This window comes from Geomonas oryzae, assembly GCF_004117875.1.
Taxonomy (GTDB): domain Bacteria; phylum Desulfobacterota; class Desulfuromonadia; order Geobacterales; family Geobacteraceae; genus Geomonas; species Geomonas oryzae.
Window position 1 is genome coordinate 55,796 of the sequence record NZ_RAHW01000001.1, and the last position, 230,686, is coordinate 286,481.

205 protein-coding genes, 2 tRNA genes, 1 pseudogene and 4 riboswitches (2 of these 212 cut by a window edge) are annotated in these 230,686 nt (G+C 62.3%); of the genes and pseudogenes, 90 read left to right on the forward strand and 118 right to left on the reverse strand.

Annotated features, from left to right (window positions below; genetic code table 11):
* The 11 genes from D6Z24_RS00285 to alr all read right to left on the reverse strand — a co-directional run.
* On the reverse strand, positions 1-756 hold the 5' portion of the coding sequence (locus D6Z24_RS00285) for a glycosyltransferase (protein WP_129124547.1). 231 nt of this gene lie to the left of the window's left edge; 756 of the gene's 987 nt are visible here — the first part of the coding sequence; its start codon is at positions 754-756; its stop codon lies beyond the left edge, outside the window.
* 66 nt (positions 757-822) lie between these two features.
* Positions 823-1,824 (reverse strand): cytochrome c3 family protein, encoded by a 1,002-nt coding sequence (locus tag D6Z24_RS00290; RefSeq protein WP_129124548.1) that lies wholly within the window; start codon positions 1,822-1,824, stop codon positions 823-825.
* 25 nt (positions 1,825-1,849) lie between these two features.
* Positions 1,850-2,698: a c-type cytochrome biogenesis protein CcsB gene (ccsB, locus tag D6Z24_RS00295; RefSeq protein WP_129124549.1), complete on the reverse strand. Its 849-nt coding sequence runs from the start codon at positions 2,696-2,698 to the stop codon at positions 1,850-1,852.
* Between the two features lie 68 nt (positions 2,699-2,766).
* Positions 2,767-4,128: a cytochrome c biogenesis protein ResB gene (gene resB / locus D6Z24_RS00300; RefSeq protein WP_129124550.1), complete on the reverse strand. Its 1,362-nt coding sequence runs from the start codon at positions 4,126-4,128 to the stop codon at positions 2,767-2,769.
* A 167-nt stretch (positions 4,129-4,295) separates the two neighbouring features.
* Positions 4,296-4,565, reverse strand: coding sequence for a cytochrome c3 family protein (locus tag D6Z24_RS00305; protein WP_129124551.1), 270 nt, complete (start codon positions 4,563-4,565; stop codon positions 4,296-4,298).
* A gap of 91 nt (positions 4,566-4,656) precedes the next feature.
* A complete protein-coding gene (gene purE / locus D6Z24_RS00310; RefSeq protein ID WP_129124552.1) occupies positions 4,657-5,163 on the reverse strand; it encodes a 5-(carboxyamino)imidazole ribonucleotide mutase in 507 nt (168 codons plus the stop codon).
* Positions 5,164-5,372: 209 nt separating this feature from the next.
* A complete protein-coding gene (gene purD / locus D6Z24_RS00315) occupies positions 5,373-6,644 on the reverse strand; it encodes a phosphoribosylamine--glycine ligase (RefSeq protein WP_129124553.1) in 1,272 nt (423 codons plus the stop codon).
* 173 nt (positions 6,645-6,817) lie between these two features.
* Positions 6,818-8,380, reverse strand: a complete 1,563-nt coding sequence (gene purH, locus D6Z24_RS00320; protein WP_129124554.1) for a bifunctional phosphoribosylaminoimidazolecarboxamide formyltransferase/IMP cyclohydrolase — start codon at positions 8,378-8,380, stop codon at positions 6,818-6,820.
* A 180-nt stretch (positions 8,381-8,560) separates the two neighbouring features.
* Positions 8,561-9,808, reverse strand: a complete 1,248-nt coding sequence (locus D6Z24_RS00325) for an ASKHA domain-containing protein (protein ID WP_129124555.1) — start codon at positions 9,806-9,808, stop codon at positions 8,561-8,563.
* Positions 9,795-10,826, reverse strand: a complete 1,032-nt coding sequence (gene selD, locus D6Z24_RS00330; protein WP_129124556.1) for a selenide, water dikinase SelD — start codon at positions 10,824-10,826, stop codon at positions 9,795-9,797. Before selD ends, D6Z24_RS00325 begins: the two co-directional genes overlap by 14 nt.
* Before the next feature lie 223 nt (positions 10,827-11,049).
* Positions 11,050-12,189 carry an alanine racemase gene (gene alr, locus D6Z24_RS00335; protein ID WP_129124557.1) on the reverse strand — a complete coding sequence of 380 codons (1,140 nt, stop codon included), beginning with the start codon at positions 12,187-12,189 and terminating at the stop codon, positions 11,050-11,052.
* A 150-nt stretch (positions 12,190-12,339) separates the two neighbouring features.
* Positions 12,340-12,440: riboswitch (TPP riboswitch) on the forward strand.
* Between the two features lie 185 nt (positions 12,441-12,625).
* On the opposite strand from alr, the gene thiD reads away from it, so the two are divergent.
* From thiD to D6Z24_RS21565, 3 genes are all read left to right on the forward strand, one after another.
* On the forward strand, positions 12,626-14,080 hold the full coding sequence (gene thiD, locus D6Z24_RS00340; RefSeq protein ID WP_129124558.1) for a bifunctional hydroxymethylpyrimidine kinase/phosphomethylpyrimidine kinase: 1,455 nt from the start codon (positions 12,626-12,628) through the stop codon (positions 14,078-14,080).
* 183 nt (positions 14,081-14,263) lie between these two features.
* Complete coding sequence (gene thiC / locus D6Z24_RS00345) at positions 14,264-15,577, forward strand: phosphomethylpyrimidine synthase ThiC (RefSeq protein ID WP_129124559.1); 1,314 nt, start codon at positions 14,264-14,266, stop codon at positions 15,575-15,577.
* Positions 15,578-16,148: 571 nt separating this feature from the next.
* Positions 16,149-17,693, forward strand: a complete 1,545-nt coding sequence (locus tag D6Z24_RS21565) for a glutaminyl-peptide cyclotransferase (RefSeq protein ID WP_407925401.1) — start codon at positions 16,149-16,151, stop codon at positions 17,691-17,693.
* A gap of 57 nt (positions 17,694-17,750) precedes the next feature.
* Here D6Z24_RS21565 and D6Z24_RS00360 read toward each other — a convergent pair whose 3' ends face one another.
* Complete coding sequence (locus tag D6Z24_RS00360) at positions 17,751-18,140, reverse strand: PDZ domain-containing protein (RefSeq protein ID WP_129124560.1); 390 nt, start codon at positions 18,138-18,140, stop codon at positions 17,751-17,753.
* 3 nt (positions 18,141-18,143) lie between these two features.
* Positions 18,144-18,677: a Spy/CpxP family protein refolding chaperone gene (locus D6Z24_RS00365; protein ID WP_129124561.1), complete on the reverse strand. Its 534-nt coding sequence runs from the start codon at positions 18,675-18,677 to the stop codon at positions 18,144-18,146.
* A 225-nt stretch (positions 18,678-18,902) separates the two neighbouring features.
* Here D6Z24_RS00365 and D6Z24_RS00370 point away from each other — a divergent pair, with 225 nt between their 5' ends.
* From D6Z24_RS00370 to D6Z24_RS00380, 3 genes are all read left to right on the forward strand, one after another.
* Entirely contained in the window at positions 18,903-19,619 is a 717-nt protein-coding gene (locus tag D6Z24_RS00370) for a response regulator (RefSeq protein WP_129124562.1), read from the forward strand.
* An 11-nt stretch (positions 19,620-19,630) separates the two neighbouring features.
* On the forward strand, positions 19,631-21,010 hold the full coding sequence (locus tag D6Z24_RS00375) for an ATP-binding protein (RefSeq protein WP_129124563.1): 1,380 nt from the start codon (positions 19,631-19,633) through the stop codon (positions 21,008-21,010).
* Positions 21,011-21,213: 203 nt separating this feature from the next.
* Positions 21,214-21,289, forward strand: a tRNA-Thr gene (locus D6Z24_RS00380).
* Between the two features lie 449 nt (positions 21,290-21,738).
* Here D6Z24_RS00380 and D6Z24_RS00385 read toward each other — a convergent pair.
* Positions 21,739-22,272, reverse strand: a complete 534-nt coding sequence (locus tag D6Z24_RS00385; RefSeq protein WP_129124564.1) for a DUF3332 domain-containing protein — start codon at positions 22,270-22,272, stop codon at positions 21,739-21,741.
* Positions 22,273-22,814: 542 nt separating this feature from the next.
* Between D6Z24_RS00385 and D6Z24_RS00390 the strand changes: the two genes are divergently transcribed.
* Positions 22,815-24,137, forward strand: a complete 1,323-nt coding sequence (locus D6Z24_RS00390) for a M23 family metallopeptidase (protein WP_129124565.1) — start codon at positions 22,815-22,817, stop codon at positions 24,135-24,137.
* Between the two features lie 30 nt (positions 24,138-24,167).
* Complete coding sequence (gene gpmA, locus D6Z24_RS00395) at positions 24,168-24,875, forward strand: 2,3-diphosphoglycerate-dependent phosphoglycerate mutase (RefSeq protein WP_129124566.1); 708 nt, start codon at positions 24,168-24,170, stop codon at positions 24,873-24,875.
* Here gpmA and D6Z24_RS00400 read toward each other — a convergent pair.
* The 7 genes from D6Z24_RS00400 to hemW all read right to left on the reverse strand — a co-directional run bounded on the left by D6Z24_RS00400 (position 24,872) and on the right by hemW (position 33,777).
* The gene (locus tag D6Z24_RS00400) at positions 24,872-26,962 is read right to left on the reverse strand and encodes a penicillin-binding protein 1A (RefSeq protein ID WP_129124567.1); all 2,091 of its coding nucleotides are present in this window, start codon (positions 26,960-26,962) and stop codon (positions 24,872-24,874) included. The two genes, gpmA and D6Z24_RS00400, sit on opposite strands and share 4 nt — an antisense overlap.
* Before the next feature lie 141 nt (positions 26,963-27,103).
* Entirely contained in the window at positions 27,104-27,637 is a 534-nt protein-coding gene (locus D6Z24_RS00405; protein WP_129124568.1) for a phospholipase D-like domain-containing protein, read from the reverse strand.
* On the reverse strand, positions 27,634-28,752 hold the full coding sequence (gene dnaJ, locus D6Z24_RS00410; RefSeq protein ID WP_129124569.1) for a molecular chaperone DnaJ: 1,119 nt from the start codon (positions 28,750-28,752) through the stop codon (positions 27,634-27,636). Before dnaJ ends, D6Z24_RS00405 begins: the two co-directional genes overlap by 4 nt.
* 120 nt (positions 28,753-28,872) lie before the next feature.
* A complete protein-coding gene (gene dnaK / locus D6Z24_RS00415; protein ID WP_129124570.1) occupies positions 28,873-30,789 on the reverse strand; it encodes a molecular chaperone DnaK in 1,917 nt (638 codons plus the stop codon).
* A 107-nt stretch (positions 30,790-30,896) separates the two neighbouring features.
* The gene (grpE, locus tag D6Z24_RS00420) at positions 30,897-31,460 is read right to left on the reverse strand and encodes a nucleotide exchange factor GrpE (protein ID WP_129124571.1); all 564 of its coding nucleotides are present in this window, start codon (positions 31,458-31,460) and stop codon (positions 30,897-30,899) included.
* 25 nt (positions 31,461-31,485) lie between these two features.
* Positions 31,486-32,520, reverse strand: coding sequence for a heat-inducible transcriptional repressor HrcA (hrcA, locus tag D6Z24_RS00425; RefSeq protein WP_129124572.1), 1,035 nt, complete (start codon positions 32,518-32,520; stop codon positions 31,486-31,488).
* Positions 32,521-32,631: 111 nt separating this feature from the next.
* On the reverse strand, positions 32,632-33,777 hold the full coding sequence (gene hemW, locus D6Z24_RS00430; protein ID WP_129124573.1) for a radical SAM family heme chaperone HemW: 1,146 nt from the start codon (positions 33,775-33,777) through the stop codon (positions 32,632-32,634).
* 157 nt (positions 33,778-33,934) lie between these two features.
* On the opposite strand from hemW, the gene D6Z24_RS00435 reads away from it, so the two are divergent.
* From D6Z24_RS00435 to D6Z24_RS00470, 8 genes are all read left to right on the forward strand, one after another.
* The gene (locus tag D6Z24_RS00435; protein WP_129124574.1) at positions 33,935-34,714 is read left to right on the forward strand and encodes a carbon-nitrogen family hydrolase; all 780 of its coding nucleotides are present in this window, start codon (positions 33,935-33,937) and stop codon (positions 34,712-34,714) included.
* Positions 34,715-35,253: 539 nt separating this feature from the next.
* The gene (tolQ, locus tag D6Z24_RS00440) at positions 35,254-35,925 is read left to right on the forward strand and encodes a protein TolQ (protein WP_129124575.1); all 672 of its coding nucleotides are present in this window, start codon (positions 35,254-35,256) and stop codon (positions 35,923-35,925) included.
* 3 nt (positions 35,926-35,928) lie between these two features.
* Positions 35,929-36,348: a protein TolR gene (gene tolR, locus D6Z24_RS00445; protein ID WP_129124576.1), complete on the forward strand. Its 420-nt coding sequence runs from the start codon at positions 35,929-35,931 to the stop codon at positions 36,346-36,348.
* Positions 36,345-37,100, forward strand: a complete 756-nt coding sequence (locus tag D6Z24_RS00450; RefSeq protein ID WP_129124577.1) for a TonB C-terminal domain-containing protein — start codon at positions 36,345-36,347, stop codon at positions 37,098-37,100. The genes tolR and D6Z24_RS00450 overlap by 4 nt, the downstream gene beginning before the upstream one ends.
* Complete coding sequence (tolB, locus tag D6Z24_RS00455) at positions 37,097-38,311, forward strand: Tol-Pal system beta propeller repeat protein TolB (RefSeq protein ID WP_129124578.1); 1,215 nt, start codon at positions 37,097-37,099, stop codon at positions 38,309-38,311. The genes D6Z24_RS00450 and tolB overlap by 4 nt, the downstream gene beginning before the upstream one ends.
* A gap of 122 nt (positions 38,312-38,433) precedes the next feature.
* A complete protein-coding gene (pal, locus tag D6Z24_RS00460) occupies positions 38,434-39,024 on the forward strand; it encodes a peptidoglycan-associated lipoprotein Pal (protein WP_129124579.1) in 591 nt (196 codons plus the stop codon).
* Positions 39,025-39,100: 76 nt separating this feature from the next.
* On the forward strand, positions 39,101-39,952 hold the full coding sequence (gene ybgF / locus D6Z24_RS00465) for a tol-pal system protein YbgF (protein ID WP_129124580.1): 852 nt from the start codon (positions 39,101-39,103) through the stop codon (positions 39,950-39,952).
* A gap of 96 nt (positions 39,953-40,048) precedes the next feature.
* Positions 40,049-40,240, forward strand: a complete 192-nt coding sequence (locus D6Z24_RS00470; RefSeq protein WP_129124581.1) for a hypothetical protein — start codon at positions 40,049-40,051, stop codon at positions 40,238-40,240.
* A 15-nt stretch (positions 40,241-40,255) separates the two neighbouring features.
* Here D6Z24_RS00470 and D6Z24_RS00475 read toward each other — a convergent pair whose 3' ends face one another.
* Both D6Z24_RS00475 and tatB read right to left on the reverse strand, forming a co-directional pair.
* Positions 40,256-40,675 (reverse strand): hypothetical protein, encoded by a 420-nt coding sequence (locus tag D6Z24_RS00475; RefSeq protein WP_129124582.1) that lies wholly within the window; start codon positions 40,673-40,675, stop codon positions 40,256-40,258.
* Positions 40,676-40,777: 102 nt separating this feature from the next.
* Positions 40,778-41,104, reverse strand: coding sequence for a Sec-independent protein translocase protein TatB (tatB, locus tag D6Z24_RS00480; RefSeq protein ID WP_129124583.1), 327 nt, complete (start codon positions 41,102-41,104; stop codon positions 40,778-40,780).
* Positions 41,105-41,304: 200 nt separating this feature from the next.
* Here tatB and nadA point away from each other — a divergent pair, with 200 nt between their 5' ends.
* The 4 genes from nadA to D6Z24_RS00500 are packed head-to-tail and all read left to right on the forward strand — an operon-like array spanning position 41,305 to position 44,741.
* On the forward strand, positions 41,305-42,219 hold the full coding sequence (gene nadA, locus D6Z24_RS00485) for a quinolinate synthase NadA (protein ID WP_129124584.1): 915 nt from the start codon (positions 41,305-41,307) through the stop codon (positions 42,217-42,219).
* A gap of 14 nt (positions 42,220-42,233) precedes the next feature.
* Complete coding sequence (locus tag D6Z24_RS00490) at positions 42,234-42,791, forward strand: gamma carbonic anhydrase family protein (RefSeq protein ID WP_129124585.1); 558 nt, start codon at positions 42,234-42,236, stop codon at positions 42,789-42,791.
* A 43-nt stretch (positions 42,792-42,834) separates the two neighbouring features.
* On the forward strand, positions 42,835-43,521 hold the full coding sequence (locus tag D6Z24_RS00495; protein WP_129124586.1) for an endonuclease III domain-containing protein: 687 nt from the start codon (positions 42,835-42,837) through the stop codon (positions 43,519-43,521).
* Between the two features lie 11 nt (positions 43,522-43,532).
* Positions 43,533-44,741 (forward strand): hypothetical protein, encoded by a 1,209-nt coding sequence (locus D6Z24_RS00500; RefSeq protein WP_129124587.1) that lies wholly within the window; start codon positions 43,533-43,535, stop codon positions 44,739-44,741.
* Here D6Z24_RS00500 and D6Z24_RS00505 read toward each other — a convergent pair whose 3' ends face one another.
* The 3 genes from D6Z24_RS00505 to rsmB are packed head-to-tail and all read right to left on the reverse strand — an operon-like array spanning position 44,742 to position 47,394.
* The gene (locus D6Z24_RS00505) at positions 44,742-45,344 is read right to left on the reverse strand and encodes an NUDIX hydrolase (protein ID WP_162605052.1); all 603 of its coding nucleotides are present in this window, start codon (positions 45,342-45,344) and stop codon (positions 44,742-44,744) included.
* A gap of 26 nt (positions 45,345-45,370) precedes the next feature.
* Positions 45,371-46,036, reverse strand: coding sequence for a ribulose-phosphate 3-epimerase (rpe, locus tag D6Z24_RS00510; RefSeq protein WP_129124588.1), 666 nt, complete (start codon positions 46,034-46,036; stop codon positions 45,371-45,373).
* An 8-nt stretch (positions 46,037-46,044) separates the two neighbouring features.
* Positions 46,045-47,394: a 16S rRNA (cytosine(967)-C(5))-methyltransferase RsmB gene (gene rsmB, locus D6Z24_RS00515; protein ID WP_129124589.1), complete on the reverse strand. Its 1,350-nt coding sequence runs from the start codon at positions 47,392-47,394 to the stop codon at positions 46,045-46,047.
* A 151-nt stretch (positions 47,395-47,545) separates the two neighbouring features.
* On the opposite strand from rsmB, the gene D6Z24_RS00520 reads away from it, so the two are divergent.
* Entirely contained in the window at positions 47,546-48,106 is a 561-nt protein-coding gene (locus tag D6Z24_RS00520; RefSeq protein ID WP_129124590.1) for a thioredoxin fold domain-containing protein, read from the forward strand.
* 80 nt (positions 48,107-48,186) lie between these two features.
* Positions 48,187-49,614 carry a cardiolipin synthase gene (gene cls / locus D6Z24_RS00525; protein WP_129125389.1) on the forward strand — a complete coding sequence of 476 codons (1,428 nt, stop codon included), beginning with the start codon at positions 48,187-48,189 and terminating at the stop codon, positions 49,612-49,614.
* Here the strand turns inward: cls and D6Z24_RS00530 are convergent.
* From D6Z24_RS00530 to D6Z24_RS00550, 5 genes are all read right to left on the reverse strand, one after another.
* Positions 49,611-50,693, reverse strand: a complete 1,083-nt coding sequence (locus D6Z24_RS00530; RefSeq protein ID WP_246014523.1) for a GGDEF domain-containing protein — start codon at positions 50,691-50,693, stop codon at positions 49,611-49,613. The two genes, cls and D6Z24_RS00530, sit on opposite strands and share 4 nt — an antisense overlap.
* Before the next feature lie 69 nt (positions 50,694-50,762).
* Positions 50,763-51,587, reverse strand: a complete 825-nt coding sequence (locus D6Z24_RS00535; RefSeq protein ID WP_129124591.1) for a metal ABC transporter permease — start codon at positions 51,585-51,587, stop codon at positions 50,763-50,765.
* 55 nt (positions 51,588-51,642) lie between these two features.
* A complete protein-coding gene (locus tag D6Z24_RS00540; protein WP_129124592.1) occupies positions 51,643-52,395 on the reverse strand; it encodes a metal ABC transporter ATP-binding protein in 753 nt (250 codons plus the stop codon).
* Entirely contained in the window at positions 52,392-53,318 is a 927-nt protein-coding gene (locus D6Z24_RS00545) for a metal ABC transporter substrate-binding protein (RefSeq protein WP_129124593.1), read from the reverse strand. The genes D6Z24_RS00540 and D6Z24_RS00545 overlap by 4 nt, the downstream gene beginning before the upstream one ends.
* Positions 53,315-53,749: a Fur family transcriptional regulator gene (locus tag D6Z24_RS00550; protein ID WP_129124594.1), complete on the reverse strand. Its 435-nt coding sequence runs from the start codon at positions 53,747-53,749 to the stop codon at positions 53,315-53,317. Before D6Z24_RS00550 ends, D6Z24_RS00545 begins: the two co-directional genes overlap by 4 nt.
* A 311-nt stretch (positions 53,750-54,060) precedes the next feature.
* On the opposite strand from D6Z24_RS00550, the gene D6Z24_RS00555 reads away from it, so the two are divergent.
* Positions 54,061-54,792, forward strand: a complete 732-nt coding sequence (locus D6Z24_RS00555) for a PilZ-like domain-containing protein (protein ID WP_129124595.1) — start codon at positions 54,061-54,063, stop codon at positions 54,790-54,792.
* Between the two features lie 196 nt (positions 54,793-54,988).
* Here the strand turns inward: D6Z24_RS00555 and cobD are convergent, their stop codons facing one another.
* The 12 genes from cobD to D6Z24_RS00615 all read right to left on the reverse strand — a co-directional run bounded on the left by cobD (position 54,989) and on the right by D6Z24_RS00615 (position 67,814).
* Complete coding sequence (gene cobD / locus D6Z24_RS00560) at positions 54,989-56,071, reverse strand: threonine-phosphate decarboxylase CobD (protein ID WP_129124596.1); 1,083 nt, start codon at positions 56,069-56,071, stop codon at positions 54,989-54,991.
* 83 nt (positions 56,072-56,154) lie between these two features.
* Positions 56,155-57,120 carry an adenosylcobinamide-phosphate synthase CbiB gene (gene cbiB, locus D6Z24_RS00565; RefSeq protein WP_129124597.1) on the reverse strand — a complete coding sequence of 322 codons (966 nt, stop codon included), beginning with the start codon at positions 57,118-57,120 and terminating at the stop codon, positions 56,155-56,157.
* Positions 57,107-59,473: a cobyric acid synthase gene (locus tag D6Z24_RS00570; RefSeq protein ID WP_129124598.1), complete on the reverse strand. Its 2,367-nt coding sequence runs from the start codon at positions 59,471-59,473 to the stop codon at positions 57,107-57,109. Before D6Z24_RS00570 ends, cbiB begins: the two co-directional genes overlap by 14 nt.
* Before the next feature lie 150 nt (positions 59,474-59,623).
* Positions 59,624-60,676, reverse strand: coding sequence for a cobalt-precorrin 5A hydrolase (locus D6Z24_RS00575; RefSeq protein ID WP_129124599.1), 1,053 nt, complete (start codon positions 60,674-60,676; stop codon positions 59,624-59,626).
* Positions 60,677-60,724: 48 nt separating this feature from the next.
* Positions 60,725-61,498: a precorrin-4 C(11)-methyltransferase gene (cobM, locus tag D6Z24_RS00580; protein WP_246014524.1), complete on the reverse strand. Its 774-nt coding sequence runs from the start codon at positions 61,496-61,498 to the stop codon at positions 60,725-60,727.
* Between the two features lie 181 nt (positions 61,499-61,679).
* Positions 61,680-62,390, reverse strand: coding sequence for a precorrin-2 C(20)-methyltransferase (cobI, locus tag D6Z24_RS00585; protein ID WP_129124601.1), 711 nt, complete (start codon positions 62,388-62,390; stop codon positions 61,680-61,682).
* Entirely contained in the window at positions 62,390-63,607 is a 1,218-nt protein-coding gene (gene cbiE, locus D6Z24_RS00590) for a precorrin-6y C5,15-methyltransferase (decarboxylating) subunit CbiE (RefSeq protein ID WP_129124602.1), read from the reverse strand. The genes cobI and cbiE overlap by 1 nt, the downstream gene beginning before the upstream one ends.
* A gap of 88 nt (positions 63,608-63,695) precedes the next feature.
* Positions 63,696-64,766 carry a cobalt-precorrin-5B (C(1))-methyltransferase gene (locus tag D6Z24_RS00595; RefSeq protein WP_129124603.1) on the reverse strand — a complete coding sequence of 357 codons (1,071 nt, stop codon included), beginning with the start codon at positions 64,764-64,766 and terminating at the stop codon, positions 63,696-63,698.
* A gap of 88 nt (positions 64,767-64,854) precedes the next feature.
* Positions 64,855-65,502 (reverse strand): precorrin-8X methylmutase, encoded by a 648-nt coding sequence (locus tag D6Z24_RS00600; RefSeq protein WP_129124604.1) that lies wholly within the window; start codon positions 65,500-65,502, stop codon positions 64,855-64,857.
* The gene (locus D6Z24_RS00605) at positions 65,502-65,885 is read right to left on the reverse strand and encodes a sirohydrochlorin chelatase (protein ID WP_129124605.1); all 384 of its coding nucleotides are present in this window, start codon (positions 65,883-65,885) and stop codon (positions 65,502-65,504) included. Before D6Z24_RS00605 ends, D6Z24_RS00600 begins: the two co-directional genes overlap by 1 nt.
* A 172-nt stretch (positions 65,886-66,057) precedes the next feature.
* Positions 66,058-67,350: a M16 family metallopeptidase gene (locus D6Z24_RS00610; protein WP_129124606.1), complete on the reverse strand. Its 1,293-nt coding sequence runs from the start codon at positions 67,348-67,350 to the stop codon at positions 66,058-66,060.
* Positions 67,351-67,364: 14 nt separating this feature from the next.
* Complete coding sequence (locus D6Z24_RS00615) at positions 67,365-67,814, reverse strand: YqaA family protein (protein ID WP_129125391.1); 450 nt, start codon at positions 67,812-67,814, stop codon at positions 67,365-67,367.
* A 382-nt stretch (positions 67,815-68,196) separates the two neighbouring features.
* On the opposite strand from D6Z24_RS00615, the gene aroF reads away from it, so the two are divergent.
* The 6 genes from aroF to D6Z24_RS00645 all read left to right on the forward strand — a co-directional run bounded on the left by aroF (position 68,197) and on the right by D6Z24_RS00645 (position 74,730).
* Positions 68,197-69,216 (forward strand): 3-deoxy-7-phosphoheptulonate synthase, encoded by a 1,020-nt coding sequence (gene aroF / locus D6Z24_RS00620; protein WP_129124607.1) that lies wholly within the window; start codon positions 68,197-68,199, stop codon positions 69,214-69,216.
* 244 nt (positions 69,217-69,460) lie between these two features.
* Positions 69,461-69,964 (forward strand): hypothetical protein, encoded by a 504-nt coding sequence (locus D6Z24_RS00625; protein ID WP_129124608.1) that lies wholly within the window; start codon positions 69,461-69,463, stop codon positions 69,962-69,964.
* Positions 69,965-70,137: 173 nt separating this feature from the next.
* On the forward strand, positions 70,138-72,432 hold the full coding sequence (locus D6Z24_RS00630) for a peptidase U32 family protein (protein ID WP_456237281.1): 2,295 nt from the start codon (positions 70,138-70,140) through the stop codon (positions 72,430-72,432).
* A gap of 3 nt (positions 72,433-72,435) precedes the next feature.
* Complete coding sequence (locus D6Z24_RS00635) at positions 72,436-72,993, forward strand: hypothetical protein (RefSeq protein ID WP_129124610.1); 558 nt, start codon at positions 72,436-72,438, stop codon at positions 72,991-72,993.
* Entirely contained in the window at positions 72,990-73,865 is an 876-nt protein-coding gene (hslO, locus tag D6Z24_RS00640) for an Hsp33 family molecular chaperone HslO (RefSeq protein ID WP_129124611.1), read from the forward strand. The genes D6Z24_RS00635 and hslO overlap by 4 nt, the downstream gene beginning before the upstream one ends.
* Positions 73,866-74,049: 184 nt before the next feature.
* Positions 74,050-74,730 (forward strand): cyclase family protein, encoded by a 681-nt coding sequence (locus D6Z24_RS00645; protein WP_129124612.1) that lies wholly within the window; start codon positions 74,050-74,052, stop codon positions 74,728-74,730.
* A 58-nt stretch (positions 74,731-74,788) separates the two neighbouring features.
* Here D6Z24_RS00645 and D6Z24_RS00650 read toward each other — a convergent pair whose 3' ends face one another.
* From D6Z24_RS00650 to D6Z24_RS00660, 3 genes are all read right to left on the reverse strand, one after another.
* The gene (locus D6Z24_RS00650; RefSeq protein ID WP_129124613.1) at positions 74,789-75,247 is read right to left on the reverse strand and encodes a hypothetical protein; all 459 of its coding nucleotides are present in this window, start codon (positions 75,245-75,247) and stop codon (positions 74,789-74,791) included.
* A gap of 147 nt (positions 75,248-75,394) precedes the next feature.
* Positions 75,395-76,294 carry an RluA family pseudouridine synthase gene (locus D6Z24_RS00655; protein ID WP_129124614.1) on the reverse strand — a complete coding sequence of 300 codons (900 nt, stop codon included), beginning with the start codon at positions 76,292-76,294 and terminating at the stop codon, positions 75,395-75,397.
* A complete protein-coding gene (locus tag D6Z24_RS00660) occupies positions 76,291-76,812 on the reverse strand; it encodes an NUDIX hydrolase (protein ID WP_129124615.1) in 522 nt (173 codons plus the stop codon). The genes D6Z24_RS00655 and D6Z24_RS00660 overlap by 4 nt, the downstream gene beginning before the upstream one ends.
* Before the next feature lie 190 nt (positions 76,813-77,002).
* Between D6Z24_RS00660 and D6Z24_RS00665 the strand changes: the two genes are divergently transcribed.
* On the forward strand, positions 77,003-77,455 hold the full coding sequence (locus tag D6Z24_RS00665; protein ID WP_129124616.1) for an FKBP-type peptidyl-prolyl cis-trans isomerase: 453 nt from the start codon (positions 77,003-77,005) through the stop codon (positions 77,453-77,455).
* Positions 77,456-77,533: 78 nt separating this feature from the next.
* Here the strand turns inward: D6Z24_RS00665 and D6Z24_RS00670 are convergent, their stop codons facing one another.
* Entirely contained in the window at positions 77,534-78,010 is a 477-nt protein-coding gene (locus tag D6Z24_RS00670; protein WP_129124617.1) for a ferritin family protein, read from the reverse strand.
* Positions 78,011-78,193: 183 nt separating this feature from the next.
* On the opposite strand from D6Z24_RS00670, the gene D6Z24_RS00675 reads away from it, so the two are divergent.
* From D6Z24_RS00675 to D6Z24_RS00700, 6 genes and pseudogenes are all read left to right on the forward strand, one after another.
* Positions 78,194-79,081: a complex I NDUFA9 subunit family protein gene (locus D6Z24_RS00675; protein ID WP_129124618.1), complete on the forward strand. Its 888-nt coding sequence runs from the start codon at positions 78,194-78,196 to the stop codon at positions 79,079-79,081.
* 219 nt (positions 79,082-79,300) lie between these two features.
* Positions 79,301-79,720, forward strand: coding sequence for a nickel-responsive transcriptional regulator NikR (gene nikR, locus D6Z24_RS00680; RefSeq protein WP_129124619.1), 420 nt, complete (start codon positions 79,301-79,303; stop codon positions 79,718-79,720).
* Positions 79,721-79,826: 106 nt separating this feature from the next.
* Positions 79,827-80,315 (forward strand): tRNA adenosine(34) deaminase TadA, encoded by a 489-nt coding sequence (gene tadA / locus D6Z24_RS00685; RefSeq protein WP_129124620.1) that lies wholly within the window; start codon positions 79,827-79,829, stop codon positions 80,313-80,315.
* Between the two features lie 80 nt (positions 80,316-80,395).
* Positions 80,396-80,656 (forward strand): hypothetical protein, encoded by a 261-nt coding sequence (locus D6Z24_RS00690; protein ID WP_129124621.1) that lies wholly within the window; start codon positions 80,396-80,398, stop codon positions 80,654-80,656.
* Positions 80,657-80,746: 90 nt separating this feature from the next.
* Positions 80,747-80,834: transfer RNA gene (locus D6Z24_RS00695), tRNA-Ser, on the forward strand.
* 1,466 nt (positions 80,835-82,300) lie between these two features.
* Positions 82,301-83,420, forward strand: a pseudogene (locus D6Z24_RS00700) (IS4 family transposase).
* Positions 83,421-83,932: 512 nt separating this feature from the next.
* Here the strand turns inward: D6Z24_RS00700 and D6Z24_RS00705 are convergent.
* Positions 83,933-84,289 carry a hypothetical protein gene (locus D6Z24_RS00705; RefSeq protein ID WP_129124622.1) on the reverse strand — a complete coding sequence of 119 codons (357 nt, stop codon included), beginning with the start codon at positions 84,287-84,289 and terminating at the stop codon, positions 83,933-83,935.
* 171 nt (positions 84,290-84,460) lie between these two features.
* Here D6Z24_RS00705 and D6Z24_RS21900 point away from each other — a divergent pair, with 171 nt between their 5' ends.
* The 4 genes from D6Z24_RS21900 (at position 84,461) to D6Z24_RS00725 (ending at position 88,841) form a co-directional block, all read left to right on the forward strand.
* The gene (locus tag D6Z24_RS21900; RefSeq protein ID WP_129124623.1) at positions 84,461-84,850 is read left to right on the forward strand and encodes a relaxase domain-containing protein; all 390 of its coding nucleotides are present in this window, start codon (positions 84,461-84,463) and stop codon (positions 84,848-84,850) included.
* Entirely contained in the window at positions 84,771-87,653 is a 2,883-nt protein-coding gene (gene mobF / locus D6Z24_RS00715) for a MobF family relaxase (protein WP_281274994.1), read from the forward strand. The genes D6Z24_RS21900 and mobF overlap by 80 nt, the downstream gene beginning before the upstream one ends.
* Before the next feature lie 271 nt (positions 87,654-87,924).
* On the forward strand, positions 87,925-88,278 hold the full coding sequence (locus tag D6Z24_RS00720; RefSeq protein WP_129124625.1) for a hypothetical protein: 354 nt from the start codon (positions 87,925-87,927) through the stop codon (positions 88,276-88,278).
* 2 nt (positions 88,279-88,280) lie between these two features.
* On the forward strand, positions 88,281-88,841 hold the full coding sequence (locus tag D6Z24_RS00725) for a hypothetical protein (protein WP_129124626.1): 561 nt from the start codon (positions 88,281-88,283) through the stop codon (positions 88,839-88,841).
* A 26-nt stretch (positions 88,842-88,867) separates the two neighbouring features.
* Here the strand turns inward: D6Z24_RS00725 and yjjJ are convergent, their stop codons facing one another.
* Both yjjJ and D6Z24_RS00735 read right to left on the reverse strand, forming a co-directional pair.
* Entirely contained in the window at positions 88,868-90,226 is a 1,359-nt protein-coding gene (gene yjjJ, locus D6Z24_RS00730; protein WP_129124627.1) for a type II toxin-antitoxin system HipA family toxin YjjJ, read from the reverse strand.
* Positions 90,227-90,363: 137 nt separating this feature from the next.
* Complete coding sequence (locus D6Z24_RS00735; RefSeq protein WP_162605053.1) at positions 90,364-91,605, reverse strand: tyrosine-type recombinase/integrase; 1,242 nt, start codon at positions 91,603-91,605, stop codon at positions 90,364-90,366.
* A 647-nt stretch (positions 91,606-92,252) separates the two neighbouring features.
* Between D6Z24_RS00735 and D6Z24_RS00740 the strand changes: the two genes are divergently transcribed.
* Positions 92,253-92,906 carry a fibronectin type III domain-containing protein gene (locus D6Z24_RS00740; RefSeq protein ID WP_129124629.1) on the forward strand — a complete coding sequence of 218 codons (654 nt, stop codon included), beginning with the start codon at positions 92,253-92,255 and terminating at the stop codon, positions 92,904-92,906.
* A 574-nt stretch (positions 92,907-93,480) separates the two neighbouring features.
* Here the strand turns inward: D6Z24_RS00740 and D6Z24_RS00745 are convergent.
* The 6 genes from D6Z24_RS00745 to D6Z24_RS00770 all read right to left on the reverse strand — a co-directional run bounded on the left by D6Z24_RS00745 (position 93,481) and on the right by D6Z24_RS00770 (position 98,683).
* Positions 93,481-94,380, reverse strand: a complete 900-nt coding sequence (locus D6Z24_RS00745; RefSeq protein WP_129124630.1) for a YceI family protein — start codon at positions 94,378-94,380, stop codon at positions 93,481-93,483.
* A gap of 132 nt (positions 94,381-94,512) precedes the next feature.
* A complete protein-coding gene (locus D6Z24_RS00750) occupies positions 94,513-95,205 on the reverse strand; it encodes a VIT1/CCC1 transporter family protein (RefSeq protein ID WP_129124631.1) in 693 nt (230 codons plus the stop codon).
* A 183-nt stretch (positions 95,206-95,388) separates the two neighbouring features.
* Positions 95,389-96,000 carry an NAD(P)H:quinone oxidoreductase gene (wrbA, locus tag D6Z24_RS00755; protein WP_129124632.1) on the reverse strand — a complete coding sequence of 204 codons (612 nt, stop codon included), beginning with the start codon at positions 95,998-96,000 and terminating at the stop codon, positions 95,389-95,391.
* A 356-nt stretch (positions 96,001-96,356) separates the two neighbouring features.
* Positions 96,357-97,196: a MetQ/NlpA family ABC transporter substrate-binding protein gene (locus D6Z24_RS00760; RefSeq protein ID WP_198419490.1), complete on the reverse strand. Its 840-nt coding sequence runs from the start codon at positions 97,194-97,196 to the stop codon at positions 96,357-96,359.
* A 31-nt stretch (positions 97,197-97,227) separates the two neighbouring features.
* Positions 97,228-97,896, reverse strand: coding sequence for a methionine ABC transporter permease (locus tag D6Z24_RS00765; RefSeq protein ID WP_129124633.1), 669 nt, complete (start codon positions 97,894-97,896; stop codon positions 97,228-97,230).
* 22 nt (positions 97,897-97,918) lie between these two features.
* The gene (locus tag D6Z24_RS00770) at positions 97,919-98,683 is read right to left on the reverse strand and encodes a methionine ABC transporter ATP-binding protein (protein ID WP_129124634.1); all 765 of its coding nucleotides are present in this window, start codon (positions 98,681-98,683) and stop codon (positions 97,919-97,921) included.
* A 548-nt stretch (positions 98,684-99,231) separates the two neighbouring features.
* Here D6Z24_RS00770 and D6Z24_RS00775 point away from each other — a divergent pair.
* Positions 99,232-99,690: a hypothetical protein gene (locus D6Z24_RS00775; protein ID WP_129124635.1), complete on the forward strand. Its 459-nt coding sequence runs from the start codon at positions 99,232-99,234 to the stop codon at positions 99,688-99,690.
* Between the two features lie 399 nt (positions 99,691-100,089).
* Here D6Z24_RS00775 and D6Z24_RS00785 read toward each other — a convergent pair whose 3' ends face one another.
* Complete coding sequence (locus D6Z24_RS00785) at positions 100,090-101,442, reverse strand: hypothetical protein (RefSeq protein ID WP_129124637.1); 1,353 nt, start codon at positions 101,440-101,442, stop codon at positions 100,090-100,092.
* 258 nt (positions 101,443-101,700) lie between these two features.
* Here D6Z24_RS00785 and D6Z24_RS00790 point away from each other — a divergent pair, with 258 nt between their 5' ends.
* From D6Z24_RS00790 to D6Z24_RS00805, 4 genes are all read left to right on the forward strand, one after another.
* On the forward strand, positions 101,701-102,444 hold the full coding sequence (locus tag D6Z24_RS00790; protein ID WP_129124638.1) for a hypothetical protein: 744 nt from the start codon (positions 101,701-101,703) through the stop codon (positions 102,442-102,444).
* 44 nt (positions 102,445-102,488) lie between these two features.
* Positions 102,489-103,292 carry an amino acid kinase family protein gene (locus tag D6Z24_RS00795; protein WP_129124639.1) on the forward strand — a complete coding sequence of 268 codons (804 nt, stop codon included), beginning with the start codon at positions 102,489-102,491 and terminating at the stop codon, positions 103,290-103,292.
* A gap of 101 nt (positions 103,293-103,393) precedes the next feature.
* Positions 103,394-103,606, forward strand: coding sequence for a hypothetical protein (locus tag D6Z24_RS00800; protein WP_129124640.1), 213 nt, complete (start codon positions 103,394-103,396; stop codon positions 103,604-103,606).
* A gap of 220 nt (positions 103,607-103,826) precedes the next feature.
* Positions 103,827-103,919 (forward strand): entericidin A/B family lipoprotein, encoded by a 93-nt coding sequence (locus D6Z24_RS00805; protein WP_246014565.1) that lies wholly within the window; start codon positions 103,827-103,829, stop codon positions 103,917-103,919.
* Positions 103,920-104,142: 223 nt separating this feature from the next.
* Here the strand turns inward: D6Z24_RS00805 and mobA are convergent, their stop codons facing one another.
* The 25 genes from mobA to D6Z24_RS00925 all read right to left on the reverse strand — a co-directional run bounded on the left by mobA (position 104,143) and on the right by D6Z24_RS00925 (position 140,940).
* On the reverse strand, positions 104,143-104,805 hold the full coding sequence (mobA, locus tag D6Z24_RS00810) for a molybdenum cofactor guanylyltransferase (protein ID WP_129124642.1): 663 nt from the start codon (positions 104,803-104,805) through the stop codon (positions 104,143-104,145).
* Complete coding sequence (locus D6Z24_RS00815) at positions 104,802-105,749, reverse strand: formate dehydrogenase accessory protein FdhE (RefSeq protein ID WP_129124643.1); 948 nt, start codon at positions 105,747-105,749, stop codon at positions 104,802-104,804. The genes mobA and D6Z24_RS00815 overlap by 4 nt, the downstream gene beginning before the upstream one ends.
* A 14-nt stretch (positions 105,750-105,763) precedes the next feature.
* Entirely contained in the window at positions 105,764-106,666 is a 903-nt protein-coding gene (gene nrfD, locus D6Z24_RS00820) for an NrfD/PsrC family molybdoenzyme membrane anchor subunit (RefSeq protein ID WP_129124644.1), read from the reverse strand.
* The gene (locus tag D6Z24_RS00825; protein WP_129124645.1) at positions 106,656-107,477 is read right to left on the reverse strand and encodes a 4Fe-4S dicluster domain-containing protein; all 822 of its coding nucleotides are present in this window, start codon (positions 107,475-107,477) and stop codon (positions 106,656-106,658) included. Before D6Z24_RS00825 ends, nrfD begins: the two co-directional genes overlap by 11 nt.
* Positions 107,477-110,722: a formate dehydrogenase-N subunit alpha gene (fdnG, locus tag D6Z24_RS00830; protein WP_129124646.1), complete on the reverse strand. Its 3,246-nt coding sequence runs from the start codon at positions 110,720-110,722 to the stop codon at positions 107,477-107,479. Before fdnG ends, D6Z24_RS00825 begins: the two co-directional genes overlap by 1 nt.
* Before the next feature lie 346 nt (positions 110,723-111,068).
* Positions 111,069-111,890, reverse strand: coding sequence for a mechanosensitive ion channel family protein (locus D6Z24_RS00835; protein ID WP_129124647.1), 822 nt, complete (start codon positions 111,888-111,890; stop codon positions 111,069-111,071).
* A gap of 398 nt (positions 111,891-112,288) precedes the next feature.
* Positions 112,289-112,471 (reverse strand): hypothetical protein, encoded by a 183-nt coding sequence (locus D6Z24_RS00840; protein ID WP_246014526.1) that lies wholly within the window; start codon positions 112,469-112,471, stop codon positions 112,289-112,291.
* A gap of 49 nt (positions 112,472-112,520) precedes the next feature.
* Positions 112,521-113,030, reverse strand: coding sequence for a hypothetical protein (locus D6Z24_RS00845; RefSeq protein ID WP_129124649.1), 510 nt, complete (start codon positions 113,028-113,030; stop codon positions 112,521-112,523).
* A 93-nt stretch (positions 113,031-113,123) separates the two neighbouring features.
* Entirely contained in the window at positions 113,124-113,723 is a 600-nt protein-coding gene (locus tag D6Z24_RS00850; RefSeq protein ID WP_129124650.1) for a porin family protein, read from the reverse strand.
* Between the two features lie 242 nt (positions 113,724-113,965).
* Complete coding sequence (locus tag D6Z24_RS00855; protein ID WP_129124651.1) at positions 113,966-114,229, reverse strand: hypothetical protein; 264 nt, start codon at positions 114,227-114,229, stop codon at positions 113,966-113,968.
* The gene (locus D6Z24_RS00860; protein ID WP_129124652.1) at positions 114,226-114,516 is read right to left on the reverse strand and encodes a hypothetical protein; all 291 of its coding nucleotides are present in this window, start codon (positions 114,514-114,516) and stop codon (positions 114,226-114,228) included. Before D6Z24_RS00860 ends, D6Z24_RS00855 begins: the two co-directional genes overlap by 4 nt.
* A gap of 114 nt (positions 114,517-114,630) precedes the next feature.
* Positions 114,631-116,106, reverse strand: coding sequence for an AgmX/PglI C-terminal domain-containing protein (locus D6Z24_RS00865; protein WP_246014527.1), 1,476 nt, complete (start codon positions 116,104-116,106; stop codon positions 114,631-114,633).
* A gap of 10 nt (positions 116,107-116,116) precedes the next feature.
* Positions 116,117-116,611 carry an ExbD/TolR family protein gene (locus tag D6Z24_RS00870; RefSeq protein ID WP_129124654.1) on the reverse strand — a complete coding sequence of 165 codons (495 nt, stop codon included), beginning with the start codon at positions 116,609-116,611 and terminating at the stop codon, positions 116,117-116,119.
* On the reverse strand, positions 116,608-117,108 hold the full coding sequence (locus tag D6Z24_RS00875; RefSeq protein ID WP_129124655.1) for an ExbD/TolR family protein: 501 nt from the start codon (positions 117,106-117,108) through the stop codon (positions 116,608-116,610). The genes D6Z24_RS00870 and D6Z24_RS00875 overlap by 4 nt, the downstream gene beginning before the upstream one ends.
* A gap of 35 nt (positions 117,109-117,143) precedes the next feature.
* Positions 117,144-117,779, reverse strand: coding sequence for a MotA/TolQ/ExbB proton channel family protein (locus tag D6Z24_RS00880; RefSeq protein WP_129124656.1), 636 nt, complete (start codon positions 117,777-117,779; stop codon positions 117,144-117,146).
* Between the two features lie 164 nt (positions 117,780-117,943).
* On the reverse strand, positions 117,944-118,363 hold the full coding sequence (locus tag D6Z24_RS00885) for a hypothetical protein (protein ID WP_129125393.1): 420 nt from the start codon (positions 118,361-118,363) through the stop codon (positions 117,944-117,946).
* Between the two features lie 155 nt (positions 118,364-118,518).
* Positions 118,519-119,268, reverse strand: coding sequence for a tetratricopeptide repeat protein (locus D6Z24_RS00890; protein WP_198419493.1), 750 nt, complete (start codon positions 119,266-119,268; stop codon positions 118,519-118,521).
* Complete coding sequence (locus tag D6Z24_RS00895) at positions 119,265-122,468, reverse strand: tetratricopeptide repeat protein (protein WP_129124657.1); 3,204 nt, start codon at positions 122,466-122,468, stop codon at positions 119,265-119,267. The genes D6Z24_RS00890 and D6Z24_RS00895 overlap by 4 nt, the downstream gene beginning before the upstream one ends.
* A complete protein-coding gene (locus D6Z24_RS00900; RefSeq protein WP_129124658.1) occupies positions 122,465-124,381 on the reverse strand; it encodes a tetratricopeptide repeat protein in 1,917 nt (638 codons plus the stop codon). Before D6Z24_RS00900 ends, D6Z24_RS00895 begins: the two co-directional genes overlap by 4 nt.
* A gap of 3 nt (positions 124,382-124,384) precedes the next feature.
* Complete coding sequence (locus D6Z24_RS21905) at positions 124,385-125,140, reverse strand: hypothetical protein (RefSeq protein WP_281274999.1); 756 nt, start codon at positions 125,138-125,140, stop codon at positions 124,385-124,387.
* A gap of 108 nt (positions 125,141-125,248) precedes the next feature.
* Entirely contained in the window at positions 125,249-130,378 is a 5,130-nt protein-coding gene (locus tag D6Z24_RS00910) for an OmpA family protein (RefSeq protein ID WP_129124659.1), read from the reverse strand.
* 65 nt (positions 130,379-130,443) lie between these two features.
* Positions 130,444-139,074 (reverse strand): DUF11 domain-containing protein, encoded by an 8,631-nt coding sequence (locus D6Z24_RS00915; protein ID WP_129124660.1) that lies wholly within the window; start codon positions 139,072-139,074, stop codon positions 130,444-130,446.
* Positions 139,075-139,225: 151 nt separating this feature from the next.
* Entirely contained in the window at positions 139,226-139,387 is a 162-nt protein-coding gene (locus D6Z24_RS21575) for a hypothetical protein (RefSeq protein ID WP_198419389.1), read from the reverse strand.
* Positions 139,388-139,502: 115 nt separating this feature from the next.
* A riboswitch (cyclic di-GMP riboswitch) is annotated at positions 139,503-139,580 on the reverse strand.
* A 130-nt stretch (positions 139,581-139,710) separates the two neighbouring features.
* Positions 139,711-139,788: riboswitch (cyclic di-GMP riboswitch) on the reverse strand.
* Positions 139,789-139,931: 143 nt separating this feature from the next.
* Complete coding sequence (locus D6Z24_RS00920; protein WP_162605054.1) at positions 139,932-140,351, reverse strand: bacteriohemerythrin; 420 nt, start codon at positions 140,349-140,351, stop codon at positions 139,932-139,934.
* Positions 140,352-140,468: 117 nt separating this feature from the next.
* Positions 140,469-140,545, reverse strand: a riboswitch (cyclic di-GMP riboswitch).
* 107 nt (positions 140,546-140,652) lie between these two features.
* Positions 140,653-140,940, reverse strand: coding sequence for a hypothetical protein (locus D6Z24_RS00925; protein ID WP_129124662.1), 288 nt, complete (start codon positions 140,938-140,940; stop codon positions 140,653-140,655).
* 331 nt (positions 140,941-141,271) lie between these two features.
* On the opposite strand from D6Z24_RS00925, the gene D6Z24_RS00930 reads away from it, so the two are divergent.
* Complete coding sequence (locus D6Z24_RS00930; protein ID WP_129124663.1) at positions 141,272-141,514, forward strand: hypothetical protein; 243 nt, start codon at positions 141,272-141,274, stop codon at positions 141,512-141,514.
* A gap of 125 nt (positions 141,515-141,639) precedes the next feature.
* The gene (locus D6Z24_RS00935; protein WP_129124664.1) at positions 141,640-141,969 is read left to right on the forward strand and encodes a hypothetical protein; all 330 of its coding nucleotides are present in this window, start codon (positions 141,640-141,642) and stop codon (positions 141,967-141,969) included.
* Positions 141,970-141,973: 4 nt separating this feature from the next.
* On the opposite strand, the gene D6Z24_RS00940 is transcribed toward D6Z24_RS00935, so the two are convergent.
* Both D6Z24_RS00940 and D6Z24_RS00945 read right to left on the reverse strand, forming a co-directional pair.
* A complete protein-coding gene (locus tag D6Z24_RS00940) occupies positions 141,974-143,230 on the reverse strand; it encodes a glycerate kinase type-2 family protein (RefSeq protein WP_129124665.1) in 1,257 nt (418 codons plus the stop codon).
* Between the two features lie 85 nt (positions 143,231-143,315).
* Positions 143,316-143,714 carry a hypothetical protein gene (locus D6Z24_RS00945; RefSeq protein ID WP_129124666.1) on the reverse strand — a complete coding sequence of 133 codons (399 nt, stop codon included), beginning with the start codon at positions 143,712-143,714 and terminating at the stop codon, positions 143,316-143,318.
* 395 nt (positions 143,715-144,109) lie between these two features.
* Between D6Z24_RS00945 and D6Z24_RS00950 the strand changes: the two genes are divergently transcribed.
* The 8 genes from D6Z24_RS00950 (at position 144,110) to D6Z24_RS00985 (ending at position 155,370) form a co-directional block, all read left to right on the forward strand.
* Positions 144,110-144,874, forward strand: a complete 765-nt coding sequence (locus D6Z24_RS00950; protein ID WP_129124667.1) for a substrate-binding domain-containing protein — start codon at positions 144,110-144,112, stop codon at positions 144,872-144,874.
* Positions 144,875-144,910: 36 nt separating this feature from the next.
* Complete coding sequence (locus D6Z24_RS00955) at positions 144,911-145,669, forward strand: substrate-binding domain-containing protein (protein ID WP_129124668.1); 759 nt, start codon at positions 144,911-144,913, stop codon at positions 145,667-145,669.
* A gap of 46 nt (positions 145,670-145,715) precedes the next feature.
* On the forward strand, positions 145,716-148,166 hold the full coding sequence (locus D6Z24_RS00960; RefSeq protein WP_129124669.1) for a methyl-accepting chemotaxis protein: 2,451 nt from the start codon (positions 145,716-145,718) through the stop codon (positions 148,164-148,166).
* A gap of 69 nt (positions 148,167-148,235) precedes the next feature.
* Complete coding sequence (locus D6Z24_RS00965) at positions 148,236-148,910, forward strand: heavy metal response regulator transcription factor (RefSeq protein WP_129124670.1); 675 nt, start codon at positions 148,236-148,238, stop codon at positions 148,908-148,910.
* Complete coding sequence (locus D6Z24_RS00970; protein WP_129124671.1) at positions 148,888-150,339, forward strand: heavy metal sensor histidine kinase; 1,452 nt, start codon at positions 148,888-148,890, stop codon at positions 150,337-150,339. The genes D6Z24_RS00965 and D6Z24_RS00970 overlap by 23 nt, the downstream gene beginning before the upstream one ends.
* Entirely contained in the window at positions 150,339-152,522 is a 2,184-nt protein-coding gene (locus D6Z24_RS00975) for a hybrid sensor histidine kinase/response regulator (RefSeq protein ID WP_246014528.1), read from the forward strand. Before D6Z24_RS00970 ends, D6Z24_RS00975 begins: the two co-directional genes overlap by 1 nt.
* 181 nt (positions 152,523-152,703) lie before the next feature.
* On the forward strand, positions 152,704-154,605 hold the full coding sequence (locus tag D6Z24_RS00980) for an LTA synthase family protein (RefSeq protein ID WP_129124672.1): 1,902 nt from the start codon (positions 152,704-152,706) through the stop codon (positions 154,603-154,605).
* Positions 154,606-155,370, forward strand: coding sequence for a phosphatase PAP2 family protein (locus tag D6Z24_RS00985; RefSeq protein ID WP_129124673.1), 765 nt, complete (start codon positions 154,606-154,608; stop codon positions 155,368-155,370).
* Here the strand turns inward: D6Z24_RS00985 and D6Z24_RS00990 are convergent.
* Positions 155,367-156,119, reverse strand: a complete 753-nt coding sequence (locus D6Z24_RS00990; protein ID WP_129124674.1) for an SDR family oxidoreductase — start codon at positions 156,117-156,119, stop codon at positions 155,367-155,369. The two genes, D6Z24_RS00985 and D6Z24_RS00990, sit on opposite strands and share 4 nt — an antisense overlap.
* Positions 156,120-156,261: 142 nt before the next feature.
* Here D6Z24_RS00990 and D6Z24_RS00995 point away from each other — a divergent pair, with 142 nt between their 5' ends.
* The 26 genes from D6Z24_RS00995 (at position 156,262) to ybgC (ending at position 186,839) form a co-directional block, all read left to right on the forward strand.
* Complete coding sequence (locus D6Z24_RS00995; protein WP_129124675.1) at positions 156,262-156,555, forward strand: BrnT family toxin; 294 nt, start codon at positions 156,262-156,264, stop codon at positions 156,553-156,555.
* Complete coding sequence (locus D6Z24_RS01000) at positions 156,503-156,808, forward strand: BrnA antitoxin family protein (RefSeq protein WP_129124676.1); 306 nt, start codon at positions 156,503-156,505, stop codon at positions 156,806-156,808. Before D6Z24_RS00995 ends, D6Z24_RS01000 begins: the two co-directional genes overlap by 53 nt.
* Before the next feature lie 196 nt (positions 156,809-157,004).
* Complete coding sequence (gene larB / locus D6Z24_RS01005; protein ID WP_129124677.1) at positions 157,005-157,760, forward strand: nickel pincer cofactor biosynthesis protein LarB; 756 nt, start codon at positions 157,005-157,007, stop codon at positions 157,758-157,760.
* Positions 157,757-158,914 carry a nickel pincer cofactor biosynthesis protein LarC gene (gene larC / locus D6Z24_RS01010; RefSeq protein ID WP_129124678.1) on the forward strand — a complete coding sequence of 386 codons (1,158 nt, stop codon included), beginning with the start codon at positions 157,757-157,759 and terminating at the stop codon, positions 158,912-158,914. Before larB ends, larC begins: the two co-directional genes overlap by 4 nt.
* Positions 158,911-159,363, forward strand: a complete 453-nt coding sequence (locus tag D6Z24_RS01015; protein ID WP_129124679.1) for a phosphatidylglycerophosphatase A family protein — start codon at positions 158,911-158,913, stop codon at positions 159,361-159,363. The genes larC and D6Z24_RS01015 overlap by 4 nt, the downstream gene beginning before the upstream one ends.
* The gene (locus tag D6Z24_RS01020) at positions 159,360-160,586 is read left to right on the forward strand and encodes a competence/damage-inducible protein A (protein ID WP_129124680.1); all 1,227 of its coding nucleotides are present in this window, start codon (positions 159,360-159,362) and stop codon (positions 160,584-160,586) included. The genes D6Z24_RS01015 and D6Z24_RS01020 overlap by 4 nt, the downstream gene beginning before the upstream one ends.
* Before the next feature lie 47 nt (positions 160,587-160,633).
* Positions 160,634-162,607, forward strand: coding sequence for a sensor histidine kinase (locus D6Z24_RS01025; protein ID WP_129124681.1), 1,974 nt, complete (start codon positions 160,634-160,636; stop codon positions 162,605-162,607).
* A gap of 241 nt (positions 162,608-162,848) precedes the next feature.
* Positions 162,849-163,862: a recombinase RecA gene (recA, locus tag D6Z24_RS01030; protein WP_129124682.1), complete on the forward strand. Its 1,014-nt coding sequence runs from the start codon at positions 162,849-162,851 to the stop codon at positions 163,860-163,862.
* Positions 163,863-163,865: 3 nt separating this feature from the next.
* Positions 163,866-165,023, forward strand: a complete 1,158-nt coding sequence (locus tag D6Z24_RS01035; protein ID WP_129124683.1) for a type IV pilus twitching motility protein PilT — start codon at positions 163,866-163,868, stop codon at positions 165,021-165,023.
* Positions 165,024-165,485, forward strand: a complete 462-nt coding sequence (locus D6Z24_RS01040) for a regulatory protein RecX (protein ID WP_129124684.1) — start codon at positions 165,024-165,026, stop codon at positions 165,483-165,485.
* Between the two features lie 263 nt (positions 165,486-165,748).
* Positions 165,749-168,376, forward strand: coding sequence for an alanine--tRNA ligase (alaS, locus tag D6Z24_RS01045; RefSeq protein WP_129124685.1), 2,628 nt, complete (start codon positions 165,749-165,751; stop codon positions 168,374-168,376).
* Positions 168,377-168,611: 235 nt separating this feature from the next.
* Positions 168,612-169,751: a hybrid sensor histidine kinase/response regulator gene (locus tag D6Z24_RS01050; protein ID WP_129124686.1), complete on the forward strand. Its 1,140-nt coding sequence runs from the start codon at positions 168,612-168,614 to the stop codon at positions 169,749-169,751.
* A gap of 97 nt (positions 169,752-169,848) precedes the next feature.
* Entirely contained in the window at positions 169,849-170,727 is an 879-nt protein-coding gene (gene argB / locus D6Z24_RS01055; RefSeq protein WP_129124687.1) for an acetylglutamate kinase, read from the forward strand.
* 171 nt (positions 170,728-170,898) lie between these two features.
* Positions 170,899-172,092, forward strand: coding sequence for an acetylornithine transaminase (locus tag D6Z24_RS01060; RefSeq protein ID WP_129124688.1), 1,194 nt, complete (start codon positions 170,899-170,901; stop codon positions 172,090-172,092).
* A gap of 69 nt (positions 172,093-172,161) precedes the next feature.
* Positions 172,162-173,073, forward strand: a complete 912-nt coding sequence (gene argF / locus D6Z24_RS01065) for an ornithine carbamoyltransferase (RefSeq protein ID WP_129125395.1) — start codon at positions 172,162-172,164, stop codon at positions 173,071-173,073.
* A gap of 59 nt (positions 173,074-173,132) precedes the next feature.
* Complete coding sequence (locus tag D6Z24_RS01070) at positions 173,133-174,350, forward strand: argininosuccinate synthase (protein ID WP_129124689.1); 1,218 nt, start codon at positions 173,133-173,135, stop codon at positions 174,348-174,350.
* A 61-nt stretch (positions 174,351-174,411) separates the two neighbouring features.
* The gene (locus D6Z24_RS01075; RefSeq protein WP_129125396.1) at positions 174,412-174,840 is read left to right on the forward strand and encodes an NUDIX domain-containing protein; all 429 of its coding nucleotides are present in this window, start codon (positions 174,412-174,414) and stop codon (positions 174,838-174,840) included.
* A 144-nt stretch (positions 174,841-174,984) separates the two neighbouring features.
* Entirely contained in the window at positions 174,985-176,127 is a 1,143-nt protein-coding gene (locus D6Z24_RS01080; protein ID WP_129124690.1) for a hypothetical protein, read from the forward strand.
* A 148-nt stretch (positions 176,128-176,275) separates the two neighbouring features.
* Positions 176,276-177,652: an argininosuccinate lyase gene (gene argH, locus D6Z24_RS01085; protein ID WP_129124691.1), complete on the forward strand. Its 1,377-nt coding sequence runs from the start codon at positions 176,276-176,278 to the stop codon at positions 177,650-177,652.
* A gap of 2 nt (positions 177,653-177,654) precedes the next feature.
* Complete coding sequence (locus D6Z24_RS01090) at positions 177,655-178,425, forward strand: fibronectin type III domain-containing protein (RefSeq protein ID WP_129124692.1); 771 nt, start codon at positions 177,655-177,657, stop codon at positions 178,423-178,425.
* Positions 178,426-178,514: 89 nt separating this feature from the next.
* Entirely contained in the window at positions 178,515-178,802 is a 288-nt protein-coding gene (gene gatC / locus D6Z24_RS01095; protein WP_129124693.1) for an Asp-tRNA(Asn)/Glu-tRNA(Gln) amidotransferase subunit GatC, read from the forward strand.
* A 67-nt stretch (positions 178,803-178,869) separates the two neighbouring features.
* Positions 178,870-180,327: an Asp-tRNA(Asn)/Glu-tRNA(Gln) amidotransferase subunit GatA gene (gatA, locus tag D6Z24_RS01100; protein ID WP_129124694.1), complete on the forward strand. Its 1,458-nt coding sequence runs from the start codon at positions 178,870-178,872 to the stop codon at positions 180,325-180,327.
* A gap of 184 nt (positions 180,328-180,511) precedes the next feature.
* Positions 180,512-181,954: an Asp-tRNA(Asn)/Glu-tRNA(Gln) amidotransferase subunit GatB gene (gatB, locus tag D6Z24_RS01105; RefSeq protein ID WP_129124695.1), complete on the forward strand. Its 1,443-nt coding sequence runs from the start codon at positions 180,512-180,514 to the stop codon at positions 181,952-181,954.
* Positions 181,955-182,120: 166 nt separating this feature from the next.
* Positions 182,121-183,161, forward strand: a complete 1,041-nt coding sequence (mtnA, locus tag D6Z24_RS01110; RefSeq protein WP_129124696.1) for an S-methyl-5-thioribose-1-phosphate isomerase — start codon at positions 182,121-182,123, stop codon at positions 183,159-183,161.
* Complete coding sequence (gene glnE / locus D6Z24_RS01115; RefSeq protein WP_129124697.1) at positions 183,158-186,367, forward strand: bifunctional [glutamate--ammonia ligase]-adenylyl-L-tyrosine phosphorylase/[glutamate--ammonia-ligase] adenylyltransferase; 3,210 nt, start codon at positions 183,158-183,160, stop codon at positions 186,365-186,367. The genes mtnA and glnE overlap by 4 nt, the downstream gene beginning before the upstream one ends.
* A 70-nt stretch (positions 186,368-186,437) precedes the next feature.
* Positions 186,438-186,839, forward strand: a complete 402-nt coding sequence (gene ybgC, locus D6Z24_RS01120) for a tol-pal system-associated acyl-CoA thioesterase (protein ID WP_129124698.1) — start codon at positions 186,438-186,440, stop codon at positions 186,837-186,839.
* Between the two features lie 368 nt (positions 186,840-187,207).
* Here the strand turns inward: ybgC and lspA are convergent, their stop codons facing one another.
* Positions 187,208-187,714: a signal peptidase II gene (gene lspA, locus D6Z24_RS01125; RefSeq protein ID WP_129124699.1), complete on the reverse strand. Its 507-nt coding sequence runs from the start codon at positions 187,712-187,714 to the stop codon at positions 187,208-187,210.
* Positions 187,715-187,877: 163 nt separating this feature from the next.
* The gene (gene ileS, locus D6Z24_RS01130) at positions 187,878-190,655 is read right to left on the reverse strand and encodes an isoleucine--tRNA ligase (protein ID WP_129124700.1); all 2,778 of its coding nucleotides are present in this window, start codon (positions 190,653-190,655) and stop codon (positions 187,878-187,880) included.
* A 321-nt stretch (positions 190,656-190,976) separates the two neighbouring features.
* Here ileS and D6Z24_RS01135 point away from each other — a divergent pair, with 321 nt between their 5' ends.
* Positions 190,977-192,794 (forward strand): KUP/HAK/KT family potassium transporter, encoded by a 1,818-nt coding sequence (locus D6Z24_RS01135; protein WP_129124701.1) that lies wholly within the window; start codon positions 190,977-190,979, stop codon positions 192,792-192,794.
* A 100-nt stretch (positions 192,795-192,894) separates the two neighbouring features.
* On the opposite strand, the gene D6Z24_RS01140 is transcribed toward D6Z24_RS01135, so the two are convergent.
* The 3 genes from D6Z24_RS01140 to D6Z24_RS01155 all read right to left on the reverse strand — a co-directional run bounded on the left by D6Z24_RS01140 (position 192,895) and on the right by D6Z24_RS01155 (position 197,134).
* Positions 192,895-193,236: a hypothetical protein gene (locus D6Z24_RS01140; RefSeq protein WP_129124702.1), complete on the reverse strand. Its 342-nt coding sequence runs from the start codon at positions 193,234-193,236 to the stop codon at positions 192,895-192,897.
* Positions 193,237-193,335: 99 nt separating this feature from the next.
* Positions 193,336-194,112: an endonuclease/exonuclease/phosphatase family protein gene (locus D6Z24_RS01145; protein WP_129124703.1), complete on the reverse strand. Its 777-nt coding sequence runs from the start codon at positions 194,110-194,112 to the stop codon at positions 193,336-193,338.
* Positions 194,113-194,671: 559 nt separating this feature from the next.
* A complete protein-coding gene (locus D6Z24_RS01155; RefSeq protein WP_129124704.1) occupies positions 194,672-197,134 on the reverse strand; it encodes a methyl-accepting chemotaxis protein in 2,463 nt (820 codons plus the stop codon).
* Between the two features lie 254 nt (positions 197,135-197,388).
* On the opposite strand from D6Z24_RS01155, the gene D6Z24_RS01160 reads away from it, so the two are divergent.
* Both D6Z24_RS01160 and D6Z24_RS21580 read left to right on the forward strand, forming a co-directional pair.
* Positions 197,389-198,618 (forward strand): bifunctional alpha/beta hydrolase/OsmC family protein, encoded by a 1,230-nt coding sequence (locus tag D6Z24_RS01160; protein WP_129124705.1) that lies wholly within the window; start codon positions 197,389-197,391, stop codon positions 198,616-198,618.
* 86 nt (positions 198,619-198,704) lie between these two features.
* Positions 198,705-198,881: a hypothetical protein gene (locus tag D6Z24_RS21580; RefSeq protein ID WP_198419494.1), complete on the forward strand. Its 177-nt coding sequence runs from the start codon at positions 198,705-198,707 to the stop codon at positions 198,879-198,881.
* 71 nt (positions 198,882-198,952) lie between these two features.
* Here the strand turns inward: D6Z24_RS21580 and D6Z24_RS01165 are convergent, their stop codons facing one another.
* The 7 genes from D6Z24_RS01165 to D6Z24_RS01195 all read right to left on the reverse strand — a co-directional run bounded on the left by D6Z24_RS01165 (position 198,953) and on the right by D6Z24_RS01195 (position 204,665).
* The gene (locus tag D6Z24_RS01165; RefSeq protein WP_129124706.1) at positions 198,953-199,078 is read right to left on the reverse strand and encodes a FeoB-associated Cys-rich membrane protein; all 126 of its coding nucleotides are present in this window, start codon (positions 199,076-199,078) and stop codon (positions 198,953-198,955) included.
* A gap of 1 nt (position 199,079) precedes the next feature.
* A complete protein-coding gene (gene feoB, locus D6Z24_RS01170; RefSeq protein ID WP_129124707.1) occupies positions 199,080-201,293 on the reverse strand; it encodes a ferrous iron transport protein B in 2,214 nt (737 codons plus the stop codon).
* Positions 201,290-201,517, reverse strand: a complete 228-nt coding sequence (locus tag D6Z24_RS01175) for a FeoA family protein (protein WP_129124708.1) — start codon at positions 201,515-201,517, stop codon at positions 201,290-201,292. The genes feoB and D6Z24_RS01175 overlap by 4 nt, the downstream gene beginning before the upstream one ends.
* A 4-nt stretch (positions 201,518-201,521) precedes the next feature.
* Positions 201,522-201,773 carry a FeoA family protein gene (locus tag D6Z24_RS01180; protein ID WP_129124709.1) on the reverse strand — a complete coding sequence of 84 codons (252 nt, stop codon included), beginning with the start codon at positions 201,771-201,773 and terminating at the stop codon, positions 201,522-201,524.
* A gap of 30 nt (positions 201,774-201,803) precedes the next feature.
* Complete coding sequence (locus D6Z24_RS01185; RefSeq protein WP_129124710.1) at positions 201,804-203,237, reverse strand: carbohydrate porin; 1,434 nt, start codon at positions 203,235-203,237, stop codon at positions 201,804-201,806.
* A gap of 266 nt (positions 203,238-203,503) precedes the next feature.
* Complete coding sequence (locus D6Z24_RS01190) at positions 203,504-203,953, reverse strand: Fur family transcriptional regulator (RefSeq protein ID WP_246014529.1); 450 nt, start codon at positions 203,951-203,953, stop codon at positions 203,504-203,506.
* Between the two features lie 262 nt (positions 203,954-204,215).
* Complete coding sequence (locus tag D6Z24_RS01195) at positions 204,216-204,665, reverse strand: DNA-processing protein DprA (RefSeq protein ID WP_129124712.1); 450 nt, start codon at positions 204,663-204,665, stop codon at positions 204,216-204,218.
* 177 nt (positions 204,666-204,842) lie between these two features.
* Here D6Z24_RS01195 and D6Z24_RS01200 point away from each other — a divergent pair, with 177 nt between their 5' ends.
* Together D6Z24_RS01200 and D6Z24_RS01205 are read left to right on the forward strand one after the other, a co-directional pair.
* Complete coding sequence (locus D6Z24_RS01200; RefSeq protein ID WP_129124713.1) at positions 204,843-205,289, forward strand: Hsp20/alpha crystallin family protein; 447 nt, start codon at positions 204,843-204,845, stop codon at positions 205,287-205,289.
* A gap of 32 nt (positions 205,290-205,321) precedes the next feature.
* Positions 205,322-205,717: an Hsp20/alpha crystallin family protein gene (locus D6Z24_RS01205; protein ID WP_129124714.1), complete on the forward strand. Its 396-nt coding sequence runs from the start codon at positions 205,322-205,324 to the stop codon at positions 205,715-205,717.
* Positions 205,718-205,792: 75 nt separating this feature from the next.
* Here D6Z24_RS01205 and D6Z24_RS01210 read toward each other — a convergent pair whose 3' ends face one another.
* The 10 genes from D6Z24_RS01210 to trxB all read right to left on the reverse strand — a co-directional run bounded on the left by D6Z24_RS01210 (position 205,793) and on the right by trxB (position 217,357).
* Positions 205,793-206,791, reverse strand: a complete 999-nt coding sequence (locus D6Z24_RS01210; RefSeq protein ID WP_129124715.1) for a YhdH/YhfP family quinone oxidoreductase — start codon at positions 206,789-206,791, stop codon at positions 205,793-205,795.
* Positions 206,792-207,004: 213 nt separating this feature from the next.
* Entirely contained in the window at positions 207,005-208,285 is a 1,281-nt protein-coding gene (locus tag D6Z24_RS01215; RefSeq protein ID WP_129124716.1) for a GGDEF domain-containing protein, read from the reverse strand.
* Positions 208,286-208,764: 479 nt separating this feature from the next.
* Positions 208,765-209,463, reverse strand: coding sequence for a trimeric intracellular cation channel family protein (locus D6Z24_RS01220; RefSeq protein WP_129124717.1), 699 nt, complete (start codon positions 209,461-209,463; stop codon positions 208,765-208,767).
* 12 nt (positions 209,464-209,475) lie between these two features.
* Positions 209,476-210,954, reverse strand: coding sequence for an MFS transporter (locus D6Z24_RS01225; RefSeq protein WP_129124718.1), 1,479 nt, complete (start codon positions 210,952-210,954; stop codon positions 209,476-209,478).
* Between the two features lie 25 nt (positions 210,955-210,979).
* A complete protein-coding gene (locus D6Z24_RS01230) occupies positions 210,980-212,233 on the reverse strand; it encodes an amidohydrolase (RefSeq protein WP_198419495.1) in 1,254 nt (417 codons plus the stop codon).
* Between the two features lie 377 nt (positions 212,234-212,610).
* Positions 212,611-212,889, reverse strand: coding sequence for a hypothetical protein (locus D6Z24_RS01235; RefSeq protein ID WP_129124719.1), 279 nt, complete (start codon positions 212,887-212,889; stop codon positions 212,611-212,613).
* Positions 212,890-213,118: 229 nt separating this feature from the next.
* Positions 213,119-213,550 (reverse strand): hypothetical protein, encoded by a 432-nt coding sequence (locus tag D6Z24_RS01240; RefSeq protein ID WP_129124720.1) that lies wholly within the window; start codon positions 213,548-213,550, stop codon positions 213,119-213,121.
* Between the two features lie 211 nt (positions 213,551-213,761).
* Positions 213,762-214,400, reverse strand: coding sequence for a hypothetical protein (locus D6Z24_RS01245; RefSeq protein ID WP_129124721.1), 639 nt, complete (start codon positions 214,398-214,400; stop codon positions 213,762-213,764).
* Between the two features lie 330 nt (positions 214,401-214,730).
* Positions 214,731-216,257, reverse strand: a complete 1,527-nt coding sequence (locus D6Z24_RS01250) for a YifB family Mg chelatase-like AAA ATPase (protein WP_129124722.1) — start codon at positions 216,255-216,257, stop codon at positions 214,731-214,733.
* A 146-nt stretch (positions 216,258-216,403) separates the two neighbouring features.
* Positions 216,404-217,357 carry a thioredoxin-disulfide reductase gene (trxB, locus tag D6Z24_RS01255; RefSeq protein ID WP_129124723.1) on the reverse strand — a complete coding sequence of 318 codons (954 nt, stop codon included), beginning with the start codon at positions 217,355-217,357 and terminating at the stop codon, positions 216,404-216,406.
* Positions 217,358-217,565: 208 nt separating this feature from the next.
* Between trxB and D6Z24_RS01260 the strand changes: the two genes are divergently transcribed.
* Genes D6Z24_RS01260 through ilvA form a run of 3 tightly spaced genes read left to right on the forward strand, consistent with a single transcriptional unit; the run spans position 217,566 to position 220,522 of the window.
* Positions 217,566-218,255 (forward strand): hypothetical protein, encoded by a 690-nt coding sequence (locus D6Z24_RS01260; protein WP_246014530.1) that lies wholly within the window; start codon positions 217,566-217,568, stop codon positions 218,253-218,255.
* Between the two features lie 46 nt (positions 218,256-218,301).
* Positions 218,302-219,297 carry a cation diffusion facilitator family transporter gene (locus tag D6Z24_RS01265; protein WP_129124725.1) on the forward strand — a complete coding sequence of 332 codons (996 nt, stop codon included), beginning with the start codon at positions 218,302-218,304 and terminating at the stop codon, positions 219,295-219,297.
* A 16-nt stretch (positions 219,298-219,313) separates the two neighbouring features.
* Positions 219,314-220,522, forward strand: coding sequence for a threonine ammonia-lyase (gene ilvA, locus D6Z24_RS01270; protein ID WP_129124726.1), 1,209 nt, complete (start codon positions 219,314-219,316; stop codon positions 220,520-220,522).
* A gap of 1 nt (position 220,523) precedes the next feature.
* Here ilvA and recQ read toward each other — a convergent pair whose 3' ends face one another.
* The 11 genes from recQ to hisF all read right to left on the reverse strand — a co-directional run.
* Positions 220,524-222,335 carry a DNA helicase RecQ gene (gene recQ / locus D6Z24_RS01275; RefSeq protein ID WP_129124727.1) on the reverse strand — a complete coding sequence of 604 codons (1,812 nt, stop codon included), beginning with the start codon at positions 222,333-222,335 and terminating at the stop codon, positions 220,524-220,526.
* Between the two features lie 82 nt (positions 222,336-222,417).
* Positions 222,418-223,089 carry a TIGR04282 family arsenosugar biosynthesis glycosyltransferase gene (locus tag D6Z24_RS01280; protein WP_129124728.1) on the reverse strand — a complete coding sequence of 224 codons (672 nt, stop codon included), beginning with the start codon at positions 223,087-223,089 and terminating at the stop codon, positions 222,418-222,420.
* A 125-nt stretch (positions 223,090-223,214) separates the two neighbouring features.
* Positions 223,215-224,024: a GTP cyclohydrolase FolE2 gene (gene folE2, locus D6Z24_RS01285; protein WP_129124729.1), complete on the reverse strand. Its 810-nt coding sequence runs from the start codon at positions 224,022-224,024 to the stop codon at positions 223,215-223,217.
* 175 nt (positions 224,025-224,199) lie between these two features.
* Positions 224,200-224,877, reverse strand: a complete 678-nt coding sequence (queC, locus tag D6Z24_RS01290; RefSeq protein WP_129124730.1) for a 7-cyano-7-deazaguanine synthase QueC — start codon at positions 224,875-224,877, stop codon at positions 224,200-224,202.
* Positions 224,878-224,942: 65 nt separating this feature from the next.
* Positions 224,943-226,694 (reverse strand): RNA polymerase sigma factor RpoD, encoded by a 1,752-nt coding sequence (rpoD, locus tag D6Z24_RS01295; protein ID WP_129124731.1) that lies wholly within the window; start codon positions 226,692-226,694, stop codon positions 224,943-224,945.
* Positions 226,695-226,746: 52 nt separating this feature from the next.
* Positions 226,747-228,504, reverse strand: coding sequence for a DNA primase (dnaG, locus tag D6Z24_RS01300; RefSeq protein ID WP_129124732.1), 1,758 nt, complete (start codon positions 228,502-228,504; stop codon positions 226,747-226,749).
* Between the two features lie 12 nt (positions 228,505-228,516).
* On the reverse strand, positions 228,517-229,077 hold the full coding sequence (locus tag D6Z24_RS01305) for a CvpA family protein (RefSeq protein WP_129124733.1): 561 nt from the start codon (positions 229,075-229,077) through the stop codon (positions 228,517-228,519).
* Positions 229,078-229,193: 116 nt separating this feature from the next.
* Positions 229,194-229,637, reverse strand: a complete 444-nt coding sequence (locus D6Z24_RS01310; RefSeq protein ID WP_129124734.1) for a GatB/YqeY domain-containing protein — start codon at positions 229,635-229,637, stop codon at positions 229,194-229,196.
* Between the two features lie 9 nt (positions 229,638-229,646).
* Positions 229,647-229,844, reverse strand: a complete 198-nt coding sequence (rpsU, locus tag D6Z24_RS01315; RefSeq protein WP_011940832.1) for a 30S ribosomal protein S21 — start codon at positions 229,842-229,844, stop codon at positions 229,647-229,649.
* 131 nt (positions 229,845-229,975) lie between these two features.
* Complete coding sequence (locus D6Z24_RS01320; protein ID WP_129124735.1) at positions 229,976-230,302, reverse strand: phosphoribosyl-ATP diphosphatase; 327 nt, start codon at positions 230,300-230,302, stop codon at positions 229,976-229,978.
* Positions 230,303-230,320: 18 nt separating this feature from the next.
* Positions 230,321-230,686, reverse strand: the 3' portion of a protein-coding gene (gene hisF / locus D6Z24_RS01325) for an imidazole glycerol phosphate synthase subunit HisF (RefSeq protein WP_129124736.1). The gene runs 393 nt beyond the window's last position; the window shows 366 of its 759 coding nt (coding positions 394-759); its start codon lies beyond the right edge, outside the window; its stop codon occupies positions 230,321-230,323.

The window sequence follows — 230,686 nt, forward strand, 5'->3', positions numbered from 1 at the left end:
GACGAGCAGGTAACCCAGAAGCGGCAGCGCGAAAACCGCCGAGTGCAGGAAGGGAACCAGCAACGCGTAGATCAGGAACAACGACGGTGCCAAGGAAACCGGTTTCACCTTGCCGGCAATCAGCGTCTGCTCTCCGCGCCCCCGTCCGTAGCCGTACATCTGCTTCACATAGGCCCGGTAGGTGGGACGCTGACTGCGAACCACGGCCAGCTCCGGATCGTGGACGAGCAGATGCCCCTCCTGCTGCAGCCGATCCATGAGTTCGTTTTCCTCGTTGGGGTAGAGCCTTTCGTCGAGCCCTTCATGGGCCAGAAAGATCTCGCGTCGAAAGCTCAGGTTGCAAAGGATCAGTTCGCTGTCGCTCGTGAAACGTGCACTCCCCGCCTTGCGGTAGCGGTTTCTAACCCCGCCCCCCCCGACCTTCGAGGCGAAGGCGATGCCGATGGCGCGCTGAAGTGCGTTGTCACTATCCGGCGTAAGCGACGGCCCGCCCACCGCGGCTACCCTTTCGTCCCGATAGTGCTTAGCTGCCCGCTCCAGGAAATCCGGCGCGACCTGCGAATCGTCGTCGAGGAAGTAGAGGATCTCCCCACGCGCCTCCCGTGCCGCCATGTTGCGCTGCACGCTCGGCTGACGTCCATAGGCGACCAGCACTTCGAGGAGCTCTTCAGGATAGGTCGCGCGGGCGATCCCAGAAAGGGCGCGCACCTCTCCTCCCGGCTTCACCGGTATGACTACGGAAATTCGCGGCAACATCATGGGACCGGTGCGCAGACAGGGGAAACGGCTGGACCTGCATGGAGTGACTGGAGATGGGAACTGCTACTGCTCAACGGCCTTCACCCGGTCGTAACGCAAAGTCCTGTGGCAGCCCACGGAGCAACCGCCGCCCGTGGGGGTCGCCTCATAGCGAATCGGAATGTCCCAGTTGCCGAACCCGACCGCCTTCGGATAGATCAGACGGTCCTGCACCTCGGCATGCGGGTTGTGACACATCCGGCAGGAACGCCCCTTGCTCGCCTTCTTCACGTGCACCGCGTGCAGGTTGCGGCTGCCGTTTCTGAACTTGGTGGACACTTCGGTCGTGTCCTGTGAGGCGAGCTGGGGATCGTGGCAACGGAAACAGATGGGGAAAGCATCGTTGTCGAACGGCTTGTACAACACCGTCGGGTAATCCTCTTTCAAAAGCTTCCTGTAGGGACCACCGTGGATGATGTGACAGTTGACGCACTCGCCGTTTCGCACCGGCTGGTGTACCGATTTCCCCGTGAAGGCGCTGCGGTCGTGGCACATGAAGCAGAGTTCAGAACCCGGCTTGCGTAACAGGGATTTACCTTCGGACTGGTGGGCGTCGTGGCAGGCGAGGCAATCGCCCTCAGCCACCGGCTGGTGCGTGAAGGTACCGGTGAAATGATCCTTCGGGTGACAGCGGAAGCACAGCGTCGGGGACGGGTCCTTCAACAACGACTTGTAGTCGGCGCTGTGCGCCATGTGGCAGGAGGTGCACTCGCCCTTGCCGACCGGCTTGTGCAGAAAAGGCTTCTGCACGATATAGCCGTGGCAGGTGGCGCAGAGGTTTTCCTTGGGGACCTTGAACCCCATGCTGTCCTTGCCGAGCGGGTGGTTGTCGTTGAACTGCTTGTGGCAGTCCAGACATTTGCCGGCAGCGACCGGTTTATGCGGGACCGGCCCGCGGATCAGGTCCTTGTGGCAGATGCTGCACTTGAACGGCTCTGCGCCGGCGCCACCCGGAAGCAGGGTGACACCGGCGCAGAACAGAAACAGCGCAGCGGAAAAGAAGTATGCCGCAAGGGATTGTCGCATCAGGCGGTTTACCTTCCCAGAATTACTACCTGCCGTAGCTGTGCAGACCGGACAGGAAGAGGTTGACCCCGAGGTAACAGAAGATGGTCGCAGCAAAGCCGATCACCGACAGGATGGCGGCCCTGCGGCCGACCCAGCCGCGGGTGATGCGGGCATGCAGGAACGCGGCGTACACGAACCAGACGATGAGAGACCAGGTCTCCTTCGGGTCCCAGCTCCAGTAGGTGCCCCAGGCGTAGTTGGCCCAGGCGGCGCCGGTGATGATGCCGAGGGAGAGCAGCGGGAAGCCGATCATGATCGCTTTGTAGTTCAGGTCGTCAAGCACCCTGATGGACGGGAACATGGAAAGGAGACCGCCGGCCTGGACGTTGCCCCCGCCCTGCTCCATCTTCTCGCGGATCAGGTACATGATCGAGATGCCGCAGGCTACCGCGAAGGCGGCGTAGCCGAGGAAGCAGGTGATGACGTGGTACATGAGCCAGTTGCTCTGCAGCGCGGGAACGAGCGGCTCGATGCCGCTGTCGAGGCCGAGCTGGGCCCAGGCCATACCGAAGAGTGCAAACGGGATGACGAAGAAGCCGATGGCGCGGTACTTGTACTTGAAGTCGATGAACAGGAAGATGAGAACGATGGTCCAGGAAAAGAAGACCACCGACTCGAACAGGTTGGACAGCGGCGCATGGCCGTGCCCCTGGTCATAAGACTCCTTCCAGCGCAGGCCGATGGCGGCCGTCTGGACCAGGAAGCCGAACAGTGCGGCGTAGGTGCCGCCAAGCCCCACGGCTTTGCTGCGCGAGGCGAGGAAAGCGAAGAATATGCAGGTCGAGACCATATAAAGAACCATGGTCACATTGAAAAGCATGGAACTGGACATCGATATTACCCTCCGGTCATTCAGTTAGATCGGCGATGGGGCAAGCCCCCAGTTATGGTTTTTATCCTCTAAGCCTTGTTGATCTTCTCAACAAGGTCATCGAAACAGATCTCAAAGCCTGCCGGGTTCTTGCTGGCGGAACCGCCCAGGGTAACCCCGGACTCGGTCACGCGGGCCCACACGCGCTTGTGGGACATGAAGAACGCCATGCAGATGCCGACCACCATCAGGAAGCAGCCTGCCCACACGACCCAGACGCCGGGATCGTGGGCGACCTGCAGACCGGTGTAGAACTTCTGGTCCATGCCGTTGAAGGTGATCAGGAGGTCCCCGCCGTGCTGCGCGTTGAAGGACTCGTATTTGTCAGAGAGAATGACGAACGGCTGCGGGTTGCCGCCGGCCGGGGTGAACTCGACCTGGGCGCCCGGGCCATCGAAGCCCTTCAGGAAGGGACGCACGTCCATGGTGGCTTCCATCACGGAAAGGAAGGCGCCGCCCGGAAGTGCAACGCGCTCGCCCTGACGGGCGGTCAGTTGGACGGGTGCGCCCCCTTTGCGGTCGCGCACGGTGAGGTGGTACAGCGCACCTTCGTCGGACTGGCCGTAGCTGGACTGGTAGAAGGTGGTCCCCTTGTAGGTAAGCGGGTCGTTCACGATGATCGGGCGGCTGGTGAGGCCCGGGACCGGCTTGCCGTTGTCGACCACGGTCAGGATGCTCTTGAACTCCTTAGGTGCGCCGGTGTCGTAGAAGGTGACGGAGAACTTCTCGCAGCGCACCTCGTAGCCCAGGTTGATCATCTTGCCGCTTTGGGTCTGCACCTGGGAGATGGCGCCTCCCTCGGGGATGCTGACGTAACCTTTGTAGCCGAAGAAGGAGCCGATCAGGGCCCCGACGAAAATAACGATGATGGAGAAGTGCACCACGTAGACGCCGAGACGGCACCAGGGGCTCTTCTGCGCGAACAGGTGATAGGCCCCGTTCTTCTCGGTGATCACCGGCGCGGCGAACTCGGCGGAGAGGAAGGAGGCCATGCGCTCCTTCAGTTCTTCCTTGGTCCCTTTGAGCTTCAGGTCCTTGACGTTGGGGAGGGACTTCTCGAAGTTCTCGTCCATCTCGAGCACCGGCTCGGAGACGACCTTCCAGACGCGCGGCAGCCTCTTGATCGAGCAGCAGATCAGGTTGAGCGTGAGGAGGTACAGCAGCAGGATGAACCACCAGGAGTGGTACATGTCGAAGAAGCCAAGGGAGCTGTAGAGCCTGAACTTCGTCTCACTCAGCGTTGCGAGGTATTCACGGGGCGGCTGTCCCTGGGGAATGATGGTACCGATGATGGATACCAAAGCCAGCCCGATAAGCAGAAAAATCGAAAGTCTCAAGGAACAGAAAAAATCCCAAACCTCTTGTGCAAATCCGCGTTTGTTCGTAGTCAAGGCCGTCTCCCGATAGGTTATGTACAGCTGTCATAGCAGGGAACGTATTATAGACAAATTGGCAATAAGCGCAAAAGAAAAATTGATGAATACAGTAGCGGACATAAAAAAGGGGTAACAGGCGAACCTGTTACCCCTAGACTGCAATTTTTATCCCTTAAGGGAACTTACTTCTTGTGGCAATCGCCGCACTTGGTCGGGCCGCCTTTGGCTGCGTGGCACTCTTTGCAAGCCTTGCCGTGAGCAGCTTCTTTGTTGATGGCGATCTTGGCGGGTGCGCCTTCACCGTGACATACCTTGCACTCGTTTTTAGCCTGGTGAGCCTTGTGGTTGAAGGTTACGTTGCCGTTTTTAGCCGGAAAAACGACGGAGTCTGCGGCCATTGCGGAAACGGCAAAGGCGAGAGTCAGAGCTACAGCAGCAAAAATCTTCTTCATGAGTTTTCCCTCCATATTTTTTGGGATGTAAACGCGCCGAAGGTATACAACCCGGGCTTCGTTGTCAAGCAAAATCAGCCGGAAAGCGGCATCAGTTCTGCCTTGCCGCCTGCAGCGCCTGGTCCTTTTCTTCCACTTCTTCGGCCATGCGGGCCTTGAAAGCGACGAACTTCGTGCGCAGTTCGGGGTTGGACAGGGAGAGCATCTGCACCGCGAGAAGGCCGGCGTTTTTGGCGCCCGCCTTGCCGATCGCCATGGTGGCTACCGGCATGCCGCCCGGCATCTGCACCATGGCGTAGAGCGCGTCGAGGCCGTTCAACGCACCTCCCCCGAGGGGGACGGCGATGACCGGAAGCGGCGTCTCGGCGGCGACCACGCCGGCCAAGTGGGCGGCCATGCCGGCGGCGGCGATGATCACCTGGATGCCGCGTCCCTCGGCCTCGCGGGTGAGCTTGGAGGTCTTGGCGGGGGAGCGGTGCGCCGAGGAAACGTGCATCTCGTACGGGACGCCGAACTGGGTAAGAACCCTGGCCGTCTCCTCCATGGTGGTAAGGTCGGAGTCGCTTCCCATCAGAATCAAAACGGTCGGATTGGACATAAAATCTCCTTGAACAAAAAATAAAACCATTAGCCACGGAGAAAATCTGAGGAAATCTGAGAACGGCAAAAAAACAACTAACGGGTACAACGAAACCAAAGATCTTTGCTTGGAAAAACAAAAGCCTCAGGTTCAGCCGTGACAAATGGTTGTTAGGTTTTCTCCGAAGTTCTCAGATTTTCTCCGTGGCCAATGGTTTTTGGTTTGGTTTACCGGTTCATCGCCTTGGCGCCGATGTCTTTCCTGTTGTGCATGCCGGGCCAGGAGATGAGTTTCACGCCGCTGTAGGCGCGGTCGATGGCTTCCTTCACGGTGTTGCCGAGGGCGGTGACGCCCAGAACACGACCGCCGTTGGTGACGACGGCATCGCCGCTCATCTTGGTCCCGGCGTGGAAGACGACGAGATCTTCCACCTTGCCGGCCTCGTTAAGCCCCTCGATCCTGTCCCCTTTGCGGTAGTCGGCGGGGTACCCCTCGGCGGCAAGCACGACGCAGACCGCGGCCTTGTCGTGCCACTCGATCTCGACGCCCTCCAGGCTGCCGGAAGCGACCGCCATGAGGATGGGAACGATGTCGGATTTCATGCGCATCAAAAGCGGCTGGCACTCCGGGTCCCCGAAGCGCGCGTTGAACTCGAGGGTCTTTACCGAATCGCCGTCGATCATGAGGCCCGCGTAGAGGACACCCTGGTACCTGCGCCCTTCCGCCTTCATGCCGTCCACGGTGCGGCGCATGACCTCCGCCATCGCCTTCTCGTGGATGGGGGGGGTGACCACCGGTGCCGGGGAATAGGCGCCCATGCCGCCCGTGTTGGGCCCCTTGTCGCCGTCGTAGACCGCCTTGTGGTCCTGGGCGCTGGCAAGCGGGATGATGCGTTCGCCGTCGGTGAAGGCGAGGAAGGAAGCCTCCTCCCCCTTCAGGAACTCCTCGATGACGACGCGGGAGCCCGCGGCGCCGAAGGCGTTGCCGGAGAGCATGTCGGTGACGGCGGCCACCGCCTCATCGCGGGTCTGGGCGATGATGACCCCCTTGCCCGCCGCGAGGCCGTCGGCCTTGATGACGATGGGAATGCCGGTCTTGTCGATGAAATCGATCGCCGCGGGGATCTCGGTGAAGACGCCGTATGCCGCGGTCGGAACGTTGTACTTTTGCATCAGGTCCTTCGAGAATGCCTTGGACGCTTCGATGATGGCGGCGTCCTTGCGCGCGCCGAAGGCCTTCATGCCGTTCTCCTCGAAAAGGTCGACAAGCCCCAGCGAGAGCGGGAGCTCGGGGCCTACCACGGTCAGCTCGACCCCTTCCTTTTTGGCGAAGTCGAGGAGCCCCTGGAGGTTGTCGACGGCGATGTCGACGTTTTCGGCGAGCGTCGCGGTCCCAGGGTTACCCGGAGCGCAGAACACCTTCTCCACGAGCGGGGACTGTGCGATCTTCCAGACCAGCGCGTGCTCGCGCCCGCCGCTGCCTACTACCAATACCTTCATATAAGTATCTCCGTGAAATCTCCTCCCCCAGGAGGGGGGAGGTCGGGAGGGGGGAAATACAAGCAATCCCCCCTCCCTGGCCCTCCCCCTCCAGGGGAGGGGAGGATGCTCAAAACGACAATGGACAAAGACGACGCAGCGTTGTCAATTGTCCATTGTCAATCATCAATTGATTAGTGCCTGAAGTGCCTCATCCCTGTGAAGACCATGGCGATGTTGTGCTCGTCGGCGGCGGCGATAACCTCGGCGTCGCGCATGGAGCCGCCCGGCTGGATCACGGCGGTGACGCCTACGCTTGCCGCGTTGTCCAGACCGTCACGGAACGGGAAGAAGGCGTCGGACGCCATGACAGCACCCTGGACCGGGATACCTGCGTGCTCGGCCTTGATGGCGGCGATGCGTGCGGAGTTGACACGGCTCATCTGGCCGGCGCCCACGCCGACGGTTGCGTTGCTGCGGCCGTAGACGATGGCGTTGGATTTTACGAACTTGGCGACGCGCCAGGTGAAGAGGAGGTCTTCCATCTCCTGGTCGGTCGGTGCGCGCTTGGTCACCACCTTGAGCTCGGTGAAGAGTTCGAGGTCGGCGTCCTGCACCAGCATCCCGCCGTTCACGCGTTTGAAATCGAAGCGCGCTGCGGGCTGTTCCGGCCAGAAACCGCACTCCATGAGGCGGACGTTCTTCTTGGCGGCGACGATCTCGCTCGCGGCCTCGGTGACCTTCGGCGCGATGATCACCTCGACGAACTGGCGCTCCACGATGGCGCGCGCGGTGGTCTCGTCGAGTTCGCGGTTGAAGGCGATGATGCCGCCGAAGGCGGACTCGGGATCGGTCTTGTAGGCGAGGTCGTAGGCTTCCATGATGCTGCCGGCAACCGCGACGCCGCAGGGGTTCGCGTGCTTCACGATGACGCATGCGGGCTGGTCGAACTGCTTCACGCACTCGAGCGCCGCATCGGTGTCGCCGATGTTGTTGTAGGAGAGTTCCTTGCCCTGGATCTGGCGTGCGGTGGAGATGGAGGCTTCCTTCGCCCCCTTCTCGACGTAGAAGGCGCCGGACTGGTGCGGGTTCTCGCCGTAGCGCATCCCCTGGGCCAGCTTGTACTGCATGGTGAGGGTGTCCGGGTACTTGGCGACGCCTTCGCCGGTGCGTGCGCCAAGCCAGTTGGAGATGGCGCCGTCGTATGCCGCGGTGTGCTGGTATACCTTCACCGCCAGGCGGAAGTTGGTCTCGCGGGAGACGCTGCCGCCGGTAGCCTTCATCTCGTCAAGCACGGTCGCGTAGTCGGCGTGGTCGACGATGACGGTGACGTCGCGGTTGTTCTTGGCCGCGGAGCGGAGCATGGTCGGGCCGCCGATATCGATGTTCTCGATGGCGTCTTCCATGGTGCAGTCTTCCTTCGCAACGGTCGCCTCGAACGGGTAGAGGTTCACCACCACCATGTCGATCGGCTCGATGCCGTGCTCCTGCATCTTGGCGACGTGCGCCGGGTTCTCACGCATCCCGAGGATGCCGCCGTGCACCTTCGGGTGCAGCGTTTTGACCCTGCCGTCCAGCATCTCGGGGAAACCGGTGAACTCGGAAACGTCCTTCACCGGGATGCCCGCCTCACGCAAAAGCTTCGCCGTCCCGCCGGTGGAGAGGATCTCCACGCCGTAACCGGCCAATGCCCGGGAAAATTCCACCACTCCAGCCTTCTCCGACACGCTTACCAGCGCGCGCCCAATCTTTGCCATTGCTCGCTCCTTTTTTGCTGCCTTGATGTTGATCTAAAATCTAAAAGCATTAACCACAGAGGGCACAGAGGACCACTGAGGACACAGAGGATGAATCGAGGGTCAAACCTTTAAGTCTTTACGCCTTTCCTCTGAGACCTCTGTGAACCTCTGAGTCCTCTGTGGTCAGGCTTCAAGTTTTTAAGGGAAGTCTATATTCGCAAGGAAGTGCTTTTCGAAGAGCGGTGTGCCGGAAAGAGGGATGACGCGGACCTTTTGGGCCAGGTCCTCGATCTCATCTACGCCTTCCGTGGCGAGCAGAACCCGCTCCACCCCGGCAAGCGCCCCTTCCCTGACAAAACTCGTGATTCTTACCATCTTTTCGTTGAAAATTCCAACCTTTTTTAGCACATCCGGCGCCAGCACCGCCCCGAAGGAGCCGGTCAGGACCACCCGGGAAACGTCGTCAGCGGAAAGCCCGGCCTTCCCCAAAAGGATCTCCATCCCGCCGCGCATCGCCCCCTTGGCGAGCTGCAGCGCGCGGATGTCCTCCTGGTCGAGATACACCACGCCTTTCGCGTCGCGGTGCAGGACGAAGGCGGGGATGCCGTTCACTTCCTGCACGCGGTTCGCCAGGTTCGAGTCGATCTCAGCGGCGGGGAGCAGACGGCCGGTGGCGTCGACGATCCCTTCTTCAAGGAGTGCCGCGACGGTGTCGAGGACGCCGGTACCGCAGATGCCGCGCGGCGGGGCGCCGGGAATGGTGCTGATGACGACGCGGTCCCCGTCGATGCGCACGCCGCTCACCGCTCCGGGGAGCGCCGCCATGCCGCACTTGAGGTTCCCTCCCTCGAAAGCCGGGCCAGCGGCGGCCGAGGTGGCGAGGTAACGCTCGCCGTCGAAAAGCGCGATCTCGGCGTTGGTGCCGACGTCGAGAAAGAGGGTTCCCGCCGCGGGCCTCTCGGTCATGCCGAAGAGAAAGGCGAGCAGGTCGCCGCCGACGAAACCGCCGGGGAGCGGCAGCAGGTAGGCGGGGCAGTCGCGCGTCCAGCCAAGTTCGAGGGTCGAGACGGATTTTCCGGCGGAGAACAGGGGGCGAAACGGGGGGTGGGCAAGCGACTCGACCGGCAACGCCAGCGCGATCGTCTCCATGGAAGGGTTTCCGGCTATGGCCACGCGGGCGAGGTCGTTAGAACCGGCGCCGACTTCGGCCAGGAGTTCCGCGGTCATCCGTTCCATCTCGCGGGCCAGCGCCACCTGCATGGCGCGCAGCGTTTCGGGATCTCCACCGGCGGTGAGGCGGGCGAGGACATCGGCGCCCCAGGGGCGTTGCGGGTTGAGGGCGCCGGTGGCGGCGAGGCGTTTTCCGGTCGACGGGTCGAGCAGCGACGCGGCGATGGTGGTGGTGCCGAGGTCGAAGGCGGCGGCAAGCCGCCTAGACGAAGACAAGGGTGCTCTCCGCGGCGGGAACGACCTCGCCGATCGCCGCGGCAAAGAGGCCGGAAGCCTCGGCGCGGGAGAGGAATTCGCGGGCGTCCGACGGTGCCAGGGAGATGAGAAGGCCACCCGAGGTTTGCGGATCGAAGAGCGGCAGGAGGGAATCACCGGTGGCACCGGTGACGTGCGCCTCGTAGTGCTGGCGATTTCTGTAACACCCGGCGGGGACCATGCCGTCGTCGATGAGGGCGGGGACACCGTTCATGACCGGGACTTCAGCGAGCTCGATGCGGAAGGAAACGCCGGCGCCGAGTGCCATCTCGCAGGCGTGCCCGATGAAACCGAAACCGGTCACGTCGGTCGCCGCGGTCGCGTTGCAGGCGAGCATCAGCTCGCACGCCTTCGCGTTCAGGGTGGTCATCCAGGAGATCGCCTCGGCCTCGAGCGCGGCGTCGATCATCTCCGCCTTGATCGCGGTGGAAACGATGCCGGTCCCGAGCGGCTTGGTGAGGACGAGGAGGTCGCCAGGACGCGCGGTGCAGTTGCGTACGATGCGGGCGGGATCGATGAGGCCGGTGACGGCGAGGCCGAACTTCAGTTCGTCGTCCTCGACGGTGTGGCCGCCGACGAGACACGCACCGGACTCCTTGAGCGCATCGGCGCCGCCCGCGAGGATCGCGGCGAGCACCGAGGTCGGGAGCGAGCAGGCCGGGAAGAAGGCGAGGTTCATCGCCGTCGCAGGTTTCCCGCCCATGGCGTAGACGTCGGAGAGCGCGTTGGCCGCGGCGATGCGTCCGAAGGTGAACGGGTCGTCAACGAGCGGCGTGATGATGTCGGTCGTCTCCACCAGGGCGAGGTTATCCGTTATGCGGTAGATTCCCGCGTCCTCGGCCCCCTCGACGCCGACGATGAGGTTCGGGTCGTCCGAGCGGGTTATGTCGCGAATGGCATCTTCCAGGCCCGCCGGGCCCAGCTTGGCGGCTCAACCCGCCGCCTGCACCATCGCTGTGAGACGTACCTTGTCAGTCATAAAAACCTCGGAAAACCTGAAATAAAAACCATTGGCCACGGAGAAAATCTGAGGAAATCTGAGAACGGCAAAAACCAAAACCCTTCATAAAGGAGAACATCTAAAATCTGAGTCAAAAGGCACGAGAGGTTCTTTTTGTTTTTCAAACCCAAAAGCCTTAGGTTTTCTCCGAAGTTCTCAGATTTTCTCCGTGGCCAATGGTTTTGGGATTTGCTTCTCGGGGCTACCCGATGTACACCCTGCGCACGCGGCGGGTGGCTAGGCCGCACATGATCTCGTAGGGGATGGTGCCCGCCTTGTCGGCGAGTTCTTCGGCGCTGATGCGGTCCCCCATCGGGTCGGGCCCCAGAAGGGTCACCTCGTCGCCGACCTCTACCCCTTTGATATTGGTCACGTCGAGCATGATCCAGTCCATGCAGACCGTGCCGGATACCCGGGCACGCTGGCCGCGGATGAGCGCCTCTCCCTTGTTGGTGAGGCTGCGGCAGTATCCGTCCGCGTAACCGACCGGAACACTGGCGATGAGGGTGCGCTCTTTCGCGACGAAGCGCCTGCCGTAACTTATGCTGGTTCCCGGTTCCACCCACTTGAGCATCGCCACCCGGCTTTTAAGCCGCATCACCTGGATGAACTGATCGTGGTCAGCGAAATCAGAGGAGGGAGCGGCGCCGTACAGGATGATACCGGGGCGCACCAGGTTGCAGAAGGGAAGATCGACTCCGAGGATGGCGGCGCTGTTCGCAGTGTGGATGTAGCGGGGCTCGAACCCTTGGCGCCGCGCCTCCATGACGGCGGCGTTGAAGCGCTCGGCTTGCAGTTTCGTGAAGGCGATGCCGTCCGGGTCAAGCTCGTCGGCGCTCGCGAAGTGGGAGAAGATCCCCTCCAGCTCGAGGTTCTTGAACTGCTTCAGCTTCTCGAGGAACTCCGGCACCTTGTCCCAGGTGACACCCAGGCGCCCCATGCCGGTGTCGACCTTCAGGTGGATCTTCGCCTTGCGGTAACACTTGATCTCTACCGCCGCCTGGTCCAACGCGGCCGCCTGCTCCAGGGAGTAGAGCGCGGTGGAGATGTTGAGGCCGATGCAGCGCCTCTCCTCGCCGGGATAGATGCCTCCAAGGATCAGCACCGGGCGGGAGATGCCGCTCATGCGCAGTTGCACCCCTTCCGCGAGAAAGGCCACCGCGAAGGCGTCCACGCCGAGCTTCTCCAACTCCTCGGAAACGTACTGGAAACCGTGGCCGTAGGCGTCCGCCTTCACCACGGCAAGGATGCCGCACCCCTCGGGCACCCGCTTCTGGACCAGGCCGAAGTTGTGCCGAAGCGCGGCAAGATCTATCTCAACTACCGTCGGACGACTGTCCATATTTTTTCCTGCATAGGATTATCTGAATAAAATCAGGCCGGGAGCACCCGGCCAGTGATTTTTCTACCACTTTAGCCATTCAGTGTAAAGGTAAAAACCCGAAAGCGATTGACTTTGCAAGAGGATTCCATTATGTTTACGCGCAGCAAAAAGGCCAGCTAGGGGAGTTCGCGAGGACTGAGACAGGGCGACCTGAACCCTTTGAACCTGATCCGGGTAGCACCGGCGTAGGGAAGCGGCGCGCACTCCGACCTTTCGATTCATGGAGCCGTGACCTTCCGTCGCGGCTTTTTTGTTTTTTGTCCTTCAGAAGCCTCAACGCAAAGGCGCAGAAACGCCAAGAGAGGCTTCAAGAGACAATAGAGACAAACCTCCTTGTTTTACTTTTGCGTCTTCGCGGCTCCGCGTCTTTGCGTTACAGCTTTTGAGGTGACTCGTGTTGAAACTCGTGGTGGACCATAGCGGCAGGGAACGGCGTGTTGCGGGACTGTACCTGATTACGGACCAGGGCGATCGGCTGCTGCCGCGCGTGCGCGAAGCGCTCTCCTCGGGGGGCGTCGCCATTTTGCAGTACCGGGACAAGCTGCGCAGCTACGAGGAGCGTCTTGAGCTCGGGCAAGACCTGAAGCGGCTGTGCGCAGAGTTCCAGGCGAAGTTCATCGTGAACGACGACCTGAAGCTCGCGCTCGAACTGGACGCGGACGGCGTACATCTCGGGCAGGAGGACGGCGATTTCGCCGCAGCGAGGGAAGCGCTCGGTCCCAGGAAGCTCATCGGCATCTCCACCCACTCGGTTGAAGAGGCTCTGGCCGCACAAAAGGACGGAGCCGACTACATCGGTTTCGGCTCGCTCTACCCCACCGACACCAAGGATGTCGAGTACATCCAGGGTCCGGAGGCGCTCGCCCTCGTGCGCGAGAAGGTGAAGCTCCCCATCGTCGCCATCGGCGGCATCAACCGGGACAACGCCTGCGCGGTCATCGACGCCGGCGCCGACTCCATCGCGGTCATTTCCGCAGTCCTCTCCGCACGCTCTCCCGGGCTCGCGGCGACCGAACTGTCGCTTTTGTTCAACCGCCGCATGATGCACCCGCGCGGCGCAGTGCTCACCATCGCCGGCAGTGACTCCGGCGGCGGAGCGGGGATCCAGGCCGACCTCAAGACCGTCACGCTCCTCGGGAGCTACGGCGCCTCCGCCATCACGGCCCTCACCGCCCAGAACACCCGCGGCGTTACCGGCATCCACCCGTCCCCTCCCGCCTTCCTCGCCGACCAGATCGACGCCGTGCTCTCGGACATCCCGATCGACGTGGTGAAGATCGGCATGCTCTCTTCGCCGGAAAACGCGGAAATCGTCGCCGACAAGCTGACCGCTTACGAGATGCGGATGGTGGTGCTCGACCCGGTGATGACCGCGAAAGGCGGGGTGTCCCTCATCGAGGATGAGGCCCTTTCGGTGCTGAAGAAACGCCTGGTTCCGCTTAGCTACCTGGTCACCCCGAACATCCCGGAAGCCGAGGCGCTCACCGGTCTCACCATCACCGACACCGCCGGGATGGAGCTCGCGGCGCGGGCGCTGCACCTCATGGGGGCGAAGCACGTGCTCATCAAGGGGGGGCACCTGACCGAGGGGGTCGTCACCGACATCCTCTTCGACGGGCACGATTTCAACCGCTACAGCGCGCCGCGCGTCCTCACGCGAAACACCCACGGCACCGGCTGCACGCTCGCCTCGGCGATCGCGACTTATCTCGCCCAGGGAGAACCGCTTCCCGGCGCGGTATTGCGCGGGAAGCTTTTCGTCACCCGCGCCATCAAGTACGCTCAGCAGCTAGGCCGCGGGCACGGCCCGGTGAACCACTTCCTCGCGGCAAGGGACCAGGGAGAATAACCGAAGCCGCAGGCCCATCCTCCCTCTCCCCCTGGGAGAGGGTCGGGGTGAGGGCGTAGCAACTACCACCCAATTCACTTCGTGGCGTCGCCCTCACCCGGCCTTCGGCCGCCCTCTCCCGAAGGGCGAGGGTACACTACGAACTCAATTTGCCTTACAGATCCATTCAACAAAGGAGCAACCATGACCCAGTTGGAATACGCCCGCAAGGGGATCATCACCGACAAGATGAAAACGGCCGCCCTCGCCGAAGGGGTCGACGCCGAGTTCATCCGCGCCGGGATCGCCGCGGGGAACATCATCATCTGCCATAACAACAAGCACGCGAACGGCACCCCGCTCGCCGTAGGCAAGGGCCTTAGAACCAAGGTCAACGCCAACATCGGCAGCTCCGCCGACGACCTCGATTTCGAGAAGGAACTGGAAAAGGTACGCGTGGCGGTGGCCAGCGGCGCCGACGCCATCATGGACCTCTCCACGGGCGGCCCGGTCGACGAGATCCGCCGCGCCGTCATCGCCGAGACCTCGGCCTGCATCGGCACCGTGCCGCTGTACCAGGCGGCGCTCGACGCGGTCAGAAAGCACAAGAAGGCCATCGTCGAGATGACCGTGGAGGACATCTTCCAGGGTGTCATCAAGCACGCCGAGGACGGCGTCGACTTCATCACCGTGCACTGCGGCGTCACCCGCGCCACCGTCGAGCGCATGCGCCGCGAAGGGCGCATCATGGACGTCGTCTCCCGCGGCGGCGCCTTCACCATCGAGTGGATGGCGCACAACAACAAGGAAAACCCGCTCTTCGAGCACTTCGACCGCCTGCTCGAGATCACCAAGGCCTACGACATGACCCTGTCGCTCGGCGACGGTTTCCGTCCCGGCTGTCTGGCCGACGCCACCGACCGCGCCCAGATCCACGAGTTGATCCTCCTGGGTGAACTGACCCAGCGCGCCCAGGATTACGGGGTGCAGGTGATGATCGAAGGCCCGGGGCACATGCCGCTGAACCAGATCGAGGCGAACATCCAGCTGCAAAAAAGGCTCTGCCACGGCGCCCCCTTCTACGTGCTCGGGCCGCTGGTCACCGACATCGCACCGGGTTACGACCACATCACCTCCGCGATCGGCGGTACCATCGCCGCCGCCGCAGGCGCCGACTTCCTCTGCTACGTCACCCCGGCCGAACACCTGAAACTGCCAAGCGTCGAGGACGTGCGCGAAGGGGTCATGGCCTCCCGCATCGCGGCTCACGCGGCCGACATCGTGAAGGGTGTGAAGGGCGCCATGGAGAAGGACAACGAGATGGCGCGCTGCCGCAAAAAGCTCGACTGGGAAGGGCAGTTCGCCCTCGCCATCGACCCGGTGAAGGCGCGCCGTCTGCGCGAGGAGTCCGGCGTCGCCGACCACGGCGCCTGCACCATGTGCGGCGAGTTCTGCGCCTACAAGGTGATGGACGACGCCACCGAGCGCGAGAAGGCCAACGCCGCAGCGGCCTGCTAGACATTTTTATAAATAGGACGGGGCGGCCGACGCAGCCGCCCCGTCGCTGATTCTGAAGGAAACTGCCGTAGCGAGAACGCCACTTCCCCGCAAACCAGTACCCAATCCTACGCAAAATCCACCTGCAGTTCCTGGCATCTTCCACTCAGAAAAAACCGGACGTGCGGCTCATTTGCCGCATCAAACCCGAAACAAAAAATAGTGCTGGACATTTCTCCCCGGTTCGGATAGGGTACGCTCGACCCAAACCGGAGAGGGAAAGATGCACTCAGCACACGAGGAAACACCGCGCTTTTGCGGCGAACCTGTCACCGTACGTCAGCTCGAACTTATCAGCGGTGTCGTCAGCGACTGCCCCGGGATCTCCCGGACCGAGCTCGCGGGCACGGTTTGTGAACTTCTCGGCTGGCGCCGGCCAAGCGGCAGGCTGAAGACGGTAGAGTGCCGCACTTTCCTCGAAGGGCTGGACGGCACCCTGTTCCGACTTCCGCCTGCGCGCCAGGGGCGGCCCCGCGGCTCGCGCACCTCCACCTGCGCACCGGAAACGCGCGATCCCGTCCTGTCCGGGCCGCTGCACGCATTCGGACCGCTCGAGATCGTGCCGGTCTCTGGGAAGAAAGAGCAGGCGCTCTGGCGCTCGCTGGTGGAGCGGCATCACTACCTGGGGCACAAGGTCCCGTTCGGCGCCCACATAAGGTACTTCGTGAGACTGCACGCCCCGTCCCCGATGATCGTCGGGTGCCTGCAATTTTCGAGTCCCGCCTGGCGCATGGAGGCGCGCGAGCGCCACATAGGGTGGAACGACGAGGCGCGCGGGGAGAATCTGCAGCGGGTGGTATGCAACAGCAGGTTCCTGGTGCTCCCCACGGTGCAGGTGAAAAACCTCGCCAGCGCCGCCCTTTCGCTGGCACTGCGCCGCCTTGCCGCGGACTGGGAGGAACGTTTCGGGGTGCGCCCGCTTCTCGCCGAAACACTCGTCGACGGCAGCAGATACGCCGGCACGTGCTACAAGGCGGCGAACTGGATCGAGGTTGGGTGCACCACGGGACGCGGCAGGAACGATCGGGACCACGCCCGTCACGGGGAGAGCCCCAAGAAGGTATTTTTATTTCCGCTGGTAAAGGGAGCAATGCGGCTGTTGAGGCAGGCGAAGGATCAAGCGCCCCTGCCGGAACGGCAACCGGATGGCGCGATGCCATCCGCCGCACCGCCCGCCGGGAAGCGGTGTGAGCACAGGAGGAGCGACATGGTGAAAAAGATAGCGCGAAGGCTCTTTGCGACGGCGGCAATGGCCACCCTTTTCGGGTGCGGCGCAAATGTGGACTCGCTGGTACGCCAGTCCACCGGCATCCAGCCGCAGCAGGTGAAGCGCTCCCAGACCGATGCCGCCCCCCTGCCGACGCAGATACCGCTTTACACGTACCAGGTGGTGAAGAGCTGGCCCCACTACAACTGGAGCTTCACCGAGGGGCTCACCTTCCAGGACGGCGTGCTCCTCGAGAGTTCCGGGCTGTACGAGAGATCCGCCATCATGAAAGTCTGGCCCGGTTCGGGACAGGTCCTGAGCAGCGAGGGGGTTCCCCGCGACTGTTTCGCCGAGGGGATCACCGTTTTGCGCGATCGGCTCTACATGGTCACCCTCTCCGGGGCAGGTTTCATCTACAACCATAAGACGCTGCGCCAAGAAGGAGAGTTCGCCGTCGACGGTGAAGGATGGGGGCTGACCAACGACGGCACGCATCTCATCATGAGTAACGGCAGCAACCGTATCAAGTTCATCAACCCGGACACCTTCCAGACCGAACGGAGCGTGGAGGTGACCTGCAACGGCACCCCGCTCAGAAACCTAAACGCCCTGCAGTACGTGAAGGGTGAGATCTACGCCAACATCTGGAAGACCGACTACATCGTGCGCATCAACCCGGCAAACGGCGCCGTGGTGGGGTGGGTGAACCTGAAGGGGCTCTTGCCGTCGAACGAGCGCAGCCGCGACCCCGACCACGTGCTGAACGGGATCGCGTACGACGAGGAGAGCGACCGACTGGTGGTGACCGGCAAGATGTGGCCCCGGTATTTCGAAATCCGCCTGGAGCAGGTGGCAAGCGCCGAGTCCTGACGGATCTTTTGCCCTCCCTGTATTGCAAGCTCAGCACATGCCACGGCAGGAGCCGTACTACGGCAGCGAGCCTATGAACGATAGGTTCACGAAACGCCACCCGGTTCCGCCCAGAAGGAACATGAAGATGGGGTCGTGCGGGTCGTGCTCCTGCAATACCCGCTTCAGGTCCTGCAGCCTCGTTATCTTCACGCTGTTCACCTCGGCGACCAGGTCGCCGTTTCTCACGCCCCCCAGATGTGCGTCGCGCGTCGCATCCACCACCAACACGACAACACCCGTGCGGCTGCCGAGCTTTCTGCTCCGTTCCTCGTCAAGCACCACCTCGGTGAGTGTCATCCCCAGGAGGTTGAGGGTGGCCTTTTGCTCGTCATAGCTTACGCGGCTGCCAGGACAACCCGGGGTCGCCGTTTCCCTCTCGCGCCGTTGCATCAGTGCTAGTTTCACGGGCTACCTCCTCTCCGGCTCGTCCATGGGGGAGCGCTCTCCCCGCTGGTCCCCACCGCAGCCGCAGGGGGGCTCCGGCCTCGCATCTTCCTTGCGCGGTCTGAGTTTTTCCGCGAGGCTGCGCTGGGCCGGCGTGAGCAGCGCCTCGATTCTCGCGCGGGTTTTCGCCCTGGAAACCATGCGCTTTACCTCCAGCTCCGCGAGTTTTTGGGCCGCGCCCTGCAGCGCCGCCTCGTTGAGTGGAAACGCTTCCTCGATGCCGCGCAACTGGTCGCGCAGTTCGCGCTCCTTTTCCATCCGGGTGTGGTCCAGCCCGCGCTGCTCGTCGACGATGGAGTCGATCCGCTTTTTCTGCGCCTCGCTCAAATCGAGCACCCGCGCAATGGGGCCGGGAAAGCCTTCCGGCCTGTCCAGTCGCTCCATGGCACCGCAACGGAGCGGCGGCGGGGCATCAGCGGGGGAAGGCACCCCGTAGCAGGCCCAGGCGCCCCCCAAAAGTGCGGTCGCCATCACCATCACTGTTATCTTCTTTCTCATGGCATCTCTCCTTTCACAGCCGGACCTCTGAGTGTGCCGACCGGTTCAAAGTCGCGTCCTTCTGATTCGAGATGCTACGACAAAGGCGCGTTAAGTTGGGTCAAGAGATGTTCATATTTGCAGCTCTCTCTCAAAGCAAAAAGAGCTGTTCTTTACAATTCTTAACAGCATGTCCGCAGGGTTTTCGGCTATACTGGCGCTTAAAAACTGAAGAAGACCAAGCAGATGACCAAGAAAATTCTCATAATAGATGATGACACCGGATTGTGCGAACTGCTCGAGAGCTACCTCGCGAGCGAAGGATACGCGGTGGAGACCTGCCATGACGGCGGGGAAGGGGCCGACCTGGCCCTCGCGAGGGATTACGCCTTCGTGGTGCTGGACGTGATGCTCCCCACCCTGAACGGCTTCGACGTCTTGCGCCGGATCCGGCAGGGTTCGCAGGTGCCGGTGCTGATGCTGACCGCGCGCGGCGACGAGATCGACCGCATCGTCGGCCTTGAGATGGGGGCGGACGACTACCTTCCGAAGCCGTTCAACCCGCGCGAATTGGTGGCGCGGTTGAGGGCGATCCAAAGACGCAGCGACGCCTTTCCGGCCGGCACCGAGCCGAAGAGCGACCTGCTGCAGGCCGGCGACGTGATCCTCGACCTCGGCACCCGGACCGTCACCTGCGGTGGCGCCGCGGTGGAGGTGACCTCGCTCGAGTTCTCGGTGCTGGAGGCGCTGGTGCGTCAGGCAGGGAGCGTGATGAGCCGGGACGACCTGACCCGTCAGGCGCTGGGGCGCGAGTTCAGCAGCTTCGACCGGAGCATCGACGTGCACGTAAGCAGCCTCAGGAAAAAACTGGGCCCCGCACCGGCAGGCGACGAGCGCATCAAGTCGGTGCGCGGCGTCGGCTACATCTACGCCTTCTCCGCCGCGCAGCGGCACACCCACTGAAGGGGGAGCCATTGCGCAGCATCTTCGCGAAACTCTTCATCTGGTTCTGGCTTGCCACCGTCTTCTCGGGGCTCGTCTTCTTCGTCATCGCCTTCAACCTGCGGCTGTCGCCTTTGCGCGACGAACGAAAGCGCCACTTCGCCGCCCAGCACCAGCAGGTCTTGGGCCAGGCCCTTGCCATCTACGGCAGCACCGCCGCCCTTCTCACCGAGCGTGACGGGAGTCCCGCCGCCGCCGACGCCAACCAGGGGGGCGCGCCGGGACCGAGACCCTACCTCTTCGCCGTTGACGGAACCCCGATCTCACGCGGCGTCCCCCCACAACTCGCGGCCGCGGTGCGGGATCAGACGTCCGGAAAACCGGAGCGCCCCGAGGCGCGCGACGCGGTGGTGGTTAAGGTGCAGGGACCGTCCGGGAAGCAGTACCTCGCCGCCGCCGAGGCGACGCGCCCCATCCCCCCGCCCCCTCACGAGCTGAACCCGCTGCGCCCCCCGCCCCTTTTCTGGCTGCAGATGGCGATCACCTTCGTGGTGAGCGGCCTGGTCTGTTATTTCCTCTCCTGGTGCATCGCCGCCCCCTTGCGCAGGCTGCGCGCCGCGACAAGGCGACTTGCCGACGGGGACCTCTCCAGCCGCGTCACCGTGATCCCGAGGCAGGCGGGCTACGAGATCAACGACCTCGGGCGGGACTTCAACCTGATGGCGACGCGCATGGAGAAACTCGTGCTCGCCCACAAGCAGTTGGTCCGCGACGCCTCCCACGAACTCCGCTCGCCGCTGGCGCGGCTGAACGTAGCGCTCGGCATCGCCCGCAAGGAATCTCCCCCCTCCGCAGCCAAGGCTCTGGACCGGATCGAATTCGAAAGCGACCGGCTCAACCTCCTCATCACCGAACTGCTCACCCTGAGCAAGCTGGACGAGGGGAGCGAACTCGACCGAAGCGATCTGGATCTTGCCGAACTGGTTGAGGAGGTCGCGCGGGACGCCGAATTCGAGGCGTGCGCCTCGGACCGCCACGTACAGTGGAATGCCACGCGGGGGATCACGGTGCACGGCAACCGCGACTTTTTGAGCCGGGCGCTGGAGAACGTGGTGAGAAACGCGGTGAAATACACCGCGGAGGGAACGGCGGTGGAAATAGTTCTCGAGCGGGATGAGGCGAGCGCGCGGCTTAGGGTGCGCGACAACGGTCCCGGCGTCCCCGAGGAGCAACTTGCCGACATCTTCCGCCCTTTTTACCGCGTGGCCGAAGCGCGCGACAGAAAGAGCGGCGGCACCGGCATAGGTCTCGCCATAGCTGAGAAGACCGTCACCCTGCACGGCGGGAGCATCGCCGCGCGGAACCTGCCACAAGGGGGGCTGGAAGTGGAGATCAGGCTCCCCTTGGGCTAGGTGCCGACGCGTGTGAGATACTTCTGCCTGCACCGTTGCCTGCCGCACTGCACTGCGCTGTGCTGAAGGTGTTGGCCAGGAGGAGAGAGTAAATGAGGATAGTTAGGGATTGACTGGGTTGCTGTTTTACGGTAAAAGGTTACCTCTGCAAAAGCCGCCCTGCTGCTAAGTGCAACAAAGCATGGGCATCTTGATAGAGTTGGGCCGGAGTAACTCAGTTGGTAGAGTAGCTGATTCGTAATCAGCAAGTCGGCGGTTCGAGTCCGCTCTTCGGCTCCACAAAATAAAGGGATTAGGCGATCGACGCCTAGTCCCTTTTTTCGTGAGTTGTCCACGTTGTCCAATTTAAGCCCGCACGCACGGCCTCTCCTGGAGGACAAAAATTGAAAGGCCCGCCGTTATGGCGGGCCTCGCTTTGCTGCTTGATGGGTACCCTTTTCAAGGGTGTTGCCGGCGTCATGAACACCGGGAGGTTACAGCTTCAAGTTGTGAGATTCCTCTGCGGTGGAGTTTCTTTGATGCTGATTACCTCCTTTGTCCGAGATTCCTCTTTACTCTTGTTCTCTTTGCTCTTGGCTAGCTAGCTGAGTCAAACATAACACCACCGGGACCAAAGAAACAGTCTGTTGAAATTTTTTTTTTACAGGTATACTGCTCAAGTTGCCCGGTCAGCCAGCTCCCCCTCCAGCAATGCCATCCACCGACTCCCACCGTAACAGTATCGCTTCCTACTGGTAGAGAGCCAACGCCTGTTGTCCGCGGCTGACAGCACCCGGGCCGGAACTGGTGACTTGTACGCCACCTTTCGTACGCATGGCCTGGTACTTCGTGACTTCATTCCCCTCCTTCAAGAACGCCACCGATGTCCCGTTCTTCACGTTCCAGTCGATGGTCATCGTGTCCAGATAGGTGTCGCCGCGGTAATGGTTCATCGTGTAACGCACGACGTCACCGCTTTTGCTTGCATGCACCTTGAAGGTCTCACCGTTTTCGCTGTACATGAAGTCCTTCTCGCCGGATGCTACCGGGTTGTGACCGCTCCAGAACTCGATGGTGTTGAAGACCACGAAGTCTACCAGGGCCGAGATACCGTACACCGGTACGATGATGAAGACCCAGGTAACCAGGCTGCGCAGGAACTTGTCGCCGACCTGGCCGTTCACCTGGTACACCTTCCTGGTGAGCGCCATTTTCCCGTAGCACCCCTGCAATGACACCATCCCCATAACCATGGCGAGTATCGCCGCTGTAACTCTTTTCATACGCGTTCCTCCTTTTCGGATTGAATGCTACTACCGGAGACCGAACAGCTCCCCCGGGATTGATAGTATCAGCCGGCCACGCAGAGATCGTCCTTGGGCTTTTACCGGCATGGCATTGGCTTTAAGTGTCACAATAGGAAAGAGGCCTGCTGTCAGTTAGCGAGGCCTCTTTTGTCATACTCGATCCCCTCTTTACAGGGGTCATTCCGACGCTTTCGGCATCGGAGCTCTTAAGGCTGTGTGTAAGTTAGAATCCTCTTCAGTGGAGTTTACCTCGATACCGATACCTCCTTTTCCGAGACATTCTGTTACAGCTAGCTAGCTGTGACACACTATACCACCTGCAGTAAAATTTAAAAGAGTGCAATCATCTTTTTTACTACCCGCCTCGTCTGCTACACCGGACCGGGCCGCTTTCAGGCCGGCTGGACTTCAGGGGGGCCGATGCTAAACTGCGTGGGGTGCCGGCCGGGACCTGCCCATTGTACGCGTGAAGACCCTGAAGACCAGCCTAACAGCACTCTTTGCTGCTGGAGGTACCTATGAAGACCACGATATTCTTCTCCCTATTCATCATCCTCGTCCTGATCGCCGGTGCCGCGTACTATTTCGTCGACACTTCAGGCCCCGCCCTTGCCCTCTCGCGGCAGCCCGGTCCCATCTCTGCAAAGGTGGATGTCGTTCTCAGGCTGCGCGACCGGTCGGGGCTCAAATCACTGAAGGTAGTTCTCGTACAGGGGCAAAAGAGCTTCCCGGTTCTCGCGCGTGAGTATCCCGCAGGGAAGACGGACGTGTCGGAAAGCTTCCGCTTTCCCGCCCAGCCCGGGCTAAAGGAAGGACCGGTCAGGCTGCAGATCAGTGCCGTCGACCGCTCCATAATCCGCTTCGGTTCCGGCAACAGCACCGAAGAGACCCTCGATTACGACTTTCAGAACAAGCCCCCCGCGGTAACCGTTCTGAGCACGGCACACAACGTATCGCGCGGCGGCTCCGGACTCGTGGTGTACACGGTGAACCGGGAGGTGGTGAAGACCGGCATCGTCTTCGCGGACCGCTTTTTCCCCGGGTACCGGCAGCCCGGCGGTTTCTACGCCTGCCTCTTCGCTTTCCCAAGCGATTTGCCGCAGGAGCAGTTCGTCCCGAAGGTGATCGCCGTCGACCGTGCGGGGAACGAGCGCCTGACCGGGATCTATTTCCACGTCCTGGAGAAGTCCTTCCCGAGGGACCGCATCGAGCTCACCGACTCCTTCCTGGAGAAGGTCTCCTCGGAATTCAAGGATCGGTTTCCCAAGGCGGCCACGCCGCTCGAGGTGTTCCTCAAGGTGAACAGCGAAGTGAGAAGCGCCGACCGCAAGACGCTTTACCAGACCGGGCTCAAGACCTCGCCGACGCCGCTTTGGAGCGGGGACTTCATGCGCCTGCCCAACTCCGCCCCGCGCGGAACCTTCAGCCAGTTCCGCAGCTACTTCTACAAGGGAGCGCAGGTGGACCAGCAATACCACCTGGGAATCGATCTCGCATCCCTGGCGCACGCCAAGGTCCCCGCCGCAAACAGCGGGAAGGTGGCGTGGGCGGACGACCTCGGCATCTACGGCCAGTGCGTGATCATCGATCACGGCATGGGGCTGCAGACCCTCTACGGACATCTGAGCAGGATCGGCGTGAAGGAGGGGGATCAGGTGAAAAAAGGGGACATCATCGGGGACACCGGCGACACCGGTCTTGCCGGCGGCGATCACCTTCATTTCGGCGTCGTGGTATCCGGCCAGGAGGTGAACCCGATCGAGTGGTGGGATCCTTCCTGGATCAAGAACAACGTGACCGACAAGCTGGCCGACGCGAAAGAGGCGAGCGCGGTCAAGTAGCGGCGTCGCAAGTTGCGCAGGAGGTGGAAGATGCGGCAGTTGGTACTGGTTCGACACGGAGAGAGTGTCTGGAACAAGGAAAACCTCTTCACCGGCTGGACCGACGTGAACCTATCGGAAAAGGGGGAGGAGGAGAGCCGCCGTGCCGGGCGACTCCTGAGGGAGAAGGGTTTCGTCTTCGATGTCGCCTTCACCTCGGTCCTCAAACGCGCGGTGCGCACGCTGTGGTTCATCCTGGACGAGATGGACCTGGTATGGATTCCGGAGCGAAAGGACTGGCGCCTGAACGAGCGGCACTACGGCGCGCTGCAGGGGCTGAACAAGGCGCAGACGGCGGAGAAGTACGGCGAGGAGCAGGTGAAGCTTTGGCGCCGCAGCTACCACGTGCGCCCGCCGGCGCTACCCGAGGGGGACGAGCGCTATCCGGGGCGCGACCCGCGCTACAGCGCGCTCGCGAAACACCAGATCCCGAACACGGAGTGCCTGCAAGACACCGTCGAGCGGGTGCTCCCCTTCTGGCAGCAGGAAATCGCACCGGCGCTCAGGGAAGGGCGGCGCGTCCTGGTGGTCGCCCACGGCAACAGCCTGCGCGGGCTGATCAAGTACCTGGACAGGGTCTCGGACTCGGACATCGTAAATCTGGAGATCGCCACCGGCACGCCTCTCGTGTACGAACTGGACGACGACCTCAAGCCGCTGCACCACTACTACGCGAGCGACTCCGGCAAGCCCGCCTAGCGGAGCATTTCCACCTGCCCCGCGCCGTCGTCGCCCGGCTGTTCCTGCACCGGGGGCTCACCCTGCGACGGCGCACCTTCCGGTTGGGACGATTTGCCAGCCTCCCCCGCCCCGGTCTGCGCAGGTTGACCATCCTCTTTCGGATGCGCCTGGGGCATCTTCTCCCCGCCATGTTTCGTGCAGTAAACGGTCGGTTCGGTCCCCGCGATGAAATCCTCGTCCTTCGTGGTCGGGCATTCCGGCGTGGCCAGTTGCGCGGTGGTCGGGTCGATGGTGACCGTGATCACCCCTTCGGGCCTCGCGAAGTCGGCAGCCGGTTTACCCGCGGTCGCCACGCGCATGAACTTCTCCCAGATCGGGGCTGAAACCACCCCGCCTGTGAAGCCCCTCCCACCCGGCTTCGGCTTGTCGTACCCCACCCAGACCCCGGTGATCAGCTGCGGGGTGTACCCCACGAACCATGCATCGCGGTAGTCGTCGGTGGTGCCGGTCTTGCCGGCGGCAGGGCGCTGGCGGCTGAAGTTCTTGAGCCCCTTGGCGGTGCCGTAGGTGAGCACGTCCTTCATCATCTCGGTGGTCACGTACGCCGTCGCCGGCGAGAGCACCGGCGCGCTCCGCGTCGGGTTGTCGGTCCAGCTCTTGCGGTTTCTGTCGAACACCTTGACGATGGTGCGCCCCTCGGTCCGGATGCCGCCGTTGGCGAGCGGCGAGTAGGCGGAGACGAGGTCGTCGAGGGTCACCTCGTCGGTGCCAAGCGCCAGGGAGAGGTCGTTGGGCGAACGCAGGGAAAGCCCCATGCGCCCGGCGAAGGTCACGAAATTGTTCACCCCGACCGATTCGAGGAGCTTCACGGTTATCACGTTGTTGGAGTGGGCGAGCGCCTCACGCAGCGGCATCTCCCCGAAGCTCCTCTTCTCGTAGTTGTGCGGACGCCACACCTGGCCGTTCCCCTTGTTGTAGGAAACAGGGGTATCGTTCATGAGGCTCGCCGGGGTGTATCCCTGGTCGAGCGCTGCCGCGAAGATGAGCGGCTTGATGGCGGAGCCGGGCTGGCGCTTCGCGGCGAAGGCACGGTTGAAGCCCCCCTTCCCGTTGTCCACCCCGCCGACCGCAGCCAGGATGTCCCCGGTCTTCAGGTCCATGCAGATGAGCGCACCCTGGAGCTTCGGGTTCACCTTCTTCACGCCGTCGCGCAGCGTCTGTTCCGCCTGTTTTTGCAGGTTCACGTCGAGGGCGGCGATGACGTCCAGCCCCCCCTGCTCCACCACGTGCGCCCCGTAACGCTCGACGAGCTGCCGGCGCACGATCTCGAGATAGGCCTGCGCCTGCCCCGGCTTGATCACCGTTGCCGGATGCGCCTCGATGGCCCGTTTCTGCTGCGGGGTGATCATCTTCACCGCCACCATGCGGGCAAGGACGGTGCTACGGCGGGCGCTCACCTTCGCCAGGTCACCCAGCGGGTTGTAGCGCCCCGGGTTCTTCGGCACCCCGGCAAGGAGCGAGCACTCCGCCTCGGTAAGCTCCTCCGGGTTCTTGTCGAAGTACTGCCGCGCCGCCTGCGCGATTCCCCAAGCGCCGTTGCCGAAGTAGATCTCGTTGAAGTACATCTCGAGGATCTGGTCCTTGGTGTACTTCTTCTCGAAATCCATGGCGAGCTGGACTTCCTTCACCTTGCGGTCGATCGACTTCTCCCCGGTGAGGAACTTGTTCTTGATCAGCTGCTGCGTGATGGTGGAGCCCCCCTCGGCGAGCCTCCCCTTCACCACGTCCTTCACGAGGGCGCGGGCGATGCCGCGCACGTCGATGCCGCCGTGCTCGTAGAAGCGGGCGTCCTCGGTGGCAACGAGCGCCTTGCGCAGAAAGAGCGGGATCCGGTCGATCGAGACCCAGTAGCGCTGGGTGGGGAGGATGCGCCCGACGTAGCGCTGCTGCACATCGAAGACCCGGATGGAACTGTAGCCGGTGGGGAGTTCCGGGTAGGTCGCGATGGAGGCGTGCGCGGAGACGGCAAAGAAGAGCGCAAGGAAAAGGAGAAGGAAAACGGGAGAGAAGAGCTTCTTGAATGCTGCGTGCCGACGGTAAAGCAAGGTTGCTACTCCTTTTAAGGAGGTGGACGCCGATGTGGTGCTTATGATTTGTGGGCGGTAACGCTGGGTGCCTATTCCATTTCTTTTCTTAGTCGGTCGACTAGCTGATTCGCAATCAGCAAGTGCCCCCTTTCACCGGGCTTACCTGATCCCTTCGAGGTATCGCGTCACCTGCGCCGCCAGCTCGGGCGAATCGAGCAGCACGGATAGCTCACGGTTTTTCGTGAGAGCCGCATGGGAGAGGTTGTGGCTTCCGATCATGACGAAGCGGCCGTCTATCACCACCGCCTTCGCGTGGGTGGTCCTTCTGCCGCGCGGGAAGATGACCTTCACCCCGTTGCGCGCGAGGTACCCGGCAACGGCGCGGTTATCACGCCCCACTTCATCGTCCCCTTCGAGGATCACCTTCACCTCCACCCCTCGCCTTTTCGCATCGGCGAGGTCGGCGGCGATGAGCGCCGGGGCGTTCCCCCTGCGATCGGTGGCCTTGAAAAGGTAAAAGGCGCAGATGATGCGCCTCTTCGCCCCGCGTACCTTTTCCTTGAGAGCTCCCTGGTATGCGGCATCGGCAAGGACGGTCGCCTCGGCCGGAGCGCAGAGGGCGGGTGCGGGATGCCCGTTCCAAAGAAGAACGGAAAGGACCAGCACCGCGCCCCTGCCCAGGGTCTTTATCAACTGAAGATGTCCATGACCTTGGAGAAGAAGTTCTTGCGCATCGGATTCGCGTCCTCGCCGCTGATCCGGGCCAGCTCCTCCAGAAGTTCACGCTGCTGTTTGTTCAGGTTCGTCGGGGTCTCCACCTTGGCGACCACCATGTGGTCGCCGCGCCCGTAACCCTGCAGCGCCGGCACCCCTTTGCCGCGCATCCTGAAGACGGCGCCGGACTGGGTCCCTTCCGGGATCTTCATGTTCACCCTGCCGTCCAGGGTCGGCACCTCGATCTCGCAGCCGAGCGCCGCCTGGGTGAAGCTGATGGGGATCTCGCAGATGACGTCGTTGTCCTCACGCCTGAAGATCGGGTGCTCGCGCACGCTGAGCGCGACGTAGAGATCGCCGTTGGAGCCCCCCTTGGTCCCCTGCCCCCCCTCGCCGGTGAGCTTCAGGCGGATGCCGGTCTCCACCCCCGCCGGAACCTTCACCGAGATGGTCTTCTTGTCGCGCACGGTCCCCGCACCACGGCAGCTCGGGCAGGGATGCTCGACCACGCGCCCCTCGCCGTTGCAGTGCGAGCAGGTTTTGGAAACGCTGAAAAAGCCCTGCTGGAAGCGCATCTGCCCGGCACCCTGGCAGGTGGGGCAGGTCTTCGGCTGGGTCCCGGCCTTGGCGCCGGACCCGCCGCACGCCTCGCAGCGCTTCGCGTAGGGGATGTCGATCTTTTTCTCGGCTCCGAAGGCCGCCTCCTCGAAGTTGACCTCCAGGTTGTACTGCAGGTCATCGCCGCGCTTGCCGCGCGAGGCCTTCTGGCGTCCGCCGAACACCTCTCCGAAGATGTCACCGAAGATGTCACCGAAGGGGGAATTGCCGAACCCGTTGAAGCCTGAGTTGAAGCCGTTGCCACCCACCCCGGCATGGCCGAACTGGTCGTAACGGGCGCGTTTCTCTCCGTCGGAGAGCACCTCGTAGGCCTCGGAGATTTCCTTGAACTTGTCCTCTGCGCTCTTGTCGCCCGGGTTCTTGTCCGGATGGTATTTGATGGCCAGACGCCGGTACGCCTTCTTGATCTCGGTCTCGGAGGCGTTCTTGTTCACCTCGAGCAGTTCGTAGTAATCCTGTTTTTCACCGTTAGCCAAGCTAGTCCCTCGTAACACAAAGAGCAGCGTCCCCCATCCGGAAGACGCTGCCCGTTGCGCGGTTGTTATTTAACATGTGGGCCATCTTCTATCAAAGCGGCACCGGTTTGCAACCATTTCTTACTTCTTGTCGTCCTTCACTTCCTCGAAGTCGGCGTCGACGACCTTCTCACCCTTGGCGGCGCCGGCCTCCGGCTCGGCGTGGGCCTCGCCACCCTCGGCACCGGCCGCCTGGGTCTTGGCGTAGACCGCCTCGGCGAGCTTGTGGGAAGCCTGCATGAGACTGTCGCTCGCCTTCTTGATCTCGTCGAGGTCGGTTCCCTCGAGCGCCTTCTTGAGGCCTGCGATACCTTCCTCGATCTTCTGCTTTTCGGAGGCGTCGATCTTGTCGCCGAACTCGTTCAGGGACTTCTCGGTGGAGTAGACCAGGTTGTCTCCCTGGTTCTTCGCTTCGATCAGTTCGCGCTTTTTCTTGTCCTCGGCGGCATGCGCCTCGGCTTCGCGCACCATCTTCTCGACCTCTTCCTTGGAGAGCCCGGAGGAAGCGGTGATGCGGATGGACTGCTCTTTCCCGGTACCGAGGTCCTTAGCGGAGACGTGGACGATGCCGTTCGCGTCGATGTCGAAGGTAACCTCGATCTGGGGCACGCCGCGCGGCGCGGACGGGATGCCGGAAAGCTCGAAGTTGCCGAGGGTCTTGTTGTCCGCCGCCATCTCGCGCTCGCCCTGCAGGACGTGGATGGAAACCGCCGGCTGGTTGTCGGCCGCGGTGGAGAACACCTGGCTCTTTCTGCACGGGATGGTGGAGTTCTTGTCGATCAGCTTGGTCATCACGCCGCCCAGGGTCTCGATGCCCAGGGAGAGCGGGGTGACGTCGAGCAGGAGCACGTCCTTCACGTCGCCGCGCAGAACGCCGCCCTGGATGGCAGCGCCGATGGCGACCACCTCGTCCGGGTTGACGCCGCGGTTGGGGACCTTGCCGAAGATGTCCTGGACCTTCTTCTGCACGATCGGCATGCGGGTCATGCCGCCGACCAGGATGACCTCGTCGATTTCGGAGGCGGAAAGACCGGCGTCTTTAAGCGCGGTGCGGCAGGGACCTTCGAGCTTCGCGATGAGGTCGGCACAGATCGCCTCGAGTTTCGCGCGGGTGAGCTTCATGGTCAGGTGCTTCGGACCGGAAGCGTCGGCGGTGATGAACGGCAGGTTGATGTCGGTCTCGAGCGAGGTGGAGAGTTCGCATTTCGCCTTCTCCCCCGCCTCTTTCAGCCTCTGCAGGGCCATCTTGTCGCCCCTGAGGTCGATCCCCTGCTCTTTCTTGAACTCGTCGGCGATGTGGTCGATGATCTTCTGGTCGAAGTCCTCGCCGCCGAGGAAGGTGTCGCCGTTGGTGGACTTCACCTCGAAGACCCCTTCGCCGAGTTCAAGGATGGAGATATCGAAGGTACCGCCACCAAGGTCGAAAACGGCGATCTTCTCGTCCTTCTTCTTGTCGAGGCCGTAGGCGAGCGCCGCGGCGGTCGGCTCGTTGATGATGCGCAGGACGTTCAGGCCCGCGATCTTGCCGGCGTCCTTGGTCGCCTGACGCTGGGAGTCGTCGAAGTAAGCCGGGACGGTGATGACGGCGTCGGTGACGGTCTCGCCCAGGTAGTCCTCGGCGGTCTTCTTCATCTTCATGAGCACCATGGCGGAGATTTCCGGCGGCGAGTACTTCTGGCCGCGCACCTCGACCCAAGCGTCGGCGTTGTCCGCCTTCACGATTTTGAACGGGGAGATGGCGATGTCCCTCTTCACCGCTTCGGTATCGAACTTGCGCCCGATCAGGCGCTTGATTGCGTACAGGGTGTTCTCGGGGTTGGTGACCGCCTGGCGCTTGGCCTGCTGGCCCACCAGACGCTCGCCGCTTTCCGCGAAGGCGATCATGGACGGGGTGGTACGGCTACCCTCTGCGTTCGCTATGACAACCGGCTCCCCACCTTCCATCACTGCCACGCAGGAGTTGGTGGTCCCGAGGTCGATTCCTATTACTCTACTCATGTGTTTGCCTCCTCATATGGTAACTGTCACTCAGCAAGCTAGTAACGCCCCCTCTAAAAAACAAGGGGACCGGTAAAAAAAAGTTCCTGACCCGGATCCGGGCCCGTTTAAGCCTTGACGGCGACGGTGACCATCGCTGGGCGGAGCAGACGGTCGTTGATCATGTACCCCTTCTGGAACACGTTCACGATGGTGTTCGGCTCCTGGTCCGGGGACGGCACCTGGGTCATCGCCTGGTGGTACTGCGGGTCGAAAGGGGTGCCCTGCGGCGTTTCGATCGGGGTCACGCCGAACTTCTTCAGGGTGGAGACGAGCATGTTCAGAGTCAGCTTCACCCCTTCCACGATGGGGTCCTCTTCGCTCGCGTGGTCGATGGCCCGCTCCAGGTTGTCCAGCGCCGGGAGCACCTCGAGCACGATCTGCTCGTTGCCGTACTTGAGGATCTCCTCTTTCTCCTTCTGCACACGCTTCCGATAGTTTTCAAGATCGGCCCGCTCACGCAGGTACTTGTCCCAGTTCGCTGCGGACTCGAGCCCTTTGGCGGCGAGCGCCTCTTCAAGTTCCTTGATCCGATCCGCGTCCGAAAGCGGTTGCGTCAGTTCCACGTTTTCCCCGGACTGGGCTTCAGCCTTCTTGTCGTGCTGGTGCGCATCGTGTTTTTTCTTGTCCATCCCTGTAATCTCTCCTTTTCTTCCGCTACTCCCCTTCGAGCATGCGGCTAATCAGCTTTGCGGTGTAATCCACGATCGGGATCACGCGTCCGTACCCCATCCGTGTCGGTCCGATGACCCCCAAGACGCCCACCGTGTCCTTGCCGGTAAGGTAGGTCGAAGTGACGAGGCTCATCCCTTCCATCTTCAAAAGCGGCGACTCCGTCCCGATGAAGATCTGCACCCCCTCGGCCTGCATCGATCGGTCTAAAAGGTCGAGTAGCGTGCTCTTCTTCTCGAAGGCGCGGAAGATCTCGCGCATCTTGGCCGCATCGGCGAATTCAGGCTGATCGAGGATGTTCGCCTGACCTTCGAGAAAGATCTCCGCGCTGTCGGTCCTGATGGTCTGCTCGGACAGCGCGATGGCCTTCTTCATCAGCGAGTCGTACTGCACCTTCTCGCTCTGCAGCTCGGCCAAAAGCCGCTCACGCACCTGCCCGATGGTGAGCCCCTGCAGCATCCCGTTCAGGTAGTTCGCCATCCGAACCAGGTCTTCCTGGGCGATCTCCTCGTCGATCTCCAGGAGCCGGTTCTGCACCGTCCCGTTCTGAGAGACGAGGATGGCCAGGATGCGGTGGCTCGAGAGCTTCACGAATTCCATCTGGTGGAATAGGTTCGCGGCCATGCGTGGGGCGATCACCACCCCCATGTAGCTCGAGGTGCTGGAGAGAAGGCGGCTCGCCTCCTTGAGCACCTCGGCCGGATCCTTTCCGGCCATCCGGCAGCGCCTGCGGATCTCGTCACGCTTGCCGGCGGTCAGGTTCTGCCTCGCCTCGAGGATGGAGTTGACGTAGAGGCGGTAGGCCTTGTCCGTGGGGATGCGTCCGGCCGAGGTATGCGGCGAAGTCAAAAGCCCCATCTCCTCGAGATCGGACATGACGTTGCGCACCGTGGCCGGCGAAAGGGCGAGCGCGTGGCTGCGGGTGATGGTCCTGCTACCCACCGGCTCGGCCGTTTGTATATAGTCCTCGATGACTGCCTCGAGGATGCGTTTGCCGCGATCGGAAAGTTGGTCTTCCATGGCTTGTCCCTCAAAAACGATTAGCACTCAAAAACTCAGAGTGCTAACGCGCTTCAAGTTAGCAACGCCCCTAAGGTTTGTCAAGGGTTCTCTAGTTGGGAAAAGGGGGATTTAGAGAAAGCGGGAGAAGATGCTGTTGGCGATGATCACGCTGCTGTCAGCGAGCCTTATGGTGTCGCCTTCGGCGACTAAAAGGCCATCGCGCAAAAGCTCGTCCACCTGCGCCAGGCGGGGCGCCAGCAGCTCGGCATCGTAGGAGGCCTTGAGCGGGGCGAGGTCGAGACCGGTCAGGACGCGAAGACCGAGGAAGAAGCTCTCCGCCACCGCATCGTCCGGCGTAAGCTCTGTCCGGTCACGCTCCGGGAGCACCGAAGCGGAAACTTCATCCCGGTAGGAAGCCGCATCGACCGCGTTACTCCAGCGCCGGCCGATCCCGTTGGGGTTCCAGAAGGAGTGCGCTCCGCTGCCGAAACCGAGATAGCTTTGGCGGCTCCAGTAAGAGAGATTGTGGCGGGAAAAACGCCCGGGACGGGCGAAGTTGGAGATCTCGTAGTGCAGGTAGCCGCCGTTTTGCAGCATCTCCGAGGTTGTCTCGAACATGGCCGCGGCCTCATCCTCGTCGGGAAGAACGAGCGCCCCCTCGTCGTAGAGCCGCTCGAACGGCGTCCCCTCTTCGACCGACAGGGCGTAGGCGGATATGTGTTCGGGGCCGAGCGCAATGGCGCGGGAGAGCGCCGCGCGCCAGTCCTGCAAGGTCTGCCCGGGGAGCGAGTGCATCAGGTCGATGCTGAGGTTGTCGAACCCGGCACGGCGCGCTTGATCGAAGGCGGCAAGGGCCTCCTCGATCGTGTGCACCCTGCCGAGCATTTGTAATAGGCGCTCTTCGAAGGACTGCACCCCCAGGGAAAGGCGGTTCACTCCTGCAGCACGATACCCCGCAAGCCGCTCCGGGGTGACCGTACCCGGGTTCGCCTCCAGGGTCACCTCGGCGTCGGCTGCTAGACCGAAGCGCCGCGCCGCCGCATCGATGATTCGTCCGACGTGATCCGGCGCCATGAGCGAGGGAGTGCCTCCGCCGAAGTAGAGGGTCGGGGCCAGTACTGCTTCCGGGAGCGCAGCCTGACGCAGCTCCATCTCGCGCAGCAGAAACTCCACGTAGCGCTCAGCATCCTCGTGCGATCCGGCGGCCGAATTGAAATCGCAGTAGAGGCATTTTGTCAGGCAGAAGGGGAAATGTACGTACAGACCTGCTCGCATGCTTGGGCGCTCCTTGATACGCCAGCTAACTTTCTAGCAGAAGTGCCTTCTCCTTGTCACGTAAAAGCGCCGCAACTCTACGAAACTGCTTGAAATACTTTAATGCTCGGATTACACTCCGCTTCGCCCGGACCAACATGACAGGAGGAGACTTCACATGGATAAAAGCATCAAGGCTGCCGCTGTGCAGTTCAACATCACGCTCGGGGATATCGACACTAACGTAGTGTACGCGACCGAGAAGCTGCGCCAGTTGGCCCGGGAAGGTGTGGAGCTCGCCGTTTTGCCGGAGATGTGGAGCTGCGGCTTCGCCTACCGGGAGCTGAACAACCTGGCGCAACGCACCCCGGAGGTGCTCGAAAAGATGCAGGCCCTAAGCGCTGAACTCTCCATGGTCATCGTCGGGAGCCTCCCGGAGCCGCACGGCGACAAGGTCTTCAACACCTCTTATATAATGGACCGCGGCAGGCTCGCCGGGAGTTACCGCAAGATGCACCTCTTCGGCATGATGGGGGAGGACCGCCACCTGGACCGCGGCGACTCGGTCTGCCTCGTGGAGACCAGCGTCGGCAAGATAGGCGCCATGATCTGCTACGACCTCCGTTTCCCGGAGCTCGCCCGTCGGCTCGCTGTGGACGGCGCCGAGATCATCGTGGTACCGGGGGAGTGGCCCAAGCCGCGCGAGGAACACTGGCGCACGCTGATCCGGGCACGCGCCATCGAGAACCAGCTCTTCGTCGTCGCCGCCAACACCTGCGGCATGGTCGGCAAGCTCGACTTCTTCGGCTCCTCACTCGTCGTAGGGCCGAAGGGTGAAATCCTGGCCGAGGGAGGCTACGAGAACTGCGAACCGACCGCGATCCTCGACCCGGCCGAGGTGACCGCCTGGCGCCAGAGCATCAACTGCTTCCAGGACAGACGGCCGGAGTGCTATTAGGCGGGCTCCTCGTCCGTTTTTCACGCATTGCGGTTGAAGGCAAGCGGATCGAATAGGGCTATTTGTCAGTCAGAGGGGGGAAGCCGCCACCTCGGGGGCCAACCCATCACTTCCGGTTCGAAACCTATCACTTCCGGTTCGAAACCTATAACTTTTAACCTGAAACCCACAGCTTTTAATCTCAAACTCTCAACTTTTAATCTCGAACCTACAACTTTAATCCTGAACCTAAAAGGTTGTGGTGCGGAACCTACAAGCTTCGGTTCGAAACCTGCCTCTTCAGGGGGCGAACCCGCCACTTTGAGTTCATGAGCCTGCATTTTGCAAGCCTGCACCTATAAGGAGCGTTTAGGAATAGCATGCAAGGTACACACGGCGGCCGAAGCGGGAACTGAACCGGCACACTATGGAATCGGCAACTTCGTGAGTAGATAAGAGCTGCACCGCAGGGTCCGGGGCATGTCTTTCCTGTTGACTTCGCTGAAGGTAAAGCATATTTTTTGCAGATTGATTTCAACCCAAACCGCGGAGGTTGTTACGTGGGCATGCTTGCTTCGACCGGCCTGGTCGTAAAACTGGTACTTATGCTGTTGCTCTATTTCTCGGTCGTTTCCTGGGGCATCATCTTTTACAAGCTGCTGCAGGTGTACCGCGCCAACGGCGCCTCCGAGCGCTTCCTCGAATTCTTCTGGAAAGCCAAACGTTTCGACGCCATCAGCTCCCAGTTGGACCGCTTCGAGCATTCCCCCCTCACCGTCCTCTTCCAGGAAGGGTACGGCGAACTGAAAAGGCTGCAGGAAAAGGTAGAGGAAAAGGCTGACCCCAACATCGTCAGCACCGATCTTGGCGGGGTGGACAACATCGCCCGCGCCCTGCGCCGCGCCACCACCTCCGAGATCACCAGGCTCGAGAAGTACCTCACCTTTCTCGCCACCACCGGCGCCACCGCCCCGTTCGTCGGGCTCTTCGGCACCGTCTGGGGCATCATGACCGCCTTCGAGCAGATCGGCAAAAGCGGCTCCGCATCGCTCGCCGTAGTCGCACCGGGCATCGCCGAGGCGCTCATCGCCACCGCGATCGGCCTCGTAGCCGCCATCCCGGCCGTCATGGGTTACAACCACTTCCAGCACAAGATCAAGGTGCTCATCTCCGAGATGGACAGCTTCTCCACCGAATTCCTCAACATCGTGCAGCGCAACTTCGGGAGATAAATCATGGAGTTCGGCAACAGGGAAAACGGCGATCGCGGCACCATGTCGCAGATAAACGTCACCCCGCTGGTCGACGTCATGCTGGTGCTCCTGATCATCTTCATGGTCACCGCACCGATGATGCAGCAGGGGGTCCAGGTCAACCTCCCCAAGGCGGAGACGAAGTCTCTCGCGCCCAAAGAGGACACCCTGGTGGTCTCGATCGAACAGTCGGGAAAGACCTTCATCAACTCCTCGGAAATCTCCCCTGACCTTCTGAAGGAGAAACTCACCACCATGCTGGCCGGCAGGGAGAAACGCGAGGTCTTCCTGAAGGCCGACCGTGCCGTTCCCTACGGCGACGTGGTCAAGGTGATGGCCCAGATCAAGGGTGCCGGGGTTGAACGCCTCGGCATGGTGACGGAGTCCCCGCAGCGGCAATGATAAACGCGTTAAGGCGCAACTACCCGGGACCGGGGGGGATGTTCGTACTCTCCTTCATCTGCCACCTGGTCGTGTTCCTGGTCATCGCCTACTGGCACATCCTGCCCCAGTTCCATGAGGATGAAACCCCGGTCACGTACGTCGACATGGTTACCCTACCGGTAGCCTCGCCGCAAAGCGGCACCCCTGCACCTTCCCAACAGGAGAGCAAGGCCCCTGCCGCGCCGGCTCCGGCCCCTCCCGCACCGGCTGCTCCGGCCATGGCTCTGCCCACCAAGCCCGCTGCAAAAGCACCGACGGCAAAAGCCAAGGCGGAACAGCAGAAGGAGGCGGCCGAGGCCAAGGCGTTCAACGAGCGCATGGCGAAGATGGAGCAGCAGGCGGAAGACCGGCGTCAGGCCGCGGCGCTGGACGCGCTGAAGAAAAAGGGGAGTTCCCGGACCGGGATGCCCGGCGGCAAAGGAACACAGGCGGGAAGCGACTATTCATCGTACCTGCAGTCCCGCCTGAAAGACGCGCTCAAAGAGACCATGGCGATGCAGGCCAAGGCACCGCAGGTGATGGCGACCATCACAGTGTCGCCCGACGGATACATCGACTACCACGTGGAGAAACCATCAGGAGACCCGCTTTTCGACGACGCGGTGCGGCGCGCCGTGACGCTTGCCGGAAAGACGCTGGTCCCACCACCCAACGGCGCTTATTTCAAGCGAGTGTTCCGTTTCAGGCCTGAAGGGGTCGGTATAAAATGAGAACATTTTTCCTTCTGTTTTTCCTCCTCCTGGCGCCCAGGCTCTTCGCCGCCGAGGGATACATCGACGTAACGGCTCCGGTCTCCGGGAAGCTGAAGCTCTTCATCGCCCCGCCCGCGGTGCTCTCCGGTCAAGCGCCGGCCGAAACGGCGAAGGAACTCCCGGAGCTCTTCGGCTTCGACCTTGCCATCGCCGGCCCCTTCGATATCAGCGCAGACGCGACGAGCCCGCTGATTTTGAAGAGCTCCGTAGGCGTGCAGGGCGAAACGGCCACCATAGAGTGCCGCCTGGTGGACCAGGTGCTGAACCGCGAGGTGGCGGCGAAGCGCTACACCGGCAGGGTCAAGGACCTGCGCCGCATGGGGCACGCCTTCTCCGACGAGGTGCTGCGCGCCTTGACCGGCCAGAAGGGCCCCTTCACCGGGAAAATAGCCTACGTATCAAAGGTCTCCGGCAACAAGGAGATCTACATCATGGACTACGACGGGCATAACGCCCAGCGGCTCTCCAACAACGGCTCGATCAACCTCTACCCCGACTTCGCCCCTTCCGGCAAGGAGGTCATCTACACCTCCTATAAGAAGGGGAACCCCGACCTGTACCGGCGCGAACTGTTCACCGGCCTCGAGGCGCGCGTTTCCTACCGCAACGGCCTGAACGCCATGGGTGTCTTCTCTCCCGACGGCAACAGAATCGCCCTCGTGCTCTCCAAGGACGGTAATTCCGAGATCTACGTCATCTCGCGAGACGGAAAGGAACTTTCCCGGCTGACGAAAAATCACGCCATCGACGTTTCACCGGCCTGGTCCCCCGACGGCTCCAAGATTGCCTTCGTCTCGGACCGCCTCGGCAAGCCCCAAATCTTCGTGATGAACTCCGACGGCAGCAACGCAAGGCGCCTCACCACGAGCGGTTCCTACAACGTGACGCCGCGCTGGTCTCCCAAGGGGGATCGCATCGTCTACGCCCGCAAGGAAGGCGCGTTCCAGATCTACGCCATCAATCCGGACGGAACCCAGGACACCCAGCTCACCAGCGCCGGGAGCAACGAGCATCCCCGCTTCTCGCCTGACGGACGCTTCATCGTCTTCAGCTCCACCCGTGACGGCGGGGAGGGACTCTACCTGATGCGCGCCGACGGCAGCGCGCAGACCAGGATCTCCCCCAACAAGGGACAGAACACCCACCCCACCTGGTCGGTGAACTGGTAGGATATGCTTCTTTCAATGTTCGTTGATTAACCGGTAAAAGATGGGTATACTTCTGTCGTTTTTTCCAAGGCACGAGGCGGCAGCCTACGGCCATATTCCATATGAGTAAAAAGGAGTGGGGAATGCGCAATAAAATCACCGGATGCCTTGTTGTTCTCAGTTTAGGAGCGCTGGTAGCGGGAGGCTGCGCCAAGAAAGAGATCGTGAAGCCCGAGGAGCAGGCTCCGGCTGTTACGGCACCCGCCCCTGAAGTGACCAAACCGGCCCAACCGCAGGCTCAGCCGCAGGCCCCGGTCACCGAGCAGACCCCGGTACGAGAGCCGGTGGTGGCTCCTGAGCCGACAAGGCAGGCTCCCGCCGCAACGGGCACCGACCTGCAGGGGCAGTTGCAGAAGATCTACTTCAACTTCGACTCTTCGGACCTCTCTGAAGACTCCCGCAGCATCCTCTCGAAGAACGCTGAATACCTCAGCAAACAGCAGGGGGCTAAGATCCGCATCGAAGGAAACTGCGACGAGCGCGGCTCCGACGACTACAACATGGCGCTCGGCGAGAGAAGGGCCAAGGCCGCGAAAGACTACCTCGTCAACCTGGGCATCGCCACCGACCGGATCAGCACCATAAGCTACGGCGAGGAAAAGCCGGTAGACCAGGGGCACGACGAGGCGGCCTGGGCGAAGAACAGAAGGGACGAATTCGTCGTAGTCAAGTAACGCGTGCGCGCACCGACAAAAGGAGCCTACGGGCTCCTTTTTTTATCTTTCGTGCAGCTAATCAGGAGGTTCTGACATGTCAATGACGAGGGTGGCGCTGGGTGCGCTGGTTCTGCTCACCTTTTTCGGCTGCGCCAGCCAGAGTGATCTGGAATCGGTCCGCCGCGATACGGACGAGATGAAGAACCGCATCTTCACCTTGGACAAAGGGCTGAACGAAGTCCGCGGCGAGGTGAAGGAAGGGGTTGAGAAATCGCTGGCCGGTTACCGGCAGAGCCTTGAGACGCTCCAGGCGGACGTCGCAGGCTACCAGAAGGATATGGCCTCCATCCGCAAGGGGGGCGCCGACCTGCAGGCCACGCTCGAGAGCGCCCGGGTGGACATGCAGCTTCTCACCGGCAAGATCGATGACGTCCGCATCATGGCCCAAAAGCCCGCCGACGATATCGCCCTTTTGAAGGAAGACCTGAACAAGCGGCTGTCCGCCATCGAAGAGCGCATGACCAAGCTGGAGAAAGGGCTCGAGGAGCAGAAGAAAAAGCAGCTCCCCGCACCGGTCACCCCGGAGGTGCTCTACCAGCAAGGTTACGACGCGCTGAAGGGGGGGGAAAGGGCTAAAGCGCGCGAGATCTTCGCTTCCTTCCTGCTCCAGTTCCCCAAGCAGCCCCTGGCGGCCAACGCCCAGTACTGGATAGGCGAGAGCTACTATTCCGAGAAGAACTGGGAACAGGCGGTGCTGGAATTCCAGGAAGTGATCAAGAATTACCCTTCGAGCGAAAAGACTCCGGCGGCGATGCTCAAGCAGGGGATGGCCTTCAGGGAACTTGGCGACAACAAGAGCGCAGCCTACATCATGAGAAAACTGGTGGAGGAGCACCCGAAGAGCGAAGAAGCCAAGATCGCCAGGGAGAAATACAAGATCAAGTAACGCGCAACAGAGGAAGGACTCCGAGAAGGCCCTCCTGCCAAAACGGGAGGGCCTTCCCGTTTCGGCACCACACGTACAAGAGCAAAGGAGACGACGATGTTCCTGGCCAGAGACAAAAACAACGACCTTTACCTTTTCGACAAGCTCCCGACCAAGGGGAAGGAGTGCTGGTGGGCTGAAACCGGCGTGGACGGCACCTACCTGAAGCTGGACAAATCCCTCTACCCGGAGATCACCTGGGAGACGGAGCCGGTCCCGGCGGAGCTTAAGCTCGCACTGAAGGGATAAGAAGAAAGAGGCGCGCTAAAGCGGCCTGAAGGCGGGCTTGATGTTCTCGGGGGTGAAGTTTTCTCCGACGGCCCACCCCTTCCCGGTGACGAGCACGGGCTGCAGACGGCAGGCGATGTAACCGATCAGGTTCGCGGGCTCAGGGAGGTCGGAGGCGATGGTGACCACACGGAAGCCGACGAAATCCCCCTCGTCCGGGTAGCTTGGGGCCCCCTTCAAGGTGCAGCTCCAGAGCTTCAGCTCCCCTTCGGGGGCGGCGAGGCTCACCATGAAGGTGCGCTCGCCGTCGCGGTTCATCCCGCCGGATTCCTCGACCAGCGCGGGGACCAGCCCGCCGATGAGAGGGGTATAGCCGATCGAGCAGGCATGCGCGAAGGCGCTCCGGGCATCGGGGAACTGCAGCACCTCTTGCTTTTTCTTGAACCAGTTGAACATGGCGTCACCTGCGGTGATCGGGATGCTAGAGTATACCGGGTTTACGGATGCAAAAAAAGGCGGGTCACCCCGCCTTTTCCAGTACGTTTCTTTTCGATACGGCTAAGCCTTCTTTTCCGGCTCGGTTGCCGCCGCGGCGGCCACCGGCTCGGCGACGTTTCCTTCCACCTTCGCCCTGAGCTCCTCGGCCTCCTTGGCCTTCTCCTCCTCAGCCTTTTTCTTGGCCTCGGCGAGCTTCGCCAGGTGCTCCTTCTCCTCGTCGGTTCTGCTGTCCGCCTCGATGGTCTGCTTGAAATCGTCCGTCGCCTTCTTGAACTCCGCCAACCCCTTCCCGAGGGACTTCGCAAGGTCAGGAAGCTTCTGCGGCCCGATGACGATGAGCGCTATAACCAAAATGATGACCAGTTCAGGCATCCCGATTCCAAACATACTATTTACCTCGCGTGTGCGGCGTTTAAACGCCCGACAGATATGTAAAAATTCGATGAAATAATAGAGGTTTTGCCTGACCCTGTCAAGCTCGCAAAGCCCGGGCCTTAATTGGTTTGACATGGACTCTAACATTGTCTACTATCGGTCCTGTTTACCATATATTTCAAATGAGAAACATTGCTTTGGTGGTGATAAACATGTCTCAGGAAACTTTAAAGTCAGATATTAAATCTTTGCTCAGGAAGCGTAATGCCGTGCTCCTGGCACATAACTACATGCGCGACGAGGTGCAGGAGATCGCCGACATAACCGGGGACTCCCTCGCCCTCTCGATGGAAGCTGCCAAGACCGATGCCGACGTGATCGTCTTCTGCGGCGTCCACTTCATGGCCGAGTCCGCCTCGATCCTCGCACCGGAAAAGACCGTGCTGCTCCCCCGCCTCGATGCCGGTTGCCCGATGGCCGACATGGTCACCGTTGAAGGGCTGAAGGAGCTCAAGGCTAGGTACCCCGGCGTACCGGTGGTGACCTACGTGAACTCCTCCGCAGCGGTGAAGGCGGAAAGCGACATCTGCTGCACCTCGGCGAACGCGCTCAAGGTGGTGCAGTCCATGAGCGAGAACGAGATCATCTTCGCCCCCGACAAGAACCTCGGCAGCTACGTCGCCCGTTTCACCGACAAGAAGTTCCATCTCTGGGAAGGGTACTGCCCGACCCACGAGCGGCTGAGGCCCGAGGTGGTCGTGGAACTAAAGGACCAGCACCCGGACGCCCCGTTCGTCTGCCATCCGGAGTGCAACCCGGCCGTGGTGGCGCTGGCCGACCACGTCTGCTCCACCACCGGGATGTACGACTACTGTAAGAAATCGAGCGCGAAACGCTTCATCATCGGCACCGAGGCGGGCATCCTCTGGCGCCTCAAGCGCGAGAACCCGGACAAGGAGTTCATCCTCGCCTCCCCGGCCCTCATCTGTCCGAACATGAAGCTCACCTCCCTCGAGGACGTGCACGAGGCGCTCGTCAACATGCGCCCGGTGGTCAAGGTCCCCGAGGAGACCCGCGTCCCGGCCAAGCGTGCGCTGGACCGCATGCTCGCCATCCCGAGGGACTGAAAAAGGAGAGACGCATGATCCGATCCTTCAAAGGCATGAACCCCAAGATCGCCCCCTCCGCCTTCATCGCCGAGGGCGCCGTCATCATCGGCGAGGTGAGTATCGGCAAGGAGTCGAGCATCTGGTACAACTGCGTGGTGCGCGGCGACGTGAACTCCATCACCATCGGGGACCGGACCAACATCCAGGATCTCTCCATGCTGCACGTAACGCACAAGAAACACGCCGAGGACCCGGGCGCTCCGCTCGTCATCGGCAACGACGTGACCGTAGGCCACAGCGTGACCCTGCACGGCTGCACCATCGAGGACGGCGCCTTCATCGGGATGCAGGCGATGATCATGGACAAGGCGGTCATCGGCAAGGGGGCGCTCGTCGGCGCCCGGGCGCTCGTCACCGAGGGGACCGTAATCCCCCCCGGCACCCTCTGGGTCGGCTCCCCCGCAAAATACAAGCGGGACCTGACCGAGAACGAGATCGCCTGGCTCGGACGCTCGGCCGGAAACTACGTCAGATATTCCCGCGAGTTCATGGAAGACCCGGCGACACCGCGCCGCACCGACAACGAGTAGAAGCTTTACCGGGGCTCACCGCGGCCCGGAGACGATGCATACGATGGAAAACGACACGGGCGGGGAGACGATTCCGCACCGGCGCGAACAGCTCATGGAGCTCTTCGACGCGCTCTTCAAGCGCTACGGCGCCCTCAACTGGTGGCCTGCCGACACCCCCTTCGAGGTCTGCGTCGGCGCCATCCTCACCCAGAACACCAACTGGGGGAACGTAGAAAAGGCGATAGCGAACCTGAAACGGGAGGGGCTCCTCTCGGTCGAGGCGATCCTGGATACGCAACCGGAGCGGCTCGCCGAGTTGATACGCCCCTCCGGCTTTTTCAACGTGAAAACGGTGCGGCTCAAGGGTTTCGTGGAGTGGCTCGTAACGCGCCACGGAAGCCTCGATGCCATGTTCGCCGGAGAGTGGCGTCCGCTGCGCGATGAGCTCGTCAGGGTCCCCGGGATCGGACCGGAGACCTGCGATTCGATCCTCCTCTACGCTGGGCAGAAGCCTTCCTTCGTGGTGGACGCCTACACCCGCCGTCTCTTTTCGCGCCTGGGGCTGGTCAGTGAGAAGGACGACTACCACGAGGTGCGCGCCCTGTTCATGGAGCATCTCCCCACCGACGTACCGCTGTTCAACGAATACCATGCCCAGATCGTGGAGCACTGCAAGTGTCACTGCCGGAAGACGCCCGTCTGCGACGGTTGCCCGCTTAAAGCCGCCTGCTGCTGCGCCACGCCCTGATAGAGAGCCAAATGAGAAACTTCGCCAACGTCTTCCTGATCCTCTTCTTCGCCGACGGCTTCCTCTCCGTTCTGGACGAGATTTCCTCTCTCTTCGGACCGGTGGAGCCGCTCTCCCTGTTCCGGATGCAGGTCGCCGGCACGGTGCTCTTCTTTGCCGTGCTCCTCTACCTCTGCATGTGGGTGGACCGGCGCATCCCCAAGCGGCTCTTCCTCCCGCTCATCCTCTTCCCGTTCGCGGTTCCCATGCTCGCCTGGCTCATCCCGGCGCTCGGGGAGTCGCGCATATATTCCATACTCATGTCCCTGATCCAGGTCGGGGTCGCGCCGCTTCTCATCGCGCAGTACCGCGACGGCAAGGAACCGGGACTCACCCTGCCTCCCTGGCGTTTCGAAGGCCCCGTGTTCGGCCTGAAAAACACCCTTATGTTCACCGCGGCGAACGTGGTGGCGCTCCCGGTCTTTCTCACCCTCTTCACCCTTAGCAGCGCTGACGCCTGGGCCAACCTCAACACCGCGGGGTTCGTGCGCGTGGCGCCGCGCGGCCTTTACATGACCGAACGCGTCTACAAGCGGGGGAACCAGACCGTGAAGCTTTCCGGGATGATCCACGTGGGGGAGAAGGGTTACTACGAGGACGTGACGAAGGGGCCGGTGCAGGGGCGCACCGTCGTGCTGGCGGAAGGGGTGACCGACCGGAGCCGGGTGCTGAAAAACCGCTTCGACTACCGTAAGGTCGCCGACTTCCTGGGGCTCGCCTCCCAGGAGAAGATGCTCTTTTCCGGCAACTTGATCGACGGCAAGGCCCTCGACGCGCCGCGCCCCCCGGCGGGCAAAGGCCCCGACATCGTGCTCGCCGACACGGACCTCGCCACCTTCCGGCCTGATACCCTGCTCTTTCTGAACCAGGTCGGCAGGGAACTCGCGAGCCACGGCTCCGTGGTCGACGGGGTCCTAAGCCTCAACCGCTGGGCCGAGAAGAACGTCACCCCTAAGATGTACGACGTCATCAGGGAGGACATCCTCACCCGCCGCAACGACGTCCTCCTCAGTTACCTGGACCGGGCCCTGAAAGGGTACGACACCGTGGTGATCCCTTGGGGCGCGCTGCACATGAAAGGTATCGAGGCCGGGGTGAAGGAGCGCGGCTTCGTGCTGAAAGAAGAGAAAAAGAGACTCGGCGTGGACTTCCAAACCATCGCCGAGGCGAACAAGAAGTAGCTAGAACTGTTCGGAATCCTCACCCGCCTGCTCCACCCCCCAGAGCACGTCCAGGAAGTTCTTAAGGATGCGCGCGGTCAGTCCCCAGATCTCGTCCTCGCCGTAGAGGTAGAAGTACATCGGGTAGTTCTCGATTCCCTTGTGGTTCCAGTATTCGACGCGGTATACGCCGGGCTTGGAGAAGTGCGACAGCGGCACTTCGATCAGCCGCTCGATCTCGGCGTCGTTCACGGTGAGGAGGTAGTTTTCGGGGAAGATCCCGACCACGGGAGTGACCAGGTAGTTGTGGATGGAATGGCAGTCGTCCAGCTCGCCCAGGATCTCGACGTCGCCGGGAGCGATCCCCACCTCCTCCCATGCCTCGCGCGTCGCGGTGTCGGCGCTGTCGACGTCGCTTGCCTCGCAGCGCCCCCCGGGAAAGGAGATCTCGCCGCTGTGGTGCGTCAGGTGGGTGGTTCTTTTGGTGAAGAGGAGGTGGTACTCGCCCTCTTTCATGAAAAGCGGGATCAGGACGGCGGCGGGAACCGGCCCGGCCTCCATGGGGACGCGCCGGCGCAAGGCAAGAGAGCGCTTCAGCCTCTCCCGCACCTCGGCCGGCTCCATGGCCCTGTCCTGACCGTTTTCCGCGGTCAGAGCACCGGCTCCTTGGCCCTTTTCTTGAGTTCGGCGATGGTGGCGGCGTAGTCGGGCGAGTTGAAGACGGCGCTCCCCGCCACGAAGACGTCGGCACCGGCGTGCGCGATGCGGGAGATGTTGTCGATCTTCACGCCGCCGTCCACCTCGAGCTCCGCCTCGATGCCGCGGCGGTCCATGGTGGAGCGAAGGGCCTGGATCTTCGGGATGCACGCCTCAATGAAGGACTGCCCGCCGAAGCCCGGGTTCACCGTCATGAGCAGGATCAGGTCGAGTTCCTCCATGACGTAGTCGAGAACGTTCAAAGGCGTCGCAGGGTTGAGCGAGACCCCCGCCTTCTTGCCGAAGGACTTGATCAACTGGACGGTGCGGTGCAGATGGTTGGTCGCCTCGGCGTGGACCACGATGATGTCGCTCCCCGCCTTGGCGAAGTCCGGGATGTAGCGGTCCGGGTCGACGATCATCAGGTGCACGTCGAGCGGCAGGGTGGTGGCACGGCGCGCCGCCTCCACGATGAGCGGCCCGATGGTGATGTTGGGGACGAACTGGCCGTCCATGACATCGACGTGTACGTAATCGGCGCCTGCCGCCTCGATGGCCTTGATCTCCTCGCCCAGGCGGGCGAAGTCGGCGGAAAGTATGGAGGGAGCGATCTTTTTCATGGTTTCTCCTACTTGATTTTCTTGAGCCGGGCGGCGAAGAAGCCGTCCATGCCGTCGCGGTGCGGCCAGCTTCTGAAGAAGCCGCGCTCCGTGAAAAGCGGGGTCAGTTCGGGGAAGAGCCCGCGCAGGTCCTCGGCTACGAAGTCGGGGTGGTCGCGCAGGAAAGTGTCCACCACGAACTCGTTCTCCTGGACGCTGGTGGAGCAGGTCGCGTAGAGGAGCGTCCCCCCCTTCTCGAGGTACTTGCAAAGGTTCTCCAGGATGGAGATCTGGGTCCGGGCAAGCTGCAGGAGATCGTCACCGGACTTGCTCCACTTCCCTTCCGGGTTGCGCCTGATCACGCCCAGGCCCGAGCAGGGGGCGTCCACCAGGATCCTCCGGAAGGTGACCTCCTTGATCGCAGGCGATGGGGAGGTGGCATCCATGGTGAAGGTACGCACCGAGGCGATGCCGAGACGGTCGCAGGTGTCCTTGATGAGCCTGAGTTTCTTATGGTTCACGTCGCAGGCGTAGATCTCGCCGGAATCCCCCATGAGCTGGGCGATCTGCGTGGTCTTGCCGCCCGGCGCGGCGCAGGCGTCGAGCACGCGGTCCCCCTTCTCCGGGGAGAGAAAGAGCGGGGCGAGCTGGCTCGACTCGTCCTGCACCGTGAAGAGACCGTCGCGGAAGGAGGCAAGCCGCGTGATCTGGCCGGACTGGTTCAGCCTGATGCCGTCCGGAGACCAGCGGGTCGCGCTGCAGGTCACCCCCTCGGCGGTCAGACGCTCCAAAAGCGCCTCGCGCGAGACACGCAGCGTGTTCACCCGCACGGTAAGCGGCGGGGGCTCAGACATGGCCGCAGCCAGCGCCTCGGCCTCGTCCGCACCCATCTGCTCGATCCACTGCCTGGTAAGCCAGGCGGGGTGCGAGTAACGCACGGCGAGGTACCCCGCCGGGTTTTCGGCGCGGTCCGGGTAGCTGATGTTGTCGCGGTTTCGATCCGCGTTTCTGAGGATCGCGTTGATGAAGCCCGACGCGCGCGGAGCAAGCTCCTTGGCGAGCTTCACCGTCTCGTTCACCGCGGCGGAAACCGGGACGCGGTCGAGGAAGAAGCACTGGTAGAGCCCGAGGCGCAGCAAGAGGAGCACGTAGAGCTCGAGCTTCTCGGTCCTCTGCTTGGAGAACTGCCCGATGATGTAATCCAGGGTCCCCTGCCGGCGCAGGACGCCGTACACCAGTTCGGTCAAAAGGCCTCTATCGGCCCCCTTGATCATGTCCTTGGAGAGCTCGTGGTCAATGAGTATGTCTGCGAAGGACTTTTCTTTTTCGATCCGGAGCAGGATATCGAAGGCGGCGCGGCGCGGGTTTTTGCTGGACAAATTACTTCCTTTCAGGGGTGAAGATCTGGGCGAAGCCGGATTCATTATATGCATTTCGCCCAAAATCGCAAGCGGTTAGGGTACTTGACATAGGAAATCCAGGGGCTACCCTTTAGCCTGGGTTTAATGATAACCGAGAGGAGGGTTTACCATGATAGCCTGGGAAACGGACATGGGAAAAGCGCTGGCTCGGGGGAAGGCGGAACAGAAGACACTGCTGCTCGAGTTCTTCAGCCCGGAATGCATCGGCTGTAAACAGATGGAGGCGGTAACCTTCGCCGACCCGCAGGTCGTGAACTTCATCTCGGACCACGTCATACCCGTCAGGATTCCGGTCAGTTCCGTCACCCAGACCGCCGACTTCCGGGTGAGCTGGACCCCGACCATCATCGCCCTCGACCTGTACGGCCGCGAACACCACCGCAGCGTCGGCTTCCTCCCCCCCGCCGACATGATCGGCTCGGTGCTCCTCGGCATGGGCAAGGCGTGCCTGGACAACGGACAGTTCAACGAAGCTGTGATCCAGTTTAACACCCTTTTAAACGGTTGCCCGAAGAGCGCTGCGGCGCCCGAAGCTGTCTACCTGCGCGGAGTGGCGCGTTTCAGTGCGAGCCACGACCCGGCGGCCCTCAAGGACATCTACCAGCAGCTCTCCAGTCAGTATCCCGAGAGCGAGTGGACCAGGCGCGCCGAGCCGTTCACCCTGCTTTGATCTTTTCAGCCGCACCAGGTTTTTAATTCCACATGGGGGGCGGCAGCCATGCCGCCCCCTTTTCATGATGTGATTCTATGATGCACGCCCTGGACCACATTTTCACCGGACTTCTCTTCGCATCGCTGGCCGCGCTCGCGCTCCTCTCGGCCGGGCACGCCCTCGTCAACAAGCGCGATCCCCGCTCCGCGCTCGGCTGGATCCTCACCTGCCTCGCCATTCCGCTTTTCGGCCCCATCTTCTACTGGGGCATGGGCGTCAACCGCATCTACAGCCGCGCCAAGCGCTGGCACCGCGAGTCCGGCGCCCTCCCCATCATCCCCCCGACGGTCAAAGACATCCCCTCGGCACGCCTCCCGGGAGAACTCGCCTACCTGAGGGAATTGAGAAACCTCTCCGAGCGGGTGGTGAGCACGAGGCTTCTCCCCGGGAACCACCTGATCCCCCTGGAAAACGGCGAGGAGGCTTACCCTGCCATGCTCGCCGCCATCGACGCGGCCGTCTCCTCGGTGCATCTCTCCACCTACATCTTCGACGGCGACGACACCGGCAAGCGCTTCGTCGCCGCCCTCGCCCGTGCGGCGGACCGCGGCGTCGAGGTGCGGGTGATCGTGGACAGCCTGGGGGAAAAATACTCGAGACCTACGGCGCGGGAGCTTTTGAAGGGGAGCGGCGTGAAATTCCGCCATTTCCTGCCGCTGCGTCCGGGAGGGTACCTGAACCTGCGCAACCACAGAAAGATACTGGTCGTGGACGGGGCAATCGGCTTCACCGGCGGCATGAACATCGGCAGCAGGCACATGGTGACGACGCCCGCGCCGGTGGTCAAGGACCTGCACTTCCAGGTGCTCGGACCGGTGGTGGCGGACCTGCAGAGGACCTTCGTCGAGGATTGGCATTTCGCCAAGGGGAAACAGCTGACCGACGCGCGCTACTTCCCCGAGCTTGCCGAGGCGGGAAGCGCCATGGTGCGTGCGGTGAGCGACGGCCCTGACAAGGACTTCCGCAAGCTCAACTGGATCATCTTGGGCGCCCTTTCCTGCGCCCGCAGGACGGTGACCATCGTCACCCCCTACTTCATCCCGGACCGCCCGCTCATCTCGGCGCTGATCACGGCGGCCTTGCGCGGCGTCGAGATCACCCTGGTGCTTCCCGAGGTGAACAACCTTCCCTACGTGCAGTGGGCGAGCCGCTCCTACCTGTGGGAGCTTCTGCAGCAGGGGGTGCGCATCTACGCCCAGCCCGCTCCCTTCGTGCACACGAAGTTCATGGTGGTGGACCGGAGCTGGAGCCTGATCGGAAGCGCCAACCTCGACCCGAGGAGCTTGAGGCTCAACTTCGAGTTCAACCTCGAGGTCTACGACCTGGAGTTCGCCGCGGCCTTAGAGGGGCGCTGCATGGCCACCCTCGCCCTGTCGCGGGAGATCACCCTCGCCGAGATGGACGCCCGCCCGCTTGTCGTGAAGCTGCGCGACGCCGGCGCGAAGCTCTTCTCCCCCTACCTTTAACCCGCATCCTTCTCCCCGGATCCCGCCAGTGAGACCCGGTTCTTGCCCATGCGCTTGCTCCGGTACATGGCGAGGTCGGCCTGCTTCACCACGCTCTTCAGGTCGCCGCCGTCCGCAGGGTAAGAGGCGATTCCCGCGGAAAGGGTGCAGTCTATGAGTTCCCCCTCGTAACTGAAGGGACAGTTGTCCATGGCCCGTACGATCCGCTCCACGGCGGGACGGATCTGGTCCCTGTCGTGGTCGTTGTACATGACGATGAACTCGTCCCCACCGAAGCGCGCCGCGACGTCGCTCTCCCTGATGTTGGCCTTTATGATGCGGGCGGTCCACTTGATGAGCTCGGTCCCGGCCAGATGCCCGTAGCGGTCGTTGATCTGCTTCAGGTTGTCGGCGTCCAGCATGCAGATGGCGAAGGGGGTGCCGTAGCGGCGCGAGATCTTCTCCTGCTGCAGGGCGAGGGTCTCGAAGCTGCGCATGTTGTTGAGACCGGTGAGGTCGTCGGTGAGCGACAGGCGCTCCACGTCAGCCCGTGCCCCCTCGGCCTCGCCGGAGAGCATCGCCCCCACGTGCGCCATGAGAACGAAGGGGACCACCCTGATGAGGTGACCGGTGATGTTGCCCATGAAGGAGGGCGATGCGCCGGCCAGGAGCAGGAAATAGCAGGCGACCGCGAGTCCCGCCATGAGATAGGTGGTCCGTCTCCCGAGGATGAGCGAGGTGGCCATCAGGATCAGGTAGATGACCGGAACGAAGGGGCTGTCGGCCTTCCCGGTGAACCAGCAGACCGCCACCAGGTAGACAAGCAGCAGGGCGAGGTCGAGGGAGGCCTTCATCTGGAAGTTTTTCAGGAAGAGGCGGGTCAGGGTGAGGCTGCCGATGAGGGCGAGCGAGAAGAGCGATACGAGCAGATTGCCGCGACCCGGGAGGGGGACCAGGTAGGAGTCGAGCAGCACCAGCCCGACCAGGAGCCAGGCGATGAGACAGAGCACCCGTTTGTGACCGGTGTGCCTTGCCATATCGTCAGCGCTGATCCAACCTTTTTCCTCTACCATCCCGGCCGCCTCGGTCCTCGGTGTCACTGCTTCACCTTGAGCTTATCGGCAGAGCGTCGGGAAAGTTGACGGTAATCTTGCGGCGTTGCTAAACGGCTAGGGATGGCGCAGCAGGCTGCGCAGGGCGAGGGCCAGGAGGAAGACGACGAAGTTGATGATGACGATGGTGGCGCCGGTGGGGAGGTTGAGGACGAAGGATACCGAGATGCCGCAGATGACGGTGCCGACCCCGATGGCGGCCGCGGAGATGATGGCCGCCTTGAACCCCTTGGCGATCTGCAGCGCCGATACGGCGGGGAGGATGAGCAGCGCCGATATCAGCATGATGCCCACCACCTTCATGGCGAGCACCACGGTGAGCGCGGTCAGGAGCACGAGAACGGCGTTGATGCGGTCGGTGTCCAGGCCGGAGCTTTTGGCGAGTTCCTCGTCGAAGGTGCTGGCGAAGAGCTCGTTGTAGAACATGACGACACCGGCGATGACGATGACGAAGAGCACGGCCGCTATGGCGAGCTCGCTCGAGCTGATCGAGAGGATGTTGCCGAAAAGGTAGCTGAAGAGGTCGACGTTGAAGCCCCCGGCGACGCTCGCCAAGAGGACGCCGGTGGCGATGCCGATGGCGGAAACCATGCCGATGGCGGCGTCGCCGTAGATGCGCGCCTTCTGGGCGAGCTTCAGGATCCCGAGGGCCGAGGCGAGCACCACAGGGATGACGGCGAGGGTCATGTAGACCGATTGGAGGCGGAAAAGAAGCGTCAGTGCGACGCTTCCGAAGGTGACGTGGGCGAGGCCGTCGCCGATCAGCGACAGCCTGCGCAGCACGAGGAACACGCCGAGCACCGAGCAGAGGATGGCGATCAGCGACCCTCCTATGAGCGCCCTCTGCATGAAGCCGTAACTTAGCATCTCGTTCAGATCCATATAAACCTCAAAGGCAGGGGCGAAGAATCACTCGCCCCCCTTGCCTGCGCCGTTTTTAGTGCCTGTGGCAAACCAGGTGCTGGCCGTGCTCGCCGAAGAACCCGGTCATCTCGGTGGAATTGCAGAAATCGTCGAAGCTGCCGTAGAAAATAACCTTTTTGTCCAGGTAAAGCAGGTGCGAAGCGTACTTCCCGATGGTTGCCGTATCGTGGGTCACCAGGAGCACCGTGGCCTTTTTTTCCCGGTTCATCTCGAAGATGAGCTTGTAGAAGCTCTCCCTGGTCTCCGGGTCGAGCGCGGTGGTCGGTTCGTCCATCACGAGGAGCGCCGGGTCGTTCACCAGCGCCCGCGCCAGGAGCACACGCTGCCTGAGCCCCCCGGAAAGCTCGCCGATCATCTTCCCCCGGATATGGGAGATCCCCATCCACTCCATGGTCCGCTCCACGGCCCGCGCATCGTCCTTCGTGAAACGCCGCGGAAACTGCTTCGCGGAAAGCCGACCGAGCCGGATCACCTCATCGACCGTGGCCGGGAAGTGCGGGTTGAAAAACTGCAACCCCTGCGGCAGGTATCCGATCCGTTGCCAGTCGTGGAAGCCCCCGAGGGGCTTGCCGAGGACGGAAATGGCGCCGGCGGTGGGAGCGAGAAGTCCCAGGATGATCTTTATCATGGTGCTCTTCCCGGAACCGTTCGGCCCGCAGATGCCCACGTAGTCGCCCGGATTGACCGTGAAAGAAACGTCCTGCAGCACCTCGGTCCCGTGATAGCCGGCGCAGAGGTTCTGCACGGTGAGAGCTTTTTCTGTCATTGCAGCCCCGTCTTCAAGTTCTTGAGGTTTTCTTCCATGAGGGAGACGAAGGTGACCCCCTTTTGCAGCTCGTCCTTCGTGACGTTATGGCCGGCGCGCAGCATGAGGACCTTGGCCCCGGTCTCGCGCGCTATGGTCTCGGCCACGCGGGGACTAAGCAGCTCTTCGGTATAGACGTAACCCAAATGTTCGCGGCGCATGATCTGCACGAGTTCGGCGAGCTTCGCCGGGGTGGGTTCGGCGTCGGCGTTCACCGCGGAGGCCGAGATGTACTTCAGGCCGTACCTTTTCGCCAGGTAGCCGAAGGCATAGTGTCCGCCATGCAAGAGCTCCTTCTTCGGGCAGTTGGCGAGGGTCTCCTTGAAGCGCTGGTCCAGTGCCGCCAGCTGCCGGTCCAACCCGGCCGCGTTCTGCTCGTAGTACGCCTTGTTGGCGGGATCGCGTGCGACATATGCGGCGAGGATGTTTTTCGCGATGGTGCGTGCGTTGTCGAAGTCGAGCCAGATGTGCGGGTCGCCCCCCTTCCCCTCGTGGGCATCGTCGTGCCCTTCGCGATGCCGGTCCGATACCGGCCCCTGCATGAGTGGAATCCCCCTGCCTCCTTCGACCACCGTCACCTTGCCCTTATCGAGCCCGGAGATGATGCTTGCCGCCCACGGCTCCATCACCGCATTGGTATAGACGAAGAGATCGGCCCGGTTCACCCGCACCACGTCTTCCGGCCGCGGCTCAAAGCTGTGCGGCTCGACTCCCGGCGGAAGGAGCAGCGTCACCTGCGCCTTTTCTCCCCCGATCGTCCTTGAAAAGTCGTAGAGAGGGAACAGGGTCGTCACCACCTGCAGCTTTCCGCTTTGCCTTTCCTGACGACTGCACCCCGGCAGCACAAGGATCAGGGCCAGCAGCAACGCCGTGAGCCATTTCATGCCTTTTCCCCTTTTTTCGCGCAACCGCCGCACAGACCGTTCAACTGCAGGATGTGCGACAGCACCTTCCCGCCGTTACGGATGCTCACCTCACGCTCCAGCGCTTCGATGCCGCAAGAAGGGATGTCCTCAACCTTGCGGCACGAAAGGCATACGAAGTGGTGATGGTGTTCCGGGTTGCTGCAGAAGTAGTAGTACAGCTGACGGTTGGGATGGATCACCTTGGTGAGGACGCCGCTCTCGGAAAGCTCCTCAAGGTTGCGGTACACCGTGGGAAGCCCGAGACGGTCGAAACGCCCCTTCAACGTCTTCCAGAGTTCCTCTGGACTCGCGTACCCCGACTCGGCCTCAAGCAGCTCGAGAATGGCCAACCGTTTCGGGGTCGCTTTCATACCAGCCGCTTTGAGTACCGCCGCGTGACGCTGCTCCATGCCAGCCTCTAAATAGAAATGATTTCGTTTTAAAATAGCGGGCGGGGTCTCAAAGTCAAGAAAATTTCTATAAACCGGACGGACCTTTGTGCTACCTTCCCGTAACCATCGCGGACAGGTTCGGTCAAATGACACAGCGGAACCGGCCTTTCACGTGAACCGCCCCACCAACATTAACCAGTTCAAAAGCGACATCTTTGCCAGATCAGGGGGTTGCTCGCAGGGCGCGGAGCGGGGCGGTTCTTGGCTCTTGTATTGCATAAAATTCATGTTCCATCAAAGCGGTTATTTCACCAGTCGGACGGCGTCGTATGCGAAGAGAAACGAACAACCATAAGGATTACTTCCATGCCGGGCAGAAGGCCCGGGTAGAGGTGTCATTATCGGGGGATACGGTTTTCAACGACGGCGCCGTGGTAACGGGTATCGACGACACCGGGATCCGCCTGCGTCTTTCCCGGGAGAAGCTCCCCGAGGGGGTGCTGCTGCGTCGCGAATCTCCGCTGGTGGTTCGCGTAGGGGTGAGCGGCAACAGCTACCGTTGCAAATGCGTAGTTCTTGACGACCATGCAGAAGAGGACTTGCGGGTGGGGGTCGTGGAGAGGGTAACTCCCGAAGATCAGCGCGAATATTTCCGCCTCGGCACCGATATCCCGGTGATCCTGTTCAACGTGACCGCCGGTACCGCCGAAGAGAGTGGCGCCGCCGGACTGCGGGTGGCTGCGCAGAACAGCCTGCCGCGCATCGTGAACATAAGCGGCGGCGGTTTGCGCACCGAGACCGAGATGGAGATGACCCGCGACGACATCGTCTATGCCACTTTTCACCTGCCGCTGCCGGAGCCTAAGATCGTTCCAGTCGTCGCCCAGGTGATGCACAGCGAGGAGTTGCGCCGTAACGAAGGGATCGTATTCAGCGCCGGCCTGCGTTTCATGCACATCAACGAGCGCGACCGCGACGCCATCGTCCGTTACGTCTGCAACGAAGAGATAAAGCGCATCAGGATGTGCCGGAAGGACTTCTACTCCGTTCCGGCCGGCTGACGCTTCACCAGGCTGAGATATAGAATAGAGTGCAGTTGCAATGAATAAGGCCGACGGGAAATCCGCCGGCCTTTCTTTTTGGGTGAATTCTTGGGAAGCAAAGTGCAGTTGTCCACGAAGCGCTGCCTGAGCCCTGACGTCCCCCCCTTTGCGAAGGGGGACTTCAAACCTTCCTGCTTCCCTGAGGCGTGGGAGTCTACCCTTCAAACACCGCCGCGAGGCACTTCACCAGCAGATCGTTCTCCTCCGCAAGCCGCACCGCCACCCTGAAGTAGCCGCCGTCCAGCCCCTGGAAGTTGCTGCAGTCCCTGATGAGAATCCCCTTCCCTTTCAACGCCTCGCGCAGTTGCCCTGCAGTCATCCCTTCCCGCGTCAACCGCACCAGCAGGTAATTGGCCCGAGCCGGAAAGACCTCGAGACCGGGGAGCCCGGATAGTGCCGCTGCAAAGCGTACCCGCTCCGCGTCAATATAGCTCCTCGTGCGCCGGCAATATTCCGACGCGGCAAGCGACGCTATCCCCGCCACCTGTGCCGCCGTGTTCACGTTCCAAGGGTCCTGCTGCGCCGCGATCTCCGCTATGGTCTCGGGGCGGCCCAGCGCGTAACCGAGCCTCAGCCCCGGAATGCCGAAGAACTTGGTCATGGAGCGCAGCAAGACGGCGCGCGGCGCATGTCGAACGAGTTCTTTAGCCGATTCCGCCTCGCAAAAGTCGATGAAGGCCTCGTCCAGAACGAGGAAAGTGCCGCTCTCACGGCAGGCGTCGACGATCCCGGCGACTTCCCCTTTCGGCACCAGGTTCCCTGCGGGGTTTCCCGGATTGCAGATGAAAAGCATGTCGTAACCCTGCCGCAGCCGTTCTTTCAGCGCATCAACCAACAGCGAGAATCCGTCGTCCGGCGAGAGGTTGAAGTAGTCGGTCTGCCATCCCGCCCGCTCCAGGGCAAGCGCGTACTCCGCGAAGGCGGGAGCAACGACGAGAGCACGACGACCGGAAAAGACGCGCGGGAGCAGGTGGATCAACTCCGTCGAACCGTTTCCGACGGCGATCTCGTCCGGTGCGCAGCCGTGGTAGGCGGCCAGAGCAAGCTTTAGCTCCGTCGCCCCCTTGTCAGGGTAATGCAGCAGACGCTCGAAGCTCTCCGTCAGCGCCTCGCGCACCCCCGGCGCCATCCCGAGCGGATTGATGCTGGCCGAGAAGTCCAGGAGCTGCTCCGGTGCTAGACCGAGGTCCCTTGCCACGGCAAAAACGTTGCCGCCATGTTCGTGTGGGATTGCCATTGTTACCAACCCTGCAGATACCTCCCCTCGCCCTCCGGGAGAGGGGCGGGGGTGAGGGCCTTGGCCTAAATAAGACTTGGCCGTTATACCGTCACCTTCAACGCCAGCTCGAGCGCCATCCACCCGAGCACCAACAGCGCCTCGGCTCCGTACATGAGGCGCACAACACCCGCGTATGCCTCGAGGGAGAGCGGCCGCAACGGGTCGCCGATGGTCGGCTTCTCAACGATCCTGCCGAAGTAGCGGTTCGCCCCGCCGAGTCTCACGCCGAGAGCACCGGCTGCGGCCGCTTCCGGATAACCGCTGTTGGGCGAGGCGTGGTTGCGGCAGTCCCGGCGCAGGATGCGCCAACTCCCCGCCCCGCTTAAACCGCACAGAGGCGCCGCAAGCACCATGAGCAGGCCGGTGAGCCGCGCCGGGATGAAGTTGGCGAGATCATCGAAGCGCGCCGAGGCCCAGCCGAACTCCAGGTAGCGCTCGTTTTTGTACCCCACCATGGAGTCGAGCGTGTTGACCGCCTTGTACGCGATCGCCAGCGCCGGGCCGCCCAGCATCAGATAGAAGAGCGGAGCGACAACGCCGTCGCCGGTATTCTCAGCCACGGTCTCCACCGCCCCCCTGATGACCTCCGGCTCGTCCAACTGCGCAGTCTCGCGTCCCACGATGTACGAGAGCGCAACCCTCGCGGCGGGAAGATCCCCACGCTCGATGGCCTTCGCCACCTTCGCCGACTCGACGTGCAGCGAACGGGCCGCAATGGAAACCCAGGCAAGGTAAAGCGCGACCAGGAAGCCGACCGCCGGGGCGACCAGCGTTCCCAGGTAGATGAGCCCGGCAGCGACGAGATAGCTGACGCCGACGGTCACGACGAGCAACGCGACGCCTGCCAGGCGGGGATCGGAGATCCTTTGGCGCAGTACCCGTTCAAGCCATGAAATCAACCATCCGATGATGACCACGGGATGCGGCAGGGTGCGCGGGTCGCCGAGAAAGAGGTCCATGACCACCGCACCGAGCACTATAGCTATGTGCGGGTCAAGGAGCGCCATCGCCGGCCGTACTGCTCACTCCGGCGCGCAGCGGCGAGATGCCGCAGATCCGGAAGATCCGCTCCAGGTCCAGGTACCGCTCCATGTGCGCCGCAAGGGCATCGAACGGATCGGGTGTCGGGACTGCTTCCGCCTGCTCCGGCAATCCTTTCGCACGCCTGATCCGGTTCAGGAAGGCGGTCCTGAAGGCGTGGTTGTCGAAAATGCCGTGCAGATAGGTGCCGAAGACCCGCCCGTCGGCGGATACGGCACCGTCATCCACGATGACGCCATCTCCGGAACGGCTTGTGATGCGGGCAAAGGGGGCGACTCCCTGACCGAGGACGCTCTCCCCCATATGGATTTCGTATCCGGTAACCGCAGCGTCAGAGCCGGGTGCGACCGATGCCCCTGCAGCGAGGAGAGTGGCTTCCGCCTGGTGGGTCTGTTTCTCCTTGAGCATCGTGGTCACCACGTCGAGAAGTCCCAGCCCTTCGACGCGCTCGACATCCGACTCCACCCGTTCCGGGTCGAGCACGGTCTTCCCGAGCATCTGGTATCCGCCGCAGATGCCGACGACCGGTCCATGGAAACGGGCGACCGCCTCGGCGATCCCCTCATCCCTGATCGACTCGAGATCAGCGAGGGTCGCCTTCGTCCCGGGCAGGATCACGAGGTCCATGGTCTCCACGAGCCAGGGCGAGCGGATGTAGTAAAGTTCCACGTCCGGCTCCGCCTCCAGCGCCGCGAAGTCGGTGTAGTTCGAGATCCGCGGCAGCCGCAGCACCCCGATGCGCAGTTTGTCCCGCCGCTCTGTATTTTGGGGCGCGGCTTCCTTCTTCTGCAGGGCGACGCTGTCCTCTTCGGGCAGGGCCGGCCCTTTGTACCAAGGGAGCACCCCGAGCACCGGAACCCCGGTCCGCTCCTCTACGAACTTGATCCCGGAGTCGAGCAGGGAGACGTCGCCGCGGAACTTGTTGATGATGACCCCTTTCACGAGCGCCTTTTCGTCCGGCCGCAGGAGCTCAATGGTGCCGACGATCTGTGCGAAGACGCCGCCCCGGTCGATGTCGGCAACGAGGATCACGGGAGCGCCCGCCATGCCCGCCACCTTTAGGTTGGCGATGTCGTGGTCGCGCAGGTTGATCTCCGCGATGCTGCCGGCCCCCTCGATGACGATGAAGGAGTAGCGGTCGCGCAACCGGGCGAAACTCTCCCGCGCTTTCAAAAAGGCCTTCGGCTTGAAGGCGTTGTACTCCTTCACCCCCATGTTGCGCACGACCTTGCCCTGCACGATCACCTGGCTCCCGGTATCGGAGTTCGGCTTCAGCAGGATCGGGTTCATGTCGGTATGGGGTGCGATGCCGCACGCCTCCGCCTGAACGCCCTGGGCGCGGCCGATCTCTCCTCCCTCCGGGGTCACCGCTGAGTTGAGCGCCATGTTCTGGGACTTGAAGGGTGCCACCGAGATACCGCGACGCTTAAGGATGCGGCAGAAACCGGCCGTGAGCACGGACTTCCCGACATCGGAGCCGGTGCCGCAGAACATGACGGCATGCGGGTCCTCGCTCACCTCTCCCAAGGGCGCCACGGCGCCGCGCTTTTTGCGGTTGGGGTTCTGGTCCTCGCCGCGGGTGGCATAACCGCGCGGGGTTACGATCCGCCCGTCGCGACAAAGGCGCGTCGAGGAGTTGCCGATGATGACCAGCGAAAACATGTCGATGGGATGCTCCAGCATCTCGCCCAGGTTCGTGATGATGCACTCCTCACCGTCGCGGCAGGCGTTGCGCACGATTCCCACCGGGACCTGCGGACCGCGCGCCGCGATCAGGATGTCCCTGGCCTCCTCGATCTGGGTGACGCGCCCCTTGCTGCGCGGGTTGTAAAGCGCCACCACGAAATCCGCACTTGCGGCTGACTTCAGACGTTTGCGTATCTTAGGGAGCGGCGTCAACAGGTCGGAGAGCGAGATCACGGCGAAATCGTGCATGAGCGGCGCGCCCAGCACGGAGGCTGCGGCCTGCACCGCCGAGACGCCGGGGACCACCACGATCTCGACGTCCTGGAAGGGAGCGTCCGGCTCGTCGGCGAGTTCCATGGCGAGGCCGGCCATGCCGTAGATCCCCGCGTCGCCGCTGGAGATGAGGGCAACGGTCTTGCCCGAAGCGGCGATGGCGAGCGCCTGGGAGCAGCGTTCCACCTCGCGCATCATCCCCGAGGAAAACAGGGTCTTGTTGACGAGAAGGGGTTCGATGAACTCAAGGTAGGTCCGGTAGCCCACCACCACGTCCGCCTTCTCGATCGCCTCGCGCGCCTCGAAGGTCATGTGGTTGAGCCCGCCCGGGCCGATACCTACTACGAAAAGCTGTGACATGAAACTTGATCCTCTATTACAAAATATGCGTTTCTCGTCCCCCTCTCCCTCCGGGAGAGGGCTGGGGTGAGGGCGTCGGCAGATGCAACTACTCACTTCGTGGCAACGCCCTCCCCCCCCTTCGCCCAGGAAAAGCTGCGAAGAGCCGGTTCAGGCCAAGGCACAGCGCGCGATCGCGATGGTGACGTTGCCGTCCTTCACTTTTTTCAAAATGAGCGAGCCCCCGTCGGAGGCGAGCAGCGCGGCCGGTTCGGCGACGCCGCGAGCCCCTATCGCGGCAAAGGCGTGATCGGACGGCGGCGAGGGAACCGTGACTTTGTTCAACTCGTCGCTGCTGAAGAAAAGAAGCGGGAGTCCCTTCCTTTTCGCGCAGGTCAGCAGCCCTTCCTCATCCGCCTTCGCCTCGGCCGAAGCCAGGCAGCGGACGCTTTTCAGCGAAAGGGAAAGCTGAGCCAGATACCGCTCCACCACCGCTTCGATCTCGTCAGCGGAAGTCCCCCTGTTGCAGCCGATGCCGAGGCAGAGTTCTACTGGGCGCAGCACCAGGGTGCGTGAAGGATCGAGCCCATGCGGCACCGCCCCGCTGGTGACGACGACCACGCCGTCCGCGCCGCAGGCAAGCGCGTCGTCCGCGTCGCGGCAAAAGATCAGGTTCCCCTTACCCTGGCAGTACTCCGCTACCTTGCCGGTCGGGTCGAGGACGGCGATGCGCTTTCCTTCGAGCAGCAAGGCGTTCAGCACCTTGACCCGGGAGAGCTCCTCGATGCGCCAGCCGTTTTCCTTGGCGATCATGTCGAAGGAGGGGAGTTCGTTCGCGTCGGTAGCGGTGGTGATGACCGGCGTGGCGCCGGTGAGTTCGGCGCAGCTTGCGGCAAGCGCGTTGGCGCCGCCCAAGTGACCGGAAAGAAGAGAGACGGCGAAGCGTCCTGCGTCATCGATCGTCACCACCGCCGGATCCACGTCCTTCCCTTTCAGCAGCGGCGCGATCGAGCGCACCACGATCCCCGTCGCCATGATGCAGACGAAGCCGTCGAAGTCCGGCCAAAGCCGCTCCATGAGTGCCGGCACCCTTTCCGAGAAAGGCTCCGCGCCGCACGTCTCATGTTTCTCGAGGACGAAGAGCGAGCTCTGAGGCAGTCCGCTCTTAAGCGTCGCCCCCAGCTTCGCGCCGTTGGCAGTTATGGCGATGATGGCAACGCGCATGGTTTTAACCTAGAACGTAGAACGCAGAACGTAGAACGGTTCTTTTCTTTACCCCCTGCACCCGTGTGTGAAGCCCTTGTCGTACAGGAGCGACTTCGCCTTCATCCCCTCGCCGCGGGCGCGCAGCACGTCGCCCACGACGATGAGCGCCTGCTTGACGATCCCCGCCTCCCCCACTTTCGCGGCGATGTCGCCCAGGGTCCCGGTGATCACCTGCTCGTCCGCCCAGGACGCCTTCGCCACGACGGCCACCGGCGTCTCTTCCGTGTAGGCGCCGCAAAGGAGCTCCTCGACCACCTTGCCGATCATGGAGACGGAAAGGTAGATGACCAGGGTGGCCCCGATCCGGGCGATGCTGGAGAGCTGCTCCCGCTCCGGCACCGGTGTCCTCCCCGCGAGACGCGTGATGACCACCGTCTGCGACACCTCCGGCAGGGTCAGCTCCTGCTTGAGCGCAGCCGCAGCCGCGAAGGCGCTGGTAACGCCGGGAACGACCTCGTAGCCGATGCCGAGCCGGTCGAGTTCCTCCATCTGCTCCTGGATGGCGCCGTAGATCGAGGGGTCGCCGGTGTGCAGCCGGACCACGCGTTGCCCCTCCACGATCGCTTCCGATAAAACGGCGGTGGTCTCCTCGAGATCCATGCCGGCCGAATCCCATACGCGGGCGTTCGGCGCGTAGGTCCGCACCAGTTCGCGGTCGACGAGGCTTCCTGCGTACACGACGACGTCCGCCTCGCCCAAGAGGCGCGCGCCCTTAACGGTGATCAGCTCAGCGTCGCCGGGGCCTGCACCGACAAAATGGACTATGTTCTCTTTGGACACGGGATACCTTTCAGAAAAATTGAAGCTGGAAAAGCCGACCGGCCGCCCAAGCGTTCCCGCCCCCGGAGGGGGAGGGACAGGGAGGGGGAACTGACCGCTGGAAGCTTGGAGCATCCCCCCCTCCCGACCTCCCCCCTCCAGGGGGAGGAGCACTGAGCGCGTCCAGAAGTATCACATTCCGTTACAGCGGGTTTTTCCTGACGATCAGCATGGAGAGGTAATCGAGCTTCCGCCCTAAAAGCGCCTCTAGGTCGTGGTGCACCTCTTCATCGGCCGAGCCTACCCGGCGCACGAAGACGCCGCTTTTCTCGCGCCCCAGTTCCTTCAACGCCGCGTACACGGCATCGAAGACCCGGTTCACCTTCATGAGCACGACGGTGTCGAACTCCTCGAGGGTCCGCTTCAGCTCGTCCTTCTCGTAGGTGGCGGGAAGGATGGCGATCCGCTCCGCCCCAAGCCCCAGCGGCAGTCCGGAAACGGCGGAGGAGGCGAGGATGCTGGAGATGCCCGGCACCACTTCTATCTTTATTTCGGGATACTTGGCGAGGAAGATCCGGTGGATGTAAAGGTAGGTGGAGTAAAGAAACGGGTCGCCTATGGTGACGAAGGCGACGTCCTTCCCTTCGGCGATACGCTGCGCGACCTGGTCGGCGGCCTCCTCCCAATAGGGATCGAGCCCCTTCATATCCTTCACCATGGGGAAGAGCTGGACCAGCACCTCCTGCCGGCTGCGGTCGATGAACTCCTCGACGATGGAAAGCGCGTAGCTGCCCCCTTCCGCCGCCCCGGTCGGAGCGCAGATGACATCGACGCTCCTCAAGATCCGCTCCGCCTTCCTGGTCAACAGCTCCGGATCGCCCGGCCCTACCCCTACCGCGTAGACAACCGCCACTACTCCTCCCCTTTCCAGGCCGCGATGACGTAGACCGGGTTATGGGCGGCGAACATCTTGTACTCGGTGAGGCTGCGGGTCTTGGAGATGTTGACGCAGGTGACCTCGACGGTGTAGCCGTGGTCCTCGAGGAACTCGACCGACTTCGTCAGGGTGTCCAGGGTCACCGCGTTCAGCACGATGAAGCCGTCGGGCTTCAGGCGCTTGTCGACCGCCTCGATGATCTCCTCAAGCATGCCGCCGGAGCCGCCGATGAAGACGCGGTCCGGGTCGGGGAGATCCTCCAGCCCTTCCGGGGCGTAGGTTTCCATCACGGTGACGTTTCTGGCCACGAACTTCTTGAGGTTTTCCTTCAGGAAGCCCAGGTATTGCGGGTTCTTCTCCAGGGCGAAGATGCGCCCGTTGGGCATCAGGTTCCCCGCCTCGATCGATACCGAGCCGCTCCCGGCGCCGATGTCCCACATCACCAGGTCGTCCTGGAGCTGCAGCTTGCCGAGAGTGATGGCGCGCACCTCTTCCTTGGTGATCAGCTTCTTGGCGGTGGCGAACTCGTCGTCCCTGATGCCGATCATCGGGTAGTTCTGGAGGTTGGGCTCCCAGGTCTTGATGAGGATGAGGATGTTGAGCGGCGAGCAGGTGACTTCGGCCAGCCCGCGGATGTCGGTCTTGGTGAACTTCTCGGTGGGAAGCCCCAGGTCCTCGCAGACCCAGGCCTCGTACCCCTCGGCGCCGCGCCCGATCAGCTCCTTCGCGATGACGGCCGGGGTGTTGACGCTGTCGGTGAGGACGGCGATCTTTTCCGAGGCGATGATGCGATCGAGGGCGGGTTTGATCCCCCTGCCGTGCACCGAGACGAAGGTCGCGTCGTCCCAGGGCTCCTTGATCCTCGCGAAGGCGTACTGGACGCTGGTGACGTTCGGGTAGATCTCGACCCGCTCCTTGGGGAGGTTCCTGAGCAGGAAACGCGCGACGCCGAAGAAGTTGGGATCGCCGGAGCCTAAAACGACGGTCCGCTTCTCCGTGTGTTTCAAGTGCTCCAGCATGATGGAGAGGTCTTCCAGGGGACGCTTCTCCCCCTTGAAGTCGGGGAAGATGTCCAGGAGACGCTTGTGGCCGATGAGCACCTCGGCCTGGTTGATCACCTCGAGTGCCTGTTTGCCGAACCCTTCCCATCCTTCGATACCGGCGCCGACAAGATAGATCTTTTGCTCCGCCATGGCCCGCTCCTTTCTTCATCGCAATTCAAAGGTCTAACTTCACGCCGCCCCAGATGCCCCCGAAAGGGAACGTACTGCGAGCGAAAAATCATTTCTCGAGGTAGAGTACCTCGCCCTGGTAACCCGCGAGGAGCACCCGGGCCTTAACCCAAGGCGCCAGCTCGGAACAGGCCTGCGCCACCTTCCCGCAGACGAGTTCGATCAGCGCCGGGTCGTTCCCCGAAGCCTCGAGCACGTGGCGTGCCGTGTTCGCCCCGTGGGCCAGATGCTCGAGGTGCGCCGTCCGCGGATCGGCCTTCATCCACGATGCCAGCGTGACCAGGTCAAGCTCCGACGAGGTGACGTGGGTCTGTTCGTGCCCGCAGGCGATCTTCACCAGCTTGGCGAACTGCCCCGCAACCACGACTTCGGGCACCCCCTTCCTGGCGCAGCTCTTCAGCGAGTAACCGAAATGATCCCCCATCATGATGAAGGATTCGTCGGTGAGCTTAAGCTGCTGCTGGGCCACGAGTTCGGAGGTGCGCCCCGTCGAGAGGACCACGATGCGGGAGCCGCAGGCAAGCGCGACATCGATGGAGGCATCGACCGTGTCGGTCCAGGCCCTGGTGGAAATAGGCTTGACGATCCCGGTGGTGCCGAGGATGGACAGCCCCCCCACGATTCCCAGCCGCTCGTTGAGCGTCTTCTTCGCGAGTTCCTCTCCGTTGGGGATGCTGATGGTGAAGGTGAGCGTCGCCGGAATGCAGCGCAGGGCGAACACTTCCTTGATCACCTCCATGATCATGCTGCGCGGCACCGGGTTGATGGCCCATTCACCCACCGGGACTGCGAGCCCCGGCTTGGTGACCTTCCCGATGCCGACGCCACCCTTCACGACGATGCGGTTCCTGGTGAACATGTCCGCTTTCGCGGTGACATGGATCTCCGCGCCGTTGGTCACGTCCGGATCATCGCCGGCGTCTTTCACCACGTAACAGGAGGCCGTGTTGTCGCGCAGCACGCCCCCGAGGATCCGGAAACGCGCCCCCTTGCCGCAGGGGAGCGTGAGCTGAACCTCCTCGACCAGGGTCTGATCGCGCAGCATCTGGGCGGCGCCCTTGACGGCAGCCGCGGCGCAGGCTCCTGTCGTGTAGCCGTATCTCAATTCTTTCCCGCTCATATTTCATCCCATGTGAAGACGAAAACAATTCAATTGAATTGCATTGCAAATGCAGGCCGGTAACGGGTCCCGGCGAGCTGCATCAAATTCACGATCCGGATGCTACTGCCTGGATCAGTATCGCGTTCATCACCGCGGCGGCCACATTGGAGCCCCCCTTGCGGCCGGTGTTGGTGACGAACTGCAGCTCCGGGAATTCCCGGGCCAGTTCCTTCAAGGCTTCCTTGCTCTCCGCGGCGCCGACGAAACCGACCGGCAGGGCCACGATCAGCCTGGGCCGGACCCCTTCCTCGCGCACGAGCCTGATCAGCTCGAATAATGCGGTCGGCGCGTTGCCGATGACGAAGATGCCGTTTGCCGCGTCCCTTGCCGCCTTGCGCATAGCGAGGATGGAACGGGTGACGCCCAGCTCTTTCGCTTCCTTCGCCACCTGCGGGTCCGCGACGAAGCAGGAGGCCTGCACCTTGAAGCGCCCGAGCCGTTCCTTGCTCATCCCGGAGATGATCATGTTGGTGTCGGTGACCACACCCAGTCCATCGCGGAGCGCATCGATGCCGCTAGCAACCGCCTGCTCGGTGATGATCATGCTGCGGGCGTAGTCGAAGTCGGCGCTCGTGTGGATGGCGCGGCGCACGAGGGGCCACATCTGGGCGTTCCAGTCGTGCCTCCCAAGTTCCTCCTCGATGATCCGGAAGGATTCCGCCTCGATCTCCTCGGGGCGCAGGTGCACCGACATCAGTACCACCTCTGCTCGGTGAGGCTTTCCGCTACGCGCTCCACCACCACCTCGGCCAGCTTGTCGTGCACGCCGAGATGTTTGCCGAGCACCATCTCCACACCCGGGTGGCGCTTTCTCGCCTCCTCGAGTTCCTCGGGGAGGTCCTCCTGGACGTGGGCGCCCATATAGAGGAAATAGGGAACGAGGAGGATGCGCTCCGCCCCTTGGGCGACGCAGGCGTCGACCCCCTGCTGGATGTTCGGGAGGTGCTGTTCGCGGAACGAGACCTCGACGATCTCGAACTGGGTCATCTTTTTAACACGGGCCGCGATTTCGTGTACCGCGTTGTTCGCCTCGGCGATCCTGCTGCCGTGCGCCATGAGCAACAAAGCTGTCTGCATGAAAACCTCTAAAGCGTGTTCTATGTTCTATGTTCTACGTTCTATGTTGGAACCGAAAACCGTCTTGGAAAAACCTGCACCTCTGTAAGCACACCCTACGTCTGCTGTCGCTGCGCTCCTTGGGTTTAACGTAGAACGTAGAACGTAGAACATAGAACGTAGAACTTGCCGTTTAGCTCCACCCTTTCCCGTATTCGCGGATCAGCTTCTCCACGGCGCGCTTCGCGCCGGCTTTCCACGGCCCCACCGCGGCGAGGGTCAGGTTCTTCGGGGCGAAGAGGGCGTGTGCGGTGTGCATGAGCTGCTCGGGCCCTATGGCACCCGCCTCGACGCGATCCTCATCGATGCTCCGGACAAGCGACATCAGCTCGCCCCAGCCGTAACGCACCTGCATTTCATAAGTGGAATCGGCGCTGTACTCGAGATCGTAGAAGTACCCTTCCTTGACCCGCGCGAGCTCCGCCTCCCCCACTTCCTCGAAGGCAAGACTCTTCACCTCGTGCAGCACCTCGGATACGGCAAGCACCAGGTTCTCCGGCGCGGTGGCAAGCTCGATGGCGAAGGCGCCGGTCTCCTCGTAGGCGGAAAGCGAGGCGTCCACCGAGTAGACGATGCCGAGCTTCTCCCTCAATGAGAGGTGCAGCCGCGAAGTCCCGCCGCCGCAGAGGATGCGCCGCATGAGCCTGAGTCCCATGAGCCGCTTGTCCTGCCGCGCGAAACCGCGAAAGGCGATCTGCAGGTTCACCTGGCTGTCGGAATCCTTCACGAAGAGCGAGCGCGGCTCGTCCTGCAGCTCGACGGGGGGCAGCAGCGCCGGGGGCCTCCCTCCTCCCCATCCCGCGAAGTGGCTCTCGCAGGCGGTGAAGAAGGCGTCGGAATCGTGCTTGCCCGCCGCGACGATCAGCGCGTTACCCGGCACGTAGTGCGCGGCGAGATAGGTGCGCAGGTCCTCGACGGTGATTCCCTTGATGCTCTCGAGATAGCCGATGGTCGGGGTGCCGAGGGGATGGTCCGGCCACAACAGCTTGCTGCAGAGGTTGCTGGTGTTGGTCTCCTCGCCGCGCTCGTTGATGTCCTCGAGCGCCTCCTCGGTGATGATCCGCTTCTCGATCTCCAGCCCCTCGAGGGTGGGAGTGAGCAGCATCGAGGAGAAGAGACGGATCCCTTCGCCGATCTGGTCGGGATGCACCCGCGAAAAATAGCAGGTGGTCTCCTCGTCGGTCGCCGCGTTCACGCTGCCGCCGATCGCCTCGAAGGCGATTTCGAGTTCGAGGTTGGAGGCGAACTCGCTTGAGCCGCGAAAGAGCATGTGCTCGAGGAAGTGGGAAATGCCGGCCTTGCCGGGAGTGTCGTTGCGCCCTCCCGCCTTTATGTAGATGGCGATCTCCGCGCTGTGCAGGTGCGGCATCTCGACCGAGACGAGGCGCAACCCGTTGGGGAGAACCTTCTTGGTACAGCTGAACATCAAACCTCCGAACTTCAGAGTGCCGCCCCCTTAAGGGTAAGCCAGGCAACCGCCGCGTAGCGGGCGAGCTTGCCGGTCAGCACCAGTAGAGAAAAGCGGATGAAACCGACACGCAGCACGCCGCCGACCAGGCAGAGCGGGTCGCCGATGACCGGCAGGAAACTTAAAAGTAGCGACAGTGAACCGAAGCGCCGGTAGAACCGCTCCGCCCTGCGCGTGCTCTCCTCGTCCATGCGCAGCACCCGGTGCGTCAGGAAGTCGCCGCCGTAGAGACCGATCCAGTAGGTGCTGAGCGCCCCGAGGTAGTTCCCTGCCGTGGCAACCAGCACGACGGCCGGCGGATTTTCCCGCGCGAGGAGGAGTGCGACCACCAGCCACTCGGAGCCGAGCGGCAGGAGGGTGGCGGCCAGAAAACTCAGCAGAAACAGGGAATAAAACCCGTAATTGACCAGCCACTCGTGCATTCCGGTCAAATTAGCGGAAAGGGTGCGGATTGTCAAACAGCATTCCATTAGAATGTGGTGGCAATGTATCGAAATTAATCAGGGTGATATTTTTGTGTTGACATTAGAGTCACGAGGTGGCATTTACGCTGACATGATCAACACCGGCTACTTTACCTTTACTAACTTTTACTTTTGGTACGGCTTTTATTTTAGGCCGTCGCCCCGGGTAGAGGTGTAATTTAGGTAGCAGGTACTAAATTCCGAACCGAAAGCTGGGGTGGCAGGACTCTCCTCCCCCTTTACGGTTCGAAGCAGATCAAAGTAGACATCGAACATCATACAAGGGCCGGGGGAGCAATCCTCCGGCCCTTTCGCTTTCGGGGACCAAAGGAGCGTGAGTATGATCGTGGTAATGAAGGCAGGAGCGGCGAAGAAGGACAGGGATGCGGTAACGAAGAGGATCAAGGAACTGGGGTACACCGCGCACATCATCCGCGGCACGCTGCGCGACGTGATCGGCGCGGTTGGCGACGAGCGTGGCAAGAGCGTCCTGCAGACCATCGAGTCGATGCAGGGGGTGGAGAGCGTGGTTCCCATCCTGCAGCCGTACAAGCTCGCATCGAAGGAAGTGAAGAAAGAGCCGAGCGTCGTGCGCATCTCCGACACCCTCGCCATCGGCGGCAAAGAACTGGTGGTGATGGCCGGCCCCTGTTCCGTGGAGAACGAGGAGCAGATCATCGAGTCCGCCATCGCCGTCAAGGCGGCCGGCGCGCAGATGCTGAGAGGCGGCGCCTTCAAGCCGCGCACCTCCCCCTACTCCTTCCAGGGGCTTGAAGAGGAAGGGTTGAAGCTTCTCGCCAAGGCCCGCGAGATCACCAGACTTCCCTTCGTCACCGAAGTCATCGATCCCGACTCCGTCGACCTCGTCGCCTCCTACTCCGACATGCTCCAGATCGGCGCCCGCAACGCCCAGAACTTCGCCCTTTTGAAGAAGGTCGGACAGATCAACAAACCGATACTTCTGAAGCGCGGCATGTCCATGACCATCCAGGAGTTCCTGATGAGCGCCGAGTACGTGATGAGCGAGGGGAACCAGTCCGTCATCCTGTGCGAGCGCGGCATCAGGACCTTCGAGACCGCAACGAGGAACACCCTCGACCTCTCCGCGATCCCCGTATTGAAGTCGAAGACCCATCTTCCCATCGTCATCGACCCCTCCCACGGCACCGGGCATTACAACTACATCGCCCCGATGTCCTACGCCGCGGTTGCCGCCGGGGCCGACGGGCTCATCATCGAGGTGCATCCCGATCCCGAGAAAGCCTCCTCCGACGGCCCGCAGTCATTGAAGCCGAAGAAGTTCCACGCCCTGATGGACCGTTTGAAGCTCTTCGCAGAGGCAGCGGAGAAGACGCTGTAAAAGGGAAAGTAGAAGTTGGGGGATAAGGGCTGGGACCGGAAGCACACGTATATTGGCATGCTTCCGCTGATGGGAGAGGAATAAGCCGAGGCGTGTCCCCCTCCCAGCCTCCCCCCTCCGGGGGGAGGAGTTTCCCCCCCATCAGCCATCGCGGCGAGGGCATCGTGTCCATCGCCCCACCCAGCACTGGTGCTCGCCGTCATCTGCGCTATCCTTTCCGGGAACTTCGCCCCGGAGGTGAGCCATGTGCATGCCGCGCTTTTTGCCGCTTCTTATCCTCATCGCCCTGTTCTTCGCCGTCCCGACCGCCGAAGCCGCGCGTCGCGGCGCCGGCGCAGCCCGGCAGACCGCGACCACGGGGGACGCCGAGGTGCTCGGCGACTTTGAACGCATACTCGACCTCTGGCGCGACGGCAGGTACGAGGAACTCTACCTGCATATATATAATGGCAAGGACAGCAAGGAGAAGTTCGTCGCCAAGCTCTCCTCAGCGCCGCGCAAGCCCGCATGCTGCTGGGAAAAGATCCAGGAGCCGCGGGTGTCCATGAAGAACGCCAACACCGCGGTTGTGCACGCAAAGCTCGGCTTCGAGGCGAGCACGCCCGGCACCGAGTTCGTCACCAAGGGGATCAACCTGAAGAGGGAATCCTCCGGCTGGAGCATCTCGCAGTCCGATCTATACTCCCTGGCCGACCTGACCGGCAAAAAGCGCCGCTACCGTTACATCCCCGTCCAGCCCGTGAAGTAACGCCGCTTCAACCATATCAAAGCCGCTAAACGCCCGTCACACTGATGATCCCGCTTGACCCGTGCCACCCCTTTAGGTACTCTAGGCGGATGTCATTAAAACAGGAAAACAACGTCACCAATAAACCAGAACTTCTCTCACCCGCCGGCTCTCTGGAGGCCTTTTTCGCAGCCATGGAAAAGGGAGCCGACGCGGTCTACGCAGGGCTCAAGGACTTCTCGGCACGCGCCAAGGCGAAGAACTTCACCCTCTCCCAGATGGAGCGCATGACCGCCTATGCCCACGGCAACGGCAAAAAGGTCTACGTCACCCTCAACACGCTGGTAAAGGAAGCGGAGCTGCCGCTTCTCGTGGACAACCTCTCCGCCCTCGAGGCGATGCGGGTGGACGGCGTCATCCTGCAGGACCTGGCCGTCGCGCGTATCGCCCGTGAATACTTCCCCGGCATCCCGCTGCACGCCTCGACCCAGATGACCATCCACAACTCGCTCGGGGTGCGCCAGCTCGAGGAGTTCGGCTTCGAGCGCGTGGTGCTCGCCCGCGAACTGCACATCGACGAGATAAAGCACATCGTCTCCACCTGCAACGCCGAGATCGAATGCTTCATCCACGGCGCTCTCTGCTTCTCCATCTCGGGACAGTGCTTCTTCTCCTCCTTCCTCGGCGGCCACAGCGGCAACCGGGGGCGCTGCGCGCAACCCTGCCGGCGCCAATATAAATACAAGGGGAAGGAAGGGTACTACCTTTCCACCAACGATTTCTCCAGCATCGAAATGATCCCTCACCTGATGGACGCGGGGGTCCACTCCCTGAAGATCGAGGGACGGATGAAGTCCGCGGAATACGTGGCGAGCGTCATCGGCGCCTACCGCATGGTGCTCGATGCGGCACCGGGCGAACACGCGGCGAAGGTCGCCGAGGCCAAGGAACTCTTGAAACGCTCCTTCGGGCGCGTACCCACCAAGGGTTTCCTCGCCTCGCACCATCCGACCGACATCTCCACCCCTTCCATCAAGGGGGCGACCGGCCGCTACCTTGGGGACATCCGCGAGATCCGCGGCAACCGGATCAGCTTCGACACCCGCGACCGCCTGCACGTGGGAGACCGGATCAGGGTCCAGCCCAAAAGCGACATGGCGGGACGCGCCTTCACCATAAAAGAACTCTACCTGGGCGGGAAAAAGGTCATGAACGTGAAGGAGAACACCATGGTCTCCACACCGTCCCCCTTCCCGTTCAAGCTTGGCGACTCGGTGTTCAAGGTCTCCTCGGAGACCGCCTTCACCATGAGCGAAAACGCCTGCCTCAAACGCCTGGAGAACGTCAAGGGGGACAGCATCCCCTGCAAACTGACCCTCTCCTACGCGGACCACAAGATGCGGATAGACGCCCAGGTGCTGGGAAGCGAGCTCACCACCGAGTTCGAGCTGGGCGGACTGGAGCCTTCGCACACAAGCGACATGGAAGGGGTCCTGCGCGCGCAGTTTTCCAGGTGCGGAGAAACGCGTTTCACCCTTGCCTCGTTCGCGGCCCCGGACTTCCCCGCGCTCATGATTCCGCCACCGAAGCTCAAGGACATCCGGCGCAACTTCTACACCTGGCTTGCCGAGCATGCGCTCGGCTCCTTGAAGGAGAGAAGTGCCAAGGGACGCGAGCGGGCGCTCGCCGAGCTGGTCGCGAGACGTCCGGGACCGGCGCGCGGCAAGGAAGAGCTCTGCGTCAAGATTGAGCAGGTGAAGGACTGGCACGAGCTGCACCGCGACATGGTAGACGCCGTGATCCTGCCGGTGTCGAAGGTGAACATGCACCAGTTGGGGCCCTTCTCGAGGAAACTGAAGGGAAGCGAGCAGAAGGTGATCTGGCAGCTTCCTTTCATAATCTTCGAGGCCGACGTCCCCTTCTACCGCGAAGCCGTAGAGGCGATCATGCGCGCCGGCTTCCGCCGCTTCGAGCTCACCAACATCTCCCAGTTCCAGTTCTTCAAGGGGACCGACGCCGAGTTGAACACGGACTACCGGTTCTTCTCGCTGAACAGCCAGGCGCTTCTTTCCTGGCAGGAGATGGGGGTCACCCGCGCGACGCTCTACATCGAGGACGACAAGGAGAACCTCGCCAGGCTTCTGGCCTGCGACCTCAAGGTGAACCGCGCCGTGCTTCTCTACGCGCCGGTCCCGGTGATCACCTCGAAGATCTCCATCAAAGAGGTGAAGGGGGACGTCCCCATCGCCTCGGACCGCGGCGACCTCTATTCCGTAAAGGTGAAGGACAACCTGACCGTGGTGAACGCGCAGACGCCGTTCGCCATCACGCAGCACCGAAACGAGCTGCGCCAGTTGGGGTGCGGCAGCTTCGTGCTGGACCTTTCGCTCTTGCAGCAGCAGGAGCGCGACCGGGTGCTGGAGGCGTTCCGCAAAGGGGTCGCGGTCCCCGGGGCCTCCGAGTTCAACTACACCGCGGGGCTCGTTTAGGCGATGGGAATCATCGACAGGATCAAGGGGCGCATCCAGGACCGGCTCAACGATCCCGCGTTCATGGGACTCGTTCAGGAGCAGAGCCTGAAAGATCTCCTGGTCCGCCGTGAATTCCGCATCACCGAAGAGTACCTGCAGCGCGAGTTCATGAAGAAGGCGCTCGACGACGAGCTTGTGGAGTTCAACCTCACCATCGGCGACGGCTACGGGGAGTTGTCCGGGAAACTCAAGAAGCGGCTGGTCCCTTTCGCCATCCCGTTCTCGGTGAGCTTCACCATCGAGGGGCTCGAATTCAGCACCGCGCGCAAGTGCGTCTTTCTGAAACTGGGGCCGGTGGCACCGCTCGACCTCGAGTGGCTCACCAGAAAGGTGGTGGAACGCATCCCGTTCATGAGCCTCTCCGGCGACATGCTTGTCTGCGATTTGAACCGGGTGCCCCGCCTTGCCGAGCTTTTCGCCCAGCGGGTCAAGGGAATCAGCATCTGGGATTACATTACATTGAAAGAGCTCTGGCTTAAGCGGGGCGAAATAGGAGGAAGGGTGGGGGTGGTTTTATGACGGATTACTTGGTACGGGCCATGGCCAAATCGGGGACGGTAAGGGCGTTGACCTGTGTCACAACGGGAACCGTAAGCGAGGTCTGCCGTCGTCACGGCACGCTTCCCACGGCCACCGCCGCCCTTGGGCGGGCGCTCACCGCGGGCGCCCTGATGGGAGCGCTGCTGAAGACCGGACAGCGGGTCGCGCTCCGTTTCGAAGGAAACGGCCCCCTCAAGAAGATCGTCATAGAGGCCGACGCGAACGGCAGCGTGCGCGGCTATGTCGGCGACCCGCAGGTGCACCTGCTCCGTCCCGATGGAGCGCTCGACGTCCCCAACGCCCTCGGACGCGCCGGGTTCATCACCGTAGCCAAGGATCTCGGCCTCAAGGAGCCGTACCGCGGCATGGTGCAGCTCTATACGAGCGGCATCGCCGAAGACCTGGCGCTCTACCTCGTCGAGTCGGAGCAGATCCCGTCCGCCGTCGGCATCGCCGAGTTCATCGAACAGGACGGTGAAGTAGTCGCATGCGGCGGGTTCCTGATCCAGGCCATCCCCCCCGTCGATCCGCTGGTGATCGAGGAGCTGATGACCAGGATCGAGCAGCTCCCGCCGCTTAGCGATCTGATGCGCCAGGGGAAGACACCGGAGGAGATCATGGGACTGCTTCTCTCCGGGATCGACTACGAGATCCTAGAAAAGCGCTCCGTCGGCTTCGCCTGCAGCTGTGGCCGCGAGCGCATCGAGAGGGTCCTCATCTCCATGGGGAAGAAGGAACTTTCCTCCATGCTCGCCGAACAGCACGGCAGCGAGGTCACCTGCGAGTTCTGCGGCGAGAAATACACCTTCGACGAGAGCGATCTGGAGCGTCTGATCGCCGAAACTGCTTAAACCTTCAACGCAAAGACGCGGAGACGCAAGGCCCCAAAGGCTAGCAACCCGCTGCCTCGTTAATACCTCCCCCCGGAGGGGGGAGGCAGGGAGGGGGGAAGAACGGGGGGATGCCGCGCCCCTTTGATTTTGCGTTATACTTTCCCGGTGCCGCCGCACATTAAACCGACCCGGGAGGTGCCCCATGAGAATCCACGACATCACCGTCGCCCTGTCCCCCGATCTCCCCACCTATCCCGGTGATCCATCCATGACCGTCGATCCCTGGCACCGCATCGCCAAGGGTGACGGCGCGAACGTGTCCCGCATCACCCTCGGCACCCACGCCGGAACGCACATCGATCCCCCGCGCCACTTCAACGATACCGGCATAACGGTGGACGAAATCCCGCTCGACCTCCTGATCGGAAAGGCACTGGTCGTGGAGATCAAGGGGGTGAAGAGGATCGGGGCGGAGGACTTGGAGAAGGCAGGCGTGAAGGGGGTGGAACGTCTCCTGATCAAGACCGACAACTCCGCTTTCTGGGACGACAAGGGGTTCCACGAGGATTTCGCCGCGCTCACCGCGGAGGGCGCCCACTACCTGCACAAGCACAAGGTGAAACTGGTGGCGGTCGACTATCTCTCCGTCGAACCGATGGACGGCGACGGCGAAGTGCACCGGATCCTTTTGAACGGCGGCATTCCGGTAATCGAAGGGGTGAACCTGACCGGCGTGGCCACGGGAGAGTATCAGTTGATCTGTCTGCCGATGAAGCTTAAGGACGGGGACGGGGCGCCGGTGCGGGCGCTTCTGGTAGGGAACCCCGCCGCGGCGGCGCAGACTGAGTTCGATCCGCACACAAGCAGATGGCCCCTTTCGTAGGAGGGTGGGCTGAAACAGGATGAGGGGGACCGCCGGTCCCCCTTCTTGTTTCCGGCAGTTACATAGCCTTCTTCTTGCAGCACTCCTTCGGAGCCGGCTGGCCGGCCGGCTGATCGGGCTGCTGCATCTTGGCGCACTTGGCGCAACCGGCGGCCGTGGGAGCAACCTCGGCCCCTTTCATTTTGGGGCACTTGTCGCACGCAGGCATTGCCGCGGCACCCTTCGGGCACTTGTCACATGCGGGCTTCGCGTCTGCACCCTTCAACGGACAATTGGGGCAAGGCGCGTCCTTGTCCATGTTGGCCGCTTTCGGGCAGTTCGGACACGGAGCGGCGGCACCCTGCTCGATGGCGGCAGCCTTCGGGCAATTGGGGCAGGGAGCCTGCTGAGCCTGGGCCATCTTCGCGCACTTGTTGCAGCCCGGCTGCATCGTTCCCTGCTGCTCACCCCACACCGCAAAAGCTCCGGCCACCAGCAGCACAACCGGCAACAGCACCAGCAAAATTCTCTTCTTCATGTAACCTCCCTTTTCTTATTCTTTCGCCTCGCAGGAGGCTGTCCTTACCAACTTTAACAACGGTCCACTCTCCCTCGCCCCCCGGGAGAGGGTCGGGGTGAGGGCTTGGGTCCGGGCGAATGATTATTCGCCCCTACGGTGCCTCGTTCACTCCGCCGCTTGTTCCTGCTGTTCGAAGACGCCCTGCGGCGCGGCCTCGAGAAAATCCGCATCGAGCGGCGCCACCGCCTCGATGATCTTCCCCCTGGGGCCGGTGAAGCGCATGGCCCGGCAATGCAGCATCATGCGTGCGGCCGGAACACCCCCGTAGCTCTCGTCCCCGATGATCGGGAAACCGGAGTGGGCGAGATGCACGCGGATCTGGTGCGTGCGCCCGGTAAGCGGCTTTGCCTCGATGGCGCTCACCCCGTTACCTTCTCCCAAAACGTAGAAGACGGTGCGGGCGGGCTTGCCCTTCAGCGACACGCCGTAACGGAACTTGCTCACCCGGTCGAGCGGCGCATCCACCTTCCAGCTCTGCTCGTCGGGAGACCCGGAAACCAGCGCCCAGTAGGTCTTTTGCACCTTCCCCTCCTTCAGGAGGTTCGAGATGAGGGTCGCCGCCTGCTTGTGCTTGGGGAAGAACATGACGCCGCTCGTCCCGCGGTCCAGCCGGTGCACCACGCGGGAGGGATCGCGCAGGCCGATGCTCCTCATGTAGCACTCGACCGCGTACTCCACGGTCCCCTTCAGCTGGTACGGGGTCCGCTGGCTGTTGAAACCAACCCCTTTGTACACGGCGAGGAAGTCCTTGTCCTCGTAGAGCAGCTCGTGCTTTTGGTAGACGAGATCGATGCAGCGCTCGGCATCCATGAGACCGAGGGCAAGCTCCTCCCCCTCTTTCACCTGGCGCGACGCCACGCGGACCAGCGTCTGGTTCAGGTTGCACCCCCCCCAGTCTATGACGCGGCGGATCTCCCCCTTGGAGAGTTGCGGGAAAATCGCCTTCGCGGCGTCGTCGAGCCTGAGTCCTGCCTGTTCGGCATCTATGCGTGCGGTAAGTATCATGCGATATGTCTCTGGGCGCGCAAAAGCGCGGCTATGGTTTTTCCGTCGGTGATGCGGCCGTCCGCCGCCATCGCCACGGCTTCGGCAAAGGGGACCTTCTCGCAGGAGATCTCCTCGTAATCCTCGGGCTCGGCGTCACCCTGGGTAAGGCCGGTGGCGAGGTAGAGGTGGATCTTCTCGTCGAACACACCGGGGGATGGGTGCAAAAGGCCAAGTGAAATCAGCTTCTCCGCCTTCAGCCCGGTCTCCTCGAGGAGCTCGCGCTCCGCGCACAGCTGCGGGTCCTCTCCTTTGGAAAGGCGCCCGGCCGGGATCTCCATCAGGAAATCCCCCACCGCGGGACGCAACTGGCGGATAAGCGTGATGCAGCCGTCGTCGTGCAACGCGAGAACGGCCGCGCCCCCGGGATGACGTACTATCTGATATGTGTACCACCCCTGCTTGCCGATCAGGACATCCATCTGCTCGACATCCACAACGAGGCCGGTGAAAAGAAGGGATCGGTTCTTGGTTTCCATGGGCACCCCCGGAAGATACATACCATTTCCCCGGGATTTTGGCCACGCAGAAATTGTGAGCGGACGGCGGGACTTTTGCTGCCGGCAGGGCTGTCACTTCCCGAGTGCATCGATGGAAGAAACGGTGGATAATATCTTGGGCATCTGATATCCTCTGGTCTTTATCCAACAATATCAAGGAGAATAGAAAATGGCACAAGCTAAAGAAGGGGACCGCGTAAAGGTTCATTATACGGGCAGACTCGATGACGGCACCGTGTTCGACAGCTCCGAGTGCGGCGAAGGCGAGTGCGGCCACGACCACGGCCCGTTCGAGTTCACCGTCGGCGCCGGCCAGGTCATCCCGGGCTTCGACGCAGGCGTTAAAGGGCTCGCCGTCGGCGAGAGCAAGACCATCCACATCCCGGTAGACGAAGCGTACGGCGAGAGGATGGAAGAGATGATCGCGGTTGTGCCGCGCACCGAGCTTCCGGCGGAAATGAACCCGGAAGTGGGGCAGCAGCTCGAGGTCACCCAGCAGGACGGGCAGATCTTCAACGTCATCGTGACCGAGGTGACCGACGAATCGATCACCATCGACGCCAACCACCCGCTTGCAGGCCAGGCGCTCAACTTCGACCTCAGGCTGGTTGAGATCCTCTAGGCCTCACCGACCAGACAATAAAAATCCCCTCCCCGTTACGAGGAGGGGATTTTTTTATCCCGTTTGTCCCGTTGCCGCCTAGTTCTCGGGCATGAAGTGCTGCTCGTAGAGGTCCTCGAGCTCCTGCAGGTGGCGGGACTCGTCGGCGAGCATCTTCTTGAAGAGCACCGCCATGGGCGCACCTTCGCAACCGCGGGACATCCTGTCGTAGAAATCGATGGAGCCCTTCTCCAGGTGGATGGCGTAGGCCAGGGCGTCGCGTGCGGTCGATCCGGAGTGGAGGTCCTTCTTCGGCAGGACGTAGCCGAGGTTCATGGTCGGCACCGGCTGCTGCAGCCCTTCCCCCCCCTTCATCTCGCCTTCCACCAGCGCCTTTTCCAACTGGTGCTTGTGCTCCAGCTCGTCGAACGCCGCTTCCTTGATGATCTGGCGCGCAGCCTTGTCTTTCACGACTTTCAGTGCGGCAAGATACGCACGGTACCCTTCGTTCTCCATCTGGGCGGCCATTTCTATCGCTGCTTCAAATGTGTAACAGACATCACCTTGCTCAGCCATGGACGGTCTCCTGTAGCGTTTGTTTGTGAAAGGCTTTTTAACACAAGAAACTCCGGAGCACAAGATCTTGTATACACTTTCCCCACTTAAATGGAGATTAGGGAAAGAGCTGTTACACTAACGACGGTATTATGACTTTGAAACGGGGAGCCTACAGCGCTGTTCCCCGCACCGGAGGGGTATATGTTGATCTTTTTGACCGGCGGCACCGGCTTCATAGGCGGACACGTACGGGAGGCGCTGCTCGAGCGCGGGCACAGCATCCGGCTTCTCGTGCACCGTAGAAGTCCCGCCGCAGTCGAGCCCGGCGTCGAGGAGATCGAGGGTGACGTGACGCGCCCCGAGACCTTCGAGGACGCGGTGCTCGGCTGCGACGCCACGATAAACCTGGTCGGCATCATCCGCGAATTCCCCGGGCGCGGCATCACCTTCCAGCGCCTTCACGTCGAAGCCACCCGCAACGTCATAGCCGCGGCCAAAAAGGCGAAGTTGCACCGTCACCTGCAAATGTCCGCCCTCGGCACGCGCGCCGACAGCACCGCGCACTATTTCAAGAGCAAATACGAAGCGGAAGAAGAGGTCCGCCGCTCAGGACTCGACTACACCATCTTTCGTCCCTCCATCGTCTTCGGGCCGAAGGACGACTTCATCAACAAGCTCGCGGGATACCTGCGCAGTTTCCCCGCCATGCCGGTGATCGGTGACGGCGAATACCAGTTGCAGCCCATCGCCGCCGACGACGTCGCCCGCTGCTTCGCCGACGCACTGGAGCGTCCCGACACCATAGGGCAGGAGTACGACCTCTGCGGTCCCGACCGCTACACCTACAACCAGCTTCTCGACACCATCGGCAAGGTGATGGGGAAGAGCCATGTCGCCAAGATAAAGAACCCGCTCCCCCTCATGCGTCTCATCGTCCCCTTCTTCGAGGGGTTCTCCTTCTTTCCCGTCACCTCCGATCAGATCGCCATGCTCGTGCAAGGAAGCACCTGCGACGGCAGCTGGCGCAAGACCTTCGATTTCGAGCCGGTGAACTTCGAACCCGGCATCCGCAGCTACCTAAGGCCGTAATCCCTTAGCCGAAGGAGGGGACCGGCTCCGCCAGGTGCCAGTCCCCCTAGGGGGGCATGCGGAATAGAGCGTTCCGCTAGAGGGACAGGCACCTAACGGTGCCAGTCCCTTCCACTCTCCTGCCTCTGTGGTTTGCCCGCCCCCTTCATCCCGCCGCATCTTTACTCCGCAGCACCTTTCACGTATAGTGAGTCACCCTCATCAAGGAGAGTGCAACGCATGGGCGAGACAGTCAGATTCGGTATTTCCATGGACGACCAACTGCTGGAGAGCTTCGACCGGCTCATCGAACAGAAAGGTTACGCCAACCGCTCCGAGGCGATCCGTGACCTGATCCGGGCCGCTCAGGTCGAACTCGACTGGGAGGAAGGCGAAAAGGAAGGAGTCGGGACCGTCACCCTGGTTTACAACCACCACGTGCGCGACCTCTCCGACAAGCTGACCGAGCACCAGCACGCGCACCACGACCAGATCATCTCCGCCCTGCACGTCCACTTGGACGCCCACAACTGCCTGGAAGTCCTGGTGGTCCGCGGCAAGGCCCGGGACGTCCGCAGGATCGCCGACGAACTTATCGGGGTTAAAGGCGTGAAACACGGCAAGCTCGTCATGACCAGCACCGGAGAGGGCCTCCACTAACGATTAAACCGTTCAACGTTCAACGTTCTACGTTCAAGGCCGGCGTTCCTTTTCCGCTTCCGTTTTCGCGGCGGGAGAATTCGCACTTTTGTTACAAGAAGGAACCATGCTGAAAGACGATCACTACTGGATGGGCAAGGCGCTTGAGCAGGCGGGCAAGGCCGAGGCGATAGGCGAAGTCCCCATCGGCGCCGTCATCGTGATGGACGGCGCCCTAATCGCGCGCGGGCACAACCTGCGCGAGAGCAAACAGGATCCCTCGGCACACGCCGAGATGATCGCCATACGCAAGGCCGCCAAGAAACTCGGCAGCTGGCGTCTCACCGGCGCGACCCTCTACGTCACCCTCGAACCCTGCACCATGTGCATGGGGGCCATCATCCTCTCCCGGATCGACCGCGTCGTCTTCGGAAGTTACGACCCCAAGGGAGGGGCAGCCGGCTCACTCTTCGATTTTTCCGACGACAAACGGCTGAACCACAGCGTCGTTCTCACCCCCTGCGTCCGCGGGGATGAGACATCCTCCATCCTCTCCAATTTTTTCGCCAAGTTGCGCGCGCAGAAAAAAAAGGAGAAAGCCCTTCCCGCCTGCTGAGAAAAAAAATCTAAATCTCTGGTGCAGTTGAGCCGAAACTAAGAGCATAAACTCATTTTTATTCGCTCTGAGAGGGGCTTATGCAACTAGAAGAAATCACCCCCGAATCCATCATGGCGACCCATCACGAGGTTTCCCGGCTGGCCGCCTACACGGAAGAACTTCTGCAGGGGACCATTGCGTCCGAAGAGCACGCCCGGTACAAGCTGACCGCCGTGCTGCGGGTCTACAGCGAGCTCGGGCTCATCTGGCGCATTCTGTCCGAGATAGACACGAGAGGCGTACTCACAAAGACACAGCGTCAGTACCTGCAGGACTTCTACGCCGGTCTCACATACTGACGAAGGCGCCAAACAAGGCTTGAATTTCTGTTTGGAATAAGGTATATCTTTCTGCTCCGACGAACTCGAGTCGTCTGAAAGAGCATATCCGGAGAGATGTCCGAGTGGTCGATGGTGCCTGACTCGAAATCAGGTGTACCGAAAGGTACCTAGGGTTCGAATCCCTATCTCTCCGCCATAAAAACAAGGGGTTACAACGACAGCGTTGTAACCCCTTGTTGCATTTTTTGTTTAGTATGGTCTCTAGTATGGTCTCTGTTCCCCTTGCTGGGGGAGGTGGACGAGAGAAAGATTTAAGGGGATAGTCAGGTTGCTCCCGTCATATCAACGCGGCAGCGGGTGACCGGATTCACCGGTCCTCCCGTTTGGTTGGGCTACTGCGGTCGTTTCCGATTGTCAACTTTTTCACGTGTCAGGGGCTGACCCCTTTGGCTTGTTAATCATGTTGTTTTTTAAGTTGTCTCGTCAGTTCGTCATTTTCACCTTCCTGTCATACGCCCCAGATCAGGTACTGCCCTTTTTCTTCCCCCACAGCCTCTTTCTGTAGACCTCCTATTGCAAGCTTCCAAGAAAAACGAGAAGGAAATGCAGGTAATAGAGGTAGCCCAGAGGTGATAACCAATGCCTCCGATAGCCGGAAAGCGTTCCGCGTGTACAGGGTACATCCAAGCAATCGCCGCAAAAACCGCGGTCGCAATCAACAGAGAAATATCAGGTGATTTTTTGTAGTAGAGATGCAGCCGGTAAGAGGCAAAAACTAACAGGTTACAAATCGGCAGTAACAGTCCGAGGATGGAATAAAAAATGCCGCAGCTGCCGCCCGTTAGGATCATGAAAGCAAAAAGTGGTGAGGCTATTAGGCAATGCAGCCCGGGGAGTGTGTCATTCCCATCGAGCCAACCGATCATCAAGGATGGTTGCCATAAGGAAATTCCAAACAGGAGGTATCCAGTTAAGAGAGAGACAAGAGATAATCTACCAAGAAAGGTGCTGTCTCCTATTCCATTCCTTACCTTATCAATGGCGTCCGCTGCCTCTGCCACTTGGGATGCGGTACCAGTCGTCTTGGCACGGCAAGGCATGACGGTCTCACCGGCTCCCCCCATAACCTGAGCCGCACCGCCGCCATCGCCCTTTTCTATGTCTTCTTCTCGCAGCGCAGTAGGAAGACTGTTGCCCCTCCAGGTGCTGCACGGCTTGTCGTTCCTTTTACCAAAAGATTGTTGGTGAGCCGGGCCTTGAAATGTGCGGAACCTCAGTCGGCATCTTGGACAGTTGGCAATAGCATCAACAGGAATGGTAGCGGTATCAACAGGTTTATGGTACCCGCATCTTGGACAGATTACTTGCACAGTCTTTGCCACCACCTTCTTTCGGTTAAACGGGTTACCCCGTGGGCTCACGGCTTTAACTTTACTACAACGGCGCGGCGTGACCGGCGGAGCACTCGTCCCCTTTCAGCTTTCTTCCGCTCTCATCAACTGCGGAGACCGGTCTACGCGCTTTGTTGGGATTTCTGCTCCCGAAGGTATCGGGCCAGAGCACTGCTGTCCCATAGTTGATACATAAAAGAAGAGGCTCGGAGAGCTACTTGTGGTATATTCAGTTCGCCAAAACACGAATAAACACAAGGAGATCCGAGCCGTGGCCCATAATAGCACAGTCCTTAATCAGGTTGTGAGTTTTTTCAAGAGACATGAATTTGAATCCCTCGCCCGCAAACATCACGTAGGTGGCAGCTTCAGATCTTTCAACCGCTGGACTCAGTTTATGGCACTGCTTGTCGGGCAACTCTCGGGGCGTAAAACACTGCGTGATCTGGTAGAGAACCTGGCAGCGCAAGGCCAGAAACTGTATCATCTCGGAATGAAGAAGGTTCCGCGCACCACGCTTGCCCGAGTGAACGAGGAGCAGCCGCACCAGTTGTACAAAGAGCTGTTTCATAAGATGCTTGGCCGTTGCCAAGCCATCGCGCCGAAGAACCGATTCAAGCTGAACACAAAGCTGTTTTTGCTGGACGCCACCATCATCAAGCTGAGCCTGGATGTCTTTCCGTGGGCCACATACCAGCAGAAGAAGGGGGCTGTCAAGCTTCATGTCGGCCTCTCAGCCGATGGCTACTTGCCAGAATTCTTTGATATGACGACCGGCAAGGAACACGAAATCAACTGGGCCAGAGCCCTGAAACTGCCGGCGGGTTCTTTCGCGGTTTTCGACCGCGGCTACACCGACTACACCTGGTACCAGACGCTCACCAGCAACGGCATATTCTTTGTTGCCCGGCTGAAGGACAACGCTTTGGTCGAGTACTTCAAGAAGCGCCGCGGCCGGAAAGCTAAAGGCGTTGTAAGTTGACCAAGAGATCGCACTCAAAGGTGTCAAAGACAGACTCCGGCTCGTCCAGTTCCTCGCAGAAGACGGGAACGAGTACCGGTTCATCACCAACGCTCACCACCTGCAAGCTGCCGTTGTCGCAGAGCTTTATAAGGAGAGGTGGCAGATCGAGTTGTTCTTCAAGTGGATCAAGCAGAACCTGAAGGTGAAGACATTCTTGGGAACCTCCGAGAACGCTGTCCAGACTCAGCTCTGGATTGCCATGTGCGTTTACCTGCTGCTCGCGTGGCTGAAGTTCAAATCGAAGCTCGGGCTGTCCGCGCAGCAGATGTTGCGGTTATTACAGATGAATTTGTTCGAGCGCCGGAACCTCGACCACCTATTTCGACCACCTCAAATTACGCCAAACCCGCAGCTGGCGCTGCTTTGAAAGCTATGGGACAGCAATGGGGCCAGAGAATCGAGTTCGCATGGACGTCCCCTCTTACTAAGTTACATAAGTTACCTGCGTCCCCAACTCGCTACTCACTTTTAGTCCTATTCATGAATTTAAGTGTTTGAAATACTGTAATTAGCACTAGTCCCCACCAGAAGGAGCCAAGAAATGGAGAATATGTTGAAACTCCCCAGTTGCCACCTTCTGGATATAATAAAGACATTGGAAAGTCGATTATCAAAAGATACCAGCAACCCGAGCCATCACACATGAAAGGACCATATTCAGAATTGTATTTGACAATGCTTAAATATAAAACCATATGAATAGTAGCACCAACAAAAAATGGTTCTATGAGTGGCCGCAATTTCATGTATCACCTCAATAAGTCTTCAACATTGTTATTGACCGGTTAGACAAAGCATCTCATTTAGGATGTCGGCATCTCATACGGGATACAAGTATCCTGCTGAGGATGCATTATTTGCATTTTCTCCAGGATGCTTTTACCTGCCGAGCGGTCTGGAATCGTCGAGGATCCTGCACTCCAACTCCGTGCCACGAATAGAGCCGTAGCGAACCAGCCAAACCTTATCCTCCGCGTTCCATCTTCCGCCTGCGGTTTTTAGCTTGGCGCGAAGGTCCTGCTCAGAATAGCCGACCATTACCTGCACCAGGTCCTCCTCGCGGAAGCGAGAACGGGGACGCCATGGCTTTTCCTCCACGACGATCTCCACCGTCTTCAGCCTGACGCCGCGCTCCTCGTCGTAACGGTACCGGACGTAGAGCAGCGCAGCGCCGTACTTCTCCACCAGATGCTTCGTCCCTCTCTGCCCGGGTTTGAGGTTCAGGCGCGATTTCATGTCTCCCCCTGGCGGGCGCAGCATAGCACGCAAGGTTAATGAATAACAATAATAATCTACCCCTGCGGCGCCCATTGGAATACCCTCATTGTTTGTTAAAGTTTGCCAATGCCGTATAGGGCTTTGGAGTAGACTCTATCAGCTTTTGGAACGGGGGCTGGAGATCCAGCGATGATGTCGGTATCAGCGGGGATGGCTGCAGGGCAGGCGGGCGGGTACTTCTCCAGGGAGGATTACTACCTGCGGGGCATCGATAACGAGGGGGCGAGCCTCTGGTACGGTCGTGGAGCGCAGGCCCTGGGACTCGACGGCCCGGTCGGGGAAGAGGAGTTCCGGGCCCTGTGCCGTGGGGAGGACTTGCAGGGGAACCGCATCGTCGCCCCCAAACTGAGCCGGGACCGGGAGAGCGGTTTGCCCATCGAGACGCACCGTGCCGGGAACGACTGCACCTTCTCCGCCCCCAAGTCGGTCTCCGTCGCCTTTGCTGCCAGGGTGGACGGCGTCAGGGAGGCACACGACGCGGCGGTGCTCTCGGTCCTGCCGCACATGGAGGAACATTAACTCCCATTACCGCAGCCCCGAGGGGATCAGGTGCGGCGGCATGGTGGCGGCCAAGTTCGACCACGCCACCTCCCGAAACGTGGACCCGCAGCTCCACTCCCACGTCTTCGTGGTTAACGCGGTGCACACTGGGGACGGGAGCTTCCGAGCGAACGAACCGAGGGCCATCTTCCAGGACCAGAAGTCCCTGGGGCTTTTGTACCGGCAGGCGCTCGCCCGCGAACTCTCGGAGCGCGGCTTTGAGGTGGAGGTGCGGGACCGCTCGCAGATGTTCATCGAGTTGAAGGGGATCGACCCGCACCTCGTCGAGCACTTCTCCTCCCGACGTCTCGCCATCGAGGAGCAGGTGGAGCGCTGGAGGACCGAGGGGAGGTTTGCAGAGGTGCCCCACGCACGGCTCTACGAGATGGCGGCGCTGGAGAGCCGGGACCCCAAGCGCAGCATCACCAGGGAGGAAGTGACCCGGATCTTCGAGCGGGGTTTCGAGGAGTGCGGCACCTCCTTTGCCCAGGTAAGGCGGGAGCTGGAACGGGGCAGGGAGCTTGCCATCTCCCGCACCGCTCCAGACGCCTCGCGCGTGGTGGAGCTGGCCGTCCGGGATCTCACCGAGCGCGAGGCGGTGCTGGACCGAGCGAGACTTCTGGACCAGGCGGTGCTCGTCTCCGGGGGGGAGCACTCCGTAGCCGAGCTGAATCTCGCCATCGACGGCGGGACTCCGGACGTGCAGCGGCTCGGGCGTGACGCGAGGGGACGGGAATTGTACACGACCCGGGAGATGCTGGAGCTTGAGTCCCGGAATCTTGAGAGGATCAGGGAGTTCCCCGCCTTCGAGAGTGTCGCGCGCGCGCCCGAGGTCGAGGCGTATCTTGAGCTTTGGCAGGAGAAAAAGGGCGTCCGGCTGACGGCCGGACAGAAAGCCGAGGTTCACCTGGAACTGACCGGGAGCCGGGGCGTCGCCCTCACCATCGGGGATCCCGGAACCGCCAAAACCTCGACGCTGGAGATCATCGAGAGGTTCAACGAGGAGGTATTGTGCCCCGAGGGGAGGGAGCATCTCTCCGTCAACCTCTCCTATACCGGCAAGGCGGCCCGGGAGTTGTCCCTTGCTACCGGAAGGCCCGCCCTCACCCTGGACAGTTTCGAAAATACAAATCCGGCTTCCAAATTTGCCCTACAGAGGGCGAATGGCGAGCCGCCCATGCTAGTGGTCGCGGGTGAAAAGATCCTCATTCCGGAGGGGCGGGAGACCCAGGTGGTGCTCCGGGTGGACGAGGCGGGTTTTCTCGGAGCGAGACAGGCGGAGCGTCTGCTCGACGTGGCCGATGAGCTTCGGCAAAGGGGCGTTCGGGTAAAGCTTCATCTTTTGGGAGACTCGAAGCAGATGCAGGGGATCCAGGCGGGAGACCTCTTGCGCCAGGTGCGGGAGCTGGGTCTCAAAGAGGAGGTGGACTACGCGCACCTGACCGAGATCCTCAGGCAGCGCGATCCCGGGCTTTTGGAAATCGCGAAGGGGCTGAACCGGGAGGACCGGGAGCTTGCCGTGAACGCGAGGGAGGCACTCCGCTCCCTTGAGAGGCGCCAGGAGGTGCTGGAGATAGCCGACCCCTTGGAACTGCACCGGGCCACCGTGGAGCACTACCTGGAGGAGAGCCGGAAGCTTTCGCGCACTCCCGAGCGGGCGGCGGTGGGAGAGACGCAGCAGGTGCTCCTCGTGACCACCACCAACGAGGCGCGCAGGGATTTAAACCGCGAGATCCGTCAGGCACGCGTTACGGGAGGCGAGATCGAAGAAGGGAGGAGCTTTCCGGTACTAACACCGGTGCGCCAGGGGATCACCGTCGAAGGGTACCAGCTCGGGGACACGCTGCACTTTTCCGGCGAGCGGACCGAGGACGGGAGGACGGTCGCCTGGGGAGCCCGGCTGCACGCCGAGGGGAAGGTGGTCGGACTCGACCGGGAGCGTAACCGGGTGCAGGTCGAGTTGTCCTTCGAGACCCTGGACCGGCAACGGCGCAAGGTGGTCCGCGAGGTGGTGAAGGATTTCTCCGCTGCCGAGCTGCCGGGACGCACCACCCTTCTACGGGAGGAGGAGCGTAGCTTTTCCGTTGGCGACCGTATCGTGACGCTGAAAAACGACCGGGGAGTCGGGGTGCAAAATGGTTCTCTCGGGGTGGTGCGGGAGATCGATGCGACCGGGCGGATGCGGGTCGACATGGAGGGGCGCGAAGTGTCGCTCGACCTGAAAACCTACCGGCACGTTGACCACGCCTACGCCCTCACCATCCAGAAGAGTCAGGGGGCAACCGTGGAGCACTCCATCCTGTACGCGCCGGTGCACCGAAAGAAAGGGATGGAACTGGAACCGGGAAACGAATTGGAGTCCTACGGGAGGATGAGCTACAACGCGCTCAACGTCGCCGTCACCCGGGCCCGCTTCGCGACCCGCGTCCTCACCAACTCCATCGAGGATCTCGAACGGTCGGTGCAGTTCGTCGACCGCAAGAGTTCGACGCTCGACAAGGCGAGGGAACCGGTGCGGGAGATCACGCGCGCGCAGCAAAGGGAGATCACCGAGCCAGCGCATGTTCTGCACAGGCGCATCGAAGAATTGGAGCGGGTCATGCTGAAGCGTGGGGATGGGGTACGCAGGGCTCCCTCACTCGAGCATATCGTTCCCCTGGTGCGTGCTCCCGGGCTGAGAATTCCGGAGCAGGTGCTGCAGGTCCGGCAAGTGCAGAAGGTGGTGGAGCGGCAGCTGGAGTTGACGCTTCCGAAGCTTCCCGGCATGGGCTTTAAGATCTGAGCGCGGGGAGGTTCCGGGGAGCTGCGGTGCGCTTTACCTTCGAGGCTGTTGCGGTCAGGCGGGCCTCGCTTCGCTCGGCTGATTTTCCTTTCACACCTCACGCAGCCCTTCGGGCTGCGCCGGGCGTCCTTTTCGCGAATTCCTCCGTACTTTCGCGCCGGACGGCGTGGGACGCTCTGGCGCCAGAAGCGGTGAAAGGGTTTGTAAACCTGATAGCTTGCGTGGTACCACGCCGTCCGCCGCCGTCCGACGCACAAAGGAGGAGCCCCCCATGGCCAAAACAAGCGTCCGGCTGCCGCCGGAAATCTGTAAAAAATTGGAGAGCGAGGTGCGCAAACTCGGTGAGATCGGAGGCGGGACGGTAACGGTTTCGGAGCTGATCCGGGCCTGCATCGTCGAGCATTTTCCCGAGATTTCCACCCGTGCCCGGAAGGAAAAAACCTCCCTGGCCGAGCTGCGGGACGAGATTTCCGAACTGAAGGATCGCCACGTTCTCCTGGCGCGGGATGTGGAAACTCTGGTGCAGACCCTTTCCGAGGTGCTACCGCTTTTGGCCACGCGCGAGCAGGTCGATTCGCTCACCGACGGCATAGCGGCTGTCATCCGGTCGGCCAAGGTGAGGTGAACATGGACGGGAAATCCCCCAAGGACAAGTTGCTCGACGCCTGCGGCATGCACGATTCCCGGGTGCCCTCGCCACCCCCCAAGGATCAGGAGAGCAAGAAATATTACCAGGCCCTGCTGGACCGGGCGGAAGACGCCTCGGCCCGGGCACAACAGGCACAGGAACAAACCGAGCGGTCCTACCGGAGGCTGAACGACTATCTCCTCAAGGATCTGCCGCCTCAACTGGTGCGGGCATTTGGAGAAGTGGCCCAGAAAGAGATCGCCTGCACCTTGCGCCCTCTCCACGACAGCCTAGGCAAGGAAGCGGCACGTATCGATTCCTGCGCGGAAGAACTCTTCCGGATGTCCTTGAACTGGCGCCTCATGCTGGTTGCGGTCGCGGTGGGAATCGCCACCGTTTCCCTCGGCGCGGTGATGGTGCGCTACACCCTTTTGGACAGCCATTTCGAGGAGGAAAAGCGCTACGAGATCTGGGGGCGCGACGTGGCGGCCAGGCTGGAAAAGTCTTCGCCCAAGGAGCGGGAACGGATCCTCAAGTGGGTCCGTGGGGGGCCGCTTTGACTCTTTTCCAGGTGCCCCCGGAAGCCCTAAACCACCAGACGCGGCCCTGAAGCCAGGGCCTTAAGCTTCTCAAGGTTCGACCGGCAGATGCCTCGGAACTCCTCCGAAACGCGGCGTTCCTCAACCGTCCGCTCCCAGAAAAGGAGGGCCCGGGCAAGCGCCGAGGCGTAGGCCTCGGGAGCACCGGAAGCGAAGCCGGGAGGGGTAAAAGTACGGGCAAGCAGCACGCCGTCAAGTGGGCGGTAGAGCATCGGGAGCATGTCATAGGCCGGCGCCAGCCGGAAGTCCCCCGTCTCCGCCGGGACCAGGGACACGTTGCCGAAGTGTTGGTCGGTGTTCGCTATCAGGTCCCCGAAGACGGAGAGCCAGCGGAGATTGGCCGCGTCCCCCGGGGGGAGTTGACCATCCCCTTCCATCCTCCGGGCGGCCAGGACCCAGCTGTCCTGATGACCGTAGAACTCGTTGTCCACCGCCCTTAGGGAAACCATCGGCAGGCGACCGAACCTCCCAGTGCGGTCGAAGCGCTCCACCTCCAGAAACACCCGGTTATCCGCATGCAAAAGGTTTGTGCGCGCCGCGGGAATCCCCGTTTCCGAAACGACCTCCAGCGCAAGATGCTCGCAGACGAGGAGGTCGGCCCAGCGCCTCCCCTCGAGCGAGTCCAGGGGGGGAGAGAACTTCACCAGGACGTGCCGAGCCGTGCCGTCGCGCTCGACAACGGCGGTGAACTTCGGGTGCTCGCCCCCCGCCGAGGAGCCTGGCGGCTGTCCTTCCATGGCGAGGCGGGCCATGCCCGGGTAGGCATCGGGGAGTTCGTCGGGCCGAAGCGGTGCCTGAGGTTCCCGGACCGAGCGGAAATAGCGCTCCAGGGACTCCTCGCCGATGACTAGGTCCCCCATGCAGTCCTCGCCGCGGCGTGCCAGGGCGATGAGCACATGGTCGTCCTGCCAGTCGTTGCCGCGGGGGGGAAGGGCCAGTTCCTCGTGCAGCCTCATGACGAAAGAGCGCCCCACGAAGCCCTCGGGGCGCAGATCCGAGAGGAACCAGGGGAGGCTTTTGTATTGCTCGGGGGGGGCTCCCTCCGGCCGCCACAGGTACTGATCCCTGGCTATGGCGTCAAGGACGCCGAAACGGCGGGCGTTTCCCTCCGCGTCGATCCGGTAGACGGGGAACTCGCCCCCCAGGCCGCGCAGATCGCGCCGCGTGGTGTAGCGCCGTGAGCGCGCCTGCCCGATGGCGACGACGCGGCTCCCGAGGCTCGCGATGAGGCGGGAGACGGTGGGCTGGCTTATTTCCAGTCGCTTCTGGATCTCCTCGGAGCTGAAGACGCCGGAGGAGAGATAGAGCAGAAGGCGGTCGGTATAGTCTGATCTGGTGCGGGACATGGGTTGCCTAGCGTCTGAATAGATTTATGAATAGATTTATCTCATAGATATGACATAAATACAACAGATTAAGTTGTAAATGTTCGGCTGGATGAATATTAAGAAGGAATTGGTGGCGAGATCGCGCCTCTAGCGGGTCATTCCTGCACCAACCGGGGCTTACGCACGATGGATAGCACCTTCGAGGTGTCGCGACCGGTCGTGATGCTGATCAGCTTGCGCGCCCACGCCTCCAGCGCTGCCTGTTTCTCCCGGTCGTAAGAGTAGCGGTTGTAGACATGCCCCACCCCCTGCTTTTGCCTGGTGATGTGGTTCTGCAGCCGGTCGATCAGCTCCCCCGAGAACCCCATCTCGGCCCAGCAGGTAGCGGCGCTGCGCCTCAGGTCGTGCGGGACGAAGTAGGCTACCTTGAGCCTGTCCTCCACCCTGCTCTCCGGGGTGTGGGGGAGGCCCCCCTTGATCGCGCTGGTAAGTGTCCTTACTTCGAGGGATTTCCCCGGATTGGCCGGCGATGGGAAAACGTACCCTTCGCCCTCTCCGATCAGCTCCTTTGCCAGCGGGGTCAGGAATACCCGGTGCGCCTGCTTGTTCTTGGAGCGCTCCGTCGGAATGGTCCACCAGTCGCCGTTGATCTCCCTGGTGTGCATACCGATCACCTCTCCCGGACGCTGTCCCGTCACCAGGATCAATTTCAGGCAGCGGCAGACGTTGTCGGATATGCCGGAGCTGTCCAGGTTTTTCCACAAGGTCCGGATCTCCTCCCAGGACAGGGCTCTTTCCCTCGACGTCTCCCGCTCCGGCCGGTCCATGCCCATGAACGGGTTCGTCTCGATCACGTCCCGCTTCACCGCGTAGCTGAACATCTTCCGGGTATACGCGAGCACCCGGTTCGCCATAACCGGCGCCCCACGGTCGGCGATTTCGTCGAGGATCACCACTAGGTCGCGCCGCCTGATGTCACTGATCTTGCGCCTGTCCCACTGGGGCAGCAGGTTGACTTTGAGGGCCCGCTCGATCTCCTTCCACCCCCGGTTATGGAGCTTCGCATGGCGCTCGATGTACTCTTTGATGAATTCGGCGACGAAGGGGGTGCGCCTGCGGTCGATGGCGTTTTGCATCCGCTCGCCCAGTGGGTCCTTCCCTTCATCCAGCTTCTTCCTGGCGGCCGTCAGCCGCTTGCGGGCCTCGGAAAGAGACACAGTCGGGTAATCGCCCAGGCGCATAAAGCGGCGTTTGCCGTCGAAACGGTACAAGTAGAAGAAGACCTTGGCCCCGGTGGCAAAGACCCGGATGCCGAACCCCTCGCCTTCACCTTCCCGGATATCTTCCAGGCGCTTCTCGGTTTTCAGGTTGCGGACATAGACGTCGGTGAATTTCATGGCCTCTCTCATGCCGATTCGGTTGGTAATCCGCTTAATCCGACTTAGTATGGTCTCTAGTATGGTCTTTATGCAAGCGAAACTTGCTGCGGATGGCCGTCTTTACTCGATTTAGTATGGTCTCTAGTATGGTCTCTATTGGCCTCGCTGGAGCTGAAACGAGTTGAATCGAGTTGAAACGGCAGGCGCCTAAAAAACAGGCTAATTATCTGCAATCATTATTGTTTATCAGACATGATGAACCGAATTGAAACGCCCTGAAATGGCTGAAACGTGGCTAATTTCTGACTCGAAATCAGGTGTACCGAAAGGTACCTAGGGTTCGAATCCCTATCTCTCCGCCACATTACAAAAAGGCCAGTCATTGCGACTGGCCTTTTTGTCGTTTGTGTAGCAGATACGTAGCGCTCACTCCCGTCGCTGGGGCTTGCCTGAAACCTGGCCACGCCAGCGCCCACGCCCCTCCGAAAATTATGCCGCTCTGGGTGATCGGTATTGCCGTCTGCGGAGAAACCCTCTCTGGAAACGCCGCTGACAGGCGAGGTACGAAAAAAAGTGCGTCGAGCCGGTTGACGTTTTATTGGACCCGACTAATACTTATCCCCGTCACGTGACCACAGCAACCAGACATCATAACGGAGGCCGATATGAGCGAAGCGTTCAACATCCAGGCCCTCAAGGACTACAGCGACGGGGACCTGGCTCTCCACCTGGATAACATGGGTGGTCTTCTGGATGTGCATCCAGCCTTCCAGCTCCCGAACCGCTCCCCATGCGTCCCGGCTGGGGATAACATGAGGGAGCATTCAACCAGAATCAAGGCGACTTCAATCGCAGCGAAACATGACCCCAGCAAGATACCCGAAAGAGATGCCGCACGGGAAACGGCTCTTCGGGATGTCATTTTCTGCTGCCAGCATACGGTGATGTTCGCCACCCACACCAACGACCCGAGCCATCTCGACACCATCGGCGTGGAAAGGGCGAAGAAACACACCAGGAACACCAAGGTCGGCCCCCCGGAGCAACTGACGCTGTTCACGGTGACACACCTCCATGGCGAATCTGGGGCGGTCAAGGTTCACGTGAATGCCTGGGAAGGAAAAGGGAGCGTCCTGGTCCAGATTTGCTACGGGGACCCATCCCGCGAAGATTCCTGGAGTGCCATAAAGACCGGCCACAGCTGCAACTTCACCATCCATCAACTCGAGGCGGCAAGAAGGGCCTTCTTTAGGGCCAGAGTCCAGAACGATGCCGGTGCCTCTCCGTGGTCCAAGGTAGTCGAACTCATCATTATCTGACCTGACTTCGGCGGCTGCCGTCTATGGCAGCCGCCTCGCCTTTTCCTCCCAACCCCGCTCCGCGGACACCCACCCTTGACTCACCGATGCCCGCCGCACCCGATTGGGCCGTCCATAACGGCACCCCCCCCCGCCCCCCGGCACTTCCTTTCCATTGCGTAGCCCTCATCCCGCTCGCGTTAACGCTATTTTGCCGGCAATAGCGTTATTTGGTCCACAATAGTGTTATCCGGCTCCGGATAACGTTATTCGGGAGCCGGATAAGCTTATTTCTCCGGGAATAGGCTTATTCCAAAACAAATAAGCTTATTCCGAGGGGGAATAAGCTTATCTTGTCGCGAATAGTGTTATTGGGGGACCGAATAACGTTATTCCGGGCCGAATAGTGTTATTTCCGCCGTCACAACGTTGGGCGGGTCCAAGCAGCTCTTTGAAGCGGGGAGCTACACGCCCCCCGCCGCCCGGAAGCTGGAAGGCCGTGATGATCGCAGTGCCGTCCACGTCAGGAAGGGTCCGGGTAAGCTGCGCGGCCTCGACCTATTGCGCAAAACCCTCAGGGCATGAAAAGCCGCTCTCACCATGCGCCCGCCACAACGAACAGTTCAAGGCTGATCAAGTCATCCACGAAATGCATTCCAAGCCGCTCGAACAGCCTGCACGATCCATAGCAGGCATTCCAGAGGGTACGATCGAGATCGAAGGCTGCATGAGCCTGGATGCCGCCGTCACTTTGCGGAGCGATGGTCGCGGGGATGCGGATCTCCCGGGTGACATCCCTTATTTTCAACTTCCCTGTGACAATCCCTTCTACTGCGTTTAACGAATTCTCTGCCCTGGTTTCCCATCCGGTCGAGGTGAACGAAGCTGTCGGGAAAAGATCCACAGCGAAGAAATCGTCAGATTTAAGGTGGCGGATCAGCAAATCGCGCCAGCCACCATCCTGCAGATCCAGATTGGAAATGCTGGTCATGTCCAGCTCGATATGCCCTCTGGAGAGCTTTCCGTCCTTGATGGACAGTTCTCCCGTCTTGATGCCGATGCGGCCGTAGTGCCGTTTGTTCAGGTTTCTGCCGATCCACTCCAGGGTGCTTTTTTCTGTATCGACCCGGTAGGGGCCATCCCGCAACCCCAATGGGGCCACCTTTTCTTCTACCTCGAGCGGCAGTCCTTCCTTGCGCCAAGCGGCAAGCCCGCCGGCCAGCACCGAGACCTTAGCGTAACCGGCTTGCTGCAGCCGTTCGAAGGCCAATTCGGCAGATCGAGTCGTGCCGGTAGCGTCGTAGAGGATCAGTTCCCGATTTCGATCGGGAAACAGTTCGGCAATCAGGTCGAGAAAGGCAACCTCATAGACACAGGCGTTCAGGGCGCCGGCCACATGACAGGCGGCATAATCCTCCGGCGTCATCACATCGATCACCACCGCACCTTTCTGGAGGTGCTGCATCATTTGGTCGGATGACAAGGTATGGCTCATGGCACTAGCTCCTTCTCGCGCGGTGTTAGGCTGGAACCTGTAGGTCATTCAGGTCGCCACATAGTCGTCACTGGTACTTTCCCGCCAGAAAAAACCCCAGTCAATTAGTGAGCTGAGGGCTGTCGTTACCGATCAGACCGCCGTACCGAAAAGGGCGCCTATTGCCGCCGTGGCAGCCATCGCCAAGGCTCCCCACAGAGCGACACGAACGCCCCCGACAACAACGCTTGCCCCCCCGGCTCGGCCGGCCAGAGCGCCCAGAATCCCCAGGCACAAAAGTGAACCACCTGCCACCACGGGAATGAAATAGGCGACTGGACTTAATAAGGCGATGAGTAGCGGCAAGGCAGCACCCACTGAAAAAGTTACTCCAGACGCCAGTGCCGCCTGCAGGGGACGGGCGATGACTATTTCCGAAATTCCCAGTTCATCGCGCGCATGTGCCTCTAGCGCATCGTGTGCCATAAGCTGCTCGGCGACCTGTCTGGCGAGTGAGGGATCAAGTCCTCTCCCGACATATATGGCCGCCAACTCCTGGCACTCAGTCACAATGTCCGTCTTAAGTTCACGTCGCTCACGGTCAAGGTCGGCCTTCTCGGTGTCGGCCTGTGAACTGACGGACACATACTCTCCCGCCGCCATTGACATGGCACCTGCCACCAAGCCCGCTACCCCCGCTAAGAACACATTACCGCGCACTGCGCTGGCGGCTGCCACCCCCACAACGAGGCTTGCAGTCGAAAGGATCCCGTCGTTTGCGCCCAGCACCGCTGCCCGCAGCCAACCGATCCTGGTTGCATAGTGCTGCTCCGGATGTTTAGGCATCCTCCCCACCTGTGGTTTTGTTATTGGCTCCATCGTATAAATCCGCATGGATCAGATGCTCAACGTTGGGAGGTTTCCCATCAATCTGGAACGCCTGCCGTGCTTTCGAGTCGGAACATAATAGGGGGCAGGCGGGGCGCCTGTCCCCCTACTAGGGACACATCAGACTTTGGTGAAACCTGACTACGCGGAAAGCTTTCCGGCTATTTTGGCCACGTTTTTACCCTGGAAGCGCGCCGCAGCCAGTTCGTTGTCGGTCGGCAGCCGCTCTCCCTGCGTCCCTGCTATCGTGGAAGCCCCATAGGGAGAGCCGCCGGTAATTTCATCGTTGCGCATCTGACCGTCAAAAGCATAGGGAAGACCGACGACCACCATACCCTGATGGAGGAGGAAGGTATGGAACGTGAGAATCGTCGATTCCTGACCGCCATGCTGGGTAGCCGAGCTGGCGAAGACGCTTCCTACCTTCCCGACCAGCTTCCCTTGCAGCCAGAGGCCGCCAGTAGCGTCCAAAAATTGCCGCATCTGTCCGCACATGTTGCCAAAACGGGTCGGGGTACCGAAGACTATCGCGTCGTAGTCGGGGAGTTCCTCGACGGTGCAGACCGGCACATGAGCAAATGTCTTCTGCGCATCGATCGCCCCCATTTTCTCCAACACGTCATCAGGGAGGGTTTCAGGTACACGCCTTAATACAGCCACCCCTCCGGGCAATTCCCTGACCCCTTCGGCCACCGCCTCCGCCATCCGGTGAATGTGACCGTACATTGAATAGTAAAGCACGAGTACTTTCATGGTGTCCTCCGATCCCGTTAGATGCTTGACTGCAAATATGGACAAAACATAGATGGTTAACGGATATGGATTATACCACCCATAAACCGGCAGTCGAGGTGGGTATGGGTTCCCAAAAATCTGTTTGACAGTGTAACCAGGCACTGAAACAGTTGTTGCGGGTGGCTTCCCGTTGGAAGCCAGCCACTATGACTCTGATACACATAAAAAGCCGGTCCCGGGTGCTCAAGCAGTTGCTCCCAGGGACCGGCTTTTGTCGCTTCAATCTTTCAACTGCTCCTTCAACGTCTTGATGAATAGGCCGAAGGCCTTGTTCTTCTTCCAACGACCAAACCGTACCCGGCCGCCAGTTGAAGCTAGAACGCCGGGATGATCGCGGCGCCGTATTTTTCTTTCAGGAACTGCTTCAGCTCGGGGGACTGCAGTGCAGCCACCAGCTTCTTGATATCCTCGCGGGTCTCCTCTCCCTTGCGCACCACGATGATGTTGGCGTAGGGAGACTTGGCGTCCTCGCGCACGACGGCGCTCTGCGGGTCGATCTTCGCGTCCAGGATGAAGTTGGTGTTGATCACCGCGCCGTCCACGTCGGGAAGGGTCCGGGTAAGCTGCGCGGCCTCGACCTCGACGAACTTGATCTTCTTCGGATTCTCCACGATGTCCTTAGGCGTTGCCTGGAAGTTGGAGATGCCCGGTTTCAGCTTGATGAGGCCCTGCTTCTCCAAGAGCGCCAGGGCGCGGTACTCGTTGGAGGGGTTGTTGGGAACCGCGATCTGTGCGCCGTCTTTGAGTTCGGCGATGCTCTTGATCTTCTTGGAGTAGAGCCCGATCGGCTCCACGTGGATGCTGCCGGCCACCTGGAACTGGTAGTTCTTCTCCTTCATCACGGCCTCCAGGTAGGGGACGTGCTGGAAGTAGTTGGCGTCGATTTGCTTCTCGGCGAGCGCCGGGTTCAGCTGCACCTCGTCGTCGAAGGTCACCACTTCGAGGTTCACGCCCTGCTCCTTCAATTTCGGCACTACGAATTTGAGGATGTCGGCGTGGGGAACTACCGCCGCCCCCACCTTCAGGGTCTTCCCGGTGCCCTCTGCGCCCTTGCCCGCCTCGCCTTCCTTTTTCTTGCAACCCGCTGCGGCCACTACAACCAGGGCGAGGGCGACCAAGGCAAGGCTCAGCCTGCCGTTAAATTTGCTCATCATCTTTGTGTTCCTCCGTTGAATATAAGGCTCTTTAGCCGAGCCGGTGTTGGTTTCTGTTGATCCGTCGCGCCAGTTTGTCGCCGCTCCACTGCACCCCCTGGACAAAGACGACCAGAATGAGGACGGTCGCAAACATGACGTCCTCCCGGTAGCGCATGTAGCCGTAACGGATGGCGAGGCTGCCGAGTCCGCCGGCCCCGATCGCCCCGGCGGTCGCCGTGAACCCGGTTATGGTGATCACCGCGAGAGTCAGACCAAGCACAAGCGAGGAGAGCGCCTCGGGAATCAGTACCTTCCGCACGATCTGCAGCGGCGTAGCCCCCATGGCAAGGGCCGCTTCCACCTTGCCGCGGTCAACCTCCTTCAGGCTGTTCTCGATGATGCGGGCGAGAAAGGGGGCTGCAGCAATGGAAAGCGGAACGGCGGCGGCCGTAGCCCCCAGCGTGGTTCCCACCAAAAAGCGCGACAGCGGCAGCAGCAACACGATCATGATTATGAAGGGAAAGGACCGTGTGATGTTGATCACGACGCCGAGGACGCGGTTCAGCCGCGGCGACTCCATTACGTGCCCGGTCGAGCTGATGACAACCAGCACCCCGAGGGGGAGCCCCAGCAGGACGGCCGCGACGGTGGACAATACCACCATGTATAGGGTTTCTCCGAAACCGGTCAACAGCATCGGTATCAGGTCTTCATTCATCGTTACCTCCTCCTCTCCTGCCCTAGATGCCGGCGCCGGAGCCCTGCAGCAGCGTGCTGTGTTCCAGGAAAAGTCTCATGGTCGCGCTGGAGGGTGCGGAGAATACCGCATCCACCGGCCCGGACTCGACGATCTCGCCGCGGTCCAGGACCGCCACCTTCCCGCAGATCTGCCGGATCACGCTCATTTCGTGGGTAATGAGGACGATGGTGAGGCCAAGCTTTCGATTGATGTCGGCCAGCAGTTCGAGGATGGACCTGGTCGTCTGCGGGTCCAGCGCCGAGGTGGCCTCATCGCTTAGGAGCACTTCAGGGTGGTTGGCGAGGGCGCGGGCGATGCCGACCCGCTGCTTCTGCCCACCGGACAACTGCGCCGGATAGCTGCCGGCTTTATCGGAGAGCCCCACCAGGTCGAGAATCTCGGCTACCCGTTGCGCGATCTCCTTTCGCGGCCAGCCCGCCAACTCAAGCGGGAAGGCGACGTTGCCCTGCACCGTCCTCGAATCGAGCAGGTTGAAGTGCTGGAAGATCATGCCGATCTTCTTGCGGGCCTCCCGCAACTCGTGTGTTGCCAGCCCGGTGATCTCCCTGCCATCGATGACGATGCTGCCGCTGTCCGGCTCTTCGAGGCGGTTCAGGCAGCGGATGAGGGTGGACTTCCCCGCTCCGCTCAGTCCGATGATGCCGAAGATGTCCCCTTTTTCTACCTGCAGGGTCACGTCGCGCAGCGCGTGATACGTTCCACGCGGCGTATGGTACTGTTTGTTCAGGCTGTCGATGGTAATCACTTGCCCCCCGTGACTGCGGGCTGACACAAAAAAGATAGCGAGGGAGCTTACTTCCACCTCCAGCTCTCCGGCCAGCTTCCAGCATTTGCAACTTAAACTTTTTAAACTTCAGAGACTTATATCAAATTCGACTGAAGAACTCAACTTTTAATTAGAACATAGCCCACTACAACAGCGTGTTTTAGTGCCGGTGCGCTGAGGGGGCCCGCAGTGCCGACGTGCAGCACCGTTTGCACCCCAAAAATTCCCCTGTAAGCGTGACAGCCGCAATGACTACGAAAAGGTGATCCAAGTCCTGCTGCCTTTGTCTCCTTGAATTCTCTTTCGGCCCGGCTGGTGATTTCTAAAGCGTCAACATAGGCGCCCCCTGCCTCTCCAGGGCGAGCATCTCCTCCTCCCGCCCGAAATCACAGCTCCTGACTCCACGGTCTCATACATCTGCGCTGACTCTCAGCTCCCCCTCACGGCTGCAATTTGCGTGATTATCAATACAGCCCTTTGATATAATGAGAGCTTGGAGCAGAAGCTAACTCAGATGGAGGTGGGACATGAACATAGCAAGGACAGTCATCCGTTCTCTCTGTGTCCTATCGCTCGTCGCAAGTCTTTCAGGCATGACTCCCGTACTTGCGGCCGAGGAGAACCCAGCGGGTGATCTCTCCAAGGACTTGAAGGAGATGCCGGTGCTTACCGGAGAAACGTGGCAGACCCTTCAGCCTGAGGCTAAGATCACTTTCTTATGGGGCATCGGACACGTGGTGACCATCGAGGAAAACGTGATCCAGCGGCACCCTGAGCTCAAAAGACAGGGTTTCGCCGCAAAACTGGCGGAAGGGCTCCGTGGCGTCCCAATGGAGACCATCATCAAGGACATCGACGGTTACTATCTTGCGAATCCGGGCGATCGGGATCTTCCGGTCATGCGGGTGATCTGGACGCAGATCGTCAGGCCTAAACTGAAAACGGGCATAGCCGACCAGCCGTTCGCCGGTTCAGGCGGGCCGTAGGTCGGCAAGGAGGCAGCACATGAGAGCTATGAGATATCTGGCAGTCGTGCTGCTGGTGGCATTTAGCTTTGGGTGTGTGGGAATGTCACGCCAGCAGCAAAGCACGCTGAGTGGAGGCGCCATTGGTGCCGGCGGCGGGGCCTTGCTCGGTGGGCTTTCGGGCGGAAGCCCCGCAGTCGGTGCGATACTCGGAGGGGCGGCGGGCGCTCTGACCGGGTTCATCCTCGGAGATCCGAATTCAGGACGTCGTTACCAGCGGCGCTGAGGCTAACGGCACGGCAGCAAGTGTTGTCAGTGCACACAGCCGTGCCGTCATGAAACTGAATGGACGTAAAAGCCGGTCCCGGGGTGGATTAAGCCGTTGCACCACCGGGACCGGCTTTTTGCGACTTCAGTCTCTCAATCATCGTGAACCGTACCATCCTGCAGCGGAGCGGTTTGCTGACCTATGTTCAAACAGCCGAAATCGCTCAAAGCCCTGCGCAGCAAGCCCCGAACGGCTCGGCTCAACTCATCCCGGATGATCTTTTTATCTTCGCTCCCACAGTAGGAGTCGATGTGCCTGCACTTGGATGCTTCGGCTATTTCGATTTCAAAGGGAACCACTTCGCTCAGGAGCGAAGATGGATTGCGGTATACCAGCATCTCGGCAAAGACATTACGACGTTCGGCAACATCCCGGATCTGAGCAAGAGCTGCGACCTCAATACAGAAACTCATGTCTCCAAAACACTCGCCAAACTTCACCCTTGTGAACTGAATGCTCCCCACTCTCCCATTCACCTCAACAGCATCTGATCGTTGGGAGCCTTTGACTGCTGTGCCTTTAGGAAAGGCTTCTTCAATGAGACTCCGAGTCTCCTGTGCCAAATCCAAGCGTTCTATTTCATGTCCAATATCATCCAGGCAGACTCGGTATCGCTTCTCGTCAAGCCCCCCCTTCACCACCCCGTATAAGGAGCCAAACGGTGCATAGGTGAGGTAAGCCATCGGGATAACATACCCCGCTCCGATAGCGTCAAAAAACTGTCCCGTCACTTCGAGGGTATTCGGCGGGTTTGCCTCCTTAACCTTTTTCCTTGGCTCTCCTCCGAAACCAAGCGCCTTCAGGACCGAACGTTTTTTCCATCCCGGAGCTTGCAACGTCGGCATAGCCGGGGAGATAAGTCCCATCGCCTGCGGTGTTCTTTCATTACTGGACAGTGGCTGCCCGTAACGGCTGATCAGGCACGGGATACCGGGTGCGCCGTCGAAACCGGCAGGCACGAGCTCGTTTGCCGCCACACGCTCGTCTGCAACGGTCAGATAGCTATAGGCAAAATCACCCTTTTGGTCGAAACCGCACTGCAGATCTAAACTGCCTGCGTAGACTGCTGCCCCTGTTTCCGGGATCCCAAGGAAGAAAGGTTGCCGTTCGACGTTCAGGTAGTAACTCCCCGGGTCCAACAGCATGACCAACCACCGAGTGCTTCCCTTTTCTACCGGCAGTAAGTGCAGAACTTCCTTAAGCGGGATCTTTTTCTCCCTTGTGAGCGACCATACCTCCAATTTTTTGTTTGCGTATCCAAACTGCTGCACGAATTCGTGAACACAGGCGCCAGGGCTGCCGTTCGCAGGTCGCAGCCTGAGGAATACTGCAGCCTTACCGTTCCGTTCAGCGCCCGATCGAAAGATTTCGATCTGCTCTTTCGCGTGATGTGCGCAGCCGGACTGTGTCACCAAAACAAGCATCATTATCAGAAGTCGTAGCATGGCCTGCCTCGCTCAAATCCTGTAATGCAGCTTAATTTTGAAGTTAGAAGAACGGCACAGAATCCATCCTCAACAGACACGAACAAATATCATGACTCTATCGCATTCAGCTCTGAGAGCAACAACTGGTGCGCCTGCTGTGCTACCTCGACCGAGAGAACGGCTGCCCCGGACAAAGACGCCACAGCTTTCTCTTAGAAACTTTCATGCTATAGTTTGTGCGTCGACCACACTCATCCTGCCGCAAGCAAGGCTCACATGCGCATTCTCTTAGCGATCGACGACACAGACAACGACTACAGCAGGGGAACTGGAGAGCTTGCTGCTCTCATCGCGGATGCCATCCTCCAGAACGGCTGGGGAACGCCCGGTTTCGTCACGCGCCATCAGTTACTCGTCCACCCGGACATACCTTACACGTCCCACAACAGCGCCATGTGCTTTCCCGCCGAGATCCCTGAGGGGTCTCTTGATCAGGTCGTACGGTTTGCCTGCGACTTTCTCGAGAGGGAATGCGCGGAAGGTTCCGATCCCGGGCTCTGCGTCGCCTTGCCGGACCGCATCGGGGCCACGGCCGACCTCATCGCCTTCGGTCGGCAGGCTAAGCTCGAAGTCCTCGACAAGGAGCAGGCGCTGAACCTCGCCTTAAGGCTCGGCATCCACCTCTCCGAGCACGGGGGGACCGGCCACGGCATCATCGGTGCCCTTGCAGGGGTCGGGCTCAGGCTGTGGGGAAACGACGGACGCATGCGGGGGAGTCTCGAAGGCGTCCTCCCCGGGCAAAGGCTGCGGGTGCGCGAGCTGCTCGACCAGCCCGACGTGGATGCGGTGCGTACCGCTGACGGCTCCGCCCCGGGCGAAGAGGAGTCGGTACTGATCGGTGACAAACCGAAGACGGTCATGCGCGACGGGCTCTCGGTGCTGCTGGTCTGCGCCGCCACCGATGACCGCGGAGCGCCGGGCTGGCAGACCCTGCCCCGGAAGCTTCTGCGCGATTACTGAACGTTCACCGATGTTGGTATGCCCAATTCCCAGGAGGTCGTTGCATGAATTCCAGACATGAAATCGAATCGCACCTGAAGGGGGAGACCCTGGTTCGCAAGGGTCTGAAACACAGGCACACGGGGGACACGCTGCGGCTCGTGCCCGAGTTGAACGTGGTGAAGATCGGGGGGCACGGCATCATCGATTACGGAAGCCAGGTGGTTCTGCCGCTTCTCGAGGAGATCGGCGAACTCTCCAGGGAGAACCAGATCATGGTGGTCACCGGCGGCGGGGTGCGGGTGCGTCACATCCTCGACATCGGCATCGACCTCGGCATGCCGACCGGCGTGCTCGCGGAACTGGCCGGCAAGATCAGCGAGCAGAACGCCGAGATCGTCACCCTGCTTCTCTCCAAATGGGGCGGCAGCCGGGTGAAGACGGGAGACCTCCTGGACCTTCCCACCATGCTCCACCTGAAACTCCTCCCGGTGATCCACGGCACGCCGCCGTACGGCCTTTACGAACACCCGCCGGAGACCGGGCTCATACCTCCGCACCGGACCGACACCGGAGCTCTTCTCATGGCGGAGGTGCTGGGTGCCAAGAGCTGCATCCTCGTGAAGAACGTTGACGGTCTCTTCACCGAGGACCCGAGGATCAACCCCGATGCCGAACTCATCGAGGACATCACCGTGGATGAGCTGATAAAGCTCGACATGGAGGACCTGGTCCTCGAAAGAAAGATGCTTTACCTGCTGCGCGACATGACCAACGTAAAGGAGATACGCATCGTGAACGGCCACAAGCGCGGCACGGTCGGGATGGCGATCAGGAAGGAGAAGGTCGGCACGGTGATCCGGGTGTAAGAAAATCACCCGGCCTCACTGGTAGTTATCCGGATCGATCTGTATAATGAAGGTGTACCCCCTCCACCAGGGAGGAAAAAAAGGAAAGGAGGCACCCTTTCATGGCAGGAAAGATCTTTTACCGTCACAGGACCAAGATGCAGGATGGAGCCCACCAGCCGCGCCACGTGCTGGTGGCGGTAGCCGACCTCGATCTCAAGGTGTACGGCCAGCACATGCGCATGTGCGAGCTAAAGTGCATCGCGGAGTCGCTCGGGGCTGAGCTGGTCGAGTTGCCCCGCGGGCCGAAGCACCAGGGGGAAGAGGACGACTAGGCACGAAAACCTCGAACGAAGCGGTAAGAAATGGGGGCTGGCAACAGCCCCCATTTCTTTTTGAGACGCGGGGTGGTTTCTGCTCCATGTAGATTTGTTTGCAGGCCGACCGGCTCTCGGCTACAATGAAATTAGCAATTACCAATTTAAGCCATGTAAAACAAAGGAGAAAGTCATGAGACGTCGAATCGCTGTTGCATTAGTCGTTGTCTTGGCATCCATGTGGACCTTGGCTGGTTGTCACACCGTCAAGGGGGTTGGCGAAGACGTTCAAAGCGGAGGGAAGGCGATAGAGAGGTCGTCGGGACGGTAATAAAACCGATAACTGGTTACCACCAGAAAGGGCAGCCCCGGGTAAGCGACGGACTGCCCTTTTTTTGTGTCATTCATCCAAGACAAAATCCCCTCTGTCCCCCCTTCGCCAAGGCTACGGGGGGCAGGCTCCCCCTTCGCAAAGGGGGGAACCTGACGCCTACTGCAGCGCTTCGTGGGTGGCTGTGTCAGTTTTCCCCGAAACGCTCCCCCCACCGTCCCCCCTATGGCCTCGCTTCCACGGGAAGTCCGGCCGCGAGCGGCTCCGAGCGATCGGATTGACGCAGGGTGTGGTATTCGGCGGGGGTGTTGACGTTGCGAAAGCAGGTTAAGCCCGGGTCGAACGCGGCAACCCAGGCGGGAGAAAGACGAAGCACCTGCACACGCGGAAAGAAAGAGACCAGACGGCAGTGGTTCTCCTTGAGCGCGGCCTCGATGTGCGGCAGACAGGCCGTCGAGTAGGTTGCGTGCAGCGGTTCCACCCCCTTGTCTCCTTCCGGTATCACGACGTCGGCGCGGTGGCGCAGCGCGACCTGCCCGCGGATCAGGGCGAGATTCAAGGAGGGCATGTCGCAGGCGACGGCGAAGACGTACGGGGTGCGGCTACCGGCAAGGGCGGCATGGAGCCCGGCAAGAGCACCGGCGCCGGGATAGAGGTCGGTGACCACCCGCCCCCCGACGAAGCCGTAGGTCGCCGGATCGTTCGCCGCGATGATGATTTCGCCGAAAAGCGATGCGAGCTGACGGTAGATGACCTCGATGAGAAGTCCGTCGCGATACGGCAGCAGCGCCTTGTTGCTTCCCATGCGGCTGGAGAGACCGCCGGCCAGGATGACGCCGGTCACGTCGGGAAACTGGATCCGGCCTTTAAGCGCCTCTCTTCTCATGGGGCTACCCCACGGCACGGCCTGCAGTACCCCTTGTGCTGCGCCAGGAAGTCGAGTTCCAGTGTGGCAAGGTCCTCGACCACCAGCAGGTCGGTGGCGGTCGGGGTGAAGGAGGCGATCACCTTCAGGTAACTGCGGCAGACGTCGCAGACCTCGACGCGGCGGTGGTCGCTCCCGTCGACGTAGAGGTACCTGAGCGTCGCATGGTCCTCGTTGCCGCAGTGATGACACTGCAATCGCGGGTGGTGCCAGTCGGCGCCGCACTCGGCGCAGCGCAGGTGCTTCACTTGGTCGTCGTCCTGCAGCTCCGCGAAGGTGGCGGCAGCGCCGCAGACGTAGCACTCGCCGCTCTGCCACACCCCGATCTCCTCGAGGGGAGCCCGGCTGCGCACTTCGTGCAGGAAGGGCCTCAGAGCGTGGTGGGCCACGGTCCAGGGTAACTCCCAGCCCGCCGTGCCCCCGGCAATCCGGGCGCTGAACCCTTCAAGATCGCCGGAAGCAGCCAGTGCGAGCAACTCAGCGGGGTCGATCCCTCCCGCGTCGATGCCGCCAAGCAACTCCCGTGCTGAACGGCGCAGCGCCGCCAGAGACGCCGCCTCGCTTTCGCTCCACACCTCGGCGTGGCGTCCCCAACGACGCCAGATGCCCCGACGCACGGCAGGCGGTTCCAGTTCCCCGACGGCACGCAGCATGTCAAGCAGCACTGCCGCCCCGCCGTCCAGGTCCACCTCGATGTCGGCGGCGGCAAGCAGCGGCGTCCCCCCTTTCAGCACCCGGCCCAGTTCGATTACGTCGAACGGCGCGACGGCACCAGCCACCTCCGCCTTCTGCCACACGGGAAGCAGCGCCTCGTACAGTCGGGCGGTGACCCGCAGTTCGGGCGATTTCGTCGCTATTTCTTCCAGACGCCGCAGCACTTGGTCGGCGTTTCGCTCCGCAGTCATGCCCCCCTCCGTACTCACAACTGTCCCGCCTGCAGCAGACTGATCCTCAGAAGGAGCCCTCCCGCGAGGATGCACAGGTAATGCGCCAGCACCGGTGCGTCCCCGAAGGGATGCCGGCGGGAGCGGTACTTGAACCACAGAGGCGCCGCGATGCCGAGCGCGACGGTACCCAACCAGAACATGGCCACGAATGGGGGCGTCATCAAAGGAAGCGCGGTGCGGCCGGCAAGCACCAGGAGCAGCGCGATGAGCACGAGCTCGGATACCATGACGACGCGGTCGAACGCCTCCAGTCTTTCCACCTCTCCGCCGGAGTTGCGCCTGCGCCAGATGAGGTAGAGCGAAATGGCGGCGGCCCCGGTCGAGGCACCGGAGACGATGAAGAGCGCCCCCATGAATGGGGAGGTGGCGGCCCAGAAGGGGCTCGCGGTGACGTTCAGGAGAACGCCGGTGTACCCCGCGATGAAGAAACCGGCCAGGGAGCCCAAGACGGCGTAGAGGCGCCTCGGGATGCGGTTGTAGTACCTGGAGAAGAGGGGGAAGGAGATCACCCGGTCCGCCACCAGGTTGTCGAGAAAGGAGAGCAGGGAGCAGACGCTGAAGATCAGCAGGACCCATGACCCGACCGACATGGGGGAGACGAGGTTCAGGTACGGGTACCCCCCCTGGTTGTAGATGAACAGGTGCCAGAAGCGCTCCGGCCGTCCCAGGTCCGCGATGAGCGGGATGGGGACGAGGATGAGGAGCGGGAAAGCGATGTAGCAGGCGGCGCGGCTCACCTCGCGCTCCCTGCCGCTGCCGAAAAGCTCCTCCATGGCGCCGATGAAGTAGGCACCGGCCGAGGTGCCTGCCACGAAGAAGTAGACCGCGATGTAGTACCAGGCCCATTCGGGGGGCTGAATGATCTCAGGACTCATGGCTTTCCTCCTCGTCTCTGCCGTTCAGCCTTTCGCGGAAGTTCACCAGGGCGGCCGCCCCCACGCCGAGCGCGGTGAGGATGGTCACCAGGGAACAGAGCACCAGGCGGCGCTGCGGCACCACCGGGTCTTCCGGCTGCCCGTAGACCTTCGGGCGGTCCGCGAAGAGGTAGAAGACCTTGAGTCCGTCCGCCTCCTCGTACCCGTAGATGCGCGCCTTCTCCCCTTTCCCCTTCAACTGGGCCAGGCGCGCGTCGGCCCGCTTTTTCAGGTCGGCGAGCTCGCCGAAACGGATCGACCCGGTAGGGCACGCCTTGGCGCATGCGGTGCCGAGGCCGTTGTGGATGCGGTCGTTGCACAGGGTGCACTTGTGCGCCGTCCCGGTCTCCTCGCTGAAGGAGATGACCCCGTAGGGGCAGGAGGGGATGCAGAACTTGCAGCCGATGCAGGTCTCCTGCTGCACCACCACGTTGCCGAGGTCGGTCCGTACGATCGCCTTGGTGGGGCAGGCGTTAAGGCAGCCGGCATCGCTGCAGTGCTTGCAGGAGTCGCTCGAGAAAAGCCAGCGCTTCTCGCGGCGCGACTCGTCGATCTGCTCTATGAAGCGGACGTGGCGCCAGTCGGTGGCGCTCAGGGTCCCGGTGTTGTCGTAGGAATCGCCGGTGAAGTTGTCGGCGACCGGGTAGGGAACCCCGGGCCTCTTCCCGAAGTGCGCCGGCTCGGCGGAGAGGCCGTTCCACTGCTTGCAGGCCACCTGGCACGCCTTGCACCCGGTGCAGATGGTCGTGTCTACGAACATGCCCTTTGCCATCAGCTCCGCCCTCCTTTCCTGCCCGCCCGGATGTCGCAGGTGAACACCTTTCCTTCGTGGATGGAGACGTTGGGGTCCCCCACCATGGCGCTCAGGTCGTTGGCGACGTCCCCCTTCGCGTTCCCCTGCCACCCCCAGTGCCAGGGAAGGCCTATCTCGTGCACCTTCTTGCCGTCGATGACGAAGGGCTTGATGCGCCGGGTCACCAGGGCGCGCGCCTCGATCTCGCCGCGCGCGGTGACGATGGTGACGTATCCCGCGTTCCTGATCCCCTTCTCGGCGGCAAGCTCGGGGGAGACCTCGCAGAAGAGCTCCGGCATCAGTTCGGCGAGCCAGGGGAGCCACCGGCTCATGGTGCCGCTTAGGTGGTGTTCGGTCACGCGGTAGGTGGAGACGACGATCGGGTACTTGGGATCGGCGACGCCGTGGTAGACGTTGCCTTCGGTGCGCCAGACCTTCGCCACCGGGTTGGACTGCTGCCGGTAGACCCGGTTCGCCACCGGGGACTCGTACGGCTCGTAGTGGGCGGGAAGCGGGCCGTCCACAAGCCCCGCCGGCGCGAAGAGCCACGCCTTGCCGTCGGCGCGCATGATGAACGCGTCGTTGCCGCTCAGCCAGTCGAAGCCGAGCGCCGCGTCCTTCCCGACCATGGCGGGGGCCTTGGTCGGCTGGAAGTCGATCCCCTCTCCGGAGGGGGCGATCCACTTGCCGCGCACCGGGTTCCCGGCCGGATCCTTGGTGCCGCTGTCTGCGTCCGGGTCCCACATGACGAGCTTCTTGGCCTCGGACCACGGCCTTCCCTGGCTGTCCGCCGAGGCGCGGTTGTACATGATGTGCCGGTTCGCCGGCCAGGCGAAGCCCCAGTTGGGGGAGATCCATTCGTCGGGCTTTCTGCGCGCCGCGTTGTTCTTCCCCTCCTCCGGGACGACGCCGGTGTAGATCCAGGCGCCGCAGGCCGTGGTGCCGTCCTCCTTCAGGTTCGCGAAGGTGGCTAAGGGCTTGCCGTCGGCCACCGTGTAGCCGTTGATCTCCTTCAGCACCCGGTAGGCCGAGGGTTCGTCCTTGATGCGCCAGGGGGCGACCTCCTTCGCCTCAGGCTCGTAATCCCAGGCGAGATTCCTGATGCCCCAGTCGAGGGGGTTCCCCGAGTCGCGGTACATCGCCTGGAGTCTCTTGCCCAGGTGGTACGTGAACCAGCTGTCGCTGCGCGCGTCCCCGGGGGGATCGGCGGCCTTGTCGTGCTGCTGCAACAGCCGCTGCGTGTTCGTGAAGGACCCCTCCATCTCGGCCACGGCGGCGGCAGGCAGGAAGAAGACCTCGGTCTTGATGTCGGCGGGCTTCAGCTCACCGGAGAGGATCTCCGGCGAGTTGCGCCAGAAGGAGGCGGTCTCGGTTTCGAAGTAGTCCCGCACCACCATCCAGTCGAGCTTCGCCAGGGCCTTGCGCTGCAGGCGGGCGTTCTGCCCACCCACCGCCGGGTTCTGCCCCATGACGAAGAACCCCTTTATCTTGCCGGCACCCATGTCGAGCATCATCGGCATGTGCGAATGGTCGCCGGTGATCTTCGGGTGGTAGTCGTAGCCGTAGTCGTTTTCCGCGGTGGCCGCGGCGCCGAACTGGGCCTTGAAGTAGGAGACCGCGAACTTCGGGTAGTTCCCCCAGTAGCTCGTGGCGACCGGCCCCGCCTCGGTCAGGATGAAGTCCTTCAGGGAGTCGTGTTTCTTGCGGCCGTCCGGCATGTTGAGGTATGCGGGGAGCGAATGGTACAGGGTGGCGATGTCCGTGGAACCCTGGATGGTGGCGTGACCGCGCAGCGCGAGCACCCCTCCGCCCGGCCGGCCGATGTTGCCTAAAAGCGCCTGCAGCATGGCCGCCGCGCGGATGATCTGCACCCCGACGGTGTGCTGGGTCCACCCCACGGCGTAGGTGATATTGGCGGTTTTCTCGCGCCCGGAATTCTCGAGCATGGTCTGCGCCACCTTGATGAACTGCTCGGGGCTGCAGCCGCAGACCTTTTCCACCAGCGCGGGGGTGTAGCGTGCGTAATGCCTTTTGATGATCTGCAGCACGCAGTGCGGGTCCTGCATGGTGGGGTCGGTTTTGGGGCGCCCGGGGAGCTGCTGCAACAACAGGTCGCTGAAGGGTCCCAAGCCCCCCTTTCCCTTGCCGGGGGCGGGGTTTCGCTGATAGGACCAGCTCGCGTTGGCGTAGGATTTACCGTCCGGGGCGAGGCCGGAGAAGACGCCGTCCAGCTCCTCGGTCCCCTTGAAATCCGGATTGACCAGCGTGGCGGCGTTGGTGTAGTTCACCACGTACTCGCGGTAAAAGGGGTCCTCGTTCCAGCGCCTGCTGTTGATCACGTGGTTGATGATGGCGCCCAGGAAAACGATGTCGCTCCCGGCGCGGATCGGGACGTGGACGTCGCAGGCGGCCGAAGTGCGGGTGAAGCGGGGATCGACGTGCATGAGGACGGCGCCGTGGTCGGTCTTCGCCTTGAGCGGCCAGCGGAAGGCGACGGGGTGGCACTCCGCCATGTTGGAGCCCATGATGAGGACGGCGTTGGAGCGCTCCAGGTCGCGCGGGAAGGTGGTGGAGCCGCCGCGGCCGAACGTAGTCCCCAGACCGGGGACCGTCGAGGAGTGTCAGATGCGGGCCTGGTTTTCCAGGTAAACGACCCCGAGCGCGTGCATGAGCTTTTGGTGCAGGTAGTTCCACTCGTTGTCCATGGTGGCGCCCCCCAGGGAGGCGAGGGCGTAGGTGTTCATCACCCGCTTGCGGATGGTCCCCCCCTTTCCGTCGGGCATGTCCTGGAACTCGTTGAAGTTCGCGTCGCGGGTTTTCTTCGTCAGCTCCGCGATCCGGCTCATTGCCCAGTCGAGCGACTTCTCCTCCCAGCGGTCGCTCCCCGGGGCGCGGTATTTCACCGTGTTCCAGCGCTGCTCGTTCTTCACGAGCTGGAGCGTCGCGGCCCCTTTGGGACAGAGGGTCCCCTGGTTGATCGGGGAGTCGGGGTTGCCCTGGATGTCGACGATGACGCCTGCATCGTCCACTGTGACGATCTGGCCGCAGCCGACCGCGCAGTAGGGACAGATGCTGGGTATCTGCCTGCCGCTTTTTATCGGCACCTTGCCCGCTTTGGCCGCGGCAGCGGCCGTGTCGACATTCAAGATGCCGAGTTCCGCGGCGACACCGCCGCCAACGATGCCGGAAGTGACCTTCAGGAACTTGCGCCGGCTGATTCCCATATAGCGACCTCCTGTTCTCATACAGCGATGTTTTTGCCTTAAACCGTGCCAATAACTGTACAAGCTCGTAGGAGATTTTCCAGCCACAGTCATAAAATCGCTCATAGTGACTTTGTGACAGGAGTGCATAGTGGTTCAAAAAAGACAAATCCCCCCTGTCCCCCCTTCGCAAAGGGGGGAACATAACGCCTGCTGCTCTGCTTCGTGGAAACGGTCGCCCCGCTTTCCCGGAATTTCCTGAAGAACCTTCGCAAAGGGGGGAGCGCGAGGTCACCTTAAGCCCACGTGGTCGAGGCCGGGGCTTAAGGTGAGGCGCTTGCGCTGACCGTTAGTAGGGGGACGGGCTTCAGGGGAAGGTTTTCTGCACGAACACCATCTGGGCCGGCATCGGTGCCGGGAAACCTGCTTCAGCGAGGCTCTCCCGTATCACCTTGTTGCCGTCGAAATAGACCTGCCAGTAGTGATCGTTGTGGCAGAACGGACGCACCGCCAGTACGGGCCCCGCCGCGACGAACTCGAGGATCTCCACCTGCACCGACGGCTCGGCTAGGACGTTGGGGACCCCGGCAATCTTCTCCCTTAAAAGTTGCATCGCCGCCACGTGGTCCGCACCGCCGGCCAGCTGGCACTTGAGTTCGACCCTGCGGAAGGCGTTGGCGGAATAGTTCTGTATGGTGTCCCCGAAGATCTTGCTGTTGCCGACCATCGCCAGCACATTGTCGGGGGTGTCAATGACGGTGATGAAAAGGCCGATTTCCTTGACCGTTCCGGTGACGCCGCCTGCAGTTATGAAGTCCCCGACCTTGAACGGGTGAAGCACGATGAGAAAGATACCGGCCGCCAGGTTGGAGAGGAGCCCTCCCCATGCGGCGCCTATCGCGATGCCGATGCCTGCCACGAGGGCCGCGAAGGTGGTGGTCTGGATGCCGCAGTAACCTAAGATGGCGACGACGAGGATGATGTTCAGGGTGACGGAGAGGAAATTGCCGATGTAGCGCATGAGGGTGGGATCGACTTTCTGCCTCTCGAGCACCCCGTGCAGCATGCGCCCGACCAACCCGATGAGCCAGCGCCCAACCAACCAGAAAAGAATCACCGCCACGAGCTTGGTGCCGTACTCCGTTGCATAAGCGACCGCTAGCTTGTTGAACTCCGCCATGTTGTCCATCTTTTCCCTCCCGGTTAAGACTGGTTGCACAACGTTGAGTTAACGTCTCTGTCATTTCGGCATTTCACAACTTTACATCTATTCTTGCATAGTGCCAGCAGGCACACTCATAGAAGAGGTATGGAGACTGGCATAGAGGGGCTTTGAGTATTTTGCACACGGCAAATCCCCCCTGTCCCCCCTTCGCCAAGGCTACGGGGGGCAGGCTCCCCCTTCGCAAAGGGGGGGACGTCAGGGCTCCTGCAGCTCGCTTGGCTTGCGGCTTCACCCACCCCCGCCCCCCTCCCGTCAAGGGAGGGGGAGCTGGAAAGGGCTCGATTTTGTTAGCGCAAGTACCAAACCGGACAACGAAAAAGGGGCGCCGCTTTTGCGGCGCCCCTTGGCGCTTTACTACATGGTCACCGATCCAGCTTCTTGACCACCTCTCCCATGCGGTCGCCGGCTTTGCCAAGCTCGATGCCGACACGCTCGACCGCCCGGTCGACATCCCGGCCGGCGCGCTCCGCGGGCCCTTCCTTGCGACAGCCGCAGATGCCGGTCAGGCTGCCGAACACCACTACTGCAACGATACCTTTGCTCATATTCATCCTCCGGCATCTCCTTTCGCGGGCTCAAAGCCCCACCCTTGGACTAGGACTTGTTGTGGCCCTTGCCGTTGCCGCCGCCGTGTCCGTTACCGCCGCCATGCCCCTTCCCGCCGCCATTGCCGTGGTCGCTACCGCCAACCTCGCCGCGATCTCCGCCGCGACCGGCGTTACGTCCGGTGAAGTGCAGGTCCCCGTTCTTGAGGGCGTGGAATTCGGCGGAACCCGGTTTTATCCCCAGTTCCTTGGCGATGGCCCCCCATCCCTTCTTCCGGTTGGGCTGGTAGACGGCAAGGACGGTCTCGGGCGGGCGATGCGCCATCTGGCCGAGTTGCAGGACCATGAAGGCGTCGGCAGGTTCGTGCACGGTCCGAAGCACGGCCTGGACCTGGGTCACCGGGACGCCGAACTGGGTGCTCAACCCGACGGAAAAGCCGGGCATGTCGGCCCGGGCCTGTACGTTCACGTTGGAGAGGAAGACTTCAAGTCCGCCCGCAAAGGCGGCAGCTGGGACAAGAAGGGCCACTACCGCGAGTATGGACAGGATGCGTTTCATAGATTGCCTCCGATTGTTTTCTGGTCAGGATGATCTCCCGCCGGGAGAGGGGACCGGCGGAAGATCATCGGGGTTGCAAGTGACGCGGCTCAATCAGTTGAAGAAATAACGCAGGCCGACGGTCCCGGAAAAGCTCGAGGGATCGAAATCACCGGTGTGGATCCCCTGGTAGGTGATGTCTACGTCAGGGGCGAGGACGAACTTGGCGTCCGCGTTGAAGGCGAGATCCTTGGTGAGGAAGTAATCGATGCCTCCCCTCAGGTGGGCGCCTACGGCGGTGTCTACATGGAGCGAGGCCCCGTCGTAGGGATCGTAATCGGTTACGAGGATGTCGAGCCCCGCTCCGAGGTAGGGGACGAGCTTCCGGCTCTCGGGGACCCTGATGCGGTACTGGGCTCCCAGGGAGATGTCGGTCACGCCGAAGTCGCCGGTGTCGGATTCGAAACTCGAGTGGGTGGCTTCGAGCTCCATGGCCCAGTTGCTGTCGATGCCGTAGATGAACCCGCCTCCGCCGACGAAACCGGTGTCGGTCTTGTTGTTACCCCAGCCGAATTCGGCTTCGTTGTCAGCGGGAATCTGGAAACCGACCCTGCCGGTGACGCCGACCCGTCCCTTGATGCCTTCCGCCATGGCGGTGCCCGATGCGAGCGCTATGGCCGCAGCGACGAGTCCACAAACTATCATCTGTTTCATTTTCATCTCTTTCTTCTGCCTCCTTGTTTTTGCGTAATTCGCAACGTCCGTTGCCGACGCTGCCGGGGGACGCGTGAAGCAAATCCCCCTGTCCCCCCTTCGCAAAGGGGGGGACGTGCCGCCTACTGCTCCGCTTCATGGAAACGGTCACACTGCTCCCCCACAATTCCCTGATGAGCCCTTGCAAAAGGGGGGGACGTAGTGCCACTGGGTATGCTTCTTAGGAAAGCACATGTCCCAGATCAAACTAGCTTTCTCTTCCTGATCCTTTCAGAGAAGATCTTGTCGATCTTCACCCTGTAGTAGAAATTGTGTGACGACATCGCCATGCGGTTATCCAGCAGGAAGTTGTAATAGGAACTCTCCTCTTCCAGCTCGAAAGTGATCCGGTACTGCTGGATCAGGGTGTCCGAAGTGCTGAGCCGGTCCACCTTGCAATCGGGGAATTCCTCACGAACGATCCGGAGCTCTTCGGGCCCCAGAATCAGTACATCGGTAAGCTTCATCGCATCCCCCCGCCGCTTCTGACGCCGGCGAGTCTCGCCTTCATCCTTTCCGCAAAAACCTGGTCGTTCTTCATCCTGAAATAGAACCTGTTCGACGTCATGGCTATGCAGTGGTCCTGGAGGAAATCGAAGTACCGCTCCTCATCCTCGCTTTTGAGGGCGACCCGGTACCGCTGGAGCATTGCATCCCCCCGCGTCAGTCGCGTGATTTCGCAGGCCGGAAAGGCCCTCGTCAATATGGTCGGTTCGCCCAGGCCGATTATCAGGGTGTCGATGATTACGCCCATCTGGTGATCCTCCATTTGGTTTTTTCCAGCGTCGTTCGATTGCCCCCCTCCCCTTGCGGGAGGGGTGAGGGGGTGGGGTAAGCGGCTTCACCCACCCCCCGCCTCCGTCACGCTCTAGCGCGCGGGGAGGAAGTCTATCGGGTACAGGATGGTCGTCTTGGGTACCCCGTCCTTGGGCCCGAAGTTGAACTTCCTGACCCGGTCCACGATCTGCTCGCAGAACTCGGTTGCGTTGATGTTGGTCGAGTCCACGGAGCAGGCGGAGACCGCGCCGTTCGGCTCGATGGCGATCTTCAGCACCATCTTGCCGCGCAGGGTGGGGTCCTTGCGCAACTGGGTGTTGTAGATGCGGTAGAGCGCCGCCTTGTAGCGGTCGAAGAGGATCTGAATCTCCTCGTCGGTGCGGGAAGCGCGTGCGTTCGAACTGAGCGGCCTTCCCTCTTTGGCCCCTCCCGCCCCGGCGATGCCGCTTTGCACCTTCGAGAAGCCCGCGTTGCCGCGCCCAAGCCTACCTTCCTTGCCGGCGCCGACACCACGCCCCACTGCGGCGCCGCCGATCCCTCCGCTGCCGCCGTTACCGACGTTGCGGCTCACGGCACCGTAACCGCCGCCTCCCGCGCCACCCTGCATCGCCACCAGCGAGCGGCTGGCGACGGCCTGCCCGGCGGCGTTCGCGTTGCTGAGGCGCGCCTCGGCGCCCAGTTTGGGTACCGGCGTCTCGTCGATCAGGTCCTTGAAGCTGTCCTTGAAGGCAAGCACGCCGGTGTTGCGGGAGCGCGAAGGTGCCGCGGCCTGTTCCGACGACGCCTGGGCCGGATGTTCCTGCGCGCGCTCTTGCTGCGTCACGGCCTGCTTTTTCTCCGTCTTCTCGACGGCGTTTTCCTTCTTCGCCTGCTCCTTCTCGGCCTCTTTCTTCTCTTCGCGCGCCTTCTTCGGCGGGACCGGCTTCGGGATCTCCTTGCGCACCATCATCGCAAGCCGCTCCGGCACCTCGGCGATGACCGGGTGCACCGGCGGCGGGAGTGTCACCAGCCGGGTGACGATGAAAAGCAGAAGACTCAAAAGCATCGCGGTGGACATGGTGCGGCGGTAGCGCCGTTCCACCTCGGGCTCGTTGCTCCAGGGCATCACCGGGACGTGCTCCGGCACGCAGAGTTCCCGCTCGACGAGGAATTCCTCCTCGCGCCGCTCTTCGCGCGCATGCGCGTCGTGGATCGCGTCGTGGAGGCACTCGAGCTCCTCGTGGCGCCGGTCGAGCTGCGCCTTGAGCCCCGCCTTTTTCTCGAGAGACCCGCGCATCTCCTCGTCGAACCTGACGACGCTCTCCATGATCTTCGCAAGGCGCGTCTCCGGGTCGCCGACCTCCGGCATCGCCTCCCAGAAGAGACCGCCGACCTCTAGCTGGGCGAGCCGGTCGAGGGCGTTGCAGGCGTCCCTCAAGGCGTCGAAGCAAAGCCGGTCCGTGGCGGACATGTCGAGCTCCGACTGCGCCACGCTCATCTGCATCTCGAGGTCGTTGATGGCCGTCTTGGCCTCTTTGACCCTGGCGTTAAGCGGCGCCAGCTCCTGTTCCAGTAACGATGTATTCACAGTGCACCCGCTAGGCATGCGAGGCCTTCTGGATGACGGCGAGGGAGATCCTGCCGTAGCCGGAAGCCGTGCAGCTCGTCATTATTTTTTTAAGCACCTTGAACGGTATGTTCTTGTCCGCGAGAAGGGTGACCTCCCTCGACTCGCTCTCCGCGACCGTCCCTCCGCTTGCGGCGATCCTGCTCTGGATCTCGTTCAGCTTCTCCGTCACCTCGCGCGCCGTGGCCACCTGGTCGTCGTAGAGCTCGGCGGTTCTCGCCACCGGCTGCCCCTGCACCACGATCGCCTCCGGGGTGACCGAGACCACCACGGTCCCCCTCGGCTTCGTCTCGACGACGGAGTTCGGGAGGGCAAGGCGTTGTTCGGGCATGTCCCCGTTGAACGAGTGAAAAAGCAGGAAGAACACCAGCACCGAAAGTACGTCCAGCATCGGTATCAGGTTCAGGAATGCCTGCCTGCGATGGTTGTTGCGTTCCAGCCGCTTCATGCGCCGGCTCTGTCTCATGGTGCGTCTCCTATCGATATCTTCGGGAAAAGGGTCACCCTCGCCCCCTGCGTGCTCCCCGGCGCCTTCACCACGGCGCTGCGCACCACGTCCATCACCTGGACCAGGTAGTCGTATTCGACCTTGGGCTCCATGAGGACGGTGGCGTCCTCCTTGTCCGGGTACTGGGCCTTGATGCCGCGCATCACCTCGGAGAGCTTCTCAAGATCGTACTTGTCCCCCTTTTTCGGGATGACGGCCTCGACCGATTTGCCATTGGCGATCTCGAGCCCCGCCTTGCGGACGATCACCTCGATGGCGAAGTTCGGCTTGCCGACGGCGGCCGCTCCCGCCCCGGTAGGGACGCTCAGCTCCATGATGGTGATGCTCGTGAAGACCGCGGTGATGAGCAGAAAGACGACGAGAACGGTGAACACGTCCATCATCGGGGTGAGGTTCAGCACCTCCATGATGTCCATGTCCAGTTCTTCCTTCTGCCTTCTTCTACGTCTTGCCATAACCGGCTCCTGTCAGTTTTTTCGTGTGCGGGATCTCAGTACGCGCGCTTGGCGAAGGTGGAGATGCTGTTCAGCGCCTTCACCGATACCATCTCCAGGCTCCCGACGATCTGCCCGGTGGTCGAAGTGAGGCGGGCGTGGATCAGGAGAAGCGGAATGGCGGACATGAGGCCGAAGGCGGTGCAGTTCATCGCCTCGGAGATGCTCGCGGCAAGGAGCGCCGCCTTTTCGGCCGGGCTCGCGGTGGCGACCGCGGTGAAGGCCGCGATGAGGCCCATGATGGTACCCAGAAGACCGAAGAGGGTGGCGATGTTCGAGAGAAGTGCCAGGTACGGGGTGCGCTTCTCCAGTTGCGGGATGATCTCCATGAGGCTCTCCTCCATGGCGATCTCGATGTCCTCGCGCCTTCTCACCGCGCCCTGGCGTGCAAGCCCCATGGAGAGCATCTGCGCTATGGTCGAGCCGTCCTCGTTGACCATGTCGCGCGCCCGGTCGAAATCCCCCGCCGCCAGCACCGGCTGCAGTTGATCCCAGGTCTGGCTGTTGTCCTTCTTGACCCGGCTCAGATGGAGCCAGCGCTCCACCGAAATGGCGATCCCCGCCGCCAGCACCATGAGAATCGGGAACATGAAGAACCCACCCATCTGGAAAAACCTTACGATTGCGTGCATCACTTGCCTCCTTGCCTGTAGACCCTCAGGTCGATTGATCCGCTAATTTGCGGTATTTAGTTCTCGTGGGGTTGGGGGTGGGTGAAGCCGCAGACAGCGGAAATGATGGCAACTTCCCCCACCCCCTGCCCCCCTCCCGCAAGGGGAAGGGGACTTTGCTTTACTTACGGCGCGCCGGAACCCGCCGGGACGTCCGTCTTGCCGGTGCTCACCTCGTAGAAGGCGACCTCGCGCCGGAAGACCTCCCGGTCCACCGGGGCCGGGCGCTCGTTCAGGGTCCGCGTGAGACTCGTCTCGGCCCCGAGCTCCGACACCTTCCACGGGACGATGAAGAGGGACATGGGCGCTTCCTTGTTGCCTAGGACCGACATCCCCGAGACCATCTTCGGCTCGTCGCCGGGTTCGGCGGCCTTGGCGGGCTCGGCGGCCTTGGTGGGCTCGGCGGATTTGGCGGGCTCCGCGGGCTTCGCCGTCGCCACGTTGGCGTTCGGGTCGTCGGGCGTCGCCGGTTTGTCGTCCTGCCCAAGCACGATGGCTACCGGGAAAAGGACCAGGAAAACGAAGAAAATCAGCTTGGGCCACATGCGCTCCTCCTTGTGACGGCGATGCCTCAGGCAAAACGTGATCTGCCGGTAACGGTGGTGCCTCCATGCCTGAGGGGAGCTACCCGCCTCCTGCATGGAAATCCGCCCCCTTCTTTCTTCGGGAGCGGGAATGTCGGTGTAGTCGGACTTCATGGCTACTGCCCTGCCTCCTTGTGCATCGCGAGGTGACCGGTGCGCCCCTGCAGGTCGGCGATCCATAGCTTCACCTGCTTGTCATCGGGCATCGCCTTGCTGTAGGCCTCGTAGTGGGCCTGCGCGCAGGAGAAGTCCTTCAGGTACAGGTCGCAGAGAATGGCGAGGTTGCGCTCAACCGGGTGGTACTCGGGGAACAGGGCGAGCGACTTTTCGTAGACCTGCCGGGCTTCGGCAAAGCGCCCCGCCTTGCGCAGTTGGAGGGCGTACTCGTTGCTCGCGGCCGGGTGGCCGGGGACGGCCTGGAGCGCAGCCTTCAGGTGCGGCTCGGCCAGTTCCGGCTTTTTCAGTGCGGCGTAGGCCTTGGCCGCGTTGATGCGCGGGGCGGTGAGCGAGGGTGCCGCGGCGATCACCTTTTCGAGGAGTTCCGCGCTCTTTTGGTATTCACCATCCTTCAGCAGGGCGGTCCCCTTCTCGAAATCGCGGCGCGCCTCGGAACCGACCGGGGCGGGCTCGCTGATGACGAAGCCGGTTTTCTCACCGGAGAGGCGTATGACCGACGGGGTCGCCGGTACGGCCGCCGGGGCCGGGGCGGCGGCTGCGGCCGCGGCGGCGGGCTTCTCCACTCCCGCGCCCTTCACGCCCCCTCCCGTCACGCAACCGGCAAGGGCCAGAAGGGCTGCGCCCAGGAGGAGCCGACCGGTACTGCTCGCTATCGCTGCGCGTGAACACGTTTCAGGCTGTCGCTTCATTTCTTCTCTCCTTTCGCACGGCGTTTCGCCTTTTTACCCTTGGACGTCGCGGTCGTTTTCTTTTTGGCCGGAGCGGGTGCCGCCTCCTGCACCGGTTTCTCCTCCGGAGCGCTAGCCTTCGCCGCAGCGTCCGCCTCGGCCGGAGCGGCTTCCGCCTTTTCCGCCGGAGCCGCGGGCGCACCTTCACCCGGTTGCGCCACGGCATCGCTCACGACCTGCGCAGGTGCGGGGGCGGGCGGCGCCGCCACCGGGGTCGCTATCTCGTAGCCAAAACCGTCCAGCGAGGCGACGATGTCGGTCGCGGCCTCCGGCTTGTCGTAGCGCGCGGGGAGGAGCTTCGCGAGCCGCCCGAGACTCTTGTCGACCCAGTCGTTGTAGATGCCGACGGAGATGAGCTCCATGTTCTTTTCGTGCACCGAGATCGCCTTTTCCTCGAAGGGGAAGGCCTGCTCCTCCAGGGCCATCTCGTACTCCTGCAGCTCCTGGGGGTTCAGGTCGTCGGGGCGCTGCGAGCCGGTGAGCGACTTGCTGAACTCGCCGTAGATCTCGGCGAGATAGAAGGTGGCGGCGGCGGTGACCTCGCCCACCTCGTACTCGGGGAGCTTGCCGAAGGACTGCATGGCGACTTTCATCAGCTCCTTTTTCCGGCGCAGTTTCTCCTCGAACGGCTGCACCAGCTTGACCTCGGCAAAGCGCTCGTAATCACCCTCGGCGAGAACTAGGGCGCCCCTGCCCGCGAGGTAACGGGTGCGCGGGGTGCGCTTGTCCCCGGCGGCGGCGTCGATGGCGATGATGGTCTTCAGTTCCTCCAGGTATGCGGCGCGGTCCTCGTCCTTCACGAAGGCGCAGATCTTGTCGCGCATCTCGAGGTTCACCTCCACCGGCTCGGGGAAGTAACCGACGTAGCGGCGGTACACGGCGAGGGCCTGCTTCTTGTTGCCGCTTTGCTGGTGCAGATCGGCAGCCAGCATGAGGGCCTCGCGCCTCACCTCGTCGTCCTTGAACTCGCGCTCCACCCGCTCGTACTCGCCGGCGGCCTCGGCCAGGCGTCCGTCCTCGCGGTAGACGAAGGCGAGCTTTCTTGTTACCTCGGGCTGCAGCTCGTGCCCCGGGAAGAGTTCCCGGAAGCCGGTGAGGACCGCGGTCGCCTCCTTCCACGCCTTCAGCTGGATGAGGGCCACCGTCGCGTCGTACTCGGCGTTCACCCTGATCTTGGAGCCCGCGGCCATGCGGCCGACGCGCAGGAAGTGGTCGGCGGCGGCGCGGTAGTTGCCGGTGGCGTTCGCCTCCTCCCCCTGCTTGTAGATCGAGGCCGCGAGGTTGTCGGTGAACCCTTCCCGCGCCTTGTCCTCGGCGGGGATGAGGGAGAGCACCTGCTGGTATCCCGCCTCCGCCTCCGGGTAGCGCTTCAGCTCGTAGCAGGAGTGCCCGACCACGATCCAGGCCGATTTGAGCACCTCCTTGTCGGCGGCGGGGAAGGTCGCGATCAGCTTCCTCGCGACGGTGAGCCCCTCTTCGTACTCCTTCAGCTCGTAGAGGTCGTCGGCCGCCGCTCCAAGGACGATCGCCGCCTTCTCGTGTTCCGGGAAGACCTCGGCGAACCTGAGCGAGCTCTTCACCGCCTCGCGCTTCACCTGGTCCTTCTCCTCCGCGGTTGCCTCGCGCAGCTGCTCGCGGTAGGCGAAGACGGCGGCGTAACCGGCTGCGGAGGACTTCTCGTAGCGCGGGTAATCGTAAGCGGTCCGCTCGTACTCTTTCGCCGCCCGCGCGAAGGAGCGGTTCTCCATGAGGAGGTCGGCCATCTGGTAGTTGATGCTCGCCGACTCCGCCTCCTTAGGAAAGGAATCCAGGAAGTCGCCGTACCACTGCAGCGCCTCCTTGAAGTTCTCCTCCTTCTCCTTCGCGTGCTCCGGCGCCTGGTACAGGGCGTGGTAGTGGTGGGCGAGGTCGGTGAAGTTGGTCTTCAGGAAACCGAGCACCTCGGGACGGGAGGCGGGCTCGAAATGCTTCCAGTACTCGGACTTGAGCCCGTAGTTCCTGGCGAACTCCTTCTTCGCCTCGATGACGAGGGTCGGGAAGCCGCCGGCGATGTGGATCTCGATCACGCGCATGCTGAACTGCGGCGAGGCGCGGTGGAACGGGTTGCGGCTCACGAAGGCGTTGTAGGACGCCGCGGCGTCGCTGTAGCGGCGCTTCTCGTAGTAGAACTCGCCCAGGTTCGAGTAGACGCGGTCCTCGTAACCGCGCTTGCCGTTCTTTTCGAAGTACTCGACGGCGGAAGCGGCGCCGTGCAGGTAGGAGAAGCTCTGGCTGATGACCCGGAAGGTGTCGTCGACCCGCTTTCTCTCCAGGTCGTCTCCGGTGGCGGCGAAGTCGTACCCGGTCGACACCTTGTGGTCCAGAAGCGCGATGAAGCGGTCGAGCCCTTCCTCGTAGAGCTCCTGCTTGTAGAAGGTCCAACCGAGCTTGTAGAGGGCGAGCTCGTAGAACGAGGTCTCGGGTCCTGCCTCGACGAGCCCCTTGTACACCCCTTCCGCCTCGATGTACTGCCGGTGCGTGAAGAAGTACTCGGCGCGGCGGAACTGCACCTCGTTCATGTAGCGCGATCCGGGGTAATCCTTGACCATGCGCTGCATGACCGCCATCGCCTCCTCGGTCTCGCCCAGCTCCTCGTAGGCCCGCGACATCTGGTAGAGGACCTGGTCGTTACCCTGGTAATGCGGGTACTTGTCCAGGAGCTTGCGGTAAAGGGCGATCGCCTCGCGCGCCCCGGCCCGCTCCTCCCCGTCGTGTCCCTCTTTTGCCTTCAGGGTCCTCTTCTCGAAATCGGCGTCGGACTCTCCCGGCGCGCGGCTCGGGGCAGCCGGGGCAGCAGACGACGCGACCTCGGCGCGCTCCGGCGCGGGAAGCACCGCCTCACGCCCAGCTTTGCCTGCAGGTGCGGCGACGTAGCCGTATTCCTTCTCGATCTTCAGGTCGGCCAGACGACGGATCGCCGCCGGGGTGAGCGCCGATTCCGGCGTCTCGTCGAGGAAGTGCTGATACCCTTCCATCGCCTTCTCGAGACCGCCTTCGATCGGCACTTCCTTGATCTCGACCTTCACGTCTTTAAGCTGCGCGATGGTCTCCCTGCCGCCGCCGGACTGGCACGCGGCGAGGAGCGCGAAAAGCGCCATGAGCAGGAATCGGGTCCGTTTCATTCTCCCACCTTCTTCTGTGCCTGGGCCTTGTTGGCCCGGTCGTAGCTGTCCGCGATGGCGAAGCGCGCGGTGATCTGGAAACCTTCGAGGCGCGTCCGGCGCCTGGAGAGTTCATCAACCGCCATAGCCTCGAGCACCTTTCCCTGGCGCGGCATGAGGGCCGCCACCTTTTCCCGTGCCGCCGCGATCTCGGCGCGCCGGGCGCGGATCGCCTCGTCGTACCCCTCATAGCTTTGCGTCGCCGCCTGCCTCGTGCGGACGAAGGCGTCGTATTCCTCTTTCATGCGCCGCATCTCCTCGTTCAGGCGGTCGAGGTCGTCGAAGGTGTCGGTGAGGCGCTGGTGGTAGCCGGTGGCGATGTTCCAGGCGATGACACCCTTCAGGCGGGCGATGCGCTCGGCGATTTCGCTGCCGGGAAGGGGACTGGCACCTGCGGAGCCAGTCCCCAGGGCTTTCTCCAGGCGCGCGAGTTCCTCCTTGGCGAGACGCTCCTCGGCGGTGGCCAAGTGCTCGGGGCGCGGCGAGGTCAGCATGGCGTGGAGCCTTTTGCCGATGCGGTCGCGCTGCTCGCTGCGCAGACGGATCTGGGAGTCGAGCTCCTTGAAGGAGGCGTCGATTCCGGGGAGCAGCGGCTCGTAGTAGGCGCGACGCAGCCCGATCATCTCCTCGAAGGCGTTCAGGTCTCCCTCCCAGGTGGCGAGTTTCTGCGCGAGGTCCCTGAGATCGAGGTAGTTTCTGAGCGCCTCCTGAAAGTCGTGCGAGGCCATCAGGTCCAGGAGGTAGTAGGTCTCGGGCGCCTTGGGTAGGTTGCGCAACTTCACCACCCACTCGGCATCCTGCTTCAGTTCTTCCCGCTCGAGCGCCTTCAGAAGCCTCCCCTCCTTCACCGATTCGATGGAGCCGGAAAGCTTTTCGATCTCCTTGCCGAAGGATTCAAGGGCGCTGCCGTACAGGAGCGCCGCCTTGCCGTAGGCCTTCATCTTCCCGTAAGCGAAGGGGAGCGCGAGCATCGCCTCCTGCACCGCGGGGTCGGTCACCTCCCGTCCGGCAAGGATGCTCCAGGGAACCAGGGCGCGTTCGAAGCTCCCCTGGTTCGCGTCGGCCCAACCGGAGCCGAGGAGAGCCCGGTTCGAGAAGGGGCCGGTCAGGCGCACACGGTCGAGGGCAAGCTTCGCCTGGTCCGCCGCGTTGTCGTCCAGAAGCCGGTACCCCAAAACGAGGTTCGCCTTGTCCCTGATGGCCATGATCTCGGCGGCGGTTCCCGGCATCTGCCCGGTGCGTTCGAGGTATGCGCGTCCGTCCTGCACTTTGCCAAGCTGCATGAGCGACACCCCCAGGTTGTAGCCGGCGAATCCTTCCACACCCTTCTCGTCCCGGATCTCCTTCAGCACGACCGAGGCCTCCTCGAGGCGGCCGAGGGCCATGAGGAGCTGCGCGCGCAGGAACTCGACGTCGACGCCGAGCGTCCCGGGGAGCTTGCCGCCGATGCGCTCCAGGGCCTTTAGGGCCTCCTGGGGCTGGTCCTTGCGGAAGTAGAGCCGCGCGAGCCGGTAAATCGCGGCGTTACGCTGCAGCTCGTCGACCTTCCCGTCGATCACCGCCTTGATGGAGCGCCCGGCGCGCAGGTGCATGCGGTAACCGAGCTCGAAGTCGCCGACGTCGAACTCCGCCTGCCCCACGTACGGGTGGAGCGGGTCGAGCACGGGCTCGTCGAGTCGGCGGTGCTGGAAAAGCTCCGTGTCGAGCCGCGCCACCGCCTCGAACCACTCCCCCTGGTAGGCGTGGTAGAGCGCCTCACCGAAGTAGACGTCGGCAGGGGAGGAGGCTGCAGGACCGCCCCCGCCGGATCTTTCGGCGGCCGGGGCCTGCGTCGCCATCAGCAGGCAGAGCAGTATGAGAAGGGGCCTTAACATGGCTTACCAGTCCTTGACGGTGATGCTCTTGCTGCCGGAAAGGACGACGCCGACCAGTTTCGGCCCTACCCCCTTGGCGACCTTGAAGCTCTCATCCTTCCGGAAATCGGTCCCCCCCTCGGTCTTGCCGGTGACGGTGACGTGCAGCGGGTGCTCTCCGGTCATCGCGTTGCCGACGTGGATGCGCTGCACGCCACCCTTTCTGAGCGCCTCGATCTCGTTGTAGGTGTAGAGGTGATGCGCGACCTCCTTGCCGTCGAGCTCAACGGAGACCGAGTCGAGGCGGAACTTCTCCTCCCCCGCGAGCGAAAGGAAGAGGGCGACCTGGGTGTCGGACGGGTACAGGAGCTTCTCCTCGAGACGGCTCAACTGGGCCGCGATGGAGAGGACGTCCGCCTTGATCTCCTGGACCTGCTCGTCGAGCCCCTTCACCTGCTCCGCGGTCTGCCGGGCCGCCGCTGCCGTCTCCGGTTTGGCCGCTGCCTTCTCCGGTTTCGCCGCGGCCACCGGTTGCACCGCCGCCTCCGCTTCGCCCGGCTCCGCCGCGTCGACCACGTCGGCGGGTTCCGCCGCGTCAGCCTCCGTCGCTTGCGCGAAATGGCAGTCCGCGCCGTCGACGCATGCCGTCTCCTGTTCGCCCGCCGCCTGCTGCGAAGCCTCCGTTTCCACCTGCACCGTGACCGCTTCCACCCCGAACGCCGCGCCGGTCATCAAAAAGAGCGCGATCCCCGCGATGACTGCCTTGAGTAATTTGCCCATACCCCCACCTCTCGTTTGTTTTAACTCTGCGAAAACAGCCCTTACCGTTGACACCGGCTTCCCCCTCCCTGTCCCTCCCCCTCCGGGAGGGGGGAAGCGGATCGCTCGCTAGATCATCCCCACCATGTTGACGAACACCCCCTGGCGCCGGTAGCTCAGGTCGGTCAGATCGTCGGAGAAATCGCTGAAGTTGTAGCCGGCGCCGATCTTGAAATGGTTCCCGAGGTGACGATAGACACCCAGGAGAACGCCTGTGCGGCTGTCTTTAGCATCTGGGAGGTCGAGCCACCGTCCCTCGACGAGGGCGTCCCACTTGTGCAGGAAGCGCCAATCCACCCGCGCCACCACGAGGTGCGCGCGGCTGTCGAAATACTCCGGATTCACCCGGTCCATGCTCACCTGGCCCAGCCGGTAGGCGTACTTGCCCCCCACGGTCCAGCGCGGGGTCAGGTCGTACATGGCGTCGATGGAGGCGATGTGGCTGCGCTGCATGAAGCTCGCCCCCGTCGTCGTGCCGGTGATCTGGTCCGCCGACGGCATGTTGTAGAAGTAGGTGTACTTGACGAGGGCATTCAGCCGGTCATTCGCGACCGGGCGGTAGGCGTAGCCGACCACCGCCTCGGTGTACCCACCGTCGCGCAACTCCCCCTCGGAGCTCGTGCTCTTCGAATAGTTGAACTTGCCGATCAGGCGCCAGTTCGGGGTCATCTGGTACTTCAGGTTGTTCTTGAAAAGCCAGGTGGTGCGCTTCTCGCGGGTCAGATTGGTCTGCTCGGCGTCGTCCTCGCGGTATTCCACCGCACTTGCGAGCTTCACCTTGTCGAAACCGTAGCCAGCGTTCACCCCGACCGCGGTCCTTTTCAGCTCCGCACCGGTCAGGTTGTCGGTCAGCGTCCCGAGTTCTCCCTTCGCCCCGAGGTTCAGGCGGTCCGTCGGGGTGAGCTCGACGCCGTAGGAGTGCAAAAGCCCGCTCGGGGTGTCGCCGTGGGTGTAGCGCTCCTCGCCGTAGACGCTCGTCGTGTCCGAGTAGCGGGAGCGGAACCCGGAGGCCATGGTCCCCTTTCGCGCCTGCACGCCGTTGTCGCTGCGCTCGTTCTCCAGAGCGTAGTTCATGTAGAGGGTGGTCCGGTCGCTGTAGAGGTACTCGGCGCCGAAGCGCCCGGCACCCCCCTGGTCGCCGGCGGAGAGTTCGCCGTTCACCTTGAAGCGGTCGGTCACCCGGTAGGCGCCCCCCGCGCCGGTCCGGGCGTTGTCTTCGCGGTTGCCGGTGGTCTTGACCGACTGCTGGGTGAAGAGGTACCCCATCCATCTCGCCTTCGAATCGTAGGCGACCTTCCCGACCAAGTCGGCGCGAGTGCCGGTTTCCTGGGTGAGGGGGACGATGGCGGACTCGTCCCTTCGATGATCCGCGCGCCCCCCTACCGAGGCGGTCCAGTGTTCGTCCACCTGGTACTGGGCGTCCGCCTCGACGGCCGTGGTCTGAAGCCCCTGGTCCACGTCGCGATGATCCCCCTTGAAGGTGAGCTTCACGCGGTCGTTCACCGGGATCTCGGCACTTCCACCCACCTGGAGCGTCTCCTTCTCCGCGACCTGGCCGGGAGCGGAGTAACCCGCCTCGAGGAGCTGGCTGTACAGGGTGATCCGCCCGCGCCAATCCTTGCCGAGGTCGGCAAGACCTACGCTCGCGTCGAGCCGGTAGGCCCCCGCGCTGACCGCCGGGTCTTCCGGCGTCTGTACCGTTCCGTATTTGAAGCCGCCGTCCTGCGAGGTCGAGGTTAAGAGCCCGGTCCCCTTGCTGTGGCCGGTCTCGAGTTTCAGCCAGGTGGCGGCGGACTTCCTAAGGGTGAGGTCCGCGCCGACGAGGCTCTCCCCGGCGTCGCCGTCGTCTCCCTTGCTCCCGGTGACGCCGAGCTTTACGTAGTCGCCGAACCAGTAGTGGGCGTGCCCGCCGAAGGTGACGGAGTCTAGTTCCGCCACCCCGGGGGTGTACTCGTAGCGGGCGACCAGGTAGACGGGGTTACCCCCGATGGTGTCGCTGTGCACGAGGAGGTTGTCCGAGGCGGTCGACTCGAGGGGCTCACGGAGCACCAGGCGCCCCTGCAGGTAGTCGACGTCGTAATCCTGCACCGCGGTCAAATCCTTCGCGGCGAGCACGATGCCGCTGTCCTTGTCCCTCACCTCGACGCGCACCCGCTCGGACCCCTGCAGGATGTCCTGGCGGCGCAGGTAGTAGAGCGAGCCGCCGGTGCCGCGGAATTCGTCGCGTCCCGCCATGGTCCCGGGCTCGGCGGCGAAGCCGTCCACGACGAAGCGCTTCTCGCCGAAGCCGGTCACGCCGGGGAGCTGGTAATGGAGGTTTCCGCCGTAGAGGCCGCGGTCCACGTGGGCGAGATCGTTGTCGGTGTAGCCGACCCTGAAGTTCCCCCACAGGCCGTAGTTCCGGTCCTTGGCGAGCTTCGCGTAGAACTTGCCGCTGGTCGGCGCATCCTCGGTCACCGTGCCGTCGTCGCCGTAGGTCGGGAAGTGGTAGTCCTGGTCCATGCGGCGGAAAAGCGCCTCGGGAGACTTCTCCAGGAAGTTGGAGAAGATCTCGTTAAGCGGTCCCTCGCGGGTGTCGGCGCTGGCGGTGAGCCCCCAGCCGTCGCCGAAGCTCCCTTTGGTGTAAAAGGCGAGGCGCCCCTCGGCGTCGAGGGTGCGGCCGTACTGCGGCCTGTCCGGCGCGAGGAGTTCGGCGGGGCCGCTCGTCTTGTTGGCGGATAGGGTGAGATCGGCGATCCCCACGGTGAACCAGTCGTTTCTCTTCATGGCGAGGTCGCGCAGGTAGAGCTGGCCGTTCCCCGCCTGGTCGAGCACCGCCACCTCGACGGTGTGCGTCCCCTTGGGAAGGATCTCCTCGGCGATGAAGCGCCCCTTGCCGTCCACCGGGGCCGGGTAGCCGGCGAGCCATACCCGGTGCCCTTGGGGAACCGCGCTGCCGTGGGCCTGGACGCTGCCGCCTGCAACCGGGATGTTCTTAGCCGCGAGGCGGCTTCCCCCGTAACCCGCCAAAAGCTCGCGCTCCGGGTCCGCCTTCGCGGCGGCGGGATCGGCATGGTCGATCACCCAGAGCGGCTGGGAGACCGTCTCGTCGAAGTTACCCGCGGCGTCGTAGACCCGGACCAGGTACTTGAGTTCCCGCACCGGCGCGGCCAAGGTGTCAAACGATGCGCGCCACTCCGCCAGTCCCTCGCCGTCCAGCGGGACCACGGCGAGCGGGACGTCGCGCTCGGAGACCGCCGCATCGAAGATCCTCACTTCGCCCCGCTTGATGAAGCTGTGGTAGTTGCTGTAGAGGCGGAAGCGGACCAGGTTCCCGTCGCCGTCCCCCCCTTCTTCCCGGAAGGCTACGCTGCGCGGCCAGGCGGTGACGTTCAGCCTCGGCTCCGCCTTAAGGTCGTCGTAGCGGAATTGGATCTCGGCGCGGTCAAGGGCCAGGTCGGTGCAGCGCTGCAGGTCGGGGACGCTCTTTTTCAGGTCGTCGACCGGCTTTCCGTCCACCGAGATGCGCATGAGGTTCAGGGCGAGCGGATCGACGGTGTTCACCTCGCGGGTCATGCGCAGGATGTCCACCCCCTCGTAGTCGTTCACCGGGACCTTCTCGTCGTAGATCACCTGCACCTCGACGCGGGAAGCGCCGGTACCGGTGAAGCCGGTGGCGACCACGTCGTCGGACTGCACGTAGCCGCGCCCCTCGAACTCCGCCCTTGCCGGGGGGAGCCCCATCTTCTCGCTCACCGAGAGCATGCTGCGGCGGGCGCGCGCCGTGGCCCAGCCGACGTCGTCGCCGTAGATGGCCGCGTTGCGGCGGTCGAGCCGCTCGTTTTCGATGTAGCCGGTGAAACGAAGCCGAACGTTCGCCCTATCGCGGATCTCGCCCATGAGTTGGGTCAGGCGCTCGGTGTAGCCCGCCGGGAGGATCGGGTTGCCGTCCGCGAAGAGGATCGGGGCGACCGGGCCGGAGGGGGGATCGTAGACCCGCGTCACCGTCTCGCTTCCCGCGTCCTCGGGACAGAGCTGGGGCTCGTCGGGAAGCTCCTGCAGGGGATCGTCGTGCAGGAACTCGACCTCGACGCGGCGGTTCAGCCCCCTCCCCTGCGGGGTGTCGTTGGTGGCGACCGGCTGCACGCTCCCCTTGCCGTCGCTCTCGAAGACCGTTTTCTTTTCTTTCAGGGTGTCCTGGACCGCGAGGGCGACGCGACGCGCCACCGCCCGGGAGAGCCCGATCTGGTCGCCGTAGATGCGCTCGTCGCGCGCCTCGAGGGTCGCGTTGTCGCTGTAGGCGGTGAGGCGGACCGCGACGTTTTGTTTGTCCTTCAGGTTGTCGAGTGCCTGGCGCACCTGCCTTAGGAACTCCTCCGGGACGGTGACGAGCCCCGCATCGTAGTGCATGGGCGCCACGAGGTGCTTGAGCCTCACCCGGTGCGCGAGCCCCTCCTTGTAGCGCATCTTGCAGACCGTTTCGGTGCGGCAGACCTTGACGCGGTTCACCGTGGCGGGAACGATGACCTCCTTCTCCACCATCTTCTCGCCGATCTCGTCGTACCAGACCTCCACCTCGACGCGGCGGTTCCGGGCCCTGCCCTCTTCGGTCAGGTTGGAGGCGACCGGACGGGTGTCGCCAAGCCCCTCGTAGGATATCGCCTCGGGGGGAAGCCCCAGGGCGCGCTGGCAGTACTCGGCCGTGGTCCCGGCGCGCTCGCGGGAGAGCCCGGTGTTGTCGGTGAATTTCGACTGGAGGGTGGGGCTAAGCCGCTGGCTGTCCGCGTGCCCTACGAAGTGGAGCCGGACGTTTCGGCGCCCGCGCATCTTCTCCAGCACGCCGCGCAGCAGGTCGAGGTATTCCTTCGTGATCTCGGCATCGCCGGTGCGGAAGTGGATCGGCGGGACGAGGTTCGCCACCTTGACCGTCTTCACCTCCTGCTCGGGGACCTGGCGCTTCTCGGTACGGTCCCCCTGGTCCTCGCCGAAGACGGCGGGGTCTAAGAGCCACGGCGTGTAGCTCACGTCCTTCGGGAGGTGACCCTCCGTGGTCTCGCCGGGGCCTGCCGCCTCGCGAACGCCCGGGGCGGCACCCGCCGGGGCGGAGACGGCCTGGATCGGCGCCTGGGTCGCGGCGGTCGCACCGGTGCCTTGCGCGGCGGCGGGGCCGGCCGCGCAGGCGAGGAACAAGCATGTAAGGGCGATACTTTGCTTCACCATTTCTCCCATCCATCCGGTCCAAAGGGTCGGGTTGCCTTGTTCTCTTCTCTTGCAGTTCGAAGGCATCACGGCGGTCCCCCCCGGCGCCAGAAGACCTCGGTTTCCACGGTGAGGGGATAGCCGTCACCCCAGCGTTCCGTGATCTCCTTCTTGAGCGCCTTCAGGCGACCCTGCATCAGCGACTCTTTCTCGATCTCCGCCAGGTAGGAGAGACGCAGGACGGCCGGGGACTTTTCCAACTCCTTCATGAGAAGCTCGATGCGCGGCCGCCACTGGCGACGCAGCTCGGTCTTGCCCGGCTCGAAGGCGCCGTCGGCCACGTCCATGGAGACGACCCGGTGGATGGCGGCGCCGAAGTTGAAGCGGAGCATCTTGCCGCGGGTGGCGCGCTCCACCTGCGGGTTCTCCGTGGTGACGCGGTAGCCGGTGGGGAGGGTGCGCTCGTCGAGCTTCAGGATGAAGTTGCTGCCGCGCTCCTCGTCCGGGACGACGGCGCAGGTGATGTGGAAGCGCCCGAACTGGTCGGTGCCTGCGATGAGGCCCCGTGCCGTCACGACGCGCACGCCGGCAAGCCCCTTCTCCCCCTCGTCCTGGTAGCCGTTGCCGTTACCGTCGTCGAAGACCTTGCCGATGACGTCGGTGCAGTCGAGGTCGGCATCCGGGACGACGCGCACCGTGGCGGAATCCACCAGCGAGGCGACGCTGTCGGTGACCGTGCTAAGCACCTGGGCCCGGTTCACGTATTCCCCTTCCGAGACGCCGGAGCCGACGATCATCAGGAAGGTGATGCTGTGGCTCGATTTCATCGCGAGCTCGCCCACGTTCCAGACCATCTGCCGCGCGTTGAGCGCGGGCTCCGCCTTCACGCCGTCCATGCGCGCCGATCCGGCGACGTACTTGAAGCCGAGCGGGAAGGTGTCCACCACGTTCAGCCCCCTGAGCGCGGCCCCCAGCGTATTGCTCAGGGTGATGGTGTAGGGGACCAGCTGGCCGCGCGTCACGTTGGTCACCGAGACGCTCTTCTTGATGGCGATGGCGGTGTCCAAGGTCGGGTCGACGGCGATGTGGTTGTTGTAGATCTGGGCGTACCCCGGCTGCCGGTTGTCCAGGGTGAGACGCAGGTAGTACGCCGTTCCCGTCCCGGGGAGCACCGAGGAGGCGGGCGCGAGCTCGGAAGACTGCGCCTCGCAATACCCCGGCGTCGCCGGTACCGCGTCGGCGGCACTTCCCGGGCAGGCGGGGACCGGGAAGGGTGCGGTGGTCTCGCCCGAGGCGGGAGGAACGAGCCTCGACTCGCCGGTCATGTACCCCGAGGCGGGCGGGGTCACCCGGATCAGGTATTCGCCGCCGGAGGGGCAGGAGGGATCGGAGAAGTTCAAGTCGAACTTGTAGAAGCCCCCCGCCGGGGTGACCTGCCCCTGCTGGGCCGGATCGCTGAAGCAGGCGCTCGAGACGGGGGTCATCCCCTTCGCCTCCACCATGACGAGCGTGGCGCCCGGAACCGGCGTGCGCACGACGGAGTTGTAGACCACGCCGTTGGGGGTGAGCGGGAGGTCGAGTCCCCCCAGGAGCGTGCCGCCGTCCGCGACGATGGCGGAGATGCGCTGCATCCCGTTCGTGAATGGGGAGTTGCACCAGCCGAGCATGGCCGTGGAGGCACCGGCACCGGGTGCGGTGAAACGGAGCTCGTAAGCGGGGACCCCTCCCGGGTTGGGGGTGACGCCGCTGAAGCGGTAGGAGCCGTCGACGGCGCTTTGCACCGTCCCGACCACGCGGCCGTCCTGGTAGAGGTCGACGGACCAGCCGGGCGCGGGGGTCTCGCCGCCGTTCATCGTCTTGTCGTGGTTCGCGTCCTGCCAGATCGCACCCGCGAGGGTTGCGCTTCCGGGGGTCCCGCCGACGGTGACCGAGGTCCCGGCGTTCGCCAGCTGGGTCGGGGTGTCCCAGGAAGCCTGGGCGGTGTTGGCTACTACGCTTCCGGCCGCGACGTTCGCGTTCAGTTTCACCTGGAAACGGAGCACGACGGCGGCGCCGGGTGCAAGCGCCCCGTAGGCGGTCCCGTAGTCGGCGCGAAGGACCGGAGCGGCGTAGCTCACCCCGTTTGCGGAGCCGTTCATGACCGCGCTCCCCGCCACGTAGCTACCCTTGCCGGAAAGCTGGGTCAGGTCGTCGCTTAAGACCATCGCGGTCGCCGGGACGAGCCCCACGTTGGCGGCGCGGATGGTGTACTCGAGGACGCTTCCGGGAAGTGCCGCGCCTCCCCCCACCACCGCGACGGATTTCGTGAGCGACAGCCGCTGCGCGTTCCCAACGACGATCACGGTCGGCTGGTAGCCGTTGCCCGGGTTGCCGTCGGCGTCCGTCTTCACCGCGGGGAGCTGCGCCGAGGCGACTTCGCCCTGGTTGCTGATCACGGTCCCGGATGCGACGCCGGGATCGACCAGGACTTTGAAGGTGACGACGCCGGTGCCTCCAGCCGCGAGGGTGCCACCGGGGGAGGAGGACACGGAGAGCCCCGCGGAGTAGACACCGACGCCGTCGGTAAGCGGTGAACGGCCGGCGGGGGGATCCGCCATGGTCTGGCCGTTCAGCCGCGTGGAACCCGCAACGTAAGTCGTGTTGGCGGGGATCGCATCGGTCAAGACCACACCGGTCGCGTCGACGCCGCCGGAGTTGGTCATGGTGATGGTGTACTGCAGCTCGTCACCCGGATCGAGGAGGCCGTTGCCGTTGCCGTCCGTTGCGAGCCGCACCGTCTTCAGCGCGTAGATGAGCGGCAGGCTACCGACCACCACGGTGGTCGGGTCGTCCGCGGCCGGGGTCGCCGGGTCGTCGGAGACCTCCTCGGGGAAGGCACCGCTCGCGGCGCCGGTCCCGTCCACGACGCCCTGGTTCGAGATGAGGGTCCCCGCGACGACGCTCTTGTTCACCTGCACCCGGAAGGTGACGGTGGCGACGTTGGTCGCCGTTCCGGCGGCCGCGGGCATCGCCCCCGGGGTGAGGTTCGCCGGGGAGTTGACCGCGATCCCCCCCTGCAGCGGGCTCACCCCGGCGGCGGGATCGGCGACCGGCTTGCCGTTCAACGTGGTGGAGTTCGGGAGATAGGTGGTGTTCGCCGGGACCTGGTCGCGCAGCGTCACCCCGGTCGCGTTCTCGGTGCCGTCGTTTTTCAGCGTTAGGGTGTAGCTGAGCGTGTCGCCCGCCTTCACGATGCCGGTCCCGGAGGTCACGTCCCGCACCGTCTTTTGGAAGGTGAAGGAGGGGGCGGAGGCGATCACGGTCCGGGTCGGATCGGTGCTGCCGGCAAGGGACGGATCGTCGCTCAGCTGGACGGGAAGAAGCGGCGAGGCGATCTGCGCCTGGTTCGCGACGAGCGAGCCGTTGTCGAGGACCGGCGCGAGTGTTGCCTGGAACTCGACCACCACCGTGTCCCCCGCCTCCCCCTGCGGGGCGATGTTCAGGTTGCCGATGCTCACCGAGCCGGTTCCCTTGAGGCCGCCGGTCGCCGATGTCGCGGCGGTTGTCGCACCGGCCGGGACGGTGAGGAGCTTCAGGCTCCCCGGTGCGAACATGGCGCTTGCGTTCAGGCGGTCGAGCTCGTCGGTCAGGGTGAAGTTCGCCGAGCCGAGCGCGCCCACGTTCTTCACGGTCAGGGTGTATTTGAGTATGTCGCCCGGCTTCGCGGTGGCGCCCGTCCCGCCGGTGGTCGCGTTCGCCACCGTCTTCGTGAAGGTCAAAAGCGGCGCCTGGGTGGTCACGGTGAAGGCGTCCTGGGTGTCGACGACCCCGGGGGTGCCGTTGGTGAGCGCTCCGGTCAGAGTCTGGATGTTCCCCGGGGCGGTAACCGCGGGGTCGGCGCTCAGCCAGCTCGCGGTCCCGGCTACGTTGGTGAGTGTGATGCCGCCCGCGGTGTACGGGTCGAGTGCGGCGGCGTAGGTTATGATCAGGCGCTGGGTGGGCGCGAGCGCCGCCTGGGCCGACTTCATGGTGACGGTCATGGTGCAGGCGGGCGCGGGCGCGAAGCTCACCGTGAAGTCGGTCCCGCTCACGAGGGGGGCCGAGACCTGGGTGACCCCGTCCGCCTGGTAGACGCGCGCCGTCACGTTCGCGGGGGCCGAGCCGCACATGCTCCCGGGTGCCGGGGTGGTCACGTTGGGGAGGAGGTCGGAGACGACGGTCTGCCAGGCCGTGCTCCCACCCGTATTCTTTATATCCAGTGTGAAAAGACCGGGGGCGAGCGCGTTGATGGTGGCGGGCCCGCTTTTTTGCAGCGTGAGTGCGGGGGCGACGATGGTCACCGCGCCGCTGGCACCCGGGGCGCCGCTCGCCCTGGTGGCCGGGGCCGCGTTCACCCCGTTGTAGGTGTAGCTCGCCGTGTTCTGGAACTGCTTGCCGGGCGCGTTCATCGCCGCGTTGGTGAGTACCACGGTGACGTCCATGACCGCCTGCTGACCGGCGGGGATGTCGATCCCTGCCGCGGCATCCTCGATGACGAGGCTCGTGGCGCTGCCCGTGTTCGCGGGGGTGAAGGCGGGGCCGGAGACCCGCTGCACGCTTACGAAGCGGAGATCGACGCCGGTCGCCGCGGAACCGAGCTCGTCCAGGATGCGCACATCGTACATGGCGGTCGGCTGCGGCACGGCGGGGACGGTGATCCGGTAGGTGAAGGGCTGGCCGATGGCGGCCTTGTCGACGAGTGCGCTCTTCCCCAGGGCGGTCGCCGCCGCCGTGGTGAGCTGCACCGTCGCCGGGGGGGTGGCCGCGTAGGCCTGGCGCTGGTCTACGACGCTTCCCGCGGGGACGTCCTGGCTGTCGAAGGAATAGTAGGTGGTGACCTGCGCCTGGTTGTTGAGCGTCACCCCGGCGCCGAGCCCCGCGTCGGCCTTCAGGGTGTAGACCACCTGCAGCGTCTTGCCGGCCGGGATGGCGTAGAGCGAGGCGGAGCCCGCGACGTCGAAGTTCCAGGTCGCGACGCCGGTGGCCTGGCTGTAGCTCGGGGGGAGGATCGGGAGCGCAGCGCTCACCGCACCCGTGGCACTGTCGACAAGCGTCACCGAAGTCGTGCTGACACCCCCCTGGCGCAAACCGAGGGGGAGCGTGTCGGCAAGTACCGCGTTGTAGGCGGGGGCGGTGCCGGCGTTCGCGAGCTTGACCGTGTAGGTGACGTTTTCTCCGGCGGCGATCACCGTGCCGCCGCTTGCCGTCGCGGCGCTCTTGGAGACGCTCAAAAGCGGCTGCCAGAGGTTCAGCGTCGCCTCTGATTTCCTCGGTGTCGCGGCGACGCCGTTGATCGTGTAGGAGAGGGTCGCCCCGTTCACGAGCTGCTGCGCCGTAGGCGACTGCGCCAGCGTGTTCTTCAAGACGCGCGCGCGGTACTGGATGGTCAGGGTGTTGTTGGCCGCGTTGTTGTCGGGCAGGTTGGTCACCTCACCGAGGTTCCAGGTGAGGCTTCCGGTAGCACCGGGGGACGGCTGCGAGAGGAGGGTGTAGCTGAAGTTCCCCCCCGAGGCGGGGGCGACGCTCACCAGCGAGTCGAAGGCGAGTCCCGGCGGGAGCTGGTCGGTGAGCGTCACGTTGCCGGTTACCCCCTCGCGCAGGGTGAGCGCCAGGTTGTACACCGCGGTGTCCCCCACGCGCAGGGTCGCATCGGTGGCGCTCGCCCCCGCACCGCTCCAGGAGTCGGAGACCACGCTTTTCGCAAGGGTGGTCGGATCGAAGGAGGCGAGCTCGGTGGTGACCGGGCCGGTGCAGTAGTTGTTGGGTGCGGTGACGTTCGGGCAGCCGGCGCCGGTGCGCTCTCCCGTGACCGCACCGGAGAGGGAGGTCCAGTCGGCGTAGACGCGGTTCACGATGGGGGCGCCGTCGGTGGCGAGCACGGTGGCCAGGTAGCTTACCACCAGGGTGCCGCCGGCGGGGATGTCGAGGCTCGCGTCGCCGTTTTGCGCCCCCCATACCACCTCCCCTCCCGCGCGGACCGCGGGGGCGGTGACGAAGCCGCTCACGGTGGCGCCGTCGATCTGGGCCGAGGCCGAGCCGGGGACGAGAGAGAGGTTCGCGGGGAGGAAATCCATCACGTCGGCGTCGTAGGCACGGGAGGTGCCGTCGTTCTTGACGGTGACCGTGTAGCGCACCACGTCGCCCGGCACCGCGGGCGCCGAGGCGGCCTTTCCGGCCGGAGAGGCGTAGGCCGCCGCCTTGGTCGCGGTGAGATGCGGCTCGACGACGGTCATGGCGGCCGTGGTCGCGGCTCCCCCCGCCGCCTGGCTCAGGCTGTCGCCGTTTATCTTGTTGTAGGTGTAGGACGCGGTGTTCGCGAAGCCGAGCCCGTTTTTGTTGGCGGCGGCGTTTTGCAGCGCGACGGTCACCTGGATCACCGCCTGTCCCCCTGCCGGTATGTCCACCCCGGTGGCCAGGTCCTGGAGGATGACGTTGCCGGCCGTTCCGGTGTTGGTGAGGTTCCAGCTCCCTCCGGAGATCACCTCGGCGTTCACGAAGCTCATCCCGGCGGCGGAAAGTCCCAGGTTGTCCAGGATCCTCACGTCGTAAAGCGGCACCTCGGCCGGTACGGCGGGGACCTTCACGAGGTAGCTGAACTGCTGGCCGATGGTGGCGGTGGCCTGGGCGGGGTTCGCCTTGGAGAGCGCCCCCGGCGCTTGGACCGTCACCCGGGTCGGGTCCCCCCCGGACCCCAGGAGCACGGTGCCGTTCACGTAGGGGTCGTCCGAGACGCCTGCCCACCGGATCGCGGTGGCGGTGCTGTTGTCTATACCTACCATGTTCGCCTGGTTGGAAAGTACCGCGCCGTTTTGGAGCGTCGGGTCCACGGTGGCGTCGAATTCAACCTGGATCTGGGAGTTGGTGGCGGCTCCGCCGGGGAGGGTGAGCCCGGTCACGGTGATAGCGCCCGGGGAGGTGCCTGAGGGCTGGAGCACCCGGGTGCTCCCTCCGGCCGGGGTGACGGTGACGTTCGCAATGGAGCCGAGCCCCACGGGGAGGACGTCGCTTATGCTCACGTTGCTGAGCGGAGGCCAGGTGAAGTTCTGCAGAAGGAGCGTATAGTGCAGCCTGTCGCCGGGGAAGGCGGCACCGGCCGGGTTGGTCCCGGTGGTGGCGTCGCGCACCGTCTTCTGGAAGTAGTAACCGGCAAGCGCCGCGGTCACCGTGTAGGCGTCCTGGAAATCGAGGGTTCCCGGGGTGCCGTCGGTGATGGAGCGGTCGTACTCGCGGCGCCCGGCGAAAGCGCTCCCGGCGCTGTACCACCTGGTCGCGCCGGCGATGTTGGAGAAGGTGGCCCCCGAGGCGACGCCGGTGGAGTCGACCTGGGCCTGGTAGTTGACGATGAGTCGCTGGGTCGGCCCGATTTTCACCGTGTCCAGCAGGGTGAGGGTCAAGAGGCCGGGGATCCCGTTACCGCCGCTCCAGGTGAGGGTGTAGTCGGTGCCGTTCACGAGAGGGGCCGACACCGGGGTGACCCCGTCGGAGGCGAAGATCCGCGCCGCGAGGGTGCCGGCAGGCGAGACGCCGGCCATCCCTGCCGGGATGCGGTCGGTGATGGTCGCGTTCCAGGCGTCCCCGCCGCCGGTGTTCTGCACGTCCAGGGTGTAGCGCACCTGCGAGTCGACGTTCACCGTGGCGACTGAGCCGGTCTTCTCAAGGGTGAGTTCGGGCTCCACCACGGTCATCGGCGGGGTGGTGCCGGGCCAGGCCTGGAGGTCGACCATGCTCGTCGTGTTGATCGGCTTGTCGAACCACATCTTCGCCGTGTTCGAGAACTGGGTCCCGGCGAGGTTCACGCTCGCGGGGGCATTGTCGAGGACGACGGTCACCTGGATCTCCAGGTTGTACCCCGCCGGAAGCGACGCGAGGGCCGCGTTCTTCTCGTAGGAGAAGACCAGGTGCTTGGTGCCGTCGGAGAGGATGCCGGGATGGCTGGAAAGCCAGGAGGCGCCGGCACCCGGGACAAGGGGCGCGCCGCCGTTTAGCACTGTCCTGGCGCCGGTGGACGGGTTCACGAGGTACGCGGTGTTGGTCACGTAACTTAGTGCCGCCCCGGTTGCGGTGAGGTCGTCAGGGATGACCACGTTGGTGACCGTCGCGTCGTCCGCGTTGGAGATGTACTGGAAGGTGCCGGAGGCGTCGAGTTTGCCCAAAAGCGGGACGCTGATGGTGTAGGTGAACGGAGCCCCCACCGCGGCGGTCGTCTGCGCCGGCGGGTTCTTCTTGGAGACCGCGTCGACCGGCACCATGAAGGCCTGGCAGGAGGGGCTTATGTTGTTGTACCCGCCCGGCGCCCAGTAGATCCAGAAATCCGACTGGGTCGGGTCGTTGCACGACATGTTGCCGTAGTAGAAGACGTCCAGAAAGGCGATGTAGTAGGACTGATGCTGCGGGAAGTTGAAGTTTATGTTGGTGATGGGGAAACCGCCGATGGAATCGGGGAAGTTCTTGATGGTGCAGTTCGTGTCGATCCCGAAGGTGGAGGCGCCCTTGACCGCCGCCAGGGTGGCGGGGTTGTTGCCGTCGACCACGCCGCCGAACTGGGAGCAGAAGATCCCCGCGGCGAACACGGTCGATGCCGTGCCGAGTGCGGCGAAGAGCAGGAGCGCGGTTAGAGTCAGGCGGAGACGGGAGGAAGTCCGACGCAGCACCCCTGCGACCATCGATACCGTCAGCTTAATCCGGATAAGATTTCTCACTTCAACCCTCGACGAAGAAATTGCACCACATCACGTAAAAATAAAAAAAACCCGCGCCACAGCCTTGCTTCGACTGTTGACGCGGGTTTCACTTGCCCCGTAGGGATGAAACTTACCGCTGTTCGATTTTCTGGCGGCCCGAAGGCCGGTATCACTTCATCCGTTCGTTTCTGACCGCGTCGCAGACGCGGTAATCGGCGATGTTCACCGTGACCTGCAGATGCGGCGCGGAGAGCAGACCGATCTCCTTCATGCACTCGGTCAGTTTTTTCTTCCACTCCGGATCAAGGGTCCGTATCGTCATCTCTTTCATTGCATGCCTCGCAGGTTTGAATTGTGGGCAATAAAAAAGGCGCTCACATCTGCCAAAGATGAGAGCGCCCCTTGTATCGGTAATATGCCGGAATGCCAAGATGGATACTCATCTCTTCGGCAACCCGGCTATCCTCATGGTAGGACCCGTGGCTTTGCGTCACCAGATCACTCTGGTTTTGCCCGTTCGGAGAACTATTCAGTTTTTACTTAAGCGTCGACCGCAGCCGGCCGCGCACAAAAAAGGGCGCTCACATCTGCCAAAGATGAGAGCGCCCCTTGTATCGGTAATATATGCCGGATGCCAAGATGGATACTCATCTCTTCGGCAACCCGGCTATCCTTATGTCAGGACCCGTGGCTTTGCGTCACCAGATCACTCTGGTTTTGCCCGTTCGGAGAACTTTACTTAAAGTTTTGTAACGACGGGTCACCTTTTAGCAGATGAATTTCCCGATTGCAACTTTTTTTTACATTCCTTTACTTTTTTTTACCATCACCTCTTTTGCCTGCGCAGCACCGCCCGCAGCGCCCGTCTCCCCGTTTCACGCCGTACGGCACATCCCTTCCGGCACCGAGAACTCAGCCACATACGCCCCGAGCTTCGCGTCGCACTCCCTTATGTGACGGTTGACCCAGTGGTCCAGGATGACCAGCAGATCGATGGTCAGGTTCCCCTCTTTGTTGCGGCGGCTGTGCACGTCGATCATCCTCTGCCTGAAAAGCTCGTGCTCATCCCGGTGCGCGAGGAAGTCGGGATAACAGGTCTCCATCATCAGCATCTGCTCGTAGTCGAAGCACTGCGACATGCAGACCAGGATCTCATCGAGGATGTAGCTCTCGGGGTTGATGCCGACCACGAAGCCGTCGTACGCGTCGTTTATCATCCTGACGATGTACCGGTGACACTGGTCGACGTCATCGATGCCGATCACCAGATCCGGGGTCCATTTCGTGTTAAACATAAGCCCTCCGCACATGGCGTCATGCCAGTCACCGGAATGTTAACGCTGGATGTTCCTATACGTTTCGCACGCCCCTTGAACGCAAAAAAGCCGGGGCCTCGATATCTTAAGTGATATTTCGGCGACCCGGCTGTCTCGGTGAGACCCTGTAGGCTTTCCGTCCCATCCTCGCGGATGGTTTAGTATTGTCGTCTATCCTTCTCTGGTATTGCGAGCGAAAACATATCGCACGTCGAAAAGCATGTCAATGAGATTTCCTGCATATGTCGATACGTCCGGCGAACAGGCAGACGCCCCGCTGCTATTTCCCTCCCAACGCCGCCTTCACCTTTTTCAGCGTATCGATGTTCTTCTGCAGCCCGCTCACGTTCTTCTCCATGTCCGAGATGGTGGTGCCCAATTGGGCTACGCTGCCGATCACGCCGCCGCTTCCGGCGGCCCTTTGCAGCAGTTCCGAACCGAGGTCTCCCATCTGCGCGTCGGCCCTGTGCTCGGTAACCGTACCGCACAGATAACCGCCGGCGAAAACAAGGGCGAATGCTGCGACACGCAGGGTTAAGACAACGCGTTTACTTGCTGTGAGTTTCATACTGGTACCTCCTTGAGTTCTTTTGACTGACAAACGCCTTATTGATAGCACCTTGCCGCCCCAAGTCAAACGTGCCCCCTGCCGGTGCCCTCCGGGCTGCCGCCACGAACACGGTCCGGGCAGGGAGCGACTGACTCATTTGGGCGATTCTATGTCTCATTTGAGGTATCGCCCGGGGCTCCCGGTACCGCCACGCGCGCCCCTTTCTCGCCTCGAGAGAGATCGACCTTCGTAGTTTCGGCAACTTACGCCACGGCTGCAAAGTTTGGCACGGGGAATGCTATAAGGAAAGACAGAAGTTCAAACCACAACAAAATTTAGGAGATCCACAATGAAAAAGATCGTTTCCTCCGTAGTCGCTGCTCTCGTTGCTGTTGCTTTCGCTGGTGTTGTTTTCGCTGCTGACGCTGCTCCGGCTGCTGCTCCGGCCGCTCCGGAAGCTAAGAAAGAAGAAAAAGCTCCGGCTAAGAAAGTTGCCAAGAAGAAAGCTGCTAAGAAAGCAAAGAAAGCAAAGAAAGCTGAGAAGAAAGACGAGAAAGCTCCGGCCGCTGAAGCTGCTCCGGCTGCGAAGTAATCAGGTCTTAACCTGTAACGTTAAAGCCGCCCCTTGGATGACCATCGGGCGGCTTTTTCAGTTGAAGCCATGCCGTAAACCTGAGCCCGCTCGGGCGGGAGTGCAATCGTAACAACGGGGGGCTGATGCGCAAAGTCGCTTGCAGCTGGGATGGGCTGGTAACCTGCGGGTATCTGCTGGTGATCGTCCTGGGCTACGTCGATTACGTGACGGGGGACTACTCGCTGCTTCTTTTCTACCTGGGACCGGTAGCCCTGGTTTCCTGGCTCAACGGCGCGCGCGGCGCCGTCCTCGTTTCCCTGTTGTCCGGCCTTGCCCGCTACCTCTCCGACTACTACAGCCATTCCTCCCTCACCTTCAAGCCATGGAACTCCCTTGAGGACATGGCCCTCATCGCCGCAGTCGCCTTCCTCGTTCTCGTGATGAAAAAGATGATGACCGAACCGCAACGCTGACCCGCTACCCGGTCACCAGTATCGCCCTGAAATCGTTCACGTTGGTGAGGGTGGGGCCGGTGACGAGACTCTCCCCCAGTGCCCCGAAGAACCCGTGTCCGTCGTTGTCGTCCAGGCGCGCCCTCGGGTTGATCCCCAAAGACCACGCCCTTTCAAGCAGCTCCGGCGTCACGAATCCCCCCGCGACCTCCTCCTGCCCGTCGACACCATCGGTATCACCGGCGAGAGCGTAGATCCCTTCCGCACCATCAAGGGCCACCGCCAGGGCGAGCAGGAACTCCACGTTGCGCCCGCCGCGCCCTTTACCATTCACCGTGACCGTCGTCTCGCCTCCGGAGAGGAGCACGCAGGGGGCTTTAAAAGGCTCGCCGCGACGCGCGACCTGCAGGGCGAGCCCCGCCATGACCTTGCCGACCTCGCGCGCCTCCCCCTCTATCCTGTCGCTTAGGATATGCGCGGCGACCCCCTCCCGGCGCGCCGTTTCCGCCGCCGCTTCCAGGGCGCCCTGCGGCGTGGCGACGAGCCGGAATTCCGCGCGCTCAAGGCGCGGGTCCCCCGGCTTCACCGACTCGCCGCAGGCCAGGCATTGACGCAGGTGGTCGGGCAGCTTGATGCCGTAGCGGTCGATGACGGCTATCGCATCGGCGCAGCTGGTCGGATCGGCAACGGTTGGGCCGGAGGCGATGTCGGTCGGCCCGTCGCCTGGCACGTCGGAGATGGCGAGGGTGACGACGCGCGCCGGATGACAGGCGGCGGCGAGCCGTCCCCCCTTGATGGCGGAGAGGTGACGCCGGACGCAGTTGATCTCGGAGATGCTTGCGCCGCAGGCTAGAAGTGCGCGGCTCAACTCCTGTTTCTCCTCTAGGGTGACGCCCGGAAGGGGGAGCGGCAGGAGCGCGGAGCCGCCACCGGAGATGAGGCAGACGACGAGGTCGTCGGGGGTAAGGGCTTCCACCAGTTCCAGCATGCGCCTTGCGGCGTGCAGGCCGGCCTGGTCGGGAACGGGGTGTGCGGCGCTCACGATCTCGATGCTGCGGCAAGGGACCTCGTAGCCGTAGCGCGTAACCACGATTCCCGCGGAGATCTCGCCGCTCCAGGCCTCCTCGAAGGCGTGCGCCATGGCGGCGGAAGCCTTGCCGGCACCGATCACGACGACTCTCCCTCTGGGGAGCTCGGGGAGATGGTCTTTCAGACAGTGCTCCGGCAGGGCGGAACGGACGGCGGCTTCGAACATCTTCTCAAGCAGTCGGCGCGGCTCCATGGTCTCCTCCAAGGGTGAGATTGAGCATAGATACAACAGCGGGGTGCGCGGCGCAACTGCTAAGACACCTGCATACCCCGGCGGATCAGTAGCGCTCCTTCCTGATCCAGCCGTACTTCTCGCCGGCGTAGAAATGTCCGTGACAGGAACACGGCCCGTTGTCGTAGATGTCCACCACCTGCACCTCGCCGCATATCGGACAGGGGGGAGTGGCGCGCTCCCTTCTTTTCGCCTCCTCCCTGAGCCCGGCCAGCTGCCCCTCCAGCATCTCGATACGTGCGACGAGCTCCCGGTCCAGCAGGTGTTCCAGACAGCCGTGCACGCCGCATATCTCCTCCCTGCCGTCGACCAGAACGGGATGCGGACAGTCGGTACAGGTGCAGTCGGCCCGGAAGTTACCGCACAAAGGACAACGGTTCTCCTTGATCTCCGGGAGAGAGAAACATCCCGCGGGGTAGATCCAGCTCATTATGGAACGGCTCATGGCTCTCCTCCTTCATTCAGGTATCCCGTTCGACGAAGTTAAAATCCTTCCATAAAAACAATCAAACGCAACCGCATCCCCCATTCCCGCAGCGCTGCATGTCTAACCGCGGGCGTTCGCCGTCCAGTTGTCACCACGCGACATCCTCGCGCCAGATCCGTGCCGGCAACGCCGCTTGACGCCAGACGGCCGGAGATGAAACGCAGTTGCGTCGTCGGTTCACCAGCTTCAGGAAAAAACGAGGCAGCATCCCCGCTTTGCCGCATTCTCGTATACGACGTCAAACAGTATTAATAGTTCTAAAGTCTCCTTTTACAGTGTCGAATAGACCAGAGTCATCCCGCTTCTTGCCTCATTCAGACATCGTCACAAATAATTCAGTGAAAGGAGCAACTATGAGAGCAATATCCAAACTTGCGGTCGTTATGTTCGTCCTTCTGATCGGCCTCTCCGCCCGTGCGGGTGCGGAGGAACTGAAGATAGGGGCGGGAGGAGCCCCCACCGAGAACATACTGAAGCCGATCCGCGCCGCCTTCGAAGCGGCAACCGGGATCAAGCTCTACATCGTGGCCTCGGGCCCCAAAAACGCCCTTCTGGACCTGCAAAAAGGCGAGGTCGACGCGGCGGCGGCCGGGCTCAATTACCAGGAATGGCTCGCCCTTATGAAGAAGGAAGGGGCCGAAGTCGCCTCACCGGAGTCCTTCACCCCGGTCCTCATCGGCAAGGACAAGATCAAGGTACTCGTCAACAAGGAGAACAAGGTGAGCCAGCTCGGGGCTGAGCAGTTGAAGGGAATCTTCAGCGGTGAGATCGCATCGTGGAAGGAGGTGGGGGGTGAGGACACCCCGGTCCTCGTGGTGCTGGGAAAGCTGACCCCGGGCACCAACGCCATGTTCTCCAAGGCGTTCATGGGTGACAAGCCCTTCGCAAAGGACGTCATCGACGCCACGACCGCGGAGGACGTGAAGCTCAACGTCGTCTCCAACCCGTCCGCCGTCGGGTTCGGCCCGCTCTCCCTGGTGGACGATACCGTGAAGGCGGTACGGACGCCCGAGCTGGCGCGCGACATCACCCTCATCACCAAAGGAAAGCCATCCGGCAAGGTCCAGCGGCTTATCGATTTCATCAAGGGCGAAGGGAAGAAGTACGTCAAGGAGTAGAACGCACCTGCAATCCAACACATCAGGAGGGAAGCGATGAAGAAAAGCTTGGTAAGTCTCACTGTCGCAGCAACGATGGTCTTTTGCGCAGCCGCCTTCGGCGAGGAAATCAAGGTGGGCGGAGGGGGTGCCCCGATCGACGGCTATCTGAAACCGGTGAAGGAGCCCTTCGAGAAGAGCACCGGCATCAACATCAACCTCAACTTCAGCAGCGCGACCCTCGCCTTCAAGCAGCTCATGGCCGGCGAACTCGACGCCTCCGCAGCCGGGCTTGCCTACGAAGACCTGGTGAAAACTGCGGCGAAGGAGAACATCCAGACACCCCAGCCCTCGGCGTACGTCGCCAGCGTGATCGGGGCCAGCAAAATCTACACGGTCACCCACAAGGACAACCCGGTCGCGTCCCTTTCCCTGGATCAACTGAAGGGGATCTTCACCGGCAAGATCACCAACTGGAAGGAGGTGGGGGGCAACGACGCTCCGATCCTGATCGTCCTCTCCTCGATCAACCCGGCCACCAACGCCGCGTTCAAGAAGCTCGCCATGGCGGACGCCCCGTTCGCCGCGGACGTGGTGGACGCGGGACGCTTCGAGGACGTGCGCGAGAAGGTCGCCGCGAACCTGGAGGCGATCGCCTTCGGCCCGGTCACCATGGTGGACGCCACCATCAAGACCGTCAAGACCCCCGACATTGCTCGCCCGGTCATCCTGGTCACCAAGGGGGAACCGTCCCAGAAGGTCCGCAAGCTCATCTCCTTCATAAACGGCGAGGGGCAGAAGTACATCAGGCAGTAAGGTGACGCACGCGGGAGAGGACTTCAGCCTAAGGACGGAGTGAATGATGACCATCAAGACCAAACTTACCCTCAATGTAATCATCGTGATCCTGATCGTCGCCGGGGTAGCCATCGCCAGCATCGTCGGCATGCGCTTCGTCGACAGCAAGCTGAAGGACCTCACCCAGCGCAGCACCCCTTTCCAGATGAGAACGGTGGAATTCCAGCGCCAGATCCAGGAGACGACGGCGGACCTGATCAAGGTCAGCGCCTCCAGAAACCGCGGCGAGTTCCAGGGCGCAAAGTCGGAGGCGGAGAAGACGCTCGCGCAGGTGGAAACCGGCCAGGCGGCGCTGCAGGCGCTCTCCGGCGACGTGAAGCTGGAGGCCCACGAGGCCCTGGCCGGCATAGCGACGGAACTCTTCCAGGTGACTTCCGGAAAGATAAAGGCCGAAGAGGACGCGACTGCGGCCAACAAGACGATCAACGAGCGGCTCCTTGAGGCGACCACCCGCCTCAAGGAGCTCGACGCGAAGATCAAGGGGCTGCAGTCGACGAGCTCCAGCTCCTACAGCAGGTCTGTTACGGAAACGAAGGGCGTATCGGACCGTGCCCGAAACGTCGAGGCGCTGAAGCTCACCTTGAAGGACTTCCACCTGGGTCTTTTGGAGGTGAGCAAGGCGTCCACCAAGAAGGGTGTCCTCATCTCCCAGGCGAAATGCAACTCGGCCATGAGCAAGGCGCTGCAAAACGAGGTTGCCAAGAGTTCCGGCGGCATCTCCGGGGACCTTAAGTACCTGAACGGCAGGATCGTCCCGTTCGGCAAGGCCCAAAGCGCCACCCTCGACCCCGGCGTCACCGACACCTCGGCAAGGGACCAGCTCTTCGCCGAGATCACCCAAAAGATGAACGCGGTGAACCTGGTGCTCGAGCAGGAGGCCGCCATGGCCGCAGACACCCTCGGTTCGGAGACGCGCAAGCAGGCCTCCTACTTCGGCAACTCGACGGTCGCCACCGGGGTGATGGCGAACAACTCGGAGCTGCTTTCCCTGGGGCTCAAGGTGGACGGCCTCGCCTCGCGCCTTTTCACCGCGACGAGCGTGAAGGACGTCGACGCCATCGAGGGTGAACTGAACGGGCTCTTCGGCCGCATAGGCCAGGTGGACGCCCAGCTCTCCAAGTCGCTCTCCAAGCTGAACGCGCGCACCGAGACCGCGCTTTTGCGCCAGGCGGAGGGGGCCCTCGGCACGGTAAGGGGACTTCTCTTCGTAAAAGACGGGGTGCTCTCGAAGATCCGCAACCGCCTGGACATGGAGGTGAAGGCGGCGGCGGCCATGGGCAAGCTGCGCGAGATCGTCCAGAAACAGGCGGAAAGCGGGCAAAAGACGGTGAGCGTGGCGCAGGTGGACCAGGAAAAGGCCATCACCACCGTGAACAGGATGGTCCGTTTCTCGACCCTGCTGATCGGCGCCATAAGCCTTGGGGCCGTCCTCTTCGGGATCGCCTTCGGCGTCTGGGTCTACCGCTCCATATCACGGCCGCTCGCCCAACTGCTCGGGGTGTCGCAGGCGGTGGCCAAGGGGGATCTCTCGGTCCGCATCGACACCGACAACGGCGACGAGGTGGGCAAGGTACAGCTCGCCATGTGGGAGATGGTGAACAACCTGCGCGGGATGGTGGGCAAGATAAAGGACGCCACCCAGAGCCTCGCCAGCAGCTCGGAGGAGCTCTCCGCAACCGCCGTCTCGCTAGAGCGCGGCGCCGAGGAACAGACCACGCGCATCGACCAGTCCGCGACCGCGATGACCGAGATGACGCAGACCACGGTGGAGGTGGCGAAGAATTCGACGGACACCTCCGACGCCGCGGTGCAGATGAAGGGGATAGCAGACCGCGGCAAGGCGGCGATGCAGACGACGGCGCGGGAGCTGGACCGGTTCGTCGAGTCGGTGAAGGAAGCGGCCCAGAAGGTGGAATCTCTCGGCAAGCAGTCCGAGGAGATCAGCGACGTGGTGACCCTGATAAACGACATCGCCAACCAGACGAACCTCCTCGCGCTAAACGCGGCGATCGAGGCGGCGCGCGCCGGCGAACAGGGGCGCGGCTTCGCGGTGGTGGCCGACAACGTGCGCGAGCTCGCCGAGCGGACCGCGACGGCGACGCAGGAGATATCGCAGACGGTCAAGACCATGCAGAGCAGCGTAAGGGACTCGGTCGCCTTCATGCACGACGAGCGCGAGTCGGTGGAGACGGTACAGGGGCAGGTGCAACAGACACTGGTCGCCATCGGGGAGATCGTGAACTACGTCGAGCAGGTGGCCGACATGGTGCAGAGGATCGCCGTCGCCGCCGAGGAGCAGTCGTCGACCAGCGAGGAAGTGGCCAAAAACATGGACGGCATCCACACCATCGCCCGGGAGCTCAGGAGCTCCTTCACCGACATAAGGCATTCGTCGGGCGGACTGTCGCAGCTCGCCACGGAGTTGAACGGCATGGTGGGATGGTTCAGGGTGTAAGAAGTTATCGCGCTCCGCGTGCCGATGATATATACTCGACCGGCAAACTCATGAAAGGCTGGGAGCAGGATGCGCATCCTCATCATCGAAGACGAGCAAAAGGCCGCCAATTATCTCAAGAAAGGTCTCACCGAAAACGGCTTCAGCGTCGACATCGCCAACGACGGCGAGGACGGGCTGCACCTCGCCATGACGGAGACCTACGACCTCATCATCCTGGACGTCATGCTCCCGGTAAAGGGTGGATGGGCCATCATCGAGGAGCTGCGTGCGGCGGGCAACGACGTCCCGGTCATCTTCCTTTCCGCGCGCGACGCGGTGCATGACCGGGTGCACGGCCTGGAGCTCGGGGCGGACGACTACCTGGTCAAACCGTACGCCTTCTCGGAGCTGCTCGCCCGCATCAGGATCATCCTGCGCCGCCACCCGCTGCAACAGCCCGAACTTCTGCGGATGGCGGACCTGGAACTCGACATGGTACGCCACAAGGCGCGCCGGGCCGGGCAGTCGCTCGACCTCACCGCGAAGGAGTTCCAGCTGCTCACCCTCATGCTGCGGCGCCGCGGCGAGGTGCTCTCGCGCACCACGATATCGGAGCAGGTCTGGGGGATCAATTTCGACAGCGACACCAACGTGGTCGACGTCGCCATAAGAAGGCTCAGGAAGAAGGTGGACGACCCCTTCCCGCTGAAGCTCATCCAAACCATCAGGGGGGTCGGCTATGTCATCGACGAAGCGTCCTGACCGCCCCCGCGCCATCTCTCTTACCGCACGCCTGGTCGGTTTCTACTTCGTAGCCACCCTCCTGATCCTTTTGTGCACGAACTGGTTCCAGTTCAAGCGGCTCTCCAAGGACCTCGATTATGAGGACAACGATTTTCTGGTGGAGCGCATCGTAAACCTGAGGGACATCATCGCCCGCCACCCCGACGCGCTGAAGGACCAGATACCCGCCAACAAACCGGGACAGCCGAGCCACCATCTTGTGCGCATCCAGGACGCGGAGGGACGCACCCTGATGCAGTCGCCGGGGATCGAGAACATCCCGGTCGACCGCTTCCCGCCGGCGGTGACCAGCAGCGAGAAGATCGGGCGCGGGGTCCGCTACCGCACCGGGGCGAAAAAGCACTACCTGCTGAACGCCGCCTGGGCGGGACGCGACGACAATCCCCATTACCGGCTGGTACAGGTCGCCCTGAACATAACGAAGGACGACGCCCTCATGTCCAAGTACCTGATCCGCACCGCCGTGTCGGTGGCGATCGGGCTGATGCTCGCCGCCGTGCTCGGGGTCGTCATCGCGCACCGGGGGCTCAGGCCCCTGAAGGAGATGGCGGACAAGCTCTCGGGCATCACCGAGGCCGACCTGCACCAGCGCACCCGGATGGTGGGCTCGCCGCGTGAGCTGGAGGAACTGGCGGTCGCCCTGGATGCGATGCTGGAGCGTCTCGAGGAATCCTTCGGCCGCCTCTCCGAATTTTCCGCCAACCTCGCCCACGAACTGCGCACCCCGATCAACAACCTGCGCGGCGAGGCGGAAGTGGCCCTTTCCCGCGCCCGCTCCGAGGACGAATACCGCCGCATCATCGAGTCCGCCATCGAGGAGTACGAGAGGCTCTCCCGCATGGTGGTCGACATCCTGTTCCTGGCGCGCCCGGACCGCTCCTATCAGCCGGAGCTGATCGACGTCCGCGCCGAGGTGGAGCGGCTGGCAGACTACTACGGCAACGTGGCGGACGAGGATGACACCGCCATCGCCATCGAGGGAGAGGGGAAGGCCTGCGTCGACCCGCACCTGTTCCAGCGCGCCGTGGGGAACCTGATCTCAAACGCCCTGCATTACACGAAGAGGTTCGGCGAGATCAGGGTGAGGCTCACGCCCCTTTCCGACGGGGGGCTCGAACTGATCGTCGAGGACGACGGCATGGGAGTGGACCCGGCCGAGCTTCCGCGCGTCTTCGACCGCTTCTACCGCTCGCCCCAGGCACGCCAGGTCTACAACCAGGGAAGCGGGCTCGGGCTCGCCATCGTCCGCTCCATCATGACCCTGCACGGCGGCACCGTCTCGATGGCGAGCACTCCCGGCAAGGGAACGGCGGTCACCCTCGGCTTTCCTCCTCCCCGCCCCGGGTGCCGCGCACAGGACCGCGCACCGGCAGCACAGGAAGGATGATGATGTTCACGCGCCTGCACCAAAATCGAAGGGAAACGGTTCGGATCGTCGCCATCTACGCCGTCTTCGGCCTCGCCTGGATCTACGGGTCGGACACGGTCCTCGACTGGCTCTTCGACGACCGGCAGATGCTGATGCGGATCGCCGTCGCCAAGGGGTTTCTCTTCATCCTCTGCACCGCAACCCTCCTCTACGTCCTGATCGACCGGTACCTGAACGCCGTGGCTGCGGCCGACGGCGCCCGCCTGCAAAGCCTGGAAAGCCTGAACGAGAAAAACGCCCACCTGCGCCTGTTCTTCGAGTACGCCCCGGTGTCCCTTGCCATGTTCGACCGCGAGATGCGCTACCTCGAGGTGAGCCGCCGCTGGCTCGTCATGTACGGGCTGGGAGAAGGCGACATCCTCGGTCAGTCGCACTACGAGGTGTTCCCGGAAATCACCGAACGCTGGAAGGAGTTCCACCGCCGGGGACTCGCCGGCGAGATCCTCTCCGAGGAGGCTGACGAATTCGTCAGGGGGGACGGGGCGGTACAGTACGTGAGGTGGGAGATCCGCCCCTGGTATGACGCGGCCGGAGAGGTCGGCGGCATCCTCATCTTCACCGAGGACATCACCGAGAGGAAAAGGTTCGAAAACGCCCTGAGCGCGAACGAGCGCTTCCTGCGCCTTATGACCGAGCAGTTGCCGGGCATGGTCTGCTACTGGGACAGCGACCTCACCTGCCGCTTCGCGAACCGCGAATACCGGCAGTGGGTCGGTAAAGACGCCGAGGGTATGATCGGCAAGGGGATGACCGAGGTCCTCGGCCCGGAGCTCGCCGGACAGAACGAGCAGCATGCGCGTGCCGTCCTCGCGGGGGAGCCGCAGCACTTCCAGAGGACCATCGTCCGCGGAGAGGTGACCTATCACCACTGGGCCCATTACATCCCCGACATCGTGGATGGGAGCGTCCGCGGCTTCTACGTCCTGATCTCGGACCTTACCGAACTGAAACGCGCCGAGAAGGAGAAGGCCGCCCTGGAGGCGCAACTGCAGCAGGCCCAGAAGATGGAGTCGGTGGGAAGGCTGGCCGGCGGTGTGGCCCACGACTTCAACAACCTCCTTACCGTCATCATGGGGCTCGCCCAGTTGGGGGCACGGGAGCTGCCGCCCGAGCACCCGGCGCGGGCCCGCTTCGACGGGATCCGGCAGGCCGCAGACAAATCGGCGGCTCTTACCAGCCAGCTTCTGGGCTTCGCCCGCAGGCAGACCATCGCGCCGAGGGTTCTGGACCTGAACGGGGCCGTGGAGCAGATGCTCAAGATGCTGAAGCGTCTGGTGGGCGAGGACATCGACCTCGCCTGGGGACCCGGGGCGGGACTGTGGCGGGTCTGCATGGACCCGTCCCAACTGGATCAGATCGTCGCCAACCTCTGCGTGAACGCCCGCGACGCCATTGCCGACGTCGGCAAGATCACCATCGAAACCCGCAACGTCGCCTTCGACACCGACTACTGCAACGCCCACTTCGGCTTTACCCCCGGCGACTACGTCATGCTCGCCGTGAGCGACGACGGCTGCGGCATGGACCAGGAGACCCTCTCCCACATCTTCGAGCCGTTCTTCTCCACCAAGGACGTGGGACGCGGCACCGGCCTGGGCCTCGCCACGGTGTACGGCATCGTCAGGCAAAACAGCGGCTTCATCAACACCTACAGCGAGCCGGGCAAGGGAACCAGCTTCAAGATTTACATCCCGCGGCACCGGGGGGACGAGGCGGAACCGCTCGCCGAGCCGACCGCAGCCAAGGAGATCCGGGGGAACGAGACCATCCTGATCGTGGAGGACGAGCCGAGCATCCGCGAGGTGGCGGTGTCGTTCCTCGCCTTGCAGGGGTACCAGGTCATTTCCGCCAAGACCCCTTCCGAGGCGCTGGAACTCGCCGGCCAGCAGGGGCGCCGCATCGATCTCATCGTAACCGACGTGGTCATGCCCGAGATGAACGGGCGGGAGCTGGCGCGCAGGCTGCAGCCGCACTGCCCGGATGCTGCGTGCCTCTTCATGTCCGGCTACACCGCCAACGTGATTGCCCACCACGGCGTGCTGGATAAGGGGGTGAACTTCATCTCGAAGCCCTTCTCGATGACCGACCTCGCAGTGAAGGTGCGGGAAGTGCTCGACGCACCTTCACACCATGACGCTTAGTCCGGGACGGTGTCCCCGCCCCCCTCTGGGATGTCCCTTCGACGGGCGAAGGCCCGGAAGGAGAGGCCTAAGGGGGCACGGGGGCACAGATGACAAAAATGTCATCCGTCTGCAATCTTCCGGAAAGGCGTCTTGTCGTATGCTCTGTGGCGCATATCACGACAATTGTGAGGTTTAATACATGCCGCAACGCCGACTGGGCCTGGTCGCCCTTGTCTCCTGCACCTTCCTTTCCGTAAACGCCGCTATCCGCATCATGCTCCTGAGCATGGCCCCCAAGGGGGCGGGCCTGAAGCTCTCCCTGATCCTCAAGGCAGCCTGCACCGGGTTCTACTTCGACCTGGCCACGCTCGCCTACGCCCTCATACCGCTGGCACTCTACCTCATCGTCATGCCGCGCCGGGTCACCACGCACCGCTGGCACATCCGGGCCGTGCGGGTGCTCTTCGCGCTGTTCGTGGGCGTGCTCGTCTTCGACATCTGCGCCGAGTACCTCTTCTTCGACGAATTCGGTACGCGTTTCAACTTCATCGCCGTCGACTACCTGATCTACACCACCGAGGTGATCGGGAACATCAAGGAGTCGTACCCCCTTCCGGTGATCTTCTCCGGCATCGGGGCGATCGCCGTCGGGGCTTCCTGGTTTTTGCGCAGGGCCATCGCCCGCGGCGCCGAGATGACCTTCAACGGGGCCTACCACAGGCTCGGCGCGCTGCTGCTCATCGCTCCGCTTCTCTCCTACGGCGTGGTCAACGTCTCGCAGTCGGCGATTTCCCAGAACAACTTCGCCAACGAGATCGCCGGCAACGGGGTCTACAACCTTTTCGCGGCCTTCATCAACAACGAGCTTTCCTTCACGAGGTTCTACCGTACCCTCCCACAGGACAAGGTGAACGCGCGCTTGAGGACCCTGGTGGCCGAGAGAAACAACAGCTTCGCCAACCCGAAGTCCGAGCGTTTCACGAGGGAGATCCGCGGCGAAGGTCCGGAGAAGCACCTGAACCTGGTGGTGATCACCGAGGAGAGCCTCTCCGGCGAGTACCTGGGCGTCTTCGGCAACAAGGACCACCTGACGCCGAACCTGGACCGCCTCGCCTCCCAGTCGCTTCTCTTCACCAACCTCTACGCCAACGGCACCCGCACCATCCGCGGGCTGGAGGCACTCACCCTCTCCATCCCCCCGCTGCCGGGGACGTCGATCGTCAAGCGCCCCAACAACGGCGGCTTCCGCTCCTGGGGCGAGATCCTGAACGGGAAGGGGTACGAGTCCAAGTTCATCTACTCGGGGCACGGCTACTTCGACAACATGAATGCCTTCTTCTCCGGCAACGGCTACTCCATCGTGGACCGGCAGGATTTCGCCCAGAACGAGGTGACCTTCTCCAACGTCTGGGGTGCCTGCGACGAGGACCTGTTCCGCAAGGTGATCCGTGAGGGAGACAAGTCTTACGCGGCGAAGAAACCGTTCTTCTCCATGGTGATGACCACCTCGAACCATCGCCCCTTCACCTACCCCGCCGGCCGCATCGACATCCCCTCCAAGAGCGGCAGAAAGGGTGGGGTCAAGTACGCCGACTACGCGATCGGGAGGCTGGTGGCCGAGGCAAGCAGCAAGCCGTGGTTCAAGGACACCATCTTCGTCATCGTGGCCGATCACTGCGCGAGCAGCGCCGGGAAAACGGACATCCCGATCAAGAAGTACGAGATCCCGCTCATCGTCTACTCCCCGGCCCACGTGAAACCCGCGCGCGTCGACAGGATGATGAGCCAGATCGACGTGGCGCCGACCGTCCTCGGCCTGATGAACATGAGCTATAAGAGCGACTTCCTGGGGCGGGACGTCCTGAAGGATTCCGACCGGGCCCCGCGCGCCTTCGTATCGACCTACCAGAAGCTTGGGTACCTCACCGAGGACAGGCTCCTCGTGCTCGGCCCCCAGCAGTACGCGGCTCAGTACAAGGTGGACAGAAAGAGCGGGAAAGCGCAACCGGAGCCGGTCTCCGACGACATGCTCTCCGACATGCTCGCCTACTACCAGGGTGCGGATTACATCTACCAGCACAGGCTGAACCGGATTCACTAGATGCATGCAAAACTTGACGGAAAGTTCTGGGTACGGCACCTAGCCGTACCCTTTTTTCTTTTTTTCGCCGCCGCCATTTTCTGCGAAGTTACCGACGTGGACCTGGTACTGGCCGACCGCTTCTTCGACTTCTCCGCCGGAGTCTGGCCCGCGCGCCACTCCTTTTGGGCTGAGTGGCTGATCCATCAGCGCGGCAAGGAACTTATCATCCTGATCACCGCGGGCTCCTTCGCCGGTTGGCTCGCCTCATGGCGCTGGCAGTGCCTGCGCCGCGACCGCTGGTCCCTGCTCTTTCTGGCCCTTGTCATCGTCCTAAGCACGACGAGCGTGGCCCTGATGAAGAAGGGGATCGGGAGGCACTGTCCGTGGGACGTCACGCGCTACGGCGGGAGCGTTCCCTACACCCGGCTCACCGAGCCGCCGCCGCAGGCGTGCGCACCCGGAAACTGCTTTCCCGCCGGCCACGCCTCGGGGGGCTTCGCGCTCTTCGCGGGGTATTTCGCCTGGCGCGACCGCAGAAGGCGCCTCGCGCTGTCGTCGCTCGCGGCGGGAGGGGTGCTCGGGAGCATCTACGCCTACGGCCAGATGGCGCGCGGGGCGCATTTCCTGTCGCACAACTTCTACAGCGCCATCATCTGCTGGCTCATCCCGCTCTTCCTGTACCTTCCTTACCGGTATCTGCTGAGGGCACCACGGGCTGAAGCTCCCCTTCCCGCGGCGCCGCCTGTGGTCGCGAAGTACTCGAGGGGGAGTGAGGAGGGCTAGTCGGCGTAGATCATCTTGCGGGTCATGCCGCCGTCGACGACGAAGTTCTGCCCGGTGATGAACCCCGCGCGGGACGAGGCGAGGTACGCGACGAGTTCAGCGATATCTTCGGCACGTCCCACCCGGCCGACCGGATGCTGGGCGTGATCCTCCCGGCGCAGCTCGGAATCCGGGCCGTTGTGGATCCACCCGGGGCTGACGCAGTTCACCCGCACCTCGGCCCCTAGGCTCATGGCGAGGGCGTGGGTCAGCGCCAAGACGCCCCCCTTGCTTGCCGAGTACGCCTCGGTGTCCGCCTCCGACTGCAGGGCGCGGGTGGAAGAGATGTTGACGATGCTGCCGCGGCTTTTCTTCAGATGCGGGACCGCGTGCTTCGTGCAGAGGAAGACGCCGGTCAGGTTGGTGGCGATGACCCGGCTCCACTGCTCGAGCGTGAGTTCGTGCACGGGGGCGGCGTGGGCGCCCGCGAGAGCGGCGTTGTTCACCAGCAGATCGAGGCGACCGAAGCGCTCGACGCTCCGTTCCACCATGGAGAGCACCGACTGCTCGTCCGATACGTCCGCCTGCAGGGCAAGCAGACGCCCCGGCGCGGCGAGCCCGGCTACGGCGCCGTCCGCCGACGCCCCGTCGATGTCCGCCAGCACCACCGCATACCCCTCCGACAGCAGTTTCTTAGCGATCCCGCAACCGATGCCGCGCCCGGCACCGGTCACCAGCGCCACCTTCATCCCGTTCTCCATGTCTTCCATATCCGTCCTCCTTTCCCGGCTCAAACAGGCTCAAAAGCTACAACAGGGGGCGCCGATGCGCAAACATAAATGCGATATAATCCCTTCCCAGTGGAACCGCCACTTGACTGTAATTACACCTGTACATACAATGAGGCAGGCAATGAGGTTCGATTGGGATGACAGAAAAGGCGCGTTAAACCTGGCGAAGCATGGCTGCGACTTTGCCGACGCTGCTGAGATCTTTCTGGGAAACCACCTCGAGATCAGGGATGAACGCAGAGACTATGGGGAACCCCGCTTCATTGTCATGGGCTACATCAAAAACCGCGTCATGGTTGCTGTGTACGCTTGCAGGGGCACCGACACGATACGGATAATTTCACTGAGAAAGGCGAACAATCGTGAAAAAGAGAGATTCGAAAGCACCGTCGCCAACAGACTGGGCAAGAGTTGATGCGATCAGAGACGAGGAAATCGACTACTCGGACATTCCGGAACTGGGAGACGATTTCTTCGAGAAGGCTACCTTGACCCCCGCCAAGCAGGCCATCACGATACGGCTTGATTCCGACGTGGTGTTATGGCTCAAGGAAGGGGGGAAAGGGTATCAGACGCGGGCCAACCGGATCCTGCGCAGCGTGATGGAAGCACAGAGAAAGAGAGACGGCATGAGTGCGCCTTCCAAGAAAGGAACAGGGCCGTCCTGAGTCCGACACCGACTCCATCCCCGTAGGCATTTTCCCTTTTAACACGGCGATTTGTCACATCATCCACGCATAAATGGCCCGCTTTGACAGAAAAATCCCCCGCCCCTTCCAAAATCACATTTTTTTAGCAGCGCAGCAGCAGTTTCTATGCTAGCCTTAATGCTATTTTTCAACCTGCGGAGGCAGTACCGGATTCATGCAAAGCAAAACGATTGAGAAGATATTACAGGACGTGCGAGACGGTTCGGTGGACGTGGCGAACGCCCTGGAAAAACTGAAGCACCTCCCCTTCGAGGACCTGGGCTGCGCCACGGTGGACCACCACCGCACGCTGCGCCAGGGCTTCCCTGAAGTCATCTTCGGACAGGGCAAGAGTATCCCCCAGATGCGCACCATCATCCAGGCGCTGCTAGACAAGGGTGGCAACGTCCTCGCCACGCGGGTCAACCGCGCCAAGGGGGCGAAGCTCATGGAGTCCTTCCCCCAGGCGGTCTACCATGCCGACGCGCGCGCGCTCACCATCGAGCAGCACCCGGTGGAGCGGCGCGGAAAGGGCAAGATACTCGTGGTCTGCGCCGGCACCTCCGACATCCCGGTGGCGGCCGAGGCGGTGCTGACCGCAGAGCTCATGGGGAACGAGGTGGAGAAGGTGTACGACGTGGGGGTCGCCGGACTGCACCGGCTGCTGGCGCGACGGGGCACGCTCGCCGAAGCCGCGGTGATCATCGTGGTGGCCGGCATGGAGGGGGCGCTCCCCTCAGTGGTGGGCGGACTCGTGGACAAACCGGTCATCGCCGTCCCGACCTCGGTAGGCTACGGCGCCTCCTTCGGCGGTGTCGCCGCCCTCTTGGGCATGCTGAACTCCTGCGCCGCCGGGGTGACCGTGGTGAACATTGACAACGGCTTCGGGGCGGCCTACGCCGCGAGCCTCATGAACAGGGTGCACGGATGAGGGTTCTGTATTTCGACTGTTTCGCCGGTATCGCGGGCGACATGACCGTGGCCGCCATGATCGAGCTAGGTCTTCCTCTCGAGACGCTGCAAAAGGAGCTCTCCGCGCTCCCGCTCTCGGGCTACACGCTGGAGTCGAAGAAGACGGAGCGCCACGGCGTCGCCGGCACCTCCTTCAAGGTGACCTGCATCGAGGCGGACCAGCCGCACCGCCACTACAGCGGCATCGCCGCGATGATCGAGAAGTCCGGGCTGAAGCCCCGGGTGAAGGAGCTCGCCGGGCGCATCTTCCTGCGTCTCGCCCAGGCCGAGTCCGCCGTGCACGGCGTGCCGCTCGAGCGGGTGCACTTCCACGAGGTGGGCGCCATCGACTCCATCGTCGACATCGTCGGTACCGCCATCGGCCTCGACTATCTGGGGATCGAGCGGGTCTGCGCCTCGGCGCTCCCCTACGGCCGCGGCTTCGTCAAGACGGCGCACGGCCTGCTCCCGGTCCCGGCACCTGCCACCGCAAGGCTCATGGAGGGGATTCCGGTCGGGCCCGACATCGGCGAAGGCGAACGGGTGACGCCGACCGGCGCTGCCATCGTCGCGGCACTCGCCGACGGCTTCGGTCCCCCTCCGGCCATGACCGTGAAGGGAACGGGCTACGGCGCGGGGGAGAAGGACTTTCCGGAACTGCCGAACCTGCTTCGCCTGGTGCTGGGTGAGGAAACGACGCCCGGGGCGGCGCAGGAGGTGCTGGTCCTTGAGACCCACATCGACGACATGCCCGCCGAGATCTTCGGTTTTCTGATGGAGCGGCTTTTGGAGGCGGGCGCCCTCGACGTCGCCTTCTCCCCTTTGCAGATGAAGAAGAACCGCCCGGGGACGAGGCTCACCGTGATAGCCAAGCCTGCCGACCTCGAACGCCTCTCCGGCATCGTGTTATCCGAGTCGAGCGCCATCGGCCTTCGCTACTACCCGGCGCGCCGCATCGTGGCGCAGCGCCGCGTAGAGACCCGCGAGACCTCGGTCGGGCACGTCTCCGTCAAGGTGCTGGGGGACGGGCGGGTGACGCCGGAATACGAATCGTGCCGGAGCGTCGCGCTGGAAAAGGGGATGCCGCTCATCGATGTCTACCGCATCGTGGAAAGGGAGTGCTGCAAGGGATGAAAAAATTCGTAATCGTTTCCGCCACCTGGTTCGGCACCGGCTTCGCCCCCTTCGCCTCGGGGACGGTCGGGACCCTGGGGGCGATCCCTTTCTTCCTGCTTCTCTCGCGCATGCCGCTGTCGCTCTACCTTCTGACCACGGCGGCCTTCACCCTCTTCGCCTGCTGGGCCGCCGGTTTCGGTGAGGAGCTTTGGGGCGAGCACGACTCCGGAAAGATCGTCATCGACGAGGTGGCGGGGTATCTCGTCACCATGATCGCGGTCCCCGCCACCTGGATCGGGGTTCTTACCGGCTTCGTCATGTTCCGCATCTTCGACATCCTGAAGCCGCAGCCGGCGCGCTGGTTCGACCGGTCGCTCAAAAACGGCTACGGCGTGGTGATGGACGACATCGCGGCCGGCGTCTACGCCTGCGCCGCGACGCACCTCGTCCTGAGGTTACTGCCGTGAGAGTCGCCATCCTCTCCATAGGCGACGAACTCCTCACCGGCGAGGTGGTGGACACCAACGCGGCCCACATCGCGGACCGGCTCTATGACGGCGGCGCGCGCGTTTTCCGGCATGTCACCGTCCCGGACGACGAGGATGCCATCGTCGAGGCGATCGTCGAGCTTGCCGGGTCAAGCGACGCGGTGATCGCCACCGGCGGGTTAGGCCCCACCCCCGACGACTACACGGCGCAGGCGGCGGCCCGTGCTGCGGGGGTACCGCTCGAGCTCTCGCAGGAGGCCCTCGACCATCTTGCCCGCTTCGAGGAGAGGATCGCCCGGCCGCTGCACCCGTCCAACCGGCGCCAGGCCCTTGTCCCGCACGGGTGCCGCCTGATTCCGAATCCGCTCGGCACCGCCTGCGGTTTCACGGTCGAGATCGGGGGGGCGGAGGTATCCTTCCTCCCCGGGGTCCCGTTCGAGATGGAGCGGATGCTCGCCGACACGATCCTTCCGGAGTTGGGGAAAAGGCTTCCGGCACCGTGGCGGCGGGTCACCCTGAAGCTTTTCGGCATCCCCGAGGCGGCCATTGCGGAGCGCCTGGAGGGGGCCCTCTCCGAGAACGGACCGGTGCAGCTCGCCTACTGCGTCAAATACCCGGAGATCCACGTGATCCTGCGGGCCGCGGCAGCGGACGCGGCGCTTCTCGACAAAACGGCGGCTGCGGTGCGTGAGCGCCTCGCGGAGTTCCTTTTTGCCGAGGACGGCGACACCATGGATGAAGTGCTCGCACGGCTTTTCAGGGAGAAGAAGGTGACGCTATCACTCGCCGAATCCTGCACCGGCGGGATGATCGCCTCCCGGGTCACCGCCATGGCCGGGAGCTCCGCGTACTTCCTCGAGGGGAACGTGACCTACAGCAACGCCGCGAAGACCCGCATGCTCGGCGTGCCGGCCGAGCTGATTGAAAAGCACGGCGCGGTCAGCGCGGAAGTGGCGCGCGCCATGGCCGAAGGGGCGCGACTGGCCGCGGGGAGCGACCTCGCCGTTTCGGTGACCGGCATCGCCGGACCCGACGGCGGCACCGCGGAGAAGCCGGTCGGCACCGTGTACATAGGCATCGCCGACGCTGCCCGATGCCGCGCCGAACGTTTCAATTTCCAGGGAGACCGGACCCGCGTCCGCTCCATAACCACCTTTACCGCACTGGATTGGCTGCGCAGACACCTCCTCACCCTCCATTAGCTAACGGCCGCCCCAGGCGTGCCATCACACCCTCCAGGGGGATCGCCGTGCACTTTGCACCGCTCCTACTCATAGTGGCCTGCGAACTGCTGCTCCTTTCGATCGAGCAGTACACGCCGCTGCCCGGGTGGCTCCACTTCAGCGTCTCGGTGTCGCTGGCGACGGTGCTCCTTTGCTTCGTGGCGCTTTTCAGGCAGCGCCAGACGAGCATGGTGGACGGGCTGCGCCGCGAGATCGACGAGATGCAGCAGGAGGCGCACAAGAGCGCCCGGCGCTACAAGAGCCTCCTCGAGGGTGCGGGCAACGCGATCTTCATCTTCAACGTGAAGACCGGGCTGCTGCAGGAAGAAAACCGCCTGGGGCGTGAGCTGATCGGCTTTACCAAGGAGGAGCTCGCCTCCATGGAGGTGCGTGACATCTTCGCCCCTTCCGAACACGACCGGCTGCGCACCTTCATCTACCAGCTCGTGCGCCAGGGGAAGGCGGACTGGGACTGCGCCCAGATGAGGAGAAAGGACGGCTCCCTCTTCATGGGCGAGATAAACGCCCGCCTCATCGACCTCGGCGACGAGCAGGTGGCGCACTGTCTTTTGCGCGACATCACGGAAAAGCGGCGCACCGAGCACGAGATCTGGCAGAGAAACCGCGAGCTCTCCATCCTCAACAACATGCTCGCCGGCATGAGCCAGGGGACCGACCTGAAGACGGTGCAGGAGGAGACCCTCCTGGAGCTGATGGAGCGCTTCCAGGCCGAGGGAGGGACGCTGCACATCTCCACGCCGGAGGCCCCCTCCCCCGCACTTTGCGCGTCGAGAGAGGCCTCCGCCGAACTCGAGCGGGTGATCATGGAGAGCGTGGAGGGTGACCCGGAACGGTTGCGCGAAGTCCGCGTCGCGCCGCTTGCCGATGCCTGCAACGGCTGGGGGAGCCTCACCTCTATACCGATCCGCTCGCAGGAGCGCCTTTTGGGCTTCATCCATCTCATCCACCGCGTCCCGCACAACTACGGCCCGAAGGAGCTCCGCTTCCTCGAGAGCGTCGGCAGGCAGATGGGGAACATCATCGAGCAGGTCCGGCTCTTCGACGAGCTCAAGTGGAAGAGCGAGGAGCTGCTCCGCTCGCACCGGCTTTTGGAGAAAAGCAGCCACAGTCTTTCCCTCTCCGAGACGAAACTCAAACAAAACCTCGCCCTCATCGAGCAGGCGCACCAGGAGCAGACCCGCCTGGATCGCATGAAGAACCAGTTTCTCGGGATGGTTTCCCACGAGTTCAACACGCCGCTTACGAGCATCGTCGCCGGCGTCGACCACCTGCTGCAGCAGGAATGGGTCTCACAGGAAGACGCCTGCCAGGTGCTCGAGATGGTACGCGACGGGAGCCTGCGCCTGAAGGCGCTGGTCGCCGATCTTTTGAAGCTGATCAAGCTCGAGGCGCGCCGGGAGGGACTCGAGACGAGCGCCATCCACCTGCGCCTGCTGCTCGAAAATCTCCTGGACCAGCTCCAGCCGCTCTTCGAGGAGCGCGGGCAGGCGATCACCCTGCGCGACCTCGATCATCTCCCCTTCTTCCAGGGGGACTGCACCTACCTGGAGCGGGTCTTCTACGAGCTTTTGCTGAACGCGATCCGCTTCAGCCCCGAAGGGGGCGAGATCGTGGTGACCGGCCGCGTCGTCGACCACGAGGCCCTCTCGGTGCGCTCCGGCACGCTCACCCGCTTCAACCCCGAGTTCCTGAGGCGCTGCGGCGAGCGCTGCTATCTGGAGGTCGAGGTGCGCGACGGCGGCATCGGCATACCGCTGGACGAGCAGCAGCGGGTCTTCGAGATCTTCTACGAGGTCGGCGAGATCCGGCACCACTCGAGCGGGCGGCGGCAGGGACGCGGGGCCGGGCTCGGCCTTGCCATCGTCAAGGGGATGGTCGAGGCCCACGGCGGCATGGTATGGGTGGAGAGCGGCGACGGGAGTTCCTTCTTCCTCGTGCTCCCGCTCGAGCAGGAACTTATCCAGCCGGCGCTGTTTTAGAAGACGTTCTACGTTCTACGTTCTACGTTCTACGTTGGAGGCTCCTGGGGCAAGCGCGCAGAAAAATGAATGTCCCCGTCAGGCTGAACCCCGGGCTTTTAAGGTTTCAACGTAGAACGTAGAACATAGAACGTAGAACTTGCCCTTGAACCTTGCGTTTGCGGTTTTACTTGTGCTATGTGTGATTGGCTGAAAAACCAGACCCAAAAACCGCCTGGAAAGGCGAAGGAGATATAAAACGATGCTCGATAAGGAAAAAGCGGAAAAGGCCCTGGACCTGGCGATGAGCCAGATCGAAAAACAGTTCGGTAAGGGGGCCATCATGAGGCTCGGCAACGAGGAGGCGCTCCCCGACGTGGCGGCCATCCCGACCGGCTCCCTCTCCCTGGACCTCGCACTCGGGGTGGGGGGCGTCCCCCGCGGCCGCGTCATCGAGATCTTCGGACCGGAATCCTCGGGCAAGACCACCCTCGCCCTGCACGTCATCGCCGAGGCCCAGAAACTGGGCGGCATCGCGGCCTTCGTCGACGCGGAGCACGCCCTCGACATCGGCTACGCCAGAAAGCTCGGCGTGAAGACCGACGACCTCCTCGTCTCGCAGCCCGACACCGGCGAGCAGGCGCTTGAGATCGCCGAGACCCTGGTGCGCTCCGGCGCCATCGACGTCCTCGTCGTCGACTCCGTCGCCGCCCTGGTCCCGAAGGCCGAGATCGAGGGGGACATGGGCGACTCGCACATGGGCCTGCAGGCACGCCTCATGTCCCAGGCGCTCAGGAAACTCACCGGCATCATCTCCAAGTCGAACTGCTGCGTCATCTTCATCAACCAGATCAGGATGAAGATCGGCGTCATGTTCGGCAACCCGGAGACCACCACCGGCGGCAACGCCCTCAAGTTCTACGCCTCGGTGCGCATGGACATCAGGAAGATCGCGGCGCTCAAGCAGGGCAACGACATGATCGGCTCGAGAACCCGCGTCAAGGTGGTCAAGAACAAGGTGGCCCCCCCGTTCAAAGAGGTCGAATTCGACATCCTCTACGGCGAGGGTATCTCGAAGGAAGGGGACGTTCTCGACCTCGCCGTGGAACGCAACGTCGTCGAGAAGAGCGGCGCATGGTTCTCCTACGGCAAGGAGCGCATCGGCCAGGGGCGCGAGAATTCCCGACTGTTCCTCAAGGAGCACCCGGAGATCCTCGCCGAGATCAGGGAAAAACTCACCGCACCGCAACAAGACGCCGCGTCCGGCGCAGCCTAAGCCATGACCCTCAACGAGATCCTCGGCATAGCCATGAAGGCCAAGGGGTCCGACATCCACCTGAAGGCGGGGCTTCCCCCCATCGTCAGGATCGACGGATCCCTGCGCGCCATCCCCAACGCGGAACGCCTCTCCAGCGAGGCGGTCAGGAACATGGCGTTCTCCATCATGAACGATCGGCAGAAGCGGATCTTCGAAGAGAGCTACGAGGTCGACCTCTCGTACGGGGTCCCGGGGCTCGGGCGTTTCCGCGTCAACGCCTTCGCCCAGCGCGGCACGGTCGCCATGGTGCTGCGCGCCATCCCGATCGCCATCCCCACACTGGAAACGCTGAACCTTCCGCCGGTCCTTAAAAAGCTCGCCCTCGAGCAGCGCGGTCTGATCCTCGTCACCGGCACCACCGGAAGCGGCAAGTCCACGACGCTCGCCTCCATGATCGACTACATAAACGAGCACCGGACCTGCAACATCATCACCATCGAGGACCCGGTCGAGTACCTGCACAAGGACAAGAAGAGCCTCATCAGCCAGCGCGAGGTCGGCTTCGACACGCTCACCTTCGGAAAGGCGCTCACCTCGGCCCTGCGGCAGGACCCGGACGTCATCCTCGTCGGCGAGATGCGTGACTACGAGACCATCGAGACGGCACTCACCGCGGCCGAGACCGGGCACCTGGTGCTTTCCACCCTGCACACCCTGGACGCCGCCGAGACCGTGAACCGCGTCATCTCCGTCTTCCCCCCCTTCCACCAGAGGCAGGTGAGGATGCAGTTGGCCGGCATTCTGAGAGGGGTCATCTCGCAGCGCCTGGTGCCGCGCATGGACGGCAAGGGGCGCGTCCCCGCGGTCGAGGTCATGATCGGCACCGCCCGCATCAGGGACTGCATCGACGACAAGGAGAAGACGAAGCAGATCCCGGACGCCATCGCCCAGGGGCACACGAGCTACGGCATGCAGACCTTCGACCAGTCGCTCATGCAGCTTTTGACCAGGAAACTCATCACGTATGAAGAGGCCATGCGCCAGTCGAGCAACCCCGACGACTTCGCCCTCAAGGTATCCGGCATCTCGTCCACCTCGGACTCCAACTGGGACACCTTCACCGACGAGGAAGCTCCGGCGGAGGGTGGCGACAAGGAGCTGGTCATCGAGAAGTACTAGGTGCAGCGCGGCACGGCGCTCGACTGCTGCCTGCGGCTTCTGACCCTGCGCGACCACTCAGAGGCGGAGCTCAGAAAGAAGCTTTCCGGCAAGGGGTACGAGGAAGGGGAGAGCGAGGCGGCCGTGGCCCGGATGAAGGAACTGGGCTACCAGGACGACCTTCGCTTCGCGCGCGCCTTCGCCTCGTCGGCGCTTCGAAACGGGAAAGGGGTCGGCCCGCGGCTCAAGCTGGAACTAGCCAAGCGCGGCGTGTCCGGCTCCATCGTGAGCCAGGTGCTCGAAGAGCTTTCCGGCGAGTACAGCGAGCGGGAGCTCCTGGCGCAGACCATCGCGCGGCGCTATCCCGGTTTCGACCCCGCGACCGCGAGCGACAAGGAAAAGCGGCGCATCGTAGGCTACCTGCAGAGGAAAGGGTTCTCGCTCTCCGCGATCTTCAGAGAGCTGAGGGCGCAGGAGGATTGAAAGGCGGGCATTATTTATTCGCCCAGTCCATACCCTCGCCCTCCGGGAGAGGGTGGCCGAAGGCCGGGTGAGGGCTGTGCCATAGGCAATGCAGCCGCGCAGCATCGGTACCGACTAACAGACGCCCTCACCCCGACCCTCTCCCGAAGGGCGAGGGAGAGTTGGCATAAGCCGATACGACTGGCAGAATGCTTCACTCACAGCTCCAGCAACGCGCGCAAGTCACATAGCTTTAGATATCCCATTTCAGTTGAGGTTTTTTTATGACAGGCAAAGAGATCCGGGCGCAGTTCTTCAACTTCTTTCAGAAAAAGGGTCACACCCTGGTGGAGAGCTCGAACCTCATCCCCAAAAACGATCCCACCCTGCTTTTCACCAACGCAGGGATGAACCAGTTCAAGGACGTCTTCTTAGGACTTGAGAAACGCGACTACATCCGCGCCGTCTCCTCGCAGAAATGCGTCCGCGCCGGCGGCAAGCACAACGACCTCGAAAACGTCGGCCGCACCGCACGCCATCACACCTTCTTCGAGATGCTCGGCAACTTCTCCTTCGGCGACTACTTCAAGAAAGACGCGATCGCCTACGCCTGGGAATTCCTCACCGTGGAACTCGGCCTCTCCAAGGATCGCCTCTACGTGACGGTCTACACCGACGACGACGAGGCCGCCGACATCTGGCACAACCAGGAAGGGGTGCCGCGCGAGCGCATCTACCGCTTCGGCGAAAAGGACAACTTCTGGTCCATGGGCGACACCGGCCCCTGCGGCCCCTGCTCCGAGATCTTCTGGGACAACGGCCCGGGCACCGGCTGCGGCTCGCCCGACTGCGCCGTCGGCTGCGACTGCGACCGCTATATGGAGATCTGGAACAACGTCTTCATGCAGTTCAACCGCGACAAGGACGGCACCCTGACGCCGCTGCCCAAACCCTCCGTCGACACGGGCATGGGCCTCGAGCGTATCTCCGCGGTCATGCAGGGGGTCACCTCCAACTACGACACCGACCTTCTGCAAGGGATCATCCGCCACATCGAGACCATCTGCGGCAAGAAGTACCGCGACGACGAGAAGGACGACGTCTCCATGCGCGTCATCGCCGACCATTCCCGCGCCACCACCTTCCTCATCTGCGACGGCGTGCTCCCCTCCAACGAGGGTCGCGGCTACGTGCTCAGGCGCATCATGCGCCGCGCCGCCCGCCACGCGAAGATGCTCGGCGTCTCCGAGCCGATGCTCTACCGCGTGGTCGACGCCGTCAACATGATGATGGGCGATGCGTACCCGGAACTGCTCGAGCGCGAGCACTACGTGAAGAAGGTGATCAAGGCCGAGGAGGAGCGCTTCATCGAGACCCTCGACCGCGGCCTCGCCATCCTGAACGAGGAGACCGCCGCGCTCAAGGCCAAGGGGGACAAGGTCCTCTCCGGCGAGGTGATCTTCAAGCTGTACGACACCTACGGTTTCCCGGTCGACCTCACCGCCGACATCGTCGAGGCCGAAGGGCTCACCCTGGACGAGGACGGCTTCGCCCTCTGCATGGAAAAGCAGCGCATGAAGGCGAGGGAGAACTGGAAGGGGTCCGGCGAGGAAGGTCTTGCCGCCATCTACAAGGAACTGCACGGCTCGGGGATCGCGAGCGAGTTCGTGGGCTACACCGAGCAGACCGCGTATTCCGCCATCAACGCGATCATCAAGGGCGGCGTCCTGGTCGAGGAAGCGAACGCCGGGGACGAGGTTGAAATCGTCACCGCGAAGACCCCTTTCTACGGCGAATCCGGCGGCCAGGCGGGCGACACCGGCGTCATCTCCACCGGCTCCGCGCACATCGAGGTGGAGAGCACCAGCCGCCCCTTCACCGACCTCATCGTGCACCGCGGCAAGGTGGTTTCCGGCAACGTCCGTAACGGCGAGGCAGTCGACCTGAAGGTAGCAACCGCAGGGCGCGCCGCCACCGCGCGCAACCACACCGCGACCCACCTTCTGCAGGCAGCCCTCAGGGAAGTGCTGGGCGACCACGTGAAGCAGGCAGGCTCCCTGGTGAGCCCGGATCGTCTCCGCTTCGACTTCACCCACTTCAGCCCGATGACCGCGGAGGAGCTCCGCAGGGTCGAGACCATCGTGAACGGCCACATCATGGGGAACGCGACCGTCGACGCCCGCGAGATGCCGGCAGCCGAGGCGCTTGCCGGCGGCGCCACCGCCCTCTTCGGCGAGAAGTACGGCGACGTGGTGCGCGTGGTGCGCGTGGGCGAGGTCTCCGCCGAACTCTGCGGCGGCACCCACGTACACGGCGCGGGCGAGATCGGCTTCTTCAAGATCATCTCCGAGGCGGGTATCGCCGCAGGTGTCAGGAGGATCGAGGCGCAGACCGGCAACGGCGCGCTCGCCGTAGTGCACCAGATGGAAGACGAGCAGAGAAGCGTCGCCGCGCTCCTGAAGGCCGAGGGAGTGAGCGTGTTCGACCGCGTCGAGAAGCTTCTCGCGTCGCAGCGCGAGCTGCAAAAGGAGTTCGAGGCGCTGCAGGCGAAGATGAATGCCTCCAAGTCCGCCGACCTCGTTCAGCAGGTGCGTGAGCAAAACGGCGTCAAGATCCTCTCCGTGAAGGTGGACGGCGATGCGAAAGCGATGCGCGAGCTCTCCGACACGCTGAAGGACAGGATCGGCTCCGGCATCATCGTGCTCGGCACCGCCGACGGCGTTAAGGCGAACCTCCTGGTCGCCGTCACCGCAGACCTCACCGGGCGCTGGAAGGCCGGGGAGATCATCAAGGCGATCGCCCCGATCGTCGGCGGCAACGGCGGCGGCAAGCCCGAGCTTGCCCAGGCGGGCGGCTCCAAGCCCGAGAACCTCGCCGAGGCGCTCGAGGCCGTGTACAACATCGTGGGGTAGGGCCAGTTCCAACCCCTATGATCTTCCGCTACAGACGTCTGCAATCCCCTCTCCCTCCGGGAGAGGGTCAGGGTGAGGGCGCTGCCGGTTCAGTGCAATCGGCTCGGGCGATGCCTGTGGCGCCTCCCTCACCCGCCCTCCGGGCACCCTCTCCCGGAGGGAGAGGGGTAAGCAGTTGAAGCCATTGCTACTTTTAACGACAGGCCCGTAAATCCAGCATAACCCGGGACACCCCATGCTCGAACTGACCTCCAACCAAAGTCTCGAAAGCCTGCAGGACAGGGAAAGGAAAACCGTTCTCCTCGTCGACGATGAAGCGGTGATCCGCGACCTGTGCAAGCGGGTCCTGAACGGCTACGACATCGTCGAGGCGGCGGACGGCCAGGAGGCGTACGAGATCTTCCTGCGCGGCGGCATCGACGTGATCCTCACCGACGTGATGATGCCGAGGCTGGACGGCATCGAACTTTTGAAGAAACTCAAGGAGCGTGAGCCGACCATGGTGGTGATCATCATGACCGGCTTCGCCGACAAGGACCTCATCCTGAAGGCCCTGAAGGCGGACGCGGACGACTTCATCACGAAGCCGCTCAACCTCCTGCAGCTCAAAAGCGCCATCGAGAAGGCCCTGGTCAAGAAGGCGCTCAAGGAAGAGATCGCCAACCTGAGAAACCTCGACCGTTTCAAGACGGTCTTTCTCTCGCTCATCTCCCACAAGTTCCGCACCCCGATCACCTCGATCTCGCTTTTCCTGCAGAACCTCGCCTCCGGGGTCATCGATCCCGCCGACGACGGTGCGAAGGAGCACATCAAGCTGATCTACAACGAGGCGTGTTACCTGGGCAACCTCGTCACCGACCTCCTCACCTTCTCCTCGGTCATGGACAGCGGCGGAGGTCTGCACCTCGAGCCGTGCACCCTGAACCTGCTCCTCCCAAAGATCCTGAACGAGGCGCACATCATTGCCGCGCGCCCCGGCGTCACCACGCACATCACGCAGCATACGATCCCCGAGCTCATGCTGGACCGCGACAAGATCAGCTTCGCCCTGCGCCAGGTGATCGACAACGCCATCAAGTTTTCCAGGGAAGACGGCGTCGTCTGCGTCAACATGAGAAACGCCGAAGGGCAGTGCGAGATCAGCGTCGAGGACAACGGCATCGGCATCTCCAAGGATCAGCTGCCCAAGCTATTCGAGAAGTTCTACCAGGTCGACGCCGACCGTACCGGCCAGGTGCGCGGCTTCGGACTCGGTCTCTTCTATGCCCGCGAGTTCATCCGCATGCACGGCGGCAGCATCAGCATCGAGAGCGAAGAGAACGTCGGCACCCGCGTCGTGATCACCCTTCCCAACACAGCCAGCCAAAGCCCCTGATAACCTTCAGTCTTAGCCCTGTTTGAAGTTGATTATTTCCCTCTATCTGCTATATTAACGACTTTCTGTGCACTAATTAACGCTGGAAGAGGCACGTATGCAGCATCTCATAGAAAAGGCGAGCACTCTCATGGAGGCGCTCCCCTACATCAGACGCTTTTCCGGAAAGACCATCGTCATCAAGTATGGCGGTCACGCCATGGCAGAAGAGAAGCTCAGAAAGTCTTTTGCCCTTGACATAATCCTGCTCAAATACATCGGCATCAACACCGTGGTAGTGCACGGCGGCGGTCCCCAGATCAACGAGACACTGAAGCGTTACGGCATCGTGTCCGAGTTCGTCCAGGGGATGCGCGTCACCGACGCGGAGACCATGGGTGTCGTCGAGATGGTGCTGACCGGCCAGGTGAACCGCGAGGTGGTGGGCTACATCAACCAGCACGGCGGTCGTGCCGCCGGTCTCTCCGGCAAGGACGGCAGCCTGCTTGTTTGCGAGAAACTGCTCCAGGAAGTCCGACGACAGGACGGCGGGGTCGAGATGGTCGACATCGGCTTCGTGGGCGATGTCGTCGAAGTGAATCCCGCCATTTTGCAGGCATTGGAGAAGGGTGGCTTCATACCGGTCATCGCACCGGTAGGTGTGGGTCGCGACGGGCAGAGTTACAACATCAACGCGGACGTGGTGGCCGGCAAGGTCGCTGCGGCGCTCGGGGCGGAGAAGCTGATTCTTCTGACCGACGTCTCCGGCGTCAAGGACAAGGAAGGGGAGCTTCTTTCGAGCATTCCGCTTGCCGACGTCCCCGCGCTGATCGAAAACGGCACCGTGACCGGCGGTATGATCCCGAAGGTCACCTGCTGCACCGACGCGCTCGCCGCAGGGGTCAAGAAGGCCCACATCGTCGACGGCCGCATCGAGCACGCCATCCTTTTGGAGATCTTCACCAACGTCGGAATCGGGACGGAGATACAGGCTTAACGGCTTAACTGCCGTTCTACGTTCTAAGTTCTACGTTCTACGTTAACTGCCGTGAGGACGCCGGTGGTGGAGATCCTGCGACACAACCTTTTGACTGCCGTTCCGTTCTGATTCCGGTTTCAACGTAGAACCTAGAACGTAGAACGTAGAACGGCTTCTAAGGAGTAAGTTATGAATTCATCCGCATGGATCGAGAAGGGCGACAAATATATCATGAAGACGTACGGCCGGTACCCGCTGGTGCCGGTTAAGGGCGAGGGATGCTACCTCTGGGACGCGGACGGCAAACGCTACCTCGACTTCCTCGCCGGTGTGGCCGTCAACAACCTGGGCCACTGCCACCCGAAGGTGACGGCGGCGCTCGCCAAACAGGCGGCGGAGCTGATCCACTGCTCCAACTACTACAACATCCCGACCCAGATCGAGCTCGCTGAGCTCCTCTGCAACCTCTCCTTCGCCAACAAGGCCTTCTTCTGCAACTCGGGCGCCGAGGCGAACGAGGCGGCCATCAAGCTCGCCAGGAAGTACAGCCGCGAGAAGTACGGCGTCGACCGCTACGAGATCATCACCGCCATCTCCTCGTTCCACGGCCGCACCATGGCGACCGTGTCGGCCACCGGCCAGGAGAAGGTGCAGAAGTTCTTCGATCCGCTCCTGCACGGCTTCCGTCACATCCCCTTCAACGACGCCCAGGCACTCAGGGAGGCCATCGGCCCCTGCACCTGCGCCGTGATGCTGGAGCCGATCCAGGGCGAAGGGGGCGTGGTCGTTCCCGACGCCGCCTACTTCCAGGAAGTGCGCAAGATCTGCGACGAGAACAACCTCATCCTCATCTTCGACGAGGTCCAGGTCGGCATGGGGCGTACCGGCAAGATGTTCGCCCACGAACACTTCGGCATCACCCCTGACATCATGACGCTCGCCAAGGCCTTGGCAGGCGGCGCCCCGATCGGCGCCATGATCGCCACCGACCGGCTCGCCGAATCCTTCACCCCGGGCACGCACGGATCCACCTTCGGCGGCAACCCGCTCGTCACCGCCGCGGCCGTCGCCACCATTCGCGCCATCCAGGAGGAAGGTATCCTGAACCACACCGAGGAGATGGGCGAGTACCTGATGGGCGAGCTGGAGGCACTGCACAAGAAGTTCCCGAGCCTCATAAAGGATGTACGCGGCATCGGCCTCATGATCGGCGTCGAGCTCGCCATCCCCGGCGGCGACATCGTGAAGACCGCGCTCTCCCGCGGGCTCCTCTTGAACTGCGCCCAGGAGAAGGTGCTCCGTTTCGTTCCGCCGCTTATCGTCGGCAAGAAGGAAGTGGACGAGATGATCGCAGGACTGACCGAGATCCTGGCCGCGCTGTAAAGAGCTGCGATGACGTTGCAAGGTGCCCACATCCGGCACTATCAAAAAAAGAGAAGCGAGAACCGCGACATGAAAAAAGACTTCCTGGCCCTGAGCCAGTTCACCAAGGCCGAACTGGACGCCATGTTCGCCCTCTGCAAGGATCTGAAAGCCAAGACCAAGAAACGTGAGGAGCACCACCTGCTGAAGGGCAAGTCTCTTGCCATGATCTTCGAGAAGTCCTCCACCCGCACCAGGATCTCCTTCGAGGTCGGCATGTACCAGCTGGGCGGGCACCCGCTCTTCATCTCCAGCAAGGACTCCCAGATGGGCCGCGGCGAGCCGATCAAGGACACCGCGCGCGTCATGGCACGCTACTGCGACGGCGTCATGATCCGCACCTTCGCCCAGGAGACCGTCGAGGAGTTCGCCAAATACGCCTCCATCCCGGTCATCAACGGCCTCACCGACCTGCACCACCCCTGCCAGATCATGGCCGACGTCTTCACCGTGATCGAGCACAAGGGGAGCTACGACGGGCTCAAGTTCGCCTGGATCGGCGACGGCAACAACATGGCCAACTCCTGGATCGAGGCCGCGGCCATCTTCGGCTTCGACCTGACCCTCGCCTGCCCGGAAGGGTACGACCCGAACCCGCAGGTGCTCGAGTGGGCCAAAAAGAACGGCACCTCCAAGATCGTGGTCGTCCGCGACCCCAAAGAGGCCGCGAAAGACGCCGATGTCCTCAACACCGACGTCTGGGCCAGCATGGGACAGGAAGAGGAGCAAAAGATCCGCGAGAAGGTCTTCGCTGGCTACCAGCTGGACGAGAACCTCTTAGCCCTCGCCAAGAAGGACGCCCTCGTGCTGCACTGCCTCCCCGCGCACCGCGGCGAGGAGATCAGCGACGGCGTGATCGAAGGCGCAAACTCCGTCGTCTGGGACGAAGCCGAAAACCGCCTGCACGTGCAAAAGGCCATCATGGCCACCCTGATGAAATAAGAACAGACAGGCCATACCCGAAAGGGACGGCCCGCCGATCAACGACCAAAGGAGAACCCATGGCAAAGAAAGAAGTGAAAAAGATCGTCCTCGCCTACTCGGGCGGGCTTGACACCTCCATCATCCTCAAGTGGCTCAAGAACGAGTACGGCTGCGAGGTGGTGACGTTCTCCGCAGACCTGGGCCAGGGCGACGAGCTCGAGCCGGTACGCGAGAAGGCCTTCAAGACCGGCGCCGACAAGGTGTACATCGACGACCTGCGCGAGGAGTTCGTGCGCGACTTCGTGTACCCGATGTTCCGTGCCAACGCGATCTACGAGGGTTCCTACCTGCTCGGCACCTCCATCGCCCGTCCGCTCATCGCAAAGCGCCAGATGGAGATCGCCAAGATCGAGGGTTGCGATGCCGTCTCCCACGGCGCGACCGGCAAGGGGAACGACCAGGTACGCTTCGAGCTTGCCTACTATCACTTCAACCCGGCCATCACCGTGGTCGCCCCGTGGAGGGAGTGGAAGCTCAACTCCCGCCAGGCACTGATCAACTACGCGAAGAGAAACGACATCCCGATCCCGATCACCAAGAAGCGTCCCTGGTCTTCCGACAGGAACCTCCTGCACATCTCCTTCGAAGGGGGCATCCTGGAGGACACCTGGCTCGAGCCGCCCGAGAACATGTACGTGCTCACCAAGGCGCCGGAGAAGGCCCCCAACAAGCCGCAGTACATCGAGATCGAGTTCGAGAAGGGTAACGCGGTCGCCGTCGACGGCGTGCGTATGTCCCCGGCCGAGCTTCTGGCCCACCTGAACACCATCGGCGGCGAGCACGGCATCGGCCGCGTCGACCTCCTCGAGAACCGCTCGGTCGGCATGAAGTCCCGCGGCGTCTACGAGACCCCGGGCGGCACCATCCTGCGCGAAGCCCACATGGCGGTCGAGCAGATCACCATGGACCGCGAAGTCATGCACCTGAGGGATTCCCTCATCCCGCGCTACGCCGAGATGATCTACAACGGCTACTGGTTCTCCCCGGAGCGCGAGATGATGCAGTGCCTGATCGACGACTCGCAGAAGACCGTGAACGGCGTGGCACGCCTCAAGCTCTACAAAGGGCACGTGCGCACCGTGGGGAGGAAGTCGGAGTCCGACTCCCTCTTCAACCTCGACTTCGCGACCTTCGAGAAGGACCAGGTTTACAACCAGGCGGACGCCGAAGGCTTCATCAAGCTGAACTCGCTGAGGCTCAGGATCCGCTCCCTGATGCTGGCCAACAAGAAGTAGGTAAAGGGAAGTATCTGGAGGCTCATAGGGGCACGAGACACTCGTGCCCCTATCCGTGTATATGGAGCAAAACGGTTTCAAGGCGAGTCACATCGTCACTTCGGTGGTCGCGGTCATCATCGACAACGACGGCCGGGTGCTCCTCACCAAGAGGAACGTCCCCCCCTTCCAGGGGGAGTGGGTGATGCCCGGCGGCAAGATCGACCTCGGTGAACCTATCGTGGCGGCCCTCAAGCGCGAGGTCTGGGAAGAGGTCGGCCTCGAGGTGGAAGTGGGAAACCTGATCGACGTCTTCGAACACGTGACGCCGGGAGAGGACAACTACCACTTCATCATCATCTATTACCGGTGCACGCCGCTTTACTGCGACGTGAACCACAACAAGGACGAAGTGGCCGAGGCCCGCTGGGTCGAGCCGGAGGAGTTGCCGAACTACAAGATTCCCGCCGGCGCACGCTTCATCCTCACGAAGATCTTTGAAACCAATTGACAGGCTGCCCCCCTCTCCCTCTGGGAGAGGGTGCCCGCAGGGCGGGTGAGGGCGCTGCCGCGAAGTGAGAAGTTGCAACTGCCGTCGCCCTCACCCTGGCCCTCTCCCGGAGGGAGAGGGAACTTACGTCATCTGGATGAGTCCATGGTCAAGATCGTCGAGAAACAGGTCCAGCTCGATTTCCCTCTGGGTCATCACCTGCACTGCCTCATCGCGCAGATACCGAACCGGTTGCAGCGCCGCGAGCACCTGTTCACGCTCGTCGACGGCGAGGAGCAGTGGCGCCTGGTGCGCAGCGTTCTCGACCTGGTCGCCGAAGGCTCCGGCAACCTGAAACGACTGCACTTCCTGATGTTCCCCGAGACCTCGGTACCGCTCTCCCGGTTCGACGACCTTCTGAACATCATCGAGGAGCGTTTCCGCCCCAACACGGTGACCATGTTCGGGCTCGAACAGATCCGACTGGAGCAGTACCGGGCGCTGCTCAGGCGTTTCGAAGAGGACAACGCCGACGCGCTCGACTGCGTGGAACGCGACATAGACTCGGGCGACATCCTGGGCATGCCGGTCAACTGGTGCTGCATCGCCATCAAGGAGCGTGACGGACGGCTCAGGGTCTTTCTGGAGGCGAAGACGCACCCCTTCCGGGGCGAGGAGTTCCTTGACAAAGACCACGACCTGTACCGGGGGCGGCACTTCTACCTGTTCCGCGCCCAGCCGGCCTGCTTCAACTTCATGACGGTCATCTGCCTTGATTATCTGTACCGGGACCTCTACTCCTCCAACATCAAGCAGATAATCGACCACTCGAACCGGCTCTTCTTCACCATGAGGCAGTCGCTCGACGCCCTCTTCGTGATCCAGTGCAACCCGAAGCCCGAGCACCGCTCCTACCGCGAGGTGCTGACCGGCTTCTACGGCGAGTTCCTGGAGGACACCCCCGGCGTGCGCGAGACGGTGACCGTCTTCGGCAACTGCTCGGACGAAAGCGAGATCGAAGGGGTGCGCTGCCAGAGCTGTTACGGGGTTTCCTTCGTGGCGATCAGCGCGCGCCACAAGATGTCCCCCTTCCAGGACCGTGAGTTCGCCAGCGACGACTTCGAGGGCGCACCGGTCTGCCGGCTCAGGTTCGGCACGGGAACGAGGCTTTACTACTTCAACCTGCCGCTCTACCACGAACTCGACCCGAGAAGCTCGCGGGTCCCTTTGAAGGTGCACTCGGTGCTGCGCTGGACCGACGACGAAGGATGGGTCAAGGTGGGCGACGGCGAGGGGCAGGTTTTGTAAAAACAATATTCAACGCAAAGCCGCAGAGACGCAAAGTAAAACCGGTAACGGGTAAACCTTATGAATTTTCTTTGCGCCCTCGCGCCTTGGCGTCTTTGAGTTAAAGAAGTTGCAGTTCCAAAAAATCAGCAGCAGGAGACCGAAAGACATGTCCAAAGACAAACTGTGGGGCGGACGCTTCACCCAGCCCACCGACAAGTTCGTAGAAGAGTTCACCGCCTCCATCAACTTCGACAAGCGCCTGTACCACCAGGACATCCGCGGCTCCATCGCCCACGCCACCATGCTCGGCAAGCAGGGGATCATCCCGGTGGCGGACGTCGAGGCGATCGTGCACGGCCTCCGGGAAATCCTGGAGAAAATCGAGGCGGGCGATTTCGACTTCTCGGTCTCCCTGGAAGACATCCACATGAACATCGAGGCGCGCCTCTCCGAGAAGATCGGCGACGCGGGCAAGAGGCTCCACACCGGCCGCTCCAGAAACGACCAGGTGGCGCTCGACATCCGCCTCTACATGCGCGACGAACTCGTGGAGATCTCCGCATACATCGACCTTCTGATCGATGCCCTCATCTTCCAGGCGGAAGAGAACCTGGGCGTCATCATGCCGGGATTCACCCACCTGCAGACCGCGCAGCCGATCCTCTTCTCGCACCACATGATGGCCTACCACGAGATGCTCAAGCGCGACAAGGGGCGCATGGAGGACTGCCTGAAGCGCACCAACGTGCTGCCGCTCGGCGCGGGCGCACTGGCCGGGACCACCTTCCCCATCGACCGCGAGCACGTGGCGGAGCTCCTCGAGTTCCCCGAGGTTTCCAGGAACTCCCTCGACTCGGTCTCCGACCGCGACTTCGCCCTCGAGTTCTGCGCCGCGTCCTCGATCCTGATGATGCACCTCTCGCGCTTCGCCGAGGAACTCATCCTCTGGTCCACCAGCGAGTTCAAGTTCGTCGATCTCTCCGACTCCTTCTGCACCGGCTCCTCCATCATGCCGCAGAAGAAGAACCCGGACGTCCCGGAGCTCGTGCGCGGCAAGACCGGCCGTGTCTACGGGAACCTCATGTCCCTGCTCACGCTGATGAAGTCGCTCCCGCTCGCCTACAACAAGGACATGCAGGAGGACAAGGAGCCGCTCTTCGACACCATCGACACCGTGAAAGGGTCGCTGAAGATCTTCGCCGACATGGTGCGCGAGATGAAGGTGAACGCGGACCGCATGAAGGTGGCCGCCGCCGCGGGTTTCTCCACCGCGACCGACGTGGCCGACTACCTGGTCAGAAAGGGGATCCCGTTCCGCGACGCGCACGAGATCGTCGGTAAGGCGGTGCGCTACTGCATCGAGAACGAGATGGACATCCCGGAGCTATCCCTCGCCGAGTGGCAGATCTTCTCGGGGCGCATCGAGGACGACATATTCGACGCCATCACCCTCGAGGCCTCGGTCAACGCGCGCAAGGCGACCGGCGGCACCGCACTCGAGCGCGTGAAGGCCGAAATCGCCCGGGCGAAGGAAGGACGCTAGCCGTGGCGGCTTCGCGTCGACTCCTTCCCGCCATGGCGGTTGCGGCGAGCCTTGCCCTGCTCACCGGATGCGCCAAGAAAGGACCGCTCGTCCCCCCCGAGGCGCTGGTTCCGGCACCGATCGCCTCGCTTGCCGTGGCGCAAAAGGGCGGCGAGCTGCAGGTGAGTTGGAGCGCTCCCGGCAAGCAGGAAGGGGGAGGAAAGCTTGAGGACCTCGCCGGCTTTCTGCTGTTCCGGCGCAACGTACTCCCCCCCGCCGAAGACTGCGAGGAGTGCCCCGGCGCCTACAGCCAGCTCGCCCAGGTGGACCTGGAGCTTCCCGAAAAGGTGCGCCGGGCCGGCGGGCTCTGGATCTACGACGACTTCGACCTGCAGAAAGGGCGGACCTATCAGTACAAGGTGCGCTCCTACAGCAAGGACGGGGCGCAGAGCAAGGACTCCAACAAGGTGCGGCGCTCCGCGGTCACGCCCCCGCTTCCACCGGTGCTGGAGGCGCACGGCTCGCCGAACGAGGTCGAGCTGACTTACGTCGCCCTCCCCCCGGAGGAGGGAACCTTCGTCGGCTACAACATCTACAAGAGCAAGAAGGACGAACCGGCGCCGCTCGCTCCGGTCAACAAGGAGCCGCTTGCCGGCACCACCTACCGGGACCAGGAGCTGGTGCTCGGGCTGACCTACCGCTACACGGTGACCAGCGTGGCCAAGGTCGGTGCCGACACCGTCGAGAGCGCCCCTTCGAACCTCGTCGAAGCCGGGCTAGTGCTGCCGGAGTAGGCCCGTTGCCTTTTCAGGTCGTTCATGATAATAACCGGGAACGCTAACTAACATCAGGACGCCCTTCGCGGGGCGTATTTGGAGCAGGCATGAAGATCACAAGAGCAGAGGTCGAGCACGTAGCACGGCTCGCCCGACTGGAGCTTACCGACGCCGAACTGGACACCTTTACCGGCCAGATGGACGGCATCCTCGCCTACGTGGAGAAGCTGAACGCACTGGACACCGAAGGCATCGTCCCCACCTCGCACGCGGTCCCCATGGAGAACGCCTTCAGGGCCGACGAGCCGACCGGCTCGATCGGCGTGGAGAACGCCCTCGCCAACGCGCCGCAGCGCGCCGAGAGCTTCTTCAGGGTGCCCAAGGTCATAGAATAGCTGTCTGACCAGTCAGACAGGTCGGACTAGTCGGACCGGTCAGACGATCTCAGAATTGGAGTGTTTAATGGAAATTTTCGACCTTACCATACACGAACTGCACGAAAAGCTTAAGGCGAAGGAGGTCTCCTCGGTGGAGGCGACCCGTGCCATGCTGGACCGGATCGAGGCAGTGGACGGCCAGGTGAACGCCTACATCACGGTCACCCCGGAACAGGCGCTCGTCGAGGCGGAAGCCGCTGACCGCCGCATCGCTGCAGGCGACATCGCCCCCCTCACCGGCATCCCGATGGGCCTCAAAGACATCTTCATCACCAAGGGGATCCGCACCACCTGCGGCTCCCGCATCCTTGAGAACTTCGTCCCTCCCTACGACGGCACTGCGGTAGCGAAGCTGAAGGAACAGGGCGCAGTCATCGTGGGCAAGCTGAACCAGGACGAGTTCGCCATGGGGAGCTCCAACGAGTCCTCCTACTTCGGTCCGGTGAAGAACCCGTGGAACCTCGAGTGCACCCCGGGCGGCTCTTCCGGCGGCTCCGCCGCGGCCATCGCCGCACGCACCGCTACCGCGACGCTCGGCACCGACACCGGCGGCTCCATCCGTCAACCCGCCTCGCACTGCTCCTGCGTCGGCGTGAAGCCGACCTACGGCCGCGTCTCCCGCTACGGCGTCATCGCCTACGCCTCCTCGCTCGACCAGGTAGGCCCGCTCACCCGCGACGTGACCGATGCCGCGCTTCTTTTGGGTGCCGTCGCAGGCTACGACCCGAAGGACTCCACCTCGGTCAACACGCCGGTGCCGGATTACCTCGCCGGTCTCAAGAGCGGCGTCAAGGGGCTGAAGATCGGCCTTCCCAAGCAGTACTTCATCGAGGGGCTCGACCCGGACGTGAAGCGGGCCATGGACGAGGCGATCGCCCTCTATAAGAGCCTGGGCGCGGAGCTGCGCGAGGTGAGCCTGCCGCACACCGAGTACGCCGTCGCCACCTACTACCTGATCGCCACCGCCGAGGCGTCCTCGAACCTCGCCCGCTACGACGGCGTCCGCTTCGGCCACCGCGCCGAAGAGGTCCGCGGTCTGAAGGAGATGTTCGCGAAGACCCGCGCCGAAGGGTTCGGCTCCGAGGTGAAGAGAAGGATCATGCTCGGGACCTACGCCCTCTCCTCCGGGTACTACGACGCCTATTACGTCAAAGCCCAGAAGGTCAGGACGCTCATCATGCAGGACTTCCTGAACGCCTTCAACGAGGTGGACGTGCTGCTCACCCCGATCGCGCCGACCCCTCCCTTCAAGATCGGCGAGAAGCTGGCCGACCCCCTGCAGATGTACCTCTCCGACATCTTCACCATTCCGGTTAACCTGGCCGGGACCTGCGGCATCAGCATCCCCGCAGGCTTCAGCGCGGCGGGACTTCCCATCGGCCTGCAGCTGATAGGGAAGCCGTTCGGCGAAGCGACCATCCTCTCCACCGCGTACGCGTTCGAGCAGGAGACCCAGTGGCACTTGAAGAAAGCGCCGCTGTAAAACCTTAAAACCATTGGCCACGGAGAAAATCTGAGAACTTCGGAGAAAACCGTGACCCCCAAAAAGACTTAAAAGACTTAAAAGACTTTGGGGCAACCCAAAAGCTTTGTTTTGGTTTTCTCAGATTTCCTCAGATTTTCTCCGTGGCTAACGGTTTACAGCCTTTCGGTTTTTTGGAGCTCATATGAAATATCAGGTCGTCATCGGGCTTGAGGTACACACCCAGCTCACCACCAACACCAAGATCTTCTGCGGCTGCTCGACGAAGTTCGGCTCGGAGCCGAACTCCCAGACCTGCCCGGTTTGCCTAGGCTTCCCCGGCGCGCTTCCGGTCCTCAACCGGCAGGTGGTGGAATACGCCATCCGCGCGGGCCTTGCCACCAACTGCTCCATCACCCAGAGAAACGTCTTCGCCAGGAAGAACTACTTCTACCCGGACCTCCCGAAGGGTTACCAGATCAGCCAGTTCGACCTCCCCATCTGCCAGCACGGACACCTCGACATCGAGGTTGAGGGGGAAACGAAGAGGATCGGCATCACGCGTATCCACATGGAGGAGGACGCCGGCAAGCTGGTACACGCCGACATCCAGGGGGTGGGGGACGATTCCTGCGTCGACCTGAACCGCGCCTGCACACCGCTCCTCGAGATCGTATCCGAGCCGGACATGCGCTCGCCGGACGAGGCGATCGCGTACCTCAAGAAGCTGCACCAGATCGTCATGTACCTCGGCATCTGCGACGGCAACCTCGAGGAGGGAAGCTTCCGCTGCGACGCGAACGTCTCGCTCATGCCGGTCGGCTCCACCGTCTTCGGCACCCGCGCGGAACTGAAGAACATCAACTCCTTCAAGTTCATCAAGCAGGCGATCGAGTACGAGATCGAGCGCCAGGCCGAGATCCTCGACGACGGCGGCAAGGTGATCCAGGAAACCCGCCTCTTCGACCCGAACACCGGCACCACCCGCTCCATGCGCGGCAAGGAGGAGGCCCACGACTACCGCTACTTCCCGGACCCGGACCTCGTCCCGGTGCTGATCCCGGACCAGTGGATCGAGGACGTACGCTCCGAACTGCCGGAACTGCCGGAAGCGAAACGCGCCCGCTACGTCGCCGAGCTTGGGCTTCCCGAGTACGACGCCGAGGTGCTCGTCTCGAGCCGCGAACTCGCCCAGTACTACGAGGAGACCGTCGCCCTATTCCCGCAGGCGAAGATCGTTTCCAACTGGGTCATGGGTGAGGTGGCCCGCGCCCTCAACGAGGACAACAACCGCTCCATCACCGACTGCCCGGTCACCCCTGCCCTGCTCGCAGACCTCCTGAAGCTCATGGAGAAGGGGACCATCTCCGGCAAGATCGCGAAGACCGTCTTCGACGAGATGTACAAGACCGGCAAGGCGCCCGAGAAGATCGTCGAGGAAAAGGGGCTGGTGCAGGTCTCCGACACCGGCGCCATCGAGGCGATGGTCGACGAGGTGCTGAACGCCAACCCCGGCCAGGTCGAGCAGTACCGCGGCGGCAAGGAGACCGTCTTCGGCTTCTTCGTAGGGCAGGTGATGCGCGCCTCCAAGGGGAAAGCGAACCCCGCCGTGGTGAACGAACTGCTGCTGAAGAAGCTTAAGGCATAAAGGCTGTATGTAGCGCAAAGACGCAAAGGCGCGAAGAAAACCAAGAGACTATAAGAGGTTTTCGCACCGGTTTTACTTTGCGTCTTTGCGGCTTTGCGGCTTTGCGGCTTTGCGGCTTTGCGTTAAAAAACTCGTTTTTTGAAGTTAGCTTCCCATCGAGGTAGATATGTCCTTCAGAACCATAGAGTGGCGCGACAACAAGGTGATCATGATAGACCAGACGAGGCTCCCGGCCGAGGAGGTCTACAACGAGTACACCGACTTCCAGGGGGTCGCCGAGGCGATCCGCGGCATGGTGGTCCGGGGAGCCCCGGCCATCGGCATCGCCGCCGCCATGGGGGTCGCCATCGGCGCGCGCGAGATCATCGCGGACGGCTTCGACACCTTCTACCGCCAGTTGGAGAACGTCTGCGACGTGCTCGGCCGCACCCGCCCCACCGCGGTCAACCTCTTCTGGGGACTGGAGCGCATGAAGCGCGTGGCGCTGCAGCACAAGGAACTGGACCTGAACTCCATCCGTGAGCTCCTGAAGGCCGAGGCGATCAGCATCGAGGCCGAAGACCTCGCCATCTGCAAGGAAATCGGCCGCCACGGCGCCGCCCTCGTCAAGGAGGGTGCTTCCATCCTCACCCATTGCAACGCGGGCGGCCTCGCCACCGCGGGCTACGGCACCGCGCTCGGCGTGATCCGCGGCGCACACGATGCGGGCAAGAACATCCGCGTCTTCGCCGACGAAACCCGCCCCTGGCTCCAGGGCGCACGCCTCACCGCCTGGGAGCTGATGAAGGACTCCATTCCGGTCACCCTCATCTCGGACAACATGGCGGGCTGGCTCATGAAGAGCGGGCAGATCGACTTCTGCGTGGTCGGCGCCGACCGCATCGCCGCAAACGGCGACACCGCGAACAAGATCGGCACCTACTCCGTCGCCGTCCTCGCCAAGGAGAACCGGATCCCCTTCTACGTCGCGGCCCCCATCTCCACCCTCGACCTGAAGCTTTCCAACGGCGACCAGATCCCCATCGAAGAGCGCGCCCCGGAAGAAGTCACCAAGGTGCAGGGGGTATCCATCGCGCCTGAAGGGGTCAAGGTCAGAAACCCCGCCTTCGACGTCACCCCCGCCCGCTACATCACCGGCATCATCACCGAAAAAGGGGTGGTGCGCGGCGATTACGAGAAGGAACTCAGAGCACTGGTCGGGCTATGAGCCGCCTTTCCGACCTCGCCGCACTGCTGCTGTCCGCCCTGTCGCAGCCGGACAAAGGTGACCTCCCCCATCTCCTGGAACAGGGAGGCTTCAGCTACGGTGCACGCACGGTCGAAAACCTGAGGCTTCTTTCCGAAGTGCTGCCGGGCGAGCGGCTGGTCGAGGTGGCCATCGCCTCGCTCGCCGCTCCCATGCCGGACATGGCGCTGAACGGCCTCGAGCGCATCAGCACCATCGTCCCGCGCGACCTGCTCGTCACCCTCTGCTCGCGCCGCGCCCTCACCGCGCAGCTCATGAACATCTGCGGTTCCTCCCCCTTCCTCACCACGATCATCTGCCGCGATTCCTCCTCCTTGCAGCGACTCTTCATGGACCGCGAGATCATGATCCGGCGCAGCGAAGAGGAGATGCTGGAGGCCCTTCGCCTGCGCATCCCTGAAGGGACCGGCTACGCCGAGATCTTCTCCCACCTGCGCCGTTTCAAGTACGCCGAGATGCTGCGCATCGCCGCCCGCGACCTGAACGGCCTGGCCCCGCTGGAGGAAGTCACCGCGGAACTTTCCTCCCTTGCTGCCGCGACGCTTCAGATCGCCTACGAGACCGCCCACCGGGAGCTCGTGCGCGAACACGGCACCCCCATGGAAGAAGGGCCCGACGGACCGGTGCCGGCGGAGTTCACCATCATCGGCATGGGAAAGTTCGGCGGGCGGGAACTCAACTTCTCCTCGGACATCGACCTCATCTACTTCTACTCGTCCGACAAGGGGGAATGCACCGGCGTCCCCGACGGACGCGGCGGGTTCAGAAACAAGCTGACCCTGCACGCCTTCTTCGTGAAGCTCTCCGAGATGGTGAGCCGCGCCATCTCACAGGTCACCGAAGACGGCTTCGTCTTCCGCGTCGACATGGGGCTGAGACCCGACGGCAAGGGGGGGGACCTCGCCACCTCGATGCGCTCCGCCGAGGTCTACTACGAGGCGTGGGGACAGTCGTGGGAGCGCGCCGCCATGATGAAGGCGCGTCCCGTCGCCGGTTCCATCGAGCTTGGTGAGCGCCTTCTCGCCGCGCTCACCCCCTTCGTCTACCGCCGCTACCTCGATTACAACCTCATCGAGGACATGATGGCGATGAAGAAGAAGATCGACGCCTCGCTCGCCAGGAAGCAGGAAGGTGAGGTCAACATCAAGCTCGGGCGCGGCGGCATCCGCGAGATCGAGTTCTTCATCCAGGCCCTGCAACTGGTCTACGCCGGGAAGAACCCGCAGTTGAGGGAGCGCAACTCGCTCAAGGCCCTGAAGACCCTGTACCAGGCCCGCCTCATAAAAGAAGCCGAATGCGCCTCGCTCTCCGACGCCTACCGCTTCCTGCGCACCGTCGAGCACCGCATCCAGGTGGTGCAGGAGCGCCAGACCCACGCCCTCCCGCGCAAGGACGAGGAGCTTTTGGCACTGGCGCGGCGCTGCGGGTACCTGAGAAAGGACGGGCTGCAGCGTTTCAGCGAGACGCTGGAGCGGCACCGCCGCGCCGTCTCCGCCATCTACGGCGACCTCTTCCTGTCGCGCGACGAGAAGATCAAGGAGGAGGTCCTCCCCGAGGTCCACTTCTTCTTCGATCACAACGCCGACGCCGACCTCATCAAGGACATGCTGGAGGAGCGCCACTTCGAGCACCCGGACGCCGCCTACGAGAACCTCCTCGTGCTGCGCGACGGCCCGGCCAAGGTGAACCTCACCGAACAGGGGCGCCGCACCCTGGAGAAGATCGCGCCGCTCTTCTTGCAGGAGGTCTTCTCGGCTCCCGACCCGGACCTCGCCCTCACCAACCTGGAGCGCTTCCTATCCTCGCAACGGACCAGGTCCTCGATCTACGCCCTTTTGGCCGAGAACCGGGACATCCTGAAGCTCCTCACCTCGCTTTTCGGGATGTCGGAGTTCCTCTCCAAGATCTTCATCGGGCACCCGGAACTGCTCGACAGCATGGCTTCGCACGGCTACGCCTACCTGCAAAAGGAGCGCGCCGCCATGGCGAAGGAGCTCGACACCTTCCTCACCCAGGCGGACGGCTTCGAGGAGCAGCTTGATGCCATGCGGAGCTACCGGCACGAGGAGTTCCTGCGCATCGGCATGAACGACATCTACGGCAAGATGAAGCAGCCGGAAGTGGCGCAGCAGCTGACCGATCTCGCCGACGTGACCCTCGCCGCCGCCTGCTGCATGGCGACCGGGGAACTCGCCCGATTCGGCCGCCCTATGGTGGTCGAGGAGGACGGCACGAAGCACGAAGCCTCCTTCGCGATCGTCGCCATGGGGAAACTGGGGGGCTTCGAGCTCAACTACCATTCCGACCTGGACGTCATCTACATCTACGACGGACAGGGGTTCACCGACGGCGAGAAGAGCATCACCAACCGCGAGTACTTCGCCAAACTGGGGCAGAAGATCATCCTGGTCCTCACCACCCAGACAAGAGAAGGGTACGCCTACAAGATCGACACGCGGTTGCGCCCTTCAGGCAACGCAGGCCCGCTGGTCACCTCGCTCGAATCCTTCCAGAGCTACCATGCCGACGAGGCACAGATCTGGGAGCGCCAGGCACTAACCAAGGCGCGGGTAACCTACGGCGATCCTCGCCTTAAGGAAGCAGTGGAAAGGGTCATCGAGCAGACCGTTTACAGCTCCAGTGCCGACGACGGGGTGCGGGCTGAGATTCACCGACTCAGGATGCGCATGGAGAACGAGCTCGCCAAGGAGTCGACCGGCAGCTACAACATCAAGACCGGACGCGGCGGCATGGTGGACGTCGAGTTCATCATCCAGTTCCTGCAGCTCAAACACGGCTGCGAGCATGGTGAGATCCGCTGTCCGAACACGCTCGAAGCGATGGACGCGATGCGCATGCAAGGGCTTCTCTCCGAGCCGGATTACCAGGCCTTGGCCGAAGGGTACCGTTTCCTGCGCCGCCTGGAAAACCGGCTGAGGATCATCCACGACTACTCGATGAACGACCTGGGCGGACCGCTCAAGTACCTGAACAAGCTGGCGAGAAGGCTCGGTTACGATCCGATGCTCAAGAACCCGGGGCAGGCGCTCATGGCCGATTACGAGCGGGTCACCGAGGCGGTGCGCGAGGTGTACGGCAGGATCCTGGGGGGCGAAACACCAAAGGCGTTTAACAGGGATGAAGGGGATACAGGGGATAACATCTAAACCATTAAAGCCTTTATCCCCTTTATCCCCTTTATCCCTGTAAATGACTTGTTTCTTTTTGGAGGTTGCATTGGACGTACGGATTTACTACGAGGACACCGACGCGGGCGGGGTGGTCTACCACTCCAATTACATAAGCTACATGGAGCGGGCGAGGACCGAATTCCTGAGGAAGCACGGGCTGTCGGTCAGGGAGATGCACGACATGGGGATCATCTTCCCCGTGGTGCACATCGACGCCAATTTCCGCGCACCGGCGCGACTGGACGACCTGCTGGAGGTGCGCACCCAAATCGCGGTGCTTAAGAACAGTTCTTTCACGGTGGCGCAGCAGGTGGTTCGGAAGGAAGACGAAAAACTGCTAGTGGAGGCGAAGGTGACGCTGGCCTGCGTCAGTCCCGAGATGAAGGCGAAGCGCCTGCCGAACGAGATCAGGGAACTGTTCACAAGGCTTTTGGAGGAGAACCCATAGTAAGTTTGAGGCATCAGCGCCGCCCTGCACTGTAAGCCAGTCACACGTCCCCTCGAAAGGTCGCAGAGGCCCTGTAGCAGAGAGCATGCCTAACGTCCCCCCTTTGCGAAGGGGGAGCCTGTCCCCCGTAGCCTTGGCGAAGGGGGAACAGGGGGGATTTGCCTTCGCTTGGCGCATCATCTCTTCAAAGACCGCAGCATCTTCCAACAAAACCTGCCAGCCTTCCAACCTAATTACGTAACCCGGAACATCCCTAAAAAAAATCCCCTCTGTCCCCCCTTCGCAAAGGGGGGGACGCGGGGGCTATTGTGGTGCTTCGTGGACAGATGCTCCGTGGTCCTCAGCGCGGGAAAGGAGCCAGGCGGCGTTTAGTGTGCGTCGGACGGGGTGTTCTTCTGCTTTTCCCTGCGCTCCTCGAGCAGCATGTCGATGGCCAGGATGAAAACGCCGACGCAGATGGCGGAATCGGCGATGTTGAAGGCGGGCCAGTGATGTCCCTTCCAGTACACGTCGAGGAAGTCGATCACCTCACCCAGGCGGATCCGGTCGATCATGTTGCCGAGCGCGCCCGAGAAGATCAGCGACAGCGACACCACGTTCAGCTTCTGGTCGTCGCGCAGCTTGCTGACCGCCACCAGGATGACCACCACGGCGATGGAGGAGATCATCAGGAAGAAGGGGAGCCGGTAGGCCGAAGAGGCGAGGATGCCGAAGGCCGCCCCCTTGTTGCGCAGATAGGTGATGTTGAAGAGCCCCTCGATGACCGGGAAGGAGCTGTGCAGGGTCATGGTCTTGTCGATATAGACCTTGCTCAACTGGTCCAGCACCAGCACCAGCGCCGAAACCGCCGCGAGGATGATGTATTTGAGTTTCATAGAGTCCTTTAGGTCCGATATCCCCTCTCCCTCCGGGAGAGGGACAGGGTGAGGGCGTCGGCAGATGCAATCTCCTCGCTTCGTGGCAAGGCCCTCACCCGCCCTGCGGGCACCCTCTCCCAGGGGGAGAGGGCATGGTAATGGGATTGTTTCCTCTACAGAGTTACTTTACCGCCGCAAGGCACTTCGGGCAGATGGCCGGATGGTCGGCGTCATGGCCCAACTCCTCGCTGTAGCACCAGCAGCGCTCGCATTTCTCGCCGGGGGCGGCGGAAACCGCCACCTCTAGCCCTTCGATCCCCTCCGCCTGGTACACCTCGCCGGAAAGCGTCTCGCAAAGCTCGGCCTTGGAAACGATGAATATCTCGGAAAGCTGCGCCGCGTACTCCTTGAGGAACGCCTCGGTGTCGCCAGTTGCCTTCAGTGAGACGGCGGCGTCGAGCGAGTGCCCGATCACCTTCTTCACACGGGCAAGCTCTAGCGCCTTGGAGACCTCGGAGCGGATCTTGATGATCTTCTCCCAGCGCACGGCGAGCGCATCGTCCTTCACCTCGGGGGTGAGCGCCGGGAAGAGCGCCAGGTGCACGCTCGACTCGCGGTTGCCGGGCATCTCCGCCCAGACCTCTTCGGCGGTGAAGGAGAGCACCGGTGCCACCATGCGCACCAGGGCGTCGAGCACCTTGTACATCACGGTCTGGCCGCTTCTCCTCGCCACCGAATCCTTCTTCGAGGTGTAGACGCGGTCCTTCAGGATGTCGAGGTAGAAGGCGCTCATCTCGACGGTGCAGAAGCCGTTCACCGCATGGTAGAGGATATGGAACTCGCTGTCGTTGTAGGAGGCGAGCACCTTCTCCTTCAGAAGCTCCAGCTGGTGCATCGCCCAGCGGTCCAACTCCGGCATCTGCTCGAACGGGACGCAATCGGTGTCGGGATTGAAGTCGTGGATGTTGCCCAGGATGTAGCGGCAGGTGTTCCTGATGCGGCGGTAGCTCTCGGAGAGACGGGTCAGGATCTCCTGGGAGATGCGCAGGTCGTCACGGTAGTCCTGTGCCGCCACCCAGAGACGGAGCACGTCGGCGCCGAACTTCTTGATGACGTCCTCGGGAGCTACGACGTTGCCCACCGACTTGCTCATCTTGCGGCCGGAGCCGTCCATGACGAAGCCGTGGGTGAGCACGTTCTTGTAGGGGGCGCGCCCGCGGGTGCCGACGCTCGCAAGGAGCGAAGAGTGGAACCAGCCGCGGTGCTGGTCGCTGCCTTCCAAGTACATGTCGGCGGGGGAACCGAGGTTATCGCGCAGCTCGAGCACGGCGGCATGCGAGGTGCCGGAGTCGAACCAGACGTCGAGGATATCCCCTTCCTTCTCGAACTCGTTCTTGCCGCAGGAGGGGCAGACGGTCCCTTCCGGCAGGAACTTGGCGGCATCCCAGTCGTACCAGATGTCGGAGGTGTGCTCGGCGAAGAGGTCGGCGACCTTGTGCATCACCTTGCCGTCCGCCATCACATGGCCGCAGCTCTTGCAGTAGAAGGCGGCGATGGGGACGCCCCAGGAGCGCTGACGGGAAACGCACCAGTCGGGGCGGTTCTCGATCATGCCGTAGATGCGCTCGCGACCCCACTTCGGGATCCAGTTAACGTTGTTGATCTCGGAAAGCGACTTGCCGCGCAGGTCGTTCCTCTCCATGGAGATGAACCACTGCTCGGTGGCGCGGAAGATGACCGGCTTCTTGCAGCGCCAGCAGTGCGGGTAGGAGTGGGAGATCTCCTTGGAGCCCAAAAGCGCACCGACCTCGGTCAGCTTCTCGATCACGTTCTTGTTGGCGTCGAAAACGAACTGCCCGGCGAAGAACTCGATGTTCTCGTAGAAACGGCCGCGGTTGTCGACCGGGTTGTAGATGTCGAGCCCCGCCTGCAGGCCGAGTTCGTAGTCCTCCTGGCCGTGGCCGGGGGCGGTGTGGACGCAGCCGGTACCGGCCTCCAGCGTTACGTGCTCGCCTAAGAGGATGATGGAGTCCTGATCGTAGAACGGATGGCGCGCGAGCTTCTTCTCCAGGATCTTGGAGGGGAACTTGGCCAGCACGGAGCCTTCCGCGCCGATCTCCTTCAGGAAGCTCTCCTTCAGGCCGTCGGCCACGATGACCACGTCACCGCTGTTGAGCGCGAGCGCCACGTAGTCGAGTTCCGGGTGCAGCGCGATGGCGAGGTTCGCGGGAAGGGTCCAGGGGGTGGTGGTCCAGATCACCATGGAGGCCTTCTTGCCGGAAAGCTCCGGCACCGCGTTCCCGAGATCCTCCTTCAGGGCGAACTTCACGAACACGGAGGGAGACTTGTGGTCGGCGTACTCGACCTCGGCCTCGGCGAGCGCCGTGCCGCAGGAAGAGCACCAGTGTACCGGTTTCTTACCCTTGTAGAGGCCGCCGTTCTCGGCGAAGCGCGCCAGTTCGCGGGCGGTCGCCCCTTCGTAGCTCGCGTGCATGGTCAGGTAGGGGTTGTCCCAGTCGCCGAAGACGCCGAGACGCTCGAACTCCTCGCGCTGGATGCCGACGAACTTCGCGGCGTACTCGCGGCAGAGCTTGCGCATCTCTAGCTTGGAGATCTCGTGCTTCTTCGAACCGAGATTCTTCTCGACCTGCAGCTCGATGGGGAGACCGTGGCAGTCCCACCCCGGCACGTAAGGGGCGGCGAAGCCTTCCATACGCTTGCTCTTGAGGACGATGTCCTTGAGGATCTTGTTCAGCGCGTGGCCGATATGGATGTGACCGTTGGCGTACGGAGGACCGTCGTGCAGGATGTAACGCGGGCGGTTTGCTCCCGCCTCATCGATCTTCTGGTTTATGTCGATCTCGTTCCAGTGCTTGAGCATCTCGGGCTCGCGCTGGGGCAGATTGCCCTTCATAGGGAAGTTGGTACTGGGGAGATTGAGAGTGTCCTTGTAATCCATGTAAACGGCCTCCAAGCTGTCGGATTAAGCTGTGAGAGAAACGACTTAAGCTACAAGCTATAACGAGTAATGTCAAGCGCAAACAGGGATTTCCGCTGTTTAGACAGCGCTGTCCACTCATTATCCGGCGATGTCCGGCGTTTCATCCAGCTCCGAGGGCGACCGAGCAGAACGAGTCCGAAGCAGAGGCGCTTCACACACAACAAGGCGAGCGGGACGCGGCTCGGATTGCCGATACAACGGCAATTTTTGCGGTTTTTCTTGTGTCAGGCGGAGAGCGGTGCTATAAGTTGCGCCGCTAGAATAACTGGAGGCCTCTCCATGCAAAAGCACGAACAATCATACTGGGGCGGGATAGTCAAATCGATGGGCCTCGTCTTTGGCGACATCGGTACGAGCCCCATCTATACCCTCTCCGTCATTTTCGCCATCACCCCTCCGAAGCCTGAGAACATCTTCGGCATCCTGTCGCTTATCGTCTGGACCCTGATCATCCTGGTCACCGTCGAGTACGCCTGGCTCGCCATGAGCCTCGGGAGAAAGGGTGAAGGCGGCACCATCGTTTTGAAGGAGATCCTGGTCCGCCTGCTCAAGGGGGGACGCGCCATGGGCTTCATCGGCCTGCTCTCCTTCATCGGCGTTTCGCTGCTGCTGGGTGACGGCGTCATCACGCCGGCCATCTCCATCCTCTCCGCGGTGGAAGGTCTCGTGCTGATCCCGACGTTCTCAGGCCTGTCGCAGGGCGTTCTGATCTTCATCGCGGCAGTCATAGCCATCACCCTCTTCATCTTCCAATCGCGGGGAACGGACAAAGTGGCCGGTGCTTTCGGCCCGCTCATGGTGCTCTGGTTCGCATCACTCACCGTGACAGGCCTCATCGCCATCGCCGGGCACCCGGAGGTCGTCAAGGCGATCTCCCCCTGGTACGCCATAAAGTTCTTCCTGGACAACGGCCTCTCAGGTTTCTTCGTTCTCTCGGAAGTCATCCTGTGCGCCACCGGCGGTGAAGCTCTTTACGCCGACATGGGACATCTGGGCAGAAAGCCGATCGTCAGGGCCTGGTACTTCGTCTTCGTGGCCTTGGTGATCAACTACCTTGGCCAGGGCGCGTTCCTGCTGGAGCACCCGCACGAGAAGAACACCCTTTTCGGGATGGTGCAGGGGGAATCCCAGTTCCTCTACATCCCGTTCCTGATCCTCACCATCTTAGCGACCGTCATCGCCTCGCAGGCCCTCATAAGCGGGGTGTTCTCAATCGTATATCAGGGGATCACCACGCGCATCATGCCGCTCATGAAGGTCGATTACACATCGAGCCATCTCAAGTCACAGATCTACATAGGCTCGGTGAACTGGTCGCTCATGGTGCTGGTCATCTTCATCATGCTTTTGTTCGGCAAGTCGGAGAACCTGGCGGCCGCATACGGACTTGCCGTCACCGGGACCATGACCATCACCGGCATCATGATGACCTGGATCTTCGCCAACACCACCAAGAAGTGGAAGGCGCCCATCGCCCTCGCGGTCACCCTCGTCGACGCCGTCTTCCTGATCGCAAACCTGAACAAGCTCCCCCACGGCGGCTACTGGTCCATCATCCTCGCCTCGGTCCCCTTCATGACCATTCTGATCTGGACCAGGGGGCAGCGGGCGCTTTACAAGGCACTCAAGCCGCTCGACGTCGAGACCTTCCTCCTCTCCTACGAGCAGATCTTCTCCAAGGGACGCACCATCCCGGGCACGGGGCTCTTCTTCACCCGTGAGTGGGCGGTGGTCCCCCCTTACGTGGTGCACTGCATCATCCGGAGCAACATCATCTACGAGCGCAACGTCTTCATCTCCATCATCAGGACCGACGAGCCGTTCGGGGTCTCCTACAAGCTGACCGAGAAGCGCGGCAGCGGCCTTGATTCCTTCGAAATCTTCGCGGGGTACATGGAGGTGATCGACATCGAGACCCTGCTCAAGAAGAACAACATCAACGAGAAGGTCATCTTCTACGGCGTGGAGGACATCACGACCCCCAACCCGATCTGGAAGATCTTCAACGCCATCAAGAAACTGAGCCCGAACTTCGTGCAGTTCAACCAGCTTCCCGCAAGCAAACTGCAGGGCGTTCTGACCCGGGTGGAGATGTAACTGTCCGCCCCTCCACCAGCCGTCCATCCCAAAACACAAAAAGGGCCGCTTCCGTCACGGGAGCGGCCCTTTTCACTTCGGTTGGGGATTCGACGCCTGACTAGACAGCGTCCAGCAGACTCCCCCAAGTATCCTTCATCTGGATGCGGTGCAGAGCGTTCACCCCCTGGACCTCGTAGATGATCTTCTCGGTCTCCTCCTGCGAGAGCCCGACCTTGGGACGGACCCCCATCCAGTGGGTGGCCTGGCCGGAGGGGGACTCCAGCGGGCGGGGCAGCGGGGGGCCCGGTTTGTACTTCTTATCAACGAAAATGGCCGCTTCATACTGCTTGCCGTGCTTGACCAGGCAGATTTCCAGCAAAGCCCCCGTATTCTGCAGGACCCTATCGAGGATCACTTCCTGTACTTCCATATCTTCCGGCATCTCGGTGTATTCGCTCATGGCACCTCTCCATTCCCAGTGTTGGACGTTGTTCCTATTCTGACTCCATATCGGCCGATCACGGTCACAACTTTAGGACTTTTGCCCCTCTCAGTGCGACTATCTCCCACCGTCATTTTTCCCATTGGCGCCCAGGCGAAGCGTCACGACCAGGGGAAGATGGTCTGAAGCGACGGCAGTCAGCTTGGTGCGCGGGATCAGCTCGTTTTCCACGCTCAGGTCCGGCGAGATGAAGATGTGGTCGAACCTGACGATGGGCATGTTGCTCGGGAAAGTGAACTGGCGGTGCCCGAACTTCAGCCGCTCCTGCTCATCCTGCAGCGCGTTTCTGAGGCGCTTGTGGATGCTCCAGCTGGGCATGGCGTTGAAGTCGCCACACAAGACCACCGGGGCCCGGCACTCGGGATGGGCCAGCCAGTCTTCACCGGTAAGCACCTTCGCCTGGTAGTTGCGCTCCTGCGGGGTGAGCCCCAGGTGTGTGTTCACCAACTGCAGTTTCTGTCCGTTGACGTCGATCTCCACCCACATCGCGCCCCGCGGCACCATGGTCCGGTACCGGTTCTCCGGGTGCAGCCCCCCGGCCCGAACCAGCCGCATGGGAAACCGGCTGAAGACCACGTTGCCCCAACGCTCGCGCTCGAGGTTGTAGTGGACGTCCCTTCTTACCACCAACGCCAACTCGTGCGCCAAATCCTGGCAAGCGCCGCCGATTTCGGGGCGGAAACGCGCCCCGGGAAGTTCCTGAAGAGCAACGATGTCGGGCTGGTAGGCTTCGATGACCTGTGCGATGCGCGCGGCTGAAGTGTGGCGATCATTGCCGGTCAGCCGGTGCACGTTGTAGGTCATGACGGTGAAGGTGCCATTGCTTTGGATCATACGGACTGCCGCCCTTTCTAGTCGCGAGGGAGCCATAGGAAAAACAACGACAGGAATTATACCCGGTTTTCCGGGAGGCGCAGGCAAGAGGTGCGGGAACTTTCACTTTGGGAAAAACAACGGCAGATGATGCCGGTCAAACGTGTGGAAGAATGCCGCCGGGTTGGAGGAGGTTTCTCACCGTTGGGAAGGGGTCGCGCGCCGCGCGCAAAGGGTCTCGCACCGCGTGCAAAGGGTCTTGCACCGCGTGCAAAGGGTCTCGCACCGCGCGCAAAGGGTCTCGCACCGCGCGCAAAGGGTCTTGCACCGCGTGCAAAGGGTCTTGCACCGCGTGCAAAGGGTCTTGCACCGCGCGCAAAGGGTCTCGCACCGCGCGCAAAGGGTCTCGCACCGCGCGCAAAGGGTCTTGCACCGCGCGCAAAGGGTCTTGCACCGCGTGCAAAGGGTCTTGCACCGCGTGCAAAGGGTCTTGCACCGCGTGCAAAGGGTCTCGCACCGTGTGCAAGAGGTCTCGCGCCGCGTGCAAGGGGTCTCGCACGCGAAGTGTGGTGGTTGGCGCTTAAGAGGATGAAACGTCGAAGCGGTCGATCTCCTGCTGCAGCACCTCGATCTGGGCCGCCAGCGCCGACATGCTCTCGCCCAGCACCTTGACCGCGCCGAGGTTGCTCTCGGTGGCGCCCTTGATGCTCTCGACCGCCGGCAGCACCAGGTCCGCCCCCCTGCTCTGCTCGTCGCACGCCTTCTGGATGTGGCGGATCATGTCGGTGATGTTCTCGGTTGAACTCGCGATAAAGTTCCCCACGTTGCTCTGTTCGCGCGTCGAATTCTTCACCTGTTCGGTCAGGGTCCTCATCTTCTCCACCGCGGAAAGAACCAGACTGCTTCCCTCTCCCTGCTCGCGCGTGGCGGTCGCGATCTGACGCACCATGGAGGTGACCTTTTCCGTCGTGTCCCTGATCATCATGCTGCCGCGCGCCTGTTCGCCGGTGGCGCGGGCGATGCCGTTGACCTGCTCGGTCGCCATCTGGACGCCGCTCACGATCTTCTCGAGCGCCTCGCCGGATTTCCTGGACAGCTCTTCCCCTTGGGCGATGTTCTGTTCCGCCTGCGATATCGCAACCACCGCACGGTCGGTCTCCGCGAGAACCCCGTTCACCACATCGGCTATCTTGCGGGTCGAGGCGCTGGTCCTTTCCGCAAGCTGCTTGATCTCACCTGCCACGACCGCGAAGCCCTTGCCGTGCTCCCCGGCCTGGGCGGCGATGATGGCGGCGTTCAGCGCCAGAAGGTTGGTCTGCTCCGCAACGTCGTCGATGACGGAGAGGATCGCCCCGATATCACCGGCGCGCTGGGAAAGGTTCGCAATCACCTCGGAGGTGATGCGCGAGGATTGCCTGATGGCGTTGATGCCGAGGATGGTCGACTCCACCGCTCCCTTGCCGAACTCGGCATCCTGCTTCACAGACTCGGAGATCTTCACCGTGTTGAGTGCGTTCTTCTCCACCTCTTTTATGGTGCTGTCCATCTCGACGATGGAAGAGGAGTTGATGCTCGCCTCTTCGAGCAGGAGATCCGCGTTTCTTCCCACCTGCTTTATGGATGCAGCCATCTCGATGATGGCCGATCCCACCTCATCCACCTGGTGGGCGAGCGCCTCGGCGTTCAGGGCCACCTCCTCGACACTCGAAGCCATCTCGAGAATCGACGACGAGCTCTCGGACGCCGACTGGGACAGCCCCTCGACGGCCTTCCCAACTCCCTTGATCGAGGAGGTTATCTGAGTCATGGCGCTGGAAGCTTCATGCACCGAGGAAGACTGCTGCTCGGCCGCTCCCATAACGGTGCTCGAGACCTGCACCAGGTTGCCTGAGACTGCTCCAAGCTCGTCGCTGGAGACGTTCACCTGCCGCACCATAAGCGCAAGCTTCTCGGTCATGGTATTGAAGTCGGCGGCAAGCTCGCCTATCTCATCCTGGGTGTCCACCTGAAGGCGCTTGTTGAGGTCCCAGTCCGTGGTCACGGAGACGATGTGCTTCTTGAGGGTCTCGAAGAGAGCGATGCTCGGTTTTAGCGACAGGTAAAGAAAGGTAACACCGGCCAAGAGAATGGCGATGAAGATACCCATCTGGGCCGCCACCCCCTTCCACATCGTGGCGAACAGGGGACCGATTTCCTTGTGCGAGAAAAGTACCCCCACGGTCTCACCGGATGCGTCCTTGACCGGCCCGATGCCGACCAGGTACTTGCCCCCCTTGTAGGAGATGATGGCGAGTTGCGGCTCCTTGAGCGCCTGGGTCATTTCCGGAGCGAGCTGGGCGGCGATCCCCAAGGCCACTTCCTTCTGAGTCGGGTAAAGGATGCGGAAGTTCCCTGACTGCTCGGTCTTGACGTCGGTCCCTTTGCTCTTCAGGAAATCGTTGGTGAGAAAGAGGCTCATCTCTTTCCCGGTGATCTGCTTCATCTGCTGGAAGACATGGTCGATCTCTTCGGCGACCTCCATGTACCCCAGCGCCCTTCCCTGGTAGGAGACCGGTTTCACGCAGCGCAAGGAGAAGAAGTTCTTGCCCATCTCCAGGCCCCACGCCATCTGTTTGGTCGCCTGCGCCTTCAGGAAGGTCTCCCGCTTCAGGATGTCACCGTCCTGCTCGGGCTTGTGAGCCCGCAAAAGCACCTTGCCGTCGGGCTGTATGAAATACATGTGCGTTATGTTGTTGTTCTGTTTGATCTCGCCGAAGATGGGCTTCGCCACGGCGAGCAGTGCGTCCTTGTTGCCGGCGGCAAACGGGGCGAGCAGAACGTCGAGCCGGTCCAGTCCCGTGTGGGCCCTTGCGAGTCCCTCGGCGTCCCCCTTCAGGATCGCTTCGAATAGGCGGCCGTTGTTGCTGGCCTCGTCTTTGAGCCCCTCCCGCATCTGGTGCATCTGGTATTGGTAGGCGAAGATTCCTAGGATGGTGATGCTTGCAAGACAGAGAGAGACAACGGATACTATGACGCGCTTCTTGATGGACCACATGGCAAACATATTACTCCCGGCAACGCATTGCATTTCATAATATTCCTACAAGAATTAGTTATATATCTTATTCGCTTGCAAGAGAAAAGGGTTAAAACAACGTTGGCTGTGATTTAGATCGCTTTATCTGCATTTAAGAGAGCAATAAAGGCTCATATCACGTCCGCCCCCGACACAGCGCTTGTACACGCTGTTGACGCGGAGCCAACTGACACTATGATTGCTATCTTGTAGACCGCAACGTACCTGAAAGGAGTTTTCCCATGAACACCAAGAAGGTTACCTTTACCAACAGCAGCGGTTTTGAGCTTGCAGCCCGCCTGGAACTACCCGAGGGGGAACCGCCGGTTGCCTACGCCATCTTCGCACATTGCTTCACCTGTTCTAAGAACATAAAGGCGGCGGTGAACATCAGCCGCTCCATGAGCAGCCGGCGCATCGCGGTCCTGCGCTTCGATTTCACCGGCCTTGGGGAGAGTGAAGGCGACTTTTCGAGCACCACGTTCACCACCCAGGTGAGCGACCTCGTTGCGGCTGCACGGTTCCTTGAAAGCGAGTACCAGGCGCCGAGCCTGCTGGTAGGGCACTCCCTGGGAGGTGCCGCAGTCCTTGTGGCAGCATCCGAGATACCTTCGGCGGCCGCGGTCGTCACCATCGCCGCCCCCTACAACCCGGCCCATCTGCGCAGACTGCTCGGCGACTCCGCGGAGGAGATCGAGCGGCAGGGCGAGGCAACCGTGCACTTGGGCGAGAACTACTTCAACATCCGCAAGGAGCTTCTCGACGACCTTGAGAGGCAGCGCCCGGCCGAGACGCTGGCGCAGCTCAAAGGGGCGCTCCTCGTCATGCACTCTCCCGCGGACAGCATCGTTCAGATCGAAAACGCCACCCAGATTTTCCAGGCCGCGCGGCACCCGAAGAGCTTCATCTCACTTGGTGAGGCCGACCATCTCTTGTCCGACGCCGCCGACTCGAGGTACGCAGGCGAGGTCATCGCCAGTTGGGCCGCACGGTACCTGGACGTGGTCGACCGGGAGCCGATGGCGCAACCCGACTTCCAGGCCGCCGACAACCGCGTAACCGCAAGGACGGGAGAGGAGGGGTTCCGCACCGAGATCTCCGCAAACGGTTTCAGCCTCGTCGCGGACGAGCCGGTGAGCTACGGCGGCACCAACGAGGGACCGTCCCCCTACGAATTGCTCATGTCCGCCCTCGGAGCGTGCACCACCATGACGGTGCAGATGTACGCCCGACGCAAGGGGTGGCCGCTTGGCGAAGCCCTGGTGCGTCTGGCCCATCACAAAATCCACGCCGAGGACTGCCGCGACTGCGAGTCGCAGGACAGGCGCATCGACAAGTTCACCCGCGAACTGGAGCTCATCGGCGACCTGGACCAGGACCAGCGTCAGAAGCTCCTGGAGATCGCCGAGAAGTGCCCGGTGCACCGCACCCTGACAAGCGAGATCCGCGTCGACACCACGCTGAAGGAGTAGTAGAATCAGGTTTTCCTAAAGCTTCCGCAGTCCGGGCCGATAAGTGGTTGCAACGGCCGAGGTAGACTAGGCAGGAGGTAAGAATCATGGATGTAAGCACCATAGCAGCCGCCCAGGTAGCAAACGCCGCATCAGTCACGCAACAGGCCATCACCATGGAACTGGTCAAAAACGCAGCCGCCGCCCAGATGCAGATGGCGAACATACTGGCCCAGCAGGCGACGGCGGTGAACCCTCAGGAAGGTTTTTCCACCTACGCCTGAGCCACCCAGCAGCCAACCCAAACAGGACGGGCCGGAGGGAATTCCCTCCGGCCCGTCGCCTTTTCAACCCGTTACTTCTTGCAGCAGCTCCCACCTTCGCAACCGCAGCACCCCTTCTTCTTCCAAAGCGTCGCATAAAGGATGTAGCATGCCCCGGCGACGATGACGGCCGCGATGATCACGTCTGCAACTCCCACGTCAACCTCCCAATCCCAGGAGACGTCCCCCCTGGTAGACTATCAGCGCCGCCCCCCAGGCGAGCGCCGTCTGGTACAAAAGCCCCACGCCGGCCCACTTCCAGGTGCCGAACTCCTGTCGCATCGCCGCGATGGCAACCACGCAAGGCATGTACAGCAGCACGAACACCATGAAGGCGTACGACGTAAGTGGTGTGAAGGCCCCCTGGATCGCCAACTTCAACCCGCCGCGGTCCTCCTCCTTTTCTTCCGGCTGGGGGAGGTAGAGAAGCGTCTTCACCGCCTTCACCGAAGCCTCCCCGAAGGAAGTGACTACCTCCTTCAGATCTTCCTGCAGGGTGGGAATCTCCTTCTTCTCCTCGCCGTGCTTGGGCGCGTAGATCTCGCCCATGGTCCCGACGACGATCTCTTTAGCGATGACGCCGGTGATGAGCGAGGACGCCGCCTCCCAGGTGCCGAAGCCGACCGGCTCGAAGATGGGGGCCACCGCGGCGCCCGCCTGGCCGAGGTAGGAATCGCGCTTGTGTTCGACGCCCCAGGGGAGGTTCAGAAGGAACCAGACGAGGACCGAGACGGCAAAGATGTAGGTGCCCGCCTTGAAGAGGAAGTGCTTCCCCTTCTCCCAGGTGTGCACGCACAGACTGCTGAAGGAAGGCATGCGGTAAGGCGGCAGCTCCATGATGAACATGGGCGCCTCGCCCCGGAAGAGGGTCCGCTTGAAGACGAGCCCCATGAGCACCGCGAGCAGGATACCCATGATGTAGAGGGACCAGATCACCGTGCTCGAGTTGTTCGGAAAGAAGATCCCGACGAAGAGCACGTAAACCGGCAGGCGCGCGCCGCAGGACATGAGCGGCACGAGGAGCGCGGTCAGCACCTTGTCCTTCGGGTTCTCAAGGGTGCGCGTCGCGTAGATCCCCGGCACGTTGCAGCCGAAACCGAGCAGCATCGGGATGAAGGATTTCCCGTGCAGACCGATGGAATGCATGGTGCGGTCCATGACGAAGGCGGCGCGGGCCATGTAGCCGCTACCTTCCAGGAAGGTGATGAAGAACATCATGGCGAAGATGACCGGCACGAACACCAGCACGGAGCCGACCCCGGCGATGACGCCGTCGTTCACCAGCGATACGGTCCAGTCCGGCGCCCCCAAGGGGGTCAGGATGGCGGAGGCCCAGCGCTTGAAGGGTCCGTCGGTCATCGCCCCGATCCACTCGCCGAACGGCGCGGAGAGATCGAAGGTCAACTTGAACAAAAGCCACATGGCGGCCATGAAGATCGGGATGCCGAGAAAGCGGTTCAGCACGATGCGGTCGATCTTCTCGGTAAGCTCGGTCTGGCGCAGCTCCGGTTTCTCCAGGATCTCCCGCGTGAGCCCGGAGGCGAGCGAGTAACGGACGTCGGCCATGATCGACTCGATGTCCTCGCCGTGGGCGCGCTTCAGATGGTGCAGCGCCTCTTCCAGGAAGCCCTGGTCTGGAAGGTTCACCTTTTCCAGCACCTGGCCGTCCTGCTCCATGATCTTCAAAAGGAGCCAGCGCTTCGGGTAACGCTCCAGGAGAGACGGGTAGTTCCGCTCCAGCGCCTCGGCCACGTAATCGGCGGCGGTCTCCACGTCCTCGCCGTAGGAGAGTTTCCTTGGAGCACGGCCCGCGCCGGCGTCCGCAACGTCCAGCACGCGCTTGAGCAACTCGTCCAGACCAGTCTTCTTGGTGGCAGAGGTGGGGACGACGGCGACGCCGAGCATCTCCTCGATTCCCTTCACGTCGATCCGGTACCCCTTCTCCTGCGCCTCGTCGTAGATGTTGAGCGCCATGACAACCGGGATGCCGAGTTCCATGATCTGCACGGTGAGGTAGAGGTTGCGCTCCAGGTTGGTCGCGTCGACGACGTTGACGATCAGGTCGGGACGCTCGTGCACCAGGTAGTCGCGGGCGACGATCTCCTCCTGGGAGTAGGGAGAGAGCGAATAGGTGCCGGGGAGATCGACGAGACGGATCTTCCTGCCGCCGAACTCGAAGAGCGCCTCCTTCTTCTCTACCGTAACGCCCGCCCAGTTGCCTACGTGAAGTCGTGTACCCGCGATGGCGTTGATGAGGGTGGACTTCCCGGAGTTCGGGTTCCCGGCAACCGCCACGGTGATGGTGCGCGCCACTGCCGGAGTGCCGCCTGCCGCCTGTTCGTCGTCCTTGTACTTAAGCTGCGTGTTGCTCACCCCGCCACCTCCACCGCGATCCCTTCCGCCTCCTTTTTCCTGAGGGAAAGGTTGTAACTTTTGATGCTGACCTCGATGGGGTCGCCCATGGGAGCAACCTTCAGGACCTTCACGTCTTCACCCACCAAAACACCCATGTCCATGAGCCGCCGCTTCAGGGGGCCTATCGACCCGATCGAGGTGATCTTCCCCTTCTGACCGGGCTTAAGCTTTGCCAGATTCATCGCACTATCTCCTCACCATGATTTTCATCGCCATGCGGCGGGCCAGGGCGATCCTCGCCTCGTCCACCCTGAGCAGGATGGTGTTGCCGCCGTTGGTCAGCATTTCCACGTTCTTGCCGATGCGGAGCCCCATCTCCTCCACCCGGACCGAAGTCTTGTCCATCCCGGCGCCGCCGGGGACGCCTTCCCCCTTGCCGAGCATGATCTCGACGATCTCGCCGTTTTCTCCCGCGCTCAAAAGTCCCAGTGGAATCATGACTGCTCCTTTACCCTTGCCGTTCTCTTTTTAGAAGCTGATCTTCGTGCGCAAGGCCAGCGCCACCACGTCGTCGCTCGCGCTGATACCCGCCGGGTTGACCAGATACTGCACCACCGGTGAGATCTCGATCTGCTCGCTCACCTTGTACTTGTAGTAAACCTCGGTCAGTTTTTCCTGGGCGTCGGCCACGGCGCCAGCCCCCTTCACCTGGCCGTAGGCGAAGCCCAAGACGTCGTCCTTGCGGCAGGGGATCACCCCCTGGTACTGCCCCCCGACACTCCAGGCCTGGTTGACGGCGTAGACGTCCCTGTCGCGCTCGCCGTAACGGGCGAAGAGGGTCAGCTTGTCGGTCACCTGCTGGTCGAAGCTCACGCCGAAGCTGTAGGCGTTCTTCCTGGTCAGCTTGTTTGCGCCGTCCTCCTTGGAGCCGTCCACCGCCGCGTAGACACGGTAGTTACCCTCCAGCTCTCCTGCCTTGTGCTTGTAGGACAGTTCGGCGACACCGAAGCCGTGGTCGAAGATGTCGGAGCTGTCCGAGTTGTCCGCGCTGTCGGCGTCTCCGCTGCCGTAGCCGATGCCCAAGGTGAGCGGCTCGGCGAGCCTCGCCAGGATTCTCGCGCCGGGGCCGTTGGCCGGGAACGGGAGCACCGCGGAGTGTACGAAGGCGGAGGAGAGGAACTGGCTGTTCTCGTCGTTGGCGACCGCGTTCGAATCGAAGTAGTTGGAGAGGTCGACCTTGCCGGCGGTGAGCAGCAGGTGGTCGTTCAGGGCCGAGTGCTCGATCCAGGCCTCGCGGAAGCGGACACGGTCGCCGGTCGAACCGGCAACGCCGTTCAGCCCCGAGAAGGAGGCGGCCTTGGCATCGATGCCGTCGCCGCCGGTGGCTTCCACGTCGATCACGGCGATGGTGTTTTCACCCACCTTGAAGTTGAAGACGAGGTCGGCACGCCCCACCACATCGGTGCCGTCCTTGGGCTTGTTGCCGATGGAGCCCTGCAGCACGCCGACCATCCCGCCGGAAAGGGCGATGTTCCTCGTGAGGGCGGTGAACTTGGTGCCGAGGTCCTCGTGGCGGTTCTGGAAGGTTCTCGTGTTGACCAAAAGCATCTCGGCGCGCAGCTCCTCCTTGAGATCGCTAAGAAGCACCAGGTCCTCCTTGTCCACAGCCTGGTTCCCGTCCTTCAGCACCTTTTCCGCCATTTTCTCGGTCAGAAGATGCACGGCAAGCGCCACGTCCATGCGGGTGCACTCCGCCTTCCCCTCCTGAAATTCCTTCGAGAAGAGTCCCTCGACCTGGTACTTGTTCCCGAGACGCAGGATCTCCTGGCAGGCCTTGTGTTTGCACTCCACCTTCTCCGGAACGACGAGATCCGGGTGCAGGGCGAAGGCAGCCCCGGAGCTTAGGAACAGGTTCCCCAAAAGGAACGCGGCGGCGACACTCATCTTCTTCATCTGGAACATGGATTCCCTCCTCTTTCTCTTTGTTACTCCAGCTGCTGTATCAAGCGTAGAGCAAGAACAATGATCATTGGATCAGCTTATGATGTAAGTCTTTTTACAGTTATCGGACCCGGCTTCTAAAACTGAATGCCAATTTCATTAGTGATTTAAAAAAACAGTTGTCCCTTTATCAGTGTTACGGTTCTTCCAAAAGAAGAGACCGTGACACTGCATATGTGCCGTGAAACAGAGACGACCGTTATGGCTATGACGGTACGGCTGGACTTTCAGCCCGACTGTGTCAGGCAGCGGCTGCACACACCGCGCAATTCGATCTTCAGCGCCTCCACGGTAAAGCCCATGCTGCGGGCCACCGCCAACTGACGCTGCTCGATGGAGCTGTTGTCGAATTCGGTGACGGTGCCGCAGTCGCTGCAGACCAGGTAGTCATGCCGTTTGCCGTGCCCCGCGAGTTCGTAGCGGGTCAGCCCGTCGCCCAGGCTGAATTCCCGGGCGATGCCCGCGGCGGCGAAGAGCCGCAGTGCCCGGTAAACGGTCGCATGGCCTATGTGGGAGTGCTTGCTGCGCAAGACAAGGTACAGCTCGTCCATATGGGTGGGGCGATCAAGGTCCACGAACGCATCGAGTATCAGGTTGCGCTGCAGGGTCGCCTTGAGCCTTTTCTTGGTGAGAAAAAGGTGGAACTGCTCTTTCACCTTCTGTTTTTTCTGAGTCACTACCGCCTCGGTTTGAAGGAGGCTTCCCTCCCGGCACTCAAATACAATGACATCCACTTTCATCAAAAACGCAAAAGCTCATTGAGCTGAAAGGCCTTCCATCATGACCGCTCAACTGCAGGGTAAACCTGACTGTAAATCGGCTACTTGATGCGATGCTCGGGTGGGATCATGCGTTGGTTTTGAAAATTGAATTCGTTTATAAAGGAGGCGGCCGGAGTTGTCAATATTTTTATTTTTAGAATTCTCAGAGCGTGCGTTGCTAGAGGAGGATGACCTTGTCGGGATAATCCATACACAGCCGCTCCAGGCTCCCGCCGGACGCGACATGCGCTATGACAATAGTGTCGGCCAGGTCAGCCATCATCAGGTTGCGCTGATAACATTTCGACTCGCAGGGATGGCTGACGCTCTGCGCGTAGCGAGAGATGACCAGCAAGCGTCCTGCACCGATAGCCCCCTCCCATTCCGGGGCCAGCCTGTTAAGCCCCCGCGCCATCGCGATGATGACGGGCTGGGCGCCCTGCAACAGCCTGCAAAGCACCTCCTTCTCCACCGGGGAGTGGTAACCCGAGATCACGCAGGTTCCCGCCTCGCGCTGCTCGTCCGCCCACCGGTAAGCCCTCTCCGCCGCCTCGCGGGGAAATCGCCGTGAACACAGGAAAGCGATCTTGTGCAGTTTCAACAATTCCGCGTTGCCCACCGAGTGCATGTGCCACCCCCTTGTCTTGATGCGGGGATTATACCGCACCCCGCATGGGTGCGCCCCTCCGCAAGCAGCCGGATGAGCGTCATTTTTTTGCGCCGGCGTCTCCCTTGACATGGCAAAAACGATGATTATTTTAGGCGCAGAAACGGATCACACCGATCACGAAAGGAGGTATTCCACATGGCAAGTTGGGATGTTTTCAGAGAGCTGGACAACCTGAGAAGGGAGATTGACGAAGCGTTCCGCGGCGTGGGCTTTAACAGGCCGTTTGGACCGACGTTCCTTTCACCGACCACGGGCCGTCGCTTCCCGATGGTCAACTTCAGCGAGGATGAGGGGAACGTCTACGTGCAGGCCCTGATCCCCGGCGTCGACCCGAAGGACGTTGATCTCTCCGTGCTAAGGAACACCCTTACCATCAGCGGTGAGCGCAAACCGTTCGCAGAAGTGAAGGGGATCATCCACCGCACCGAGCTCGGCTCCGGCAAGTTCAGCCGCACCCTAGAGCTCCCGGTCGACATCGACCCGAACCGGATCACCGCGCAATGCAGGGACGGCATCATGACCGTCACCATGGCCAAGGCTGAGCATGCAAAACCGAAGAAAATCGAGATCAAGCTTTCGTAAGCCTACTAATAAAGAGGAAGGAGGTCATGACTATGGCACCCAACAGCTTGACGGAAAGAAACGAAATGAACGTTGAAACCCGCGAGGAAACCAGGTCCAACGAGAGGTTCATACGCCCGGCGGTCAACATCATCGAAACCGACGAAGGTCTCTTCGTGACCGCAGACCTCCCCGGCGCCCCGAAGGAAAGCATCGACGTGAACGTGGAGAAAGGGGTCCTTACCATCAGCGCGCCTGCGGGTGTGTCGATGCCCGGGACTGCCGTTTACCGGGAATTCGAACTCGGAAGCTATTTCCGGCAGTTCACCGTCCCGGAAACTCTCGATCACAATAAGGCTAAGGCGGACTTCGCAAACGGCATCCTCACCCTGCGCATACCGAAGGCCGAGATCGCCAAGCCGCGGCGCATCGAGGTGCAGGTGAGCTGAGAAGAGGTCGGAGACAAAAGATGCAAAGAGGGCCGCTCACGCGGCCCTCGACGTTTCCGACAACAGCTTCGAGCTTCAAAGCCGCACAACCACCCTCCCCCTGACACCGCCTTGCAGGATCACCCCGATCTTCTCCTCGAGTCCGTCGAGCGTCACCTCGGTCGCCATGCCGTCGAGCATTTGCGGCTCCCAGGGACCGGCCAGACGGCGCCACACCTCCTGCCTCGGAACCGAAGGGCAACGCGAGGAGTCGATGCCGATGAGCGTCACGGCGCGGAGGATGAAGGGATGAACGTTGACCGGGAGTTCCGCCGAGCCGACGAGGCCGCAGCAGGTGACGGTCCCGCCGTAGCGCGTCGACTTAAGCACCGCAGAGAGAGTCTCCCCTCCCACCACGTCCACCGCCCCGGCCCAGCGTTCCTTCATAAGGGCGCGCTCCACTCCCGCCGTCACCTCCTCGCGCGGAATGACCTGTGCCGCCCCCAACTCCTTGAGAAACGCCTCGTCGGCCGCCTTGCCGGTGGCCGCCACCACCCGGTACCCTGCCTTGGCCAGGATGCTCACCGCGATGCTCCCGACGCCGCCGGTGGCGCCGGTGACGAGGACGTCGCCGCTTTCCGGCCTCACCCCCGCCCACTCGAGCTTCAGCACGGAAAGACCTGCCGTGAACCCAGCGGTGCCGAGCATCATGCTCCGGCGCAGGGAAAGCCCCTGCGGGAGGTGCACCGCCCACTTGGACGGAACCCTTATGTACTCCCCCCAGCCGCCGTCGGTCTCCATCCCGAGGTCGTACCCGGTCACGATCACTTCGTCTCCCGGTGCGAAGGCGTCATCGCTGCAGGAAACAACCTCCCCCGCGGCATCGATCCCCGGGGTGTGCGGGAACTGCCTGGTCACCCCCGGATGGCCGGTGGCCGACAGGGCGTCCTTGTAGTTGAGCGAGGAGTAGCGCACCCGCACCAGAAGCTCCCCCTCGGGGAGTTCGTCCACGCTTCGTTGCGCAATGCTCCTTGTAAAAGAGCCGTCCGGCGCCTTCTCGACCACCAGCGCCTTGAACCGTACCTCCGAATCCATGACCGCCTCCTATTCGACTGCCGCTCCGCCTGCCGGTCGGCAACGACGAAACGCTCGTCGGCGTAGATGAGTTGATGTGCCGTTTTAGACTCATGAATGATAATGGTTGACGTGACAAGGTCAAGTGAGGGTGGGGAAACAAGCAAGGAAGGAAGGGAAAACGCAGGGGCGACAAGGGTGCGACCGACAAGGGGGAAGTTAGGCTAATGGTCTTTACACCGCAGCATGGGGATAGGCCTTGGGGGAGCGGTGCTCTTCTCCGTCCCAGCGGACGACACGGTTTCTACCCTTGGTCTTGGCGCGGTACAGGGCCTTGTCCGCCGCCTCGACAAGATCCAGCCGGTTTGCGTCGCGCTGCGGCACCATGGACGCCACTCCCGCGCTGACGGTTACCACCTCGGCGGTCTCGGAATGGCCGTGGGCGGTGTTAAGTGCCTCCACGGCGCGCCGGCAATCTTCGGCGACGGCTGCCGCTTCGTCCAGCGTGAGCCCGGGCAAGAGCAGCACGAATTCCTCACCGCCGTAGCGTGCAGCGGTGTCGGCCGAGCGCCGGGCATGGGCGCCGATGGCGTCGGCCACCGCCTTCAGGCAGTTGTCTCCGGCCTGATGGCCGTAGCTGTCGTTGAAGTTCTTGAAGAAGTCGATGTCGAGAAGGATGAGTGAGATCGGCATCTCGGAACGCATGGCGCGCGCCCACTCCTGGTCGAGCATGACCTCGAAGTGCCTGCGGTTGCCGAGGTTCGTCAGAGCATCGGATATCGACAGGCGCCGCAGTTCGAGGGTCGCCTTCTGGAGCTGGCGGTTTTCGTGCTCCAAAAGGTTGGCGTTCAAGAAGTCGCGGCGCAGGTAGTTCTCCATGAGGGAGTTCGAGAAGGCGCCAATGATGATGGTTGCCACGATGCTGAAGCTGTTCTGGATCAGGATGGTTTCATCGGTCTTGTTGATGAAGATCGCCACCGCCTCGTAGGCGAGCGTGGTCGCCACCGCCCAAGAGACGGCATAGCGGAGCCTCAGGCTCACGAAGGTGAAGGCTCCCATTATGAGGAGCAGCAGACCCGAGTAATAGTAGTTTTTAGCGGGGGTCGGGTCGAAGTAGACCATCCCGACGATGCCGAGGCTCCCCACCAGCATCACCAGCCAGAGGACCGGCTGGGTGAAGCGTCTCAGGTGGGCGAAATAGGTGAAAACGAGACCGGCGATAACGGTGGGGCAGACGACGGCGTACCTGATGGTCCACATGTGCGCCCGGTCGGCAGGCAAAAGCATGAGGTCTACGACACCGAACACCGCGTAGAGGATGAGGCCGGTGAGGAGGGCAACCCGCACGTGCTTCAGGGTTTTTTCGCAGTAGTACCTGTCGAAGGTGGACTCCAGCGGTTCCGGGAAGCGCGCGGAGCGGAGTCCTCCCTCTCCCAGCGTTTTCTTCGCTGCGGCAACCATCTCCATTTCAGGATTCGGTTCGACCATGTGCACGTTTATGTCTATGTTATGCATAGCTCACTCACAGGCGCAGCTCAGGGAAGTATCAAAATTGTAATGAACGGTCATAAACGACAGCTAACAGTATACCAGCAGTCACCCATACGCAACCATTAATGCATCCACATCGTGTGAGTTCAGTCACAAAATACCCCAAAATCAGCAAAAGACCGACAAAAAGAGACCTTTGTGACATTTTCCCATCCCGCGTGTTTTCACAAAGGGGACTGGCTCCGTAGGTGCCAGTCCCCCTTTTCGTAACGGTTGCAGTTGACCGGGCGGACCATCCCTGATCGAACCGCCCTGATGGTCCCTTTACAGCACTGCGACTTTTCCCCACATCCCCCCTCACATCCCGTCAAACCACCCACTTCTTGCCGCGCCACCACCCCCTCGAAGCCCATCTTCCGCACAGCCTCCAAGCCAAGCCCAAAGAGCCTCGATCGACTTGAAGCTTCCCTTAAACAGCACATCTGCGCTTCGGGAGCAGGGCGTCATTTTTTCGCGTCTCGAGTCCCCTGCGTTTCCTCAGTGGGCTCTTCGAGACCGCCGGCTACGGGGAGCTTCCAGCTGTTGCGGATGGCCATGTACCTGAGCCCGAAACAAAAGGCCGCTCCCACGACCGACACCAGGGCGGACGGGAACTGCAGCGCGGCACCGCAGACAACCACGGTCGCACCGGCCAAGGCGGCAAGGGCATAAAGCTCCGCTCGCAAGACCACAGGAATCTCAGTCAACAGCACGTCGCGCGCCACTCCTCCGCCGATCCCCGTCACCATGCCAAAAAGAGCCGCCATGACCGGATTGAGGCCGTAGGAGAGGGCCTTATGCGTTCCGGCGACCGCGAAGAGCCCCAGCCCTGCTGCATCGAATATGAGAACGCGGGTTGCCAGCCGATTTACCGTGGGATGCCGGAAGAAGGTGATGATTCCCGCCAAGAGCGACACCGCCAGATAACGCCAGTCGTTGATCGCCGCCGGGGGCACTGCTCCTATCAGGAGGTCGCGGGTGATCCCGCCGAAGGTGGCTGCCGCAAAGGAGAGCACCAGCACCCCGAAGAGATCAAGCCGTCGCCGAACGGCCGCCATGGCTCCGCTGAGGGCAAAGACGAAGGTGCCGAGCAGATCGAGAATCAGTACGAGGTGATCCACCGTCAGTTCCTTTTTCACCAGCGTGATCCCAACGGGTTCCATGACACCTCCCACTCAGTTTTCCGTTTTTCTGCCGGGGGGGACGGTCCTTAGGATAGCGATCATCGCAACAATCACCATGAAAGCGTTGAACAGCAGCGCAACCGCGGCGGCGTAGCGTACCTGGACGTTGTCGGTGCGCCCGACGAAAAGGCCCGCCCCGTAGGTCAGGTGTCCGGCGCTCAACCCGGTGAAAAGTGCCGCCGAAATCGCCACGCCGAATGCCGCCCCGAGCGACGAGGCCATTTTGTAAATGCCTGCCGCGGAACCTACCTGGTCCTGCGGGACGTTAGACAGCGCAGCGTCGGTGGAGGGGGTCGCGTAGAAGCCCAGGCCGATGCCGAAGAGGGTGAACCCGATGACGGCCACGATCATGTATTGCCTGGCATAGAGAAATGTCGCACAGGTGAGCAGGATGCCGAGGGCGGTTATGGCACACCCCAGCAGCATGGGTTTGCGCGCTCCCCACAACTGCAACAACTTTTCACCGACCCGGATGGTGGCCAGGATGGCGACCAAGTAGCCTAGGGTAAGCAGTCCGGCTTGCAGCGAGGAAAGCCCCGCTCCCGTCTGTACGAGCGTAAGGGATACGAGCAACGTGCCCGCTGCACCGTTAAGCAGGAAATTGGACAGGGTCGCACCGGTGTACGTGCTGTTGGCGAACAGCTTGAAGTCCACAAAGGCGTTTTCCGCGCCCAGTTCGATCTTCAAGAAGGCGATTGCCGTCACGAGGAAGACCGCGGCGAGTCCCAGGATCATCATGCTCGTCCATCCAAGCTTTGATCCCTGCCCGATGATGACATTGAGGGCTACCATGGAAATCATGAAGGTGATAAGACCGGACCAGTCGATGCGGCGGCGCTCTCCGGACTGCTCGACCTTGCTTTCCGGCGTTCCTCGAATCAGCAGGTAACTGATCATGGAGACCGCAATCGCCACCCAGAAGATCCAACGCCAGCCGATCGTCGAGGCGACGATACCGCCGAACAGGGAGCAGAGCCCCGAGCCCCCCCAGGAACCGATGGACCAGTAACTGACGGCCCTTTGCCGCTGCGCGCCGTCGTAGTATGCCTTCAACAGTGCCAGGGTGGAGGGCATTATGCAGGCTGCCGAAAGTCCCTGGATGATCCGACCCGTCATGAGGAAGACGACGGTTCCCGTTGGCGAAGCTGCGATGAACAACGACCCGAGCATACTGAGAACAACGCCGATCAGCGCCATCCTCACACGCCCGAAGCGGTCGGCGACCCCCCCCATGACTACGATGAAAATGCCGGAAAACAGGGCAGTGATGCTCACGGCGAGGTTGCTCCAGCTCTCGTCGATCCGCAGCTCGGCGCGCATGTCGGGAGCCACGTTGAGTGTCGTCTGGGCAAAGAGCCAGAAGGTGACGACCGCCAGGACGATACCCAGCAGGAGCTTGTCGTTTCCCCGGTAGACGCCGGGTGCCGGAGAGCCTACTGCAATCGCAGCATTGCCATTATCGCTGGACATGTCCAAGCCTCCCCGATCTCTCGATCTATTTCACCAACCAAACACCGGCAGCGGTCAGCATGGTTTCAAGACCTGTTTGCAAGGTCGGATACAGCGCCGGGGCCCAAAACGGCGAATGAGGCCCGGGCAGTCGGTCCACCGCCCCTTCCCGTACCGCCTGATCGTATTTTTCGGGCGCAGTACCGCCGACGAACCAGTACATGTAGGGAGCTTTCCAGGCATTCCCATAACGACCGAAGTCCTCGCTGGCCCCCTGGGAAGGCACTTCGGTCAACTGATCACCAAACTGGCCACGGAACGCATCAGTAACCTTTCGGGTCACTTCCGCATCGTTGACGGTTAGCGGATAACTGTTGATCTCTTCGAACTCCGGATCTTTCGGTGCATCGGAGGCGCGGGCCTCGGCGACGCAGATGCGCTTGATCGCTGCCAAGACATGATCACGCGCTGCCTGGTCCGTGGTCCGCACGTTGAGCTTTATATAAGCCTCCGCAGGAATTATGTTTTCCGCCGTCCCGCCATGGAACTCGCCCACCGTAACCACGACCTGGGCCTGCGGAGAAATCTCGCGGCTGACGATGGTCTGCAGGCGCAGCACCGCCGCGGATGCCATCACGATCGGGTCGATGCCGTTTTGCGGCATGCCGCCATGCGCACCCTTGCCAAAAAAACGCACCAGCAGACTGTCGCCGGAGGTGAGAATCTGTCCCGCATGGTAGCCGACAGTACCGGCACGAAACTGCAGCAGATGCTGTCCCAGGATGACGTCGGGCTTGGGGAAGCGCTCAAGGAGGCCGTCATCGATCATGGCCTGCGCCCCTTGGGCTGTTTCTTCCGCCGGTTGGAACACCGTCATGAGCGTGCCGTGCCATGCCTCCCGTGCCTGAGCAAGGACCGTCGCGGCGCCGACCAGCCACGACGTGTGCATGTCATGCCCGCAGGCATGCGCGACCGGCACAGTCTCACCTTTGGCGTTGACCGCCTCCTTGGTGCTGGCGTAGGGCACTCCGGTATGCTCCTTCATCGGCAATGCGTCCATGTCCGCGCGCAGCATGACCGTCGGGCCTGCGCCGTTTTTCAGGATGCCTACCACCCCCGTTCTGCCCACCTTTTCCGTCACCTCAAACCCTGCTTCGCGCAACTTCTGCGCAACAATGCCTGCGGTACGTGTCTCTTGCAGCGCCAGTTCGGGGTTCTGGTGGAGGTCTTTATAGGTGGCCTCGACCATGGGGAGCGCCTTTTTGATCCGATCGGATAGGAGACTGACAAATGGTGACATAATTCCTCCCGTATTCTTTCAACTGAAGATGATAAATATGTTTCAGATTACGAATACACATCCGGCAACTCACTCACCAGATAATATCACTAAAACACGATGTTAGCTCGAGGCCTGCGAAGCCGCTTATCCCTAAGCACTTTTCTTAACGGAGCATTATGCAGTGGCCATAAGTAATACAAAAGCAGTGGGAGATTGGGCCCGAATACCGATCTGCAAACCCATGGGTGCAGACTCCCAGGGGGTCAGGCACCATCTGATCTGGTACCATCTAATCTCCACACAAAATTCTTTACAGCCCCTCTTCCCCTCTCACCATCCGGCAATCCAAGCGCCTGCACGTGACAACTTGCAACGAGCCCGTGGTAACTTGTCACCTACCCGTGGTAACTTGTCACCTGCACGTGGCGACTTGTCACCTGCACGTGGCGACTTGTCACCTGCCCGTGACAACTTGTCACCTGCACGTGGCAACTTATCACCTGCACGTGGTGACTTGTCACCTGCACGTGGTGACTTGTCACCTGCACGTGGTGACTTATCACCTGCCCGTGGGAACTTGTCACCTGCACGTGGTGACTTGTCACCTGCACGTGGCAACTTGTCACCTGCACGTGGCAACTTGTCACCTGCACGTGGCAACTTGTCACCTGCAAGTGGGAACTTGTTACCTGCCCGTGGGAACTTGGAATGCGTCGGTGGGAAGTTGAAACTCGCACGTCCGGGGATGGGATGGTACTGAGGCGATCGGTGGGAGAGCCGAGAGGATAAAGAGAGGGGGGTACCGAAACCGGTAGCCCCCAAACTTGCGTTATTCGTGATTGCTAGTGCTCGCGACTGAGGATCAGCGGATGGCGTCCTCCGGTCGCACAACGTCATCAGGATTTAATTGGTGTCCGTGCCAGGCACCTTAACTTCTTCAGACGGGACCTGCGGTGCGCTCGCCCTGTTGATGTTCCTATGTTCCTTGGCGAGATCGAACCCCGACGTGAGGAGCACCTCGGGATTACGCACAGCAGCCGCCTCCAAAACCGACGCGATCTCATCCATGTACGCGATCAACTGCGCCTGGATAGCCTCTCGCTCGGCTATATCAAGCTTGCTGGAGTAGCTGGAGGCTCTTTGGTACACCTCGTGGTACTTTGCCGCCAGGGCCAAAAACAACGACAGCAGTTCCGGATTCGCAGCCCATACCGACCCCGGGATGTGCGGGTTGTCGGTCAGGCACTTCCACACCCTCAGCAAGATGGTGTAGAACTGGCTCGGAGTCTTGCTTCGATAATTCCTCAGTATTCTACTCTGCGATGGCCGTACCATATCCCTACCTCCTTTCCCCAGGTTGGCTGGGTTCCCGTTTGCTGCGCCCAGGACATTAACCGAAACACATGCGCCATTATATGAGACGACACCAATTTTTCAAGCAGCGGGAGGGATGTAAATTTCGTGCGGGGTTATCGGTAGGAACTAAAGCCGAAGGGGACTGGCACCTGGCGGAGCCAGTCCCCTTCGGGGCTGCGGTCATCTCGGGTCACTTGCGCGCGCCCCTGATGTCCCAGTCGGTGCCCTGTCCCGGAGCACCGGTGGAAAACGATATCTCCATTTTGTAGGTTTTCCCATTCTCGTTGACCCAAAGCCACTCTTCGGCCCACCCAGCCGGGGTGATCTGCCCGAGCACGCGGGTGTCCTTGATGTTCACTTCCTCCGAACTCAAAGCCGCCTGAGCGACCCCTGTAGCCGTAACGAGCACGTCGCTGAAGAGCGTGGGGTCCGCATTGGAGCCGCCAGGGTAGAGAAGGAGCAACTGCAGCCCCTCGTCTGAGAAGATGAAGGCGAAGGTGTACATCTTCGCGCTCCCCCCCTTACTCGTCTTCACCTTTACCACGGAGACGGAGTTCTCATCCGAGATGCTCCACGGTATTATGGTCTCCGGCAGGATCTCGTAGTTCCCTTTCACAGCCTCCCCGATTTTGCCGTCGTGGGTGTAGGCCAGGTAGACGACTTTTTCCAGCACATCCTCCACCTGCAGCGCATTCCGCGTCATCTCGACTAGGTTCTGGTTCCTGTTGCCTCCTCTTTTAGCGCTGGGCGCTGCCGCGTCAGCAGTGAGTATTGAGAAGCCAATGGCGAGGCCCACCGCGGCCCCGAGTAATCCCACACGTGTTTTCATGGTCACCTCCTTGCGCCTTCGGGTGCCCCAGCGGACATGCCGCTTGCGAGACCCACTATCTATACCGCGAAGAGGGGAGAAGACCAGACGACGTTAGGATTTTTTTATTGTTTCCCAGCAGTGACTAGCGGGGGTGGCAAAAAGGGGAAGCCAAAAGTTTGGAGGATGGAGCGCCCTGGTCGGAAAGCCGGAACTGCCGGGATAGAAAAAGGAAGGAAAACGGAGGGCCGAGTGGACACAAGGCAAGGGGGACTGACACCTTTCGGCCAAGACGGACAAGGCAAGGGGGACTGGCACCTGGCGGAGCCAGTCCCCTTTTCTGTCCCCTTTTCACGTCTTGCGGTCGAGGCTGCGGTACTGGATCGCCTCGGAGATGTGTTGTTCCGTGATGTTTTCGCTTCCTGCCAGATCCGCTATGGTCCGCGCGACCTTAAGGATCCTCGTGTAGCTTCTGGCGGAGAGACCGAGGCGGTCGGTGACGACTTCCAGCATGCGGTTTCCGGCCTCGTCCGGCTCGCAGAACTTGCGGATCATCCGGGCAGTCATCTGCGCGTTGCTCCTGACACGGGTTCCCTTGAAGCGCTCCTTCTGCACTTCCCGCGACCTCGACACGCGCAGGGCGATCTCCGCCGAGCTCTCGGTCTCGCCGCGGTCGGCAAGATCCCTATATTTCACGGCGGGGACCTCGATGTGGATATCGATGCGATCCAGGAGCGGTCCGGAAACCCGGGAACGGTAGCGGTGGATCATGAGCGGCGTGCATGAGCATTGGTGCACGGGATCGGAGAGGTAACCGCAGGGGCAGGGGTTCATCGCGGCGACGAGCATGATGCGGGAGGGATAGGTGACCGAGGAGAGCGCGCGGGAGATGGTGACCCTGCCATCCTCCATGGGCTGGCGCAGCACCTCGAGGACGTGCTGCTTGAACTCGGGAAGCTCGTCCAAAAAGAGCACGCCGTTGTGCGAGAGCGAGACCTCGCCGGGCTTCGGCGTGTTGCTGCCGCCGATCAGCCCAACGTCGGAGATGGTGTGGTGCGGGGAACGGAAGGGACGGGTGGAGATGAGGGCATGGTCCCGCTCCAAAAGCCCCATGACGCTGTAGACCTTGGTGGTCTCGATCGCCTCTTCGAAGAGCATCGGTGGGAGGATGGAAGGGATGCGCCGCGCCAGCATGGTCTTGCCGGAACCCGGCGGGCCGATCATCAGAAGGTTGTGACTTCCGGCCGCTGCCACCTCGAGGGCGCGTTTGGCGTGCTCCTGCCCGCGCACCTCGCTGAAGTCGTCGCCTGGATCGCCCCCCTGGCTGAAGAGGGCCTCGATGTCGGCGCGGTACGGGACGATGTCGCGGTTGCCGTTCAGAAACTCCACCACCTCGGCGAGTTCCGTCACGCCGATCACATCAACCCCCTCGACGACGCCTCCCTCGGCTACGTTCTCGGCCGGGATGATGATCCCGGCGAGTCCCGCCTCGCGTGCGGCGACGGCGACGGAGAGGCAGCCGCGGACCGGCTTCACCCCGCCGTCCAGCGACAGCTCGCCCAAGAGGATGTAGCGCTTCAAAAGCCCTTCCTTGATGACGCCGGTGGCGGCAAGGATGCCGATGGAAATGGGGAGGTCGAAGGAGGCCCCTTCCTTCTTGACGTCTGCGGGGGCGAGGTTGACGGTGATCTTGCGGTTGGGGAAATCGTAGCCGGAGTTCTTGAGGGCGGCCTTGACGCGGTCCTTGCTTTCCTTGACCGCGCCGTCGGGTAGGCCGACGGTGGAGAGTTGGGGAAGCCCCTGGGCGATGTCCACCTCGACGTCGACGAGAATGGCATCTATACCCACAAGCGCGCTGGAAAAGACCTTGGCAAGCATGAGAACCCCCAACTGAAGGTGAAGGGTGAGTTCCTGCGGTGGCTGCGGTGGTGCGCTGCTTCTGGTTCTGCGGCCCTCTGCCCTTCTCTCTCCCTAAGGGGGAAAAGGGGACTGGCACCTGGCGGAGCCAGTCCCCGGAAGGATAATCAGGCTTTCAGCATTTCGAGGTAGCGGTCGGCGTCGAGAGCGGCCATGCAGCCGGTGCCCGCGGAGGTGATGGCCTGCTTGTAGTTTCTGTCCTGCACGTCGCCGGCGGCGAAGACCCCGGGGGTGCTGGTCGCGGTGGAGTTCCCTTCGTAGCCGCAGGCGGTGCGGATGTACCCCTCGTCCATGTCGAGCTGTCCCTCGAAGAGATGGGTGTTCGGCTGATGGCCGATGGCGATGAAGCAGCCATGCACATCGATCACCTTGTCCGAACCGCTCTTGTGGCGCAGCCTGACTCCGGTCACGCCGGACTCGTCCCCCAGCACCTCTTCCAGTTGGTGGTTCCACTCGATGGTGACGTTGCCGCCGTTTTTGGTCTTCTCGATCAGCCGGTCGGCGAGGATCTTCTCGGCGCGGAACTTGTCCCTTCTGTGTATCACGGTGACGTGGCTTGCTATGTTGGAGAGGTAGAGCGCCTCCTCTACCGCGGTGCTGCCGCCCCCAACGACGGCGACCGGCTTGTTGCGGTAAAAGAAGCCGTCACAGGTGGCGCAGGCGGAAACGCCTTTACCCTTGAAGGCGTGCTCGGTCGGAAGCCCCAGGTATTTCGCCGAGGCGCCCGTGGCGATGATGAGGGCGTCGCAGGTGTACACGCCGCTGTCCCCTTCGAGGACGAAAGGAGGCTTCATCACCTGTGCCTTGTTGATGTGGTCGAAGATGAACTGGGTGCCGAAACGCTCGGCGTGCTGGCGCATCCGCTCCATCAGGTCGGGGCCCATGACCCCTGCAGCATCGCCCGGCCAGTTATCCACCTCGGTCGTCGTCATCAACTGTCCCCCCGCCTGCAGCCCGGTAATGAGGACCGGGTTCAGGTTCGCACGCGCAGCGTAAATCGCTGCGGTGTAGCCGGCGGGACCTGATCCTAAGATGATGAGACGATGGTGCATCGGTTCCATTTGTAAAAACCTCCGACTGAAATTTAGCCGGAAAGATAGCAGTATATATTCAAAATTGCAAGGTACCACGCCGCTAACGCATTGACCCGAATAGTCAGCTCTGTTAAGATTCAGGGCATTGTTCCGTATAATGAAAAGGAGGCGAATCGTGAAAAAAATCGTAGCTTTACTTGCATTATCCTTGTCCATTTTCGGGGGTACCCAGGCCATGGCCAGAGATATAAACTTCTCCAGGGCCATCTCCCAGAAAGCTTTCAAGGACCTTACCAAGGAGGCGGGTGCCGCCCTCTCCTACCGCAATACCGCACCTGCGGAACCGCTCGGCATCACCGGTTTCGATGCCGGGATAGAGGTTTCGGCCATCGACATCAGCGGCAGCGGTTACTGGGAAGCAGCCTTCGGCAACGATGCACCGTCGTACCTCGTGATTCCGAAACTGCGCGCGAGGAAGGGGCTTCCCTTCGGCATCGACGTCGGCGCCATGTACTCTTACGTTCCCGACTCCAACATCAAGCTCTGGGGCGTGGAGGTGAGCAAGGCGATTCTGGAAGGGACCGCCGCGACGCCGGCGCTCGGCGTACGCGCCACCTACACCAGGCTTTCCGGCGTCAGCGACCTCGACCTGCAGACCACGGGGATCGACGCCTCCATCAGCAAAGGGTTCCTGTTCCTCACTCCGTACGCAGGCGTGGGCGGGGTATGGGTGAACAGCGAGGCAAAGGGTGACCTGAAGGCCATGGCGGCCACCGCGGGGGCCCCGCTCGGCACGGAAAATGTTTTCCAGCCGCGCATCTTCGGCGGCTTAAAGCTCACTCCGTTCCCGCTTCTCGGCATCACCGCCGAGGTCGAATACCAGGAGCGCCCCATCTACTCGCTGAAGGGAGCCCTTAGTTTCTAACTACTGCACCCGGGAGGGGCCAAAGCCCCTCCCGCCGGGGTACACCATGCACGCCGACGCCCATCTAGACCAGAGCATCACCGGACGCTTCAAGTACGCCATAGTCCTCACCTCGCTGACCCTGGTGGCGGAACTGGTCGGAGGCATCTGGACCAACTCGCTCGCACTCATATCCGACGCGGCGCACGTGTTCCTCGATCTGTTCGCCCTGCTCCTCTCCCTGGGCGCCATCAAGCTCGCATCCTACCCGGCGAGCGACACCCGTACCTTCGGCTGGCACCGCACCGAGGTCTTCGCCTCCTTCATCAACGGCAGCACCGTCTTCATCATCGCCGGCATCATCTGCTACGAGGCGTTTGACCGTTTCATGCGCCCCGAGGCGGTGAAGAGCCTGGAGATGCTTATCATCGCCGCGGTAGGCCTGATAGCGAACCTGCTCTCCGCCAGCGCGCTTCACTCGCATTCCCACGACGATCTCAACGTGCACAGCGCGTTTTTGCATGTGATAGGCGACGCCGCGGCCTCCGTCGGCGTCATCGTCGGCGGCATCGTCATGTACTTCACCAACTGGTACCTGCTCGACGCGATCATCTCCATGGGGATCGGCTTCATCATCTTCTGGGGTTCGTGGCGCGTGATGCGGGAATCGGTGCACATCCTCCTTGAAGGGGTGCCGCGCGGGATCGACGTGAAGCAGGTGGCTTTCGCCATCGGCGAGGTCGAGGGGGTCGAGGAGGTGCATCACCTGAACATCTGGACCATCTGCTCGCACATCATCGCACTTTCCGCCCACGTGGTGGTGCCGGAGACATCCCTGGGGGAGCATGGCAGGATCATCGAGAAGATCGAGGAGAAGCTCTTCCAACACTTCCACATCTCCCACACCACGCTGCAACTGGAGAACACCCGCTGCGCCGAAGCGCAAAGCATGAAGCAGTTCCGGCACCGGCCGCGCGCCTCCGCGGTGGCACACGCCCATGCGCACCCGCACCAGCATCCGCACGGCAGCTGCTCGGGGCACCATCACGACCATACACATTGATTGGACGGTAGACTAGATGCTTGATTACGAATTGATCCTCGACGCGGCCCAGCGGCTCAAGAAAAGGGTGCGTCGCACGGAACTGATCCACGCCCACCACTTCAGCGAGCGGCTCGGCTTCCCCCTCTATTTCAAATGCGAAAACCTGCAGCGCACCGGCGCCTTCAAGATCCGCGGCGCGCTCAACTTCATGACGGCACAGCCGCGCGAGGCCCTCTCCGGCGGCGTCATCACCGCCTCGGCGGGCAACCACGCCCAGGGAGTCGCCTTTTCCGCGGACCTGCTCGGCGTGAAGGCGGTCGTCTACATGCCGGAGAGCACGCCGCCCCAGAAGGTCTTCGCCACCCGCGATTACGGTGCGGAGGTCGTGCTGGAGGGGAAGAACTTCGACGAGGCGTGCGCCGCGGCACTGAGGCAGGCACAGCAGACCGGGGCTCTCTTCGTGCACCCCTTCAACGACCCGCTCGTCATGGCGGGCCAGGGGACCATCGCCCTCGAGATCCTCGAGGAGATACCTGACGTGGCGAACGTGCTGGTACCGATCGGGGGGGGCGGCCTGATCGCGGGGATCGCCCGTGCCATCAAGGAGACGCATCCCCATGTCAGGGTGATCGGCGTCGAATCGGCCGCGGCCCCTTCGATGCGTCACGCCGTGAAGGCGGGCGAAGTCGTCACCATACCGATCAGGGCGAGTCTTGCCGACGGCATCGCGGTGAAGACGGCGGGGAGCGAGACCTTTCCCGTGGTGCAGGAGTACGTCGACGAGATCGTGCTGGTGGACGAGGAAGAGATCGCCCTCGCCATCGTGTCGCTCATGGAACGTAACAAGCTGATGGTGGAGGGAGCGGGTGCGGTGGGCCTTGCTGCACTTTTAAACGGGAAGGTGAAGAAGCTTTCCGGGAAGACGGTGGCGCTGCTTTCGGGCGGGAACATCGACGTAAAGACCATCGCCGTGGTGGTCGAGCGCGGCCTTCTGGCGGCGGGGCGCTACCTGAAGCTGAAGGTGGAGCTGGACGACGTGCCGGGTGCCCTGGCGCGGCTCGCCACGGAAATCGCCGAGGCGCGGGCCAACATCTCCATCATCACCCACGACCGGCGCTCCGAGTCGCTCCCGATCGGGAGGACCGAGGTGCTGGTTGAGTTGGAGACGCGCGGCGCCGAGCACATCCAGGAGGTGGTCAGGCACCTCGGTAAGTGCGGGTACCAGATCGAGGTGATGAGGTAACTCATCCCTCGGCTGGCGGCTCCTCCTGCTCTCCGTGCTCCTTTATCACCCTTAAAAACGCATCGCCGTAGCGCGCCAGCTTGTGCTGCCCCACGCCGGTTATCTTCAAGAGCTCCCACTTGTCCTTGGGCATCTGCGCCGCCATCTCGGCAAGGGTCGCATCGGGGAAGACGACGTAGGGGGGCACCTGCTGCTCGTCCGCGATGTGCTTGCGCAGCTCCCGCAACTCCTGGAAGAGTGCGCCGTCGTAGCTCGGCTTCTTCGCCGCGCTCTTCTTCTCCACCACCCTCGTGTCCCTGGGCTTCGCCAGCTCGAGCCTGACCTCACCGCGCAACAGGGGACGCGCCGCTTCCGTCAACTTCAGCACCGAAAAATTCGCCAGGTCCTGCTCCAGGTATCCCAGGTGTATCAGCTGCCGCAGCAGGCTCCCCCAGACATCCTGTGCATGGTGCTTCCCTATTCCGAAGGTGGAAAGGTGGTCGTGCTTCAGCTCCAGGATCCTCTGGTTCTGCGAGCCGCGCAGCACGTCGATGACGTGCCCCATGCCGAAACGCTGCCCCACCCGGTAGACGCAGGAAAGGGCCTTTTGCGCGTCCTCGGTGGCGTCGAAGCGCTGGGGCGGACTCTCGCAGATGTCGCAGTTGCCGCAGTCGTGCTCCAGCTTGTCACCGAAGTAGCCCAAGAGGACGCGGCGACGGCAGGTCTGCGCCTCGGCGAATCCCACCATGCAGTTCAGCTTGTGCAGCTCGATCCGGTTCTGCTCCTCGTTGTTGCCGTTGCCGATCAACCCGCGGGCGACCGCGATGTCGCCGTAGCCAAAGAGCAGGAGCGCGTCGGCGGGAAGCCCGTCGCGCCCGGCACGGCCGGTCTCCTGGTAGTAACTCTCGATGCTCTTGGGCATGTCGTAGTGCACCACGAAGCGGACGTTGGACTTGTCGATCCCCATCCCGAAGGCTACGGTCGCCACCACGACCTTGTAGTCGTCGCGCAGAAACGCCTCCTGGACCTCGTGGCGCTCCCGGTCCGGCAGCCCCGCGTGGTATGCCGCGGCCTTGACACCGGCCTCGCACAGCTTCCTCGCCACCTCCTCGACACGTTTCCTCGACAGGGCGTAGACGATCCCCGCCTCATCCTTGCGGCTGGCGAGAAACCCCATCAACTGGTTGAAGGGCTTGTTCTTCTCGACGACGGTGTAGCGGATGTTCGGGCGATCAAAGCCGGTGAAGAAGCACTCGGCATCCTTCAGCCCCAGGCGCGAGATGATGTCGCCACGGGTCTGCGCGTCGGCGGTCGCGGTGAGCGCTACCATCGGGATGTGCGGGAAGATCTCGCGCAGCATGCCGAGCTGGGCGTACTCGGGCCGGAAGTCGTGCCCCCACTGGGAGACGCAGTGCGCCTCGTCGATGGCGAAGAGGGAGATGTCGAGGCTCTTGATGCGGTCGATGAAGCCGTCGGAGAGAAGACGTTCGGGCGCTACGTAGAGGAGCTTCAGCTCCCCCGCGTGCAACTCGGCCAGGACGCGGCGCGCCTCGGCCTCGCCCAGTGCGGAGTTGTAACAGGCGGCGGCGATGCCGTTTTCCCGCAACGCGTCGACCTGGTCCTTCATAAGGGAGATCAGAGGCGAGACGATGAGGGCGGTGCCGGGGAGGCAGAGGGCCGGGACCTGGTAGCAAAGCGACTTGCCGCCACCGGTCGGCATGAGCACGAAGGCATCCCTGCCGGAGATGACCGTCTCCACGACCTCCTGCTGCCGGGGACGAAAGGCCTTGTAGCCGAAGATATCGTTGAGGATCTGTATGGGGGAGAGGGGCATGGTCAAGCCTTTTGCAGGCAGGGAAGTTTTACCGGCCGCATAGATGAAAACAGGTATGGGGACCTTGTCAACCCGTCGCCGGTCAGAAGGCTCCGGCGGCCGGCGGGAGGGCGAGGTCGAGTCCGGCGATGAAGGACTGGGTCCTCGCGGCCCCGTTCGCCGGGTCCATGAGGTCCGGGCGCAGCAGGTCCTCGTAGCAGTCCAGGTCGTGCCAGGGTGGAAGCAGGCGAGTGGAGAACCCGGAGCACTTCGCCTGTACGAGGCTCTGCTCAAGCACCTTCTCGGTGGACCAGGGGATGTCCCGAAACAGGGAACCGTACCCTTCCCGCAAGCCGACCAGGTAGTAACCGCCGTCCCCCGCCGGACCGAACACCGCGTCACTCCCCTGCTCCAGCGTCCTGAAGGCATCCTCGATGTAAGCGACGGGCAGGTCGGGTGCATCGGTGCCGATCACCACGCAAGGCCCGTACCCCATGATCCGGAGCGTGTCCAAGGCGTGCTCAAGCCTCGTGCCGAGACCGCCCCCTGCCTGGGCGACCAATGACACCCCCGGCGTCGTCTCACTGAAGAACTCGGCTGCCCCGTCGTGGAAGAGGATCTTGTCGGCGTCAAGCGCCGCCACCCGCTCCAGGGTGTCCAGGAGCATGCAGCGGTAAAGGTCGGCGGCCTGCTGCGGCGACAGGGCCGGAGACAGGCGGGTCTTCACCCTTCCGGGTAGCGGAGTTTTGGCAAAGATGGCGAGCGCGCGTTTCATTAGATGGGCGAACCTTAAGCAGGTTAAATGAAGGATTAAAAGCTAGGGTTGTCCACAGTTTTCCGGCTTATCAACAAAGTTATCCACAGCACGTCACGTCAAGCCGTTGACTTGACCGCCGGGTATTACCGCTTGTCGCGCTCGATGGCTGCGTAGGCGGAGTGCTTGTGGATCGACTCGAAGTTTTCGGCCTCCACGGAAAACCACGTGATATTTTCCATAGATAGCAGGCGCACCGTCGCCTCGCGCACCATGTCCTCGACGAAGCGCGGGTTCTCGTAGGCCCGCTCGGTGACGAACTTCTCGTCCTCCCGTTTCAACAGGGAGTAAACCGGCGATGAACCGCACTCCTCGATCATCTCGATCAGGTCCTCGATCCAGATGAACTCGCTGTAGCGCACCTGCACGGTCATGATGGAGCGCTGGTTGTGGGCGCCGTAACTGGAGAGTTCCTTGCTGCAGGGGCAAAGCGAGGTGACCGGAACCTTGATGCCGAGCACGAAGTCGAACTTGTCGGAAAGGGAGGCGCTGAAGGTGCAGGTGTATTCCATGAGGCTCTTCGCCTTGGACACCGGCGCCTTTTTCTCTACGAAGTAGGGGAACTCCATCTCGAGGTGCGCGTTCGATGCGCCGAGTTTCTCCTTCATGGTGGCGAGGATGAGCTCCAACTTGTCGAGGGCGATCTCCTCCCGGTACTTGTTCAGGATCTCCACGAAACGGCTCATGTGGGTTCCCTTGAAGTGGTGCGGCAGGTCGACGTACATGTTGATGCGGGCGATGGTGTTCTGGAACTTCTTGTTCTTGTCCATCACCACGATGGGATAGGAGACGTCCTTCACGCCGACCTTGCTGATCGGGATGTTGCGGGTGTCGCGGGTCAGCTGTACGTCGGTGAGTGGTTTCGCTTCTTTGTTCTGATCGGTCACTTTGCTCATGCCTCTTTCCTCAGGCTTGCTACTCATTTCTGTCCCCCCTCCCCTTGCGGGAGGGGGTTAGGGGGTGGGGGTAGCTGCGGACCGCGCCGCCGATGGCAACTTCACCCACCCCCTGCCCCCTCCCGTCAAGGGAGGGGAAACTTTCAGGGAGAAGAGGGAAGTTGCAGGTGTGGGATTACCGCTTCACGTAACGGAGCGGATCGGTGACGCCCAGTTCGGCGAAACCTTTCAGGCGCAGGCGGCAGGAATCGCACAGGCCGCAGGAGGCGCCGTCCTCGGCCGGATCGTAGCAGGAATGGGTCTTGCCGTAATCAACGCCCAGGGTGAGCCCGGTCCTGATGATCTCCGCCTTGCTGAGGCTGATGAGAGGGGTGTGGATGGTCATCTTCTTCCCTTCAACGCCCGCCTTGGTCGCCAGGTTCGCCATCGCCTCGTAGGCCGCGATGTACTCCGGGCGGCAGTCGGGGTAGCCCGAGTAGTCGAGCGCATTCACGCCGATGAAGATGTCGAAGGCGCCCAGCGTCTCGGCCCAGCCGAGTGCGAAGGAGAGGAAAATGGTGTTACGCGCCGGCACGTAGGTGACCGGGATCTCCTCACCCACCCCTTCCTTCGGGACCGCGATGTCGGAGGTGAGGGCGCTGCCGCCCATCATCCTCAGGTCGAACTCGACCAGCATGTGGTCGACGGCCCCCATGGGGCGCGCGTTCTGCTTGCATACCGCCAGCTCATGCTGGTGGCGCTGACCGTAGCTGAAGCTCATGGCGTAGGGCTCGAAGCCCTGGTGCTTGGCGATGGCCATGCAGGTCGTCGAGTCAAGCCCGCCGCTGTAAAGGATTACCGCTTTTTTCTTCATCACGTACCTCGGTGTTCTTTGCAAAGAAAAAGGCCGCGCCGGCGATTCCGGTGCGGCCTTGTCGACTACTCCACGAAGCTCTTCAGCTTCTTCGCCCGGCTCGGGTGCCTGAGCTTCCTGAGCGCCTTGGCCTCGATCTGCCGGATCCTCTCGCGGGTGACTTCGAAGTCCTGGCCCACCTCTTCCAGGGTGTGGTCGCTCTTCTCGCCGATCCCGAAACGCATCCTGAGGACCTTCTCCTCACGCGGCGTCAGGGTGGAGAGCACGCGGGAGGTCTGCTCGGAAAGGTTCGCCTTGATGACCGCCTCGAGGGGGGATACCACACCCTTGTCCTCGATGAAGTCGCCAAGATGGGAATCCTCCTCCTCGCCGATCGGGGTCTCCAGGGAGATCGGCTCCTTGGCGATCTTCAGGACCTTTCTCACCTTGTCCAGCGGCAGCGCCATGCGCTCGGCGATCTCCTCCGGGGAGGGCTCGCGGCCGATTTCCTGGACCAGCTGACGGCTGGTGCGGATCAGCTTGTTGATGGTCTCGATCATGTGCACCGGGATACGGATGGTGCGGGCCTGGTCCGCGATGGCGCGGGTGATGGCCTGACGGATCCACCAGGTGGCGTAGGTGGAGAACTTGTAGCCGCGCTGGTATTCGAACTTGTCCACCGCCTTCATAAGGCCGATGTTCCCTTCCTGGATCAGGTCGAGGAACTGCAGACCGCGGTTCGTGTACTTCTTGGCGATGGAGACGACCAGACGGAGGTTCGCCTCGACGAGCTCGCTCTTCGCGAGTTTCGCCTTGTGCTCCCCTTCCTCGATGGCGAGGAGCGCGTTGGCAAGCTCGCTCGCCTTGAAGCCCGACTCCTGCTCGATCTTCTTGAGCTTCGCCTCGCTGGAGCGGTAGCGCTTCTCGAGCTTCTGCCCCTCCTCCAGCGTCATGTTCATCTTCTTGGAGAAGTCGGCCTCGGAAGCCCCCTTAAGCCCCTCGAAAGCGGCAAGGAAGACGTCCTTGACGGTGCTGGTCTCTTTCTCGAGCTCGGTGATCTCCTGCATCACGGTGTCGACCTTGCAGGAAAGCTCCTTCAGGCGCTGGGCGATCTTCTCGATGTGGCGGTCCTTCAGGCGCAGCGACTTGAGGGTCTCGGCCATCTTGACCTTCAGCTCGCCGTGCTCGGCGTTGAGCGCCTCGCTCTCCTTGGCGGAAACCTTACCCTCGAGCGTGGTCTGGATCTGCTCCATGCGCTGGGACATCTCGCTGATCTCGTCGATGATGCCGAGCACACGCAGAGCCTGGAGATCCTCTTCACCCTCTTCGAGAACCTCTTCCTCGACGTCCTTGGAGATCTCGATGGCGCCGATCTGCAGCTTGCGCAGCCGCTCGCCAAGGTTGATTACCTCGCGCACGGTGATGGGGGTGTTCAGGATGACGCTCGCGACGTCGCGCTCGCCGACTTCGATCCTCTTGGCGATCTCGACTTCGCCCTCGCGGGTAAGCAGGGAAACGGACCCCATCTCGCGCAGGTACATGCGCACCGGATCGCTGGTGCGGCCGAGGGTGCCGGGCTCGAACTCGACTTCCTCTTCGTTACCTTCGTGCTCTTCCTCTTCCTCGAGGTCCATCTTGATCTTCGGGATCTTCACCTTCTGGGCGGAGTCCACGATCTCGATGTCCATATCGCCGAACATGCTCATGACGTCGTCGATCTGGTCGGAAGAGACGATGTCGGGCGGAAGCAGGTCGTTCACTTCCTCATAGGTGAGGAAACCTTTTTCCTTGCCCAGGTCGATGAGCTGCTTCACTTCATCCATGCTTTTCTTGGCCATTTACCACGCTCCGCTACAGCTTGAACCAAGCTCCGCTACCGCTTGAATCATACTATAGTAATTTCGATTTTTTATTACGCAACCGCTCAAGTTCAGCCAGGATTTCCAGGTAGCGCGGAGAATCCGGATCGACCGTGGCAAGTTCCCTCGCCAGGGCCTTGCCGTCTCCCTTGAGCGCCCTCCGTTCCAGAGCCTGGCGGCACTGCTCGAAGGCCTTGACCGGGTCAAGGTCCTCAAGGTGCGCGTCCTCCACGAACAGTGAGTAGAGACGGCTTCTTTCCTCGTGCGATTCGATCTGTTCCAACAACAGGGGAAGATCGAGTTCCCCGTCCTCCGGCTGCGCCACTATGGCCTCGGCGAGCTTTAGGTGGCTTGCGCTGAAGAGCTTATCGGCGCCGTGCTCCCGAACTTTTGACACTACTTCGGGGTACTTCGCCATCAGGGTCAAAAGCACCTCTTCGGTGCCGGTTTTCTGCGGCGCCCCCTTTTGCGGCTGGGGACGCGGTGCCGGCCGTGCCGGTATGCCGACCTTCTGCAGCAGCATGGCGCGGTCGATGCCTAAGGCCCGGCAGATCTCCTTCTCGTAGAGCCCGCGCTCCACCGGATCGACGATCTTTTGCAGCCTGGGCGAGACCTCGTTCACGAAGGCGACCTTCCCCTCCACGCTTCTCACGTCCAGGCGCTTCAAAAGCCCCTTGTAGAACGACTCGAAGATGGGAAGCGCCTTGTCCAAAAGCGGCTGGAACGCCTCGCCCCCTTCGCGGTTGATGAAGGTGTCCGGGTCGTCTCCCGAGGGGACCTCGACCACCCGTGCCGGGAACGCCTCCTCCAGGAAGAGCTCCATGGAGCGGACCGTCGCCTTGCGCCCGGCCTCGTCGCCGTCAAAGAGCATGAAGGTGCGGTCGGCGTAGCGGCGCAAAAGCTTCACGTGCGGCTGGGTCAGCGCGGTGCCGCAGGTGGCGACCGCGTTGGTGAACCCCGCCTTGTACAGCGCCAGGTGGTCGAAATACCCCTCGACGACGATGGCGCTCCCCTTTTCCCGCATCCCCTTCTTGGCCAGGTCGACCCCGAAGAGGACCTCGCTTTTGCGGTAGACGATGGATTCGGGCGAGTTGATGTACTTGGGGAGCGAGTCGTCCATGACCCTCCCCCCGAAACCGATCGGGCGTCCGTGCAGATCGGCTATGGTGAAGAGGAGACGGTTTCTGAAGGTGTCGTAATAGCCGTCCTTCCCTTCCCGCTTCCTCAGTAGTCCCAGCTTCTCCGCCTCCGCAGCGGGTATACCCTTTCTCTGCAGGTAGCGCGTGAGGCTGTCCCACCCGGCCGGCGCGAACCCCATGCGGTACACGGCCGCGATTTCCGGAGTAACACCGCGCTTCTGGAGGTAGGCCCTTCCGGCGGCACCCGCCTCGTCCGATTCCAGCACGCCGCGGTAAAACTCGCAGGCCAGTTCGTTGATCCGGTAGGCCTGCTCCTGCTCGTCAACCTTGCGCTTCTCTTCCCGGGTGAGGGGACGCTCCGGAATCTCGACGCCGACCCTCTTTGCGAGGAACTTGACCGCCTGCGGGAAGGAAAGTCCCTCGATGCGCATGACGAAGTCGAAGGCGTTTCCGCCCACGCCGCAACCAAAGCAATGGAAGATGCCGCGCGCCGGGTTCACGTTGAACGACGCGGTCTTCTCGCCGTGGAAGGGACAGACCCCCTGGTAATTCGCCCCGGACTTCTTGAGGCTCATGTAGTCGGAGACGACCTGGAGGATGGGAGCCCTCTCGCGTACCTCTCTGACCTTGTCGTCCGGTATCATCGACACTGCTGTGGGTCCTTATTTCTTATGCGCTCCGTGCGAGACCTGCGTCCCGGGTGTGGCGCTGCCGTTTTCCTTTGCCTTCTCCGTGCTGTTTCTCGCCACGGCACCTTCCCAGCCTGCCGCTATATCCGCTCCCGTCGTGGCAAAGGCGGCCGCGGTCTTCGAGCTTCCTATCCACCCCTTCACCTTATCCGGCATCGGCTTCGTCGTTGCGAGGTACAGGATCACGCAGAGGATGAAGCCTCCCTGCAAGAAGCCGAACACGATGCCGCCGGCCCGGTTGATCCCGCCCAAAAGCATGACCTTGAGGACGACGGTTAGCAGATGCCCGAGGAAATAGAAGAGCATGCCGAGCAGCATGAAGATGAGGAGGAACGCCAGCGGCTGCGCTACCTGAGGAGGGAGGTTGATGAAATGCCTGATCCCCAGACTGAGAGAGGAATAGTATCGGAAGGCGGCCCAGCCGCCCGTGACGAGTCCCAAGAGAGAGCAGGCCTCACGGACCAGCCCCTTGGAAAATCCCTTTGCCACGAAGAAAATCAGTACAACCCAGATAAGGATGTCGAGAAGGATCATGCAAACACCTGGTCAGCAGCCACAAAGCAAAAGAAGGGGGAATCGCTGCGATTCGCCCCTACTCATGACACCCGAACCCGCTGAAGCTCCCCGGGAGCGAGTCCCGGGGAATTCAATCACGCGAGTTTTTCCTTCACAACTTCGCTCACCAATTTACCATCTGCACGGCCGGCGACCTGGGGCTGGATGGTCTTCATGACCTTGCCCATATCCTTGCCGCCGGTAGCGCCGACTTCCGCGATGACTTTCATCACCAGGGCTTCCAGCTCTTCCCGTGTCAGCTGCTGGGGGAGGTAGCCCATAAGGAGCGCGAGCTCCGCTTCCTCTTTATCCACCAACTCCTGCCTGCCTGCTTCCTTAAAGAGTCGGATGGATTCCCTGCGCTGCTTGCAGAGGGTAACGATGGTTTCGGTGATCTCGCTATCGTTCAGTTCACGCCTGAGTTCGATGTCGCGGTTTTTCACCGAGGAGAGTACCATGCGGATCGTTGATAAACGCAGGGTGTCGCGACTTTTCATCGCCTCCTTCAGTTCCGCGTTAAGTCTCTCCCTCAGTTGCATGAAACCCTCTTAGTCGACCATCTTGCGCTGTTTTTTCAGAGCGCGTTTGCGAGCAGCGATAGCCTTTTTCTTCTTCTTGATGCTCGGCTTCTCGTAGTGCTCTCTTTTACGGACCTCAGAAAGGATCCCGGCTTTTTCACACTGCTTTTTGAATTTCTTCAGTGCAAGCTCAAACGGTTCAGCTTCTTTTACCTTTACTCCCGGCATTCATATTCCCCCCCCTTCTCTAGCAAGATTTACAAACTTTGTGGGTACGGGCCGGCAGACAATATTCAAGGAACCAGCAATATACCATTGCCGTCTTTTTTGTCAAGGCAATTGTGCCAGAGTGGAACAGGTTATCCGCGGGAGTTCTTCTCTTCTATGCCGGACATGCCGAAGCGGCGTCTCAGCTCTGAGTACACCTCTTCCGGATCTATGTCATAGAAGCCGAGGAGGACGAGGCTGTGGAAGATAAGGTCGGCGGTCTCGTAGACGATCTCCTCGCGCTTGCCACCCTTGCCGGCGATGACCACCTCGGTAGCTTCCTCACCCACCTTCTTGAGGATCTTGTCGATCCCCTTGGCCATGAGGCTGGCCGTATAGGAGTTCTCGCTCGGGTTGGCCTTGCGCTCCTGGATCACGCGGTAGACCGCGGCGATGATGTCGTCTTTGGGGTGTTCCATTGTTTACTCCTGTGGAATCTAGAGCCTTACCGGGACGCCGCGGCCGCGGAGGTAGGTCTTCGCCTCTTCGATGGTGTACTCGCGGTAGTGGAAGATGGAGGCTGCGAGACAGGCACTGGCACCGGCTTGGGTGAAGCCGTCGTAGAGATGGGACAGCCCGCCGACGCCGCCGGATGCGATCACCGGGATGCTGACCGCATCGACCACTGCGCGGGTCAGCGGCAGGTCGTAGCCGTCCTTGGTGCCGTCGCGGTCCATGCTGGTGAGCAGGATCTCCCCCGCGCCGAGTTCTTCCATGCGCTGCGCCCACTCGACCGCGTCGATGCCGGTCGGGTTCCGGCCGCCGTGGGTGTAAACCTCCCAGCCGCCGTTCGCCTTTGCGCG

Bases quoted from the DNA above. Each gene is read 5' to 3' on its own strand.
- ybgF (WP_129124580.1), top strand. From the start codon at position 39,101: ATGTCAATGACGAGGGTGGCGCTGGGTGCGCTGGTTCTGCTCACCTTT.
- D6Z24_RS00995 (WP_129124675.1), top strand. From the start codon at position 156,262: ATGAGGTTCGATTGGGATGACAGAAAAGGCGCGTTAAACCTGGCGAAG.
- rpe (WP_129124588.1), bottom strand. From the start codon at position 46,036: ATGAAAAAGATCGCTCCCTCCATACTTTCCGCCGACTTCGCCCGCCTG.
- D6Z24_RS01180 (WP_129124709.1), bottom strand. From the start codon at position 201,773: ATGATTCCACTGGGACTTTTGAGCGCGGGAGAAAACGGCGAGATCGTC.
- D6Z24_RS00720 (WP_129124625.1), top strand. From the start codon at position 87,925: ATGGCCAAAACAAGCGTCCGGCTGCCGCCGGAAATCTGTAAAAAATTG.
- D6Z24_RS01080 (WP_129124690.1), top strand. From the start codon at position 174,985: ATGGTCAAGATCGTCGAGAAACAGGTCCAGCTCGATTTCCCTCTGGGT.
- D6Z24_RS00845 (WP_129124649.1), bottom strand. From the start codon at position 113,030: ATGAAACGCATCCTGTCCATACTCGCGGTAGTGGCCCTTCTTGTCCCA.
- D6Z24_RS00650 (WP_129124613.1), bottom strand. From the start codon at position 75,247: ATGAAGAAGAGAATTTTGCTGGTGCTGTTGCCGGTTGTGCTGCTGGTG.
- wrbA (WP_129124632.1), bottom strand. From the start codon at position 96,000: ATGAAAGTACTCGTGCTTTACTATTCAATGTACGGTCACATTCACCGG.
- D6Z24_RS01015 (WP_129124679.1), top strand. From the start codon at position 158,911: ATGAAAAAATTCGTAATCGTTTCCGCCACCTGGTTCGGCACCGGCTTC.
- D6Z24_RS00745 (WP_129124630.1), bottom strand. From the start codon at position 94,380: ATGAGCCATACCTTGTCATCCGACCAAATGATGCAGCACCTCCAGAAA.
- D6Z24_RS00290 (WP_129124548.1), bottom strand. From the start codon at position 1,824: ATGCGACAATCCCTTGCGGCATACTTCTTTTCCGCTGCGCTGTTTCTG.
- D6Z24_RS00545 (WP_129124593.1), bottom strand. From the start codon at position 53,318: ATGAAATGGCTCACGGCGTTGCTGCTGGCCCTGATCCTTGTGCTGCCG.
- D6Z24_RS00785 (WP_129124637.1), bottom strand. From the start codon at position 101,442: ATGCTACGACTTCTGATAATGATGCTTGTTTTGGTGACACAGTCCGGC.
- D6Z24_RS00850 (WP_129124650.1), bottom strand. From the start codon at position 113,723: ATGAAACAGATGATAGTTTGTGGACTCGTCGCTGCGGCCATAGCGCTC.
- trxB (WP_129124723.1), bottom strand. From the start codon at position 217,357: ATGGAACCGATGCACCATCGTCTCATCATCTTAGGATCAGGTCCCGCC.
- recA (WP_129124682.1), top strand. From the start codon at position 162,849: ATGCTCGATAAGGAAAAAGCGGAAAAGGCCCTGGACCTGGCGATGAGC.
- grpE (WP_129124571.1), bottom strand. From the start codon at position 31,460: ATGGACAAGAAAAAACACGATGCGCACCAGCACGACAAGAAGGCTGAA.
- gpmA (WP_129124566.1), top strand. From the start codon at position 24,168: ATGCGGCAGTTGGTACTGGTTCGACACGGAGAGAGTGTCTGGAACAAG.
- D6Z24_RS01265 (WP_129124725.1), top strand. From the start codon at position 218,302: ATGCACGCCGACGCCCATCTAGACCAGAGCATCACCGGACGCTTCAAG.
- cbiE (WP_129124602.1), bottom strand. From the start codon at position 63,607: ATGGCGGAGCAAAAGATCTATCTTGTCGGCGCCGGTATCGAAGGATGG.
- mtnA (WP_129124696.1), top strand. From the start codon at position 182,121: ATGTCCTTCAGAACCATAGAGTGGCGCGACAACAAGGTGATCATGATA.
- alr (WP_129124557.1), bottom strand. From the start codon at position 12,189: ATGGACAGTCGTCCGACGGTAGTTGAGATAGATCTTGCCGCGCTTCGG.
- larC (WP_129124678.1), top strand. From the start codon at position 157,757: ATGAGGGTTCTGTATTTCGACTGTTTCGCCGGTATCGCGGGCGACATG.
- D6Z24_RS00500 (WP_129124587.1), top strand. From the start codon at position 43,533: ATGAGAAACTTCGCCAACGTCTTCCTGATCCTCTTCTTCGCCGACGGC.
- D6Z24_RS00815 (WP_129124643.1), bottom strand. From the start codon at position 105,749: ATGACTGCGGAGCGAAACGCCGACCAAGTGCTGCGGCGTCTGGAAGAA.
- D6Z24_RS00800 (WP_129124640.1), top strand. From the start codon at position 103,394: ATGGCAGGAAAGATCTTTTACCGTCACAGGACCAAGATGCAGGATGGA.
- cls (WP_129125389.1), top strand. From the start codon at position 48,187: ATGCACGCCCTGGACCACATTTTCACCGGACTTCTCTTCGCATCGCTG.
- D6Z24_RS00660 (WP_129124615.1), bottom strand. From the start codon at position 76,812: ATGGAAACCAAGAACCGATCCCTTCTTTTCACCGGCCTCGTTGTGGAT.
- D6Z24_RS01280 (WP_129124728.1), bottom strand. From the start codon at position 223,089: ATGAAACGCGCGCTCGCCATCTTTGCCAAAACTCCGCTACCCGGAAGG.
- D6Z24_RS01260 (WP_246014530.1), top strand. From the start codon at position 217,566: ATGGCCAGAGATATAAACTTCTCCAGGGCCATCTCCCAGAAAGCTTTC.
- D6Z24_RS00950 (WP_129124667.1), top strand. From the start codon at position 144,110: ATGAGAGCAATATCCAAACTTGCGGTCGTTATGTTCGTCCTTCTGATC.
- D6Z24_RS00535 (WP_129124591.1), bottom strand. From the start codon at position 51,587: ATGGATCTGAACGAGATGCTAAGTTACGGCTTCATGCAGAGGGCGCTC.
- D6Z24_RS00880 (WP_129124656.1), bottom strand. From the start codon at position 117,779: ATGCACGCAATCGTAAGGTTTTTCCAGATGGGTGGGTTCTTCATGTTC.
- D6Z24_RS00855 (WP_129124651.1), bottom strand. From the start codon at position 114,229: ATGAAGCTTACCGATGTACTGATTCTGGGGCCCGAAGAGCTCCGGATC.
- D6Z24_RS00690 (WP_129124621.1), top strand. From the start codon at position 80,396: ATGCAACTAGAAGAAATCACCCCCGAATCCATCATGGCGACCCATCAC.
- ilvA (WP_129124726.1), top strand. From the start codon at position 219,314: ATGCTTGATTACGAATTGATCCTCGACGCGGCCCAGCGGCTCAAGAAA.
- purE (WP_129124552.1), bottom strand. From the start codon at position 5,163: ATGTCCAATCCGACCGTTTTGATTCTGATGGGAAGCGACTCCGACCTT.
- D6Z24_RS00615 (WP_129125391.1), bottom strand. From the start codon at position 67,814: ATGCACGAGTGGCTGGTCAATTACGGGTTTTATTCCCTGTTTCTGCTG.
- D6Z24_RS00705 (WP_129124622.1), bottom strand. From the start codon at position 84,289: ATGAAATCGCGCCTGAACCTCAAACCCGGGCAGAGAGGGACGAAGCAT.
- tolB (WP_129124578.1), top strand. From the start codon at position 37,097: ATGAGAACATTTTTCCTTCTGTTTTTCCTCCTCCTGGCGCCCAGGCTC.
- D6Z24_RS00450 (WP_129124577.1), top strand. From the start codon at position 36,345: ATGATAAACGCGTTAAGGCGCAACTACCCGGGACCGGGGGGGATGTTC.
- D6Z24_RS01035 (WP_129124683.1), top strand. From the start codon at position 163,866: ATGACCCTCAACGAGATCCTCGGCATAGCCATGAAGGCCAAGGGGTCC.
- D6Z24_RS00795 (WP_129124639.1), top strand. From the start codon at position 102,489: ATGAATTCCAGACATGAAATCGAATCGCACCTGAAGGGGGAGACCCTG.
- gatC (WP_129124693.1), top strand. From the start codon at position 178,515: ATGAAGATCACAAGAGCAGAGGTCGAGCACGTAGCACGGCTCGCCCGA.
- D6Z24_RS01245 (WP_129124721.1), bottom strand. From the start codon at position 214,400: ATGAAAACACGTGTGGGATTACTCGGGGCCGCGGTGGGCCTCGCCATT.
- D6Z24_RS01220 (WP_129124717.1), bottom strand. From the start codon at position 209,463: ATGGAACCCGTTGGGATCACGCTGGTGAAAAAGGAACTGACGGTGGAT.
- D6Z24_RS00470 (WP_129124581.1), top strand. From the start codon at position 40,049: ATGTTCCTGGCCAGAGACAAAAACAACGACCTTTACCTTTTCGACAAG.
- D6Z24_RS01195 (WP_129124712.1), bottom strand. From the start codon at position 204,665: ATGCACTCGGTGGGCAACGCGGAATTGTTGAAACTGCACAAGATCGCT.
- D6Z24_RS00890 (WP_198419493.1), bottom strand. From the start codon at position 119,268: ATGAAGCGACAGCCTGAAACGTGTTCACGCGCAGCGATAGCGAGCAGT.
- D6Z24_RS00900 (WP_129124658.1), bottom strand. From the start codon at position 124,381: ATGTTAAGGCCCCTTCTCATACTGCTCTGCCTGCTGATGGCGACGCAG.
- argH (WP_129124691.1), top strand. From the start codon at position 176,276: ATGTCCAAAGACAAACTGTGGGGCGGACGCTTCACCCAGCCCACCGAC.
- glnE (WP_129124697.1), top strand. From the start codon at position 183,158: ATGAGCCGCCTTTCCGACCTCGCCGCACTGCTGCTGTCCGCCCTGTCG.
- cobD (WP_129124596.1), bottom strand. From the start codon at position 56,071: ATGGCAATCCCACACGAACATGGCGGCAACGTTTTTGCCGTGGCAAGG.
- aroF (WP_129124607.1), top strand. From the start codon at position 68,197: ATGATCGTGGTAATGAAGGCAGGAGCGGCGAAGAAGGACAGGGATGCG.
- D6Z24_RS00570 (WP_129124598.1), bottom strand. From the start codon at position 59,473: ATGTCACAGCTTTTCGTAGTAGGTATCGGCCCGGGCGGGCTCAACCAC.
- D6Z24_RS00885 (WP_129125393.1), bottom strand. From the start codon at position 118,363: ATGTGGCCCAAGCTGATTTTCTTCGTTTTCCTGGTCCTTTTCCCGGTA.
- D6Z24_RS00635 (WP_129124610.1), top strand. From the start codon at position 72,436: ATGGGAATCATCGACAGGATCAAGGGGCGCATCCAGGACCGGCTCAAC.
- D6Z24_RS00495 (WP_129124586.1), top strand. From the start codon at position 42,835: ATGGAAAACGACACGGGCGGGGAGACGATTCCGCACCGGCGCGAACAG.
- mobA (WP_129124642.1), bottom strand. From the start codon at position 104,805: ATGAGAAGAGAGGCGCTTAAAGGCCGGATCCAGTTTCCCGACGTGACC.
- D6Z24_RS00790 (WP_129124638.1), top strand. From the start codon at position 101,701: ATGCGCATTCTCTTAGCGATCGACGACACAGACAACGACTACAGCAGG.
- argF (WP_129125395.1), top strand. From the start codon at position 172,162: ATGAAAAAAGACTTCCTGGCCCTGAGCCAGTTCACCAAGGCCGAACTG.
- D6Z24_RS01200 (WP_129124713.1), top strand. From the start codon at position 204,843: ATGGCAAGTTGGGATGTTTTCAGAGAGCTGGACAACCTGAGAAGGGAG.
- hrcA (WP_129124572.1), bottom strand. From the start codon at position 32,520: ATGGAAGACCAACTTTCCGATCGCGGCAAACGCATCCTCGAGGCAGTC.
- D6Z24_RS01050 (WP_129124686.1), top strand. From the start codon at position 168,612: ATGCTCGAACTGACCTCCAACCAAAGTCTCGAAAGCCTGCAGGACAGG.
- larB (WP_129124677.1), top strand. From the start codon at position 157,005: ATGCAAAGCAAAACGATTGAGAAGATATTACAGGACGTGCGAGACGGT.
- D6Z24_RS00600 (WP_129124604.1), bottom strand. From the start codon at position 65,502: ATGTCGGTGCACCTGCGCCCCGAGGAGATCGAGGCGGAATCCTTCCGG.
- D6Z24_RS00540 (WP_129124592.1), bottom strand. From the start codon at position 52,395: ATGACAGAAAAAGCTCTCACCGTGCAGAACCTCTGCGCCGGCTATCAC.
- gatA (WP_129124694.1), top strand. From the start codon at position 178,870: ATGGAAATTTTCGACCTTACCATACACGAACTGCACGAAAAGCTTAAG.
- D6Z24_RS00625 (WP_129124608.1), top strand. From the start codon at position 69,461: ATGTGCATGCCGCGCTTTTTGCCGCTTCTTATCCTCATCGCCCTGTTC.
- D6Z24_RS01175 (WP_129124708.1), bottom strand. From the start codon at position 201,517: ATGAATCTGGCAAAGCTTAAGCCCGGTCAGAAGGGGAAGATCACCTCG.
- D6Z24_RS00735 (WP_162605053.1), bottom strand. From the start codon at position 91,605: ATGAAATTCACCGACGTCTATGTCCGCAACCTGAAAACCGAGAAGCGC.
- D6Z24_RS00985 (WP_129124673.1), top strand. From the start codon at position 154,606: ATGCATGCAAAACTTGACGGAAAGTTCTGGGTACGGCACCTAGCCGTA.
- nikR (WP_129124619.1), top strand. From the start codon at position 79,301: ATGGGCGAGACAGTCAGATTCGGTATTTCCATGGACGACCAACTGCTG.
- D6Z24_RS21900 (WP_129124623.1), top strand. From the start codon at position 84,461: ATGATGTCGGTATCAGCGGGGATGGCTGCAGGGCAGGCGGGCGGGTAC.
- tadA (WP_129124620.1), top strand. From the start codon at position 79,827: ATGCTGAAAGACGATCACTACTGGATGGGCAAGGCGCTTGAGCAGGCG.
- D6Z24_RS00895 (WP_129124657.1), bottom strand. From the start codon at position 122,468: ATGAAACGGACCCGATTCCTGCTCATGGCGCTTTTCGCGCTCCTCGCC.
- D6Z24_RS00555 (WP_129124595.1), top strand. From the start codon at position 54,061: ATGCGAAGAGAAACGAACAACCATAAGGATTACTTCCATGCCGGGCAG.
- D6Z24_RS01155 (WP_129124704.1), bottom strand. From the start codon at position 197,134: ATGTTTGCCATGTGGTCCATCAAGAAGCGCGTCATAGTATCCGTTGTC.
- D6Z24_RS00740 (WP_129124629.1), top strand. From the start codon at position 92,253: ATGAGCGAAGCGTTCAACATCCAGGCCCTCAAGGACTACAGCGACGGG.
- D6Z24_RS00960 (WP_129124669.1), top strand. From the start codon at position 145,716: ATGACCATCAAGACCAAACTTACCCTCAATGTAATCATCGTGATCCTG.
- D6Z24_RS00925 (WP_129124662.1), bottom strand. From the start codon at position 140,940: ATGAAACTCACAGCAAGTAAACGCGTTGTCTTAACCCTGCGTGTCGCA.
- recQ (WP_129124727.1), bottom strand. From the start codon at position 222,335: ATGCCCCTCTCCCCCATACAGATCCTCAACGATATCTTCGGCTACAAG.
- D6Z24_RS00990 (WP_129124674.1), bottom strand. From the start codon at position 156,119: ATGGAAGACATGGAGAACGGGATGAAGGTGGCGCTGGTGACCGGTGCC.
- D6Z24_RS01145 (WP_129124703.1), bottom strand. From the start codon at position 194,112: ATGATCCAAAGCAATGGCACCTTCACCGTCATGACCTACAACGTGCAC.
- D6Z24_RS01320 (WP_129124735.1), bottom strand. From the start codon at position 230,302: ATGGAACACCCCAAAGACGACATCATCGCCGCGGTCTACCGCGTGATC.
- dnaK (WP_129124570.1), bottom strand. From the start codon at position 30,789: ATGAGTAGAGTAATAGGAATCGACCTCGGGACCACCAACTCCTGCGTG.
- D6Z24_RS00955 (WP_129124668.1), top strand. From the start codon at position 144,911: ATGAAGAAAAGCTTGGTAAGTCTCACTGTCGCAGCAACGATGGTCTTT.
- D6Z24_RS01160 (WP_129124705.1), top strand. From the start codon at position 197,389: ATGAACACCAAGAAGGTTACCTTTACCAACAGCAGCGGTTTTGAGCTT.
- D6Z24_RS01310 (WP_129124734.1), bottom strand. From the start codon at position 229,637: ATGCAACTGAGGGAGAGACTTAACGCGGAACTGAAGGAGGCGATGAAA.
- D6Z24_RS00365 (WP_129124561.1), bottom strand. From the start codon at position 18,677: ATGAGAAAGAAGATAACAGTGATGGTGATGGCGACCGCACTTTTGGGG.
- tatB (WP_129124583.1), bottom strand. From the start codon at position 41,104: ATGTTTGGAATCGGGATGCCTGAACTGGTCATCATTTTGGTTATAGCG.
- D6Z24_RS21575 (WP_198419389.1), bottom strand. From the start codon at position 139,387: ATGAAAGAGATGACGATACGGACCCTTGATCCGGAGTGGAAGAAAAAA.
- D6Z24_RS00825 (WP_129124645.1), bottom strand. From the start codon at position 107,477: ATGGCAAAGGGCATGTTCGTAGACACGACCATCTGCACCGGGTGCAAG.
- tolR (WP_129124576.1), top strand. From the start codon at position 35,929: ATGGAGTTCGGCAACAGGGAAAACGGCGATCGCGGCACCATGTCGCAG.
- D6Z24_RS00940 (WP_129124665.1), bottom strand. From the start codon at position 143,230: ATGGAGCCGCGCCGACTGCTTGAGAAGATGTTCGAAGCCGCCGTCCGT.
- D6Z24_RS00305 (WP_129124551.1), bottom strand. From the start codon at position 4,565: ATGAAGAAGATTTTTGCTGCTGTAGCTCTGACTCTCGCCTTTGCCGTT.
- D6Z24_RS00575 (WP_129124599.1), bottom strand. From the start codon at position 60,676: ATGCGCGTTGCCATCATCGCCATAACTGCCAACGGCGCGAAGCTGGGG.
- D6Z24_RS00875 (WP_129124655.1), bottom strand. From the start codon at position 117,108: ATGGCAAGACGTAGAAGAAGGCAGAAGGAAGAACTGGACATGGACATC.
- D6Z24_RS00385 (WP_129124564.1), bottom strand. From the start codon at position 22,272: ATGAAAAGAGTTACAGCGGCGATACTCGCCATGGTTATGGGGATGGTG.
- D6Z24_RS00655 (WP_129124614.1), bottom strand. From the start codon at position 76,294: ATGATACTTACCGCACGCATAGATGCCGAACAGGCAGGACTCAGGCTC.
- D6Z24_RS00965 (WP_129124670.1), top strand. From the start codon at position 148,236: ATGCGCATCCTCATCATCGAAGACGAGCAAAAGGCCGCCAATTATCTC.
- D6Z24_RS00945 (WP_129124666.1), bottom strand. From the start codon at position 143,714: ATGAGCCGTTCCATAATGAGCTGGATCTACCCCGCGGGATGTTTCTCT.
- D6Z24_RS00595 (WP_129124603.1), bottom strand. From the start codon at position 64,766: ATGAGCGGGAAAGAATTGAGATACGGCTACACGACAGGAGCCTGCGCC.
- D6Z24_RS00490 (WP_129124585.1), top strand. From the start codon at position 42,234: ATGATCCGATCCTTCAAAGGCATGAACCCCAAGATCGCCCCCTCCGCC.
- D6Z24_RS00645 (WP_129124612.1), top strand. From the start codon at position 74,050: ATGAGAATCCACGACATCACCGTCGCCCTGTCCCCCGATCTCCCCACC.
- rpoD (WP_129124731.1), bottom strand. From the start codon at position 226,694: ATGGCCAAGAAAAGCATGGATGAAGTGAAGCAGCTCATCGACCTGGGC.
- D6Z24_RS00910 (WP_129124659.1), bottom strand. From the start codon at position 130,378: ATGGTGAAGCAAAGTATCGCCCTTACATGCTTGTTCCTCGCCTGCGCG.
- D6Z24_RS00870 (WP_129124654.1), bottom strand. From the start codon at position 116,611: ATGAGACAGAGCCGGCGCATGAAGCGGCTGGAACGCAACAACCATCGC.
- D6Z24_RS00505 (WP_162605052.1), bottom strand. From the start codon at position 45,344: ATGGAGCCGGCCGAGGTGCGGGAGAGGCTGAAGCGCTCTCTTGCCTTG.
- alaS (WP_129124685.1), top strand. From the start codon at position 165,749: ATGACAGGCAAAGAGATCCGGGCGCAGTTCTTCAACTTCTTTCAGAAA.
- purH (WP_129124554.1), bottom strand. From the start codon at position 8,380: ATGGCAAAGATTGGGCGCGCGCTGGTAAGCGTGTCGGAGAAGGCTGGA.
- D6Z24_RS00665 (WP_129124616.1), top strand. From the start codon at position 77,003: ATGGCACAAGCTAAAGAAGGGGACCGCGTAAAGGTTCATTATACGGGC.
- purD (WP_129124553.1), bottom strand. From the start codon at position 6,644: ATGAAGGTATTGGTAGTAGGCAGCGGCGGGCGCGAGCACGCGCTGGTC.
- D6Z24_RS01230 (WP_198419495.1), bottom strand. From the start codon at position 212,233: ATGTCACCATTTGTCAGTCTCCTATCCGATCGGATCAAAAAGGCGCTC.
- D6Z24_RS21905 (WP_281274999.1), bottom strand. From the start codon at position 125,140: ATGGGCAAATTACTCAAGGCAGTCATCGCGGGGATCGCGCTCTTTTTG.
- argB (WP_129124687.1), top strand. From the start codon at position 169,849: ATGCAGCATCTCATAGAAAAGGCGAGCACTCTCATGGAGGCGCTCCCC.
- D6Z24_RS00670 (WP_129124617.1), bottom strand. From the start codon at position 78,010: ATGGCTGAGCAAGGTGATGTCTGTTACACATTTGAAGCAGCGATAGAA.
- lspA (WP_129124699.1), bottom strand. From the start codon at position 187,714: ATGAAACTCAAATACATCATCCTCGCGGCGGTTTCGGCGCTGGTGCTG.
- D6Z24_RS01185 (WP_129124710.1), bottom strand. From the start codon at position 203,237: ATGTTCCAGATGAAGAAGATGAGTGTCGCCGCCGCGTTCCTTTTGGGG.
- D6Z24_RS00605 (WP_129124605.1), bottom strand. From the start codon at position 65,885: ATGCAGACAGCTTTGTTGCTCATGGCGCACGGCAGCAGGATCGCCGAG.
- D6Z24_RS01240 (WP_129124720.1), bottom strand. From the start codon at position 213,550: ATGGTACGGCCATCGCAGAGTAGAATACTGAGGAATTATCGAAGCAAG.
- D6Z24_RS00860 (WP_129124652.1), bottom strand. From the start codon at position 114,516: ATGGGCGTAATCATCGACACCCTGATAATCGGCCTGGGCGAACCGACC.
- D6Z24_RS01210 (WP_129124715.1), bottom strand. From the start codon at position 206,791: ATGGATTCGGAGGTACGGTTCAAGGCGCTGGTGGTCGAGAAGGCGCCG.
- thiC (WP_129124559.1), top strand. From the start codon at position 14,264: ATGACCCAGTTGGAATACGCCCGCAAGGGGATCATCACCGACAAGATG.
- folE2 (WP_129124729.1), bottom strand. From the start codon at position 224,024: ATGAGCAAAGTGACCGATCAGAACAAAGAAGCGAAACCACTCACCGAC.
- D6Z24_RS00920 (WP_162605054.1), bottom strand. From the start codon at position 140,351: ATGTTTAACACGAAATGGACCCCGGATCTGGTGATCGGCATCGATGAC.
- D6Z24_RS00610 (WP_129124606.1), bottom strand. From the start codon at position 67,350: ATGTTCAGCTGTACCAAGAAGGTTCTCCCCAACGGGTTGCGCCTCGTC.
- hemW (WP_129124573.1), bottom strand. From the start codon at position 33,777: ATGCGAGCAGGTCTGTACGTACATTTCCCCTTCTGCCTGACAAAATGC.
- D6Z24_RS00775 (WP_129124635.1), top strand. From the start codon at position 99,232: ATGAACATAGCAAGGACAGTCATCCGTTCTCTCTGTGTCCTATCGCTC.
- D6Z24_RS01205 (WP_129124714.1), top strand. From the start codon at position 205,322: ATGGCACCCAACAGCTTGACGGAAAGAAACGAAATGAACGTTGAAACC.
- cbiB (WP_129124597.1), bottom strand. From the start codon at position 57,120: ATGGCGCTCCTTGACCCGCACATAGCTATAGTGCTCGGTGCGGTGGTC.
- D6Z24_RS01215 (WP_129124716.1), bottom strand. From the start codon at position 208,285: ATGCATAACATAGACATAAACGTGCACATGGTCGAACCGAATCCTGAA.
- D6Z24_RS00675 (WP_129124618.1), top strand. From the start codon at position 78,194: ATGTTGATCTTTTTGACCGGCGGCACCGGCTTCATAGGCGGACACGTA.
- D6Z24_RS00930 (WP_129124663.1), top strand. From the start codon at position 141,272: ATGAAAAAGATCGTTTCCTCCGTAGTCGCTGCTCTCGTTGCTGTTGCT.
- ileS (WP_129124700.1), bottom strand. From the start codon at position 190,655: ATGGATTACAAGGACACTCTCAATCTCCCCAGTACCAACTTCCCTATG.
- ccsB (WP_129124549.1), bottom strand. From the start codon at position 2,698: ATGTCCAGTTCCATGCTTTTCAATGTGACCATGGTTCTTTATATGGTC.
- yjjJ (WP_129124627.1), bottom strand. From the start codon at position 90,226: ATGTCCCGCACCAGATCAGACTATACCGACCGCCTTCTGCTCTATCTC.
- D6Z24_RS00970 (WP_129124671.1), top strand. From the start codon at position 148,888: ATGTCATCGACGAAGCGTCCTGACCGCCCCCGCGCCATCTCTCTTACC.
- D6Z24_RS21580 (WP_198419494.1), top strand. From the start codon at position 198,705: ATGGATGTAAGCACCATAGCAGCCGCCCAGGTAGCAAACGCCGCATCA.
- D6Z24_RS01135 (WP_129124701.1), top strand. From the start codon at position 190,977: ATGCAAAAGCACGAACAATCATACTGGGGCGGGATAGTCAAATCGATG.
- D6Z24_RS00435 (WP_129124574.1), top strand. From the start codon at position 33,935: ATGGATAAAAGCATCAAGGCTGCCGCTGTGCAGTTCAACATCACGCTC.
- D6Z24_RS00475 (WP_129124582.1), bottom strand. From the start codon at position 40,675: ATGTTCAACTGGTTCAAGAAAAAGCAAGAGGTGCTGCAGTTCCCCGAT.
- nrfD (WP_129124644.1), bottom strand. From the start codon at position 106,666: ATGAGTCCTGAGATCATTCAGCCCCCCGAATGGGCCTGGTACTACATC.
- D6Z24_RS00760 (WP_198419490.1), bottom strand. From the start codon at position 97,196: ATGATGAGCAAATTTAACGGCAGGCTGAGCCTTGCCTTGGTCGCCCTC.
- hslO (WP_129124611.1), top strand. From the start codon at position 72,990: ATGACGGATTACTTGGTACGGGCCATGGCCAAATCGGGGACGGTAAGG.
- D6Z24_RS00630 (WP_456237281.1), top strand. From the start codon at position 70,138: ATGGAAAAGGGAGCCGACGCGGTCTACGCAGGGCTCAAGGACTTCTCG.
- nadA (WP_129124584.1), top strand. From the start codon at position 41,305: ATGTCTCAGGAAACTTTAAAGTCAGATATTAAATCTTTGCTCAGGAAG.
- D6Z24_RS00980 (WP_129124672.1), top strand. From the start codon at position 152,704: ATGCCGCAACGCCGACTGGGCCTGGTCGCCCTTGTCTCCTGCACCTTC.
- D6Z24_RS00725 (WP_129124626.1), top strand. From the start codon at position 88,281: ATGGACGGGAAATCCCCCAAGGACAAGTTGCTCGACGCCTGCGGCATG.
- D6Z24_RS00520 (WP_129124590.1), top strand. From the start codon at position 47,546: ATGATAGCCTGGGAAACGGACATGGGAAAAGCGCTGGCTCGGGGGAAG.
- D6Z24_RS01075 (WP_129125396.1), top strand. From the start codon at position 174,412: ATGGAGCAAAACGGTTTCAAGGCGAGTCACATCGTCACTTCGGTGGTC.
- D6Z24_RS00750 (WP_129124631.1), bottom strand. From the start codon at position 95,205: ATGCCTAAACATCCGGAGCAGCACTATGCAACCAGGATCGGTTGGCTG.
- D6Z24_RS01060 (WP_129124688.1), top strand. From the start codon at position 170,899: ATGAATTCATCCGCATGGATCGAGAAGGGCGACAAATATATCATGAAG.
- queC (WP_129124730.1), bottom strand. From the start codon at position 224,877: ATGAAGAAAAAAGCGGTAATCCTTTACAGCGGCGGGCTTGACTCGACG.
- D6Z24_RS00370 (WP_129124562.1), top strand. From the start codon at position 18,903: ATGACCAAGAAAATTCTCATAATAGATGATGACACCGGATTGTGCGAA.
- D6Z24_RS00805 (WP_246014565.1), top strand. From the start codon at position 103,827: ATGTGGACCTTGGCTGGTTGTCACACCGTCAAGGGGGTTGGCGAAGAC.
- D6Z24_RS00550 (WP_129124594.1), bottom strand. From the start codon at position 53,749: ATGGAGCAGCGTCACGCGGCGGTACTCAAAGCGGCTGGTATGAAAGCG.
- D6Z24_RS00935 (WP_129124664.1), top strand. From the start codon at position 141,640: ATGCGCAAAGTCGCTTGCAGCTGGGATGGGCTGGTAACCTGCGGGTAT.
- D6Z24_RS00840 (WP_246014526.1), bottom strand. From the start codon at position 112,471: ATGAGCAAAGGTATCGTTGCAGTAGTGGTGTTCGGCAGCCTGACCGGC.
- D6Z24_RS01225 (WP_129124718.1), bottom strand. From the start codon at position 210,954: ATGTCCAGCGATAATGGCAATGCTGCGATTGCAGTAGGCTCTCCGGCA.
- D6Z24_RS01070 (WP_129124689.1), top strand. From the start codon at position 173,133: ATGGCAAAGAAAGAAGTGAAAAAGATCGTCCTCGCCTACTCGGGCGGG.
- rpsU (WP_011940832.1), bottom strand. From the start codon at position 229,844: ATGCCGGGAGTAAAGGTAAAAGAAGCTGAACCGTTTGAGCTTGCACTG.
- D6Z24_RS00765 (WP_129124633.1), bottom strand. From the start codon at position 97,896: ATGAATGAAGACCTGATACCGATGCTGTTGACCGGTTTCGGAGAAACC.
- D6Z24_RS00975 (WP_246014528.1), top strand. From the start codon at position 150,339: ATGATGTTCACGCGCCTGCACCAAAATCGAAGGGAAACGGTTCGGATC.
- gatB (WP_129124695.1), top strand. From the start codon at position 180,512: ATGAAATATCAGGTCGTCATCGGGCTTGAGGTACACACCCAGCTCACC.
- D6Z24_RS00835 (WP_129124647.1), bottom strand. From the start codon at position 111,890: ATGGACAACATGGCGGAGTTCAACAAGCTAGCGGTCGCTTATGCAACG.
- D6Z24_RS01140 (WP_129124702.1), bottom strand. From the start codon at position 193,236: ATGAGCGAATACACCGAGATGCCGGAAGATATGGAAGTACAGGAAGTG.
- D6Z24_RS00390 (WP_129124565.1), top strand. From the start codon at position 22,815: ATGAAGACCACGATATTCTTCTCCCTATTCATCATCCTCGTCCTGATC.
- D6Z24_RS01305 (WP_129124733.1), bottom strand. From the start codon at position 229,077: ATGATCCTTCTCGACATCCTTATCTGGGTTGTACTGATTTTCTTCGTG.
- pal (WP_129124579.1), top strand. From the start codon at position 38,434: ATGCGCAATAAAATCACCGGATGCCTTGTTGTTCTCAGTTTAGGAGCG.
- D6Z24_RS01250 (WP_129124722.1), bottom strand. From the start codon at position 216,257: ATGCTTGCCAAGGTCTTTTCCAGCGCGCTTGTGGGTATAGATGCCATT.